At 66.9% G+C, this 224,686-nt stretch carries 218 protein-coding genes and 1 pseudogene; 128 read left to right on the top strand and 91 right to left on the bottom strand.

The window, feature by feature from the left end; genetic code table 11:
* The 6 genes from VFE83_RS07555 to VFE83_RS07530 form a co-directional block, all read left to right on the top strand.
* Nucleotides 1–256 (top strand): hypothetical protein (locus tag VFE83_RS07555; protein ID WP_324904669.1); only part of this gene is annotated, 256 nt, incomplete at its 5' end.
* A 134-nt stretch (nucleotides 257–390) separates the two neighbouring features.
* On the top strand, nucleotides 391–819 hold the full coding sequence (locus VFE83_RS07550; RefSeq protein ID WP_324904667.1) for a hypothetical protein: 429 nt from the start codon (nucleotides 391–393) through the stop codon (nucleotides 817–819).
* Nucleotides 816–1,517 (top strand): C39 family peptidase, encoded by a 702-nt coding sequence (locus tag VFE83_RS07545; protein ID WP_324904666.1) that lies wholly within the window; start codon nucleotides 816–818, stop codon nucleotides 1,515–1,517. Before VFE83_RS07550 ends, VFE83_RS07545 begins: the two co-directional genes overlap by 4 nt.
* Before the next feature lie 10 nt (nucleotides 1,518–1,527).
* Nucleotides 1,528–2,022, top strand: a complete 495-nt coding sequence (locus VFE83_RS07540; RefSeq protein ID WP_324904664.1) for a hypothetical protein — start codon at nucleotides 1,528–1,530, stop codon at nucleotides 2,020–2,022.
* A 52-nt stretch (nucleotides 2,023–2,074) separates the two neighbouring features.
* On the top strand, nucleotides 2,075–3,499 hold the full coding sequence (locus tag VFE83_RS07535; protein ID WP_324904662.1) for a transporter: 1,425 nt from the start codon (nucleotides 2,075–2,077) through the stop codon (nucleotides 3,497–3,499).
* Nucleotides 3,500–3,653: 154 nt separating this feature from the next.
* On the top strand, nucleotides 3,654–4,205 hold the full coding sequence (locus VFE83_RS07530) for a DUF4136 domain-containing protein (protein WP_324904660.1): 552 nt from the start codon (nucleotides 3,654–3,656) through the stop codon (nucleotides 4,203–4,205).
* A 72-nt stretch (nucleotides 4,206–4,277) separates the two neighbouring features.
* Here the strand turns inward: VFE83_RS07530 and VFE83_RS07525 are convergent, their stop codons facing one another.
* Nucleotides 4,278–5,090, bottom strand: coding sequence for a methyltransferase, TIGR04325 family (locus tag VFE83_RS07525; protein ID WP_324904658.1), 813 nt, complete (start codon nucleotides 5,088–5,090; stop codon nucleotides 4,278–4,280).
* Nucleotides 5,091–5,189: 99 nt separating this feature from the next.
* On the bottom strand, nucleotides 5,190–6,215 hold the full coding sequence (locus VFE83_RS07520) for a tetratricopeptide repeat protein (protein ID WP_324904656.1): 1,026 nt from the start codon (nucleotides 6,213–6,215) through the stop codon (nucleotides 5,190–5,192).
* 256 nt (nucleotides 6,216–6,471) lie between these two features.
* On the opposite strand from VFE83_RS07520, the gene VFE83_RS07515 reads away from it, so the two are divergent.
* Nucleotides 6,472–6,738 carry a DksA/TraR family C4-type zinc finger protein gene (locus VFE83_RS07515; RefSeq protein WP_324904654.1) on the top strand — a complete coding sequence of 89 codons (267 nt, stop codon included), beginning with the start codon at nucleotides 6,472–6,474 and terminating at the stop codon, nucleotides 6,736–6,738.
* 144 nt (nucleotides 6,739–6,882) lie between these two features.
* Here the strand turns inward: VFE83_RS07515 and VFE83_RS07510 are convergent, their stop codons facing one another.
* The 3 genes from VFE83_RS07510 to VFE83_RS07500 form a co-directional block, all read right to left on the bottom strand.
* Nucleotides 6,883–8,616: an FAD-dependent oxidoreductase gene (locus VFE83_RS07510; protein ID WP_324904652.1), complete on the bottom strand. Its 1,734-nt coding sequence runs from the start codon at nucleotides 8,614–8,616 to the stop codon at nucleotides 6,883–6,885.
* Between the two features lie 99 nt (nucleotides 8,617–8,715).
* Entirely contained in the window at nucleotides 8,716–10,629 is a 1,914-nt protein-coding gene (locus VFE83_RS07505) for a M56 family metallopeptidase (RefSeq protein WP_324904650.1), read from the bottom strand.
* Entirely contained in the window at nucleotides 10,622–11,011 is a 390-nt protein-coding gene (locus VFE83_RS07500) for a BlaI/MecI/CopY family transcriptional regulator (RefSeq protein WP_324904649.1), read from the bottom strand. Before VFE83_RS07500 ends, VFE83_RS07505 begins: the two co-directional genes overlap by 8 nt.
* Nucleotides 11,012–11,156: 145 nt before the next feature.
* On the opposite strand from VFE83_RS07500, the gene VFE83_RS07495 reads away from it, so the two are divergent.
* Complete coding sequence (locus VFE83_RS07495) at nucleotides 11,157–11,648, top strand: hypothetical protein (protein WP_324904647.1); 492 nt, start codon at nucleotides 11,157–11,159, stop codon at nucleotides 11,646–11,648.
* Nucleotides 11,649–11,859: 211 nt separating this feature from the next.
* On the opposite strand, the gene VFE83_RS07490 is transcribed toward VFE83_RS07495, so the two are convergent.
* The gene (locus VFE83_RS07490) at nucleotides 11,860–12,360 is read right to left on the bottom strand and encodes a VOC family protein (RefSeq protein ID WP_324904646.1); all 501 of its coding nucleotides are present in this window, start codon (nucleotides 12,358–12,360) and stop codon (nucleotides 11,860–11,862) included.
* 174 nt (nucleotides 12,361–12,534) lie between these two features.
* Here VFE83_RS07490 and VFE83_RS07485 point away from each other — a divergent pair, with 174 nt between their 5' ends.
* From VFE83_RS07485 to VFE83_RS07425, 13 genes are all read left to right on the top strand, one after another.
* Nucleotides 12,535–12,906, top strand: a complete 372-nt coding sequence (locus VFE83_RS07485; RefSeq protein WP_324904644.1) for a VOC family protein — start codon at nucleotides 12,535–12,537, stop codon at nucleotides 12,904–12,906.
* Nucleotides 12,907–13,122: 216 nt separating this feature from the next.
* Nucleotides 13,123–14,517, top strand: coding sequence for a hypothetical protein (locus VFE83_RS07480; RefSeq protein ID WP_324904642.1), 1,395 nt, complete (start codon nucleotides 13,123–13,125; stop codon nucleotides 14,515–14,517).
* A 340-nt stretch (nucleotides 14,518–14,857) separates the two neighbouring features.
* Nucleotides 14,858–15,208, top strand: coding sequence for a hypothetical protein (locus VFE83_RS07475; protein ID WP_324904640.1), 351 nt, complete (start codon nucleotides 14,858–14,860; stop codon nucleotides 15,206–15,208).
* On the top strand, nucleotides 15,205–15,912 hold the full coding sequence (locus VFE83_RS07470) for a DUF202 domain-containing protein (RefSeq protein ID WP_324904638.1): 708 nt from the start codon (nucleotides 15,205–15,207) through the stop codon (nucleotides 15,910–15,912). Before VFE83_RS07475 ends, VFE83_RS07470 begins: the two co-directional genes overlap by 4 nt.
* Nucleotides 15,913–15,979: 67 nt before the next feature.
* Nucleotides 15,980–17,602: an arylsulfatase gene (locus VFE83_RS07465; RefSeq protein ID WP_324904636.1), complete on the top strand. Its 1,623-nt coding sequence runs from the start codon at nucleotides 15,980–15,982 to the stop codon at nucleotides 17,600–17,602.
* Between the two features lie 72 nt (nucleotides 17,603–17,674).
* Nucleotides 17,675–18,619: an HAD family hydrolase gene (locus VFE83_RS07460; RefSeq protein WP_324904634.1), complete on the top strand. Its 945-nt coding sequence runs from the start codon at nucleotides 17,675–17,677 to the stop codon at nucleotides 18,617–18,619.
* Nucleotides 18,606–19,562, top strand: a complete 957-nt coding sequence (locus VFE83_RS07455) for a formylglycine-generating enzyme family protein (protein WP_324904632.1) — start codon at nucleotides 18,606–18,608, stop codon at nucleotides 19,560–19,562. The genes VFE83_RS07460 and VFE83_RS07455 overlap by 14 nt, the downstream gene beginning before the upstream one ends.
* 27 nt (nucleotides 19,563–19,589) lie before the next feature.
* A complete protein-coding gene (locus VFE83_RS07450; RefSeq protein WP_324904630.1) occupies nucleotides 19,590–19,943 on the top strand; it encodes a DUF1622 domain-containing protein in 354 nt (117 codons plus the stop codon).
* 757 nt (nucleotides 19,944–20,700) lie between these two features.
* Complete coding sequence (locus VFE83_RS07445; protein ID WP_324904628.1) at nucleotides 20,701–21,039, top strand: zinc ribbon domain-containing protein YjdM; 339 nt, start codon at nucleotides 20,701–20,703, stop codon at nucleotides 21,037–21,039.
* Between the two features lie 100 nt (nucleotides 21,040–21,139).
* Nucleotides 21,140–21,709: an NADPH-dependent FMN reductase gene (locus VFE83_RS07440; RefSeq protein WP_324904626.1), complete on the top strand. Its 570-nt coding sequence runs from the start codon at nucleotides 21,140–21,142 to the stop codon at nucleotides 21,707–21,709.
* Between the two features lie 88 nt (nucleotides 21,710–21,797).
* Nucleotides 21,798–22,604 carry an arylamine N-acetyltransferase gene (locus VFE83_RS07435; RefSeq protein ID WP_324904624.1) on the top strand — a complete coding sequence of 269 codons (807 nt, stop codon included), beginning with the start codon at nucleotides 21,798–21,800 and terminating at the stop codon, nucleotides 22,602–22,604.
* Nucleotides 22,605–22,635: 31 nt separating this feature from the next.
* A complete protein-coding gene (locus tag VFE83_RS07430) occupies nucleotides 22,636–23,256 on the top strand; it encodes a hypothetical protein (RefSeq protein ID WP_324904622.1) in 621 nt (206 codons plus the stop codon).
* 152 nt (nucleotides 23,257–23,408) lie between these two features.
* Nucleotides 23,409–23,888 (top strand): YbhB/YbcL family Raf kinase inhibitor-like protein, encoded by a 480-nt coding sequence (locus tag VFE83_RS07425; protein ID WP_324904620.1) that lies wholly within the window; start codon nucleotides 23,409–23,411, stop codon nucleotides 23,886–23,888.
* A gap of 3 nt (nucleotides 23,889–23,891) precedes the next feature.
* Here the strand turns inward: VFE83_RS07425 and VFE83_RS07420 are convergent, their stop codons facing one another.
* The 4 genes from VFE83_RS07420 to VFE83_RS07405 all read right to left on the bottom strand — a co-directional run bounded on the left by VFE83_RS07420 (nucleotide 23,892) and on the right by VFE83_RS07405 (nucleotide 27,914).
* Complete coding sequence (locus VFE83_RS07420) at nucleotides 23,892–24,755, bottom strand: AraC family transcriptional regulator (protein ID WP_324904618.1); 864 nt, start codon at nucleotides 24,753–24,755, stop codon at nucleotides 23,892–23,894.
* 105 nt (nucleotides 24,756–24,860) lie between these two features.
* The gene (locus VFE83_RS07415; protein WP_324904616.1) at nucleotides 24,861–25,892 is read right to left on the bottom strand and encodes an NAD(P)-dependent alcohol dehydrogenase; all 1,032 of its coding nucleotides are present in this window, start codon (nucleotides 25,890–25,892) and stop codon (nucleotides 24,861–24,863) included.
* A 156-nt stretch (nucleotides 25,893–26,048) separates the two neighbouring features.
* The gene (locus VFE83_RS07410; RefSeq protein WP_324904614.1) at nucleotides 26,049–26,813 is read right to left on the bottom strand and encodes an SDR family oxidoreductase; all 765 of its coding nucleotides are present in this window, start codon (nucleotides 26,811–26,813) and stop codon (nucleotides 26,049–26,051) included.
* A gap of 102 nt (nucleotides 26,814–26,915) precedes the next feature.
* The gene (locus VFE83_RS07405) at nucleotides 26,916–27,914 is read right to left on the bottom strand and encodes an aldo/keto reductase (RefSeq protein WP_324904612.1); all 999 of its coding nucleotides are present in this window, start codon (nucleotides 27,912–27,914) and stop codon (nucleotides 26,916–26,918) included.
* A gap of 175 nt (nucleotides 27,915–28,089) precedes the next feature.
* On the opposite strand from VFE83_RS07405, the gene VFE83_RS07400 reads away from it, so the two are divergent.
* Together VFE83_RS07400 and VFE83_RS07395 are read left to right on the top strand one after the other, a co-directional pair.
* Nucleotides 28,090–29,022, top strand: a complete 933-nt coding sequence (locus tag VFE83_RS07400) for an AraC family transcriptional regulator (RefSeq protein ID WP_324904610.1) — start codon at nucleotides 28,090–28,092, stop codon at nucleotides 29,020–29,022.
* 43 nt (nucleotides 29,023–29,065) lie between these two features.
* Nucleotides 29,066–29,275 (top strand): hypothetical protein, encoded by a 210-nt coding sequence (locus VFE83_RS07395; protein WP_324904608.1) that lies wholly within the window; start codon nucleotides 29,066–29,068, stop codon nucleotides 29,273–29,275.
* A gap of 56 nt (nucleotides 29,276–29,331) precedes the next feature.
* Here the strand turns inward: VFE83_RS07395 and VFE83_RS07390 are convergent, their stop codons facing one another.
* Complete coding sequence (locus VFE83_RS07390) at nucleotides 29,332–30,327, bottom strand: NADP-dependent oxidoreductase (protein WP_324904606.1); 996 nt, start codon at nucleotides 30,325–30,327, stop codon at nucleotides 29,332–29,334.
* 74 nt (nucleotides 30,328–30,401) lie between these two features.
* On the opposite strand from VFE83_RS07390, the gene soxR reads away from it, so the two are divergent.
* The 6 genes from soxR to VFE83_RS07360 all read left to right on the top strand — a co-directional run bounded on the left by soxR (nucleotide 30,402) and on the right by VFE83_RS07360 (nucleotide 34,834).
* Nucleotides 30,402–30,845, top strand: coding sequence for a redox-sensitive transcriptional activator SoxR (gene soxR / locus VFE83_RS07385; RefSeq protein ID WP_324904605.1), 444 nt, complete (start codon nucleotides 30,402–30,404; stop codon nucleotides 30,843–30,845).
* Nucleotides 30,846–30,920: 75 nt separating this feature from the next.
* Complete coding sequence (locus VFE83_RS07380; RefSeq protein WP_324904602.1) at nucleotides 30,921–32,108, top strand: glycosyltransferase; 1,188 nt, start codon at nucleotides 30,921–30,923, stop codon at nucleotides 32,106–32,108.
* 66 nt (nucleotides 32,109–32,174) lie between these two features.
* Nucleotides 32,175–32,684, top strand: coding sequence for a DUF1993 domain-containing protein (locus VFE83_RS07375; RefSeq protein ID WP_324904600.1), 510 nt, complete (start codon nucleotides 32,175–32,177; stop codon nucleotides 32,682–32,684).
* Nucleotides 32,684–33,331 (top strand): DUF998 domain-containing protein, encoded by a 648-nt coding sequence (locus VFE83_RS07370; RefSeq protein ID WP_324904598.1) that lies wholly within the window; start codon nucleotides 32,684–32,686, stop codon nucleotides 33,329–33,331. Before VFE83_RS07375 ends, VFE83_RS07370 begins: the two co-directional genes overlap by 1 nt.
* A 55-nt stretch (nucleotides 33,332–33,386) precedes the next feature.
* Nucleotides 33,387–34,130, top strand: coding sequence for a sulfurtransferase (locus tag VFE83_RS07365; RefSeq protein ID WP_324904596.1), 744 nt, complete (start codon nucleotides 33,387–33,389; stop codon nucleotides 34,128–34,130).
* A 68-nt stretch (nucleotides 34,131–34,198) separates the two neighbouring features.
* Nucleotides 34,199–34,834: a hypothetical protein gene (locus VFE83_RS07360; protein WP_324904594.1), complete on the top strand. Its 636-nt coding sequence runs from the start codon at nucleotides 34,199–34,201 to the stop codon at nucleotides 34,832–34,834.
* 12 nt (nucleotides 34,835–34,846) lie between these two features.
* Here the strand turns inward: VFE83_RS07360 and VFE83_RS07355 are convergent, their stop codons facing one another.
* Complete coding sequence (locus tag VFE83_RS07355; RefSeq protein WP_324904592.1) at nucleotides 34,847–36,100, bottom strand: TIGR03862 family flavoprotein; 1,254 nt, start codon at nucleotides 36,098–36,100, stop codon at nucleotides 34,847–34,849.
* Nucleotides 36,101–36,271: 171 nt separating this feature from the next.
* Between VFE83_RS07355 and VFE83_RS07350 the strand changes: the two genes are divergently transcribed.
* Nucleotides 36,272–37,855: a serine hydrolase gene (locus tag VFE83_RS07350; RefSeq protein WP_414674700.1), complete on the top strand. Its 1,584-nt coding sequence runs from the start codon at nucleotides 36,272–36,274 to the stop codon at nucleotides 37,853–37,855.
* Nucleotide 37,856: 1 nt separating this feature from the next.
* On the opposite strand, the gene chrA is transcribed toward VFE83_RS07350, so the two are convergent.
* Nucleotides 37,857–39,047: a chromate efflux transporter gene (chrA, locus tag VFE83_RS07345; protein WP_324904588.1), complete on the bottom strand. Its 1,191-nt coding sequence runs from the start codon at nucleotides 39,045–39,047 to the stop codon at nucleotides 37,857–37,859.
* Between the two features lie 142 nt (nucleotides 39,048–39,189).
* Here chrA and VFE83_RS07340 point away from each other — a divergent pair, with 142 nt between their 5' ends.
* The 3 genes from VFE83_RS07340 to VFE83_RS07330 all read left to right on the top strand — a co-directional run bounded on the left by VFE83_RS07340 (nucleotide 39,190) and on the right by VFE83_RS07330 (nucleotide 41,722).
* A complete protein-coding gene (locus VFE83_RS07340) occupies nucleotides 39,190–40,041 on the top strand; it encodes a hypothetical protein (RefSeq protein ID WP_324904586.1) in 852 nt (283 codons plus the stop codon).
* A gap of 74 nt (nucleotides 40,042–40,115) precedes the next feature.
* Complete coding sequence (locus VFE83_RS07335) at nucleotides 40,116–40,565, top strand: hypothetical protein (RefSeq protein WP_324904584.1); 450 nt, start codon at nucleotides 40,116–40,118, stop codon at nucleotides 40,563–40,565.
* A 167-nt stretch (nucleotides 40,566–40,732) separates the two neighbouring features.
* Nucleotides 40,733–41,722, top strand: coding sequence for an LLM class flavin-dependent oxidoreductase (locus VFE83_RS07330; protein WP_324904582.1), 990 nt, complete (start codon nucleotides 40,733–40,735; stop codon nucleotides 41,720–41,722).
* Nucleotides 41,723–42,034: 312 nt separating this feature from the next.
* On the opposite strand, the gene VFE83_RS07325 is transcribed toward VFE83_RS07330, so the two are convergent.
* From VFE83_RS07325 to VFE83_RS07300, 6 genes are read right to left on the bottom strand one after another with little or no spacing between them, the layout of a single operon-like run.
* The gene (locus tag VFE83_RS07325) at nucleotides 42,035–42,466 is read right to left on the bottom strand and encodes an FKBP-type peptidyl-prolyl cis-trans isomerase (RefSeq protein ID WP_414674699.1); all 432 of its coding nucleotides are present in this window, start codon (nucleotides 42,464–42,466) and stop codon (nucleotides 42,035–42,037) included.
* 58 nt (nucleotides 42,467–42,524) lie between these two features.
* Nucleotides 42,525–42,902: a VOC family protein gene (locus tag VFE83_RS07320; RefSeq protein ID WP_324904578.1), complete on the bottom strand. Its 378-nt coding sequence runs from the start codon at nucleotides 42,900–42,902 to the stop codon at nucleotides 42,525–42,527.
* Between the two features lie 27 nt (nucleotides 42,903–42,929).
* A complete protein-coding gene (locus VFE83_RS07315; RefSeq protein ID WP_324904576.1) occupies nucleotides 42,930–43,727 on the bottom strand; it encodes an SDR family NAD(P)-dependent oxidoreductase in 798 nt (265 codons plus the stop codon).
* A gap of 24 nt (nucleotides 43,728–43,751) precedes the next feature.
* Nucleotides 43,752–44,288, bottom strand: a complete 537-nt coding sequence (locus tag VFE83_RS07310; RefSeq protein WP_324904575.1) for an SRPBCC family protein — start codon at nucleotides 44,286–44,288, stop codon at nucleotides 43,752–43,754.
* On the bottom strand, nucleotides 44,288–44,728 hold the full coding sequence (locus tag VFE83_RS07305) for an SRPBCC domain-containing protein (protein ID WP_324904573.1): 441 nt from the start codon (nucleotides 44,726–44,728) through the stop codon (nucleotides 44,288–44,290). The genes VFE83_RS07310 and VFE83_RS07305 overlap by 1 nt, the downstream gene beginning before the upstream one ends.
* Entirely contained in the window at nucleotides 44,725–45,111 is a 387-nt protein-coding gene (locus VFE83_RS07300) for a metalloregulator ArsR/SmtB family transcription factor (protein ID WP_324904571.1), read from the bottom strand. The genes VFE83_RS07305 and VFE83_RS07300 overlap by 4 nt, the downstream gene beginning before the upstream one ends.
* 136 nt (nucleotides 45,112–45,247) lie before the next feature.
* Here VFE83_RS07300 and VFE83_RS07295 point away from each other — a divergent pair, with 136 nt between their 5' ends.
* From VFE83_RS07295 to VFE83_RS07285, 3 genes are all read left to right on the top strand, one after another.
* Nucleotides 45,248–45,775 carry a phage baseplate assembly protein V gene (locus VFE83_RS07295; RefSeq protein WP_324904569.1) on the top strand — a complete coding sequence of 176 codons (528 nt, stop codon included), beginning with the start codon at nucleotides 45,248–45,250 and terminating at the stop codon, nucleotides 45,773–45,775.
* Nucleotides 45,772–46,098, top strand: coding sequence for a hypothetical protein (locus tag VFE83_RS07290; protein ID WP_324904567.1), 327 nt, complete (start codon nucleotides 45,772–45,774; stop codon nucleotides 46,096–46,098). Before VFE83_RS07295 ends, VFE83_RS07290 begins: the two co-directional genes overlap by 4 nt.
* A gap of 86 nt (nucleotides 46,099–46,184) precedes the next feature.
* Nucleotides 46,185–46,616 (top strand): DUF4124 domain-containing protein, encoded by a 432-nt coding sequence (locus VFE83_RS07285; protein WP_324904565.1) that lies wholly within the window; start codon nucleotides 46,185–46,187, stop codon nucleotides 46,614–46,616.
* A gap of 3 nt (nucleotides 46,617–46,619) precedes the next feature.
* Here the strand turns inward: VFE83_RS07285 and VFE83_RS07280 are convergent, their stop codons facing one another.
* Together VFE83_RS07280 and VFE83_RS07275 are read right to left on the bottom strand one after the other, a co-directional pair.
* A complete protein-coding gene (locus tag VFE83_RS07280) occupies nucleotides 46,620–47,705 on the bottom strand; it encodes an OprO/OprP family phosphate-selective porin (protein ID WP_324904564.1) in 1,086 nt (361 codons plus the stop codon).
* 109 nt (nucleotides 47,706–47,814) lie between these two features.
* Nucleotides 47,815–50,067: a methyl-accepting chemotaxis protein gene (locus VFE83_RS07275; protein WP_324904562.1), complete on the bottom strand. Its 2,253-nt coding sequence runs from the start codon at nucleotides 50,065–50,067 to the stop codon at nucleotides 47,815–47,817.
* A gap of 224 nt (nucleotides 50,068–50,291) precedes the next feature.
* Between VFE83_RS07275 and VFE83_RS07270 the strand changes: the two genes are divergently transcribed.
* Together VFE83_RS07270 and VFE83_RS07265 are read left to right on the top strand one after the other, a co-directional pair.
* A complete protein-coding gene (locus tag VFE83_RS07270) occupies nucleotides 50,292–50,660 on the top strand; it encodes a hypothetical protein (protein WP_324904560.1) in 369 nt (122 codons plus the stop codon).
* A gap of 151 nt (nucleotides 50,661–50,811) precedes the next feature.
* The gene (locus tag VFE83_RS07265) at nucleotides 50,812–52,950 is read left to right on the top strand and encodes a methyl-accepting chemotaxis protein (protein WP_324904558.1); all 2,139 of its coding nucleotides are present in this window, start codon (nucleotides 50,812–50,814) and stop codon (nucleotides 52,948–52,950) included.
* Between the two features lie 98 nt (nucleotides 52,951–53,048).
* On the opposite strand, the gene VFE83_RS07260 is transcribed toward VFE83_RS07265, so the two are convergent.
* Both VFE83_RS07260 and VFE83_RS07255 read right to left on the bottom strand, forming a co-directional pair.
* A complete protein-coding gene (locus VFE83_RS07260; protein ID WP_324904556.1) occupies nucleotides 53,049–53,306 on the bottom strand; it encodes a DUF2249 domain-containing protein in 258 nt (85 codons plus the stop codon).
* A gap of 95 nt (nucleotides 53,307–53,401) precedes the next feature.
* Nucleotides 53,402–53,842: a hypothetical protein gene (locus VFE83_RS07255; protein WP_324904554.1), complete on the bottom strand. Its 441-nt coding sequence runs from the start codon at nucleotides 53,840–53,842 to the stop codon at nucleotides 53,402–53,404.
* 257 nt (nucleotides 53,843–54,099) lie between these two features.
* On the opposite strand from VFE83_RS07255, the gene hemN reads away from it, so the two are divergent.
* From hemN to VFE83_RS07200, 11 genes are all read left to right on the top strand, one after another.
* A complete protein-coding gene (gene hemN / locus VFE83_RS07250; RefSeq protein ID WP_324904552.1) occupies nucleotides 54,100–55,494 on the top strand; it encodes an oxygen-independent coproporphyrinogen III oxidase in 1,395 nt (464 codons plus the stop codon).
* Nucleotides 55,495–55,513: 19 nt separating this feature from the next.
* The gene (locus VFE83_RS07245; protein ID WP_324904550.1) at nucleotides 55,514–56,269 is read left to right on the top strand and encodes a helix-turn-helix domain-containing protein; all 756 of its coding nucleotides are present in this window, start codon (nucleotides 55,514–55,516) and stop codon (nucleotides 56,267–56,269) included.
* Nucleotides 56,270–56,437: 168 nt separating this feature from the next.
* On the top strand, nucleotides 56,438–58,711 hold the full coding sequence (locus VFE83_RS07240; protein WP_324904548.1) for a nitric-oxide reductase large subunit: 2,274 nt from the start codon (nucleotides 56,438–56,440) through the stop codon (nucleotides 58,709–58,711).
* 130 nt (nucleotides 58,712–58,841) lie between these two features.
* Complete coding sequence (locus tag VFE83_RS07235; RefSeq protein ID WP_324904546.1) at nucleotides 58,842–60,071, top strand: NnrS family protein; 1,230 nt, start codon at nucleotides 58,842–58,844, stop codon at nucleotides 60,069–60,071.
* Between the two features lie 9 nt (nucleotides 60,072–60,080).
* On the top strand, nucleotides 60,081–60,479 hold the full coding sequence (locus tag VFE83_RS07230) for a SirB2 family protein (RefSeq protein ID WP_324904544.1): 399 nt from the start codon (nucleotides 60,081–60,083) through the stop codon (nucleotides 60,477–60,479).
* Nucleotides 60,480–60,488: 9 nt separating this feature from the next.
* The gene (locus VFE83_RS07225) at nucleotides 60,489–60,632 is read left to right on the top strand and encodes a hypothetical protein (protein ID WP_324904542.1); all 144 of its coding nucleotides are present in this window, start codon (nucleotides 60,489–60,491) and stop codon (nucleotides 60,630–60,632) included.
* Nucleotides 60,629–60,898, top strand: a complete 270-nt coding sequence (locus VFE83_RS07220; RefSeq protein ID WP_324904540.1) for a DUF2249 domain-containing protein — start codon at nucleotides 60,629–60,631, stop codon at nucleotides 60,896–60,898. The genes VFE83_RS07225 and VFE83_RS07220 overlap by 4 nt, the downstream gene beginning before the upstream one ends.
* Before the next feature lie 152 nt (nucleotides 60,899–61,050).
* Complete coding sequence (locus VFE83_RS07215) at nucleotides 61,051–62,142, top strand: hypothetical protein (RefSeq protein ID WP_324904538.1); 1,092 nt, start codon at nucleotides 61,051–61,053, stop codon at nucleotides 62,140–62,142.
* A 91-nt stretch (nucleotides 62,143–62,233) separates the two neighbouring features.
* A complete protein-coding gene (gene ubiT / locus VFE83_RS07210) occupies nucleotides 62,234–63,076 on the top strand; it encodes a ubiquinone anaerobic biosynthesis accessory factor UbiT (protein ID WP_324904536.1) in 843 nt (280 codons plus the stop codon).
* 10 nt (nucleotides 63,077–63,086) lie between these two features.
* Nucleotides 63,087–64,106 (top strand): quinolinate synthase NadA, encoded by a 1,020-nt coding sequence (gene nadA, locus VFE83_RS07205; RefSeq protein WP_324904534.1) that lies wholly within the window; start codon nucleotides 63,087–63,089, stop codon nucleotides 64,104–64,106.
* Entirely contained in the window at nucleotides 64,106–65,518 is a 1,413-nt protein-coding gene (locus VFE83_RS07200; RefSeq protein ID WP_324904532.1) for an L-aspartate oxidase, read from the top strand. Before nadA ends, VFE83_RS07200 begins: the two co-directional genes overlap by 1 nt.
* 16 nt (nucleotides 65,519–65,534) lie before the next feature.
* Here the strand turns inward: VFE83_RS07200 and VFE83_RS07195 are convergent, their stop codons facing one another.
* The 5 genes from VFE83_RS07195 to VFE83_RS07175 all read right to left on the bottom strand — a co-directional run bounded on the left by VFE83_RS07195 (nucleotide 65,535) and on the right by VFE83_RS07175 (nucleotide 71,448).
* Nucleotides 65,535–66,416, bottom strand: a complete 882-nt coding sequence (locus VFE83_RS07195; protein WP_324904530.1) for a U32 family peptidase — start codon at nucleotides 66,414–66,416, stop codon at nucleotides 65,535–65,537.
* 1 nt (nucleotide 66,417) lies between these two features.
* A complete protein-coding gene (gene ubiU / locus VFE83_RS07190; RefSeq protein ID WP_324904528.1) occupies nucleotides 66,418–67,416 on the bottom strand; it encodes a ubiquinone anaerobic biosynthesis protein UbiU in 999 nt (332 codons plus the stop codon).
* Nucleotides 67,417–67,452: 36 nt separating this feature from the next.
* Nucleotides 67,453–68,955, bottom strand: coding sequence for a UbiD family decarboxylase (locus tag VFE83_RS07185; RefSeq protein ID WP_324904526.1), 1,503 nt, complete (start codon nucleotides 68,953–68,955; stop codon nucleotides 67,453–67,455).
* 42 nt (nucleotides 68,956–68,997) lie between these two features.
* A complete protein-coding gene (locus VFE83_RS07180) occupies nucleotides 68,998–69,249 on the bottom strand; it encodes a hypothetical protein (protein WP_324904524.1) in 252 nt (83 codons plus the stop codon).
* Between the two features lie 96 nt (nucleotides 69,250–69,345).
* Nucleotides 69,346–71,448, bottom strand: a complete 2,103-nt coding sequence (locus VFE83_RS07175; RefSeq protein WP_324904522.1) for a TonB-dependent copper receptor — start codon at nucleotides 71,446–71,448, stop codon at nucleotides 69,346–69,348.
* Between the two features lie 223 nt (nucleotides 71,449–71,671).
* Between VFE83_RS07175 and nirK the strand changes: the two genes are divergently transcribed.
* The 7 genes from nirK (at nucleotide 71,672) to VFE83_RS07140 (ending at nucleotide 78,354) form a co-directional block, all read left to right on the top strand.
* On the top strand, nucleotides 71,672–72,733 hold the full coding sequence (nirK, locus tag VFE83_RS07170) for a copper-containing nitrite reductase (RefSeq protein WP_324904520.1): 1,062 nt from the start codon (nucleotides 71,672–71,674) through the stop codon (nucleotides 72,731–72,733).
* 20 nt (nucleotides 72,734–72,753) lie between these two features.
* Nucleotides 72,754–73,515: a formylglycine-generating enzyme family protein gene (locus VFE83_RS07165; RefSeq protein WP_324904518.1), complete on the top strand. Its 762-nt coding sequence runs from the start codon at nucleotides 72,754–72,756 to the stop codon at nucleotides 73,513–73,515.
* A complete protein-coding gene (locus VFE83_RS07160) occupies nucleotides 73,512–74,117 on the top strand; it encodes an SCO family protein (RefSeq protein WP_324904516.1) in 606 nt (201 codons plus the stop codon). Before VFE83_RS07165 ends, VFE83_RS07160 begins: the two co-directional genes overlap by 4 nt.
* Before the next feature lie 38 nt (nucleotides 74,118–74,155).
* The gene (gene azu, locus VFE83_RS07155; RefSeq protein WP_324904514.1) at nucleotides 74,156–74,614 is read left to right on the top strand and encodes an azurin; all 459 of its coding nucleotides are present in this window, start codon (nucleotides 74,156–74,158) and stop codon (nucleotides 74,612–74,614) included.
* Nucleotides 74,615–74,674: 60 nt separating this feature from the next.
* On the top strand, nucleotides 74,675–75,784 hold the full coding sequence (locus VFE83_RS07150) for a PLP-dependent cysteine synthase family protein (RefSeq protein ID WP_324904512.1): 1,110 nt from the start codon (nucleotides 74,675–74,677) through the stop codon (nucleotides 75,782–75,784).
* Nucleotides 75,785–75,912: 128 nt separating this feature from the next.
* Nucleotides 75,913–76,515: a hypothetical protein gene (locus tag VFE83_RS07145; protein WP_324904510.1), complete on the top strand. Its 603-nt coding sequence runs from the start codon at nucleotides 75,913–75,915 to the stop codon at nucleotides 76,513–76,515.
* A 462-nt stretch (nucleotides 76,516–76,977) separates the two neighbouring features.
* Nucleotides 76,978–78,354 (top strand): S8 family peptidase, encoded by a 1,377-nt coding sequence (locus VFE83_RS07140; RefSeq protein ID WP_324904508.1) that lies wholly within the window; start codon nucleotides 76,978–76,980, stop codon nucleotides 78,352–78,354.
* 65 nt (nucleotides 78,355–78,419) lie between these two features.
* Here VFE83_RS07140 and VFE83_RS07135 read toward each other — a convergent pair whose 3' ends face one another.
* Nucleotides 78,420–79,805 carry an alpha/beta hydrolase family protein gene (locus tag VFE83_RS07135; RefSeq protein ID WP_324904506.1) on the bottom strand — a complete coding sequence of 462 codons (1,386 nt, stop codon included), beginning with the start codon at nucleotides 79,803–79,805 and terminating at the stop codon, nucleotides 78,420–78,422.
* Nucleotides 79,806–79,973: 168 nt separating this feature from the next.
* Between VFE83_RS07135 and VFE83_RS07130 the strand changes: the two genes are divergently transcribed.
* From VFE83_RS07130 to VFE83_RS07100, 7 genes are all read left to right on the top strand, one after another.
* Complete coding sequence (locus VFE83_RS07130; RefSeq protein WP_324904505.1) at nucleotides 79,974–80,750, top strand: aminoglycoside adenylyltransferase family protein; 777 nt, start codon at nucleotides 79,974–79,976, stop codon at nucleotides 80,748–80,750.
* A 61-nt stretch (nucleotides 80,751–80,811) separates the two neighbouring features.
* The gene (locus tag VFE83_RS07125) at nucleotides 80,812–81,276 is read left to right on the top strand and encodes an Rrf2 family transcriptional regulator (protein ID WP_324904504.1); all 465 of its coding nucleotides are present in this window, start codon (nucleotides 80,812–80,814) and stop codon (nucleotides 81,274–81,276) included.
* A gap of 48 nt (nucleotides 81,277–81,324) precedes the next feature.
* Complete coding sequence (locus VFE83_RS07120; protein ID WP_324904502.1) at nucleotides 81,325–82,011, top strand: class I SAM-dependent methyltransferase; 687 nt, start codon at nucleotides 81,325–81,327, stop codon at nucleotides 82,009–82,011.
* A 75-nt stretch (nucleotides 82,012–82,086) separates the two neighbouring features.
* Entirely contained in the window at nucleotides 82,087–82,716 is a 630-nt protein-coding gene (locus VFE83_RS07115) for a DUF1801 domain-containing protein (RefSeq protein WP_324904500.1), read from the top strand.
* A gap of 30 nt (nucleotides 82,717–82,746) precedes the next feature.
* Nucleotides 82,747–83,202, top strand: coding sequence for a DUF1801 domain-containing protein (locus VFE83_RS07110; protein WP_324904498.1), 456 nt, complete (start codon nucleotides 82,747–82,749; stop codon nucleotides 83,200–83,202).
* A gap of 27 nt (nucleotides 83,203–83,229) precedes the next feature.
* A complete protein-coding gene (locus VFE83_RS07105; protein ID WP_324904496.1) occupies nucleotides 83,230–83,562 on the top strand; it encodes a hypothetical protein in 333 nt (110 codons plus the stop codon).
* Nucleotides 83,563–83,727: 165 nt separating this feature from the next.
* Nucleotides 83,728–84,852, top strand: coding sequence for a DUF1214 domain-containing protein (locus VFE83_RS07100; RefSeq protein ID WP_324904494.1), 1,125 nt, complete (start codon nucleotides 83,728–83,730; stop codon nucleotides 84,850–84,852).
* 58 nt (nucleotides 84,853–84,910) lie between these two features.
* Here VFE83_RS07100 and VFE83_RS07095 read toward each other — a convergent pair whose 3' ends face one another.
* Nucleotides 84,911–86,179 (bottom strand): pepsin/retropepsin-like aspartic protease family protein, encoded by a 1,269-nt coding sequence (locus VFE83_RS07095; RefSeq protein WP_324904492.1) that lies wholly within the window; start codon nucleotides 86,177–86,179, stop codon nucleotides 84,911–84,913.
* Between the two features lie 204 nt (nucleotides 86,180–86,383).
* Between VFE83_RS07095 and VFE83_RS07090 the strand changes: the two genes are divergently transcribed.
* Nucleotides 86,384–86,809, top strand: a complete 426-nt coding sequence (locus tag VFE83_RS07090) for a DUF2975 domain-containing protein (protein ID WP_324904490.1) — start codon at nucleotides 86,384–86,386, stop codon at nucleotides 86,807–86,809.
* Nucleotides 86,810–86,818: 9 nt separating this feature from the next.
* Nucleotides 86,819–87,046, top strand: a complete 228-nt coding sequence (locus VFE83_RS07085; protein ID WP_324904488.1) for a helix-turn-helix transcriptional regulator — start codon at nucleotides 86,819–86,821, stop codon at nucleotides 87,044–87,046.
* A gap of 26 nt (nucleotides 87,047–87,072) precedes the next feature.
* Here VFE83_RS07085 and paoC read toward each other — a convergent pair whose 3' ends face one another.
* The 3 genes from paoC to paoA are packed head-to-tail and all read right to left on the bottom strand — an operon-like array spanning nucleotide 87,073 to nucleotide 90,877.
* Complete coding sequence (gene paoC, locus VFE83_RS07080) at nucleotides 87,073–89,271, bottom strand: aldehyde oxidoreductase molybdenum-binding subunit PaoC (protein ID WP_324904487.1); 2,199 nt, start codon at nucleotides 89,269–89,271, stop codon at nucleotides 87,073–87,075.
* Nucleotides 89,268–90,224, bottom strand: coding sequence for a xanthine dehydrogenase family protein subunit M (locus VFE83_RS07075; RefSeq protein ID WP_324904485.1), 957 nt, complete (start codon nucleotides 90,222–90,224; stop codon nucleotides 89,268–89,270). The genes paoC and VFE83_RS07075 overlap by 4 nt, the downstream gene beginning before the upstream one ends.
* Nucleotides 90,221–90,877 (bottom strand): aldehyde dehydrogenase iron-sulfur subunit PaoA, encoded by a 657-nt coding sequence (paoA, locus tag VFE83_RS07070; RefSeq protein WP_324904483.1) that lies wholly within the window; start codon nucleotides 90,875–90,877, stop codon nucleotides 90,221–90,223. The genes VFE83_RS07075 and paoA overlap by 4 nt, the downstream gene beginning before the upstream one ends.
* 217 nt (nucleotides 90,878–91,094) lie before the next feature.
* On the opposite strand from paoA, the gene VFE83_RS07065 reads away from it, so the two are divergent.
* The 3 genes from VFE83_RS07065 to VFE83_RS07055 all read left to right on the top strand — a co-directional run bounded on the left by VFE83_RS07065 (nucleotide 91,095) and on the right by VFE83_RS07055 (nucleotide 93,038).
* Nucleotides 91,095–91,487: a hypothetical protein gene (locus VFE83_RS07065; RefSeq protein ID WP_324904481.1), complete on the top strand. Its 393-nt coding sequence runs from the start codon at nucleotides 91,095–91,097 to the stop codon at nucleotides 91,485–91,487.
* Nucleotides 91,488–91,954: 467 nt separating this feature from the next.
* Nucleotides 91,955–92,314, top strand: a complete 360-nt coding sequence (locus VFE83_RS07060) for a hypothetical protein (protein WP_324904479.1) — start codon at nucleotides 91,955–91,957, stop codon at nucleotides 92,312–92,314.
* 16 nt (nucleotides 92,315–92,330) lie between these two features.
* Entirely contained in the window at nucleotides 92,331–93,038 is a 708-nt protein-coding gene (locus VFE83_RS07055; protein WP_324904477.1) for a hypothetical protein, read from the top strand.
* Nucleotides 93,039–93,127: 89 nt separating this feature from the next.
* Here the strand turns inward: VFE83_RS07055 and VFE83_RS07050 are convergent, their stop codons facing one another.
* Entirely contained in the window at nucleotides 93,128–94,438 is a 1,311-nt protein-coding gene (locus VFE83_RS07050; RefSeq protein ID WP_324904475.1) for an MFS transporter, read from the bottom strand.
* A 150-nt stretch (nucleotides 94,439–94,588) separates the two neighbouring features.
* Between VFE83_RS07050 and cyoA the strand changes: the two genes are divergently transcribed.
* From cyoA to VFE83_RS07015, 7 genes are all read left to right on the top strand, one after another.
* Nucleotides 94,589–95,653, top strand: coding sequence for a ubiquinol oxidase subunit II (gene cyoA / locus VFE83_RS07045; RefSeq protein ID WP_324904474.1), 1,065 nt, complete (start codon nucleotides 94,589–94,591; stop codon nucleotides 95,651–95,653).
* Nucleotides 95,654–95,726: 73 nt separating this feature from the next.
* The gene (gene cyoB, locus VFE83_RS07040) at nucleotides 95,727–97,706 is read left to right on the top strand and encodes a cytochrome o ubiquinol oxidase subunit I (RefSeq protein ID WP_324904679.1); all 1,980 of its coding nucleotides are present in this window, start codon (nucleotides 95,727–95,729) and stop codon (nucleotides 97,704–97,706) included.
* A complete protein-coding gene (cyoC, locus tag VFE83_RS07035; protein ID WP_324904472.1) occupies nucleotides 97,699–98,328 on the top strand; it encodes a cytochrome o ubiquinol oxidase subunit III in 630 nt (209 codons plus the stop codon). Before cyoB ends, cyoC begins: the two co-directional genes overlap by 8 nt.
* Nucleotides 98,325–98,717: a cytochrome o ubiquinol oxidase subunit IV gene (cyoD, locus tag VFE83_RS07030; RefSeq protein WP_324904470.1), complete on the top strand. Its 393-nt coding sequence runs from the start codon at nucleotides 98,325–98,327 to the stop codon at nucleotides 98,715–98,717. The genes cyoC and cyoD overlap by 4 nt, the downstream gene beginning before the upstream one ends.
* Nucleotides 98,714–99,478: an SURF1 family protein gene (locus tag VFE83_RS07025; RefSeq protein WP_324904468.1), complete on the top strand. Its 765-nt coding sequence runs from the start codon at nucleotides 98,714–98,716 to the stop codon at nucleotides 99,476–99,478. The genes cyoD and VFE83_RS07025 overlap by 4 nt, the downstream gene beginning before the upstream one ends.
* A 16-nt stretch (nucleotides 99,479–99,494) precedes the next feature.
* Nucleotides 99,495–100,847 carry an ATP-binding protein gene (locus tag VFE83_RS07020; RefSeq protein ID WP_324904466.1) on the top strand — a complete coding sequence of 451 codons (1,353 nt, stop codon included), beginning with the start codon at nucleotides 99,495–99,497 and terminating at the stop codon, nucleotides 100,845–100,847.
* The gene (locus VFE83_RS07015) at nucleotides 100,831–101,373 is read left to right on the top strand and encodes a response regulator transcription factor (RefSeq protein WP_324904465.1); all 543 of its coding nucleotides are present in this window, start codon (nucleotides 100,831–100,833) and stop codon (nucleotides 101,371–101,373) included. The genes VFE83_RS07020 and VFE83_RS07015 overlap by 17 nt, the downstream gene beginning before the upstream one ends.
* 31 nt (nucleotides 101,374–101,404) lie before the next feature.
* Here VFE83_RS07015 and VFE83_RS07010 read toward each other — a convergent pair whose 3' ends face one another.
* The 12 genes from VFE83_RS07010 to VFE83_RS06955 all read right to left on the bottom strand — a co-directional run bounded on the left by VFE83_RS07010 (nucleotide 101,405) and on the right by VFE83_RS06955 (nucleotide 116,346).
* Complete coding sequence (locus tag VFE83_RS07010) at nucleotides 101,405–102,439, bottom strand: sialidase family protein (protein WP_324904463.1); 1,035 nt, start codon at nucleotides 102,437–102,439, stop codon at nucleotides 101,405–101,407.
* A gap of 5 nt (nucleotides 102,440–102,444) precedes the next feature.
* Nucleotides 102,445–104,004: a sodium/sugar symporter gene (locus VFE83_RS07005; protein WP_324904461.1), complete on the bottom strand. Its 1,560-nt coding sequence runs from the start codon at nucleotides 104,002–104,004 to the stop codon at nucleotides 102,445–102,447.
* 26 nt (nucleotides 104,005–104,030) lie between these two features.
* Nucleotides 104,031–104,927, bottom strand: coding sequence for an SMP-30/gluconolactonase/LRE family protein (locus tag VFE83_RS07000; RefSeq protein WP_324904459.1), 897 nt, complete (start codon nucleotides 104,925–104,927; stop codon nucleotides 104,031–104,033).
* Nucleotides 104,928–104,929: 2 nt separating this feature from the next.
* Nucleotides 104,930–105,712 carry an SDR family oxidoreductase gene (locus VFE83_RS06995; RefSeq protein WP_324904457.1) on the bottom strand — a complete coding sequence of 261 codons (783 nt, stop codon included), beginning with the start codon at nucleotides 105,710–105,712 and terminating at the stop codon, nucleotides 104,930–104,932.
* A gap of 8 nt (nucleotides 105,713–105,720) precedes the next feature.
* Nucleotides 105,721–106,869 (bottom strand): galactonate dehydratase, encoded by a 1,149-nt coding sequence (gene dgoD / locus VFE83_RS06990; protein ID WP_324904455.1) that lies wholly within the window; start codon nucleotides 106,867–106,869, stop codon nucleotides 105,721–105,723.
* Between the two features lie 45 nt (nucleotides 106,870–106,914).
* Complete coding sequence (locus tag VFE83_RS06985; RefSeq protein WP_324904453.1) at nucleotides 106,915–107,538, bottom strand: 2-dehydro-3-deoxy-6-phosphogalactonate aldolase; 624 nt, start codon at nucleotides 107,536–107,538, stop codon at nucleotides 106,915–106,917.
* Nucleotides 107,539–107,575: 37 nt separating this feature from the next.
* Nucleotides 107,576–108,292: a FadR/GntR family transcriptional regulator gene (locus tag VFE83_RS06980; protein WP_324904451.1), complete on the bottom strand. Its 717-nt coding sequence runs from the start codon at nucleotides 108,290–108,292 to the stop codon at nucleotides 107,576–107,578.
* Nucleotides 108,293–108,382: 90 nt separating this feature from the next.
* Nucleotides 108,383–109,963, bottom strand: coding sequence for an exo-alpha-sialidase (locus VFE83_RS06975; protein ID WP_324904449.1), 1,581 nt, complete (start codon nucleotides 109,961–109,963; stop codon nucleotides 108,383–108,385).
* 29 nt (nucleotides 109,964–109,992) lie between these two features.
* Entirely contained in the window at nucleotides 109,993–112,746 is a 2,754-nt protein-coding gene (locus VFE83_RS06970; protein WP_324904447.1) for a TonB-dependent receptor, read from the bottom strand.
* Between the two features lie 69 nt (nucleotides 112,747–112,815).
* Nucleotides 112,816–113,982, bottom strand: a complete 1,167-nt coding sequence (locus tag VFE83_RS06965; protein ID WP_324904445.1) for a 1,4-beta-xylanase — start codon at nucleotides 113,980–113,982, stop codon at nucleotides 112,816–112,818.
* A 112-nt stretch (nucleotides 113,983–114,094) separates the two neighbouring features.
* Nucleotides 114,095–115,153 carry an aldose epimerase family protein gene (locus VFE83_RS06960; RefSeq protein WP_324904443.1) on the bottom strand — a complete coding sequence of 353 codons (1,059 nt, stop codon included), beginning with the start codon at nucleotides 115,151–115,153 and terminating at the stop codon, nucleotides 114,095–114,097.
* A 272-nt stretch (nucleotides 115,154–115,425) separates the two neighbouring features.
* The gene (locus tag VFE83_RS06955; RefSeq protein WP_324904441.1) at nucleotides 115,426–116,346 is read right to left on the bottom strand and encodes a 2-dehydro-3-deoxygalactonokinase; all 921 of its coding nucleotides are present in this window, start codon (nucleotides 116,344–116,346) and stop codon (nucleotides 115,426–115,428) included.
* A gap of 179 nt (nucleotides 116,347–116,525) precedes the next feature.
* Here VFE83_RS06955 and VFE83_RS06950 point away from each other — a divergent pair, with 179 nt between their 5' ends.
* Both VFE83_RS06950 and VFE83_RS06945 read left to right on the top strand, forming a co-directional pair.
* Nucleotides 116,526–117,545 carry a glycoside hydrolase family 43 protein gene (locus VFE83_RS06950; protein ID WP_324904439.1) on the top strand — a complete coding sequence of 340 codons (1,020 nt, stop codon included), beginning with the start codon at nucleotides 116,526–116,528 and terminating at the stop codon, nucleotides 117,543–117,545.
* A gap of 111 nt (nucleotides 117,546–117,656) precedes the next feature.
* Nucleotides 117,657–118,118 carry a DUF6491 family protein gene (locus VFE83_RS06945; RefSeq protein ID WP_324904437.1) on the top strand — a complete coding sequence of 154 codons (462 nt, stop codon included), beginning with the start codon at nucleotides 117,657–117,659 and terminating at the stop codon, nucleotides 118,116–118,118.
* A gap of 14 nt (nucleotides 118,119–118,132) precedes the next feature.
* Here VFE83_RS06945 and VFE83_RS06940 read toward each other — a convergent pair whose 3' ends face one another.
* Nucleotides 118,133–118,684 carry a TIGR00645 family protein gene (locus tag VFE83_RS06940; protein ID WP_324904435.1) on the bottom strand — a complete coding sequence of 184 codons (552 nt, stop codon included), beginning with the start codon at nucleotides 118,682–118,684 and terminating at the stop codon, nucleotides 118,133–118,135.
* 297 nt (nucleotides 118,685–118,981) lie between these two features.
* Here VFE83_RS06940 and VFE83_RS06935 point away from each other — a divergent pair, with 297 nt between their 5' ends.
* Genes VFE83_RS06935 through VFE83_RS06925 form a run of 3 tightly spaced genes read left to right on the top strand, consistent with a single transcriptional unit; the run spans nucleotide 118,982 to nucleotide 124,649 of the window.
* Nucleotides 118,982–120,103, top strand: a complete 1,122-nt coding sequence (locus tag VFE83_RS06935; protein WP_324904434.1) for an efflux RND transporter periplasmic adaptor subunit — start codon at nucleotides 118,982–118,984, stop codon at nucleotides 120,101–120,103.
* The gene (locus VFE83_RS06930; protein ID WP_324904432.1) at nucleotides 120,100–123,219 is read left to right on the top strand and encodes a multidrug efflux RND transporter permease subunit; all 3,120 of its coding nucleotides are present in this window, start codon (nucleotides 120,100–120,102) and stop codon (nucleotides 123,217–123,219) included. The genes VFE83_RS06935 and VFE83_RS06930 overlap by 4 nt, the downstream gene beginning before the upstream one ends.
* Nucleotides 123,216–124,649 carry an efflux transporter outer membrane subunit gene (locus VFE83_RS06925; RefSeq protein WP_324904430.1) on the top strand — a complete coding sequence of 478 codons (1,434 nt, stop codon included), beginning with the start codon at nucleotides 123,216–123,218 and terminating at the stop codon, nucleotides 124,647–124,649. The genes VFE83_RS06930 and VFE83_RS06925 overlap by 4 nt, the downstream gene beginning before the upstream one ends.
* Before the next feature lie 27 nt (nucleotides 124,650–124,676).
* On the opposite strand, the gene VFE83_RS06920 is transcribed toward VFE83_RS06925, so the two are convergent.
* From VFE83_RS06920 to VFE83_RS06910, 3 genes are all read right to left on the bottom strand, one after another.
* The gene (locus VFE83_RS06920) at nucleotides 124,677–125,867 is read right to left on the bottom strand and encodes an NAD(P)/FAD-dependent oxidoreductase (RefSeq protein ID WP_324904428.1); all 1,191 of its coding nucleotides are present in this window, start codon (nucleotides 125,865–125,867) and stop codon (nucleotides 124,677–124,679) included.
* A gap of 15 nt (nucleotides 125,868–125,882) precedes the next feature.
* Complete coding sequence (locus tag VFE83_RS06915; RefSeq protein ID WP_324904677.1) at nucleotides 125,883–126,446, bottom strand: YaeQ family protein; 564 nt, start codon at nucleotides 126,444–126,446, stop codon at nucleotides 125,883–125,885.
* 79 nt (nucleotides 126,447–126,525) lie between these two features.
* Entirely contained in the window at nucleotides 126,526–127,500 is a 975-nt protein-coding gene (locus tag VFE83_RS06910) for an NAD(P)-dependent oxidoreductase (protein WP_324904426.1), read from the bottom strand.
* A gap of 84 nt (nucleotides 127,501–127,584) precedes the next feature.
* Between VFE83_RS06910 and VFE83_RS06905 the strand changes: the two genes are divergently transcribed.
* The 7 genes from VFE83_RS06905 to cobA all read left to right on the top strand — a co-directional run bounded on the left by VFE83_RS06905 (nucleotide 127,585) and on the right by cobA (nucleotide 137,268).
* Complete coding sequence (locus VFE83_RS06905; protein WP_324904675.1) at nucleotides 127,585–128,157, top strand: ANTAR domain-containing response regulator; 573 nt, start codon at nucleotides 127,585–127,587, stop codon at nucleotides 128,155–128,157.
* Between the two features lie 7 nt (nucleotides 128,158–128,164).
* Nucleotides 128,165–129,286, top strand: coding sequence for a CmpA/NrtA family ABC transporter substrate-binding protein (locus tag VFE83_RS06900; protein WP_324904424.1), 1,122 nt, complete (start codon nucleotides 128,165–128,167; stop codon nucleotides 129,284–129,286).
* A gap of 377 nt (nucleotides 129,287–129,663) precedes the next feature.
* Nucleotides 129,664–130,833: a nitrate/nitrite transporter gene (locus tag VFE83_RS06895; protein ID WP_324904673.1), complete on the top strand. Its 1,170-nt coding sequence runs from the start codon at nucleotides 129,664–129,666 to the stop codon at nucleotides 130,831–130,833.
* A 19-nt stretch (nucleotides 130,834–130,852) separates the two neighbouring features.
* Complete coding sequence (gene nirB / locus VFE83_RS06890; RefSeq protein ID WP_324904422.1) at nucleotides 130,853–133,339, top strand: nitrite reductase large subunit NirB; 2,487 nt, start codon at nucleotides 130,853–130,855, stop codon at nucleotides 133,337–133,339.
* Between the two features lies 1 nt (nucleotide 133,340).
* Nucleotides 133,341–133,679: a nitrite reductase small subunit NirD gene (nirD, locus tag VFE83_RS06885; protein ID WP_324904420.1), complete on the top strand. Its 339-nt coding sequence runs from the start codon at nucleotides 133,341–133,343 to the stop codon at nucleotides 133,677–133,679.
* A complete protein-coding gene (locus VFE83_RS06880; protein ID WP_324904418.1) occupies nucleotides 133,679–136,459 on the top strand; it encodes a molybdopterin-dependent oxidoreductase in 2,781 nt (926 codons plus the stop codon). Before nirD ends, VFE83_RS06880 begins: the two co-directional genes overlap by 1 nt.
* An 11-nt stretch (nucleotides 136,460–136,470) precedes the next feature.
* Nucleotides 136,471–137,268 (top strand): uroporphyrinogen-III C-methyltransferase, encoded by a 798-nt coding sequence (gene cobA / locus VFE83_RS06875; RefSeq protein ID WP_324904416.1) that lies wholly within the window; start codon nucleotides 136,471–136,473, stop codon nucleotides 137,266–137,268.
* 191 nt (nucleotides 137,269–137,459) lie between these two features.
* Here the strand turns inward: cobA and VFE83_RS06870 are convergent, their stop codons facing one another.
* Nucleotides 137,460–137,732, bottom strand: coding sequence for an HU family DNA-binding protein (locus VFE83_RS06870; RefSeq protein ID WP_324904414.1), 273 nt, complete (start codon nucleotides 137,730–137,732; stop codon nucleotides 137,460–137,462).
* 148 nt (nucleotides 137,733–137,880) lie between these two features.
* Nucleotides 137,881–138,099 (bottom strand): hypothetical protein, encoded by a 219-nt coding sequence (locus tag VFE83_RS06865; RefSeq protein WP_324904412.1) that lies wholly within the window; start codon nucleotides 138,097–138,099, stop codon nucleotides 137,881–137,883.
* A 254-nt stretch (nucleotides 138,100–138,353) separates the two neighbouring features.
* On the opposite strand from VFE83_RS06865, the gene VFE83_RS06860 reads away from it, so the two are divergent.
* Complete coding sequence (locus VFE83_RS06860) at nucleotides 138,354–138,986, top strand: hypothetical protein (protein WP_324904410.1); 633 nt, start codon at nucleotides 138,354–138,356, stop codon at nucleotides 138,984–138,986.
* A gap of 58 nt (nucleotides 138,987–139,044) precedes the next feature.
* On the opposite strand, the gene VFE83_RS06855 is transcribed toward VFE83_RS06860, so the two are convergent.
* The 3 genes from VFE83_RS06855 to VFE83_RS06845 form a co-directional block, all read right to left on the bottom strand.
* A complete protein-coding gene (locus VFE83_RS06855) occupies nucleotides 139,045–139,524 on the bottom strand; it encodes a hypothetical protein (protein ID WP_324904408.1) in 480 nt (159 codons plus the stop codon).
* Between the two features lie 267 nt (nucleotides 139,525–139,791).
* The gene (locus tag VFE83_RS06850; protein ID WP_324904407.1) at nucleotides 139,792–140,463 is read right to left on the bottom strand and encodes a hypothetical protein; all 672 of its coding nucleotides are present in this window, start codon (nucleotides 140,461–140,463) and stop codon (nucleotides 139,792–139,794) included.
* Nucleotides 140,445–140,747: a hypothetical protein gene (locus tag VFE83_RS06845; protein ID WP_324904405.1), complete on the bottom strand. Its 303-nt coding sequence runs from the start codon at nucleotides 140,745–140,747 to the stop codon at nucleotides 140,445–140,447. The genes VFE83_RS06850 and VFE83_RS06845 overlap by 19 nt, the downstream gene beginning before the upstream one ends.
* A 441-nt stretch (nucleotides 140,748–141,188) precedes the next feature.
* Between VFE83_RS06845 and VFE83_RS06840 the strand changes: the two genes are divergently transcribed.
* Nucleotides 141,189–141,908, top strand: a complete 720-nt coding sequence (locus VFE83_RS06840) for a TylF/MycF/NovP-related O-methyltransferase (RefSeq protein ID WP_324904403.1) — start codon at nucleotides 141,189–141,191, stop codon at nucleotides 141,906–141,908.
* 71 nt (nucleotides 141,909–141,979) lie between these two features.
* Here VFE83_RS06840 and VFE83_RS06835 read toward each other — a convergent pair whose 3' ends face one another.
* Complete coding sequence (locus tag VFE83_RS06835) at nucleotides 141,980–142,243, bottom strand: hypothetical protein (protein WP_324904401.1); 264 nt, start codon at nucleotides 142,241–142,243, stop codon at nucleotides 141,980–141,982.
* 123 nt (nucleotides 142,244–142,366) lie between these two features.
* Here VFE83_RS06835 and VFE83_RS06830 point away from each other — a divergent pair, with 123 nt between their 5' ends.
* The 5 genes from VFE83_RS06830 (at nucleotide 142,367) to VFE83_RS06810 (ending at nucleotide 146,643) form a co-directional block, all read left to right on the top strand.
* Nucleotides 142,367–142,990 carry a TetR/AcrR family transcriptional regulator C-terminal domain-containing protein gene (locus VFE83_RS06830; protein ID WP_324904399.1) on the top strand — a complete coding sequence of 208 codons (624 nt, stop codon included), beginning with the start codon at nucleotides 142,367–142,369 and terminating at the stop codon, nucleotides 142,988–142,990.
* A 335-nt stretch (nucleotides 142,991–143,325) separates the two neighbouring features.
* Nucleotides 143,326–144,387 carry an alpha/beta hydrolase gene (locus VFE83_RS06825; protein WP_324904396.1) on the top strand — a complete coding sequence of 354 codons (1,062 nt, stop codon included), beginning with the start codon at nucleotides 143,326–143,328 and terminating at the stop codon, nucleotides 144,385–144,387.
* A 15-nt stretch (nucleotides 144,388–144,402) separates the two neighbouring features.
* The gene (locus VFE83_RS06820; RefSeq protein WP_324904394.1) at nucleotides 144,403–144,909 is read left to right on the top strand and encodes a cytochrome P460 family protein; all 507 of its coding nucleotides are present in this window, start codon (nucleotides 144,403–144,405) and stop codon (nucleotides 144,907–144,909) included.
* A gap of 26 nt (nucleotides 144,910–144,935) precedes the next feature.
* Nucleotides 144,936–145,766, top strand: coding sequence for an oxidoreductase (locus tag VFE83_RS06815; RefSeq protein ID WP_324904392.1), 831 nt, complete (start codon nucleotides 144,936–144,938; stop codon nucleotides 145,764–145,766).
* A gap of 100 nt (nucleotides 145,767–145,866) precedes the next feature.
* Nucleotides 145,867–146,643: an alpha/beta hydrolase gene (locus VFE83_RS06810; RefSeq protein ID WP_324904391.1), complete on the top strand. Its 777-nt coding sequence runs from the start codon at nucleotides 145,867–145,869 to the stop codon at nucleotides 146,641–146,643.
* Between the two features lie 27 nt (nucleotides 146,644–146,670).
* Here the strand turns inward: VFE83_RS06810 and VFE83_RS06805 are convergent, their stop codons facing one another.
* The 5 genes from VFE83_RS06805 to VFE83_RS06785 all read right to left on the bottom strand — a co-directional run bounded on the left by VFE83_RS06805 (nucleotide 146,671) and on the right by VFE83_RS06785 (nucleotide 152,632).
* The gene (locus VFE83_RS06805; protein ID WP_324904388.1) at nucleotides 146,671–148,293 is read right to left on the bottom strand and encodes an ABC-F family ATP-binding cassette domain-containing protein; all 1,623 of its coding nucleotides are present in this window, start codon (nucleotides 148,291–148,293) and stop codon (nucleotides 146,671–146,673) included.
* Between the two features lie 319 nt (nucleotides 148,294–148,612).
* Complete coding sequence (locus VFE83_RS06800) at nucleotides 148,613–149,443, bottom strand: alpha/beta hydrolase (RefSeq protein WP_324904386.1); 831 nt, start codon at nucleotides 149,441–149,443, stop codon at nucleotides 148,613–148,615.
* A 78-nt stretch (nucleotides 149,444–149,521) separates the two neighbouring features.
* Nucleotides 149,522–149,914, bottom strand: coding sequence for a response regulator transcription factor (locus VFE83_RS06795; RefSeq protein ID WP_324904384.1), 393 nt, complete (start codon nucleotides 149,912–149,914; stop codon nucleotides 149,522–149,524).
* 115 nt (nucleotides 149,915–150,029) lie between these two features.
* A complete protein-coding gene (locus VFE83_RS06790) occupies nucleotides 150,030–150,677 on the bottom strand; it encodes a response regulator transcription factor (RefSeq protein ID WP_324904382.1) in 648 nt (215 codons plus the stop codon).
* On the bottom strand, nucleotides 150,674–152,632 hold the full coding sequence (locus VFE83_RS06785) for a PAS domain-containing sensor histidine kinase (protein WP_324904380.1): 1,959 nt from the start codon (nucleotides 152,630–152,632) through the stop codon (nucleotides 150,674–150,676). The genes VFE83_RS06790 and VFE83_RS06785 overlap by 4 nt, the downstream gene beginning before the upstream one ends.
* 215 nt (nucleotides 152,633–152,847) lie before the next feature.
* On the opposite strand from VFE83_RS06785, the gene VFE83_RS06780 reads away from it, so the two are divergent.
* The 5 genes from VFE83_RS06780 to VFE83_RS06760 all read left to right on the top strand — a co-directional run bounded on the left by VFE83_RS06780 (nucleotide 152,848) and on the right by VFE83_RS06760 (nucleotide 156,477).
* Nucleotides 152,848–153,366, top strand: a complete 519-nt coding sequence (locus VFE83_RS06780; RefSeq protein ID WP_324904378.1) for a DNA starvation/stationary phase protection protein — start codon at nucleotides 152,848–152,850, stop codon at nucleotides 153,364–153,366.
* Between the two features lie 207 nt (nucleotides 153,367–153,573).
* Nucleotides 153,574–154,893 (top strand): epoxide hydrolase, encoded by a 1,320-nt coding sequence (locus VFE83_RS06775; protein ID WP_324904376.1) that lies wholly within the window; start codon nucleotides 153,574–153,576, stop codon nucleotides 154,891–154,893.
* Nucleotides 154,894–154,932: 39 nt separating this feature from the next.
* On the top strand, nucleotides 154,933–155,670 hold the full coding sequence (locus tag VFE83_RS06770) for a 3-oxoacyl-ACP reductase family protein (protein ID WP_324904375.1): 738 nt from the start codon (nucleotides 154,933–154,935) through the stop codon (nucleotides 155,668–155,670).
* Between the two features lie 33 nt (nucleotides 155,671–155,703).
* The gene (locus VFE83_RS06765; protein WP_324904373.1) at nucleotides 155,704–155,967 is read left to right on the top strand and encodes a hypothetical protein; all 264 of its coding nucleotides are present in this window, start codon (nucleotides 155,704–155,706) and stop codon (nucleotides 155,965–155,967) included.
* Between the two features lie 144 nt (nucleotides 155,968–156,111).
* Nucleotides 156,112–156,477, top strand: coding sequence for a DUF1801 domain-containing protein (locus VFE83_RS06760; protein ID WP_324904371.1), 366 nt, complete (start codon nucleotides 156,112–156,114; stop codon nucleotides 156,475–156,477).
* Nucleotides 156,478–156,596: 119 nt separating this feature from the next.
* Here the strand turns inward: VFE83_RS06760 and VFE83_RS06755 are convergent, their stop codons facing one another.
* From VFE83_RS06755 to VFE83_RS06745, 3 genes are all read right to left on the bottom strand, one after another.
* On the bottom strand, nucleotides 156,597–157,040 hold the full coding sequence (locus VFE83_RS06755; RefSeq protein ID WP_324904369.1) for a hypothetical protein: 444 nt from the start codon (nucleotides 157,038–157,040) through the stop codon (nucleotides 156,597–156,599).
* Between the two features lie 128 nt (nucleotides 157,041–157,168).
* Entirely contained in the window at nucleotides 157,169–158,281 is a 1,113-nt protein-coding gene (locus VFE83_RS06750; protein ID WP_324904367.1) for a calcium:proton antiporter, read from the bottom strand.
* Between the two features lie 108 nt (nucleotides 158,282–158,389).
* Complete coding sequence (locus VFE83_RS06745) at nucleotides 158,390–158,839, bottom strand: glycine zipper 2TM domain-containing protein (protein WP_324904365.1); 450 nt, start codon at nucleotides 158,837–158,839, stop codon at nucleotides 158,390–158,392.
* Nucleotides 158,840–159,025: 186 nt separating this feature from the next.
* Between VFE83_RS06745 and VFE83_RS06740 the strand changes: the two genes are divergently transcribed.
* Nucleotides 159,026–160,435 (top strand): metal-dependent hydrolase family protein, encoded by a 1,410-nt coding sequence (locus VFE83_RS06740; protein WP_324904363.1) that lies wholly within the window; start codon nucleotides 159,026–159,028, stop codon nucleotides 160,433–160,435.
* A 37-nt stretch (nucleotides 160,436–160,472) separates the two neighbouring features.
* Here VFE83_RS06740 and VFE83_RS06735 read toward each other — a convergent pair whose 3' ends face one another.
* Nucleotides 160,473–161,219 carry a DUF4410 domain-containing protein gene (locus VFE83_RS06735; RefSeq protein ID WP_324904361.1) on the bottom strand — a complete coding sequence of 249 codons (747 nt, stop codon included), beginning with the start codon at nucleotides 161,217–161,219 and terminating at the stop codon, nucleotides 160,473–160,475.
* A gap of 231 nt (nucleotides 161,220–161,450) precedes the next feature.
* On the opposite strand from VFE83_RS06735, the gene VFE83_RS06730 reads away from it, so the two are divergent.
* From VFE83_RS06730 to VFE83_RS06720, 3 genes are all read left to right on the top strand, one after another.
* Nucleotides 161,451–162,632 (top strand): serine hydrolase domain-containing protein, encoded by a 1,182-nt coding sequence (locus VFE83_RS06730; RefSeq protein WP_324904359.1) that lies wholly within the window; start codon nucleotides 161,451–161,453, stop codon nucleotides 162,630–162,632.
* A 488-nt stretch (nucleotides 162,633–163,120) separates the two neighbouring features.
* A complete protein-coding gene (locus tag VFE83_RS06725) occupies nucleotides 163,121–164,320 on the top strand; it encodes a right-handed parallel beta-helix repeat-containing protein (protein WP_324904357.1) in 1,200 nt (399 codons plus the stop codon).
* Nucleotides 164,321–164,600: 280 nt separating this feature from the next.
* Nucleotides 164,601–164,948: a DUF2200 domain-containing protein gene (locus VFE83_RS06720; RefSeq protein WP_324904355.1), complete on the top strand. Its 348-nt coding sequence runs from the start codon at nucleotides 164,601–164,603 to the stop codon at nucleotides 164,946–164,948.
* Between the two features lie 579 nt (nucleotides 164,949–165,527).
* On the opposite strand, the gene VFE83_RS06715 is transcribed toward VFE83_RS06720, so the two are convergent.
* On the bottom strand, nucleotides 165,528–165,767 hold the full coding sequence (locus VFE83_RS06715) for a hypothetical protein (protein WP_324904353.1): 240 nt from the start codon (nucleotides 165,765–165,767) through the stop codon (nucleotides 165,528–165,530).
* Nucleotides 165,768–165,781: 14 nt separating this feature from the next.
* Nucleotides 165,782–166,114, bottom strand: coding sequence for a YkgJ family cysteine cluster protein (locus VFE83_RS06710; RefSeq protein WP_324904351.1), 333 nt, complete (start codon nucleotides 166,112–166,114; stop codon nucleotides 165,782–165,784).
* A 520-nt stretch (nucleotides 166,115–166,634) separates the two neighbouring features.
* Between VFE83_RS06710 and VFE83_RS06705 the strand changes: the two genes are divergently transcribed.
* Complete coding sequence (locus VFE83_RS06705; RefSeq protein WP_324904349.1) at nucleotides 166,635–166,859, top strand: hypothetical protein; 225 nt, start codon at nucleotides 166,635–166,637, stop codon at nucleotides 166,857–166,859.
* 76 nt (nucleotides 166,860–166,935) lie between these two features.
* Here VFE83_RS06705 and VFE83_RS06700 read toward each other — a convergent pair whose 3' ends face one another.
* On the bottom strand, nucleotides 166,936–167,982 hold the full coding sequence (locus VFE83_RS06700) for a helix-turn-helix transcriptional regulator (protein WP_324904346.1): 1,047 nt from the start codon (nucleotides 167,980–167,982) through the stop codon (nucleotides 166,936–166,938).
* 203 nt (nucleotides 167,983–168,185) lie between these two features.
* On the opposite strand from VFE83_RS06700, the gene VFE83_RS06695 reads away from it, so the two are divergent.
* From VFE83_RS06695 to VFE83_RS06670, 6 genes are all read left to right on the top strand, one after another.
* Nucleotides 168,186–168,656, top strand: coding sequence for a 2,4'-dihydroxyacetophenone dioxygenase family protein (locus tag VFE83_RS06695; protein ID WP_324904344.1), 471 nt, complete (start codon nucleotides 168,186–168,188; stop codon nucleotides 168,654–168,656).
* Between the two features lie 393 nt (nucleotides 168,657–169,049).
* Complete coding sequence (locus VFE83_RS06690; protein ID WP_324904342.1) at nucleotides 169,050–171,431, top strand: arylsulfatase; 2,382 nt, start codon at nucleotides 169,050–169,052, stop codon at nucleotides 171,429–171,431.
* 64 nt (nucleotides 171,432–171,495) lie between these two features.
* Nucleotides 171,496–172,245 carry a hypothetical protein gene (locus tag VFE83_RS06685; protein ID WP_324904340.1) on the top strand — a complete coding sequence of 250 codons (750 nt, stop codon included), beginning with the start codon at nucleotides 171,496–171,498 and terminating at the stop codon, nucleotides 172,243–172,245.
* Between the two features lie 56 nt (nucleotides 172,246–172,301).
* On the top strand, nucleotides 172,302–172,610 hold the full coding sequence (locus tag VFE83_RS06680; protein WP_324904339.1) for a hypothetical protein: 309 nt from the start codon (nucleotides 172,302–172,304) through the stop codon (nucleotides 172,608–172,610).
* Nucleotides 172,611–172,666: 56 nt separating this feature from the next.
* The gene (locus VFE83_RS06675; protein WP_324904337.1) at nucleotides 172,667–173,464 is read left to right on the top strand and encodes a hypothetical protein; all 798 of its coding nucleotides are present in this window, start codon (nucleotides 172,667–172,669) and stop codon (nucleotides 173,462–173,464) included.
* 170 nt (nucleotides 173,465–173,634) lie between these two features.
* A complete protein-coding gene (locus VFE83_RS06670; protein WP_324904335.1) occupies nucleotides 173,635–184,536 on the top strand; it encodes an autotransporter-associated beta strand repeat-containing protein in 10,902 nt (3,633 codons plus the stop codon).
* A gap of 80 nt (nucleotides 184,537–184,616) precedes the next feature.
* On the opposite strand, the gene VFE83_RS06665 is transcribed toward VFE83_RS06670, so the two are convergent.
* The 3 genes from VFE83_RS06665 to VFE83_RS06655 form a co-directional block, all read right to left on the bottom strand.
* Nucleotides 184,617–186,566: a peptide-N4-asparagine amidase gene (locus tag VFE83_RS06665; RefSeq protein WP_324904333.1), complete on the bottom strand. Its 1,950-nt coding sequence runs from the start codon at nucleotides 186,564–186,566 to the stop codon at nucleotides 184,617–184,619.
* A gap of 224 nt (nucleotides 186,567–186,790) precedes the next feature.
* Nucleotides 186,791–187,471, bottom strand: a complete 681-nt coding sequence (locus VFE83_RS06660; protein ID WP_324904331.1) for an isochorismatase family protein — start codon at nucleotides 187,469–187,471, stop codon at nucleotides 186,791–186,793.
* Between the two features lie 69 nt (nucleotides 187,472–187,540).
* Nucleotides 187,541–188,404: a pirin family protein gene (locus VFE83_RS06655; RefSeq protein ID WP_324904330.1), complete on the bottom strand. Its 864-nt coding sequence runs from the start codon at nucleotides 188,402–188,404 to the stop codon at nucleotides 187,541–187,543.
* A gap of 138 nt (nucleotides 188,405–188,542) precedes the next feature.
* Here VFE83_RS06655 and VFE83_RS06650 point away from each other — a divergent pair, with 138 nt between their 5' ends.
* Nucleotides 188,543–189,448, top strand: a complete 906-nt coding sequence (locus VFE83_RS06650) for a LysR family transcriptional regulator (RefSeq protein WP_324904328.1) — start codon at nucleotides 188,543–188,545, stop codon at nucleotides 189,446–189,448.
* A gap of 84 nt (nucleotides 189,449–189,532) precedes the next feature.
* Here the strand turns inward: VFE83_RS06650 and VFE83_RS06645 are convergent, their stop codons facing one another.
* The gene (locus tag VFE83_RS06645; protein WP_324904325.1) at nucleotides 189,533–190,579 is read right to left on the bottom strand and encodes an oxidoreductase; all 1,047 of its coding nucleotides are present in this window, start codon (nucleotides 190,577–190,579) and stop codon (nucleotides 189,533–189,535) included.
* A 119-nt stretch (nucleotides 190,580–190,698) separates the two neighbouring features.
* A pseudogene (locus VFE83_RS06640) lies at nucleotides 190,699–190,800 on the bottom strand (DUF1348 domain-containing protein); the annotation flags it as partial.
* Between the two features lie 17 nt (nucleotides 190,801–190,817).
* On the opposite strand from VFE83_RS06640, the gene VFE83_RS06635 reads away from it, so the two are divergent.
* Both VFE83_RS06635 and VFE83_RS06630 read left to right on the top strand, forming a co-directional pair.
* On the top strand, nucleotides 190,818–191,219 hold the full coding sequence (locus tag VFE83_RS06635) for a metalloregulator ArsR/SmtB family transcription factor (protein WP_324904323.1): 402 nt from the start codon (nucleotides 190,818–190,820) through the stop codon (nucleotides 191,217–191,219).
* The gene (locus VFE83_RS06630) at nucleotides 191,197–191,694 is read left to right on the top strand and encodes an SRPBCC family protein (protein ID WP_324904321.1); all 498 of its coding nucleotides are present in this window, start codon (nucleotides 191,197–191,199) and stop codon (nucleotides 191,692–191,694) included. The genes VFE83_RS06635 and VFE83_RS06630 overlap by 23 nt, the downstream gene beginning before the upstream one ends.
* A gap of 172 nt (nucleotides 191,695–191,866) precedes the next feature.
* Here VFE83_RS06630 and VFE83_RS06625 read toward each other — a convergent pair whose 3' ends face one another.
* The 4 genes from VFE83_RS06625 to VFE83_RS06610 all read right to left on the bottom strand — a co-directional run bounded on the left by VFE83_RS06625 (nucleotide 191,867) and on the right by VFE83_RS06610 (nucleotide 197,557).
* On the bottom strand, nucleotides 191,867–194,956 hold the full coding sequence (locus VFE83_RS06625; protein WP_324904319.1) for an efflux RND transporter permease subunit: 3,090 nt from the start codon (nucleotides 194,954–194,956) through the stop codon (nucleotides 191,867–191,869).
* Nucleotides 194,953–196,044 (bottom strand): efflux RND transporter periplasmic adaptor subunit, encoded by a 1,092-nt coding sequence (locus VFE83_RS06620; protein WP_324904318.1) that lies wholly within the window; start codon nucleotides 196,042–196,044, stop codon nucleotides 194,953–194,955. Before VFE83_RS06620 ends, VFE83_RS06625 begins: the two co-directional genes overlap by 4 nt.
* A 160-nt stretch (nucleotides 196,045–196,204) precedes the next feature.
* Complete coding sequence (locus VFE83_RS06615; RefSeq protein WP_324904316.1) at nucleotides 196,205–196,723, bottom strand: N-acetyltransferase; 519 nt, start codon at nucleotides 196,721–196,723, stop codon at nucleotides 196,205–196,207.
* Between the two features lie 201 nt (nucleotides 196,724–196,924).
* Entirely contained in the window at nucleotides 196,925–197,557 is a 633-nt protein-coding gene (locus VFE83_RS06610; protein WP_324904314.1) for a TetR/AcrR family transcriptional regulator, read from the bottom strand.
* Between the two features lie 68 nt (nucleotides 197,558–197,625).
* On the opposite strand from VFE83_RS06610, the gene VFE83_RS06605 reads away from it, so the two are divergent.
* Complete coding sequence (locus VFE83_RS06605) at nucleotides 197,626–199,095, top strand: NAD(P)/FAD-dependent oxidoreductase (RefSeq protein ID WP_324904312.1); 1,470 nt, start codon at nucleotides 197,626–197,628, stop codon at nucleotides 199,093–199,095.
* Between the two features lie 59 nt (nucleotides 199,096–199,154).
* Here the strand turns inward: VFE83_RS06605 and VFE83_RS06600 are convergent, their stop codons facing one another.
* Entirely contained in the window at nucleotides 199,155–200,039 is an 885-nt protein-coding gene (locus VFE83_RS06600) for a LysR family transcriptional regulator (RefSeq protein ID WP_324904310.1), read from the bottom strand.
* A 38-nt stretch (nucleotides 200,040–200,077) separates the two neighbouring features.
* Complete coding sequence (locus VFE83_RS06595; RefSeq protein WP_324904308.1) at nucleotides 200,078–200,755, bottom strand: cysteine hydrolase family protein; 678 nt, start codon at nucleotides 200,753–200,755, stop codon at nucleotides 200,078–200,080.
* A gap of 512 nt (nucleotides 200,756–201,267) precedes the next feature.
* Here VFE83_RS06595 and VFE83_RS06590 point away from each other — a divergent pair.
* On the top strand, nucleotides 201,268–202,098 hold the full coding sequence (locus VFE83_RS06590) for a hypothetical protein (RefSeq protein ID WP_324904306.1): 831 nt from the start codon (nucleotides 201,268–201,270) through the stop codon (nucleotides 202,096–202,098).
* A gap of 4 nt (nucleotides 202,099–202,102) precedes the next feature.
* On the opposite strand, the gene VFE83_RS06585 is transcribed toward VFE83_RS06590, so the two are convergent.
* Entirely contained in the window at nucleotides 202,103–202,732 is a 630-nt protein-coding gene (locus VFE83_RS06585) for a hypothetical protein (protein WP_324904304.1), read from the bottom strand.
* Between the two features lie 47 nt (nucleotides 202,733–202,779).
* Nucleotides 202,780–203,034 (bottom strand): DUF3653 domain-containing protein, encoded by a 255-nt coding sequence (locus VFE83_RS06580; RefSeq protein ID WP_324904302.1) that lies wholly within the window; start codon nucleotides 203,032–203,034, stop codon nucleotides 202,780–202,782.
* Between the two features lie 277 nt (nucleotides 203,035–203,311).
* On the opposite strand from VFE83_RS06580, the gene VFE83_RS19500 reads away from it, so the two are divergent.
* Nucleotides 203,312–203,620, top strand: coding sequence for a DUF3653 domain-containing protein (locus VFE83_RS19500; RefSeq protein ID WP_414674698.1), 309 nt, complete (start codon nucleotides 203,312–203,314; stop codon nucleotides 203,618–203,620).
* On the opposite strand, the gene VFE83_RS06575 is transcribed toward VFE83_RS19500, so the two are convergent.
* The 9 genes from VFE83_RS06575 to VFE83_RS06535 all read right to left on the bottom strand — a co-directional run bounded on the left by VFE83_RS06575 (nucleotide 203,537) and on the right by VFE83_RS06535 (nucleotide 209,651).
* Nucleotides 203,537–204,841: a zonular occludens toxin domain-containing protein gene (locus VFE83_RS06575; protein ID WP_324904300.1), complete on the bottom strand. Its 1,305-nt coding sequence runs from the start codon at nucleotides 204,839–204,841 to the stop codon at nucleotides 203,537–203,539. The genes VFE83_RS19500 and VFE83_RS06575 overlap by 84 nt on opposite strands.
* 4 nt (nucleotides 204,842–204,845) lie before the next feature.
* The gene (locus tag VFE83_RS06570; protein WP_324904298.1) at nucleotides 204,846–205,211 is read right to left on the bottom strand and encodes a DUF2523 family protein; all 366 of its coding nucleotides are present in this window, start codon (nucleotides 205,209–205,211) and stop codon (nucleotides 204,846–204,848) included.
* Nucleotides 205,212–205,213: 2 nt separating this feature from the next.
* The gene (locus VFE83_RS06565) at nucleotides 205,214–206,632 is read right to left on the bottom strand and encodes a hypothetical protein (RefSeq protein WP_324904295.1); all 1,419 of its coding nucleotides are present in this window, start codon (nucleotides 206,630–206,632) and stop codon (nucleotides 205,214–205,216) included.
* A 117-nt stretch (nucleotides 206,633–206,749) separates the two neighbouring features.
* Complete coding sequence (locus VFE83_RS06560; protein ID WP_324904293.1) at nucleotides 206,750–206,950, bottom strand: major capsid protein; 201 nt, start codon at nucleotides 206,948–206,950, stop codon at nucleotides 206,750–206,752.
* A 241-nt stretch (nucleotides 206,951–207,191) separates the two neighbouring features.
* A complete protein-coding gene (locus VFE83_RS06555) occupies nucleotides 207,192–207,494 on the bottom strand; it encodes a single-stranded DNA-binding protein (protein WP_324904291.1) in 303 nt (100 codons plus the stop codon).
* On the bottom strand, nucleotides 207,491–208,804 hold the full coding sequence (locus VFE83_RS06550; RefSeq protein ID WP_324904288.1) for a replication initiation factor domain-containing protein: 1,314 nt from the start codon (nucleotides 208,802–208,804) through the stop codon (nucleotides 207,491–207,493). Before VFE83_RS06550 ends, VFE83_RS06555 begins: the two co-directional genes overlap by 4 nt.
* 32 nt (nucleotides 208,805–208,836) lie before the next feature.
* Nucleotides 208,837–209,049, bottom strand: a complete 213-nt coding sequence (locus VFE83_RS06545; protein WP_324904286.1) for a hypothetical protein — start codon at nucleotides 209,047–209,049, stop codon at nucleotides 208,837–208,839.
* On the bottom strand, nucleotides 209,039–209,236 hold the full coding sequence (locus VFE83_RS06540) for a hypothetical protein (protein ID WP_324904284.1): 198 nt from the start codon (nucleotides 209,234–209,236) through the stop codon (nucleotides 209,039–209,041). The genes VFE83_RS06545 and VFE83_RS06540 overlap by 11 nt, the downstream gene beginning before the upstream one ends.
* 118 nt (nucleotides 209,237–209,354) lie before the next feature.
* The gene (locus tag VFE83_RS06535; protein WP_324904283.1) at nucleotides 209,355–209,651 is read right to left on the bottom strand and encodes a hypothetical protein; all 297 of its coding nucleotides are present in this window, start codon (nucleotides 209,649–209,651) and stop codon (nucleotides 209,355–209,357) included.
* Between the two features lie 183 nt (nucleotides 209,652–209,834).
* On the opposite strand from VFE83_RS06535, the gene VFE83_RS06530 reads away from it, so the two are divergent.
* A complete protein-coding gene (locus tag VFE83_RS06530; RefSeq protein WP_324904281.1) occupies nucleotides 209,835–210,491 on the top strand; it encodes a helix-turn-helix transcriptional regulator in 657 nt (218 codons plus the stop codon).
* Between the two features lie 22 nt (nucleotides 210,492–210,513).
* Complete coding sequence (locus tag VFE83_RS06525) at nucleotides 210,514–212,538, top strand: PAS domain S-box protein (RefSeq protein ID WP_324904671.1); 2,025 nt, start codon at nucleotides 210,514–210,516, stop codon at nucleotides 212,536–212,538.
* Between the two features lie 3 nt (nucleotides 212,539–212,541).
* On the opposite strand, the gene VFE83_RS06520 is transcribed toward VFE83_RS06525, so the two are convergent.
* Entirely contained in the window at nucleotides 212,542–213,153 is a 612-nt protein-coding gene (locus VFE83_RS06520; protein ID WP_324904279.1) for a response regulator transcription factor, read from the bottom strand.
* A 204-nt stretch (nucleotides 213,154–213,357) separates the two neighbouring features.
* Between VFE83_RS06520 and VFE83_RS06515 the strand changes: the two genes are divergently transcribed.
* From VFE83_RS06515 to VFE83_RS06470, 10 genes are all read left to right on the top strand, one after another.
* A complete protein-coding gene (locus VFE83_RS06515) occupies nucleotides 213,358–213,798 on the top strand; it encodes a response regulator transcription factor (protein ID WP_324904277.1) in 441 nt (146 codons plus the stop codon).
* 23 nt (nucleotides 213,799–213,821) lie between these two features.
* Nucleotides 213,822–214,415, top strand: a complete 594-nt coding sequence (locus VFE83_RS06510; RefSeq protein WP_324904275.1) for a DUF3302 domain-containing protein — start codon at nucleotides 213,822–213,824, stop codon at nucleotides 214,413–214,415.
* Between the two features lie 3 nt (nucleotides 214,416–214,418).
* A complete protein-coding gene (locus VFE83_RS06505) occupies nucleotides 214,419–215,600 on the top strand; it encodes an HlyD family secretion protein (RefSeq protein WP_324904273.1) in 1,182 nt (393 codons plus the stop codon).
* 7 nt (nucleotides 215,601–215,607) lie between these two features.
* Entirely contained in the window at nucleotides 215,608–217,065 is a 1,458-nt protein-coding gene (locus VFE83_RS06500; RefSeq protein ID WP_324904271.1) for an efflux transporter outer membrane subunit, read from the top strand.
* A 13-nt stretch (nucleotides 217,066–217,078) separates the two neighbouring features.
* Nucleotides 217,079–218,158: a calcium/proton exchanger gene (cax, locus tag VFE83_RS06495; protein ID WP_324904269.1), complete on the top strand. Its 1,080-nt coding sequence runs from the start codon at nucleotides 217,079–217,081 to the stop codon at nucleotides 218,156–218,158.
* Nucleotides 218,159–218,160: 2 nt separating this feature from the next.
* Nucleotides 218,161–218,838, top strand: coding sequence for a potassium channel family protein (locus tag VFE83_RS06490; protein WP_324904267.1), 678 nt, complete (start codon nucleotides 218,161–218,163; stop codon nucleotides 218,836–218,838).
* A 24-nt stretch (nucleotides 218,839–218,862) separates the two neighbouring features.
* Nucleotides 218,863–219,678 carry a hypothetical protein gene (locus VFE83_RS06485; RefSeq protein WP_324904264.1) on the top strand — a complete coding sequence of 272 codons (816 nt, stop codon included), beginning with the start codon at nucleotides 218,863–218,865 and terminating at the stop codon, nucleotides 219,676–219,678.
* Between the two features lie 15 nt (nucleotides 219,679–219,693).
* On the top strand, nucleotides 219,694–221,436 hold the full coding sequence (locus VFE83_RS06480; RefSeq protein ID WP_324904263.1) for a mechanosensitive ion channel family protein: 1,743 nt from the start codon (nucleotides 219,694–219,696) through the stop codon (nucleotides 221,434–221,436).
* 208 nt (nucleotides 221,437–221,644) lie between these two features.
* A complete protein-coding gene (locus VFE83_RS06475; RefSeq protein ID WP_324904261.1) occupies nucleotides 221,645–224,404 on the top strand; it encodes a hypothetical protein in 2,760 nt (919 codons plus the stop codon).
* A gap of 29 nt (nucleotides 224,405–224,433) precedes the next feature.
* Nucleotides 224,434–224,686: hypothetical protein (locus tag VFE83_RS06470; protein ID WP_324904259.1), on the top strand; the 253-nt coding region annotated here is incomplete at its 3' end.

The raw sequence follows: 224,686 nt of genomic DNA, 5'->3' as shown, positions 1-224,686 counted from the left end.
GGGCGGCGCAGGCGGCGAAGGCGGCGTGGGCAACGGCGGCACCGGCAACGGCGGCGTCGGCAACGGCGCGACCGGCGGAGCAGGCGGCTCGGGCGGCACCAACACCGTGGATGCGGGCACGTTCGACATGTCCTCCACGATGACGGGTACCGCCAGCGGCGCAGCCGGCATCACGGTTGCGGCGCAGAACAGCGGTTTCTCCTCGCTGATCCAGCAGGGCGTGACCGTCCAGGCCAACCTGACCGTAGGCCCGTAAACGCTCCTTGCGACGTGCCGGTGGCCTGGCGGCCTCCGGTACGTCGTTTGCGCGCATGAGTGGAATGTCCCGCCGGTCCGCCGGCGGGACGCTTCCGCCGGCATGCAACAGGGACGCACGGCAAGGAGCATCAGATGCGACCGAACCGTTACATCGCTTACTTCCGTCCGGCCAGCCTGGCGATGCTGTGCATCGCGGGCGCGGCCAACGCGCAGGACATCCAGCCTCAATTCGAAGCGGCCGCGGTGGCCATGCCGGTCGAAGTGCCGGCGTACGTGGCGCCCGAACCCGAGCAGCGGCAGACCGGCATGGGCACCACCATCGGCCTGGAAACGCTGGCCGACATGCGCGGCGGCACGCAGATCGTGGACAACGACATCCTCGTGAACGGCCGCGTGGAGGACAACATCGCCGACGACGTGCTGACCGGCAGCAACTCGGTCACGTCCGGATCGTTCGCCAACGCCAGCGGCATCTCCACGGTGATCCAGAACACCGGCGCGAACGTGCTGATCCAGAACGCGATGATCGTCAACGTCAAGTTCGCGGACCCCGCTCCATGAGTCCGCAGTCCCACCGGCGCCGGGCATGGCTGACGGCAACGGCGTGGATCCTGGTCACCGGCCTGGCCCAGGCCGGGCAGATGGACGTGCGCCTGCCGCAGGGCGCCAGTTACCAGCTCAAGGTCACCAGCCTGAAGGAAGCGCGCTTCCAGACGACGGTGCGGCAGCAGTACGACTTCAGTTGCGGATCGGCCGCGACGGCGACGCTGCTGACCTACCAGTACGGCGTACCGGTGACCGAACAGGAAGTGTTCATGCGCATGTACGAGCTGGGCGACCAGGCGAAGATCCGCCAGCGCGGTTTTTCGCTGCTCGACATGCGCCGCTTCCTGCGGACGAAAGGCTTCGAGGCCGACGGCTTCGAGCAGCCGCTGGACAAGCTGTTCGAGGAAGGCCTGCCGGCGATCGTGCTGCTCAACGATCGCGGTTACCGGCATTTCGTGGTGGTGAAGGGCCTGCGCAACGGACGCGTGCTGCTGGGCGATCCGGCCCGCGGAACGCGTGCGATGCCGCGCTCGCGCTTCGAGAGGCTGTGGGACAACCGCATCCTGTTCGTCATCCACAATCGTCGCGACCTGGCCACGTTCAACGCGCAGCGCGACTGGCGCACCGCGCCACCGGCACCGCTGGACGTGGGCATCGCCCGCGACAGTCTCTACAACATCGTGACGCCCCGGCGCAGTCCGGGCGATATCTGAGGGGGCGGACATGAAGACGCTTCCGCTGTTGCTGACCACACTGGTGCTGGGCGTCGTGTCCGGCATCGCCTGCGCCGCGCCACCGCAGCGCGCACCGTTGCTTGCCGGGTGGGTGGCGATCGATCCGGCACGGCTGGACGAGATGCGCGGCGGCTTCAGCACGGCCGACGGCACGCTGCTCTCGTTCGGCATCGAACGGGCCGTGTACGTCAACGGCGAACTGATGGCGACCACGCGCGTGCAGATCCCGGACATCGCACGCATGACGGCCGAGCAGGCCAACGACCTGGCGCGGTTCAACGAAGGCGTGGTGGTGCAGGTGGGCGGCGCCAACACCTTCGAGCCGGTCGGCGGGCTCAATGGACTGGTCATCCAGAACACCCTGGACGGCCAGGACATCCGCGCGCTGACCACCGTCAACGTGGGCGTGGACACACTCGCCGCGTTCCAGGACCTGAACGATGCCGCGACGCTGCATACCGCGCTGACAACGACCTCGCCCTAAAATCCGGCCGGACTGCGTTGTACCCAGAAGGACTCCCCCGCCAGGACGCCGCATGACCCCGACGCCGCAGCTGCCACGACGCCTGATGCTCGTTCCATGCCTGTGGCTCGCTGCCGGCATCGTCCATGCGCAGGACCGCTGGCCGGGCATCGGTCCCGCCGCGCCCGCATCTGCAGCTGCGTCGCCGCCCGCCACGGCGCCGGCAGGCAGCGACGATCCGCAGCGCCTGGACGACCTGCAGCGCGAGATCAACGCGCAGACCCAGCGACTGGAGGAACTGCGCCGCTCGCTGGCCGAGCAGGAACGCGCGGTGGCCAACCTGCAGCACGCGCTGGACGAGGAGCGGCTGGCCGCCGAGCGCGGCGCGGGCGTCGCCCCGTCGACGGTATTGCCGACGCTGGCCCAGCAGGCGCCGGCGCAGCAGACGCCCCAAGCGCAGGCTGCGCCGCAGCAGGCACAACGGCAGCAGCAACAACAGCAACGCCAGCAGCCGGTCGGACAGGCGCCGGAATCGGCCACACGTCCGCCGGAAGTCGCGCAGATCTTCGACCAGCCCGGCGTGCTCACGCCGGCCGGGCAGTTCATCCTCGAGCCGTCGCTGCAGTACGGCTATTCCGCCAACGATCGCGTCGCACTGGTCGGCTACACGGTGATCCCCGCGATCCTGATCGGCCTGATCGACGTACGCCAGGTCAAGACGACGTCGGGCGTGGCGACGCTGACCGGACGCATGGGCATCGGCGGCAGGTTCGAGCTCGAGGCCAAGGTGCCGTACGTGTACCTCAACGGCGACACCGTCAGCCGCGAGATCTTCACCGGCAGCGCGCAGGACCGCGTGTTCAACGCGCGCGGCGACGGCATCGGCGACGTGGAGATGACCGCGCGCTACCAGCTCAACCGCGGCGGCCCGGACAAGGCGTTCTACATCGGCTGGCTGCGGTACAAGAGCCGCACCGGCAAGGACCTGTTCGAAGTCGTGACCGACTGCGTGCAGCGTTGCCTGCAGAACACCACCGGCACCGGCCTGCCGCTGGAGCTGCCCACCGGCACCGGCTTCGAGGCGATCCAGCCGGGCGTGACCTGGCTGTATCCATCCGATCCGGTCGTGTTCTTCGGCACCTTCAGCTACCTCTACAACTTCGAACGCAACGACGTGACCCGCACGGTGCTCGACGGCCAGACCGAATCGCTGGGCGACGTGCAGCTGGGCGACATCTGGGGCTTCAATCTCGGCATGGGCTTGGCGCTCAACGAGAAGGCGTCGATCAGCCTGGGCTACGACACCAGCCTGGTCGGCAAGACCCAGCAGAACGGGCAGAACGCGCCGGGCGCGGTGCGCATCACGCTGGGCACATTGCTGCTGGGCGGCACGTACCGCTTCAGCGATCGATGGTCGCTGAACGTCGCGCTGGGCGTCGGCGTCACGCGCGACACGCCCGACATGACACTGACCGCGCGCGTGCCCATCTCGTTCTGACCGCACGCACACACCCCGTCCTGGAACCCTTCACGGCCGTTTCACGGGGCTCCGCGCTATTTCGCAGCACGCGATGCGCAAGGGCTCCCTTCGATCGTGGAGCGCGCAGGCCGACGACTGTGGCATCGGTTCTTCCACCTGACGGAGACAGCTCATGAAACGACTCGTACTGGCTGCGGTGATGGTTGCCGCGCTGGCCGGCTGTGCCAGCACGCCGACCGTGCACACCGACTTCGACCCGGCGGCGCAGTTCTCCAACTACCGGACCTACGCCTGGTTGAAGAAGCCGGAGGGCACGTCGCCGCTGGTGCAGCAGCGTGCGGTCGCAGCGATCGACGCGCAGCTGGCTTCGCGCGGATGGCGGCAGGTAGCCGATGGCGCGCAGGCCGACATCGGCCTGGCGGGTCACGTGGCCACGCAGCAGGAACAGACACTCGATACCTTCTACAGCGGCCCCGCGTGGGGCGGTTACGGCTGGGGGCGTTGGGGTGGCGTGGGCATGGGTTCGGCCACGACCACCGTGCGCAACTACCAGGTCGGCACGCTGGTGCTGGACATGTTCGACATGAAGACCAAGCAGGCCGTGTGGCGCGGCACGGCGTCCGGCACGGTGCCCAGTTCGCCGGAGCAGGTCAACGCGAAGGTGCAGGCGGGCATCGACAAGATGTTCGCGTCGTTCCCGCCGGGCAGCACGCCGGCGAAGTGACCGGCGGATATTCGTTGACCCGATCACGGCACGTGCCGCGTGCCGTGATCGCAGGCCAGCGCAAGACGCGCTTCAGGCGCGCTGGAAGTAGAAGCCCGCGTAGTGGTCCAGCGTGCAGTCCGGTTCGAACGGCACGCGCAGGTGGCGCTCCTTCGACTGCCACTGGTCGACCAGCGTGTAGCCCAGCGCCTTCATCTCGTCGATGAACTGCCGGCGTTCCATCACGCGATACGGCAGCACGGCCTTGCCCATGTTCTGCAGCGTGACGTAGCCGCGCTGCGGATGCACGGGCGTGAGGTTGACCAGCACGTGCGGCGGCGGTTCGCGCAGGCGGCCGAGCAGTTCGGGCAGCGTGTAATCCAGGTACTGCAACGCGCCGCAGGTGATCAGCACGTCGTGCGAATCGGCCGCTTCGGGTGTGTCGGCGAAGTGCAGCAGGCCTTCCGGATCGTTCTGTCGTGCCCAGTCGCGTCCGGCCTCGATCACCGACGGCACGTCGTGCACGCGCCATTCCATCGTGCGCGGATAACTCAGGTAACGGCGGAAGCCGTAGTACGTCACGCCGATGTGGCCGCCGAGGTCGAAGATGCGATGGCGGCCTTCGGCCAGCATGCGCGAGAGCCAGTGCACCATCGGATAGTCGCTGACGCGGATGCTGCGATGGCGATCCATGTACATGCCCGTGGTGGTGGGCAGGTCGTAGGTGGTGGGCAGCCGTGGCGCCTCGGCCAGCGCCTGCGCGCGCGACTCGTAGGCACCGTAATACGCATTGCCGCCCTGGTAGGGCCGGCTGAACATGCGCCGGTACAGCGGCCGCGCGAGCAGCCGCACCCCGGGCAGCTCCGCGCTTTCCAGCGCGATGCGCACCAGCTTCTTGCGGGTCATCAGGACTTCGTGTCGCACGCGGGATCCCCCCTGCCGTCTTCGTCTTGAAGAGGCAAACGCGTTTAGCGGCGCGGAGGGGACGCGTGCTGTGCAATCCGGTCAACGTTCGCGCAGCAGGTCCAGCTGGGCCTCGTAGGCGGCGCGGGTGTCGCCGTCGCTCAGGGTCTGGGCGCGGGCGAGGGCGCTGACCGCCCGCCGCACGTCGCCGGCTTCCAGATAGGCATTCGCCAGCGCGGCATGGAAGCGGTGCTCCTTGTCGTGCAGACGGATCGCGATGCGGTAGTGACGGATCGCCAGGGTCAGCTCGCCCTTGCGCTCGTATTCGGCGGCCTGCAGGAAGTGGTACAGCGGATCGTTCTGCTGCACGCGCGCCAGGCGACGGCGCAGTTCGACCTCACGCGTGCGGTTGCCGATGCGTTGCTGCAGGCCGGCGTAGTTGTAGAGCGCGTGCGAGTTGCCGGCGTCCAGCCTGAGCGCATGCAGGTAGGCCTGTTCGCCGCCGGCGAGGTCGCCATTGCGCACGCGCATGACCCCCGCATTGCTCCAGTGGCTTGGATACTGCGGGTCCAGCGACAGCGCGATGGCGATCAGCGACAGCGCGCCCGGATAGTCGGCCTGTTCGAGCCGCGCCACTGCGAGATTGTTGTAGTAATGGCTGAGCAGGCGCTGCTCGGTGATCTGCATCGGCGGGTCGCGCGCGATGACGTTGTCGCCGGCCACGTCGACCGTGAACTGCCGCGGTCCGATGCGCACGCCGGCGTTGACGTGATTGCTCAGGTACAGCGTGCCATCGGCCTGCCGCCAGGAAAGCGTCTGTTCGATCTCCTGCGGATACACCTCCAGCCCGGCCTCGCGCGCGATCGCCATGAACAGCAGGGTGAACGACAGGCAGTTCGCCTCGCGGTGCTGGTACACCTCGGCCACGGTGTAGTTGGCGTCTTCGCGATAGACCACGCCCAGGCCGTCGGCGTCGAACATGAACTCGACCAGCTGCTCGAGCCGGCGATGCGAGGACATGCGTGACGACAGGAAGTCCGCCTGCACTCGCGTGCGGAGTTCTTCCGGCATCGCCATGACCTGCGTTGGCGCCACCGGTTCCGGCGGCGTCAAAGGCGCGGCGGGCACGGGCGGAGCGGGGAGGGGCGCTGCCTGCTGCGCAATGGCGCACGCGGAATGCAGAGCCAGGAATGTCGCCAGTGCGAACGACCACCTGAACATCCCGAAACCCTCCGCCGACAGCAACCGGTTTCGGCCGCAGTGTAGTCCCGGCGACGGTGCACGGCGCGTGCACCCATCGGAATGTCGCTGCGGGCACAACTGGACGCGGGGTTCAGCGGCGGCTGGCTAGAATTGCCGTGTTACGTCAGTACAGGAGACGGTCATGGCCACCGGTTGGGCAGGCGACGGCGCCGTTCAGGACCAGATCGACGCGACCATCAAGGACGCCATCAAGCGTGCGCGCAGCCAGCTTCCGTCGGGCCCCGGCCTGATGCGCTGTGAGGAATGCGATACCGAAATCCCCGAGGCCCGGCGCAAGGCGGTGCCCGGAGTGCGCCTGTGCATCACCTGCCAGGAAGCGCACGACCGCGAGCAGGCCGGCTTCAGCGGTTACAACCGTCGCGGCAGCAAGGACAGCCAGCTGCGCTGAGTGCCGTGCCGCCTCGGCGTGCAGCGGCTGATCCGCATGCACGGCCGATCGATCGGGCAAGCGCTGAAAGTCCATGGATCCCCGCCTTCGCGGGGATGGCGAGCAAGAACGCGTTGCTTCCCGCCTGATGGTTTGGATTACCGATCAGACGAGAAAAGGCGCCGCCTGCTCGAGCCGGCTGCGCAGCTGTTCGGCCAGGCGCAGGCTCAGCGCGACGATGGTGAACGTGGGGAACGCCCAACTGCCGGTGGGAAACACCGAGCTGCCGGCGACGTGCAGGTTGTCCACGCCGTGCACCTTGCAGTCGCGATCCACCACGCCGTCGCGCGGGTCGTCGGACATGCGCGTGGTGCCCATGTGGTGCGAAGTGCCGAATACCTGCGGAACCGCACCGTCTTCCTCCAGCCAGGCTTCGGTCTGGAAGCGGCCGTTGCAGGCACGTGCGAGTTCGCCGCCGAAGAGTTTCGCCGCGGTGCGATAGGTGTGGCGGTCCAGTTCGGTCAGGCGCCAGTCCACGCTGACCTTGCGCATGCCCAGTGCATCGCGTTCCTCGCCCAGGGTGATGCGGCTGTCGCGGTTGGGCACCTGTTCGAAATAGCCGATCAGGTCCACGCGTTCGGTCCGGACCGTTGGCTTGCGGCGCAGCTTGCGGCTAAAGGCCTTGGCGATGTCGCCGGCATTGAGCCCGGCGCGCAACGTCAGCGTGCGGATGTCGTCCGGTGGCGGCATGGCCTTGGCGATGTAGTCGGGCTCGCCATTGCGACGACCGCACACGCGTGCCTTGATCGCCCAGTTCTCGTTGCGTTGTCGCGCACGCATCGCGGCGCGCAGGTCGCGCAGCGCCTGCAGTCCTTCGGGAACGGGTTCCTCGAACGCGAACGGACGCACGCGGCCGCTGAGGATGCGGTGTTCGCGCTGCGCTTGCTCGGACAGGCAGATCTCCGGATGCACCTGCGGACGGCCCTTGGGCACGTTGCGGTCGTACGGGCGGATCACCACGTCGGGCTGGTGCGTGAACAGCGCGCCCAGCTTGCCGCTGGGATGGTCCATGAAATAGCGGCCGACCAGGTCGTGCTCGTTGCCGAGCCCCTGCGGCACCACCGAATCGGATGCCAGCAGCAGGCGCGCGTTCTCGATGCCGCCGCAGGCCAGCACGTAGTGCGCGGCGCGAACCCGTCCGCGGCGTCCGTCGAGCGTGCCGATGTACGCATGGCGCACGTGCCGGCCCGAGGGCACGGCCTCCATCGAGAGCAGGTTGGCGTGCAGCAGCACGGTGATGTTGTCGGCGCGTTCGAAGGCTTCGTGGTACTCGCGCCCGAAGATCATCGGGCTGGTCGCGAACGTCTTGTGTTCCAGCGCGTCGCTCTCGAATGCGAGCGGCTTGCGCGAGGCCGGGGTGAGGAAGGTGTCCTCGCCGAAGTCGTGCGGGTCCAGGCCGCAGAACGTGCGTGCCTTCCTGTAGTGCGGCACCAGTTCCTCGTAGGCGATCGGCCAGCCGCTGTGCGGCACCCAGTCGCGTGGCGTGAGGTTGGCCAGTGGAATGCAGCCGCGGCCCCAGTAGTTGCAGGTGCCACCAAAGGCCCGCAACCGCGACGCGCCCGGGTCGAACTCCGGCACGCCGACGGAGGAGCCTTCCAGCAGTGCCTGGTTGCGTTCATCGGCCGCCAGTCCGCCGCCTTCGAGCACGCAGACGCGCACGCGCGTGCCCACGAACGCCCAGGCGATGGCGAGTCCCGCCGCGCCGGCGCCGACGATGCATATGTCCGCTTCGATGTCCGCCGGCGATGCGGCTTGCCTGAAGTCGACGATCAAATGTGCAGCCCCTTCGAAGATGTGCGAGCGCGCCAGGCGCGCCGCTTCCGTCGAATGTGAACGCAACCAGGGGCGGGAAGGGGCCAGGGCCGGCGCCGGAACCCCGAAAAGGAAGGGGCGCCGCATGGGCGCCCCTCCGGTCGGTGCATCGAACGGCCTGGAGAATCAGCGCGACGTCAGTCGCGGCAACGGCTGGGCCAAGCCGCGGGCCATCGCGGAATCGATGATGTCCTGGGTGCGACGCTCGGCCTCGTCGATGATCTTCTTCTGCTCCTTGCCGAGCGCGTCCATCTGCCGGCCCAGCGCGTCCATCGGCTTGCCGGCTTCGTCCATCTGCCGTCCCAGCGCTTCCATCGGCGCGCTGTTGGCCTGCATGCGCTCGGATTGCTGCTCCATCAGGCGGCCCTGTTCTTCCATCAGGTCGCCGATCCGCTGCTGCTCCTCGGCCAGTTTGTCGATGCTGGCTTCGCGCTCGGCGCGTTCGCTGTCGCTGGCCCGAGCCATGTCGGCGGCCAGTCGCGCCTGCTTCGCGGCGAGGTCGGCCTGCTGCTCGCTCAGCGACTCCATGCGCCGCGAGGTCGCCTCGATGGCCGAGGTGTCCGATGCGGCGGGAGACAGCTCCTCCATCTGCCGGCTCAATGCTTCCATCTTGCGGCCGTGCACTTCCATCTGGTCGCCCAGCACCTTCATGCGGTCGCCGATAGCGCGGCTCTCGCGCCATGCATCCTGGATGCGCGTCATAGTGTCCGCGTCGGAGATCACGTACGCCTGGCCGTTGCGGCGGAACCACACGAAGTCGCTGCCGGGCATGCTGCGACGCGCGGCGCGGATCTCGGGCAGGTCGTCGGTGGAGCCGGACATGGTGATGCCGTCGCGGTCCTTGCTGATCAGCGCGTAGGTCAGGCGCTCGTCGCGACTGCTGGAGCGAGCGGAGGCCACGGTCCGCGACGCGGGCGCAGCGGACGCGCCGGCAGCGGCTGCAGGCGCTGCACGAGATGCCGGCGCGACGGTTGCAGCAGGTGCGGCGCTGGCCGGCTTCGTGTCGGGGCCGATCTGCGCATGCGCGTAGAAGGCCAGGCACGCGGCGGCGATGCCGACCAGCGGCAGCGCGACGCCGATGCGCGCCGAGCGGTGTCCGGGGCGGACGAGTTGTTCGATACGGGACATCAGCGGACCTCCATGGGCGGCTTGGGCAAGATGGGGCGTGGTATGCCGTTGCGACGCCGAGGTGAGTTCGGACAGTTCGCACAGCGCGAGCGCCAGACGGCGGGGGTGGCCGGTCACTTCGGCCGCCAGACGGTCGGCGATGTGTTCGCGTTCGTCGCGGATGCGGCGCGACAGCCACCACGTGACCGGGTGGTAGAACAGCAGCGCTTCGGCCACGCCCTGCAGCAGGTTGACCAGATAGTCGTGGCGACGGACGTGAGCCAGTTCGTGCGCGAGCAACGCTTCGATCAGGTCCGCCGGCATGCGCGACAGCAGCGCTGCGGGCATCACCACCACCGGTCGCCACCAGCCGGCGGACACCGGCGAATCCAGCGAATCGACCAGTTTCAGCAGGACGCGACGCTTTTCGCCGAAGCGCTCGACCAGCGCATCCAGCCGTGCCTGCCATGCAGCCTGCTGCGGGTGCCGCGGCATTGCGCGAAGGCGCTGGATCCACACCAGGCCCATCGCCATGCGCAGCGACAGGGTGAAGGCGCCCGACGCCCACAGCGCGACGATCCATGGCATCGCGGCGTCCAGCGCGAAAGCCGATGCCACCAATGGTTCGGCAAAGGCCGCCGGTGAATCCGTCCGCCACGCCTGCGCATCGACCAGCACGAGCGTGGTGGCCGGTTCCGGAGTGGACAGTTGCCACACGATGCTCGCAGCCGGCACCAGCACGCAGGCGAGCATCGCCACGCAGGCGAGGGCATAGCGCACCTGTGGACGCGCGTTGCGCGCGCAGTGCAGCGCGATCGCGGCGAACATGCCAATCAGCGCGCCCTGCCAGACGAAGTGCAGCAACGCGCGGCCAAGCACTGGCACCGCGATGGCGGACAACTGCGCGAACGTATCGAGCATCGGGTCAGTCATCGGAGTTCTCCCTGAGCAAGCGCCTGATTTCCTCGCGTTCCTTCTCGGTAACGTGGTCGTTCAACGCGGCCAGCACTAGCGCCTTGCCGGAGCCGGCGAACGCTTTCTGGATCAGATCCTTCAGCAGGTTGGTCTGCAGCGCGTCCTGCGCGTGCGCGGCGGCGTACACGTGCGAGCGCTGGCTCTCGTCGCGCGTGAGCAGGCCCTTGGCGTGCATCACCTGCATCAGCCGCAGCACGGTCGCGTAGGTGGCGTCCGGGCGTTCGGCCAGACGTGCCTGGTGCACGTCCTTCACCGTGGACGGGCCCAGGCGCCAGACCAGGCGCAACAGGTCCAGTTCGGCGGCCGTGGGTTTCGGAGGTCTGGGTTTGCCTCGGGTCATGGCGCGGCTCGCAGGGCAGTGACGCCACGCTAGATCATCTAGAACGTTTTGTCTAGACAAGTTTGTCTATGACGAAAGTCATGGGTGCAATGCCGGTGCCGAGCCGTACGATGACGCCGCCGCTCCGGCGCCCGGGAGGAACGCGATGTCCGCTGCATCGATCCGCCGCACTTCGATCCACCGCATCGATTGGTCGCAGGTGCTGCTCGGCGGCCTGCTCGTCGCCATCGGCGACATCGTCTTCGCCACCACGTTGTGGTTCTCGTGGGATGCGCCGGGATTGCAGCGCGTCTTCCAGACCATCGCGGTGGGCGTGCTGGGGCAGACCAGCTTCGACGGTGGCGTGCCCACGGCGGTACTTGGCGCGGTGCTGCACGTGTTCATGGCCACGATGTTCGTGGTGGTGTACACGCTCGCGGCGCGGCGCCAACCGAACCTGCTCGCGCGCCCGGTGGCATTGGGCCTCGCGTACGGCGTGGTGCTGTACGTGGTGATGAACTTCGTGGTGATGCCGCTGTCGCGTGTGGGACGTTCGCCCTCGTTCGACCATCCGGACTGGATCTTCTACAGCGTGCTGGCGCATATGCTGTTCGGCGTGGTGTGCGTGCTGTTCGCTCGACGGGCGCTGCGCGGCTGATATCGCTCCCTTGGCCGTCATTCCCGCGAAGGCGGGAATCCATGTATGCGACACTGTCCGTCTTACGTAGGGAGTAACGTCATTCAGGCATGGATCCCCGCCTTCGCGGGGATGAAGACTGAAAGCTAAGGACACCTTCGCCGCTTCTGCATCGTGCCGGCCTGATGCCAGGTGCGATCCACACGCACGGCGTGGATCGCACCGGTGCCGTTCAACGGTCCATGGCCGCGCGCATTTCAGCCAGGTCCAGCTTCTTCATCTTCAGCATCGCGGCCATCGCCTTCTGCGCGCGTGACGGGTCGGGATCCTTCAGCAGGGTGTTCATTTCCTCCGGAACCACCTGCCAGGAAACGCCGAAGCGGTCCTTCAGCCAGCCGCATACCTGTGCGGCGGGATCGCCGCCTTCGCCAAGCCGCTCCCAGTAATGGTCCACTTCGGCCTGGTCGCGGCAATTGACTACCAGCGAGACGGCCTCGGTGAACTTGAAGTGCGGGCCGCCGTTGAGTGCGCTCACGCGCACGCCGTCCAGTTCGAAGTCGATCACCATGACCGAGCCTTCGCGGCGCCCAGACACGCGTGCGCTCTCTGTGTCGTAGCGCATCGTGTCCAGCACGCGGGAGCTGGGAAATATCGACGTGTACAGCTTCACGGCCTCCTCGGCCTGGTCGTCGAACCAGAGGAAGGGCGTGATGCGCTGGAAACGGTCCTGCATGGTCGTGCTCCTGTCGTGATGAGGGTGGGCACGGGCGGTTTTCCCGCCCGCTTGTATCAGCGACGAATCAACATCGGCCGGATCGACATCCGTCCGTCGGCACGACGCATGCACCGCTTGACGGAGGCCGCCCGCGCATCCGATACAGCACGCGAGCGACAGGGAGGAGTGCTCATGCTCAGGAAGGTGGCCTTCACCATGTACCCGGTCAAAGACGTGGACCGGGCGCGCGACTTCTACGAAAACAAGCTGGGGCTCAAGCCGGCTTCCGTCGGCAATCACGACGGCCAGTACTGGATCGAGTACGACCTGCCGGACGGCGGATGCCTCGCCCTGACCAATGTGAAGCCTTCGCAGCCCAGCGAAGCCGCGGGCGGCACCGTGGCATTCGAAGTGGACGACCTGGAGCGGCTCATGTCCGACCTGAAATCCAGGCACGTGACGTTCCGCAGCGGCATCATCGACACGCCGGTCTGCCGCATGGCCGTGTGCGTGGATTCGGAAGGCAACTCATTCCTGCTGCACCAGCTCAAGCGGACGTCATAGCCGGCAGGCAGGCTTTTCCGTCCTGCACCGCACATCGGATGCGATAAACGTCACGCATCGTGAGTGTGCCCTTACGAAATCTGCACGCGTATAGCGGGCAGCTATCGAACTCATCCATTCAAACGATTTCATCTTCCTTCAGTGCCGCACTAGCCTCCAGCGGGGCGTCGCGTCGACGCCCCGTGCAGTGTCATCGCCAGTCAAGGGAGAATGACCATGAGGCAGTTCGCATTGCGGCGAAAGCCGCTGTGGTTGACATGCATCGCGGTACTGGGAGTTTCAGGCATCGCGCTGGCCGCGGATCCACCCACCAGCTACATGCCGGTGGTCATCAAGGAAACCTTCCAGGCGATCAAGTCGCGCATGGAAGGACAAAAGCGCGGCGTGATGCAGCGGCAGCGCAGCCTGCTGGAACAGCGTTACGACCTGGCCAACCGTCCGGCATCCGGCGTGACCATGACGCGCGGCAAGCCGGTACAGGGCGGTGCGCGTGCACGACTTCCGTCGGGCATGACGTGGGAACAGCTCGGCAGCATGACGCCCGAGCAGATCCGCGAACGCAACGCGTTCCCCATCGGCTTCCTGCCGTTGCCGCATCCGAACCATCCGGAAGGCGGCATGGTGTTCCCGCACTTCCAGATCACCGAGATCAATCGCGTCGAGCAGCGCGATCTCACGCGCTTCGATCTGGACTTCGACCTGCCCGATCACTTCCTGCCGGAGTTCCCCGCGCCGATCTTCCTGACGACGCGGCCGGACCTGGGCGACGTGTCGAAAGGCCAGCTGGTCAACATCAACAACTACTTCGAACTGTTCAACGGCATCCTCAATCCGAAGCAGCTGGAAGGCCTGCGGCTGCTGGTCACGCCGTTCCCGCAGCAGCAGTTCAACCAGACCGAGGATCGCCGTTCCGCGTTGCCGAGCCGTGGCGTGGCCTGCCTGGACTGCCACAGCAACGGACACACATCCGCCGCGACGCACCTGGTCGGCGACATCCGGCCACAGGAGCTGCGCCACCGCATCGACACGCCCACGCTGCGCGGCGTGAACATCCAGCGGTTGTTCGGCTCGCAACGCGCGTTGAAGTCGGTGGAGGATTTCACCGAGTTCGAGCAGCGCGCCGCATACTTCGACGGCGATCCGGTCATCGCGACCAAGAAGGGCATCAACATCCTCGACCGCGGCCACCAGGTGCATGCGATGGGAGAGTTCCAGGCGATCCTGGATTTCCCGCCCGCACCGAAGCTGGACATCTTCGGCCGGCTGGATCCCGCCAAGGCGACGGAGGCCGAGAAGCGTGGCGAGGCGTTGTTCTTCGGCAAGGCGCAGTGTTCCTCGTGCCACACGCCGCCGTATTACACCGACAACACCATGCACAATCTCAAGGTGGAGCGCTTCTTCAAGCCGCAGATGATCAACGGCCGCTTCGCCAACCAGGACGGTCCGATCAAGACCTTCCCGCTGCGGGGCATCAAGGATTCGCCGCCGTACCTGCACGACGGCCGTCTGCTGACGCTGGAAGACAGCGTGGAGTTCTTCAACATCGTCCTGCAGACGCGGCTGGAGAGGCAGGAGAAAGACGACCTGGTGGCGTTCCTGCGGGCGCTCTGAGTCGATGACGGTTGACAGCGACGGCCTCCGCGCGGGGCCGTTTCGCTGGGCGTGAGGATGCGGTCGTCAGTGCAGATCGAAGCACGTGACAGAAGCGGCCGCGTGCGCCGTTCACCGCCCGTGCGTTCATCGTGCCGTCACGAACCTTTCACTTCGCAGCCACGACCATCGCAACGCGGCCGGGCGTCTGCCCCGGCCATACCTCGACGGATTTCCGACGACCGGACCTCGGCCGCGACGCGAATCCTTCCGCGGTGAGAACCACGAGGGGACGATGGAAGGATTCGTCAACGACGTCGTGAGGTTCTACACGGATTTGGTGGGGCGGTCCGACGGGCCGATGACCTTCCGTTTCTTCCTGCAGCCGATCATGGCGCTGCTGATGGCGCTGCGCGATGGCGTGAAGGACGCGAAGACCGGGCAATCGCCTTACTTCTGGCGGATAGTGAACAACCCCGGCGAGCGCCGCGCGGCGCTGCACGAAGGCATCAAGTCGACCACGCGCATCCTGGTGCTCGGCCTGGTGATGGAAATCATCTACCAGTACAAGGTCTTCGGCACGTTCCACGTGCTGGAGGCGGTCAACATCATCTTCATCCTCTGCTTCCTGCCGTACCTGATCATGCGCGGCCCGATCGCACGGCTGGCGCGCTGGTGGATGAGTCGCGACGGAGCAAAGCGCCCCACATGACAGAGAAGCAGAAGCCGCCTTCACGGCCCGGGCGCCTGCAGGTTCCATCGGAGCCGCCAGCCACGCGACCCGAGCACGTGCGCGTCACCCCGGTGCCGCCGATACCGCAGGTGGACCAGTCGGATGCGGACAGCGCGTCGGTCCAGTACTCGGCCTACCGCACCGGGCTGTCGAACCATCGCACCGGCCTGTCGGAACATCGCACGTCGCTGTCGGAGTACCGCACCGACCTGTCGACGCACCGTACCGGGCTCTCCGAGTACCGCACGGACCTGTCCACCGAGCGCACCGAGATGTCGATGCGCCGCACCGGCATGTCGTTCCAGCGCACGCGCCTGAGCGCGGAGCGCACGCTGATGTCGGTAATCCGCACGGCCCTTTCGCTGATCGGCTTCGGCTTCACCATCTTCCAGGTGTTCACGCATGCGCGCGAATCCGGCGTGCTGCGCATGAGCACGGCCGCACCCAGCAATTTCGGCATGGCGCTGGTGGCCCTGGGCATCGCGCTGCTGGTGGTGGGCATCGGCTACCACCTCAGCTTCATGCGCGGCCTGCGCCTGGAGCGCCATGCGATGGTCGAGGAGGGTCTGATACACGGCCAGAGCGGGTATCCGGTTTCGTACACGCTGTTGACCGCCGTCGCGCTGCTGCTGATCGGGCTGTACGCCATCGTCAGCATGGTGTTCGACGTCGCGGCCGGTTGAAGGACAAGGACGCAGGGGGAGCGCCCGGAAGTTCGTTGCATCCACCCACCCAGCAAGGAGAAGCGGCATGGCACAGGCGAAACAGGCGGCGCGCCCGACAAAGGCGGCCAAAACCGCACAGCCTTCGCAACGCGAAGCCAAGGGAAGCAGCGCAGGTCGGGGCAGGAAGCAGCCCAATATCCTGGTGATCTGGGGCGACGACATCGGCCAGTCCAACCTGAGTTGCTACACCCACGGACTCATGGGCTACCGGACACCCAATATCGACCGGATTGCCCAGGAAGGCATGCTGTTTACCGACAGCTACGGTGAGCAGAGCTGTACGGCCGGGCGCTCCTCGTTCATCACGGGTCAGAGCGTGTTGCGCACGGGGCTGTCAAAGGTCGGCATCCCGGCCTCTCCGGTTGGGATGAGCGAGAAGATCGTCACCATCGCCGCGCTGCTCAAGGAGCAGGGCTATGCGACGGGGCAGTTCGGAAAGAACCACCTGGGCGATCTGAACCACATGCTGCCCACCAACCACGGCTTCGACGAGTTCTTCGGCAACCTGTACCACCTCAATGCTGAAGAAGAACCGGAGATGTACGACTATCCGAAGGATCCGAAATTCCGCGAACGCTTCGGCCCTCGCGGCGTGATCCATTCGTGGGCCACCGACAAGGACGACGCCACCGTGCAGGAGCGTTGGGGCAAGGTCGGAAAGCAGAAGATCCAGGACACCGGGCCGCTGACCAAGAAGCGCATGGAGACTTGCGACGATGAGTTCGTCGCGGCGGCCATCGACTTCATCAAGCGGCAGGAAAAGGCGGGCAAACCCTGGTTCGTGTGGCTCAATACCACCCACATGCACCTGTTCACGCATACCAAGAAGGAAAGCCTGGGGCAGGCAGGCAAGTGGCAGTCGCCGTACCACGACACCATGATCGACCATGACCGCAATGTCGGTCAGGTGCTCGACCTGCTCGATGAGCTGGGTATCGCCGAGGACACCTTCGTCCAGTATTCGACCGACAACGGCCCGCACCGCAACAGTTGGCCGGACGGTGGCATGACGCCGTTCCGCAGCGAGAAGAACACCAACTGGGAGGGCGCCTTCCGCATCCCGTTGCTGGTCCGCTGGCCCGGCAAGGTGCCCGCGGGTTCTGTATCCAATGGCATCGTGCAGCACCACGACTGGTTGCCGACCTTTCTGGAAATGGCGGGAGCGCCGGAGGTCGTGGACAAGTTGAAGAAAGGCTACAAGGCCATCGGGCGGACGTACAAGAACCACATCGACGGCATGAGCTTGCTCTCCCACATCACTGGCAAGTCGAAGGAGAGTCCGCGCAACTTCTTCTTCTACATCAGCGACGACGGCGACATCCTCGCGATGCGTTACGACAACTGGAAACTGGTGTTCCTGGAACAGCGTTGCAAGGGCACGATGCAGGTGTGGGCCGAGCCGTTTACCCGGCTGCGGATGCCGAAACTGTTCAACCTGCGGACCGACCCCTATGAGTTTGCGGACATCACGTCGAATACGTACTACGACTGGTTCCTGCACAACGCGTATTTCATCTATGCGGCGCAAGCGGGAGCGGCGATGTTCGTCGAAACCTTCAAGGAGTTCCCGCCGATCCAGCGGCCGGGAAGCTTTACCATCGACGATGCGATAGAGAAGATGCGCGACGCCTCTGCGGGGGCGAGCTGAGCACACGGGCCGGACGGGCGGATGACGTCCGTCCGGTCTGCGCGAAAGATCGGTCGACGGAGGACGCTTCGCGTGCAAAGCACAGCTGATCCATTGCCTGGCTGGAACGACGGGAAGGCGAAGGCCGCCATCCTCGACTTCGTCGCCGCGGCGATCAGGGAAGGCGGGCCCGGCTATGTCGCGCCCGCAGAACGCATCGCCGTGTTCGACAACGACGGTACGCTGTGGTGCGAGTTTCCGCTGCAGGTGCAGGTGTTCTTCGCGCTGGCGGAAGTCAAGCGGCTTGCGCAGCAGGATCCGTCGCTGCTGCAGAAGCCGGCGTTCAAGGCATTCCTCGCCGGCGACGTGAAGACGCTCATGTCGCTGCCGAAGAAGGACGTGTTCGAGCCCGCCTTCGCCACGCATGCCGGCATGACGGTCGAGGAGTTCCACGCCAACGCGTGGCGCTGGTTGCGCCAGGCCGAGCATCCGAAGCTCGGCCGGCGCTTCATCGCCAACAGTTACGTGCCGCAGCGCGAACTGCTCGACTACCTGCGCACCAGCGGCTTCAAGACGTACATCGTGACCGGCGGTGGCGTGGAGTTCGTGCGTGTGGTGGCCGGGCAGCTGTACGGCATACCGCCGGAACAGGTCATCGGTTCCAGCACGCGGATGAAACTGGAGACAGGTCCCGAAGGCATGGTGCTGCGCAAGCTGCCGGAGCTGGGCAGCTTCGACGACCGCGACGAGAAGGTGGTGAACATCGCACTGCACCTCGGCCGCCGGCCGGTGTTCGCGTTCGGCAATTCCGACGGCGACCTGGCGATGCTGCGCTATACGCTGGGCGGGCAGGGGCCGCGCATGGCGTGGTACCTGCACCACGACGACGCGGAGCGTGAATTCGCCTACGATCGGGACTTCAGGCTGAGCGCCTTCAACGAAGGACTGGATCATGCCGCCGAGTACGGCATCGGCCTGGTCAGCATGAAGAACGACTGGAATCGCGTGTTCGCGGAGGAAGGCGATGGGCGTGCATGAACGTGTGGGCGAGTCCGCGGGCGCGAGGCTGGACAACATGGTCCGCATCGAGGGCGGCAGCTTCGTGATGGGTTCGGACCATCACTACCCGGAGGAACGCCCCGCTCACAAGGTCGCGGTGGACGGTTTCTGGATCGATCGCCACGCGGTGACCAATCGCGAGTTCGCGCGTTTCGTGGAGGCGACCGGGCACGTGACGCTGGCGGAGAAGCCGGCCGATCCAGCCGACTATCCGGGCGCCGATCCGGCGATGCTTGCACCGGCCTCGGTAGTGTTCGTGCCGCCACCGGGACGCGTCGACCTACGCAACCACTACAACTGGTGGCAGTACGTTCCAGGCGCCGACTGGCGCCATCCGCGCGGGCCGGAAAGCAGTCTCGAAGGGCTGGACGACCACCCGGTAGTGCACGTGGCCTACGAGGACGCGCTGGCGTATGCGCGGTGGGCGGGCAAGGACCTGCCGACCGAGGCGGAGTGGGAGTTCGCGGCCAAGGGAGGGCGCGACGGCACCGAATTCGCGTGGGGCGACGAACTGGTGCCCGATGGCCGCCACATGGCCAACACCTGGCAGGGCGAATTCCCGTGGCAGGCGGAACCCGAAGACGGATTCCTCTGGACCGCGCCGGTGGGCTCGTTCGACCCCAACGGCTACGGCCTGTACGACATGATCGGAAACGTGTGGGAGTGGACCAGCGACTGGTACCAGGAACACGGACACATCCAGCAGCACGCGTGCTGCACGCTGCAGAACCCGCGCGGCGGCGAGCGCGACGCGAGCATGGATCCCAACAATCCCGTGCAGATTCCACGTCGCGTGATGAAGGGCGGTTCGCATCTGTGCGCGCCCAACTATTGCCGCCGCTACCGGCCCGCCGCGCGCATGGCGCAGCCGGTCGACACTTCGACCTGCCACGTGGGTTTCCGCTGCGTGGTGCGCGCCTGACGCGTTGACGTCGAAGGGGAGGGCACGATGAACGAATGGCTGGTGACGGTGACCGAGCCGGTGATCGTCGCGCTGGACCTGATCGCGCTGGTGGTGATCATCGCGGGCACGGCGAAAGCGGTATGGGACATGCTGCGGTTCATCGCCAGCCATACCCGCGACCGGCACGCGCGTCGGCAGATATGGATGACCTATTCGCACTGGCTGGTGGGCGCGCTGACGTTCCAGCTGGCGGCCGACATCGTGGAGTCGTCGATCGCCCCCGACTGGGACAGCATCGGCCGGCTGGCCGCCGTCGCGGTGATCCGCACGTTCCTCAACTATTTCCTTGAGCGGGATGTGGCGGAGGTACGGGAGCTGCAGAAGGGGAGCGAGGTTTAGCGATCACTTTCCGTTCCCGGGTCGTGCATCGATACGTCTTTTCCGCCGGGGCCCTGCCTTTGATCGTCTTCCCGGCGAAGGCCTGGATCCATTTTGCTGTTGCCTCTTGCCTCTTGCCTCTTGCTCTTGCTCTTGCTCGTCATCCCCGCGAAGGCGGGGATCCAGGGACTTTTCACGCTTTACCGGTCGCCTGTGAGAAGCGGAAGAGCCAGAGCTTCCGTCCGTCTAAAGCCGGCCGGGTCACTTTTCTTTGCTGACCCAAAGTCCGACTGGATTCCCTTCGGTCAAACGTAACCCAAAGAAAGGGTCTTCCCCGACACAGCAATCCCACGACCGGCGAGGGAGTCGGCGCCCCGCAAGTCGGCATCCGTGCCTCCTTGCTTAGCGCCGCACGTCCATGTGCGGCGCCCTACGGGTCTAGAAAATTTGGTTGGCTCTTCAACAGCAACAGCAACAGAAATGGCAATCGCGACGCTGTTCAAGCGCTCAGTGAAAGCGTGAAAAGTCCCTGGATCCCCGCCTTCGCGGGGATGACGATCAAGAGCGAAGGCGGCAGCAGGCAGCAGGCAGCAGGCAGCGGGCAGCGGGTAGGGGGCAGGGGCAGCGAAAGCGAAAGCGAGGCGCGGAGGCGCGGCGAGCGAGGTACTGACGAGTCACAGGCGGGTCACAGACGAGGCGAAGCGAATATGCCGCGGAAAACGCAGGCCTATGCGCGCCAGTTACAATGCGCATCTCCCTCCGCAAGACGCACGCAGCCATGCCCGCTCCCGCCTGTCCCCAATGCACGCTCCAGAACACCTACGTGGATGGGGCGAACTTCGTCTGCGCGGACTGTGGTTATGAGTGGCCGGTGGCGGGTGAAACGTCGTCGGATGAGGCTGTCGTCGTGCGCGACAGCAACGGCAACGTGCTCGTCGAGGGCGATACGGTGGTGGTCATCAAGGACCTGAAGGTCAAGGGATCCTCGATTCCGCTCAAGCAGGGCACGGTGATCCGCAACATCCGCCTGGTCGAGGACGATGCCGAGCACATCGAGGGCAACTCGGACAAGATCAAGGGACTGGTGCTCAAGACCATCTTCCTGCGCAAGGCCTGATCGCCGTCGCGTGGTACGCGTCAACGAGACCGGCAGCGCCATCACCGCTGTTTAACGCCGCGCCGGGAGAGTGGGTGCATCCCACTCCCGGAGCACGCTCATGAGCCAGTACCGCATCGCGCTGATCGTCGGCAGCCTGCGCCGCGATTCGATCAACAAGAAGCTGGCCGAGGCGCTGGTGCGGCTGGCGCCGAAGGAGTTTTCCTTCCATCGCTGCGAGATCGGCGACCTGCCGCTGTACAACCAGGACGACGACGGCAATCAGGCGCCGCAGGTGAAGCGGCTCAAGCAGGAGGTGTCCGGTGCGGACGGATTGCTGTTCGTCACGCCGGAGTACAACCGCTCCGTCCCGGGCGTGCTGAAGAACGCCATCGACCACGCCTCGCGCCCGTATGGACAGAGCGCATGGGCTGGCAAGCCTGCGGGCGTGATCGGCGCGTCCATCGGCTCCATTGGCACGGCGATGTCGCAGCAGCACCTGCGCAACATGCTGGCGTACCTGGACGTGCCGACGATGGGGCAGCCGGAGGCGTTCATCCACGTCAAGGATGGCTTCTTCGATGCCGACGGCAACGTGGCCTCGGAGGACAGCCGCAAGTTCCTGCAGGGCTGGATGGACCGTTATGTGGAGTGGGTGCGCACGCACGCCGGCGAGGCCCGCACCGGCTGAGCTGGCACGATTCTGCGTTGCGCCAGCGGCGCGGCTGCGCCTCCGAAGGGCTGACAGAATCGGCGCATCCCATCCCCAGGAGCGCTGCATGGCCCTAGACGCCTACCTCGACCGCATTGGCTACCAGGGCGCGCGGGAACCCACCGATGCGGTGTTGCGGGAGCTGACCTTCCGCCACGCCACGACCATCCCGTTCGAGAACCTCGATCCGTTCCTCGGCAAGCCGGTGGAGCTGGCGCCCGAGGCGCTGCAGCGCAAGCTGGTCCAGTCGCGCCGCGGCGGCTACTGCTACGAGCACAATCTGCTGCTGAAGCAGGCACTGGAAGCCGTCGGCTTCGACGTGACGGGACTGGCGGCGCGCGTGCTGTGGAATGGTCCGGAGGATCGCATCACCTCGCGCAGCCACATGCTGCTGCAGGTGAACCTGCCGGACGGTCCGAAGGTGGTGGACGTCGGTTTCGGTGGCATGACGCCGACTGGCGTGCTGGACCTGCGCGAGGACGTCGAACAGCCGACGCCTCACGAGCCGTTCCGCCTGATACGCCGCGACGGCGATTGGTGGATGCAGGGTCGCGTCGGCGATCGCTGGGCCACGTTGTACCGCTTCGACCTGCAGCGCCAGCATCCCGTGGACTACGAAGCGTCCAGCTGGTTCCTCTCGACGCACGCGTCGTCGCACTTCACCACCGGGCTGATTGCCGCGCGCCCGGTGAAGGAAGGTCGCCATGCGTTGCGCAACCGCGAATACACCTTCCATCGACTGGGCGGTGCCAGCGAGCGTCGCGAGCTGCGTGACGTGGACGAAGTACTCGAGGTCCTCGAGCGCGTGTTCGACATCCAGCCGCCGGACGTGCCACAGCTGGCCACGCGCCTGCAGCAACTGTTCGAAAGCTGACGAAGGGCGGGCGTCGCGGCACAATCGTGCGATGTCCACGACCCTCGACCAGCTCCCGTTCGCACTGCCCGAGCCGCAACGGCTCGCATTGCAGGAGGCGTACGCCACGCCGCCGCGCGCGTACCACAACTTCCAGCACGTGCTGGAAGTGCTGCGCCATTATGGCGAGGTCGCGCAGGGGCCGGGCTGGCGGCAACCGGCGGAAGTCGCGCTGGCAGTGCTCTATCACGATGCGATCTACGAGGCCGGCCGTCGCGACAACGAGACCCGCTCGGCGGAGATGGCGGTGGCGCACATCGGGCGCTGGCTGCCGACGCTCGGCGTGGACGCGAAGCGCGTGATGACGCTGATCGAGCTGACTGCACGGCACGGTTCGTTCTCGCCTGGCGACGTGGACGAAGAGGCCGCGCTGTTCCTGGATTGCGACATGGCGATCCTGGGGGCCGAACCGGTCGTTTTCGACGCGTACGATCGCGCCATTGCCGCCGAGTACCGCGCACACGTGCCGTCGTGGCTGTTCAGGATCAACCGCAAGCGCTTCCTCAAGGGCCTGCTGTCGCGCGAACGCATCTACCTCAGCGATTTTTTCCACCAGCGACTGGACACGCAGGCGCGTCGCAACCTGCGACGTGCCGTGACGCACAAGCGTTAGTGCACCGTGACGGCCCGCGCGCACGCGGTTCGTAGAATCGGATGAGTTCACCGGAGGGTCGTGCCATGACGGTCGCGCGATCCATGAGTCTGTGCGCAGTGCTGGTCGCCTTGGCGCTGTTCCCCCTTTGCAGTCGCGGAAAGGAGGCGAGCGTGTCGTTTCGTCTGAGTTCTCCCGCGTTCACCCAACAGGGTGCGATTCCATCGAAGTACACCTGCGACGGCGAAGACATTTCGCCCGCGCTGCAGTGGTCCGGCGTTCCATCGGGTGCGAAGAGCCTGGCGCTGATCGTCGAGGATCCGGACGCGCCCGATCCGGCCGCGCCGCAGCGCGTGTGGGGACACTGGGTGCTGTACAACCTGCTGCCGGATTCCGATGGCCTGCCCGAAGCCGTGACCGCTGAGCAGTTGCCGAAAGGTACGCTGCAGGGCGCCAACGACTGGAAACGCGCCGGCTACGGCGGACCGTGTCCGCCGATCGGCCGGCATCGCTATTTCCATCGGCTGTACGCGCTGGACACGGTGTTGCCGCAGCTGCAGCAGCCGGATAAGAGCGCATTGCGCGACGCGATGGAAGGCCACGTGCTGGCCGAGGCCGAGCTCATCGGCACCTACCAGCGCAGCGGCGGATAGGCCTTACTTCAACGGCAGGTTGATCGCGGTCTTCCATTCCGACGGCGGCAGCGAGGACGGATCGTTGAGGTATTCCTCGTACACCGGCGCGTTGCCGGCCTCCTCGAAACTGTTGGGCAGCCATTGGCAGAACAGCCAGTCGTAGGCGCGTTCGAGTTCCGCGTAGGGTCCGGTATGCACCACGGTGGCGTGGCGTCCGCCGGCGATCTCGATCCAGCGCATCCCGTCTTCCAGCGGCGCGTTGGCCGGCACCTGAAGGCAGGCATCGGCGCGCAGTTCGTCCACCGGCGTCTCCGACGGTGCGTCGTAGTAGACGCCGAAACTGCGCGTGTTGGGGCCGAGCAGGCCGTTGCGGCCGGCCCAGCCCATCAGCCGGTCGAAGGTGGTGCCGATCTTCTGGTAGTCGCCGCGATGCGGCAGCGCGACCACGCGGACCGGGGCAAGGATGGTGATCTCGGCGGTGTACATGTGCAGGTCCTCGACGAAGGGATGGCTCGCCGCCGGAGCTATGTCCGGCGGTACGGTGCGCCGCTGGCGGAACGCGCCCGGCGTGCACCGGTAGGTGCTGCCGAACGCGCGGGTGAACGCCGCCACGCTGCCGTAGCCGGCGCGGCGTGCGATGTCCGCGATGCTGCGCGGGCTGTCGAGCAGTTCGCTGGCGGCGCGATGCAGCCGCAGCCGCCGCAGCGTGCCGGTCACCGTCTCGCCCATCTGGCCGCGATAGATGCGGTGAAAATGCCAAGGCGAGAAGTGGCCCACCTCCGCCAGCTGCGCCAGCGTGAGCGGCTGGTCCAGTCGCGTGGACATCCATGCGACGACCTTGCCGATGCGGGTGCTGTAGCTGTCGAAGGTCTGGCTGCGGTTCACGGGCGGTTCCATCTGCGTCGCGCCCATGCTGGCCAACCGGGTTTGATTCAGGTTGCGAAGTTGCGCGGGCGCCCACTGTAACGGGCGCTCGCGGATACGGCAGGATCAGGGCACCAGCACCGCGCGTCCCTTGATGCCGCCCTGGCGCAGCGTGCTGTACACGTCCAACGCCTTTTCCAGCGGGAACTTCTCCACCTGCGGATGGATGCGGCCGTCGCCGGCCAGTGCGATCACTTCCATCAGTTCCGTGCGCGAGCCCCAGTACGGCACCGTCACCTGGCAGCCGTACGGAGGCTGGTTGGCGCGATAGTGCAGCGTGCCGCCACCGAGCCCGACGACGGTGATGCGGCTGTTGCGGCCGACCACGCGCACGCAAAGGTCGATGGTGGGTTGCGCGCCGACGAAGTCCAGCGCCAGCACCGCGCCGCGCGGACCGGTGAGTTTGGCGACGGCTTCGGCCGCCGCGTCCACGTTGCGCGTGTCGACGGTGTGGCGCACGCCCAGTTCCTTCGCGTGCGCCAGCTTGTGTTCGTCGATGTCGCCGGCGATGACAGTGGCCGCGCACAGCGCCTGCAGCAACTGCACCGCCATATGGCCCAGGCCGCCGATACCGATGACCAGCACGTGCGTGTCAGGTGTCAGGATCGGCAGAGCCGCCTTGATCGCGTGGTACGGCGTGAGCGCGGCGTCGCTCAATGGTGCGGCCAATGCAGGATCGAGTTTGCCCAGCGGCACCAGCAGGCGTGGCGAGGGCACCAGCATGTAGTCGGCCATGCCGCCATCGGAACCCAGGCCTCCGCCCATGGTGGTCAGCGAGGCGTGGTTCTCGCAGTAGTTCTCGGCCGAGGTCTGGCAGGTGTGGCAGCGACCGCAGCCCCAGGGGCCGTACACCGCGACGGGGTCGCCTTCCTTCCAGCCTTCCACGCCCTGGCCCAGGCCGGCGATCCAGCCGGCGTTCTCGTGGCCCAGCGTGAAGGGGCCTTTGAGGCCAAGGTCCTCGTCCATGATGTGCAGGTCTGAGTGGCACACGCCCGCGCCGCCGATCTTCACCAGTACCTGCCCCGGGCCGGGTGTCGGCTGCGGGACATCGACGATCTCCGCGGGCTTTCCGACTTCGACGAAGCGCACGGCTTTCATGGCGGGCCTCCTGGCAGCGTGACGGTGCCGCCAGTCTGCGCGCGTGCGGGTAAGCAGCCTGTCAATCGCGAATACCTTGCGACGGAACGGCATGCCGCGCACACCGCACCGCCCACGAAAGTACGGCCCGCATTGCGCGGGCCGTACGTGACGTGCTCAGTACGCCTGGGCGGTCGGACGCACCACCAGTTCGTTGACGTCGACGTCAGCCGGCTGACCGATGGCGAAGGCGATCGCGCGTGCGATCGCATCGGCCGGCAGCATGTCCTTGCGGAACACTTCGTCCACTTCGCGCTTCATCGCCGGATCGGAGATGGTGCTGGTGAGTTCGGACTCGACCGCACCCGGGGCGATGGTGGTCACGCGCAGGAACGGCGATTCCTGGCGCAGGCCTTCCGACAACGCATGCACGGCGAACTTGGTCGCGCAGTACACCGCGGCGGTGGGGAACACCATGCGGCCGGCGACCGACGAGACGTTCACGAACTGCCCGGCCTTCTGCGCGTGCATCACCGGCAGCGCGGCGCCGATGCCGAACAGCACGCCCTTCACGTTGACGTCGACCATGCGCTCCCATTCGTCGACCTTGAGGTCGGCCATGCGTGAGAGCGGCATGACGCCGGCGTTGTTCACCAGCACGTCGAGGCGGCCGTACTGGTCGACCGTCGCGCGGATGAAGGCTTCCACCGACTCGCGCTGCGTGACGTCCAGCGCCTGGACCAGCACCTGGCCGCCGCGTTCGCGGATCTTCGCGGCCAGTGCTTCCAGCCGGTCGGTGCGGCGCGCGCCCAGCGCGAGGCGTGCGCCGTGTGCGGCCAGGCGCAGCGCGGTGGCTTCGCCGATGCCGCTGCTGGCGCCGGTGATCGCGATGACCTTGTCGCCGATGTCGAGGGCGCCGATGTCGAGGGTTTCGTGTGACATGTGAATCTCCTTGGTTGGAACGAACGGATCCGCTGCGGTCGCGATGAGGCGGCCGCAGATTCGGAGCGGAGGGGAGGCCGGCGCGACTGCGCCGGCGATGGATCAGGCGTTGACGCTGGCCATGCTCGCGGCCGGATAACGCGTGCCGGCCACTTCATGCCGGGCCAGCACGTCGTCCAGGCGGCGCTGCTCGTTGAGCGTCAGGTCGATGCGCGTGGCGGCGGCGTTCTCGTCCAGGCGCGCGATGCGGCGCGTGCCGGGAATCGGCACGATGTCCGCACCGCGATGCAGCAGCCACGCCAGCGCCAGCTGCGCCGGCGTGCATTCGCGCTCCTGCGCAAGTTCGCGCACGGCCTGCACCAGCAACTGGTTGCGGTCGATGTTGCCGTCCTGGAAGCGCGGGTTCTGCCGGCGCCAGTCGTCCGCGGCCAGCTCGCCGGTGTTCTGGATCGCGCCGGTCAGGAAGCCGCGGCCGAGCGGGCTGTATGCCACGAAGCCGATGCCCAGTTCGCGGCAGGCGGGTAGGGCGTCGTTCTCGACGTCGCGCGTCCACAGCGAGTATTCGCTCTGCAATGCGGCGATGGGATGCACCGCAGCTGCGCGGCGCACGGTCGCACCGGAGGCTTCCGACAGGCCCAGGTGCCGCACCTTGCCGGCTTCGACCAGCCGCGCCATCGCGCCGACGGTGTCCTCGATGGGCACCTTGGGGTCCACGCGGTGCTGGTAGTACAGGTCGATGTATTCGACACCCAGGCGCTTGAGGCTGGCATCGCAGGCGGCGGCGACGTACTCGGGGCGGCCGTCGATGCCGAGGAAGTCGCCGTTGGGTGCGCGCACGTTGCCGAACTTCGTGGCCAGCACGACCTCGTCGCGACGGGTGCGCAGCACCTTGGCCAGCAGTTCCTCGTTGCGGCCCACGCCGTACATGTCCGCGGTGTCGAGGAAGTTCACGCCGATGTCGATGGCGTGCTCGAGCACGGCAAGGTTCCCGGCCTCGTCGCTGGGACCGTAGAAGTCCGACATGCCCATGCAGCCCAGGCCGATGGCGGAGACGGTGAGGCCCTGGCGGCCCAGCGTGCGACGGGCGAACGGAATGTTCATGCGGTGTCTCCTGAGGGGTGGGGGGAGGGTGGACACATGCTCCTCCCGGGACCTCTCCACGCGTTAGCCCATTGCTCGCCGATCCTTGCCCGATCCTCCGTCACTGTGGGCGGGGCACGAGACACGCGCGCGCGCTCGCGCATAATCGCCAAGACCTCCCCCGGCAGGAAAACCCATGAACGACAATGCTTCCAACGTGGTTGCCGCGCCCCATGCCCTGGAGGCCCAGCAGGCGGAGCTGGCCGACCGGATTGCCCGAAACATCCCCGGCGACGGCCTGCACCCCACGCCCGTGCAAGGCCTGTGGCTGATCCAGGCCAGCGAACCCTCGCAGCCATTGCCGACCGTCTACCACCCCAGCATCTGCGTGGTCGTGCAGGGCCGGAAGCAGGCGATGCTGGCCGAGGAAGTCTTCCTGTACGACCCGCTCAACTACCTGGTGGTGTCGATGTCGCTGCCGATCACGGGGCAGATCCTCGACGCCACGCCGGAACACCCGTACCTGTGCCTGCGCGTGGATATCGACACGGCCATGGTCGGCGAACTGGTGCGGCAGTTGCCGATGGAACGCGACAACGCAACGGCACGCGGGCGTGCGGTGTACCTGGGCCGCACCAGTGCATCGCTGCTCGACGCGATGCTGCGTCTGGTACGCCTGCTCGACACGCCGGACGAGGCCGCGGTGCTGGCGCCGCTGGCGCTGCGCGAGATCCACTACCGCGTGCTCACCGGCGAACTCGGCGGCCGTCTGCGCGAGCTGTGCGACGTGGAAGGCAACGCCCAGCGCGTCGCGCGCTCCATCGAGCTGATCAAGCAGCGCTACCACGAACCGCTGCGCGTCGAGCAACTGGCGTCCACCGCGCACATGAGCGTGTCGTCGTTCCACGAGCACTTCAAGGCCGCCACCGCCATGACGCCGCTGCAGTACCAGAAGCAGCTGCGCCTGCAGGAGGCGCGACGCCTGATGCTGGTGGACGGCATTGAAGCGGCCGCGGCGAGCCACCGCGTCGGATACGAGAGCCCGTCGCAGTTCAGTCGCGAGTACCGGCGCCTGTTCGGCGCACCGCCGCGCCGCGAGGTGATGGCGATGCGCGGCGTCGCAGGCTAGCCTGTCGGCCACTCACGACGCCGCGACGCGGCACGGAAGCCTGATGTCGCTGCTGCTGGAACTACTCGAACACGTCCTGGACTACGTGAATTCCTGGCGCCTGTACCTGGCGCTGGTGGTCACCGCGATCGCGTTGTGGCTGGTGCTGGACTTCATGGCGCTGGGCGCGGGCCGTACGGTGCTGGCCATCGCCGTGGCAGTCGTCGGGATCGTCGGCGGATTCCGCTGGGCGAGAGCGGCGGAGGCGGGATGAGGGCTGCTTCGTCCTGAGTCGGGCTCGGCGGCGGCGTATCGATCCGCCCCCTGACCTCACAACGCGTGACCAAACGTGTTGTAGACCATCAGCACCACCTTGCCGCGCCCGTGGCCGTTCTCGACATCGCGATGGGCCGTGGCCGCGTAGGCGAGGGGGTAGATGTCGCGCACGTGCACGCGCAGGCGCCCGGCGTCGTGCAGCTCGACCAGCTCCTGCAGGCGTTCGCGGCTACGCTGGCTGCGGATGGCCTGCACGCCCAGGCGCTGCACGTCCTCGAAATCCACCAGCGTGCCGATCCGCGACGGCTCGATGCCCAGCGCGATGGACGCGTCGAGCGCGCCGCGGCCGCTGCCGTCCAGCGCGGCATGCACGCCATGCGGGGCGAGTTCGCGCACGCGTTCGGCCAGGCCCGGTCCGTACAGCACGGGTTCGGCGCCGAGCGAGCGCAGGTAGTCGTGGTTCTCGCGGCTGGCGGTGCCGATGACCCGTGCGCCGCGCAATCGCGCCAGTTGCACCGCGATCGTGCCCACGCCACCCGCGGCGCCGTGCACCAGCACCGTGTCGCCGCGCTGGATCTCCAGCGCCTGCACAGCCGTGTGCGCGGTCTGGCCCGATGCCGAAAGCGCGCCGGCCACCGCCCACGACATCATCATCGGCTTGAGCACGACCTGCTCCGCCGCGACCACCACCGCTTCGGCATAGGCATTGGCGTTGGTCCAGCCCAGCACTTCGTCGCCGGTCGCCAGGCCGCACACGCCCGGTCCGATTGCATCGATCACGCCGGCGAACTCGTTGCCCAGTTGTCGCGGGAACGGCGCCTGGCCGATACCGCGCTGCGCGAACCAGCCGCTGCGCGTGGCGCAATCGGCGGGCTGCACGCCGGCCGCGCGCACGCGCACGCGGACTTCGCCGGGTCCCGGTTCGGGCAGCGGCAGCTCGGCCAGGCGCAGCACGTCCGGCGGGCCATACGCGTCGAACACGACGGCCTGCATCGTGGGAGCGGACGTCTTGCGTGCGACATAGCCGTCGCGGGCGTTGCGGGTATCCATGGCCTGTCCGGTTTGACTCGAAACGGAGAGGCCAGCGAGGATAGGACCTCAACTTAAGTTGAGGTCAAGCGCCCATGGCGGCCGAACCGCTCACCGTCGGCGAACTCGCGCAACGCAGCGGCGTCGCGGTATCCGCGCTGCACTTCTACGAGTCCAGAGGCCTGATCCGCAGCACGCGCACGGCGGGCAACCAGCGACGCTATCCGCGCGACATGCTCAGGCGCATCGCGATCATCCGCGCGGCGCAGCGCGTGGGGATGCCGCTGGCGGCGATCCGCGAGGCGCTGGCGAGCTTGCCGCAGGAACGGACGCCCACCCGGCGCGACTGGGCCCGCCTGTCCAGCGCGTGGCGGGCGGAGCTGGACGCTCGCATCGCCCAGCTGATCCAGATGCGCGACACGCTGGACGACTGCATCGGCTGCGGCTGCCTGTCGCTGGACCGCTGCCGCTTGGCCAATCCGGGCGACGTGCTGGCCGAGCATGGCGCCGGCGCGCAGCGCTGGAGCGAAGACGGATAGTCATTCGTGTCCACCGTGTGACACGCCTGTAACAATCCGCCGCTGCAATCGTGCGAACCCATGCCGGATTGCGCGATGAACATCCTGATGCTGTCGGACGTGTACTTCCCGCGGGTGAACGGGGCTTCGACCTCGATCCGCACCTTCGCCCGTGCCCTGGTGCGGATGGGCCACTCGGTGACGCTGGTGGCCCCCGACTACGGACCGGACAGCGGGCAACAGGCACACGACGGCGAGTTCGAGGTGTTGCGCGTGCCGGCGCGCGTGATCTTCTTCGATCCGGAAGACCGGCTGATGCGCGCAGATGCGTTGCGCGAACTGCGCCCGCAACTGGCCGCGCGCGAGTGGGACGTGATCCACATCCACACGCCGTTCCGCGCACATGCGCTGGGCGTGTGGCTGTCGCGGCAGGGCGGCTGGCCCACGGTGGAGACCTACCACACCTATTTCGAGGAATACGTCGGCCACTACCTGCCGTGGCTGCCCACGTCGCTGGCGCGCTGGGTGGCGCGCGCCGCCTCGCGCCGGCTGTGCCATGGCGTGGACCACCTGATCGTGCCGAGTGCGCAGATGGTCGACGTGCTCGCGCGATACGGCATCCACACGCCGAACACGGTCATCCCCACCGGCATCGACCTGGCCGAGTTCAGCGGCGGGGACGGTGCGCGGTTCCGCAGCGAGCACGGACTGGCGCCGGACAAGCCGACGCTGGTGACGGTCAGCCGTCTGTCGCTGGAGAAGAACATCGCCTTCCTGCTGCGCGTGGTGCGGCGGCTGGTCCCGGATTTCCCGCAGCTGCGCTTCCTCATCGCGGGCGAGGGCCCGGACGAGCCGCGCCTGCGCCGCCTGGTGCAGGAACTGGAACTGCAGGACCACGTGCGGTTCTTCGGCAACCTGGACCGGCGCACGACGCTGCTCGATGCCTACCGTGCCGGTGATGCGTTCGTGTTCGCCTCGCCGACGGAGACACAGGGCCTGGTGCTGATCGAAGCGATGGCGCTGGGCGTGCCCATCGTCTCCACTGCGGTGATGGGCACCGCCACCGTGCTGCGCGACGCGCACGGCGCGCTGGTCGCGAAGGAGGATGTCGACGACTTCGCCGCCGCGGTGTCGCGCGTGCTGTCCTCGCCCGAACTGCGCGCGACGCTGTCGGCCGCGGGGCCTGCGGATGCGCGGCAGTGGAGTTCGGACGTACTGATGGCGAAGGTGGAGGCGCTGTACGCCTCGCTGGCCCAGCGGCGACAGGCGCTGGCGGCGGCCTGAACCAGCGTTCCGCCGGCCGGGGCTGCGTGTACCATCGCGGCCATCTTCCAGAACCGGATGCGATGCATGTCCCTGACCATGTACGAGGCCTCGGTGCCCGTGTTCCGCCACATGCTGCGCGCCATGGCCGGCGTGCTCGAAAAGGGCCGGGCGCATGCCGAGGAAAAGGGCATCGAACCGGACGCGCTGCTGCAGGCGCGCCTGTTCCCGGACATGTTCCCGCTGACCCGGCAGGTGCAGATCGCCTGCGACTTCGCCAAGGGCGTGTGCGCGCGCCTGGCCGACGTGGAAGTGCCGTCGTTCGCCGACGACGAGCGCAGCTTCGCCGACCTGGACGACCGCATCTCGCGCACGCTGGCCTTCATCGAGGGGCTGGACGTACTGCTGTTCGAGGGCAGCGACGAGCGTGAGGTCGTGCTGCGGCCAGGTACGCCGAAGGAGCGCCGCTTCGACGGCAAGGCCTACCTCACGCACTACGGCCTGCCGCAGTTCTACTTCCACGTCACCACGGCCTATGCGCTGCTGCGCCATAACGGCGTGCCCGTGGGCAAGCTGGACTACATGGGCGCCCGCTGATGGAGGCGCCGCCGGTCGCGTCGGCCACGCCGCTCACGCCGACGCAGGTGCGCGGCATCGGCACGGTGGCCTTCTTGTGCGTGCTGGCGTTCGCGGCGGTGGCGACCGCGCTGCAGGGCGTGCGCGTGGACCTGGACTGGGTGCGCGCGCCGCTGAGCTTCTATCTGGTCGGTCCGCACGCGTGGTGGCTGCAGGCGGCCTACATCGCACTCGCGATTGCGCTGGCCATGCTCGGTGCCGGCTACTACGGGGCCAGTCCTCCGACGAGCCGCCGCATCCTGCCGATGGTGCTGTTCGTCGTGGGCGCACTCGCCCTGGGCGTAACCGCGCTGGCCGAGACCGACCTGGGCGGCGGCCGGGTGCGAACAACGGCTGCCTACGTGCATGCGATCGCCGCGCCGATTGCCTTCCTCGGCACCACGCTGGGGATGCTGGCGCAGTCGTGGCGGTTCCGCGCCGACCCGCGCTGGCAGCGCCATTTCGCGACGGGCTTCGGCCTGGCGGTGTTCTGCTTCATCGCGCTGTGGGTGCATGCGCTGTGGCGCGAACTGCCCCGCGGGTTGAGCCAGAAGGTAGTGATCGTGGCCATCCTGGTCTGGCTGGCGCTGGCGGCGCACTGGCTGCGTCGCACCCCGGCGTCCACGTAGAAACAACAGGTTATGTAGCGAAGTTCGCGCATTGTCTCCCGCTTACAATGCGCGGATGCTGTTGAACGTCGCCGCCTACCATTTCGCCCCCATCGACCAGCCTCACGCGCTGGCCGCCGACGTGCACGCCCGCGCCGAGCGCGACGGCCTGCTCGGCACCGTCCTGATCGCCCCTGAAGGCATCAACCTGTTCCTGGCCGGCGATGACGCCGCCATCCATGGCCTGCTCGATTCGTTGCGCCAACTTCCGGGCCTGGAGTCGCTGACCGCCAAGTTCAGCCATAGCCGCGGCCAGCCGTTCGGCCGGCTCAAGGTGAAGGTGAAGCCGGAGATCATCGCGTTCCGCCGTGAAGCGTCCTCTCCACTGGAGTCCGGGCGGGCGCCGGCGGTGGCGCCGCCGACGCTGGCGCGCTGGCTGGACCAGGGGCACGACGACGACGGCAAGCGCGTCGTGATGCTGGACACGCGCAATCGCGAGGAGTTCGGCTACGGCACCTTCGCCAGCGCGCTGACGCTGCCGATCGACAACTTCACCGACCTGCCACAGGCGCTGGAGCCGCACCGCGAGGCGCTGCAGGATGCGACCGTGGTGAGTTTCTGCACCGGCGGCATCCGTTGCGAGAAGGCCGCGTTGTGGATGCACGCGCAGGGAATGAGCAACGTGCTGCAGCTCGACGGCGGCATCCTGGGGTATTTTGAGCAGGTCGGCGGCCGCCACTACGAAGGCCGCTGCTTTGTGTTCGACGAGCGCGTTGCGCTCGATGCGGACCTGCAACCGATGGTGGACGACGCGGCCTGAGCCGCAACGCGCGGTGCTCACGCGCCGTCCGCACGTGCAAGCGAGGAGTGCGAACTGTGAGGAAGGCGATGTCGAAATCCGGTGTGGTCGGGGCTCCGCTGACGGCGGCGCTGGCAACGTTGCTGCTGGCGGCGTGCGAGCCGTCCAAGCCCGTGAACACGGCTCCGCCGGAGGAGATCACCGCGCCCGCGCCGGCCGCCAACCCGCAGCCGGATGCCAACGCCATGCCGGTCGAGCGCGCCGCGCCGCCGGTGGTCAAGCCGGTGGCGCTGGGCGAATACGACCCGGGCAACCCGGTGGCGATTGCCGTGACCGGCAAGCTCACCCTGGAAGAGACCGAGCTCAAGGGCGAGAACGGCGCCCGTTTCACCACCGAGCGCGTCGCGCTGGTGAACGGTGGCGACCAGTACTCGGCCGGCAACACCTATGCGCAGGCCATGATGATTCCGGCGGATCTGCAGGTGGAACTGCGCCGCGTGCTGGAGGAAACCCCGCCGACCGAAGCGCCGGCCAACGCGCTGTGCGGCGGCAGCCGCACCGGCTTCATCGCACTGGCCAAGGTGGAAGAGGGCGACGGCGAGATGCTCAAGCTGATCGGGCTCAAGGGCACCGACCTGCCGGCCGCGAGCGCGCAGGGTGTCGAGCTGTGCGCCAGCACCTTCTACATCCGCACCGGCCCGCTGAAGGAAGCCGAACAGGGCTGAGCCCGGCGGTGATCAGCCCGCGGTCCGGCCGCGCAGCCATGCCACCGCGCCATGGCCCGCACGAAGGCCGGCGGCAAAACACGCGGTGAGCAGATAGCCGCCGGTCGGCGCTTCCCAGTCGAGCATCTCGCCCGCGCAGAACGTGCCGGGCAATGCGCGCAGCATCAGCGCGTCGTCCAGTGCTTCCAGGCGCACGCCGCCCGCGCTGCTGATGGCTTCCTCGATGGGCCGCGCGCGTTGCAACCGCAGCGGCAAGCGCTTGATCGTGCGTGACAGCGTCTGGATGTCGGCCATCGCGTCGCGGTCGATCACCTCGTACAGCAGCGCGGCCTTCACGCCGGTAATTCCGGCATGACGGCGCAGGTGTTCGCTGAGGCTGCGTCCGCCACGGGGACGCGACAGGTCCTCGTGCAGGCGGTGCAGTTCGCGTCCCGGCGCCAGGTCGAGTTCCAGGAGAGCTTCGCCGCGCGCCGCGATGGTGTCGCGAAGCGTGGCCGAAAGCGCATAGACCAGGCTGCCTTCGATGCCGGTCCGCGTGACCACGCATTCGCCCTGCAACTCGTGCGGGCGACCTTCCGCGTCGTGCCAGTGCGCGATCACTGGCTTCAGCGGCGCACCGGCGTGACGCGTGGCGAAGTGCTCGCTCCAGCCGATGTCGAAGCCGCAGTTGGACGGCAGCAATGGCGCCACGTCGACGCCGCGCTGGCGCAGCACGTCGGCCCAGGCGCCGTCCGAGCCCAGTTCCGGCCAGCTGCCGCCGCCGAGCGCCAGCACGGTCGCGCCGGCATGCACGCTGCGCACGCCATCGGGCGTGTCGAACCTCAGCGCACCGTCGTCATCCCAGCCAAGCCAGCGATGCTGCACGTGGAAGCGCACCCCATCCTCGCGCAGGCGCCGCACCCAGCCGCGCAGCAGCGGCGCCGCCTTGCGGTCCATCGGAAACACGCGGCCGGAGGTGCCGACGTAAGTGTCCACGCCCAGGCCACGCGCCCATTCGCGCAGGCCATCGGCATCCAGATCGTCGAGCCATTCGCCGACCTCGCGTGCGCGCCCGCCATAGCGTGCGTCGAATGCGGGACGCGGCTCGCCGTGGGTCAGATTGAGCCCGCCCTTGCCTGCGATGAGGAACTTGCGGCCGACCGATCCCTTGGCCTCGAACACGTCGACTTCCACGCCGGCAGCGCGCGCGACTTCCGCCGCCATCAGGCCGGCGGGGCCGCCGCCGACGATGGCGAGCGCGGTGGTGGAGGGCGTGGAAGAGGACATGCGATTGCAGCGGCGGGGCCGCGCGGCGTGCGCCGCGGGATGCGCATTATGCCGATTCGCCCGCCGGCACTCGCCAACGCGGACGAAATCCCCGAATCTCGGCCGGATGCCTGAAATGGGGAGAAGCAGCGGATGCGGTGGACAGTAGGACGGGCGCATTGCGCCGTGGCGATGACGGCGCTCGCGGTGGGCGCGCTTATGCCCGCCCATGCGACGGACGAGGGATTGCCCGGGCAGTTGCAGGACATCGACGCCCACGTCGAAGGCGTGCGCCGGGAGTTCGACGTGCCCGGCATCGCGGTGGCCATCGTCAAGGACGGCGAGGTGGTGCTCGAACGCGGCTGGGGCCTGCGCGAGCAGGGCAAGCCGGCGAAGGTGGACGCGAAGACGCTGTTCGCCATCGCCTCTAATACCAAGGCGTTCACCGCGGCGTCGCTGTCGATCCTCGCCGACGAGGGCAAGCTCAGCCTGGACGACCGCGTCACCGATCACCTGCCGTGGTTCCGCATGTCCGACCCGTACGTCACGCATGAGATGCGCGTGCGCGACCTGCTGGCACACCGCAGCGGCCTGGGCCTGGGCGCTGGCGACCTGCTGTACTGGCCCGGCACCGACTACAGCACCGAGGAAGTGGCGCGGCGCCTGAAGGACGTCCCGCTGAGCGGCAGCTTCCGTGGCCAGTACGCCTACGACAACATCCTGTACGGCGTGGCGCAGCTGGTGATCGAAGAGGTGAGCGGCCAGACCTACGCGCAGTTCCTGCAGCAGCGCATCTTCGAGCCGCTGGGCATGCGCGACACCCGCTTCAACAGCGATGCGCTGCGCCCGCGCGACAACGTCGCCACTGGCCATGCCAAGGCCGATTTCAAGGATCTGCAGCCCGCGCCGCGCATGTCGTGGAGCAACGTGTCCGGCGCCGGCGGCATCTATTCGAGCGTGCACGACATGAGCCGCTGGATGGCGATGCAGCTGGCCGGCGGCACCTACCGCGACGCGAAGGGCAACGAGCAGCGCATCTTCAGCGAGGACCGGCAGCAGGCGATGTGGTCGGTGATCACGCCGATCCCGGTGCCCAAGCCGCAGGTGCCGCAACTGGAGGCGGCGCGTCCCAACTTCCTCGGCTACGGCGAGGGCTGGAACCTGTCCGACTACCGCGGCCGCAAGCTGGTTTGGCACACCGGCGGCTGGCCCGGCATGGTCTCGCGCGTGACGCTGGTGCCGCAGGAAAAGCTGGGCGTCATCGTGCTGACCAATGCGGAAGTCGGCGGCGCGTTCAACGCGATCACACTGCGGGTGCTCGATGCCTACCTGGGCGCACCGCGCACCGACTGGACCGCGGCCTACACCGCCGCGCTGGCGAAGACCCGCGGCAAGGCCGACGAGGATTGGCAGAAGCACGTCGCGGCACGCGACGCGGACGCCCCGCCATCGCTGCCCCTGGCGAAGTACGCACGCACGTATCGCGACCCGTGGTACGGCGACGTGATCGTGGAAGAGGAGAACGGCCAGCTGCGCATGCGCTTCAGCCGCACGCCGCAGCTGACCGGCACGATGACGCCGTGGCAGCACGATACCTTCATCGTGCGGTGGGACGAGCGCTGGCTCAACGCGGATGCATTCGTGACGTTCGCGCTGGACGCGGACGGCGGCATCCGCGAGGCGCGCATGGAGGCGATCTCGCCGATGACGGACTTCAGCTTCGACTTCCAGGACCTGCGGCTGGCGCCCTTGCCGCCGGAGGAAAAGAACGACTGACTCAGCGCAGTGGCTGCGCGAGCAGCGCGGCCGCAACGCACCAGGCCACTACCCACAGCGCACCCACGCGCAGGCGCAGCAGCAGGGCCAGGCCGATGGCGACGATGGCGACGTCGCTCCAGTGGCCCACGCCCTGCGTCCACACCGGGTCGTACAGCGCCGCCGCCAGCAGGCCGACCACGGCCGCGTTGACGCCCGCCAGCGTCGGCGCGGCGTTGCGCATGGCGCTCACGCGCTGCCACAGCGGCAGCGTCGCGCCGAGCAGCAGGAAGCCGGGCAGGAAGATCGCCAGCACCGCGACCAGCGCCGAGCCCGCAGGCAGGACGCCGGTGGGCAGTTCCGCGCCGAGGAACGACGCGATCGAGAACATCGGCCCGGGCACCGCCTGCGCCGCGCCGTAGCCGGCGAGGAAGGTATCGGCCGACATCCAGCCGGTGTCGACGAGGGACTGCTGCAGCAACGGCAGCACGACATGGCCGCCGCCGAACACCAGCGCGCCGGCGCGATAGAACGCCGCGGCCATCGCGGCGATGGTGGGGCGGTCCGACGGCCACAGCACGGCCAGGAGCAGCGCGGCAAAGAAGATGGCCAACAGGGTCGCCGCGACGCGCCGGCCATACGGCACGGGAATGGGCGCGTCATTGCGTGCCGGCACGTGGCGGCACCACCACGCACCGAGCGCCGCGCCGGCGCCGATGGCCACCAGTTGCGACCACGCCGTGCCCAGCCACAGCACCAGCATGCATCCCAGTGCGGCGATGACGATGCGACGCAGGTCCGGCGTCATCTGCCGGGCCATGCCGATCACGCCGTGCGCGACCACGCACACCGCCACCAGCTTCAGGCCGTGCACCAGCGAGCGGTCCGGTTCGTCGCCAAGCCGCGGTGCAAAGCCCGCGAACACCAGCATCAGCAACGCCGAGGGCAGGGTAAAGGCGGTGAACGCCGCCAGCGCACCGCGCCAGCCGGCGCGTAGCAGGCCGATGGCGAAGCCCATCTGGCTGCTCGCCGGCCCCGGCAGGAACTGGCAGATCGCCAGCAGCTCCACGTAGCGCGCTTCGTCCACCCAGCGCCGCCGCACCACGAACTCCTCGCGGAAATACCCCAGGTGCGCGATGGGCCCGCCGAAGGACGTCAGTCCAAGGCGCAGGAACACGCGGAAGACTTCGGAGGCGGACGACCGTGCGGTCATGTGTCTGCTATGTCGAGAAGACAAGGAAGTATGCCTTCGATCAGGAAAACTCCGATGGGACATGACGGGATGCATCGCTACCGTGGGGTTCCCTGCCGGAACGCAATGCCGGTGCGATCTTCGCGACGACCAGGAAAGGCGCATGAATCCACTTCTCGCATCACTCATCGTTCTCGCCGCTCTGGCCGGCCCTGCCACGGCCGCCGGCCCCACCGGCAATCGCATGGAGGCATTCGCCCCGGCTTCCCATGATGCCGATGTCGTCCCGGAACCCGGCGTAGGCGATCCTGAGCACTGCACGGCAGACCGGAAGTGGTGCGCCGCGATCGACATCGACGAGGCCGGCGGCGCGACGCTCAAGCTTTACGACGGCTCGCAGCCCGAGGGCGCACGACCGATCCTGCATCCCATCGGGAACGAGGAGGGCGCCAGCCATACGGTCTGGCCGTGGATCGTCCGCCTTGCAGCGGCCGACCTTCCTTCCAACCCGCCATACGGTCCTGGCGGAGCCGGCGAAGGCCTCATCCTCGGCATCGAGAAGCATGTCTCGACGGGTTACTCGGGCGGTGGCGCCAGCGCCACGACGCTGTCGCTGCTGCTGGCCACCCCTGATTTCGCCGGCGGATTGCGGTTCGAACCGGTACTGGACGTGCCGGTCGGTGGCAGCGCGCTGATACGCGCCTGCTTCAGCGAGGAGGACATCACGCAGCGCGCCGGCGCGTGCCATGACGAGTACACGTTCCAAGGCAGGCTCACGCTCGAAGCAGGCTTGGGCATGCCGCGGTTCCGCTATGCGACGCAGGCGACGAGTTTTCCGGGCAACGTTTCGCGGTACGAGGACTCGCTCGCCAATGTGCCGCTGACCGAGCGCGACCTGGTGCGGGCCGTGGACCGCGAATGCAGCTACCGTCGCCTGCTGCGGTTCAACCCTGCCACCTGCCGCTACGAGTTCGATCGTCCCGCACCAGATTGCAGCGCGTTCACCGAGCCCTGACGGTTCCGGACGGCGATGGATGTCGGCCGGGTTCTGGCTTAACGTGGCTGGACCTTCGGCAACGGAGCGCGGGCATGCAGGATCAGTGGTGGCAGGACACGCAGGACATTCCGCGCCTGGTGCGCGCGATCTACGAGTGCATCTCCGGCCCGGCCGGCGCGCCGCGCCAGTGGGAGCGCTTTCGTTTCCTTCAGCATCCGCAGGCGCGCAGCCTGCGCACGGTGGTCAACGAGGGCGGCAGCACGTTCGCCAAGGTGTTCGACGTGGACAGCTACATCGCCGACGTCGAGCCGTTCTTCGCGGCCAATGGCTTTTTCGAGATCGAGACCGAGCAGCGCGTGCAACGTTTCGGCCAGGTGGCGCACGTGTGGAGCCGCTACGAGGCGCGCGCCGATCCGGAGTCGCCGGTGATCCTCAAGCGCGGCGCCAACAGCATCCAGCTGTGCCACGAGCACGATCGCTGGTGGGTGTTCAGCACCGTGTGGGACAACGAGCGCGAAGGCGTCGTGTTCGACCTCTGGTAAGCAGGCGCGATCGGCACCGGCTTGCTTGAACTTCACACGGCGCGTGGCCTCACGCAGCGCTGCCGTCGTGCATGCAATGCTGAAGCGATGAAGATGGAACGCTGCGCGACTGGCATTGGCGGCGATCGTCCCCACTCAGGGAAGTCGATGCCCAGGAGTACGCGCGCATGATCCCGTTTTCCGTCCTCGACCTGGCCCCGATCACCGAGGGCAGCGACGCCGCGCAGGCGTTCGCCAACACCCTCGATCTGGCACGCCATGCCGAGCGCCTGGGCTTCCACCGCTACTGGCTGGCCGAGCACCACAACATGCCCGGCATCGCCAGCGCCGCGACCGCGGTGCTGATCGGCCACGTCGCCGGTGGCACGCACACCATCCGCGTCGGATCCGGCGGCGTCATGCTGCCCAATCACGCGCCGTTGCAGGTCGCCGAGCAGTTCGGGACGCTGGCGTCGCTGTACCCGGATCGCATCGACCTGGGCCTTGGGCGTGCGCCGGGCACCGACCACGCCACCGCGCATGCGCTGCGTCGCTATTTCGAGGCGGCGGACATGTTCGCGCAGGACGTGGTGGAACTGCTGCATTACTTCGAACCGGTGCAGCCCGGCCAGGCCGTGCGTGCGGTACCGGGCGCCGGAATGGACGTGCCGGTGTGGCTGCTGGGCTCGAGCCTGTTCTCGGCGCGACTGGCCGCGCAGCTGGGCCTGCCGTTCGCGTTCGCCTCGCACTTCGCACCGGACCAGATGGACCATGCGCTGACCATGTACCGGCGCGAGTTCAAACCGTCGAAAAGGCTGCAGGCGCCGTACGCGATGCTGGCGCTCAACGTGGTCGCGGCCGACAGCGACGCGCAGGCGCGGCGGTTGTTCACCACGCTGCAGCAGGCATTCGTGAACCTGCGCCGTGGCCGGCCGGGACTCATCCCCGCGCCGATCGACGACATCGAGACCTATTGGACGCCACTGGAGAAGAGCGGCGTGGAGCAAGCGCTGGCGTGTTCGGTCGTCGGTGACGTCGCAACTGTTCGCGAGGGCATCGCCGCCTTCATCGAGCGGCACAAGCCCGACGAGATCATGCTCACGGCCAACGTGTTCGAGCACGCGGCGCGCGTGCGCTCGTTCGAAATCGCGGCACAGGCATTGGCGTCGCTGGCCTAGGGAACATCTGGAAGCCAGCGTCATGCCAACGGAAGTCGGGGTTCAGCGGCTTCAAGTCGTTCCGCAAGGCACTGGATTCCCGCTTTCGCGGGAATGACGAGCATGAGCGTCAGTCAGGCCAGCGATGTCGCGCCCCTGGCGATTGGACACGGACTACGCAGATGACGCGGAAAGAGCGCGTTGGTCAGGTTCCGGACCTGTGGTCTCTTCCGGCGCGGACGGCGATTTGATCCTGCTCTTTCCGCGTTCTCCGCGTAATCTGCGTCGAAGTGCTTCCAGGAGCGACTCGTTGCGATAGCGTCGGGAGTTCCCTCAATGCGGACGCACCTCGAGCAGCTCCACTTCGAAGATCAGCGAGCCGTTCGGCGGGATCACGCCGCCGGCGCCCTTGCGGCCGTATCCGTATTGCGGCGGGATCATCAGGATGCGCTTGCCGCCCACGCGCATGCCGGCGACGCCTTCATCCCAACCGCGAATGACGCGGCCGGCACCGAGCAGGAAGGTAAAAGGCTCGTTGCGGTCGCGCGAGCTGTCGAACTTCGCGCCGCGGCCGCCGGGAATGCGGCTGTCGTAGTTCCAGCCGGTGTAATGCACCACCACGTCCTGTCCGCTGGCCGCCACCGCGCCGGTACCGACCCGTTGGTCGATGGTCTCGAACTTCGCGATGGTGCCGCCCGGCGGCGGACCGGGATCGGCGCAGGCGGACAGCAGCACGAGCGAGCAGGCGAGGGTGGCGTTGCGCAGCCAGGCGAATGAGGTCTTCATCCGCACAGGGTACGGCAACGCCGCGCGTTCATCATTCCTAGAACAACTGGATCCAGTTCCCGCAGGTGTCGTCGAACATCGCCACGGTGACCGGGCCCATCGCCGTGGGCGGACTCCTGAAGCTGACGCCCTTCGCCTGCAGCTTCTCGTACTCGCTCTGCAGGTCGCTGCTGCCGAACGCCATGATCGGAATGCCGCGTTGGTACAGCGCATCCTGGTACGCGGTGGCGAAATCCGAACCGGACGGCTCCAGCGCGACTTCCACACCCTGCGCACCTTCGGGCGAGGTGACGGTGAGCCATCGTACGTCGCCCATCGGGATGTCCGTGTCGGGCTCGAAGCCCAGCACGCGCGTGTAGAAGTCCAGGGCGTGGGCCTGATCCTTCACCAGTACGGTCGTCAGGCGGATCTTCATGCGTGTGTTCTCCTGGCTAATCGACAGTCAATCGACCAGCGCACCACTGGTCAGGTTGATCACGGTTCCGGTCATCGCCGCGGCCGAATCGCTGGCGACGAACGCGGCCACGTCGGCCACTTCCGCCAGTGTCGGCAGACGGCCAAGCAATGTGCCCGAATCCGCCATCCCCGAGAGCATCGTCGCGATGTCGGTTCCCGCAGCCGCGGCCGATGCGGCGAACACCTCGCGCGTATGCGAACGCGACACCGCGTCGGGAATCGCATGCGGCCGCAGGCAGACGACGCGGATGCCATTCCCGCCCAGCTCGCCCGCGAGCAGGCGCGAGAATGCCTCGACCGCCGCGCTGGCGACGCCGTTGCCGAGAAACCCCGTGCCGCTCATCTTGGCGCCCGGCGTGGACAGCGTGAGGATCACGCCGCTGCCGCGTTGGATCATGTGGCGGGCGGCGGCGTGCGCGGTGATGAAGTTGGTGCGGATGTAGGCATCCACCGGATGCGTGTACTCGTGCAGCGGCAGTTCCGCGAACGACGTGCCCTGCACGTGCACGATGCCCAGCGCGTTGAGGGAAACGTCGATGCGACCCTCCCGCGTGGCGATCGCATCGGCGTGCCGGTTCACCGCGGCCTCGTCCAGCGCATCCACGACGTCCACGTGCGCATGTCCGCCGTGGCGCGTTATGTCGTCCGCCACTTCCTCCAGCCGCGCGCGCGTCCGTCCCGCCAGGAACACGCGCGCGCCCTCGCGTGCGAACGCCCGGGCGCAGGCGCCGCCGATCGCGCCGCCTCCGCCATGGATCACCGCCACCTTTCCGTCCAGTCGCATGTGCCGATCCCTGGTTGGTGCGGCTCAGGCTGCGGGAATGCGCTTGTCGTACTCGGCTTCCAGCCGTGTATGTGTGGCCCAGAAGCCCGGCGGCGTGCGGCCGGCCAGGCGGTCGGCCAGGATGCCCAGGTGTGTGTGCCAGCCGCTGGCCACGCTGAGCATGCCATCGCGCGTGGCAAGGCGGCTGTGCGTGACCACGAGCAGCACTTCGTCGCCGCGCGAAGACAGTTCGAAGCGCACCTGCGAGTCGCTCGAATCCTCGCCCCAGCTGTAGGCCAGCACGCGAGGCGGATCGCATTCGAGGATGCGGCCGCCCATGTGGATTTCGCCGCCGAACTTCTCGTACTTGGGCGGAGGCGCCTGGTCGTTCTCGGTCAGTGCGTTGTTGTGGAAACGCAGGTCCACGCGGCCGCCGACGCGCAGATCCATGTCTCCGGCGGCGAGCCAGGTGGCGCGCTTGTCCGATTCGGTGAGGTACGCCCACACGCGTTCGATGGGGCCGGGCAGCACGCGCTCGATGCGCACAGTGTCGGGGGCGGTCACGGTGCCGAAGTCGTTCATCAGGGTTCTCCTTGCGGGGTCAGATGGCGCGCCAGCGAGGCGAGGATCGTGGTCCAGCCATGCTGCGTACGATCCGCGTACTGCGCGTATTCCGGCGCCATTTCGTGGGTGAGGGTGAGCAGGCAGCCCGCTCCGTCGGGCGTCAGTTCGACAGTGATGCGGTCGCCGTCGGCGTCGGGTTCCAGTGCCAGGGTGAAGACCAGCCGGCGAGGTCGATCGATTTCCAGATAGCGGCCGTAGTGCGCGGCATCGCCAGTCGGTCGCCGTTCGACGATGGTGTAGCCGCCGCCGACGCGCGGATCGACGTCTACCTTGAGCATCTGCCCGCCGGCCGTGGCGTAGAACCAGCGGCCCAGCGTGGCCGGATCCAGCCATGCATCGAACACGCGTTCCGGCGATGCGTCGAAGCGACGGCTGACCTTCACCACGACCGGATTCATTTCTTGCTCCTGGCGCGCTTGGAGGGTTTGGCTGGCGTTGTCGGCGCCCGTTCGCGGTCTTCCGTGCGGAGCAGGGCCTCCAGGACATCCAGGCGCTCGTTCCAGAAGCGCTCGTAATGGCGCATCCATTCCATGCCGCCGTGCAGCGGCCGTGCGTCCAGGCGGCAGACGTGGGTGCGTCCCTGCACCTCGCGCTGCACCAGGCCCGCACGTTCCAACGACTTGATGTGCTTGGACGCCGCGGCCAGCGAGATTTCGAACGGCTCGGCCAGCTCGCCGACCGTGCGCGGCCGGCCGGACAGGCTGCGCAGCATGGCGCGGCGGGTGGGGTCGGCCAGTGCGCGGAACACGGCGTCGAGTTCGTCGGAGGTAATGTCAACCATGAGGTTGAATATCCGGATGCGCGATGCGACTGTCAATCATCTGGTTGAGCATTCCGACGAGCGGTCGCTGGCCTGCCTGAACCCGGATCCGCGTTCCTCGGCATTGGGGGAGCCGCACCGTCCAGGGACCAGACAGATGCCGCACCAGAGCAAGACCGTGCCGCAACGCCATTACGGCAAGCACCGCGGCGTCGTGGTGGACAACATCGACCCGCTGCAACTAGGGCGCGTGCTGGTCCAGGTACCCAAGGTGTTCAACGGCGATGCCCGCTGGGCAATGCCGTGCGTGCCGGTGGCCGGGCACCAGTCGGGCATGTTCCTGCTGCCGCCGGTCGGTGCTCCGGTGTGGGTGGAGTTCGAACAGGGCGAGGCCGAGCTGCCGATATGGGTTGGCGGCTATTGGGTCGACGCCGCCGAACTGCCGTCGATGGCGCAGGCTGGGCAGGCGGTCGCACCCGGACTGGTGCTGCAGACGCCCGGACAGAACGCGCTGGCGGTCTCCGACCTGCCGGGTCCCAACGGCGGCGTGGTACTGCGCACGCAGACGGGCGCATCCATCGCAGTGAACGAGGCCGGCATCACCATCAGCAACGGCCGCGGCGCGAGCATCGTGCTGGCCGGGTCGATGGTCACCATCAACGACGGCGCGCTGACCGTCGTATGACCACCTCCGGCTCGATCCTGCATTTGGGCGCCAGCGTGACCTGCTCGCACGGCGGGCCGGCCGTACCGACGATTCCCTACACGCGCGTGACCGTCGCTGGACATCCGGTGGTGACGGTGGCCGCGCCCTACGCGATCGCGCACTGCAACCTGGCCGCGCCGGCCGAAGCGCTGCGCTGCACGGGCGGACAATGGCTGCAGGGCAGTACCCGCGTGTTCGCGGGAGGACGGGCGCTGGTGCTCGATACCAGCCCGTCGATGTGCGTGCCCAATGGCGCCGCGATGCTGGTGCTCGATTGCCAAACACGCGTCAACGCGGTCTAGCCCGACAACGCAACGCGCCACTCTCCAGGTAACGGCTCACAGGTGCGCCGCTAGCCTCTGCGCGGTTCAACCGCGGAGAGGAAGCGATGCGACAGGGATGTGGCGTGGTGGTGCTCGTGTTGGCACTGTGCGGCGATGCGTCGGCACAGACGGTCCACAAGTGTGTCGGACGCGATGGCACGGCCAGCTACCAGAGCCAGCCGTGCACCCAGGACGCGCGGGAAGTGCGGACCTACGAGGCAGCCCCGGAGCCGCCGCCGACGGCCGAACAACTGCGTGCCCTCGATCAACGCCGCGCACGCGAGCGCGCCGAGTCCGCGTTCCTGTCGCGCCGTGCGGGCACCGATCGCCAAGCAGTCGAACGCTCGCGCATCGTGCGCGAACGTCCGGCTCTGTCGACTGGCGCGTGCGAGGCGGCGAAGGCCGCACGCCAGCAGACGCTCGACGTGGTGGGCCTCAAGCGGAACTACGAACTGCTGAGCCGCCTGGACGCCAACGTGCGCGCCGCCTGCAAGTGACGGTCAGAACTGCAACTGCAGGCGCATCTGCAGCAGGCGCGGGTCGTCGTTGAGGCCACGGCGGCGGCTGTCGGCGATCACGTAGTTGGCCATCACGCGTGCATACGGGTTGACGTACCACGTCGCACCGAAGTTCCAGTCGGACTGGTAGCCGCCCTGCGACGCGGCGGAGTTCAGGTCCAGCGTGCTGTAGCGCACGAACACCTCCCACGCCATGCCGTCGCCGAGCGTCGGCGAGTTGACCGTGCCGGCCTTGTAGTTGCGACGGTGGCCGCTGGGCGACCAGCTGGCGAGCGCATAACCGCCACTGCCGCGCAGGTCGGCCAGGCCGTCACGGTCGGCACGCACCGCTACCGCTTCGCCCTGCAACGAGTACGGTCCGGAAATCCACACCGCTTCGAGTCCGCCGCGCACGATGCGCTCCACGCCTGCGAGGGTGCCGGTATCGACCAGGCTGGAGGTGGCCAGCGCGCTCTCGGGCTTGCTGGAGAAACGCGCGGTATCGCTGTCGGGCGAGTCCACGCCCATACCGGCGCCCAGGTGCAGCAGGTCCTCGCCCAGGTGGAGCGCACGCGAGGCGCGCACCGTCGCGCCGATGCCCTCGTTCTTGCCGTCCAGCCGCTTGCCGAACACCGCGGCGTGGATCGCATGGTCGTTGTTGGTGTGGCTGTAGCCCATGCCGATGCGGCGACCATAGGCGAACGCGCCGGACAGCGAGGCTTCCATCATCGGCGTCTGGCGGGCGCTGGTCGCGTCTTCCAGCAGGAACGGCTGCTTGAACTGGCCGAAGCGCAGGCTGTGACCCTTGGCCGGTGTCACCTGCAGCACCACGTCTGGCGTGGAGCGATCGGTGAATTCGTGTTCGACGTTGAACTGCCAGCGATCGCCGCCCTTGAGCACGAAGCCAAGGCGCGCCGAGCGCACCTTGTCCACGTCCTCGAACGGCTTGACGTCGGGGTGTGCATCGACGGCGTCGTAGTAGATGACGCCGGTCGGCTTGAAAGAAACATCGCCGGCATCGGCGTGGGCGGACGTGGAGACAGCCAGCGCCAGCAGCGCCAAGGCCGGGAGAGCGGAATACGAGGTCATGCGTGAGATCCGTTGATTGCTGCGTCGGCCGGTCATGGGGCCGGCCGACACCATGCGCGGTATGCGCACGGTGTGGATGAGGTGGGCGGCGAGTGCGCCGCCCGGAGGATCAGAATTCCTGCCAGTCGGTATCGACGGCCGCGGCGGCGATCGCCTTGCCGCGCGGCTTCACCGGAGCAGCCGCACGGGCCGGAGTGGGCCTGGCCGACTTGCTCACCGGCTTGGCGGGCAGTTCGATCACCGCGGCCTGGTGGCCGGCACGCGCCGCATGCGCCAGGCGGAACACCGCGACGGTCTGCACCAGCTGCTCAGACTGCTGCTCCAGGCTGCGTGCGGCGGCGGACGCTTCTTCCACCAGCGCGGCGTTCTGCTGCGTGCCTTCGTCCATCTGGGTGATGGCCTGGTTGACCTGTTCGATGCCGGCACTCTGCTCCTGCGACGCGGCGGAGATGTCGGCGATGATGTCGGTCACCTTGCGCACGCTGGTGACGATTTCCTCCATCGTCCTGCCGGCCTGGTCGACCAGCAGGCTGCCTTCCTCGACCTTGCTGACCGAGTCGCCGATCAGCTGCTTGATCTCCTTGGCGGCGTTGGCCGAACGCTGCGCCAGCGAGCGGACTTCCGAGGCGACCACGGCGAAACCGCGGCCCTGTTCGCCGGCACGTGCGGCTTCCACCGCGGCGTTCAGCGCCAGGATGTTGGTCTGGAACGCGATGCCGTCGATCACGCCGATGATGTCGGCGATCTTCTTGGACGAAGCGTTGATGGCGTTCATGGTCTCGACGACTTCGCCGACGACCGTGCCGCCCTGGCCCGCGACTTCCGCCGCGCTCTGCGCCAGCTGGTTGGCCTGACGCGCGTTGTCGGCGTTCTGGCGGACCGTGCTGGTCAGTTCTTCCATCGACGAGGCGGTTTCTTCCAGCGACGCCGCCTGCGATTCGGTGCGCTGCGACAGGTCGTTGTTGCCCGCGGCGATTTCCGCGGCAGCGCTGCTGATCGCGTCCGAACCCTGGCGGATCTGGCCGACGATCTCGGCCAGCTTGTCTACGGTGCGGTTGGCATCGCCGGCCAGGCGGCCGAACTGGCCCGGCAGCTCGATCTCGACGCGACGGTTGAGGTCGCCATCGGCCACGGACGAGAGCAGGGTGCCGATCTCGGTCAGGCCATCGTCGGCCGTCGACATCAGCTGGTTGAGGTTCTGCACCACGTCGCGATACACGAACTGGAAGCGCGAGGCATCGCCGCGGCGGCTGAAGTCGCCGGTGCAGGCGGCATCGACCAGCGTCTTGATCTCGGCGTTGATCGCGTTCATGCCCTGCTTGACCGAATCGACGGCAGCGGTGATGCGCGCCTTCTGGCCCGGCAGGCGGTCCATGTCCTGCGTCAGGTCGCCGCGGGCATAGGCCGCCACCACTTCGATGGCGCGTGCATTGAGCTGGATGTGCGATTCGACCAGCGCATTGATCTCGCCGGCCATCTGGCCGTACGCACCCGGCAGGTCGCGGTTGTCGATGCGGAAGTCGATCTCGCCTTCGTCGTGGCGGCGGGCGATCTCGCCCTGTGCGCCGGCGAAGCGCTGCAGCGCTTCCTGCATCTGGCTCATGGCGCGCAGCAGGCGGCCCGCTTCATCGTGGCTGTCCACGACGATGCGCTGGTCGATGCGGCCCACGGCGATGCCTTCGGCCACTTCGGTGGCGCGCACCAGCGGACGGGAGATCGCGCGGGCCAGCAGTACGCCAAGCGCCGTGCCCAGCAGCACCAGCACGATGATGCCGACGATCATGTGCAGTTGGGTGCGGTGATAATCGGCTTCGGACTGGGTGACCATGGCGTCGAGCGCCTTGGCGTTGTAGGCGGTGAGCGTCGCCAGAGCCTCGAAGAGCTCGCGGCGGGCCGGACGGGATTCGTCCGCCGAAATGCGCTGTGCCTCGGTGAAGTCGTCGGCGGCGATGGCGGCCATCATGCGCTGGTGCGCGCCGAAATAGCCTTCCAGGCCTGCCTTCACACCGTCGTAGAGCTTGCGCTCCTCCGGGCTCGAGATCAGCTTCTCGTATGCGCTCGTCGTGGCACCGAGCTCGGTTTCGACGGCCTCCATGCGCTTGCGGTAATCCGCCAGCTGTTCGAGGTTGCCCTTGAACTGGAGCTGCGAGATCTCGAAGGTGCGGTACTCGCCCAACTGCCCGCGCATGCCGAGCAGGTGGCGCACCGAAGGTACCCAGTTGCGGTTGATGTCGGTGATCTGGTCGTTTCGGGCGCTCAGCTGGATCATCGCGTAGCCGCCCAGCAGCATGGACAGCACGATGACCGCGGCGAATGCGACCGCGAGCTTGCGGGCGATGGATAGGTTCTTGAATCCGGACATGGGACGAGACTCTTTGGCGGCACGGGCGGAATGTTTCAGTCGTGTTAACGGCGACGCCAGAGTCAGCTAAAGCAGAATTTCCTGAACGAGAATTCAGAAAATCCGCTGGAAATGCAGGTGGTTCTCATTGCTTCACGACGGTATGGCGTTTGCAGTAGCGATCGCAGCGAACGTACCGATGCATTCCGACGGCGCTCCGACGCGACGGCTTCGACGATCGCCGGATGATCTCGCTCGTCATCGGCATCGCATCCACGCTGGCCCTGTCATGGGTGACGTTCATGCTGGTGCGCCGGGGACAACAGTGGATCGGTTGCGGCCATGGCCGACACTGGGTCGCGATGACCGCTGTGGTCGGTGTATGCCAGTGGCCGGCCCACTACTGGATCGGCAATCCGATCATTTCACCCATCGCCGTCGCCGTCCTTTATCTGTTGTCGCTGATCGGGTTGGCGCCGGACGAAACGGTGTTGACGACGGAAGTGTCGGCGCTCTCGTGCTGGTTCCAGCGCGGCCTCGTCGCGGCGACCGCCGGCACGCTGGGCGGCATGGCGATCTGGGCGGCGCTGATGTGTCGCGATCTGGCGCTGTGACGATGCACGTGAAGGCGACCTTGCCGCACGTGGCGGCAACCGGCATCACGTCGTTGCAAGCCGTGAGGCGCTTCAAGTTCTGAACGGGCGGGCCGATACGTGGGCAGGCGAGGGCATGGCCATCGTCGAACCCTTCCCCAGCGGTCGATCCATGAACGGCTCCTTCCAGCTCTCCCGGTTCTTCGCCGACCTTTCCGTTCGCCGCAAGCTCATCGTCCTGACCGCCCTCGTTGCCGTCGGTATCGTCGCACTGGCAGTCGTGGCGGCACGCATCCAGTACCTGGACCTGTACGAGACGCGCAAGGCCGCGCTCAAGGCGCAGGTCGAACTGACCATGGGCGTGCTCGACCAGTACCACGCGCTGGAGACATCCGGCCGCCTGGATACCGCCGACGCGCAGAAGGCCGCGCTGAAGGCAGTCGAATCGATGCGCGCCAGCGGACATGCCGAGCCGTTCTACATCCACGACGCGGCCCCGGTGATGCTGATGCACCCGACCGATCCCGCATCCGTGGGCAGGAACGTCGGCGACGTGCGCAGCCCGGACGGCGTGGCCGTCTACCGCGAGAGCGTCGCGGCGGCGCGTGACGGCGACGGCTTCACCACTTACGACTGGCGCAAGGCGGCCGGTGAGCGTGCAGTGACGCGCGTGACGTACAGCCGGGCCTACTCACCGTGGGGCTGGGTGGTCGCCTCCGGCGTGTACATGGATGAGGTGCAGATGCAGGCGCTGGCCTTCACCTGGGTGATGACCGCCACCGGCGGCGCGCTGGTGCTGGTGGTGGCGCTGCTCAGCTGGGTCATCGGCAACGGCATCGTGCTGCCGCTGGGTCGCGCCACGGCCGTCGCCGAAGCCATCGCCGAAGGCTCGCTGGGCAACCGCGTCGACGCGCATTCGCACGACGAGCCCGGCCGTCTGCTGGCGAGCATGGGCCGAATGCAGACGCGATTGCAGGCGGTGCTCGACGCACAGGCCGAGATGGCCACGCGCCACGAAGAGGGCCAGCTGCGTTTCCGCATGGACGCCGAAGCGTTCCCCGGCGCGTTCGGCCGCATGGTTGCCGAGACCAACGCGCTGGTCGCGCAGCACATCGAGGACCAGATGCGCCTGGTCGACACCATGCGCCACTACGCGGTGGGTGACCTGTCGGTGGACATGGCGCGCCTTCCGGGCGAAAAGGCGATGCTGACGCAGGCCATGGACACCACCAAGGCCAACCTGCAGGCTATCAACGGCGAGATCAAGCGCCTGGCCCGTGCCGCTGCCGCCGGCGACTTCACTCAGCGCGGCGATGCGACGCGCTTCCAGCACGACTTCCGCACGATGGTCGAAGGCCTCAACGACATGATGCAGGTGAGCGACGCCAACCTGGCGGCGCTCTCGCGGCTGCTGCAGGCGGTGGCCGACGGCGACCTCACCGCGCGCCTCACCGGCCAGTTCGACGGTGTGTTCGCGCGCATGCGCGACGATGCCAACGCCACCGTCGATCGCCTCACCCAGATCGTCTCCGGCATCCAGCAGGCCTCGCGCGCCATCGACGGCGCAGCCGGACGCATCGCCACCGGCAATGCCGACCTGTCCAGCCGCACCGAGCAGCAGGCCGCCAGCCTGGAGGAAACCGCGGCCTCGCTGGAGGAGCTCACCTCGACCGTGCGGCATAACGCCGACTCGGCCGGCCGTGCGACGGACCTGGCCTCGGGCGCGGCCACCGTGGCCACGAAAGGTGGGGAGGTGGTCGATCGCGTCGTCGAGAAGATGCGCGCCATCGAAACCTCCTCGCAGCGCATCGCCGAGATCACCGGCGTGATCGACGGCATCGCGTTCCAGACCAATATTCTTGCGCTCAACGCCGCGGTCGAGGCCGCCCGTGCCGGCGAGCAGGGCCGCGGCTTCGCGGTCGTGGCCGCCGAAGTGCGCGCCCTGTCGCAACGCTCGGCCACTGCCGCCAAAGAGATCAAGGGCATCGTCGACGCGTCCATGCAGGCCGTGGCCGAAGGATCGTCGCTGGTCAACCAGGCGGGCAGCACCATGGCGGACGTCGTCGCCTCGGTGAAGCGCGTGAGCGAACTGATCGCCGAGATCTCCGCGGCTTCGCGCGAGCAGTCGTCCGGCATCGAGCAGGTCAGCCAGGCGGTGACCCAGATGGACGAGACCACCCAGCAGAACACCGCGCTGGTGGAAGAGGCGACTGGCGCCGCGCAGGCGCTGGAACAGCAGGCGCGTGCCCTGGTGGATTCGGTGCTGATGTTCCGCATCGCACACCAGCACGGTGCCGCGAAGGCGGCCTGAACCGCACATGGCTTGACCGGCCAATGGCCGGTCGGAAACGCAAGGTTCTTCGAGTGCCTCGGCCGCCCCATGCTCCCTGGCGGCCGTACGAATCCCGCTCAGCCCACGGCACGCCGTGCTTCTGCGGCGTCGGTCACGGTGAAGTCGATGATCACCACGCCCTGTTCGCGCTGCTTGTACTCGACGATCACGCCATTCGCATAGCGCTGCTCGATCTGCCGCAGCAGCGGAATCGGGTCATGGTCGTTGAAAAAGCGCATCGTCTCGCCCGGGACCAGCGCGTCCAGCGCGCCGAAGATCGCCGCATGACGGAAACGCTTGCCGATGCCGCGCGCATCGAAGGGATACATGCTCATAGCCGCCTCTGCACAGTTGGGGTGCGCTATTGCGGCATTTCCCCCGGCCGGCGGACCTTGACCCAGGTCAAGCCGGCGCGTTCACGGCAGCGGTGTCACCAGGTGACGTGGAAGAGCGCCTTGGCCACCATCACGATGGCCACGACGTGGGCGAACACGCTCAGGTGCAGGCGGCGCGACGTCGGGCCGTTGAGGCGTCCCAGCCGGCGCATCCGCATCGCTAACAGGAAGTGCCCGAACACGCTGGTCGCCAGCACGATCTTGATCAGCAGCAGCGTGCCGAACGCACTGTCCAGCGGACGGGCCAGCAGCGCGCGGTAGTGCCAGGCCAGGGCGATGCCCGCGCCATACAGCAGCAACAGGACCCCGGGCATCAGCCGCCGCACGCGATGGCCGACGGCACGCTCGACCTCGAGCATCGCGCGGCGCGGCACCTTCGACTGGATCGGGTGCAATACCAGCACCTCGAAGAACACCGTGCCGATGAACACGAACGCGCACAGCAGGTGGATCGTCAGGACCAGGTAGTAGGGCATCGCGGGTATCCTCATCGCGCCGCGGAGCCCGTGCGCCGGGAGGGAAACGCGACGGGCGCCGCGCACGCGACGACGACAGCATCGTCGCCAGCACGAAGACCCCGCATGATCCAGGTCAAGCAGATGGCACCGGCCCTCGTCGCACCGGCAAGGTGAACGCGCACCGCGGCGGCTCTCCTCATCGCACCCGCACGCGGTGCCGCTGCCCTTGACCAAGGTCAAGGCGACGAAGGCTTACGTGGGTAGGCTGCGGCGCCATGGCCAATTCGACCATCCTGTTCGATCCGGAACTGCTGAGCCGCTACGACCGGCCCGGCCCGCGCTACACGTCCTATCCGACCGCCCCCCAGTTCCGCCCCGATTTCGGCGAGACGCAGCTGGGCGAGGCCGCCGCGCTCACCAACGGCGACCCGATCCCGCGGCCGCTGTCGATGTACGTGCACGTGCCGTTCTGCACCAGCCCCTGCTTCTACTGCGGGTGCAATCGCATCATCACGCGCGACAAGGCGCGCGGCGAGGCGTACCTGACGCGGCTGTATCGCGAGATCGGCATGCTGTCGAAGCTGTTCGACCGCGATCGCGACGTCGTCCAGCTCCACCTGGGCGGCGGTACGCCGAATTTCCTGGCGGCCGAGCAGATCGCGGAGGTGGTCGACGTGATCCGCCGCCACTTCGCCTTCGCCGACCGTTCGCGCCGCGAATGCTCGATCGAGCTCGACCCGCGCTTCGTCACGCCCGACGACATCCGGGTGCTCGCCCGCGCCGGCTTCAACCGCGCCAGCCTGGGTGTGCAGGACTTCAATCCGGCCGTGCAGAAAGCGGTGAACCGGATCCAGAGCGTGGAGGAAACCCTGGCCATCATCGAAGCCTGCCGCGAGCGCGGCTTCCGCTCGGTCAACCTGGACCTGATCTACGGCCTGCCGCTGCAGACGCTGGAGGGGTTCGACCGCACGCTTGACACGGTGCTGCAGGTCCGGCCCGACCGCCTGGCGGTCTACAGCTACGCGCATCTGCCCAACCTGTTCCGTCCGCAGCAGCAGATTCGCGCAGAGGACCTACCCTCGCCGGAAGTGAAGCTCAGCCTGTTGCAGCACGCGATCGAGCGCCTGGGCCATGCCGGGTACGTGTACATCGGCATGGACCACTTCGCGCTGCCCGAGGACGACCTGGCGTTGGCGAAGGCGAGTGGCGATCTGCATCGCAATTTCATGGGTTACACCACCTGTGCCGACAGTGACCTGATCGGCGTCGGCGTGAGCGCCATCAGCCATATCGGTGCGAGTTTCAGTCAGAACCCGCGCGACCTGCCCAGCTGGGAACGCGCCATCGACGAGGGACGCCTGCCGGTCTGGCGCGGCATGCACCTGGACAACGACGACGTGATCCGTGCGGACGTGATCCAGCAGTTGATGTGCCTTGGCGAGATCGACATTCCGCAGACCGAACGGCGCCATGTGTTGGACTTTGCCGAATATTTCGCCCACTCTTTGCAGCAATTGAGACTGCTGGAAGGGGACGGGCTGGTGGAACTGTCTTCGAGCGTGATCCAGGCCACGCCACGCGGCCGGCTCCTGCTACGGGTCCTGGCGGCGTGCTTCGACCGCTACCTGGCTCCGCAGGCGGAGCCGACGCAGTTCTCGCGGACCGTGTGACGCCGGCGACAGGTCACGCATGAGCTCCGGAATCGTTTTTCCGCGCACCGACTCCTCGATCCTCGCCGACGATGGCGATTCGCTGACGTTCTGTTCGACCTGCGCGTTCTCGCAGGCCTGCCTGTCCGAAGGCATGGACAAGAGCGCGCTGATGGACCTGCACGTGCTGGTGGAACACGTCGGGCCGCTGCATGCGGGCGAGCACGTGTTCCGCGAAGGCGATCCGTTCGGGGCGATCGCCGCGGTGCGCGCCGGCACCGTCAAGACCTACATGCTGGATGCGGACGGGCGCGAACAGGTGCTCGGCTTCCACCTGCCCGGCGAGGTCATCGGCCTCAACGCGATCCATGACGACCGGTATCCCTGCAATGCGGTGGCGCTGGACACGGTGATGCTGTGCCGGTTCTCGTTTCCGCGCATCGCGCTGCTGGCGTCGAAGCTGCCGAACCTGCAGCGCCATCTGTTCCGGCTGATGAGCAAGGACATCGGCGTGGCTTCGCTGTTCGCCGGCGACCACTCCGCCGACGAACGCATGGCGGCGTTTCTGATCGGATTCTCGCGCCGGCTGGCGCAACGCGGTTTTTCACCGCGACGGTTCCAGCTCACGATGTCGCGCACCGACATCGCCAACTACCTGCGCCAGGCCCCGGAAACGGTGAGCCGCGTACTGCGCCGTTTCGAGCGCGACGGACTGGTGTCCATCAAGCAACGCGATGTCGAGATCCTCGACATGCAGCGCCTTGAAGCCCTCGCGCTGACCGTACTGCGCCACTGAACGTGCCGCGTGCCCAGCACGCGCATTACATCTTGATGCCGACGCCCATCTCGCGCCCCGTGCCTGCACGGGAAGGCGAGGGCGCGCATGTAGATCGACTTGACCTGTGTCATGGAGCACGCACATGCGCCGGGCGGACCATGCCGGCGTTTTCCACGGAGTGCTGACATGAATTCGACCCGCAAGTTATGGGTAGGGCTGGCGACCCTGCTCATCGCTTCGTTCGCCGTCCTGCTATGGGTCGGCAGCGAAATCCATCGCCAATCTCCACCCATGCCCGAGCAGGTGGTGGATTCGAACGGCGAGGTGATCTTCACGCGCAAGGACATCGAGACCGGCCGCCAGGTATGGCAGTCCATCGGCGGCCAGCAACTGGGCTCGATCTGGGGCCACGGCGGCTACGTCGCACCGGACTGGAGTGCCGACTGGCTGCACCGCGAAGCCGAAGCCATCATGGACTTGTGGGCCCGCAAGGAGGCGGGGGGCGAGGGCTACAGGCAGCTCGATGCCGCCACGCAGGCCGCCTACCGCTCGCGCATCCAGCAGCTGATGCGGCCGAACACGTATGACGAGCAGACCGCGACGATCCGCCTCGACGCGGACCGGGTGGCCGCCATGGCCATCGTCGCCGAGCACTACAAGAACCTGTTCGGCAACGATCCGGCAACGGCGGACCTGCGCGAGGCCTACGCCATGCGCAACGACACCGTGCCGGACGCGGAACACCGTCGCCAGCTGACGGCGTTCTACTGGTGGACGGCATGGGCCGCGGTCACGCAGCGGCCGGGCTCGGACATCACCTACACCGCGAACTGGCCGGCCGACGATCTGGTCGGCAACAAGCCGACCACCGCGGCGTTCACGTGGACCGTGTTCAGCGTGCTGTTCCTGATCGCAGGCATCGGCCTGCTGGGCTGGCACTACGCCGTCAACCACGGCGACGAGATGGCGCCGACGCTGCCCAAGGCCGACCCGCTGGCGTCGATCAAGGTCACCCCGTCGATGAAGGCCACCGCCAAGTACTTCTGGGTGGTCATCGCGCTGTTCCTGACGCAGATCCTGCTGGGCGCCATCACCGCGCACTACCAGGTGGAAGGGCAGGAGGCCTACGGCTTCGCGCTGTCCGAAGTGCTGCCTTACTCGCTGACGCGCACCTGGCATACGCAACTGGCGGTGCTGTGGATCGCGACCGCCTGGCTGGGCATGGGCCTGTACATCGGACCGGCGATTTCCGGGCATGAGCCGAAGTTCCAGCGTCTGGGCGTGAACCTGCTCTGGGTCTGCCTGCTGATCATCGTGGTGGGCGCCTTCGCGGGCCAGTGGTTCGCGGTGATGCAGAAGCTCGGCCTGAAGCACAACTTCTGGTTCGGTCATCAAGGCTGGGAATACGTCGACCTGGGCCGCTTCTGGCAGTGGTTCCTGTTCATCGGCCTGGGCCTGTGGCTGACGCTGGTCGGTCGCTCGCTGTGGCCTGCGATCCGCAACGGCGGCGAGTCCCGCTCGATCGTGGTGCTGCTGTTCCTGTCCACCGTCGCGATCGGCGTGTTCTACGCGGCCGGCCTGATGTGGGGCGAGCACACCTCGCTGTCGATGGTCGAGTACTGGCGCTGGTGGGTGGTCCACCTGTGGGTGGAAGGCTTCTTCGAAGTCTTCGCCGTGGCGGTGATGTCGTTCCTCTTCACTCGCCTGGGCCTGCTGCAGACCCGCACGGCCACCATCGCGGTGCTGTTCGCCACCATCGTGTTCATGGCCGGCGGCGTGCTGGGCACGCTGCACCACCTGTACTTCACCGGCACGCCCACCGCGGTCATCGCACTGGGCGCGAGCTTCTCGGCGCTGGAAGTGGTGCCGCTGGCCTATGTCGGGTTCGAGGCCTACCACAGCTACAAGATGGGCAAGGCCACGCCATGGATGCAGCGTTACCGCTGGCCGATCATGTTCTTCATCGCGGTGGCGTTCTGGAACCTCGTCGGCGCCGGCCTGTTCGGCTTCCTGATCAACCCGCCGCTGTCGCTGTACTACATGCAGGGCCTGAACCTGACCGCGACCCACGGCCACACCGCGCTGTTCGGCGTGTACGGGATGCTCGGCATCGGCCTGATGCTGTTCTGCCTGCGCGGCCTCAAGCCGGACGTGGAATGGAACGAGAAGCTGCTGCGCACCAGCTTCTGGGCCTTCAACATCGGCCTGGCCGGCATGGCCGCGTTCACCCTGCTGCCCCTGGGCATCCTGCAGCTGATCGCCACGCTGGAGCACGGCTACTGGTACGCGCGTTCGGCCGAGTTCATGCAGCAGCCGATCGTCGACATGCTGGTGTGGATGCGTGTGCCGGCCGACACGATCTTCAGCGTCGGTGCGCTTTCGCTGGCCTGGTTCGTGTTCCGCCTGTGGGTGGCTCCGCGCCGCGCGGGCGTGAAGGACGCATTGCCGGCCAAGGCCTGACGGCTGCGCTGTAAAGCGATATGCAAACGGATCGCCCGGTCTCCATGGCCGGGCGATTTCCGTTTGGGCGGCCTGGACATGCCTGACCTATGTCAAGGCATCCGCAACCGCGGGTCGCGACACTGCGCGCATGCTGCAAACCACCTTCGAATCCGGCATTTCCCCGCGCAATCTCGTGCAGGCACCGCATCGGCTCATGTTCTTCATCGGTGCGGGCAACGTCCTGCTGGCGATGCTGTGGTGGGCGCTGTGTTTGTTCTCCACGCGCTGGCCGGGCCTGGTTGCGATGTCGCCGCCGCCGGTGCCCGCAGGCTGGCTGCATGCCTTCGTGATGCAGTACCTGGTGCTGCCCAGCTTCATCTTCGGCTTCCTGCTGACGGTGTTCCCGCGCTGGATGGGGCTGCCTTCGCTGACTCGCTGGCACTACCTGCCGGTCGGCGCGGGCCTGATGGGCGGCCAGCTGGCGATCCTGATCGGCGCGTGCGGCTGGGAGGCGGGGTTCTTCGTCGGTCTCCTGATGGCCGTGGCCGGCTGGACCGCGGGTGTCGTGATCCTGGGCCGGCAACAGCTGGACGAGCAGGGCGCGACCTGGCACGCGCGCTCGTGCTTCGCGGCCCTGGTGCTGGGCTGGATCGGGCTGGTCTCGTTCCTGGTGTTCGTGCTGGGCGGCTCGCCGTTCTGGGTGATGGCCAGCATCAAGCTGGGCACCGTCGGCCTGTTGCTGCCGATCTACGTGACCGTTGCGCACCGCATGTTCCCGTTCTTCGCCGCCAACGTCGTGCCGGGGTACCGCTCCTGGCGCCCGATGGGCTGGCTGGGCCTGGTCTGGGTCCTGCTGGTGGCGCACCTGGTACTGGAGCTGTTCCACGCCTACGCATGGCTTTGGCTGGTCGACCTGCCATTGCTGGTGGCCACGATGGTGGCGCTGTGGCACTGGTGGCCACGCGGACGCATGCCGGGGCTGCTCGCGGTGCTCTTCATCGGCATGGCGTGGCTGCCGGTGACGTTCGCGCTGTACTGCACGCAAAGCGTGATCTATGCGCTGACCGGTGCCTTCGAACTGGGCCGCGCGCCGGCGCACGCGTTGTTCATCGGCTTCTTCGGCAGCCTGCTGGTGGCGATGGTCACGCGCGTGACGCAAGGGCATTCGGGGCGGGCGCTGGTGATGCCGCCGGTGGCCTGGTTCGCCTTCGTCGCCGTGCAGTTCGTCGCGGCGATGCGCGTTGCCGCCGAACTGCTGCCCGATGCATATGCATGGCATGCCACCGCCGCCATCGGCTGGCTGGTGGCCTTCGTGCCGTGGGTGATGCGCCTGGGCCGCATCTACCTGACGCCGCGTGTCGACGGCAAACCTGGATGAGTCTTCGCGATGATCGAGTTCTACCCGCAGATCAAGCTGGTGCACGTGATGGCGATCCTGTGCAGCGGCGCGTTGTTCCTGCTCCGTGGCGGTTCCGCGCTGGCCGGCCTGCGCTGGCAGATGGCCGCGCCGGTGCGCTACCTCAGCTACACCATCGACACGGTGCTGCTGACGGCCGCGATGATGCTGCTGACGATCCTGCCGGGCGCGTTGTTCGCCAACGGCTGGCTGCTGGTCAAGGTGGTGCTGGTGGTGACGTACGTGGTACTGGGCGTGCTGGCGATGCGTTCGGTCAACAAGCGCGTGCGCATCGCGACGTTCGTGCTGGCATTGCTCACGTATGGGCAGATCTACTGGATTGCGCGTGCGCACCATCCGCTGGGCGCGTTCCATCTCTGGCTTGGTTAGGTATCCGCGATGAACGATGCATTCGAGTATCCCGATTCGGCATCGGCTGCCTTTGGCCTCGTAGTGGAATCACTGGATGCGGCAGGGCTTTCGTCCGATACGCACGCTGGTGCCGATGTTCCCGCCGACGACACGGAACCGGTCGACGAATGAGCCGGTCGCCCGTCGCCGTTCTGGACCTGCGCCATCTGTCGCCGCCGGAACCGATGGAGCGGATCCTCGCGGCGCTGGAGTCGCTGCCGGCCGGCGAGGGCCTTGTCGCCATCACGCCGCTGTATCCGGCGCCGCTGCTCACAATCCTGTCCGCCGACGGATTCGCATACCGGGCGAATGCCGTCGAGGCCGGACACCGGCTGCTGATCGTGCGACTTGAATCGGCCGAGTTGCTCGCGGATGACTGGGACGGTGACGACGTGTGAGCGGGCTGGCGATTTCCGAAGCGCCACCTTCGAGCATCCCGATCCGATTCCTCGTCAGCGCGTTGCTGTGGGGAGTGTTCGCAGGCGCGTGGATGATGCTGCAGGGTGGAGAGGTGTGGATTTCGCGCTGGACGCCGGTCACGGTGGCTCTGGTGCACATCGTCGTGCTGGGCGTACTGGGCAACGCGATGCTGGGCGCGCTGACTCAGTTCCTGCCGGTGGCGGCGGGGAGCCCGTTCCCTTCGCGCGTTGCCGCACTCGCGCACGTGCTGCTCAACGCCGGCGTGATCGTGTTCGTTCCGGCGATGACGTGGCTGTCGCGGCCTGCGATGTGCGTCGCCGGGGCCCTGCTGGTCGCGTCGCTGGTGATCTTCGCCTTGTCCGTGCTCGTTGCGGTAGTTCGCGGCAGAGGGCCACGCTGGTTGCGAGGCGGGATCGGCGTGTCGCTCGGTGCGCTGGTGATGACGGCTTCGCTGGGGGCGGTGGCGCTGCTGACGCTGGCCGGGCTGGTCTCGGCGCGGCTCGACTGGCTGGTGGACGTGCATGCCGCAGGTGGCCTGGTGGGCTGGGTGCTGATGCTCATCGTCGTGGTGGGCGCCGTGACGATGCCGATGCTGCAGGGCTCGCGCGCACCGGCACCGGGCGCGGTGCAGACGTGGGTTGCGCTGGTGCTGATGGGGCTGCTCGTCGGCGCCTGGCGGCGCTCGGAAGAATCGAACGATGTGCTTGTCTGGACGTCCGCGCTCGCGTCGTGGCTGTTCGCCGGCGCGTCAACCTGGCTGCAATGGCGCGCGCGGCATCGCCGCAACCCGGTGCTGGTCGCGTTCTGGACGGTCGGCACGATCGCGCTCGCCCTTGCCGCGACCGTGCTGGTGGCGCCGGCGCTGCCGAGATTCGATCGCGCCATGCTGGTGGGCACCTTGTCGATTGGGATCGGCCTGCTGCTGATCGTCGTGGGGATGATGCTGGAGATATTCAGCTTCCTCGCATGGATCTGGCTGCGCCGCATGGTGCCACGTGGACGGCAGATTCCCGGAGTCGGTCGGCTGCTGCCCGACGGCGACAAACGCTTCGTGCTGGCCGCCCACCTGATCGCCGCGGTCGCGCTGCTGGCGGCGCTCCTCGCGCAGCGTGGGCATGCGGAGGCGGGCGGTCTGTGGTCGTTGGCCTGGCTCGGCACACTTGTCGTATTGCTGCGCTGCTGGGGCCGCGCCAACGCGGAGCTCCCGCGAACGGAAACGTGAGGCCAAGCGCGGTGGGCTTGACCTGCGTCAATGGCGGGAAAAAAGCGCGCACCTAGCATCTGGCCCCTTTCCACGACAAGGGGAGCGCCACGTGTCCCGGAACACTTCGACGCCGCACCTAGCGCGCATGGCACTGGCCGGGGCGAGGCTCGGCATCGACCGCGTGGACGACGCGATGATCGCGTTGCTGGCCGCCCGGCGCGGCCTGGTCGCGGCGCTCGGTCCTCTGAAGCGCGTGGTCCACCTGCCGCTGCGCGACCAGCAGCGGGAGGAGCAGGTGCACGAGCGTGCGCGGCGGCTGGCCGGCCGCCTGCGCGTGCCAGTGGCGTCCGCGGACAACCTGATCGGTGCGCTCATCAGCGACGCCTGCGTGCAGCAGGCCGCCGCGCCATCGGCATCCGGCCCTGCACGAGCGCGGTTGGGCCACGAGCGTGGCGACCGCGGACGCCCTTCATTGCTGAAGCTGCTGCCGCCGCCCCGGTACTGGCGCAAGCCGCTGGCGCTGCTGCCGTCCGCGGTGTTCGACATGGCCGCCGAACGCATCCTGTCGAAGGCGCTCGGCGACTCGCTGCGCCCCGACTGGCTGGCGCCGATCGAGCAGCGCCGGCTCGGCATCGAGATCACCGATCTCGGGCTGACCTGCGTGCTCGAACTGCGGGATGGGCGGCTGTGCCGCGTGCACGGGCCCGCCGAAGCCGTCGTGCGTGGCACCGCCACCGACCTGCTGCTGCTGACCAGCCGCCTGGAGGACGCGGACACACTGTTCTTCCAGCGCCGATTGATGCTCACCGGCGACGTCGAGCTGGGCCTCACGGTTCGCAACCTGCTCGATCGCCTGCCATGGGAAACCCTGCGGCTGGGCGTGCGGATCGTCCTGCATCGCGGCGCCCGCGCCCTGCGTGCCGCACGCACCGCCCACCACGCCACGGCCTGAGAGCGCCACGATGACCGAATCCTTCCATCCCCCTTCGTGGAGCCCCGACCTCGAGAGTCGCTACGCCGAACTCGGCGAACGGCTGGCACCGCTGGTGCCCTGCCTGGAGTGGCCGCTGCACCTGCCGTGGATCGACGCGATCCAGCAGCTCAAGCGCGAACGCGGCGCCGTGATCATGGCGCACAGCTACCAGTCGCCGGAGATCTTCCACGGCGTCGCCGACGTGACCGGCGACTCGCTGGCACTGGCGCAGGCCGCCGCGACGTGCGACGCGGAGCTGATCGTCCTGTGCGGCGTGCACTTCATGGCGGAGACGGCGAAGATCCTGGCGCCGGATCGCACGGTGCTGATTCCCGACCCCGAAGCCGGCTGCTCGCTGGCTTCCTCCATCACCGCCGACGACGTGCGGGCGCTGCGCCGACAGCATCCTGGCGCGCCGGTGGTGAGCTACGTCAACACCACCGCCGAGGTGAAGGCCGAGTCGGATGCGTGCTGCACCTCGGCCAACGCGGTGCAGGTGGTGGAGGCGATGGAGGCGGAGAAGGTGATCTTCCTGCCGGACCGGTTTCTGGGCGCCCATGTCGCGGCGCAGACGGATGTGGAGCTGGTGCTGTGGGACGGACGCTGCGAGGTGCACGAGCAGTTCACCGTGCAGCAGGCGCGGCACGCGCGCGAACGATTCGACGCCCTGCTGGTGGCGCATCCGGAATGCCCGCCGGACGTGCAGGCCGAAGCGGACTTCGTCGGTTCGACCTCGGCGATGGGCCGCTGGCTGCAGCAGCGTCGTCCCGACCGCGTGGCGCTGATCACCGAATGCTCGATGGCCGACAACCTGCGTTCGCAGTTCCCGGACATCGAGTTCATCAAGCCCTGCAACCTGTGTCCGCACATGAAGCGGATCACGTTGCCGAACATCCATGCGTGCCTGCGCGATCTCGGCCACGAGGTGCACGTGCCGCCGGATGTGGCGTGGCGCGCACGTTCGGCGCTTGAACGCATGCTGCAGGTCGGCCGCCAGGAGCGGGTGTGATGCGTGGCGACGCGCCGATCGTCGTGATCGGCGCCGGCATCGCAGGACTGAGCGTGGCGCTGGCGGCGGCGCCGCGTCGCGTCGTACTGATGGATCCAGGCGGCCTCAACAGTTCCCGCCTGGCCCAGGGCGGCATCGCGGCGGCCGTCGGGCCGGACGACAGCGTGCTGGCGCACGTGGACGACACGCTGGCGGCGGGCGCCTTCCACAACGACGCAGCGATGGTATGGGAGGTGCTGGCCGCGGCGCCGGAGGCGATTGGTTGGCTTCAGGCGATGGGAGTGGCGTTCGATCGCGATGCGCACGGCCTGCTGCTCGGCCGCGAGGGCGGACATCGCGCGTCGCGCATCGTGCACGCCGGCGGCGATTGCAGCGGCGAGCGTATGTGGATGGCCCTGCAGGAACGCGTGCGCATGCTCGGGACGGTCGACTGGCGCACGTGCGAAGCCGAGGCGTTGCTCCTGCGCGGACAGGCGGTCGCCGGGGTCGCGACGCGCGATTTCCATGGCCGCGAAAACACGGTGGAAGCGGCGGCGGTGGTCATCGCGACCGGTGGGCTTGGCGCGCTGTTCGCGCGCACCACCAATGCCGACGGCGCCACCGGTTCGGGACTCGCGCTGGCCATGGCGGCGGGTGCGCGGACGCGCGATCTGGAGTTCGTGCAGTTCCACCCCACGGCGCTGAACGGCGGCCAGTCGCGGTTGCCGCTGATCACCGAGGCATTGCGCGGCGCGGGCGCGCGCCTGCTTGATGCATCGGGCGAGCCACTGATGCGTGGCCTCCATCCGCTCGGCGACCTGGCGCCGCGTGATGTGGTGGCTCGCCGGGTATGGCGTGCATGGCAGGGCGGTGGCGCGTTCCTCGATGCCACTGCACTTCCCGCTCGCTGGCAGGCGCGATTTCCGACGGTGGCGACGATCTGCCGCGCAGGTGGGATCGACCCTTCGCGCGAACCGATCCCGGTCACCGCCGCCGCACATTTCCACATGGGTGGCGTGGCCGTCGATGCGATCGGCAGGACGTCAGTGCCCGGTCTGTACGCGGTCGGCGAGGCGGCCTGCAATGGCCTGCATGGTGCGAACCGGCTGGCCAGCAACTCGCTGCTGGAAGGCGTGGTCTGCGGACGGCGGCTGGGCGCCCAACTGCGCCATCACGCGGCGCGTGCGGCGGCAGGCAGGTTCCGCCAGATCGCGCGTGGCGCCGGGCTCGATTCGCAGTCTCTGGCGGAATTGCGGCAGCAGATGTGGGCTGCGGCAGGACCTGTGCGCATCCGCCACGGAATGGAGTCGACGGCCGCTCTGTTGGCGGAGATGGCGGGTGCGGGTTGGCAGGCGCGCGTCGCACATGCGGTGGTCGCCGCGGCGCTGCGTCGTGAAGACAGCCTCGGCGCACATTGGCGCGCCGAGAGTTGATTGATCAAGCCTGACCTCAGGCGCCGCAAGCCTGTCCGCTCATGCCGGGTTCGCCGTGCCAGTAGCCATTGCGCTGGCCCAGCGACGGTATCGGAGTGGAGGATGCCAAGGCCTGGCTGAAGTGCTTGATCACCTGCTGCATCCCTTCGGCCTGGGGATACAGGCGCAGCAGGTCGACAGCGAGTTCGCGTGCCGTCTCCAGTTCACCGGAAAGATCGGTGACCTCGTCGCCCTGTACCTGGATGCCGTTGATGCGGAGGAACGGTCGTCCTTCGCGCGTGGTCAGCGGCAGTCCATCCGGGTAGTCGATGCAGCGGAATTCGCACTGGTCCTTGCTGATGTCCAGGGCCCGTGCCGTGAAGCAGCGGGCCGAGTACGACAGCGGCAGCCGGCCCCACGCGATGACCTCGAGCTCGGGTCGGCCCTGGCCGAGACCCTCGAGCGCGGTCAGCAATTCGCCGATCAGTGCATGGCCCTGCTCGACGCCGGGCACCCAGCGGCGCAGGCCGTCCTCGATCAGCATCGCCAGTGCCTCGTGGTTGTAGACGTTGAGGCTGGGGCCCGCGACGAACGGCACCTGCCGCTCGCGGCACAACTGCACCGCCGACAGATCGTTGGCCTCGATCCAGAAGCCGCCGTGCTCGACCAGCCGGCGCAGCGTGCCGAGTTCGGATTCGGCCTCGATCAACGCCAGCGAGGAGAGCACGACGCGCTTGCCCTGGGCGGCGATTTCTTCCGCGAGCGCGACCCAGTCGCGGGTGCGTAATTCGCGGCGTTTGCTGCATACGGTCTCGCCCAGGTAGACCGTATGGAGCGGCCAGTGTGCTGCCTCGCGATAGAACGCCAGCGTCTGCTCGCGCGGCCAGAAATACTGCAGGGGTCCCAGACTCAGTTGCATGTCAGTGCCAGGCGCGGTGATAGGGGCCGAGCGTGGTCTGGTGACCTTCGGCGTGGGCGGAAAGTGCGGACTGCCATGTCGCCTGCGCCGTCCAGGCATCGGGCGCCTGACGGTAGCGATCCAGCGCGGCGCGCCAGGTGCGCGTGACCGCATCGACGTAGGCGGCGCCGCGCTGCCGGCCCTCGATCTTCAGCGCCGCGACACCCGCCTGCGCCAAGCGCGGCAGCAATTCGAGCGTGTTGAGGCTGGTCGGCTCCTCCAGCGCGTGGAAGATCTCGCCACCGACGCCGTAGCGGCCCTTGCACACGGTGGGATAGGCCGCCGGCTCCTGCGGTTCGAACCGGTCGATCAGCACCTGGTTCAGCCGCACGCTGCGCTGGCCGTCGGCGTGCTCGTCCCAGCGCACGAAACGGGCCGGCGAACAGACGCCGTGCCGGTTGGGCGAAGCGCCGGTGACGTAGCTGGAAAGCTGGCAGCGACCTTCCACCATGATGCACAGGCTGCCGAAGGCGAATACTTCAAGCGGCACCGGAGACGCCTGGCAGAGGCGTTCCACCTGCTGCACCGACAGCACGCGTGGCAGGATCGCGCGGGCGATGCCGAAGCGTTCGTAGGCATAGCGAAGTGCCGGCTCCGTCGTGGCCGAGCCCTGCACGGACAGATGCCGGGGCAGGGCGGGGTGTCGCCTGCGCGCGTAGTCGAGTACGGCCATCTCCGCCGCGATGATGGCGTTCACGCCAAGCTCGGCGGCGTGGTCCACCGCGAGTTGCCAGTGCGACAGCCGCGCACTGTCGGGGTAGGTGTTCAGCGCCAAGTAGACCTGCCGGCCTCGCGCATGCGCATAGGCGATTCCCTGGCGGATCTCGTCGTCATCGAAATTCAGGCCGGGGAACGCGCGCGCATTCGTCTGGTCTCGGAAGCCGAGGTAGACGGCATCCGCTCCAGCATTGATGGCGGTGCGCAACGCCGGCAGATTGCCGGCAGGACAGACCAGTTGCATGGGAACTCCGGGACGTACGGGCGGGAGGGAGCGGGATCAGGGCGACGCCGCGTCCACACCCCCGTAGTCGCGCGATCGGCTGATCTGCTCCCAGATCGCGTCGACACGGCGTTCCACGCGCGGATCGAGCGTGATCGGGCGTCCCCATTCGCGGTCGCTTTCCCCGGCCCACTTGCGCGTGGCATCCAGTCCGAGCTTGGAACCCAGGCCCGACGTGGGGCTGGCGAAGTCGAGATAGTCGATCGGCGTGTTCTCGATCAGCACGCTGTCGCGGGCCGGATCGACGCGTGTCGAAATCGCCCAGATGACCTCCGCCCAGTCGCGCACGTTGATGTCCTCGTCGGTGACGATGACGAACTTGGTGTACGTGAACTGCCGCAGGTAAGACCACACGCCCAGCATCACGCGACGCGCGTGGCCGGCGTACTGCTTCTGGATGCTGACCACGGCCACGCGGTACGAGCAGGCTTCCGGCGGCAGGTAGAAGTCGACGATTTCCGGGAACACGCGCCGCAGGATCGGCACGAAGATCTCGTTGAGCGACATCGACAGCACCGACGGCTCGTCGAACGGCGCGCGACCCATGTAGCTGCCGTGGTAGATCGCATCGCGTCGCAGGCGCATGCGCTCCACGGTGAACACCGGGAAATGCGCCTGCGTGTTGTAGTAGCCCGTGTGGTCGCCGAACGGCCCTTCCAGCGCGGTGTCGTCGGGCTGGATGAACCCTTCCAGCACGATCTCGGCCCCGGCAGGCGCATCCAGGCCCGTCAGCTCGCTGTGCCACAGGCGCGAACGCGAACCGCGCAGCAGCCCGGCGAACTCGTACTCGGACAACGTGTCGGGCACCGGCGCCACCGCGGCGACCATCGTCGCCGGGTCCGCGCCGATCGCCACCACGACCGGGAATGGGCGGTCCGGGAACGACGCCTGCCAGCTCGCGTAGTCCTGCGCGCCGCCGCGGTGTGCGAGCCAGCGCATGATCACCCGGTTGCGCCCGATGGGCTGCTGCCGATAGATCGCCACGTTCTGTCGCCGCTGCCGCGTCCCACGCGTCACCACCAGGCCGAACGTGATCAGGCGGTCGACGTCCTCGGGCCAGCAACGCTGGATCGGCAGGCGCGCCAGGTCGACGTCGCCTCCTTCCAGCACTTCGTCGTTGAACGCCGCGTCGCTCGTCTGTCTGGGGGCGACGTGCGCCAGCTGCGCGAGTTCGGGCCAGGTGGCCAGAGCGTCGCGCAGGTTGCCCGGCCAGCGTGGTTCCCTGATGGCGGCAAGCAGTTCGCCCAGCTCACGCAGCGAGCCCACGGGGCGTTCGCCCATCGCCAGCTCGATCCGCGAGCGATGGCCGAACAGGTTGCCGAGCAACGCGTGCGAAGAACCGACCGGGTTGTGCATCAGCAGCGCGGGGCCTTCGGCCCGCAACGCGCGCACGCTCAGCGCGGTGCTCTCCAGTTCCGGATCGATCGGCGCATCGATCTCGAGCAACTGCCCACGCGCGGACAGGCGCGACAGGAACTCACGCAGGTCGTGGAAGCTCATCGGGAATGGGCCGGGCGAAGGACGGAACGCATCGCGGCGTGGTCAGCCGCAACCGCAGCCGCCGCAGCATCCGCCGATCTGTTCGTCATCGTCACGCGAGGCGCGGACGGGCGCGGCACCGACGCCCAGGCTTTCAAGGATCGTCAGTACTTCGCCTTCGTCCAGAACCGTGGACACGCTCAGCTGGCCGCCGTGTTCGATGCGGACCACCACCTCGGGATCGGCCTGGCGCAGGGCGTTGGTGAGCGTGCGTTCGCGTTCGTCGAGCAACTGCTGGTTCGGCACCGCAATCATCGTGGGTCATCCGGGATGAGAGGGCGCTCAGGCTAAGTGCGGCCTTGCGCGATGCCCTTGACGAAGGTCAAGGGCATCGCACTCGTGCGCCAGTGCTCAGTACTTGTAGTTGAGCTTGAGCCAGGCGCTGCGGCCGGGTTCGTTGATGCGCACGGGATCGGCGGGATACCCGAACGCGCTGTTGCCGGCCAGGTTCAGATGCTCCGAGTAAGCGCGGTCGAAGATGTTGTCGATGCCCATCGCCAGCTGCAGCCGATCGGTGAGGCGGTAGCCGCCGTTGAGCGAGAACACCGCGAAGCCGGCACTGTCGCCAAGATCCTGGCCGACCACGTTGCCGTACCCCGGGCTTACGCGGTCCTGCGCGGACACTGCGCGCAGCAGAGCGCCCACCGACCAGCGCTTGTTGTCGTAGGCAGCGTTCAGGCGTGCCTCGAGCGGGGGCGTCTGCGGCAACGCGCCGACGCCGTCGATCTCGCCCCACGCGTACGCGAGGCTGGCACCAAGCTTCCACTCGGTGACGGGACGAAACTCGACGCCGACTTCACCGCCGCGAATGTCCGCATCGACGTTGTAGGCCTGGGTGCTCGCCCCCATCATTCCTTGCGAATACTTGAACAGGATGTAGTCGTCGATGCGGCCGGCGTACAACGATGCCCACGCATCCCAGCGGCCCTTGCGATAGTGCAGGCCCAGGTCGAGTTGCGTGGTCTTTTCGGGTTCGACTCCGGCGAATGCATTGGCCGAGCCGGTCGGTCCGGTGGTGGGAGAGAACAGCTCCCAATAATCCGGCATGCGTTGCACGTGGCCAAGGCCGAAATGCCACATCACGGCCGAATCGACCGGCTGGATTTCCCACCGGATCAACGCCGACGGCAACGTGTCGCGGCGTGTCTGGCCCTGCGTGGGATTCGGGCGCGGCATCATGCCGCCGGTGTTCGTCCTTTCATCGCGTGCCAATGCGCGATCCAGACGCAGGCCACCGACCAGGCGCTGGCGTTCGGTCGGGTTGCGGCCGAGCTCGGCGAAGATGCCGAGGTTCTCGAACCGGGCGTCCGTAATCCACGGCTGCGCGCGATAGGTATCGCGTCCACGTCCGCTGCGCTTGCGATGACGGCTGTCGCGTGCGTCCAGTCCGGCCTGCAGATCCCACGCGTCGGTCTTCCACGAAAACGCGACGCGTCCGCCCGAGGTGCGCTGGGCGACGTTGCTGGCCATCACCATCGGCATGCTGCTGTCCGGATCGGGATCGCGCAGGCTGTAGTTGTCCATGACGTGGTCGACGTCGTTGTAGTAGAGCCGCGCCTCGATCTTGTCGAGTGCACCGTCGAAGTTGCGCCGCTCGGCACGCAGTCCGTAGCTGGTGCGATCGAACTGTGACCCGTCCATCGAGCGCCCGGCATAGCGCGCTTCGCCGTCGCCATTGCCCGCGCTCACTTCGAGCAACGTGTCGGCATCTGGCGTCCAGCCGAACGCGACATCGGCGTTCCACTTCTTCCATGCCGACGGAACCTCATCACCATTGCCATCCTCGTAATCGTCGGACTGCGAGCGGTTGGCGGTGATGCGTGCATAACCTTGCGTGCCCCCGAACGCGGTATCGACGACCTGGTCGTCGCGACCGAAACTGCCGAACGTGAGGCTGCCGTTGAACTGTGCTCCGGGACGGTCGAAGAACGGGATGTCGCGTTCGAATCGCACCGTTCCCGCCGATGCGCCCGGACCCCACAACACCGTTTGCGGACCCTTGATGACTTCGAGCCGGTCGTAGGTTTCCGGCGAGACGTACGAGAGCGAGTTGTCCATGCGGGCGGGGCACGCGCCTCGCATGTGGCCGCCATCGGTGAGCAGGTTCAGGCGCGAACCGAACATGCCACGCAGGACCGGATCGCCATTCGTGCCGCCGCTGCGGATCAGCGAGAAGCCGGGCACGGTCTTCAGGTAGTCCGCTCCATCGCTGGCCGGCACCGGCTGGCGCGGCAGCTTGGAGTTGGTGACGAACGTCATCGCGAGCGTGGGTGTGACGTCGGTGACGATCAGCGTGTCGAGCGTGACGACGGAATCGGACGCAGCTGTCGGGGCATGCAGGTGATGGTCTTCCGCCGCCACGCAGGCGCCGGCAATCAACAGTGAAACTGCGACGGCGAGGCGTGTGGTGTTGGGTACACGGCTGCGCGCTGGCGGTGTAATGCAACGAAGCATGGAGTCACCAGAGGTGGGGAAATTTGTGGCCGATACAGCGGCGTTGGCGCGGAGTCTGTGCCTGACATGGAGGTGTCGGAATGACCTGGATCAAGCGCAGACGCGTGCTTTCAAGGCGCTGCAAAACGCGCGCATCTGCTTGACCTGAGTCAAGGCGACTGGAAGGAGCGACGCCTAACGTGCGCCGCATCGGCCGCAAGGCTATTCGCAAGGTAAGCAACCCATGATTCGCGCAACACGGAATCTGCTGCATTACGCGCTGGTATGCGCGCTCGGCTTCGGTGTTCCCGTCGCCGTCGCCGCCAGCCACAACGACGCCGCACCGGCAGGTGCAGCGATCAAGGCGGTGCTGACCGCGCCGCCGCTGGTGCCGCCGCCGACCAACCGCAACGCGCCCGCCAAGGTGCTGGTCGACCTGGAAGTCATCGAGAAGGAAATGCGCCTCGCCGACGGCGTGACCTACAACTTCTGGACGTTCGGCGGCACGGTGCCGGGCAGCTTCATCCGCGTCCGCCAGGGCGACACGGTCGAGTTCAACCTGAAGAACGCGCATGACTCGCACATGCCGCACAACATCGACCTGCATGCGGTGACCGGCACGGGTGGCGGCGCGGAAGCCACGTTCACGCTGCCGGGCCACAAGACGAAGTTCACCTTCAAGGCGATGAATCCGGGCCTGTATGTCTACCACTGCGCGATGCCGCCGGTTGGCATGCACATCGCCAACGGCATGTATGGCCTGATCCTGGTCGAGCCGCCGGAAGGCCTGCCGAAGGTGGACAAGGAGTTCTACGTGATGCAGGGCGACTTCTACACCGAAGGCAAGCACGGCGATCCCGGCCTGCAGCCCTTCAGCCTGGAGAAGGCGATCGACGAGCATCCGACCTATGTGGTGTTCAACGGTTCGGAAGGTTCGCTGACGGGCGACAACGCGCTGACGGCCAAGGCGGGCGAGACCATCCGCATGTTCGTCGGCAACGGTGGCCCGAACCTGGTGTCCAGCTTCCACGTGATCGGCGAGATCTTCGACAGGGTCTACACCGAGGGCGGTTCGAAGTACCAGGAGAACGTGCAGACCACGCTGGTTCCCGCGGGCGGTTCGGCCATCGTCGAATTCAAGGCCGACGTCCCGGGCAACTTCGTGCTGGTGGACCACAGCATCTTCCGCACGTTCCACAAGGGAACGCTGGGCATCCTCAAGGTGGATGGCGAGAAGAACCCGTCCATCTACACGGGCCAGCAGGCCAATGAGGAATACCAGGCCCCGGCTGCAACCGGGCACTGAGGCTCACCGGGGGCGGCCGCATGTTCGCCAACTTCCTCGTCTGGTTCACCCTGCTGGCGGCGACGCCGCCAGCAGCGGCGAACGACTTCATCGACATTCCCGCGGGCGAGTTCCGTTCGACCGTGCGGTATGGGGATGGCGATGGAGCACGTGCGGTCGCCTCGTTTTCGATGTCGCGCAACACGGTGACGATCGCAGAGTTCCAGGTTTTCGTGCAGGCCAATCCGCAGTGGCGGCGGGACCGGGTTCCGTCGCTGCTGGCGGACAAAGGCTACCTGGCCAACTGGCAGCAGCCCGATCGGGCGGGGAAGGAGGTTGATCCGGACGCTCCCGTCACGCACGTCAGCTGGTTTGCCGCGGATGCCTACTGCAAGTCCGTTGGTACGCGGTTGCCGGAGTGGTCGGAGTGGGAATACGTGGCCGCGGCCGATGCCCGGCGTCGCGACGCCCGCAGCGATCCCGGCTGGCTGGCGCGCTCGTTCGCGGACGGCACGCCGCATGCGATGGACGCGCAGCACGGTGCTACTCCCAACGTCTACGGGGTTTCCGGCCTGCATGGGCGCGTCTGGGAGTGGGTCGGCGATTACTCGACTCTGCTCGGCGACGCGGACAAGCGCGGTGCGGAGGATGGCGACCGGCTGCAGTTCTGTGGTGCGACCGGCTTGTCCTTCGCCAATCGTGATGATTACGCAGTACTCAAACGGATCGCCCTGCTGTCGGCGATGGAGCCGCGCAGCACGCTGGGCAATCTCGGATTTCGCTGTGCACGGAGTTCGCCATGAAACATCCGTTACAAGGATTCCTGCTGCTCCTGCTTGGCGCGGTCTTCTGCCTGCCGCTCGCGGCTGCAGAGCCCGCGCTACCCGGAGACTCGGTCTACCAGATCCAGGCGACGGTCACCGACCAGTCAGGCAGCACAAAACCCTGGCAAGCCCTGCGCGGCCGTCCCGTTGTTGTGTCCATGTTCTATGCCAATTGCCATCTGATGTGCCCGCTCATCATCGCCAGCGGCAAAGCCTTGCAGAACCGGCTGACCGCCGAGGAATACGCAGGCCTCGACTTCGCGATGATCAGCATCGATCCGGCCCGCGACACGCCTGCCGCGCTCAAGGACGTCGCGGATACGCATCGACTCGATCTGGAACGCTGGCATCTGCTGCGCCCATCCGATGCTGACGTGCGGACGTTGGCGGCGGCCTTGGGTATCCGCTATCGCGCGCAGCCGGACGACACCTTCAACCACACCAGTGTGTTGATCCTTCTTGATCGCGATGGTCGTATCCTCGCGCGTAGCGAGGTGACGGGACTGCAGCCTGACGCGTCCTTCGTGACCGCTGTCCGTGAACACCTGGCGTCCTCACGCGACGCCGTCGCAAGACATTGATCCCCTCACCATCACAGATTTTCCAGCAAGGAGTTTCCATGAAAGCCATTACCCGTTCGTTCGTGCTCCTCGGCCTGCTTGGCGTTGCCGGCTTCGCCCAGGCGGCCGGCAACTGCACGGTCTCGCTCAAGGGCGACGACGCGATGAAGTTCGACCTGAAGGAAGCCACCGTTTCTGCTTCGTGCCCGACCGTCACGGTCGAGCTGACCCACACCGGCAAGATGCCGGTCGCCGCCATGGGCCACAACGTGGTCATCACCGCGACCAAGGATATGGACACCGTGGCTCGCGAGGGCATCAAGGCCGGCGTTGCGGGCAACTACGTCAACAAGGCGGATGCACGCGTCATCGCGGCGACCACCCTGGTGGGCGGCGGCCAGAAGACCAAGGTCACGTTCCCCGGCAAGAAGCTCACGGCGGGCGGCGATTACACCTTCTTCTGCAGCTTCCCGGGGCATTCGATGCTCATGAAGGGCAAGCTGGTCGTCACCAAGTGATCGAAGCGGGCGCCTGCACATGCAGGCGCCCGTCTTCTTCTCTCGATCTTGCATCACGTCATGAGTCGCCGCGACTGGGTCGCCTGGGCGGTCGCCCGCATCGAAGCGGATTTCAACCGCTCGGCCGACACGCACCTGATCCCGCTGGAGCTTCCCGGCTATCCGGGCATACATGTCTATCTCAAGGATGAGTCGAGTCATCCCACCGGCAGCCTGAAGCACAGGCTCGCGCGTTCATTGTTCCTGTATGCGCTGGCCAACGGATGGCTGCATGAGGGCAGTACCGTCATTGAGGCATCCAGTGGATCGACCGCCGTGTCGGAGGCGTACTTTGCGCGGCTGCTGGGGTTGCCCTTCATAGCGGTAATGCCGGCGCAGACCTCACCGGAGAAGATCGCCGCCATCGAATTCCAGGGCGGCGCGTGCGATCTGGTCGACGGCGCAGGGCAGATCGACGCCCGCGCGCGCGAGTTGGCGGCTACGGCCGGCGGCCACTTCATGGACCAGTTCACGTATGCGGAACGGGCCACCGACTGGCGCGCCAACAACAACATCGCCGAATCCGTCTTCCGGCAGATGTCACTCGAACCGCATCCCATCCCCGAGTGGATCGTCTGCAGCGCGGGAACCGGCGGGACGGCCGCCACACTCGGCCGCTACGTGCGGTACCGCGGCCACGGAACGCGCATCTTGTGCGTGGATCCGGAGCACTCGGCGTTCTTCGATCATTACGCGCGGTGCTTCGATGGAAGCCTGCAAGTCAACTGGCCAACGCCGGCATCACGGATCGAGGGCATCGGCAGGCCGCGCCCGGAACCCAGCTTCATCCCCGCCTGCATAGACGCGACGGTGAAAGTCCCCGACGCGCTCAGTCTGGCAGCGATGCGTCAGGTGAGCGCGCGGCTTGGACGACGTGTAGGCGGCTCTACAGGTACCAATTTCGTCGGCGTGTTGTGCGCGGCCCATGCGATGCGGGCCGCGGGCAGGTCCGGCTCCATCGTGACGATCCTCTGCGATGGTGGTGAGCGGTACGCGCACAGCTACTACCGGCCCGAATGGTACGAACGTCACGGCATCGACGTGGCCACAGCGGATCGACTTGTCGCGGACGCATTGATGGGTGCGCGTATCGACGTGCCGACGATCGATCCGGAAGCCGGTCGCGCCTGACAGGCGTCTCCAGAGCATCTTCGACATCGCTTGACCTGCATCAGCGCAGTTCCGGAGCCTCTGCCTAGGCTGGCGTCCTCGCCCCATGGATACGCGCGTGGACACCCGCAAGTCGAGCCTTTCGCCAGATGACGCTTCCATGTTGCCGCCAGGCGCGCTTCACGCGTGTTCCCCAGTCCTATGGCGAGAACGACACGCTGCCGGAGAAGCTGGTCGTCGAGTTCCCGCGCGTCCACGTTTATTGGCGTCGCAACTTCCGTCCGGAAAATCCGCCGGCTAATCCGGTCTGCACGGCTCCGGAATCAGGAAACGCTGGAACTGGAGGCCAGTACGCTCGACGGAGCTTGCGACCACGTGGTGATCCTGCGACACGCGCTCATGAACCCGTACCTGATCGACGGGCACAACGGGTCAGCTACATCGACCGTTATTTCGACTATCTGGCCCGGCGCATCCATGCTGCTGCGGGCCGCCTGACGCCAACCGGAGAAACGACAATGGAATTCACGGTGTCCGTGAACCACGCCCCGCCCGATCTCGCGCAGCTCGAGAACGTACTACGTGCAGTGGATCCCGCAGCGCTGGTCGATACCGACGCGAACCTGCTTCGCATCGCCGGTGCCTTCGACGTTGCCACCCTGGCAGCGCTGCTCGACGATGCCGGGGTTGCGGTCTCGCCAAACGACATCCGCATCGTGCCTTCGGTGTGCTGCGGCGGATGCAGCGGCTAGACGCCGCTCAGCGGCGACCAGGTGCTTCAGCGTGCGCACGGCTACGGGAATGGAATCGTGTCGCCAGCCGGCCGTCTGGTGAAGACCAGCACGCGTTCCGACGGTGGCGCGGCGACGGACTGGGAGACGACAGGATGAGCGACAGGCAGAGCAGGGAGAGGAGAATCCGGCGCATCGGCCGAGTGTGCCATCGGCTGCTCTGGCGAAACCGGGAAGCTGAATCGGCTCTTCGGCCAACCATGTGATTCACCGGGGCGGACACTGAATCGGGAGGCGTCGTTTCCATCACGCCGGCCGAACAAATGCGCGCGCATCCTCCGCCGCTCGGAGGGAGCGTTCGTATCGGTCAAGGGGACAGGTTCACAGGGAAGCGGTCGGCCGGCTGGCCGTCCCGGCGGCGTTTTGCTCCGAAGGCAAGTCCATTCGTGCCCGCCCGTGCGGGCTCACCTGAGGAGGTCCCCCGTGGTCAAGAGTGCTCTTAGCGTCCTCGCCCTCGCATCCCTGCTTCCCGCCGTTGCCAGTGCCGCGTCCGGGTCGCGGCAGATAGGCGTCAATGTCCTGCTGAATACCGAACCCACCGCGGCCGTCCTGGCGAAGCTGGGTGCGCACGGCACCGTCCGCCAGGTGCTTGCGGAGATCGACGCGGTGACCCTGAAAACAACCGAAGCCGAACTAGCCAAGGTGCGCGCGCTTCCGTTCGTCGTCGCTGCCAATCCCGATGCCGAGCGCAAGGGCTCGCCGCTGGATACGGTCAGTGCCACCAACTTCGCCAACGGCCTGAGCACCTGGGACCAGGACGCCGTGGATGTCACCAACCTGGGGCAGGGCCGCACCATCGCGTATGACGGCAACGGCGTCTATGTCGCGGTGCTCGATACGGGCCTGCTGGATACCTGGCGCCAGTACTTCCCGCAGGAGCGCATCGCCGCGCAGTTCGCCAAGGCGTTCAACGGCGGTGGTGGCGAGAACGGCAACGTTTCCGAGCCGCCGAACAAGTGGGAGCACGACCAGAACTCGCACGGCACGCACGTCACCAGTTCGATCCTCGGCTACAGCCTCAACGGCACGCCGATCAACGGGACCGCACCACGCGCCACCGTGATTCCCGTCAAGGTGCTGAACCAGAACGGCTCCGGCTGGTCCTCCGTGGTCGCGGCCGGCATCGTGTACGTGGCCGACCTCAAGGCCAGCGGCGCCCTCGGCAATGCGCCGGTCGTCGTCAACATGAGCCTGGGCGGTTCGGTGCTGGATGCGGTGGAGAAGGCCGCCATCGACTACGCGATCGCCAAAGGCGTGATCATCGTGGCGTCGGCCGGCAACGAAGGCGAGACCGGCATGGGCTACCCGGGCGCGTACGCACCGGTGATCTCCGTGGCGGCCACTGGCTGGAACGGGCAGTGGAAGCCGGGCGCGGACGGCAATCCGGGCAACTGGTGGAATGCCGACGACGTTCCCGATCCGACCTCGGTGAGCGACTTCCACATCGCCGACTTCTCCAGCCGCGAGCTGGCCGGTCAGGACCTGGACGTCGCCGCGCCGGGATCGTGGGTGGTCGGGCCGTACCAGACGCAGAGCGGCAAGACCTCGTATTTTTATCTCAGCGGTACTTCGATGGCCTCGCCGCACGTGGCCGGCATCGCGGCGCTGATGCTGCAGAAGAACGCGGGCCTGCAGCAGGCCGACGTCGAGGACATCCTGGAAACGGCAGCGCTGCCGATGCCGGCCGGATGCGCGCTGCTGTCGCAGCCCAGCGGCCCGGCAGAACAAACCTGCTGGGGCGCGGACGCCACGGGCGAAGGCATCATCACTGCGGCCAATGCGCTGACGCTGACGCCGTAACTGTTGCGGTCACGCTGAAAGAACGGAGGTCGCCGGTGTGAGCCGGCGACCTTCCGCATTTGCGCTCATTGGACTTGGGGCGGCGCCCCAGGTGCGTCCTTCGACAGCAGGATGGCGTTGCCGTACGGCGTGGGCTGCAGTTGCCCGCCGCGTATCCAGTCGACCAGCATCCGGAAGTAGCCGTCCGAGAAGCGCGTCGCCACGCGTTCGCCGTCCGTAGCGGTTTCGAACTCGATGATGCCGTGGTCGGTGTTCGGGAACTCCACGACGGTGACGTTGGCATTGGTCCGCGCCACGTCGAGCAGGCGGCGACGGGTTTCCTCTGGTGGCGCCTCGCGATCCGCGCCGGCGATGATCCACAGGAACGGCTGTCGTACGGCGCGCAGCACCGGCATGGGCTCGTAACTCCATGACGTGCCTTCGTCGCGCATCGGGCCGAACAGGCGCAGCGCCAGGGCCGAATGGCCGATGATCTCGCCGGTGAACTCGCCCTTCATGTCCTTCCACCAGGGTTCCTGTCCGTAACGCGCCTTCAGCGCGTCCAGGCGTTCGTAGCCGTCGCGGAAACCGGACGCCATGATCGCGCCGGTCGCATCCGTCACTTCGCGCGCCTTCTTCAGCGCATCGGGGCCATGGCCGGCCGCGATGAGGTCCAACTGCACCTGGTCGCGATCCTCGGCCAGCGGCGTATCGGCCAGGCCATACGCGACGGCGACGAAGTCCGGATCGCTGCGCGTTGCGGCCAGTGGTTCGATCCAGCCGGCCTGGCTGCCGCCGGAGAAGCCCACGCGACCGGCGCGTGCACCGGCCATGCGGCGTGCCTCCTTCAATGCCGCCACCGCGTCATCGGCGAGCAGGTGGAAGTCCTGCGTATAGGTGCCCGTGCTGTCGCCGGTGCCGCGCTTGTCGTACACGAACACGCCGATGCCGTGCGCGGGCAGCATGCGCTGGAAATAGTTGAAGGTGCGCGCCGAGTAGCTCTCCGAGCCGTGCACCATGACCGCAATGGGTACTTTGCCGTTGCCGGGCGGCATCACCAGTTTTCCGGCCAGCGTTTCGCCATTCCCCTGGAATCGCGTTTCGGTGGTCGCAAAGGACAGGCGCTGGCCGGTCCTGCCGTCGAACGTGATGCCGGGTCGGGCACATTCGCCGAACGAAACGGCCACGGGATCGGGGCGTTCGGTCCATCCGGCCGTACCGGTCCACTTGCCCGCGGCATCGCGCTGCAGTCTTCCGGTGCGCCCGTCCATCAGGCGCCAGCGAAGCCCGCCGTCGCCGAGCGGCGATACATCGACCAACAGGCCATCGTCCAATCGATACGCGCCGACGTGGCAGGCCAGGCTCGGATCGAGCGGCTTGTCGCGTTCGGGACGCATCCACAGCCATGACGCAGCGGCAGCGGCCACCAGCACCACTGCGATTCCCAGTCCGACCCGTGCCTTCCTGCGCATCGCCATTCCCAGCGTGGTAGATGACTCGACCATAGGGCTGTACGTGTTCGGAGCGAGAGTGCCGGAAGTCAGAAGTTGACATTCGCGCGGATAGGGTCGCGGGTTGTCATTCGTGATGGCCGTGCGTGACGATGCGTGGCTCCGATCACTTCGTGCGGATGTCAGGCAATGACGATTCCATCGCAGGCACTGCAGGCCCATTCGTTGCTGGACCGGCAACTGGGCGGGCAACTCCTGGGGCTGTATCTGTACGGTTCGTTCGTGGACGGTGGTCTGCACGCACACAGCGACATCGATCTGCTGGCCGTGATCGACAGGCCGCTGAGCGACGGCGAACGTCTGGAGGTCATGCAGCGATTGCTGCGCTTGTCCGCGCCACCTGGCGATGCCGCATTGCGCCCACTGGAAGTCACCTTCCTGGTGCTGTCAGATATCGTGCCGTGGCGGTACCCGGCACGTCGTGAGCTGCAGTTTGGCGAATGGCTGCGCAGCGAGGTGGAGGCGGGCGTCATCGCAGCTGGTGAGCCCGATCCCGATGTCGCGGTGCTGGTGACGCAGGCGCGCGACAAGGGCATCGCATTGCACGGACCCAGCGCGAGCGAGTTGCTGCCTCAGGTACCAGACCAGCACGTCCGCGATGCGATCGCGACGATGATGCCGGAAGTCGCGCGCAACTGGCGTGGCGAGGAGAAGCACGCGCTGCTGACGCTTGCGCGGATGTGGATCACGCTGCAGACGGGCGGGATCGTGGCGAAGGATGTCGCAGCGTCCCGCATTGGCAGTGCGATCCCGGAAGCGCATCGTCCCGTGCTTGCGCATGCCCGGGCGGTATACCTGGGCGCTGCCGCGGACGAATGGGATTCGTGGCGGGACCGTACCGGTCCGTGCGTGAGCTTCATGGAGCAGGTCATCACGCGACTGCTGGCCGAACCTTCGCGTTCATGACGTCGACGTGGCGCTACAGAACGGATTGACTCCAGCGGATTTACGTAACAACATGTGTTACATGAACCGCGATACGCGCCTCTCCGGCATGCTCCACGTCCTGCTGCACATGGCGGAGCAGCGCGAACCCGTCACCTCCGAGCAACTCGCGCGGGCGATGGACACCAATCCGGTGGTGATCCGCCGCACCATGGCTGGCCTGCGTGCAGGCGGCTACGTGCGTTCCGACAAGGGGCACGGCGGTGGCTGGGTACTGGCGCGCGATCTGGACACGATCACGCTGCGCGACGTCTACGAGGCGCTCGGCAGTCCGCCATTGCTTGCGCTGGGGCACCGCGCGGAATCGCCCTCATGCCTGGTCGAGCAGGCGGTCAATTCCGCGCTCGCGAACGCATTCGACGAAGCCGAAGCGCTGTTGCTGGCCAGACTGGGCGAAGTGACGCTGGCTTCATTGGGTTCGGACGTCCGGCGCAAGCTCAGGAAGCGCGGCGGACCCCATCGGCTGGAGCATGCGCATGCATCGTGATCCGGCAAACATTGGCCATGACGGTTCCATCCCCAGGAGCAGCAACGCATGACGATCCAGTCGGAAAGCTACTTCCAGGCGCAGGGCGCCGATTACGACCGCCAGCGTGAGGGCCTGGCGCCGTTGAAGGATGCGCTGCACCTGTGCCTCAACGCGACACTGGATGCGCTGCCCGAGGATGCACGCGTGCTATGCGTCGGCGCCGGTACGGGTTCGGAGCTGGTGGCGATGGCGCAGCGGCATCCGCGCTGGCGCTTCACCGTCGTGGAGCCCGCGGCCAGCATGATGGCGCAGTGCCGGCAGAAGGCCGTGGAGTCTGGCATCGACGATCGATGCAGCTTTCACGAGGGCTATGTCGAATCGGTTCCGGCGGAGGCGACGCACGATGCCGCCACCGCGATCCTGGTCTCGCATTTCATCCGCGATCCGGAGGCGCGGCGCGAGTTCTTCCGCCAGCTCGCGGCCCGCGTGCGCCCGGGTGGCCTATTGGTCAATGCGGACCTCAGCGCCGATACGGAGGCGACGACCTGGCCGGCGCTGGTCGCCTCGTGGGTGGCGTTGCACCGTGCCGCTGGTATCGAGTTCGACGGTTCGTACCTGGGACGCGACGTGCCCGTGATCAGGGCAGAGGCCTTCGAGTCGCTCCTCAGGGACAGCGGGCTGTCCGAGCCCGTGCAGGTATATCAGGCGTTGCTCATCCGCGTCTGGTGCTCGACGGTGGCCGCGGCAACGTGATGATCCACGCCTGAACCCGACGGAAGATGGTGTAGCCTTGGCCGCTGCTTCAGATGCGTGAGTTGGAGTGGAGTGATGGCCACCGGAACACTGAAGAAGTCGACCAACGCGAAGAAGGCGAGCACCACGAAGGCAGCCGGGAAGCCGGCCAGGAAGGCCGCGAAATCGAGCACCGGAAAGACCAGCAAGACCGCCAGCGAGCCGGCCCGGAATACAGCGAAGACAACAGCCAGGACGGCTGCCAAGAAGACAGGCGCTGCGACCTCGAAGCGTGTGTCCAGGGCCAGCAAGGGCAGTGCAGGCACGAAGCCGGTCCTGCTCTCCGGTGACAACCCGCAGATCCCGAAGGGCGAGGGCGACGCGCCCGTGCGGGCCTACATCGCGGCGATCCCGGGCTGGAAGCAGGACATCGCCCGGCGCATCGACAAGCTCGTGGAGCGAACGGTCCCGGACGTAAAAAAAGCGGTGAAGTGGAATTCGCCGTTTTATGGTCTGGACGGCAAGACCTGGTTCCTGAGCCTTCATTGCTTCACGCGCTACGTAAAGGTGACCTTCTTCCGCGGTACGTCGTTGCGGCCCGTGCCGCCCGGCGAATCCAAAACGAAGGAGACGCGTTACCTCGACGTTCCCGAAGAAGGCTTCGACGAAAAACAGTTCACCGACTGGGTGAAGCAGGCCAGCCGGTTGCCCGGCGAGAAGATGTAATCGATCGATCCTGTGCAGCGGAGCAGACGCATGGCCACGAAGACCCCGAGCAGCAAGAGCACATCACGCCAGGACGCCGCGCAGACGCCACCTTCGCGTCTGATCGACGCGCGCATCGAGGAAGTCGGCGGCTGGCGCGGCCAGACGCTGGCGCGAATCCGCGAGCTGATCCTGCAAGCCGACCCGGACGTGGTCGAGGAATGGAAGTGGGGCGTGCCGGTGTGGTCGCACGACGGCATCGTGTGCACCGGCGAGGTCTACAAGAATGCCGTGAAGACGACGTTCGCCAAGGGCGCCTCGCTCGACGATCCGAAGGGCCTGTTCAATTCCAGCCTGGACGGCAACACGCGCCGCGCCATCGACTTCCAGGAAGGCGCGAAGATCGACGCGAACGCCTTCAAGGCGCTGTTCCGAGCGGGCGTGGCATTGAACCAGTCCACGCGCGCCACCGCGCCGGCGCGTTCCAGGAAACCGAAGAGCGCCTGATCGGCAGGCGCCAGCAGGGCATATGCGATGTCGACGCGCGAAGAACTGCTGAAGCACCTGTGGGTGGAACTCATCGACCTGCATCTGGATGCCGACGGCCTGCGCCGCATTGCCGCGGCCGCGCAATCGCAGCGGGCCGATGCGCCGTTCGCCGACGCGATGCACGCCATGCAACGGTTGCTGGCGTCGGGCGTTGACATCCGCGATCTGTGCCTGATCCAGCGCTTCGCCGCGTACGAGGCGGTGTTCCAGACGCTGTACGCGATCGGCGATCCGGGCGTGGACGGTGACGACGTCTTCGGCCTGTACGAAGAGCTGCTGATGGCTGATCCGCGCGGACGCGACGGCCAGGTGTCCTGAGCGCGCAAGTCCGCCATTCGAGCGGCCGACGACAGCTGTTCTTGGCATCGAAGCGCCCTCCGCCGTGCCTGGTGGCTCGTCGCCTTCACGTGTCCTTATCGACGGGCAGCGTCCACTCCATCGGCCAGCCGGGTCAGCGCTGGCGTGCGAACCAGGAGGGTTGCCATGCATTACCGCGTCATGGGGCTGTTCTTTCTTGTGATGGCATGCACCGCGTGCGGGCCAGGCGATACGCCACAAAGCGGCGACGGGGCACCGCCGCCTTCGGCCACCGCATCTGCACCCGAAGCACCCCCATCGCCTGCCGCGCCGGCCGCATCCAAGCCCGCGCCCGGCGCCACCCCCGTTACCCTGGACAACTTCGTGCGTGCCGAGTCCGACACGTACATCGCCAACCTTGCGAAGGAAACCGGAGGCCTGGGCAAGTTGTTCCACCATCGCGAACCGGCACCGATCGAGAGCCAGAAGGTCATCCGCCTCAATCGCGACACGCTCTACAGCTCGGCCGTGTTCGACCTGGATGCGGGACCGGTCACGGTGACGCTGCCGGATGCCGGCGACCGCTTCCAGTCGCTGATGTTCGTCAACCAGGATCACTACGCCTGGACCGAGTACGGCGCCGGCGCACACACGGTGACGCGCGACAAGGCTGGCACCCGCTACCTGCTCGCGGCGATCCGTACGCTGGTCGATCCCGCCAATGCGAAGGACGTCGACGAGGTCCACCGTCTGCAGGATGCCATCACCATCAGCCAGGACGGCGGACCGGGCACGCTCGCACTGCCGCAGTGGGATCCTGCAAGCCACAAGAAGGTACGCGACGCGCTGCTCGTGCTGGGCTCGACGCTTCCAGACTTCTCGCATGCGTTCGGCACGAAGGAGCAGGTCGATCCGGTGCGTCATCTCGTCGCCACGGCCAGTGCCTGGGGCGGCAATCCCGACAAGGACGCGATTTACCTCAACATCACCCCGCCGCAGAACGATGGCCAGACCGTGTACCGCCTGCGCGTGAAGGACGTGCCGGTCGATGCGTTCTGGTCGGTCAGCGTCTACAACGCCGATGGCTATTACGTGAAGAACGATCACGACGCGTATGCCATCAACAGCGTGACGGCGAAGAAGGAATCCGACGGCACCGCGCAGATCCAGTTCGGCGGATGCGACGGCAGGATTCCCAACTGCATTCCGGTCATGCCGGGCTGGAACTACACGGTGCGCCTGTATCGGCCGCAGAAGGCGATCCTGGACGGCACCTGGAAATTCCCCGAGCCGGAGCCTGTACGGTCGTGATCTTTTCAGCGCGTCCCGGCGTCGATCACCGGGACGCGCCTGGCCCCATACAGCCGGCTCAGCGCAGGGGCGGCCCCAGCTCGAACGTCATCGCCTCGAAATCGAGTGCCCACCACGCGAACTGGTTGAGCACGTCGCCGCCAAGCAGGCCGAAGTTCTCCGCTTCCATGTCGCCGTCCTCCACCACGATGGAAAGCTCGGGCAGGGTGGCGGTCTTGCCGGCCACTTCCAGCGTGGCGTCGCGCATCACCGCGGAGCGTCGCGTCGTGGCGCCGCCCGCGCCGGCCAGCCGCTCGTCGGTGGTGGCCAGGCCTTCCACCAGGTGCGGATGACGGTGCGAGAACCGCGAGGACAGCGATGAGCGCGGACCGCCGCTGTCCAGGTGCATGGCCACCGGGATTCCGCGGAAGCGCGCATCCACGTACAAGCTGTTGCCGACGATGCGCAGGTTCTCCGTCGCCGATTGCGGCGAGGCATCCGGTTCGGGTGTCATCGAACCGCTGCGGTCGAAGCGGATGCGCTTGAACTCGCGCAGCACCGGAAAGCCGATGATGGCGTCGATGCGGTAGCCGCCCGGCACGGGCAGTTCCAATTGCTTGTCGTCCAGGACCAGGAACGCGACGTTGCGCAGTTCCAGTCCGGCGAACTCGAACTTCTCGGCCACGCCGATACGCGTGGGCACCGCGTCGCGGGCCGCACTGCCGATGGTGGCCTCGCGTTCGAGCATGCGCAGGCCCAGGCGCGTGGCGGTGCTCTGCGACACGACCGACAGGCCGGCGCCGGTGTCCAGCACGGCTTCCTGCGAATGTCCGTTGACGGTGGCATCGGCGCGCGAGAGGCCGACCTTGTCGGTGCGTAGCGCCGCCGTGCGCGGCACGAGCGACTCGACCCGCTGGCGCGGCGCCGAAGCCAGTGCGAACGCCAGCGCGCCCATGCGCTGGGCGTCGTCGATGTCCTTCTGCGGCGCATTGCGCTGCTCCAGCGCCGTCCGCCAGCCTTCGACCGCCGCGGCCGCATCGGCGTAGTCGCCGGCAGTGAAGGTGGCATCGGCCAGCACGGCCCATGCACGCGACTGCTGGTCGGGAGAGACGGCGGCGTCCTTCGCGACGGCGCGCGCGACGGAAGTCGCTTCCGCTGCGCGCAGGCGGGCGGCCGCGATGCGGGCGCGGGCGATGGCGGCGAGCGCGGGGTCGGTGATGGAGGCGCGGGCGCGTTCCAGGGCGAACACGTCGCCGGCTTCGGCGTCCTCGATGAATGTCTCAGGCGCCGGCAGTGGGGTAGGCGCCGACCCGGCGGGATCGGCCGCCACGGACAGGCCATGGGCCATCAACAGAACTGCCGCCCAGACTGCCCGGGACGGCCGCGGATGTGCTTGGAGGTATCGCATGGTAGTATTTGTCCAGTGGTAAATAATTTCTGCAAAACAGAAACTACTATGCGTAATTCAGAAATTTCAAGAGGTCTGGTCCGGCACGCCCGGCTATTGCGTTGCGCCGCGCTGGCGGCGGGAGCGTTCTATCTGGTCGCCACCGTGGGCGCGCTGCTGTCGCTGGGCGGGTGGGGAGGGCGGTTCGTTTCGGCCACGCTGGATCCGGGGGATCTGCCGATCCGGTGGGCGGCGACGACGGCGGCCATCCTGGCGCTGCTGACGGGTGCGGCGATGATCGAACTGGCCCGCATGCTCGGGCAGGTGGGGCGCGAGGGGGTATTCACCCGCGAGGTGACGCGGCGCTTCCGGCGCTTCGCACTGCTGTTCCTGCTCACCGCCGTCATCCGCCTGGCCATGCCGGCGCTCGTCATTTCCGGCCTGTCGCTGGCGGAAGGAACCGGCTCGATGCGGCTGACCTTCGACGGCGGCGACGCGGTCACGCTGCTGGTGGCGGCGCTGTTCTATCTGGTTGCCCGGCTGTTCGACGAGGCCGTGCGACTGGAAGACGACAGCCGCTCCATCGTCTAGGAGACGCCCATGGGAATCGTCGTTCGCCTGGACGTCATGCTCGCGCTGCGCAAGGTACGCTCGAAGGATCTGGCGCAGCAGGTCGGCATTACCGAGTCGAACCTGTCCCTGCTCAAGTCGGGGAAGGTCCGCGGCATCCGTTTCGAAACGCTGGCGGCGATCTGCCGGCACCTGGATTGCCAGCCCGGCGACATCCTGGTCTTCGACCCGGACACGGGAGACGACCCGGCCGCGTAGCCGGGTCACGCCAACGCCGCGTCGCCTCAGGCGATCTTCGGCAGGTGGTCGAGCAGCTTGTCCAGCGTGATCGGATAGTGCCTCACCCGGAAGCCGGTCGCATTGTGGATGGCGTTCGCCACCGCCGCGCCGACGCCGCAGATGCCCAGCTCGCCGACGCCCTTGGCCTTCATCGGTGACGACATCGGATCGGTCTCGTCCAGGAAGATCACCTCCTGGTGCGGGATGTCGGCATGCACCGGCACCTCGTAGCTGGCTAGGTCGTGGTTGACGAAGAAGCCCAGGCGCTGATCGATGGCCAGCTCTTCCATCAGTGCCGCGCCCACGCCCATGGTCATCGCGCCGATCACCTGGCTGCGCGCCGCCTTCGGATTGAGGATGCGGCCCGCCGCGCATACGGCCAGCATGCGGCGCACGCGGATCTCGCCGGTGTCCGCATGCACGGCGACCTCGCAGAAGTGCGCGCCGAAGGTTGACTGCTGGTATCGCTTGTCCAGATCGCCGTACTCGATGAGGTCCTCGGCAACGAGTTCGCCATCCTTTGCCGCATCCGCCAGCGCCACGCGACGATCACCCGCACGCACGCTGCCGTCGACGAATTCGGCCGTGGCGGCATCGAGGCCGAGCTTCTGCGCGACGGTCTCGCGCAGCTTCGAGCACGCGGCGAACACGCCCGCCGTGGCGTTGTTGCCGCCCCACTGGCCGCCCGATCCGCATGACACCGGAAAGGTCGAATCGCCCAGCTTCACGACCACGTTCTGCAGCGGCACGCCCATCATTTCCGCGGCCGTCTGCGCGATGATCGTGTACGAACCGGTGCCGATGTCGGTCATGTCGGTTTCGACCGTGACGATGCCGCGGCCGTCCAGACGCACACGCGCCGCGGACTTCATCAGCAGGTTGTTGCGGAACGCGCTGGCCACGCCCATGCCCACCAGCCAGCGGCCTTCGCGCACGCTGCCGGGTTTGGCCGAACGCTTGTTCCAGCCGAACTTTTCGGCGCCGGTGCGCAGGCATTCGACGAACTGGCGCTTCGAGAACGGCCGCGACGGATTCTCCGGATCGACCTGCGTGTCGTTGACGATGCGGAACTCCACCGGATCCATGCCCAGCTTCTCCGCCATTTCGTCCATCGCCACTTCCAGCACCATCATGCCGGGCGCCTCGCCGGGCGCGCGCATCGCGTTGCCTTCCGGCAGATCGAGGGTGGCCAGGCGCATCCGCGTCATGCGGTTCTCGCCCGCGTAGAGCAGGCGCGTCTGCTGCACGGCGACTTCCAGGCCGCCGCCGGGCAGGTCGCCGTTCCAGCTCTCGTGGCCGATGGCGGTGAGCTTGCCGTCGCGGGTGGCGCCGAGCCGCACGCGCTGGATGGTGGCTGGGCGATGGGTGGTGTTGTTGATCATCAGCGGCCGCTGCAGCGCCACTTTCACCGGGCGTTTGGCCGCGCGTGCGCCCAGCGCCGCCATCAGCGCATCGGCACGCAGGAAGAGCTTTCCGCCGAAACCGCCACCGATGTACGGCGACACCAGCCGCACGTTTTCCTTCGGAATGCCCAGCGTGGTCGCCAGGTCGCCCGTGCTCCAGTCGATCATCTGGTTCGACGTCCACACGATGAGCTTGTCGCCGTCCCACGCCGCGATGGACGCATGCGGCTCCATCATCGCGTGCGATTCGTCGGGCGTCGTGTAGGTTGCATCGAACTGCACCGGCGCGGTTCTGAATGCCGTTTCGAAATCGCCGGCGCCGCTGTCGGGCTTCTCGTTTTTGGGGGCGATGGCGGAGGCCTTCGCCTTCTCCAGATCGAACGCGCCCTTCGCGCGCTCGTAATCCACGCGAATGGTCTGCGCCGCCGCGCGTGCCTGCTCGAAGGTTTCGGCCACCACGATCGCGATGGCCTGGTGGTAGTGCTGTATCTCCGGGCCGCCCAGCAGGGTGGCGGTGTTGAACCTGCCCTTGCCGAGCTTGCCGGCGTTCTTAGCCGTCACCACGGCCAGCACGCCCGGTGCCTTGCGCGCGGCGCTGTCGTCGAGCAGCGTGATGCGCCCCTTGGCGATGCCCGCGCCGACGACGTAGCCGTAGGCCTGGTTGGGCACCACGTCGTGGCGTTCGTAGGCGTAGGGCGCGGTGCCGGTGGTCTTGAGCGGGCCGTCGATGCGATCGGTCGCGCGGCCGACCACCTTGCCCTGGTCGATCGGATTGGTGGTTGCGGGGCTGTCGAACTTCATGCCGGCCTCCCTGCCTCGACCAGCACGGCGGCGATCGTGCGCTCGGCCAGCGGCTTCTTGAATGCGTTGTCGTGCGTGGTGCGTGCGGTGTCGAGCAAGGCCGCGGTCACGGCCGCGGCACCTTGCGGCAGGGCGGCATCGGCGGCTTCGACGCGCCAGGGCTTGTGCGCGACGCCGCCGAGCGCGACCCGGCCCGTCCCATCGCGCTGCACGATGGCCGCCACCGACACCAGCGCGAAGGCGTAAGAGGCGCGATCGCGCACCTTGCGGTAGATCTGCCGCCCACCGACGGGCTTGGGCAAGGTCACCGCGGTGATCAGCTCACCCGGCTTCAAGACATGTTCGACGTGCGGCGTGTCGCCGGGCAGGCGATGCAGTTCAGCGATGGGGATCGAGCGGGTCTGGCCCTGCGGGTCCACCGTTTCGACCACCGCGTCCAGCACGCGCATGGCCACGGCCATGTCGCTGGGATGCGTCGCGATGCAGGCCTCGCTGGTTCCGACGATGGCGTTGTGGCGCGAGAATCCACCGTGGGCGGAGCAGCCGCTGCCGGGATGCCGCTTGTTGCACGCCTGGTCCGTGTCGTAGAAGTACGGACAGCGCGTGCGCTGCAGCAGGTTGCCCGCGGTCGTCGCACGATTGCGCAACTGTCCGGAAGCGCCCGACAGCAACGCGCGCGAGAGCACCGGATAGTCGCGGCGCACCGTGCGGTCCGCGGCGAGGTCGGTGTTGCGCACCATCGCGCCGATCCGCAATCCACCGTCTTCGGTCTTGCCGATCTCGTCCAGGCCCACGCCATTGACGTCGACGAGCGTCGTCGGCGTCTCGATGTCCAGCTTCATCAGGTCGAGCAGGTTGGTGCCGCCCGCGATGAACCTGGCGCCGGGCTGTCGCGCCACCGCGGCCGCGGCTTCGGCGGGCGTGCGCGCGCGTTCGTAGGCGAAGGCCTTCATGCGAGGCCTCCCGCCACTTCGTCGATGGCATCGAGGATGTTCGAATACGCACCGCAACGGCAGATGTTGCCGCTCATGCGTTCGCGCACCTCTGCGGCGCTCAATGTCGAGCGCGCCGTGAGGTCTTCGGTGACGTGGCTGGGAATGCCATCCTTCACTTCCTGCAGCATAGCCACGGCCGAACAGATCTGGCCCGGCGTGCAGTAGCCGCACTGATAACCATCGTGTTTGACGAACGCCGCCTGCATCGGATGCAGGCGGTCGGGGGTGCCCAGTCCCTCGATGGTGGTGATGCGCGCGCCTTCGTGCATCACGGCCAGCGTCAGGCACGAATTGATGCGGCGTCCATCGACGATGACGGTGCAGGCGCCGCACTGCCCATGATCGCAACCCTTCTTGGTGCCGGTGAGCCGCAGGTGTTCGCGCAACGCATCGAGCAGGGTGGTGCGCGTGTCGACTTCCAGTGCACGAGGCTTGCCGTTGACTTCGAATTGCACCTTCGACATCACCGCGGGCCTGGCCACGGACGGCGTGGTCGCTTCGTTGGCCAGCGTGGCCACCGTGGGCAGGGCACCTGCGGCGGCCGACACGCCGCCGGCAATCAGCACCTTCCGTCGGCTGACGCGGGTCTCCAGCGGTGAATCCTTGTCCATTGGCTGTGTCTCCGGCGGGAGTCTGGCTGATGGCTGGGCGCAACATGAGACCGTTAACACGCCAATCGCTACGTCCGTGTGATCGCGCGGCGACACCGGGCGGTCCACGCCGCGGTGCGGTTCCGATCTGCTACGCAGCTCTCATTCCGCCCACATCGCCGCCACGATCCGCACGGCGTAAAGTCGGCAGCGCCTCTATGGATCGGGAGTGCGTCGCATGAGCCCTGAAACGTTGGCGGGTCTGTTCGGCATCCTCGGCGCGCTGGTCGGCGGGCTGATCTCTTGGTGGCTGCAGAAGGACCGCGCCTCCACGGATCTGCGGATCGCGCTGGAGAGCGTGAAGACCGAACACATGGCCGAAACCACGGCGCGGCATTTCCTGCAGCACAAGGGCTACACCGACCGCTCGTTCGAGCTGCTGCGCGAGCGCCTGGGCGGGTTCGACGACGACGAACTCCGGCGTATCCTCGTGCGCGCCGGTGCCATCCGCTACATCCGCCGCGATGGCAGCGAGTTCTGGCGACTGCTCTCGCGCGAGGGTGAAGCCATCGCCAGGGCGAAGGCGCGCAGGGAAGCGATCGAGTCTTCGGAAGACGATGCCGATCGTTGAGTGCAGCGAGGAGGCCGGCGCATTGCTTCATCTCACGCTCGAGCGTCGTCCGGCTGGACTCGTCATCCCCGCGAATGCGGGGATCCAGCGTCTTTCCTGCCCCAACGGAGCGGGGATCGATGACGACGAGCTTGGCACGTTCGCGCCAACTGGTTCAGGAGCGCGCGAAAAGTCCCTGGATACCCGCCTTCGCCGGGATGACGAGCAAGAGCGTGGACGCGACTGTCAGTGTTGCCGTTGCCGCAGGCATTGGCGCTGTCGCGGCGGCGCGAATCCCCGCAATCGATTCGCCTACGCTGCTCAGACATGGATGGAACCTGCACAAACTTGAACGCGGTCGCGCGACGTGCTGGAAGCGCTACCTGACGGTCGGATCGCGTCGGTCATCTTCGATGCGCACTGCTTGACGAGCGTTTCAGCGCGCGGCTCGCACACTTGCCGCCCCTAAACCGTTGCGGAGCCAGGTCATGGCGTCGCGTTACAGGAAGTTCCCATTCCCGCCGCTGCTGCGCAGCCGGTGGGCATTCGTGCTGCTCGCATGCCTGCTGCCGTTGTCCGGCCACGCGGCACATCTGGAATTCGTGTCGGAGGTGGACGGCACCATCACCGACGTTACGGCGCAGCGCACCATGTTCTTCGCGATGGAAAATGGCTGGCCCACGCTCAAGGTGCACAACCGCAACTCAGGCACGCTGCAGACGATTCCACCGATCGAGGGAGATTCCCGTCAACGAGTGGCTGACCTACCGTGGCGCCATCTTCGGCTGGACGTCCGACACGGGCACCGCGGTGCAGGAGTGGACGGGCGGCGCGCTTCGGCTGTATGACGGCACGCCGCGCGGCATGCAGGTGGCCCCAGTGTCGCGGGCGTACGCGATCTGGCCGATATGGATCGCAGGAGAGGGGCGCTTCCTGCACCTGCGCGACATGCTGCTGCTCCAGAACCATCGGGTGGGCAACGGCAGCGTCAACGACCTGGCCGACGTGGGGGACAACGGCGAAGTCGTGTTCACCCAGGGGCCGGCGCCGTACAACGTCTTCCGTTATCGGAACGGACAGACGACGCAGCTGACCAACGCGCAGACGTACTCGCACTTCAATCCACTGACGGACGGCACCAACGTCGTCTATCGCAAGCAGGTGTCGAGCACCTCGTCGCAGATCGTGATGTACAGCGATGCCACCGGGGAGATCGTGCTGTGTCCCGCCAGCGGCCAGTTCTTCACGCCACGACAGGACTACCAGCCCAGCGGCGGAAACTCGGTCGCCTTCACGCGCATCAACACGGTGGAGGGCGCCCCGGTGCGGCAGGTCTGGCTGCGTTCGCTCAATGGACAGGTTTCGCCCATCTCCGACGGAACCACGGACGCATACATCCACGCGGTGTCGAACGGACAGGTGATGTTCGTGTCGGGCGGATACCTGTATCTAGGCCGCCCCGGCGTGGCGCCGGTGCTCATCACGCCGTTCGCGGAAGGCACGCAGGCGGTCTGGTTGCAGGGCAGCTGGCACGTGTACTTCGGCGGCTCGCTGTACCGTGTCGTGCTGTAGGGAGGCGCGCGGCTTGTCGGACCTGCCTCGCGTGGGTGTCCGCGCAGGCCCTTGATGGTGTGCGCGGGGCAGACGATGCCCCGCGGCCGTCAGCTCTTGTAGTTGAGCCTGCGATTGATACCCAGCGCGGCCAGAGTGCCGATCGCGCCGGAGAGCAGGTAGGCGCCAAGCCATTCCAGCCCGAACTGCGAGCACAGGCCCAGCGCGACCAGCGGCGCGAAGGCGGCGCCGATCAGCCACGCCAGGTCGGACGTCAGCGCCGCGCCGGTATAGCGATAGCGCCGGCCAAAGTTGGCGGTTACCGCACCGGCGGCCTGGCCGTAGGACAGCCCCAGCAGCGCGAAGCCGATGAGGATGAAGGCGGCCTCGCCGACTTCACCGCCTTCCATCAGCGTCGGCGCGAAGCCGCTGAACATCGCGATGCACACCGCCAGGCCGCCGAGCGTGCGCGCACGGCCCACGCGGTCGGCGATCAGACCCGAGGCGACGACGCCGCCCGCGGCGATGAAGGCGCCGACGATCTGCACGATCAGGAAGCCGACGATGGACTGCCTGGAGAACAGGAGGATCCACGACAGCGGGAAGATGGTGACGATGTGGAACAGCGCATAGCTGGCCAGAGCGGCGAACGCACCGATCACCACATGGCGGCCCTTGGCGTCGAACAGTTCGCGGATGGGCGTGGGTTCCAGTTCCAGCTCGCCCATCTTCTTCTGGTATTCGTCCGCCACGACGATGCGCAGGCGCGCGAACAGCGCCACCACGTTGATGGCGAAGGCGACGAAGAACGGGTAGCGCCAGCCCCACGACAGCAGGTCGGCCTCGTCCAGGCTGGCGTAGAGGAACGCGAACACACTGGCCGCCACGATGAAGCCGAGCGGCGCGGCCAGCTGCCCGAGCATGGCGTACCAGCCGCGGCGTTCCTTAGGCGCATTGAGCGCCAGCAGCGACGGCAGCCCGTCCCACGAGCCGCCGAGCGCCAGTCCCTGCAGCACGCGGAAGAACGCGAGCAGCGCGATCGCCGCGCCGCCGATCGTGTCGTAACCGGGCAGGAACGCAATGCCGGCCGTGGCCGTGCCCAGCAGGAACATCGACAGCGTCAGCTTGATGCCGCGGCCCCAGCGCGTCTGGATCTTCATGAACAACACGGTGCCCAGCGGGCGGGCGACGAACGCCAGCGCGAACAGCGCGAAGGTCCACAGCGCGCCGTCCAGGCGATCCAGGAACGGGAAGAAGACCGACGGAAAGATCAGCGCGGAGGCAATGCCGAAGACGAAGAAGTCGAAGTACTCGGACGCGCGTCCGATGACGACGCCGACGGCGATTTCGCCCGGGGCGACGTCGCTGTGCGCCTTGGTGCCGTGGTCGTGGTGGGATGCGATGGGGCTGACGGAAGACATCGGGCGGTCGCGGGCCGGGCGGGGGCAGGGGAGGATGCGACGATAGCCTGACAGAGGAGGTGTCCCCGGGCGATAGGACAAAACGTCCAATTCTCCGGGAGCGACCCGCGGAATACATTGATCCTGATCAATCCGTAAGCCCCTCCCCGCATGTCCATCGCGCGCCGAATCCTGCAGGCCGCCGTGCTGCTCCTCGCCACGGCCGCCCTGTCCGGATGCAACCTGCTGGTCCTCAATCCCGCTGGCGACATCGCCGCCCGCCAGGGGCAGCTGATCGTCGTGGCGACGCTGCTGATGCTGATCGTGATCATCCCGGTGATCGCGCTCACGTTCTTCTTCGCCTGGCGCTATCGCGCCTCCAACCGCGCCGCCACCTACAAGCCGGACTGGGACCACTCCACGCAGCTGGAACTGGTGATCTGGGGCGTGCCGCTGCTGATCATCATCGCGCTGGGCGCGATCACGTGGATCAGCACGCACCTGCTCGACCCGTACCGCCCGCTGGACCGCATCGCCGAAGGCCGGCCGGTGCCGGCCGAGGTCAAGCCGCTGGAGATCCAGGTCGTTGCGCTCGACTGGAAGTGGCTGTTCGTCTATCCGGAAGAAGGCGTGGCGACGGTCAACGAGATCGCCGTGCCGGTCGATCGCCCAGTGCGGTTCCGCATCACGGCCTCGTCGGTGATGAACACGTTCTACGTGCCTGCGCTGGCCGGAATGATCTACGGCATGCCGGGCATGGAGAGCGAGCTGAACGCTGTGATCAACGCGCCCGGCGTGTATGACGGCTTCTCGGCCAACTACAGCGGCGCGGGCTTCTCGCACATGCGCTTCAAGTTCCATGGTCTGTCCGACGCGGACTACCAGCGCTGGCTGCAGGGCGTGCGGGCCAGTTCGCAGACGCTCACCCGCAGCGCCTACCTCGAACTGGAAAAGCCCAGCGAACGCGAGCCGGTGCGCCACTTCGCCAGCGTCGACAACGGCCTGTTCGACGCCGTGCTCAACCGCTGCGTGGATACCGAGCGGATGTGCATGAACCAGATGATGGCGATCGACGCCACCGGTGGCTTGGGCCTGAAGGGCCTCGGCGGCCTGGCCACGCCGCGTCGCGGCGATCCGCGCCTGGGTGCCTACGTGTCCGCGCAGGTGTGCAGCGTCAACGACGCCCCGGCGCCGGGACTCGCGTCTCCCTCGATCGCCGGCATGAAGGCGCCTTAAGCGCCGCCCGCGTCAACGATCTATCCGGAATTCCCCGATGTCCCTCGAAAGCGCCAACCATCCGACTTCGCCGATCTTCGGTCGCATGACATGGGATGCCATTCCCATGTTCCACGAGCCGATCCTGATGGCCACGTTCATCGGCACGGTCGTCCTCGGCCTTGCGCTGATGGTCGTGATCACGAAGAACAAGCTGTGGGGCTATCTCTGGAACGAGTGGTTCACCAGCATCGATCACAAGAAGATCGGCATCATGTACATCGTGCTGGGCCTGGTGATGCTGCTGCGCGGCTTCGCCGATGCACTGATGATGCGCCTGCAGCAGGCCATGGCGTTCGGCGACAACCTGGGCTACCTGCCGCCGCACCATTACGACCAGATCTTCACCGCGCACGGCGTGATCATGATCTTCTTCGTGGCCATGCCGCTGGTCACCGGCCTGATGAACTACCTGGTGCCGCTGCAGATCGGTGCCCGCGACGTTGCGTTCCCGTTCCTCAACAACTTCAGCTTCTGGATGACCGTCAGCGGCGCCATGCTGGTGATGCTGTCGCTGTTCTTCGGCGAGTTCGCCGCCACCGGCTGGCTGGCCTATCCGCCGCTGTCGGGGATCGCCTTCAGCCCATGGGTCGGCGTCGACTACTACATATGGGCGTTGCAGATAGCCGGCGTAGGCACATTGCTATCGGGCGTGAACCTGCTGGTGACCATCATCAAGATGCGCGCGCCCGGCATGACCATGATGAAGATGCCGGTCTTCACGTGGACCTCGCTGTGCACTAACGTGCTGATCGTGGTGTCGTTCCCGGTGCTGACCGCGGTGCTGGCGTTGCTGGCGATGGACCGCTACGTGGGCACCAATTTCTTCACCAGCGACCTTGGCGGCAACGCCATGATGTACGTGAACCTGGTGTGGATCTGGGGTCACCCGGAGGTGTACATCCTGATCCTGCCGCTGTTCGGCGTGTTCTCCGAGATCGTGTCCACGTACTCGGGCAAGCGCCTGTTCGGCTACTCGTCGATGGTGTACGCGACCGTCTGCATCACGGTGCTGTCGTACCTGGTGTGGTTGCACCACTTCTTCACGATGGGCTCGGGCGCCAGCGTCAACTCGTTCTTCGGCATCACCACGATGATCATCTCGATCCCGACGGGCGCGAAGATCTTCAACTGGCTGTTCACCATGTACCGCGGTCGCATCCGCTTCGAGGTGCCGATGCTGTGGACCATGGGCTTCATGGTCACCTTCGTGGTGGGCGGCATGACCGGCGTGCTGCTGGCCGTCCCGCCGGCCGACTTCGTGCTGCACAACAGCCTGTTCCTGGTGGCGCACTTCCACAACGTGATCATCGGCGGCGTGGTGTTCGGCCTGTTCGCGGCGATGACGCACTGGTTCCCGAAGGCGTTCGGTTTCAAGCTGGATGACTTCTGGGGCAAGGTCTCGTTCTGGTTCTGGCTGGCCGGCTACTGGTTCGCCTTCACGCCGCTGTACGTGCTGGGCCTGATGGGCGTCACGCGCCGCATGAGCCATTTCGACGATCCGTCGCTGCAGATCTGGTTCCAGATCGCCGCGTTCGGCGCGGTACTGGTCGCCATCGGCATCGCCGCGTTCCTGATCTGCATCTACGTGAGCTTCCGCAAGCGCGAGCAGCTGCGCGACGTCACCGGCGACCCGTGGGACGGACGCACGCTGGAGTGGTCGACGTCCTCGCCGCCGCCTGCGTACAACTTCGCCTTCACCCCCGTGGTGCACGACACCGACGCGTGGTGGGACATGAAGCAGCGCGGCTTCAAGCGTGCGGTGTCTGGCTTCCTGCCCGTGCACATGCCGAAGAACACGCCTGCCGGCGTGGTGCTGGCCGGCCTGAGCACCGCGTGCGGATTCGCGCTGATCTGGCACGTGTGGTGGCTGGCCGCCGCCTCGCTGCTGGGCGTCGTGGCGTACGCCATCTGGAACAGCTTCGATTACCACCGCGACTACCACATCCCCGCCGAGGAAGTGGCCGCAACCGAACACGCGCGCACCGCGCAGCTGGAGGCCGTCCGTGGCTGATTCCATCGCACTGACCCGTGAGGACGGCGCACCGGTGTTCCTGGACACGCAGGGTCGCCACCATCCGCAGAACGGCACGCTGCTCGGCTTCTGGATCTACCTGCTGAGCGACCTGATGGTGTTCGCGTGCCTGTTCGCGACCTTCGGCGTGCTGGGCCGCAGCTTCGCCGCCGGTCCGTCCGGCGCGGACCTGTTCGACCTCAAGCTCATCGCGGTCAACACCGCCGTGCTGCTGTTGTCGTCGATCACCTACGGCTTCGCGATGATCGCGATGCAGAACCGCCAGAAGAACGACGTGATCGGCTGGCTGGCGGTAACCGGCGTGCTGGGCCTGGCGTTCCTCGGCATCGAGGTGTACGAGTTCCACCACCTGATCCATCTGGGTGCGGGGCCGCAGCGCAGCGCCTTCCTGTCGTCGTTCTTCGCGCTGGTCGGCACCCACGGCCTGCACGTGCTGTTCGGCGTGATCTGGCTGGTGACGCTGTGCATCCAGGTGCGCAAGCACGGGCTGACGCGCGCCAACACCCGCCGCGTGGCCTGCCTGTCCATGTTCTGGCACTTCCTGGACGTCGTCTGGATCGGCGTCTTCACCTTCGTCTACCTGATGGGTTCGCTGCGATGAACGACCACGCACACCACGACCACGACGACGACTTCCTCGAGGACGGCGTTCCGCACGTCTCCGCGAAGGAGTACCTGACCGGCTTCGTGCTGTCGATCATCCTGACGGCCATTCCGTTCGCCCTGGTGATGGGCGATGTCCCGATCGGCAAGCCGCTGCTGATCATCGCGCTGCTGGTGTTCGCCGCCGTGCAGGTGGTCGTGCACATGGTCTACTTCCTGCACATGAACGCGAAGTCCGAGGGCGGCTGGAACGCGCTCGCGCTGATCTTCACCGTGGTGCTGGTGGTGATCGTGCTGACCGGCTCGCTGTGGGTCATGCACCACCTCAACGGCAACATGATGCCGGGCGTGCATGATATGCAGGAGATGATCAAGAACGCTCCATGAGCCGGCGTTCCGACGCTGCGCAATCCGCCCCGCGCGCGCCACGGCGCGCCGGAGCGCTGGTGGCGTTCGCCATCCTGCTGACGGTCGCCTTCGCCGGCTTCATGGCGCTGGGCGTGTGGCAGGTGCAGCGCATGGCGTGGAAGCACGACCTCATCGCCCGTGTCGATGCGCGCGTGCACGCGCAACCGGTTCCCGCACCGGCGCGTGCGCAGTGGCCCGCGATCTCCGATGCCGGTGACGCCTATCGCCGCGTATCCGTCACGGGTCGCTTTGTGCCAGGCATGGAAACGCGCACGCAGGCAGTCACCGAACTCGGCGCCGGCACCTGGCTGCTCGCGCCGCTGCAGACGGACTCCGGCGACTACGTGCTGATCAACCGCGGCTTCGTGCCGGCCGGCAAGGCCGCCGCAGATGCGCCCGCTGGCAACGTGACCGTGCAGGGCTTGCTGCGCATCAGCGAGCCGGTTGGCGGTTTCCTGCGACGCAACGATCCCGGGCAGGGCCGTTGGTACTCACGCGATGTCCTGGCCATCGCGCGATCGCACGGCTTGCCGGCCGATCGCGTGGCGCCGTTCTTCATCGACGCAGAGCGCGATCCCGCATTCAAGGGTTGGCCGCGTGGGGGCATGACGGTGGTGAAGTTCCGCGACTCGCATCTGTCCTACGCCTTGACCTGGTTCGGAATGGCGCTGCTGACCCTGGCGGGTGGCGTGTACCTGTTCGCGTCGGAACGCCGCTTGCGCCATGATCGGCGGCAGTAAATCGCGCCCGGCGACCATGCACGCACGAACCGACCAGGACGAAATGCCCGCCGAGGCGGCACGCAGGATCTTCGCCATGGGCGGCGCCCGCGACAGCGCGGGCCTGCGCAACATGCAGCAGCTGATCCAGCTGCGCTGGATCGCGGTGGTGGGGCAGGTCGCCACCATCCTGGTGGTGCACTACGGGCTGGACATCGCGCTGCCGCTGGGTTCGATGTTCGCGGTGTTGGCCGCGCTGGTCGTCTTCAATCTGGCCAGCCACCTGTGGTGCCGGCGGCGCGTGCATGTCTCCAGCGCCGCGCTGCTGGTGGCGCTGCTGGTGGACGTCGCGTCGCTGACGATCCAGCTGTATCTCTCGGGCGGCATCACCAATCCGTTCGTGTTCCTGTACCTGCTGCAGGTGGGGCTGGGCACGGTGGTGCTGCGCTCGCCGTGGAGCTGGGTCATCGCCGCGGCGGCTGCCTTCTGCGTCACCGGCCTGACGCTGGTCCGCACGCCGCTCGTACTGACGGTGGATCCCGCGTGGGGCCTGGCCGATCACTACGTGCAGGGCCTGCTGATCTGCTTCCTGCTGGTCGCTGCGTTGCTGGTGGTGTTCCTGACGCGCATCGGCCGCATCCTGCGCGAGCGCGACGCACGCCTGGCGGAACTGCGCCAGCGCGCAGCCGAGGAAGAACACATCGTGCGCATGGGCCTGCTTGCATCGGGCGCGGCGCACGAACTGGGTACGCCGCTGTCCACGCTGTCGGTGATTCTGGGCGACTGGCAACACCTGCCGACGATGGCCTCCGACGGCGAACTGCACAACGACGTGATCGAGATGCAGGCGCAGGTGGCGCGCTGCAAATCCATCGTCACCAACATCCTGCTGGCCGCCGGCGGACCGCGCGCCGAAGCGCCCACCGAAACCACGCTGAACGCGATGCTGGACGGCCTGGCGCACGAATGGCGCGAGGCACGCAATCCGGCCGTGTTCAGATACACCAACCGGTGCAGCGTCGACCCACGCATCGTGTCAGACGCCGGCCTGCGGCAGATGGTCTTCAACGTGCTGGACAACGCGCTGGAGTCCTCACCGCAGTGGGTAGCGCTGGATGCCGAGTGCAATGGCGATCAACTGATCATCGAAGTCAGCGACGCGGGCGCCGGTTTCGCCGGGGATATCCTTCAGCGCGTGGGCACTCCGTACAACACCAGCAAGGGCCGTCCGGGCGGCGGTTTGGGGCTGTTTCTCTCGGTCAATGTTGCGCGTACGCTGGGAGGCAGCCTCACGGCGAAGAACCGGCCGCAGGGCGGCGCGACCGTCACGATGACGCTGCCGCTGGCGGCCATTGCCATCGAGGATGAGCACGATGACGACCAGGACTGACCGCCGGCTGTTGATCGTCGAGGACGATGCGGCGTTCGCGCGTACGCTGGTCCGCTCGTTCGAGCGTCGCGGCTACCAGGTGCGTCATCTGGCGGGCGAGGAGGGCATGCCGGCGCTGCTGGAGGAATACGCCCCCACGCATGCCGTGGTCGATCTCAAACTCGCCGGCGGCGCGTCCGGGTTGTCTAGCGTGAAGCACCTGCACGCGTTCGATCCGGAGATGGTGATCGTGGTGCTGACCGGCTATGCGAGCATCGCGACCGCGGTGGAAGCCATCAAGCTCGGTGCACGCCATTACCTGGCCAAGCCGTCCAACACCGACGACATAGAAGCGGCGTTCCAGCGTGCGGCCGGCGACACGGAGGTGGAGCTCACCGAGCGCACCACGTCGATCAAGACGCTGGAGTGGGAGCACATCCACGAAGCGCTGGCCGCCAGCGACTTCAACATCTCCGAAGCCGCCAGACGCCTCGGACTGCATCGTCGCACACTGGCGCGGAAGCTGGAGAAGCGGCGGATCAAGTGAGGCGGGCAACAGCCGCCTCGCGGCGGATGTTTCAGTCCACGGTTCCGAAGCGGATCCGCACACCGCCTCCGGGCACGCCGTTGACCACGCCTATCTCGTCCGGACCGAACTGGTAGATCGCCGGCCACGTATGGCGGAAGCCGAACGGCCATGCCGGCTGCGGCACGCGCTGCCAGTGCGCGCCGTTGTTGTCGCTCCAGCTGACCTCGTTCTGGCACGAGGTCACGAAGGTCGTGCCGCGCGTGGTCGTGGTGACCTGCGGGCCGCAGCGCTGGTCCGCCAGCGGCGTGCCGAGCCCTTCCGGCCACGTGATGCCATCGGGCGACACTTTGGTGGACACCGGGCAGTGCTTGTCGTCGCCGCAGATTTCGAACACCAGCAGATAGCGGCCGTCTTTCATTCGTGACATCACCGGCATGCCGGGGCGCAGCCTGCCGCCGCCGGGTTGTGCGACGAGCACCGACCGGTCGCCCCAGGTCGCGCCGCCGTCGCGCGACAACCGTTGCGATACGACCTGGTTGTACGAAGGCGTGCCGTCCGCTAGGGTTTCGTCCGCGTAGAGCACCGAGAGCGTTCCGTCCGGAAGCAGGCTGAACACCGGCTCCCACACGCCGCGATCCTTGCGGCCCTTGGGTGATTCGTTGCGGTCGATGGTGCTGAGGAAGTGCCAGGTGCGCCCACCATCGTCGCTGGCGTGCACGTTGAGGCGGTACGATTTGCCGTCGATCAGCGAGCGCATGCCCAGCAGCACACGGCCACCGGGCAGTACCAGCAGTTCGCCGTTGTCGATCTTGCGGCCGGGCTCGGCGACGGTGGACAGCTGCTTCCACTCGCGGCCGCGTTCATCGCCTGCATGGATGGTGAGCGTGCTGGGTGCGTTGTCATGGAAGCGCGTGGTCACCGCGAGCCAGCGACCGTCCGGCAGGCGCGCAAGACGCCCCCATGCCGCCTTGCTGTCGGCGATGGTTGCGGTGTCGGTCCATCGCACGGCGGCAGTCGCGGAGGATGCAATGGCGGCAAGTGCGAGCACGAGGGCACCGCGGCGCAGCAGGGTGAGCGGATCCATGGCGCTCACCAGAACGTCGCGTACAGCGCGATGAGGATCGCCAGCACCGCCAACGATGCGACGTTGAATGACGGCGCCGTCGCGTAGCTGACGTCGTCGGTGCGGATGCGGTCGCGCTGGCCGCTCGGAGACGTCATCAACGCAACCACCGTCGCCAGCGCGAACGAAAGCAGGAACACCGCGCCGATGCGATCCATGAAAGGCAGGGCAGGCCATGCCAGCTTGAACGCCAGCGACAGCACGAACGAGCTCACGGCCGCCGTCAGCGCGCCGGCTTCGTTCGCCCGCTTCCAGAACAGGCCCTGCAGGAAGATCACCACGATGCCGGGAGTGAAGAAGCCGGTGAATTCCTGGATGTACTGGAAGCCCTGGTCGAAGCTGCCGAGCAGCGGGCGCGCCGTGAGCACCGCGACGATGATGGACACGGCCGCGGTGATGCGGCCCACCCGCACCAGCCGCGCCTGAGATGCTTGCGTGTTGCGCTTGGCATAGAAGTCCAGCGTGAAGATGGTGGCCACCGAATTGATCTTGGAGGCCAGCGACGCGACGATCGCCGCGACCAGCGCCGCGAACACCAGGCCGAGCACGCCGCTGGGAAGCAGCCGCATCATGGTCGGATAGGCGGCGTCGGGCCGCTCCAGGTTCGGCGCGAGCATCACGGCGGCGATGCCGGGCAGCACCACGATGACCGGCATCAGCAGCTTGAGGAACGCGGCGAACACCACGCCCTTCTGCGCCTCGCGGATGTCCTTGGCAGCCAGGGCGCGTTGGATGATGTACTGGTTGAAGCCCCAGTAGCTCAGGTTGGCGATCCACATGCCGCCGATCAGCACCGACAGCCCCGGCAGATCCTTGTAGAAGGGATTGTCCGGCGACAGGATCATCTCGAACTTCGTCGGCTGCTGCTGCACCAGCCGCGTGAATCCCTCGACGATGCTGCCGTCGCCGATCTGCCCCAGCGTGATGCCGGTGACCAGCAGGCCGCCCAGCACCAGCAGCGTGACCTGCACGATGTCCGTAAGTGCCACCGCCTTGAGACCGCCGTAGAGCTGGTACGCCAGCGCGAACGCGCCCAGCAGCACCAGCGCCACGGTCTGGTCCAGTCCGGCCACCTGTGACACCGCGATGGATCCCAGCCACAGGATCGAGGTGAGATTCACGAACACGTACAGGCCCAGCCAGAACACCGCCATCAGCGTGCGGATGCGGTTGCCGTAACGTTCCTCGAGGAACTGCGGCATCGTGGTGACCTGGTTGCGCAGGAAGATCGGCAGGAACCACTTGCCGACGATCAGCAGCGTCACCGCGCCCATCCATTCGTACGATGCGATGGCCAGACCGATGGCGTAGCCGGAGCCGGACATGCCGATGATCTGTTCGGCCGAGATGTTGGCCGCGATCAGCGATGCGCCGATGGCCCACCACGGCAGGGCGCGGCTGGCGAGGAAGTAGTCCTGCGCGGACTTCTGGTGTCCCGCCTTCTCGCGCGAGACCAGCTGCGCGAGGATGAAGATGCCCGCCAGATAGGCCAGCACGATACCGACGTCGAGGGTGGATAGGCTCATTCGTGGATCTCTGGAGTGATGGGTCGTCAGCGACGCGCTACGGCGTCGGGATCACCGGCAAAGCGCGGCTCGGGCAGGCCGCGCACGCCCGGCTCGAATGCGAACACGTCGCCTGCGTGGCGATCGATGGCGCGCGTGACGACATCCATGCCGTCGTGCGCACTGGTGAAATAGAGGGTGTCGAGTTGCGCGCCGCCGAACGCAGGGCGGGTGGGCTGCGCGGTGGGAACGGCGACAACGCGGTCCTCGCGACCGTCGGGCAGGTAGCGCACCAGCCGCGATGCGCCCCATTGCGCATTCCACACACCGCCTTGGGCATCCACCGCGGAGCCGTCGGGCTCGCCTTCGCCATCGCCCAGGTCGACGAAGGTGGACACCGGGCCCATCTCATCGCCGTAGGCACACTGCTCGATGCGCTTGCGCAGCGAGTCGCAGAAGTAGAGCGTCGCGCCATCCGGACTGAAGGCGACGCTGTTGGCGATGGCGACGCGCGGAAGCGGCAACGCCTCCAGCGTCAGGTCCTGATTCAGCCGGAAGAAACCACCGAGCGGCTGCTTGGGTCCGTGGGCGGGTTCGTGCAGTGTGCCGAACACGAAGCGGCCCTGGCGGTCGCACGCACCGTCGTTGGCGCGCGTGTCCGGCCCGGAGTCGATGCGCCGGATCTCGCGCAGTTCGCCCGATGCGAGATGGAAGAACGCCAGGCGCGATGCGAGCGCCAGCAGCAGCCAGCCATCCGCCTCGCACAGCGCGAACGAGGCCAGGCGCTCCGGCATCGGCCAGCTGCGCACGGCGCCGTCGGCCGGCACATAACGCCACAGCATCGCGTCCTGGATGTCCGTCCAGTACAGCGCCTGCGCGCGCGGGCACCACAGCACGCCTTCGCCGAGCCGATTGCCGGCCTGCACCGCGATCCGCACGTCCACGTTCAGACCCAGCCGCCGTCGACGATGAAATCCTGGCCGGTGCACATGCGGCTGTCGTCCGCGGCCAGGAACAGCGCCATGCGTGCAAGGTCCTGTGGCTGCAGGTGGCCGGGCAGGCATTGGGCGCGACGGATCTGCGCTTCACCTTCTTCATCCAGCCACAGTCGCCGCTGCTTCTCGGTGATCACCCAGCCCGGTACCAGCGCGTTGATGCGGATGCGGTCGTGCCCCAGTTCGCGTGCGAGGCCGTTGACCAGGCCGTGCACCGCGGACTTGGCCATCGCATACATCGGATAACCGGCGTTCTTGATCATCCAGCCGGTGGAGCCCAGGCAGATCACCGACCCGCCACCAAGCGCCCGCATGTCGTCGACCACGGCCTGCGTCGCGAAGTACTGATGACGCAGGTTGACCGCGATGTTGCGTTCGAATTCGGCGGCGGTGGTCTGGCCGAAGGAGTGCCGCACGTCGTTGGCCGCGTTGTTGACCAGCACGGCGATCCGACCGATGTGCTCCCGCGTCTGGGCGATGGCCGTGTGCAGCGCGTCGAGGTCGGTCACGTCGCAGCGCAGGTAGATGGGTGTGTGCTCGACATCGGCAAGCCCGTCGATCAGAACCTGCGTGCCTGCGTCGTCGATGTCCAGGAACGCGACCCGCGCGCCCTGTCGGGCGAAATGCTCGACGAAGCTCGCACCGATGCCAGTGGCGCCCCCGGTGATCAGCACCGCGCGCCCGGCGAGGCTGGGATAGCGGGCCATGTTGTCCTGCGCAACCTCTGCAGTCATGGTCGGAGTCACCATTCCGCCACGCTGCCGTCGGCGTGGCGCCAGATCGGATTGCGCCAGCGATGGCCTTCGGCGGCGCGTTCGTTCACATAGTCCCGGTTGATCTCGATACCCAGGCCCGGCGCGGAGGGGATGGTCACGTAGCCATCCTGATAGGCAAACGGCGCGCGATCGGTGAGGTAGTCCAGCAGGTCGTTGTTGGCGTTGTAGTGGATGCCCAGGCTCTGCTCCTGGATGAAGGCGTTGTAGCAGACCGCATCCAGTTGCAGGTTCGCGGCCAGCGCAATGGGACCCAGCGGGCAGTGCAGGGCCAGCGCGACGTCGTAGGCTTCGGCCATCGCGGCGATCTTGCGCGTTTCGGTGATGCCACCCGAATGCGACGGATCGGGCTGGATGATGTCCACGCCGCCGGTCTGCAGCACGCGCTTGAAGTCGAAACGCGAGTACAACCGCTCGCCCAGCGCGATGGGCGCGGGCGAGATGGCTGCCAGCTCCGGGATCGCCTCCAGATGCTCGGACAGCACGGGCTCCTCGATGAACATCAGGCCGAACGGCGCCAACTCGCGCATCAGCACCTTCGCCATCGGCTTGTGCACGCGACCATGGAAGTCCACCGCCAGCCCGACCTCGCGGCCCACCGCATCGCGCACCGCCTGCACGTTCTCCAGCACGCGCGACACCTTCTCGTGTGTGTCGACGAACTGCACTTCCTCGGTGGCATTCATCTTGACCGCACTGAACCCGCGCGCGACGGCTTCCTTCGCCGCGCTTGCGGTCTCGGCCGGGCGATCGCCGCCGATCCACGAGTACACACGGATGCGGTCGCGCACGCGGCCGCCCAGCAGCGCATGCACGGGCAGGCCGAGCGCCTTGCCGTGGATGTCCCACAACGCCTGGTCGATGCCGGCCAGCGCGCTCATCAGGATCGGTCCGCCGCGGTAGAAGCCGCCGCGGTACATGACGTTCCAGTGGTCCTCGATGAGGCGCGGGTCCTTGCCGATCAGGTAATCCGAAAGCTCGTCGACGGCGGCCGCAACGGTGTGCGCGCGACCCTCGACGATGGGCTCTCCCCAACCGGTGACGCCGGCGTCGGTGTCGATGCGCACGAAACACCAGCGCGGCGGCACGAGGAAAGTGGAAATGGCGGTGATCTTCATGCGTGGGGTCCGTGCTCGTTGCGTGCGTCGGTGAAGTGCGTGGGTTCAGAGATTGATCGCGTTCCAGCCATCGACGAAGGCGCGTGCGCGACGCGCGACTTCCGTCGCGTCCGTGCCCGGCGCGTACAGCGCCGAGCCGATGCCGAAGCCGGCCGCGCCGGCATTGCGATAGGGCGTCATGTTGTCGGGCGTGATGCCGCCGACGGGCAACAGCGCGGTGCCCTTGGGCAGCACGCTCGACCATGCCTTCAGTACGGACGGTGGCAATTGTTCGGCGGGAAAAAGCTTCAGCGCATCGGCGCCGGCCGCGAGCGCGGCGAAGGCCTCGGTCGGCGTCGCGACACCGGGCGTGCAGACGAGCTCCGCCGCCTTGGCGGCGCGGATGACGGCGGTGTCGCCATGCGGCATGACGATCAGCTTTCCGCCGGCTTCCTTCACCTGTCCGACCTGTTCGGTCGTGAGCACGGTGCCGGCGCCGACCAGGCAGCGATCGCCGAACTCGCGCGCGAGCAGCGCGATGCTGTCCAGCGGCTGCGGCGAATTGAGCGGGACTTCGATCACGCGGAAACCGGCGTCGAACAGTGCGGTGCCGACGGCCAATGCGTCCTGCGGGGTGAGCCCGCGCAGGATCGCAACCAGGGGAAGGGGTTGCAGCCAGGCGGTGCTCATGCGCACTCCGTCAGGTTGTGGACTTGCTTGCCGGAAGCTACCGCGCCGACTTGCGCGCGCGTCCTCGTCCTTTGATGTTGGCGCGCGAGTCGACGATCATGCCGTGCATCGCCTCGCGTGCGGATTCGGGGCGTTTCAGCCGGATCGCGTCGTACACCGCGAAGTGCCGCGGCAGCGAGTACTTGAAGTCCACCGCCGTCTTCGCCGACAGCAGGAAGTACGCACCCAGCGCGGTGTCGATCACCGAGAACAGCGAACCCATCAGCTCGTTGTTGGCCGCATCCAGCACGCACTCGTGGAATTCCAGGTCGGCCTTGGCCCACGCGTCCAGGTCGGCCGCGGCGTCCATCGCCTCGTACGCCGCCTTGATCCGCGCCAGTTGTTCCGGCGTGCGCTTGCGCGCCGCCGCTGCCGCCGCCGCCGGTTCGATGATCTCGCGCATCTCCACCAGCTTCTCGACGAAATCCTCCGTCGGCATCGACGCGCAGCGCCACGCCAGGATGTCCGCGTCCAGCTGGTTCCAGTAGCGCGTGTCGCGCACGCGCGAACCGGTCTTCTGCTTGGTCTCGATCAGGCCCTTGGAGCCCAGCACCTTCAGCGCCTCGCGCAGGGCAGTGCGGCTGACGGCCATGCGCTGCGCCAGTGCTTCCTCGCGCGGCAGCAGTTCGCCCGGCTTGATCTCGCCACTGACGATCATCCGGCCGATCTCCTGGATGACCTGGTTGTGCAGGTTCCTTACCGCAATCTGTCTCACTGGGCCCCCGATGCGGCGCATCCCGCGTCGCTCCTATTATCCGACAATAGGGGTATAGCATGAGTTCGGCTGCGCGTATCGCCTCGAGGTTCATGGCGATGCAGGCCTGCTCTTCGGGATATCAACCTGCAGCCAGTCGTAATCGACAGGGCGGTCCGGGTTGGACACGACGATGCGGTTGTGCCCGGCCTTGAGCGGCGCGGTGAATTTCGCCTCGCGCCAATCTTCCGATGTTGTCGGCTCGACGCCGCCGCTGGCCGCTGCGCCGTTGACCAGCAACTGCGGCGCCGCGGCGAAGCCGATGTCGGCGAAACGCACGGTCAGCTCGCGCGTACCAGGCTGGCCGATCACGACGTCGAACGTCAGGTCTGCGTCCTTGCCGCTGGCCAACCGCACCTTGCGATAGGCCGACGCGTCGACGTTGTCGATCTGCGCACCGCCGCGACGCACGGCGTCCTCGGCTTCGTAGCGGTTCAACGCCAACGGTGCGGAGGCGAACAGGATCTCGTTGGTGTCGTCCGGTGCGGGCGCATTCGCGGTCGAGGACGACGTGACGTGAAGCAGCCGGCCGTCCTCGCGCATCACCATCGCCTGTGTCCATCCGGCGTGGATGTTGCCCGTGCGTTTGCGCACCGGCGCGCCGGCTTCCCACCACGGGCCGCGACCGCCGTCGGCGTTCCAGTAGAACGTGCGACCGCCGGAATCGCCGCCACCGCCGGCGCGCTGCGCGGCCACGACGATCACGCCATCGGGCGTCTCGCCGGGCAGCCAGCGGATGGTGGGGCAGGCGGCGGGCCATGCGCCCGACGCAGTCTGGATCGGCGTGCCGCGATCATCCGGTGCGCCCCAGTCCAGGCCATCGCGACTGAACTTGATGTGCACCTGGCCATTGCGTGCGCCCGCGGGGCTTTGAACGGCGGTGTTGTCGATGTTCTCGTAGACCATCGCGTAGCCGCGGCCGGGGATGCGCTCGACGATGGCCATGCCGGGACGTTCGACACCGCCGGGCAGGGCGACGTCGAACACTTCCTTGCCCCAGGTGCGGCCGCCATCGCTGGACACGCGGTGCGCCAGCAGCTGGTTGAAGCCCTGCGCTTTGTGCTGCTCGGTCGAATAGAAGACAACCATGCGGCCGTCGTCGAGCACGACGATGTATGGCTCCCACACACCCTTGTTCAGGCGGTCCGACGGTTGGCCGCCGCCCCGGACGATACTGCTGCGATACGTCCACGTCCTGCCGCCGTCGCGGCTGGCGTAGAGCTGCAGGTCCTGGTCGGTGATGGGCCCGCTACCGTCGCGACGGATCGCGTTCGCCGCCAGCATCAACGTGCCGGCAGGAAGGTCGCCGCTGCTGCGCGGCAGTTCGCTCAGGTGCGGCTGCCAGCGCAACGCCCACGAGGTGTCGCCGCGATGTGCCGACTCGTCGACCGTGCCGATGCGCGTGAACGAATCGCCGTCATCCCGGCTTTCGAACAGCGGCACATTGCCGGGATCGGACGGCTCGTACACCAGCAGCAGGCGGCCGTTGTCGCCCGCAGCGGGCTGGTGTGCGAGCTTCACCGCCGACGCATAACCGATGCCTGGCGCCAGCCGTTGCCCGACGACCGCGTCGGGCACGTCCGCCAGCGCCGCACCCGTGCACAGCAGCACGGGCGCGAGGACGGGCAGCATGCGTCGCGCGGGGGAGGGCGCGCGTCGCATCACAGCTTGAACCGGTAACCCAGGCCGATGGTCTGGTCCTGGAAGCGGATGTCACGCGGACGTGTGTCGCCATCGCCCCAGAACTGGTGCAGGTTCTCGCCCAGCAGGTTGGTGGCCGACAGGACCACCGTCTGCCTCGGCGTCACGTCGTAGCTGACCGAGAAGTCCAGCGAGCTGGCCGGTTCGACCTGGTCCTCGTTGCCGGCCACGGTAGGCTGGGTGAAGAAGTCGATGTAACGGCTGCGGTATCCGTAGGCCAGTCGTGCCGAGAAGCCGAAGTTCTCGTAAAACAGCACGGCGTTGTAGTTGTTCTTCGACACGTTCTGCAGCGGGCGCGACACTTCCGGCCCGCCGATGAACTGCGGCGAGCGCGTCGAGCCGTCGATGTAGGTGTAGTTGAACTGCGCACCCAGGCCGCTCCACGCACCCGGCAGGAAGTCGAACGTCTGCTGCCAGGCGAACTCGACGCCCTGCAGGTGGCCGCTGCCGGCGCTCTGCGGGGACGACAGCTCGAAGTTCTCGCCGCCGATCACCGCATTGGTGACGTAGTTCTGGATGTAGCCGTCGATGTCGCGGTAGAACAGACCCAAACTCGCGTAACCGACCGGCGAGAAGTACCACTCGACCGAAGCGTCGTAGTTGATCGACTCGATCGGCGTCAGGTCCGGGTTGCCGCTGGAGGCGATGCCCGCGCGGTTGATCGTGCCGGGGTTGAGCGAGATCGACGGGTTGAGCGCACCGAAATCCGGATAGCTCAGCGTCTTGGCGGCCACCAGCCGAAGCTGCCATTCATCGCTGAAGTGCAGGTTCATGCTGGCGTTGGGCAGCGTGTTGGTGTCCTTGGTGTTGCGCGAGATCGGGCTGTAGACGCCGGTAGACGCATCGAACGAGAACGCGTTGAGGTCACGCTCGACACGCTCCACGCGCACGCCAACCAGGCCGTCCACGGGAATGCCGAACATCTCCACGTCGTACTTGGCCTGCAGGTAACCGGCCAGCTTCTCCTCGCCGATGTCGAAGAATCGGCCCGGGTTTTCCGCCGCCAGGCCCGGCTGCAGGCCGTACAGCGTGCGCAGGTAGTCGGCGCTGTCGATCAGCGTGTCGTAGCAGGGCGTCAGCCACTTCTGGTGCAGCGCCTCGTTGCCGCGCTTGCTGCAGAAGAAGTCCAAGCCCGGCAGGCGCGCGATGACCTGGTTGGCCGGGTTCGGATTGGCGGTGATGTTGCCGGTGCCGGCACCGCCGGGCGGCGGCGTGGAGATCTCGACGCTGCCTTTCGCCTCGGCGCTGCGGTCCGCATAGCGCAGGCCGAACTGCAGCGCTTCGATCGGTCCGTCGTTGAACACGAAACGGCCGTCGCCGCGCCAGGCGTTCTCCTCGCCGTACGAGTAACCCCAGGTCTGGAACAGGCCGTTGAGGTAGAAGCGCGAGGGATCCAGCGCCGGATCGCCCTGCAAGTACCAGTTCTGGTGGCGTCCAGACGTGCCTTCCCAAACGGTGGTGATGGGGCCGCTGAGGAAGGTGTCGATGATGAAGTTCTCGTCACGGTAGTAACCGGACGTGCGCGAGAACTCGGTGGACAGGTGCAGCTGGTCGCCGTCCCACTTCAGGCCGAGCGCGTTCTGGATGTCCTGGCCACGCTGCTTGTGCGCCTGGGTGCTGGTGGCCGCGTAGGTGTCGCCCGTCCACACGCCGTTGGATGCATCGCAGATGGTCTGGCCGGCCAGAGCGCCTTCGAGCTGGTTCGGATAGCAATGCCCGGTCACGCCGAGTTGCGAAGGCGCGACCACGCCGACCGGGAAGGTGAAGTAGAAGGCGTTCGCGTAGCTGTCGCGCACCCAGTCGTACAGGCCTTCCAGGTACACCTCGGTGTCTTCGCGCGGCTTCCACTGCAGTGCGTAGTTGAACGCGCCACGCTCGCGGTAGCCGTCGTTGTACGAGGTGCCCCAGCCGTTGGGCGCCGCGATGAGGTTGCCCTCCGCGGTGCGGATCGGCTGGCCGGTGCCGTCGGTCACGACCTTGGGAAAGTCTCCCCACACGGCGTCGTACGCGTAGTCCTTGGCGAGGTAGCCGAAGTTCACCAGCGCGCCGAACTCGCCGGCGTCGGTGTCCCAGCGGTTGCTCAGCAGCAGGCTGGCGTTGGGGTCGACGCTGCCGCCGTACTTGCTGTGCGTTGCGGTATAGGTGCCGGCGATCTCGCGGCCATCGAAATCGAACGGACGACGCAGCTGGATGTCGACAAGACCGGCAATGCCGCCGAGTGGGAGGGAGGCCTCGGAAGTCTTGTAGACGCTGAGTGTCCTGACCGCGGTCGCCGGCAGGTTCTGGAAGGCGTAGCCACGGCCGGAGGCGCTGAAGATCTCGCGACCGTTGAGGGTGCTGATGACATTGGGCAGGCCGCGGATCACCACGTTGGTGGCCTCGCCCTGGTTGCCCTGCGCGATCTGCACGCCGGTCACGCGCTGCAGCGCGTCGGCGACGCTGTTGTCGGGCAGCTTGCCGATGTCCTCGGCCACGATCGAATCCACGACCATGTCCGAGTCCTGCTTGATGGTCTGGGCGGTCTGCAGGCTCTCGCGCAGCGAGGCGGTCACCACCACGGTGTCCAGGTCGGTCGCCTGCTGCGCTCCGGCCTGGTCCTGGCTGGTGGCAGCCGGTTGCTGCGCAGGTGCGTCCTGCGCCAGGGCGAGGTGCGGCAGCATCAATGCGGACAGGATCGAGAGCGACAGCAGCGAGCGTGGAAAGCGTCGGTTCATGGCTTCGTCTCCGGACGAATGCATGAGCGTCCCGGACCGGTCGCGCATGGCGACCGGCGGAGGCTCGGGTCAGAGGGCGGGAACTTCGTTCTTGGGGGCCTTGGTGAGCGCGCGGATGATCTCGATCTCGCGCGCCCGGTATGGCTTTCCGTCGCCATGAAGCAGATCGTGGAACCAGAGCGTCGGCGGCTTCTGCGTGTACGGACGTTCCCACGAATCCCACGGGAACCGCGTCTGGGTCTTGCCGTCGACGAAGCCCCAGTTGTACATGCCCACGTTGAGGCGCTTGGCTACCGGCAGCACGCCGTCGATGGTCGAGCCTGCGCCGCGGGCGAGGTATTCGGTGCACAGCAGCGGACGCCCGTACACCTGCAGTTCGCGCACGCGCTGTTCGAAATCCTCCGGCCACGCGTAGGTGTGGAACGAGATCACGTCGGACAACTCGATCTGCGCCTTCTCGACGCGGTTGAGCTTGTCGAGCTTGTTCCAGTCCGGGTTGTGCCACAGCCCGCTGGTCAGCGGCTGGGTCGGATTCTGCGAGCGCGCCCAGGCGAACACCTTGGGCAGCAGCTCGGCCACGCGGTCGAACTTGTGCTTGCTTTCGCGCGGCTGGTAGAAGCCGCTGCCGCCGCCCTCGTTGTCCGGTTCGTTCCACACGTCCCAGACGAGCACGCGCTCATCCTTGCCGAACGTGCCGACGATGTCCTTCACGTAGCCCTCCAGGCGCGCGTGCTGGTGCGGATCGTCCAGTGCCGCGGTGCCGGGGCCCTGCACCCAGCCGGAGTTGTGCACGCCGGGAATCGGCGGGCGTTGCGGTCCGAGCTTCGGATCCGGGTCCCAGCACGAATCGAACAGCACCAGCATCGGCTTGATGCCGTGCCTGGCCGAGATCTGCAGGAAGGTCTCAAGGCGCTTCTTGAAGCCCGTCGGATCCTGGTGCCAGGCGAGGTCGTGCAGGAACACGCGCATGGTGTTCATGCCCATGTCGGCGGCCCAGCCCAGTTCCAGGTCGATGCGCTTGGGATCGAACGTATCGGCCTGCCACATCTCCAGCTGGTTGATGGCATTGGCCGGGATGTAGTTGCTGCCCACCAGCCACGGCTGGCGCTCGTACCATGCGTTGGCCTGCGCCTCGGACCAGCGCGCGCCTTCGGCGGCATGCGCGGCGGGCATTGCCGGAACCTGCGCGCCCACGACCATCAATGTCGCCAGCAGGTGGGGTAACCACTTCAACATCGGGAACGTCTCCTCTCCTGGATGGATTCGGGGCATGCCTCCGGCATCCACGACGGCCTCGGCCATCGCGCTGCAGTGGCGCCACGTTGGTTGCCGGTTCGACCGGTCTTGTTCAGCGGGTCTTGCGTGAGCCCTGGTCGGTGGTGAACCGGTAAACCATGCGGTTCACGTACTGCTGGCCAGGGGTGAGGCGCGCCGAACCGAAGGCAGGCTGGTTCGGCGTGTCGGGGAACAACTGCGGTTCGAGCACGAAGGCGTCGCCCTGCCGGTACACGCGGCCGCTCTTGCCGACCGTGGTGCCATCCAGGAAGTTGCCGGAATAGAACTGCAGGCCGGGCTGCGCGGACGAAAGCGTCATCACGCGGCCCGAGCGCGGGTCGTGCACGCGCGCCACTTCGCGCATCTGCTTCGACGGCGTGCGGCTGATCACCCAGTTGTGGTCGTAGCCGCGGCCGCGCAGCAGTTGCGTTTCCGAGCCGGTGCGCAGGTCGCGGCCGATGGGCTTGGCCGTGCGGAAGTCGAAGACCGTGCCGGCCACCGGCGTGATCTCGCCGGTGGGAATGAGCGTGGCATCCACCGGCGTGTAGGCATCGGCGTGGATCGTCAGCTCGTGGTCCATCGCCGTGCCGGAGCCTTCGCCGGACAGGTTCCAGTAGGCGTGGTTGCTCAGGTTGACGATGGTCGGCGCATCGGTGGTGGCGCGATATTCGATCGCCAGCTCGCCATTGCCTTCCAGCGCGTACGTCGCGGTTACAGTCAGCTTGCCGGGGTAGCCCTGGTCACCGGCCGGGCTGACGTAACGCAGCGTGGCGCGGTCGGGTTTGGCATCGACGACTTCCCACACCACCTTGTCGAAGCCGCGCGTGCCGCCGTGCAGGCTGTTGGGTCCGTCGTTGGTCGGCACCGTGTAGTCGCGACCATCCAGCGTGAACCTGCCCTTGGCGATGCGGTTGGCGAAGCGTCCGACGACGGTGCCGAAGTACTGCGGCTTGGCCAGCGTCGCGTCGAGGGTGGCATCGGCCAAAACTACGTCCGCGTTGCGGCCCTCGCGGTCGGGAACCTCCAGGGAGTGCAGGGCGGCGCCCAGCGTCAGCACGCGCGCCTGCACGCCGGAACCGTCACGCAGCGTGATCGATTCGACCTTCGTGCCGTCGGCCAACGAACCCACCACGGCACGCTCCTGCGCGCTTCCCGTCGTCGTGGCGGCCAGCGCCATTGCGCCTGCGCACCAAACAGCGATCCCCTTGCCAAGCCCCATCACTCTTGACCTCCCAACGGTGTGGAACAGACAAAAACATATAATCAGACAATATGCACGTTGCGATGCAGCACGGGCCGCGGGGAGGTGTCGTGTCGCATGCGCATCAAGCGGCCAGACGCATGCGAAACGGCACGATGCGCGTCACGTCGCAGTGCGGCGGTGCGCGATCCGGACACTCCCGCTCAGCGCAGCCGAGCGTCGATCTCCACGAAGCCGCGCGCGATCGCATCGGCCGAGGCGAGGCTTTCCGACGCGAGCCCCAGCTCGCTCAATCCCGCGCCGTACAGTGCGCAGACCGCTGGGGAACCGACCATCGGCACGACGGCATCGCGGGCCTGCGGAAACAGGTTGAGTGCGTCGGCGATCTCCGAACCAATCAGCAGCCCGCGCAGGTAGGAGCTCGCATCGGCGCGGTCCAGTGCGCCGCGGATCACCCGCGCCCGCACGCCGAACAGCAGGGCGCCAAGCCCGAGCGTGCGTTCGGCCGCGGTGCGCACGCCTTCGCGGAACGCGGGACCGTCGCTGGCCGTCCCGTCGACGACCGACGAGAGCAGCCCGCTCGCCGTGAGGCGGTCGTAGATCTCGCCCGACATCGCGGTCATGAATTCGAGGATGCGGCCATCCTCGATGCGCACCCATTTGGTGTGCGTCCCGGGCAGCGCCACCATCCTGGCGGCGCCGAGCTGGCCGCTGGCCAGCAGGCCGAACAGTTCGGTCTCTTCGCCGCGCATCACGTCGGGTGCGTGGTCGCGCGTTCGCACGCACGCCATGCCGGGTACGACCTGCAGCGACAGGCGTCCGATCGAGGTCGGCACCAGATGCCGGCACAGTTGTTCGGGGCCCGCAGGGCAGTCGACATAACCCGCGTCGAGCCAGCCGACGTTGGAGCCGATCATTCCCGCGGCATATGCGCGCTGCACGCTGGGCCAGCGCGCGTGGACACGATCGCCCAGTTCCGCCATGCCGTCGCGCTGCAGCGATGCCACGCCGGCCGGCGCTTCCAGTGTGTCGATCACGACGCCGTCGCGTCCGATCAGATGGGCGCGGAAGTTTGAGCTTCCCCAGTTGATGCCGATGATCGCGTCCGCATGCGTTTCGCTCATTGACCTGGCCTGTTGGAACGACGCATCGCGCCGGATGCCGCGGAACGCGTGCTGCGTCGCGGCTTGTCAATTTGTCTGATTATATGGTTATGTCCGTCAGGCTACGCAACGGGCGCCGTCACCGACGTGCGTCATCGATGAACCAGGCATTCCGCTGCACGTCGGCGGGAGGAGACTGCATGTCGAACCGGTGGAATCGTGTGATCGCAGGTGCGCTGATGCTCACCGGCATGACGTCCGTGGCCGCGCAGCAGGACACGTTCACCAATCCGCTGCTGCCCTCCGGCCCCGATCCGTGGATCGTCCATCACGGCGACAGCTACTACTACATGAGCACGCACGGCAACCGGCTGGCGATCCGCCGGACCGCGGACATCACGAAGCTCGCGCAGGCGCAGGAAGTCACGGTGTGGACGCCGCCGAAGACCGGCCCGAACGCGCAGTCCATCTGGGCACCGGAACTGCATCGCATCGACGGCCGCTGGTACATCTACTACACGGCGGCAGCGAGCGGTCACGACGACGATGCGCATCGCGGCGTGTTCGTGCTGGAGAACGCGAGCGAGGATCCGACGCAGGGCAGGTGGATCGACCGTGGCCGCCTGAAGACGCAGCACACGGGCATCGACGGCACCACGTTCGTGCACGGCGGCAAGCGGTATTTCGTGTATTCGCCCTACGTGGGGCCGGACAGCGTGCTGTCCATCGTGGCGATGGCCAATCCGTGGACGCTGACCGGCAGCGAGACCATCATCGCGAGGCCGGATCAGGCCTGGGAGCGGCAGGGCGGGAGGCAGATCCTGGAAGGGCCCGAGTTCCTGCTCGGACCTAGGGGCGATCTGTTCCTCTCGTACTCGGGCAGCGCATGCTGGTCGGACGACTACGCGATCGGCCTGCTGCATGCGCCGCCCGGCAGCGATCCGCTCAAGGCTTCGTCGTGGACCAAGGCGCCGAAGCCGATCCTCGCGAAGAATCCGGAGCAGGGCGTTTACGCGCCCGGTCACAACGGATTTTTTGAGGCGAGCGATGGCACCACGTGGATCGTGTATCACGCCAATCCGGGTCCCGACATGAAGTGCACCGCGAAGCGCTCGCCGCGCATCCAGCCCGTGCGCTGGAATGCCGACGGCCGACCGAAGCTGGATCCGCCGCCCGGCGCCGGAACCGCGCTGAAGGCGCCGCCGCACGCGAAGCGGTGACACCTGCTACGTACGTCGTCCCCGGTGACACCATCGATGCGGCTCACCCGTCCTTAACGCCCGATCCACAATGGTGTGCGCGCAACGTCACGCGGACCAGGACGGCCGACGATGCGCAGAAGCTTGCCGTGGTGGATGTTGATCGCAACGCTGGCGGCTTGCACGCACGGCGCGTCGCGCAGCACGTACGAGCGGCTGTTGCTGTATCGCGAACATGCGGGCCCGCCCGTCGCCTCGGTGCAGCTGGATCACGCCGCAGGCAAGCACGAGTGGACGCCGCTGGGCGACCGGGCGCTCACGGTGTGGCCGAGCGACGACGTCGGGTACCTGCTCGAGTTCCGCACTCCGTGCCCTTCGATCCTCACCGCAATGCGCGTATGGATCACCAACGCGCGCGGACAGGTCGCGGCCCGCGCGGACAGCGTGATGACGCGCAGCGGTTCGGGCACTGCCGCGGGCGCATGCCGCATTGCGACGATCCGCCCGGTGGACGGCCGATCGCTGGGCGAAGCCAAGCGCGATCTGCGCGAGGCCGAACTCGTGGATCGTCCCGCAGGCTCTGCGAACGAGTAAACCGCACGGAACATTCAACTTCCCGACACGGGAGGTGATGCCGGCGCCGGTGTCCGCCCCGAAATCCGATCGGCGATGGCGAGCACCAGCGCCGACAAAACCAGCGTGCCGTGTATCGCCGTCATCCAGATCAGCACGTCCCGATCCAGCGCCTTGCCTTCCTCCAGCTTCATGAAGACGCGCAGCAGCGCGATGGCCGAGATGGCCGTGATCGAGCCCATCAGCTTCATCTTCATGCCGCTGAAGTCGACCGTGCCCATCCACGCCGGGCGCTTCTCCTGTCCGGATTCGATCCGGGCGACGAAGTTCTCGTAACCGGCCAGGATCACGATGAGCAGGAGGTTGGCGACCAGCGACAGGTCGATCAACGCGAGCGCCATCAGGATCGCCGCGGTGGGGGTCAGGTCGAACAGGTTGAACAGGTGCAATGCGAGTTCGCGCAGGAAGACGAACAGCAGCGCGAGCAGGGCCAGTGCGAGTCCGAAGTAGAACGGGGCCATCAGCCAGCGCGCATCGAAGAGACTGCGTGACAACACCCGGTTGAACAGTCGGCCCAGACCGCTCATTGCGTCACCTCTCCTTGGCCCGGCGCAGTTGGACCGCGGCCGTCCCCGGCAGCAGTAACGCCCCGGCGCGTCAAACCGGCGTGAATCGGCGTGCCGGCGGTCACGACCTCTTCACGAGGTCGCGACGTGGCCACGCATCTACTGCGTTTCGACGTGGACATGGCGTTCACGCGCGTCGATGGCAGGAACGCGGCGCATGGCATCCACGGGTGTTGCGGCCACGGTCTGCATTGCCCGCGAGGTACCGGACGGCAGGAGGCTCGGCCGATGACTCGCAGGTGGACATCGCCTCTGTGCATGGGCATCGCGCTCGCGGCGCTGGCCGGCTGTGGCGATGGGCCGGACGAAGGCGCAGGCGCCACCATGCCGCCCGCGGTGGTCAGCGTGGAGGTCGTCCGCGCCAGCGAAGTTCCGAATCTGATCGAGCTGCCGGGCCGCGTCGAGGCGATCCGGTCGGCGCAGGTGCGCGCGCGGGCCGATGGAATCGTCGAACGCCAGCTCTACGTGGAAGGTACCGACGTCGCGGCAGGCGCGCCGTTGTTCAAGATCGATCCGCGCGACCTGCAGGCGCGCCTGCAGCAGGCACGCGCCTCGTTGGCATCCGCGCGTGCGGCGCGTGCCCAGATCGCCGGCACGCGAACGCGGCTGGCGTCCCTGGTGCAGCGCAAGGCAGTGAGCGTGCAGGAATACGAGGCCGCGCAGGCCTCGTTCCAGCAGGCCGACGCCGCGTTGCTGGAGGCGCAGGCCGCGGTGGATCGCGCCACGCTGCAGCTGGACCACGCGACCGTGCGTGCGCCGATCGCGGGACGCGCGGGGCGAGCGCAGGTGAGCGAGGGCGGGCTGGTCAGCGCCGCATCCGCAACGCTGATGACGCAGATCGACCAGCTCGATCCGGTGCATGTCACCTTCCAGCCGTCCAACGCCACCATCGTCGACCTCGAGCGCAACATCGCGGCCGGACGCATCGCGCTGAAGGACGGCCGGCACGTGCGCGTGAGTCTCGTGCTCGACGATGGCTCGCAGTATCCGGTGGCGGGCGAGGTGGACTTCACCGAAAAGTCGGTCGATCCGGCCACCGGCACGCGCACGCTGCGGGCGCGTTTCGACAACCGCGACCGGCGCCTCCTGCCGGGGCAGTTCGTGCGCGGCGTGCTGGCGATGGGAACAGTACACGGCGGCATCAGTCTTCCCGAGCGGGCCATCGCGATCGGCGAGGACCAGGCCAGCGTGATGGTGGTCGATGCCCAGGGCACCGCAGTGCGCCGGCCCGTGACGCTGGCCGGACAGGCGAACGGGCGATGGATCGTGCAGTCCGGACTGGAGGCGGGCGAGCGCGTCGTGGTGGATGGCTGGCACAAGGCACAGCCGGGCCAGCGGGTGAAGGCGCAGCCGCCGGCAGCGGCGACGTCCGGCCCATGAGCGGCTTCTTCGTCTATCGGCCGGTGCTGGCCTGGGTCGTGGCGCTGTTCGCCATCCTGTTCGGTTCGATCGCGCTCAACGCATTGCCGGTCGAGCAGTATCCCGACGTCGCGCCACCGTCGCTGAGCATATCGGCTGCGTTCATCGGTGCCGACGCGCAGACGCTCGACCGCACCGTGACCTCGGTGATCGAGGACGAGTTGGGCGGCGTGGACGATTTCCTGTTCATGCGCTCGACGAGCCGGGCCAACGGGACCGCGCAGATCACCGTCACCTTTCGCAGCGGGACGAATCTGGATCGAGCGCGCTCACAGGTGCAGGACCGGCTGGCGCGGGTGGAACCGCGCCTGCCCGAGGAAGTCCGCCAGGCAGGGGTACGCATCACCCAATCCACGTCTGGCTTCCTGATGCTGATCGTGCTGCGCTCGGAAGGACGCCGGCGCGATGCGCTGGAACTGGGCGATTTCGCTTCGCGCAACATCGCCGACGAACTGCGCCGCATTCCCGGCGTCGGTGACGTGTCGCTGTTCGGCTCCAGTTACGCGATGCGCATCTGGCTCGACCGCGAACAGCTGATCAACTATCGCCTGTCACCCGCGGAGGTCATCGCGGCCATCCGCGAGCAGAACGCGCAGACCGCGGGCGGCGGGCTGGGTCTGCAGCCGGTGGCGCCCGGTGCCGAGACCACCGCGCAGATCGTCACCCGCGGGCGCTTCTCCAACCCGGAGCAGTTCCGCCAGATCATCGTGCGCGCCACGCCGGATGGCGCCACCGTGCGGCTGGGCGACGTCGCACGCGTCGAGCTGGGCAACGACAACTACGCCTTCAACCTGAGCCTCAACGGCGAGGAAGCCGTCGGCCTTGCGGTGGCGCTGGGCAGCGGCGCGAACGCCCTGGCCACCGCCAATGCGGTGCGCCGGCGCATCCAGGACCTGGAATCCAGCTTTCCCTCCGACGTGCGCTGGAGCACGCCGTTCGACACCACGCCCTTCATCAACGAATCCGTGCGCGGCGTGGTGCGCACCATGATCGAGGCGATGGCGCTGGTGTCGGTCGTGGTGCTGCTGTTCCTGCAGAGCTGGCGGGCGATGTTCCTGCCCACGCTGGTGGTGCCCATCTCGCTGATCGGAACCTGTCTGGGCCTGCTGATGTTCGGCGTGTCGATCAACCTGTTGTCGCTGTTCGCGATGGTGGTGGCCATCGGCATCCTCAACGACGACGCGATCGTCATCGTGGAGAACGTCGAGCGCATCATGCGCGAGGAGGACCTGCCGCCGCGCGAGGCCACCGCCAAGGCGATGGGCCAGCTGACCGGCGCCATCATCGCGACCACGCTGGTGCTGCTGGCGGTGTTCATCCCGATGGGGTTCTTCCCGGGCTCGGCCGGCGGCATCTACCGCCAGTTCGCGGTGACGCTGAGCGTGTCGCTGGTGGTGTCCACCATCCTCTCGCTGACCCTGGCGCCGGCGATCTGTGGCGCGGTGCTGCGGCCGCCCGGCGGAGGTCGCCCCTGGCGGATATTCAGTGCGGTCAACAGCGCGCTCGAACGCGGCACCACCGCCTACACCGGTGCAGTCGAACGCATCCTGCGTCGCCCGTGGTGGTGGGCGGGCGGGTTCGTCTTCGCGGTGGCGTTGACCGCGCTGCTGTATGCGCGCCTGCCCGGCGGGTTCCTGCCGGAAGAGGATCAGGGCTACCTGTTCGTCGCCTACAACGCCGCACCCGGATCGACGGTGGCACGCACGCGGCAGGCCGTGACCCAGGCCGAGGCGATCCTGCGCCGCCAGCCGGAAGTGCGGAACGTGGCCACCGTGATCGGCTTCAGTTTCTTCGGCCAGGGCCAGAACGTCGGCATGTCCTTCGTCGATCTGCATCCGTGGGCCGAGCGGCGCGGCGCGGAGCAGGGATCGGCCGCACTCGCGGCGCGCATGAACGCGGCGATGTTCGGCATTCCGCAGGCGCAGGTGTTCGTGCTCAATCCGCCGGCCATCCAGTCGCTTGGGAATGCCTCCGGCTTCACGATGAAGATCGAGGATCGCGGCGGCGCCGGTCCGCAGGCGCTGCAGGCGGCGGCGTTCGCCATCGTGCAGCGCGCCGCGGCCAGCCGTCAGCTTGCCGGCGTGCGTCCGGAAGGCATGCCACGGGCACCGCAGCTGTCCGTCGACATAGACCGCACCAAGGCGCGGGCGCTGGGCGTGCCGCTGGGGCCGATCAACCAGGCGCTCGGGGTGATGTTCGGCTCGGCCTACGTCAACGACTTCCTGCACCAGGGCAACACGCTGCGCGTGTTCGTACAGGGCGAGGCCGTGCAGCGGATGCGCGCGGAGGACGTGTCGGCGCTGCGCGTGATCGGCGCGAACGGACAGCTGGTGCCGTTCTCGGCCTTCGCGCGCACGCGCTGGACGGTGGGCGAGCAGCAGGTCGAACGCTACAACGGTTTTCTGTCGGCGACGGTGTCCGGCCAGGCCACGCCGGGCGTGTCGAGCGGTGCCGCGTTGCGCGAAATGGAGCGCATTGCCGGCGAGGTGTTGCCGGCGGGCATGCGCTTCGAATGGACCGGCACCGCGCGCGAGGAACAGGAAGCGAGCGGGCAGGTCGGATTGCTGCTCGGCCTGGCATTGCTGGTGGCGTTCCTGCTGCTGGCGGCACTGTACGAGAGCTGGAGCACGCCGGTCGCGGTGTTGCTGGCGGTGCCGTTCGGCGTGCTCGGCGCGGTGGTGTTCACCGCCGCACGCGGCATGTCGGCCGACGTGTACTTCAACGTCGGCCTGGTGACCATCATCGGACTGGCAGCCAAGAACGCGATCCTGATCGTCCAGTTCGGCCTGGACGAAGAGGCGCGTGGCGTGCCGACCGGCGAGGCCATCCGCCGTGCCGCGCAGCAGCGCCTGCGGCCGATCCTGATGACCAGCCTGACGTTCGTCGTCGGCATGCTGCCGCTGGTGTTCGCCGCGGGCGCGGGTGCCGCAAGCCGGCAGGCGGTCGGCACGGGCGTGCTCGGCAGCATGCTGGCCGCCACCGCGTTCGGCATCTTCTACACGCCGCTGTTCTATTACCTGTTGCGGCGCCGGCGTGCGCGCGAGCACATCGTCTCTGCGACCGAGGCGCCGTCATGAAGCGCGGCGCGTGGTGCGTCGCACTGGCATTGCTGGCCGGCTGCAACCTGACGCCGACCTACGCGCCGCCACCGCCCGACGTGCCGGAGCGGTTTCCAGCGACTCCGTCGTCCGCGCCGATGGCCAATGCATCAAAGGCCGTGCCCGCGCACGCGTTGGCGTGGCCGGCCTTCTTCCAGGATCCGGTGCTGCGCGACCTGATCGCTCAGGCGTTGGCGAACAACCGCGATCTGGGCGCGGCCACCGCACGCATCGCCCAGGCGCGGGCGCAGTTCCGCATCCAGCAGAGCCAGCGCCTGCCGGACCTGGAGGTCAGCGGCTCGGCGCAACGGTTGCGCACGCCGGTCGTGGTCGGCGGCGACTCGCGGGTTACGGTCGACAGTTATGCCGTGCAGGCCGGCGTGCCGGCGTTCGAGCTGGACTTCTGGGGGCGGGTCGCCAATCTGACCGACTCCGCGCAGCGCCAGTACCTCGCGACGGTCGAGGCACGTCAGTCGTTCCGGCTGTCGCTGATCGCCGGCGTCGCGGCCAGCTACTACGCCATGCGCGCCGCGGAGGAGGGCATCGTGCTGGCGGACAAATCGCTGGACAGCCGCCGCAAGACGCTGGAGCTGGCGCAACTGCGCATGGACGTGGGACTGACGTCGTCCGTGGATTACCACCAGTCCTACGCCCTCGTGACGCAGGCGCAGACGCAGCTGGCGCAGCTCAACCGCAATCGCGAGCAGGCGTTCCAGCTGTTGCAGGTTCTGGTGGGCGTGCCGCTGCAGGATCCGCTTCCGCCGGGGCTGCCGATCGAGGACGTGCGCCAGCTGGCGGTACTCGATCCGGGTCTGCCGTCCGCGTTGCTCAACGAGCGTCCCGACATCCGCGCGGCCGAACACCGCCTGCTGGCGGCCAACGCCAACATCGGTGCGGCGCGTGCGCTGTACTTCCCGACCATTGCGCTCACCGGCAGTGGCGGCTACGCATCGGACGAGTTGTCCGGGCTGGTGTCCGATTCGAACCGGGTGTGGTCGTTCGGCGTGGGGGCCGTGCTGCCGCTGCTGGACTGGGGCCGGCGGCGTGCGCGCGTGGACATGGCACGGGCCGAGCGCGACGAGCGGGAGATGGCGTATCAATCGGCCGTGCAGAACGCGTTCCGCGAGGTCGCCGACGGCCTCAGCGCCGCACGGCGCAACGCCGAGCAGATCCAGGCGCAGGAGCGGGCGGTGGAAGTGCAGAGCGCGCTGGTCGTCACGGCGCAGGATCGCTACGACGTCGGACTTACGCCTTACCTCGAAGTCCTCGACGCCGAGCGGAACCGCTTTGCGGCCGAACAGAACCTGCTGCAGCTGCGCGCGCTCGCGTTGCAGGACCGGGTGAACCTGTACACCGCGCTCGGTGGCGGGGACGAGTCCTATTCCGAAGCATCGCCTTCGCCCCGGTAGAACGCCTGCAGGCTTCGACAGGCCCCGCTAGACGGCGTTGCCTGCCGCGTGGCCCGACGCCCATGCCCACTGGAAGTTGTAGCCGCCCAGCCAGCCCGTGACGTCTACGACCTCGCCGATGAAGTAAAGGCCGGAGACCCGCTTCGACTGCATGGTGCTGGATGAGAGCCCGTCGGTATCGACGCCGCCAAGCGTGACTTCGGCGGTGCGATAGCCTTCCGTGCCGCTGGCCACCAGAGGCCACTCGCTGAGGATTTGCGCCATCTCGCGCAGCTGCGGCGCGTTGTACTGCTTCATCGGCCGGTTGGGCAGCCAGTGCTCGCACAGGCGCTGGGCGAAGCGCTTGGGCATCACGTCGCCCAGGACCGTCTTGAGTTCCGCCGCGGGTCGCTCGCGTTGCCATTGCTGCAGCGCTTCCAGCGCGTCGCGACCGGGCAGCAGGTCCAGGCGCAGGTCGTCGCCGGGCTGCCAGTACGACGAGATCTGCAGGATCGCCGGGCCGCTGACGCCGCGATGCGTGACCAGCAGGTAATTGCTGAAGCTGGCGCCGCTGCATCGCGCGGTCACCGGCAGGGCGACGCCGCTCAGGTCGGCCAGGCGCTCCTGGTGCTTGCCGCTGAGGGTCAACGGCACCAGTCCGGCGCGCGTGGGCAGCACGGAATGCCCGAACTGGCGCGCGAGTTCGAAGCCGAAACCCGTCGCGCCCATGCTGGGAATCGACAGCCCGCCGCTGGCGACCACCAGCGCCGGTGCAGAGAAGTTGCCGCGCGTGGTGTGCAGGCGGAAGCGCGCCTCGTCGCTGTCGCCGGGGCTCACGCGTTCGATGCTGCAGCCGGTTTCCACGCGTACGCCGGCGGCCGCGCACTCGTCCAGCAGCATCTTCACGATCAGCTTGGACGACTCGTCGCAGAAGAGCTGGCCCAGTTCCTTCTCGTGGTAGGCGATGCCGTACCGCTCGACCATCTCGATGAAATGCCACGGCGTGTACCGGGCCAGCGCCGACTTGCAGAAATGCGGATTGGCCGACAGGTAGTTGGCGGGCGTGGTGCCGGTGTTGGTGAAATTGCAGCGGCCGCCGCCCGACATCAGGATCTTCTTGCCGACGCGGTTGGCATGTTCGACGACCAGCACGCGCCGGCCGCGGCGGCCGGCGGTGATGGCGCACATCAGCCCGGCGGCGCCGCCGCCGACGACCAATACGTCGTAGTGCCCGCTCATGCCGAACGCCGCGATCTATCGCTCGTAGGCCGCTGCAGCCGGCGCCAGACGCGTGCGGGGCCGAAGCGCGACCGTGCCGCTGTCGCCCATGAGCTGCAGTTCGCCGTCCTGGATCAGCGCGTTGAAGCGCATGCTGCGTTCGATCATCGCGGCCAGTGCGTCGACCGATGCCTCATCGATGTCGAGGACGGTGAGGTTGCCCAGGCGCGACAGGGCCGCCGTGTTCTTGTCCCACCACAGGTCGGCGGCGCGACCCGCGTAATTGACGACGACGACCTGCCGCGCGCGGCCGCAGGCCTTGCGGATGCGCGATTCGTCGGGCTGGCCGAGATCGATCCACAGTTCGATCTCGCCCGTGTAGTCGCGGCGCCACAGGTCGGGCTCGTCGTCGGTGCTCAGGCCCTTGCCGAACTCCAGGCGCTCGCTGGCGAACAGCGCGAATGCGACCAGACGCACCATCAACCGCTGGTCCGTTTCCGACGGATGCTGGGCGAGGGTGAGCGGGTAGGTCGCGTAGTGGTGCCGGTCCAGGTCGCTGAGCTGCAGCTCGGCCTTGACCACGGTCGCCTTGAGCGCCATGTGCGGGATGCCTTGGGCGAGAAATGGAGCGCGCATTCTAGGCGCTCGGCAACAGCGGTGCCCGAGGTGGTGGGCGCGTTCAGCCCGCGATGCCGGCAATGACCTCGCACTGCACGCCGCGCTGGGCGAGATCGCGCAGCAGCTCGTCGGTGGACGCATCGCGGAACGCGTCGCCGGCGCGCAGGCAGACCACCCGCAGGCCCGCACGCGTGCGGTCGTGGAGCAGCGCCACCAGCGCACTCCGGTCCGGGGGCATGGGCAGGCGAGGGGCGTCGCGTCGCGCCATGGCGAGCACGGCCGCGCCCACGTCGGCATGCAGCAGCAGGTCGGCCTGGTTCATGGCGCGCAACGCCTTCAACGTCAGCAGGCCCGGATCGCCGTTGCCGGTGCCGACCAGCATCACGCTGCCGGCTGCGGGCATGTCGGGGCGTTGCAGCATCGCGCGCAGGGCATCGTCCGCGGCAGCGCGCTCGCCCGCCTGCAGCAGCGACGGCACGGAGCCATCCATCACCTGCTCGAACCAGCGCCGACGTTGCGCCAGGTCGGGGAGCCGCTCGCGTATCGCGTCGCGGTGGCGTGCGAACAGCGCGGCGAGTTCACCCAGCGAATGATCCAGCTGGATCTCCAGCTGTTCGCGCAGGCGCCGGGCGAGCATCGGCGCGGCACCGCCGGAGGAGATCGCGACCTGCAGCGGTGCGCGATCGACGATGGCGGGGATGTGGAAGGTGGACAGTTCCGCGTCGTCCACCACGTTGACGAACAGGCGCCGGCGTTCGGCCTCGCTCGCCAGACGGGCGTTGAATGCGCGGTCGTCGGTGGCAGCCACGACCAGCCAGGCCTCGTCCAGCCAGGCCGGGTCGAACTCGCCGTCACGGCGGTCGATCCGTCCGTCCTCGATCCAGTCGCGAACCGACTGGCTGACGGCGTGGGCATGCACCTGCACCCGAGCGCCGGCCTGCAACAGCGCCTCGATCTTGCGCGACGCCACCTCGCCGCCGCCCACGACGAGTACGGGGCGGCCCTCCAGCTGGGCGAACAGGGGGAAAAGGGGCATCGGAGGGTCCTGGCAGGCGGGCTCGCAAACCGGCAATGCTGCATGGCAACATGAGGCCAACCCGCCCTGACCCTGCCCGCAATGCTGCGTGTACTGCTGGTCAACGATACCGAAAAGCCCATCGGCGAACTGCGCCAGGCGCTGCTGTCGCTCGGCTATCGGGTGCTGGACGAAGTGGCGGCGGCCGGCGCCCTGCTGAAGGCGGTGGAGTCGCAGCAGCCGGACGTGGTGATCATCGACGTGGACTCGCCCTCGCGCGACACGCTCGAACAGCTGGGCGTGATGAACCGCCAGGCGCCGCGACCGGTGGTGATGTTCTCCGCCGACGGCGACGACCAGCTGATCCGCTCCGTCGTAGGGGCCGGCGTGACTGCCTATGTCGTGGACGGACTGGCGCCGGCGCGGCTGGCGCCAATCATCCAGGTGGCCCTGGCCCGCTTCGAGCAGCAGGCGCACCTGCGCCGCAAGCTGGACGACGCGCAGCAGCAGCTGGAGGATCGCAAGCTCATCGACCGCGCCAAGGGAGTGCTGATGGAAAAGCGCGGCATGAGCGAAGCGCAGGCGTACGCGGCCCTGCGGCAGCAGGCGATGAAGCAGGGCCTGAAGCTGGTGGACATCGCGCGCCAGGTCATTCCCATCGCCGATCTGCTCGGATGAGGTGCGCATGAACCCGCCACGCCATCGCGTTGAACGCACGCTGCGGGTGGGCTTCATGCCGCTCATCGACTGCGCGCCGCTTGTCGCCGCCGTGCGCCTGGGCCTGGACCGCAAATACGGCCTGCGGCTGGAACTGCGGCGACAGGCCTCGTGGGCGGCGATCCGCGACAAGCTGATCGCGGGCGAACTGGACGCCGTGCATGCATTGGCCGGGCTGGTCTATGGCGTCGAAACCGGCATCGGCGGGCCGCAGGACGAACTGGCCGTGCTGATGACGCTCAACCAGAACGGACAGGCGATCAGCCTGTCGTCGGCGTTGGCCGACGGACTCGCGCGAGGAACGCCGCTGCGTGAGTTGCTGTCGGGCCTGCAGGAACCGCCGGTCTTCGCGCAGACCTTCCCGACCGGCACGCACGCCATGTGGCTGAACCATTGGCTGGCGTCGCAGGGCGTGGACCCGCTCGGATCGATCCGCAGCGTGACCTTGCCGCCGCCGCTGATGCCCGAGGCCCTGGCGCGCGGCGAGATCGACGGCTACTGCGCGGGGGAACCATGGGCCGCTGGCGCGGAAGTGGCGGGTGCGGGGCGGCGCGTGGTGCGCAGCGGCGAGATCTGGCCCGGTCATCCGGAGAAGGTGCTGGCGTGCCGGCGCGAGTTCGACCTGCAGGAGCCCGACGTCACGGCTGCGCTGGCCGCGGCGGTCCTCGAGTCATGCCGCTGGCTGGATGCACCGGAGCATCGGCGCGAAGCCGTCCAGTGGCTGGCGGATCGCGACGTAATCGACCTTCCATCCGCACGCATCGCCGCCTGCCTGCAGGGGGACGAGGCGTCGCCGCCGTCGAGCATGCTGCGATTCCACGACGAGGGCCGGGTGAACTTTCCGTGGCTTTCGGACGGAGCGTGGTTCCTGCAGCAGTTCCGCCGATGGAAGTTGCTGCCACCCGGCGATGGCGAATCGGATCGTGGCCTCGTAGACCGCATCCATCGGCTCGATACCTATCGGCAAGCGGCCCAGTGGGCCGGTGTCGCCGTGCCGCCGAACGCGACCCGCGACGGGCCGCCGATGCCTTCGAGCAGCACCATGGCGCTTGATGATGCAATGCACAAATCCGGTGCAAGCCTGCACTGAGGTGGTGCGTCGACCCTTCCGCAGGCTGACGAGTCGGGTGTGGGCGACACCGGGCTTTTCCGCACAACACGCTGATTCTGCGGCTTATTCCGCTGCCGGCGTCGTGATCGCGGAAGTTGGCACGCCGATTGCGTAGCCATCCTTGTGGACGCAACGACGCGTCCGCGCCAATTCGATTCGCGCAGGGCAGGCCAACGGCGGCCACACCTGCCAAGACAACGGCGTCTTTCCGGCTCACACCGGAGGACGCCGTTTTCGTTTCTCCACCCCACGTGACCCATGCGGCCATCGCCCGAACCGCGATGACGCGACAGGCAGCAGATCTGGAGACCGCGCGGATGAACCGATCGTTCTGGCAGTCCGGACACACGCCCACATTGCTGGCGGCGTTCCTGTATTTCGACATGAGCTTCATGGTCTGGTACCTGCTGGGTCCGTTGCAGGTGCAACTGGCGCAGGCGCTGCAACTGGACACGCAGCAACGGGCGATGGTGGTGGCCGTTCCCATCCTCAGCGGCGCCGTGTTGCGGCTGTTCCTGGGCATGCTCGCCGACCGCATCGGTGCGCGTCGCACCGGCATGCTGGCCCAATGCGCGGTGATCGTGGCGCTGTTCGTGGCCTGGCGGTCCGGCATCGACAGCTTCGCGCAGGCGATCGCGCTGGGCCTGATGCTCGGCATCGCCGGTGCGTCTTTCGCCGTGGCGCTGCCGCTGGCCTCGCGCTGGTATCCACCGCAGCACCAGGGCACCGCCATGGGCATTGCGGGCGCGGGCAACTCAGGCACCGTGTTCGCGGCGGTGTTCGCGCCGATGCTGGCCGTGGCCTTCGGGTACGAGGCTGTGTTCGGGCTGGCGTGCATTCCGCTGGTGCTGACGCTGCTGGTGTTCACGCTGTGCGCGCGAGAGGCACCGGTGGCGGTGTCCAGCAAGCGTCTGTCCGACTACGCGCGCGTGCTGGTGGGCAATCGCGACGCGTGGTGGTTCATGTTTCTCTACGCCATCACCTTCGGTGGCTTCGCCGGTTTCGCCAGTGCGCTGCCGGGCTACTTTCACGACCAGTTCGGCTTCGATCCTAGGCTGGCCGGCTGGGCGACGGCCGCGTGCGTGCTGGCAGGTTCGCTGATGCGGCCGGTCGGCGGGCACATTGCCGACCGCATCGGCGGCACGCGCACGCTGCTGACCGTGTACGCGCTGGTGACGGTGCTGGTGGCGACGGCCGCACTGCAGGTCGGCGGCGCCACGACGACCGTCGCGCTGTTCGTCCTCACGCTGCTGTGCCTGGGTGCCGGCAACGGCGCGGTGTTCCAGCTGGTGCCGCAGCGTTTCGGCGCGGACCTTGGCCTGATCACCGGGTTGGTCGGCATGTCCGGCGGCATCGGCGGCTTTCTGCTGGCGGCCGGCATGGGCGTGGTCAAGCAGCACACCGGCAGCTACGCGACCGGGCTGTGGCTGTTCGCCGCGGTGGCGCTGCTGGGCTGGGGCGTGCTGAGCGGCATCAAGCGCCAGTGGCGCAACGACTGGTCGGCCGTCAGTGCCGCACGCGTGTGAACTTTCGGGGAGCAGTTCGATGAAGAAGCCAAGACTGGTGGTCGTCGGCAACGGCATGGCCGGCATCCGCACGCTGGAGGAGCTGCTCAAGCTGGTGCCGGAGATGTACGACATCACCGTATTCGGTGCCGAGCCGCATCCCAACTACAACCGCATCCTGCTGTCGCCGGTGCTGGCCGGCGAGCAGGACTTCGACGACATCGTGCTCAACCCGCTGGCGTGGTACGCCGAGCACGGCATCCGCCTGCACCTGGGCAAGGAGGTCGTGCGCATAGACCGTGCGAACCGCCGCGTGATCGGGGCCGACGGCACCGAGGCGGGCTACGACCGCCTGCTGCTCGCCACCGGTTCGCTGCCGATCATCCTGCCGATTCCCGGCAAGGACTTGAAGGGCGTCATCGGCTACCGTGACATGCACGACACCCGCACCATGATCGAAGCCGCGCGAGTGAAGAAGCGTGCGGTGGTCATCGGCGGCGGCCTGCTTGGACTGGAAGCGGCGAACGGCCTCAACGCACGCGGTATGGACGTGACGGTGGTCCACCTGGCCGGCTGGTTGCTGGAACGCCAGTTGGACCAGACGGCCGGCCAGCTGCTGCAAGCCGCGCTGGCCGAGCGTGGGCTGAAGTTCCGCCTCGACACTTCCACGACCGAACTGATCGGCAACGAGCACGGCGAAGTCAGCGCGGTGCGCTTTTCCGATGGTGAGGAGGAAGCGGCGGACCTGGTGGTGATGGCGGCCGGCATCCGCCCCAACACGCAACTCGCGCAGGCATCCGGCATCCACTGCATGCGCGGCATCGTCGTCAGCGACACGCTGCAGACCTTCGACCCGCGCGTGTATGCCGTGGGCGAATGCGCCAGCCATCGCGGCGTCGCTTACGGCCTGGTCGCGCCGCTGTTCGAGCAGGCGCGCATCTGCGCGAACCACCTGGCGACCTACGGCATCGGCATCTACCGCGGTTCCGTGCCATCGACCAAGCTCAAGGTCACCGGCATCGACCTGTTCTCCGCCGGCGATTTCATGGGCGGGGAGGGCTCGGAGGAGATCGTGCTGTCCGACGCCGCGGGCGGCGTCTACAAGAAGCTGGTGATCCGCGATGACAAGCTGGTCGGTGCCTGCCTCTACGGCGACACCGGAGACGGCGGCTGGTATTTCAAGCTGCTCAAGGACGGCAGCCCCGTCGGCGAGCGGCGCGACCTGCTGATGTTCGGCGAGAAGGCGCTGGGCGATGCCGGCACCGCTGGTAACGACCGCGCGATGTCGATGGGCGACGCCGATGAAGTCTGCGGATGCAACGGCGTGTGCAAGGGCACCATCGTCAAGGCCATCAACGAGCAGGGCCTGTTCACCGTTGACGACGTGCGCAAGCACACCAAGGCGTCCGCGTCGTGCGGATCGTGCAGCGGCCTGGTCGAGCAGATCCTGATGAACTGCCTGGGGTCCAACTTCCAGGAAACGCCGAAGACCAAGGCCGTGTGCGGTTGCACCGACCACAGCCACGGCGAAGTGCGCAAGGCGATCCGCGAGCACAAGCTGCTGACCCACCGCGCCGCGTACGACTTCCTCGAATGGCGCAGCCCCAACGGCTGCGCGACGTGCCGGCCGGCGATCAACTACTACCTGATCTCCACCTGGCCGCGCGAAGCGGTGGACGACCCGCAGTCGCGTTTCATCAACGAGCGTGCGCACGCCAACATCCAGAAGGACGGCACGTTCTCGGTGGTGCCGCAGATGAAGGGCGGGGTGACCAACGCGGCCGAGCTGCGCCGCATCGCCGACGTCGCCGAAAAGTACGCCGTGCCGATGGTCAAGGTCACCGGCGGCCAGCGCATCGACCTGCTCGGCATCCGCAAGGAGGACCTGGTCGACGTGTGGCGCGATCTGGGCATGAAATCCGGCCACGCCTACGGCAAGTCCATCCGCACGGTGAAGACCTGCGTGGGCAGCGAGTTCTGCCGTTTCGGCACGCAGGACAGCACACGCATGGGCATCGAGCTGGAAACCATGCTCGCCAACATGTGGAGCCCGCACAAGGTCAAGCTGGCGGTATCCGGATGTCCACGCAACTGCGCCGAATCCGGCATCAAGGACGTGGGCATCATCGCGGTGGATTCGGGCTGGGAAATCCATATCGGCGGCAACGGCGGCATCAAGACGGAGGTGGCGCGTTTCCTGGTCAAGGTGGCCAGTGCCGAGGAAGTGCGCGAATACACCGGCGCCTTCCTGCAGCTGTATCGCGAAGAGGCGTACTACCTCGACCGTACGGTGCACTACATCGCACGCGTGGGCATGGATTACATCCGCGCCAAGGTGGTGGACGACGCGGCGAGCCGGCGGGCGTTGTTCGAGCGGCTCCTGTATGCGCTGGAGGGCCTGCCCGATCCGTGGGCCGAGCGCATCGCAGGCGAGAAACCACGCGAATACCAGCCATTGCGCATGGAGCGCCGCATCCCGATCGAGTCCGTTCCCGCTGCGCGCGTGACCGCGGAAACGGAGGGCTGAGATGACGACCGGGACGCTGACGCAATGGATGCGCATCTGCCGGCTGGACGAAATCCCGGCAGCGGGCGCACGGGTGTTGCTGCGGGCCGGGGAGGAGGACATCGCCCTATTCCGCACCGCGGGCGATCGCGTGTTCGCGCTGGTGGACCGTTGCCCGCACAAGGGTGGACCGCTGTCCCAGGGAATCGTCGCGGGCGACACCGTGACCTGTCCGCTGCATGGCTGGAACATCGCGTTGAATAGCGGCGAGGCCTGCGCACCAGACGTGGGTTGCGCGCGCAGGTTCCCGGTGAAGGTCGAGACGGGCGAGGTGTGGCTGTCGCTGGATGGCGAGACCTGATGGGCGTCGATGCCGCCATCGCGAGCGAACGCGTGCGCACGCGGACGCGCTCCACCTGCTGCTATTGCGGAGTCGGGTGCGGCGTACTGGTCGATGCCGAACACGGACCGGACGGGAGCCGCATCGTCGGCATCGAGGGCGATCCCGAACATCCGGCCAACTTCGGCCGCCTGTGCACCAAGGGCCGCATGCTTCCGGACACTGCGCGCAGCCTGACGGGGCGCGTGCTGCATCCGGAACTGCGCACGCAACGCCACCAGCCGCGCCGTCGTGTCGACTGGCCCGTGGCGCTGGATACGGTGGCCGACCGGCTCGCCGACATCGTCCGTCAGCACGGTCCGGACGCCGTGGCGTTCTATGTGTCCGGACAGTTGCTCACCGAGGACTACTACCTCTTCAACAAGCTGGCCAAGGGGCTGATCGGCACCAACAACATCGACAGCAATTCGCGCCTGTGCATGTCCAGTGCCGTGACCGCCTACAAGCTGGCCTTGGGCGCGGACGGGCCGCCCACGTGCTACGAGGACCTGGAGCACGCCCGCACGGTCCTGTTCGCCGGCAGCAACATGGCCTACGCGCATCCGGTGCTGTTCCGGCGCCTGGAGGAGGCACGCGAACGCAATCCGGACACGCACTGGATCGTCGTGGATCCGCGCCGCACGGACACCGCCGCGATGGCGGACCTGCACTTGGCCATCCAGCCCGGTACCGACGTCGCGCTGTTCAACGCGATGCTGCATCACCTGGTCTGGGAAGACCTCATCGATCGCGATTACATTGCGACGCACACCGAAGGATTCGTTGAACTCAAGCAACTGTTGCGCGACTACACGCCGCGCATGGCGGCCGACCTGTGCGGCGTCGCAGCGGCGGACATCGTGCAGGCCGCCGAGTGGTTCGGTCGTAGTCCGGCGGCCCTCTCGCTGTACTGCATGGGCCTCAATCAGTCGGTGCACGGTACCGACAAGAACCTCGCACTGATCCACCTGCACCTGGCGACCGGCCAGATCGGCAGGCCGGGAGCGGGTCCGTTCTCGCTGACCGGGCAGCCCAACGCGATGGGCGGGCGCGAAGTGGGCGCCATGGCGACCATGCTGGCCGCGCATCGCGACATCGCCGACGCCGAGCATCGTGCCGAGGTCGAGCGTTTCTGGCACCTCCCCGAAAACAGCCTCTCGTCGCGGCCGGGACTCTCGGCGGTGCCGCTGTTCGAGGCGCTGCGCCGCGGCAAGGTCAAGGCGGTCTGGATCGCATGCACCAATCCCGCGCATTCCATGCCGGACATCGGGATGGTGCGCGAGGCGCTGCAACAGGCCGAATACGTGATCGTGCAGGAGGCCTTCGCCAACACCGATACGGTGCCCTATGCCGACGTCCTGCTTCCCGCGGCAACGTGGGGCGAGAAGGAAGGCACCGTCACCAACTCGGAGCGGCGGATCTCGCGCGTGCGTCCCGCGGTGCGCCCGCCTGCCGATGCACGCGCCGACTGGTGGATCGCCAACGAGGTCGCGCGTCGCATCGAGGCGCGGTTGGCGTCGCCGGGCACGCCGCCGATGTTCGGATTCCAGTCGCCCGACGAAATCTTCGACGAACACCGCCGGCTGACGGCAGGACAGGATCTCGACGTCAGTGGGCTGGATTACGCGCGGCTGGAGCAGTACGGTCCGCAGCAATGGCCATGCCCACCCGACGAGGCTGATCGCGCCGCATCGACGCGACGCTACGTGGACGGGCGCTTCGCCACCGCGAATGGAAAGGCGAAGTTTCATGCCACGCCATACCGTCCGGTGGCGGAGGAAACGTCCGCACGCTTTCCGTTGCGCCTCATCACCGGACGGCTGCGCGACCAGTGGCACGGCATGACGCGCACGGGTCGCGTGCCGGCACTGTTCGCACACAGCCCTCAGCCCGGCCTGCGCATGTCGCCGCAGGACGCCGTGCGTCGCGGACTGGTTGCGGGCGATCTCGTGCGCGTGACCGGAAAGCGCGGCGAGCTCGTGCTGCCGCTGGAACTGTCCGACGAAGTGGCGTCCGGAACGGTATTCGCAGCGATGCACTGGAGCGGCCAGTTCCTCGCCAGCGGCGGCATCAATGAGGTCACGCAGCCGGCCATCGACGCGCGCTCGCAGCAGCCCGAGCTCAAGCACGCTGCCGTGCGCGTGGAGAAGGCCGCGTTTGGCTGGCATCTGCTCGCCGCGCAGCACGGCGATGCGGTCGAGTTGCAGGCGAGGGTGCAGCCGCTGCTGAAGGCATGCGGCTTCGCCGCGGTGTCGCTGCATGCCGAGGCCGAAGGCGCGGGCGACACCGCCTGGCTTGTGCTGCGCGCTGCCGCGGAATCGTCACTTTCCTCGCAATGGTTGCAGGCGCTCATCGAAGCGCTTTCACTCGCCCCGGGAACCAACTCGCTGGAGTACAGCGACCCGCGTCGCGGCCTGCTCAGGCGCGTCAACTGGCGGAGCGAGGGAGCGGATCACCACATCGACAGCCTGCTGCTGACCGACGTGCGGCGGGAATCGATCAGCGAAGCGCTGCTGGATCACGCACTGTCCGGGCGTGCGTGGATCGGGCCGCGCCAGTCAGTGTTCGCCGCTGGCATTTCGAATCGTCCGCGGGACACGATGGTCTGCAGTTGCAGGCAGGTCGGCGAGGCCGCCATCCGCACGCACATCGCGAAAGGAGCCGACATCGACGAACTCAAGCGACGGCTCGGTTGCGGCACGGAGTGCGGCTCGTGTCTGCCGCAACTCACGCGGCTGTGTCGCGAGGCGGTGCCGTCATGAGGGCGGGCGTCATGAGCGGAGCCGGCGCACCTCGCGTACTGCACGATGTCGTGCTGCTGTCGGCAGGCCCGGGCGATCTGGAACTGCTGACCATCAAGGCCGCCAAGGCGCTCGCAGTGGCTGATGTACTGCTGCTCGACGAACTGGTCGATCCACGCATCACCGAACTGGCGCCGCGTGCCCGCGTCGTCCGCGTCGGAAAGCGGGGCGGTTGCCGCTCCACACCGCAGTCGTTCATCTGCCGGTTGATGCGGCGATATGCGCTGCAGGGCGCGCGGGTGGTGCGCGTGAAGGGCGGCGACGCGCTGCTGTTCGGCCGCGCGGGAGAGGAGATCGCCTTCCTTCGCGATTCGGGCATCCACGTGCGCATCATCAACGGCATCAGCGCGGGGTTCGCGGCCGCCGCCAGCCTCGGCGTCTCGCTGACGCATCGCGATCATTGCCACGGCATCACGTTCGTCACCGCGCATACCCGTGACCACGGCGAGCCCGACTGGGCCGCGCTTGCTGCCACGGGGACCACGCTCGCCATCTACATGGGCATGAGCCGCATCGATGCCATCGCCGCTGCGCTGCGCCCGCACTTGCCGGCCGGCACGCCCGCGGCCGTCGTGCAGTCTGCCAGTCAGACCGATGAAACCCGGCTGCTGACGACGCTGGAGCATTTGGCCGAACAGGCCGATTGCCTGCAACCGGGTCGTCCGGGCGTGATCCTGATAGGACCGGCGCTGGGCGAAGCCATGGCGCAGGAGAAGCCTGCGTTGCCGATGCCAGCCGTGGCGCTGGCCGAAGCACATGCGGAGAGATGAGCGCGGACTACCGCGCGTCGTCGAAACGCTGTCGGCGCCCGGAATGCCGGAACTACACGTCGGGGCAGAGCGCGACGCTGAAACTTCCGTCAATCGCAGGTGGAGCGTTGACGCATCGGCGGTGGGCGAGGGCACGCGCCGGTACAGCGGAAAAGCCCGGACGCGATCGACGCGTCCGGGCCCTGACTGCCTTAGGCCAGCGCTTCCTTGAGCGCCTTGCCCGGCTTGAAAGCGGGCACGATCGCCGACGGAATCTCGATCACTTCGCCGGTCTTCGGATTGCGGCCCTGACGGCCTGCGCGGTTGCGCGCCTCGAAGGTGCCAAAGCCCACCAGGGTCACCGCTTCGCCGCGCTTCAGCGCGTCGGTGATGGCGGCAAGGGTCGAGTTCAGCGCGGCTTCGGCTTGGGCCTTGGTCACGCCGGACTGCTCGGCGATGGTGTCAATCAGCTGGCCTTTGTTCATGGGCATTAGTCCGTTGAGGGGCCGCGCAGGGTAGCCGAGGAAGCCCCTCAAGTCGATCCGACCACACTGATTCACCCCGCCAGACCCGAGCCGGAGAAGGCTGTCGGGCCGGAGAGGGCGCCCGTCAACACCCTGGAATGGCGGACCTTCAGGCCTCGTCGGAGCGTTCGCACCATGCATGGATCTGGGGCGGAAGTTCGGCGATCGCCTCCGAAGGGCCCTCGACTTTCCAGATATCGACGCAACAGCCGCATCCCTCGTTGTCGGACATGGACGTGAGCATCTTCTCCCAGCGCGAGAGCCAGGTCTCGAACGCGGCAACCTCGAACGGGTCGTCCACGGAGACGATGATGGTGGCCTTCGACATGCGCATCGCCTGAAAGATTGCGTACCTGTGCTGTCTGCCCGGGACCGATGGCCCGACCGATATCTGCTGGGCCGGCGCGTCGCCGCGTGGGTCCGCGAATCGCCAGAGCACATGACGCGCCGCCGTCTGACCGACCGTGTTGTCACCTTTTGGCGACTCGCCATGCGACGGCGTGTGCACACCGGACGGACATGACCGAGCCGCATTTCAGATTAACATCGAGCGCCCTGCGTCGTTGATGCAAGCCAGGCCGCGTGCAGCAGCGCAGCCCAGCCGGTGAACTCCTGCGGCCGGCCATGCCATGCATCGCGGCCATGGAGGGCGCAGCTGTTTTTTCCTGGGTAAAACGCAATCACAAGGAGTCATCAGTGCGCGAACCGAAGTCCCTCTGCCGCGGCACGCTTGCCGCATGCGTGTGCATTGCCGCACTACAGGCCGGCAGTCTCATGGCCGCCGAAACCGGCTCGAAATTCTACGATGCAGCGCTTTGCGAGCCACCGTACTCGATGACGTCCGCCACCGAGATCTATGACGCGGTCGAAGAACTCGCCAAGCCCGACACCTCGTCGCTGGGCGCTGCGATCTACGCACTGCCGCAGCAGATCGGGCGCGATGGATTCGAAAGCAACGAGGTGTTCTTCGCCAACAACGCGGTCGGTGTCCTGATCAAAGGCCATCGCGCCGCCGATCTGGCCGCGAAGTACGACCTGAAACCAGAAGCCTCGGACCTGATGGGGACGTCCAGCCAGGGCTATGCGCGGACGCTTCCACCGGACCAGCAGCTGCCCGTCGGGATGCTGGGGCCCGGGAAGGTGGCGATCGTGGCGCGCGAGGGGGCCGGCCTGGGCGACAGGACCCTGCTGGCTTGTGAATTCGTGGCGGACTGAAGTCCTGCATTGGTGGGACGTCGCCGTGGATCGGCAGGCGGAACTCAGCCCACGACAGTCAGCCCACGATGGTAGGGTCGGCGACCTCGACCACCAGCGGCGCCGCCACCAGGCCATCCGGGGCGCGCCACACGCGCGCCTCGGAACCGACGCCCGGCACCTGCGACTGCAGCAGACAGTCGCGTGAGGTGTCGGGGCGCCATCGCGCGCACAGCGGTCGGCCGTCGGGAGGTTGCACGACAAGCGCGAAGGACGTGACCGAACCGTCCTCGGCGAGCACCCACCGCCGCTCCGTCACGCGAGCGGTTGCGGCAACCGCGCGCGGAGCGATCTCGCGCCAGACCGTCTGGAGGTGGCGTTCGAGATTCGCCTGCTCGATCGAGCCGATCAGGATGGCCCAGAGCGCGACCGCAAGGCCGCCGATCATCACGGTGAAAATTACGTTGAACCACCAGCCGGGCGTCTCGCCCGTCCACAGCGCGAAGATGGCCAACGCCGCACCGGCCGTGGCCAGGGTGTTGAACAGCGCGAAAGCCACGCGTCCGGTGACGCCCAAGCGCCGGGGGAACCTCAACGCCTCTGGCGCGTGCCCCGTGGAGGACGCCGTTCCAAGTCGCGGCAAAAGGTGGACGACGTAACCGTCGGCATCGTCGTGCGTCGCAGGCGTTGGCATGGGCGGCATGGTAGCCGGCGCCTCCGGGGCGGCCAAGCCACGACGACCGGGCGCCGGTGACACCTCGCCTCGGCAACGCAGCCATCGCCAGACACAGGATCCGGCGATGCCATCCGATGCAGGCCGGCGTCTTCAGCGTCTGGGCACGTAATTGCCGCCGGCGACCCGGTTCTTCAGGTAGGCCTTCATCGAGGGCGGCAGGACCGATTTCACCTTGCTCTTGATGGATGCCGACAGCTTCGGCTTCGATTCGGTGATGACGAAGTCCTCCCATTCGGGATGGCTCGTCGCGGCATCCACGTGATACCAGAGGTTTCCGTACAGCTGGGTGCGCTGACTGTCCAGGTGGTCGTAGCTGGCCTTGACGCCATGCATGGTGTGGTTGGTGGGCGAGAAGATCACGATGCTGTTGTTCTCGCGCTGCATCTTCCGGGTCTCGCACCACCCCCATGGCACCCAGCAGCGGTCGGCTTCGGGGTGGCCTTCCCAGTAGGCCTGCACGTACTTGTACGGCTCGCGGAACACGAGGTAGTGCGTGTGGTGTTCCCGCTGCTCCGATCCTGGCCCGGGGTTGATGTTGACCATGAACGTCAGCGCCTTCTTGCGGATGTCTGGATGCGGGCTGATCTCGTAGCCGTCCAGATATTTCTGGATGCCGCCGTCGTAGTAGACATCATCGAGGTCGATTCCGAACTTTTCGGCCAGGACTTCCTGTAGCCGTTGTCCGTTCATGAACTGCATCAGCTCCGAGATGAACGCCGACCGCGCGGACGTCAGGCGCAGCGTCACGCCAAAACCTCGCATGCCGAGTTGTTGTGCGTCTGCTTCGCGCTCTTGTTCCGGTGCCAACGTACGTAGGTGTCCTTGTTGGAGATGCAGCCCGGGAAATCGATGATCTTGTAGCCCGCGCCGAATAGCTCATCGAACAGCTGGTCGTCCGAGTCGCGGGCTCTCAGCGCAATATCCGGCGCTGCGGTGACCTGCGCGAAGTGCTGGTCGCTCAGGAAGTTCCTGATGTACAGGTGCGGGAACGGCTCCGTATCGAACTCGGCCGTCTTGATCTTCTGCAGCAGGTATTCGAAGGACATGGTTCTGCACCTCTTGTCGGGTGAACCATCCACTGTTGCCGGAAAGGAGCCGCCAGCACCTCATGACAGTAGCGTCGCAGGTAGATTGCGCGCGCCACGACGAGTGTCGCGACGATCGCGGCCTCGGGCCGGTCGTCCGGACGAACTCAATGCGTCTTCATCAAGCAACCCTCCCGGAGGAGTCCGAGTGCCCGGCGGTCAGTTTTGTCGAGGGCGGGTCAACGCGATCGGGCCTCGACAGCGGCTTGCGACACGGCTTGGAAGCTCGGAGTGCGCCTCGAAGCCTGTTCAGCCGTCGGCGCAGGGCGGGCTCGAAAGTCGAGCGCGCGCGAGTATGCACGGCGCCTTGTCAACGCGGTGCTATCGTCGCTGCGCTGATGTGCTGGCTTGCTCCGGCTCTCTTGGCCGGCGTCGAATCACCCGTGCCTGGAGAGTCCTGAGATGCATGCGAACGTCGCTCCCGAAGCGCTTGAATGGGAATATCTGAATCGGCGCCTCACCGTCACACCAAAGAAAACCGTGCTGGAGCTTTGCGTGGCGCTGTCACGCAACGTGCCCGGCCACATCATGGAATTCGGCGTGGCGAAGGGAGATTCGACCCGGATTCTTCGGCGCGCGCTCGGCCATTCGGACAAGCGCATCTACGCCTGCGATTCATTCGAAGGCCTCAGGGAAAAGTTCGAGAACGCCGAGGTCGGGACGTTTGCGTGCAAGCCGCCGCGGATCAGCGGCGTCGAGATCGTGAAGGGATACTTCGAGGACTCCCTGACGCCGGAACTCGCAGCGAAGGTGGGGCGCGTTGCGTTCGCGTCTCTCGATGCGGATCTGTATTCGTCCACGATCTGCGTCCTGCGTTGGCTGACGCCTTTGCTGGGATCGGGAAGCCTGCTGCTGTTCGATGAGTTCCTTGGCGAGAAGGAATCCGAGAAGCGGGCCTTCGAAGACTGGTCCCGCGAGACGGGACTTCGCACGGTCAGGATCGCCGAGTTCGTGCGTGAGCCCAGCGGCTGGGGCACGAGGATCGACAAGCGCCCGCTCTTCCAGGTCGTGGGTGACGATCAGCTGCCAATGCCCCCGGTTTCTTTCCGGAAACGCCTGCGTGCCAGCCCCCTAGGCAAGATCGCTCGCAGTGCGCGTGACATGGTGCGCGACCGGAAGTAGCGCACAGCAAGGCGCGCAATCGCGACGCACGGAACGCCAGAGGACCATCATTGGCGGCGCGCGCACATTGTTCAACTCCAGCCCAACTGCTCCAGCGTCACCGGCTTGGGTGACAGCGGGCGTTCCTCGACGCGCCGTACGCGACAACCCAGAGCGTGAATCAAGGCGACGACGTCCGCCTGGTGGAATCGCCCCTCGATGTCCAGCGTCGCGTGCGCGGTATCCGCCCGGATGCGTGCTCCCAGGTCGAGGCGCAGCAGCGCATCGACGACGGGGCGCTGCACGGATTCGATTCCTTCGATCTCGAGCAGCAGGTGGCAGTCGGGGGCTCTCATGGCGGGGCGCTTGGTGGTAGCGGTACGTGCAGGCGTGCGCCGGTCGGGAGCGTCGCGCGGGAAATCTAACGGTGTTAGTCATGCTAGTCTAACGGTGTTAGGTTCGCAATCTGAGTGCACGACATGGCCATTCAGCGGGAACAGGTCGTCGCGGCTGCCCTCAAGCTGCTCGACGAGAAGGGCATCGAAGGACTCAGCCTGCGCAGGCTCGCGCAGGACCTCGCCATCCAGGCGCCTTCCCTCTACTGGCACTTCGCCAGCAAGCAGGCGGTGATCGAGGCAGTGGCCAATGCGCTGCTGGAGGATGTGGCGCGTGACGTGCCGCCGGACCTGGATTGGCGGGCGACGTGCGTCCGCGTTTCCGACGAACTGCGGCAGGCGTTGAGATCGCGTCGCGATGGTGCGCGCGTGCTGGCCGCCGCGTACGTGGTGGCGGACAACGTGCTGCGTCCGGGCGAAGCGATGATCGCGGCACTGGTTCGGGCCGGCGCCGACATCGAGTTCGCCGCCACCAGTGCATTCAGCGTGTTCCATTACGTGCTCGGCCTGGTCACCGTCGAACAGTCGCTGGGCGGCGATGAAGCCGGAAGCTACGGGACGGCGTTCGAAATCGCGGCGCAAGGCGATTTTCCGCATGTCCTGCAGGCGCGCGCCGTGCTGATGTCCGGGGACTTCGACTCGCTGTTCTCCAGTGGATTGTCCCTGATGCTCGACGGCATCGCGCTGCGACTGTCGCAAGCGACCTAGCGGGTTTCCACGCAGCGCGGAACGACGCTGTCAGGTCGAAACCGCAAGGATCTCCTCGCCGCACCATCCATTGGTATGGATCCATACCAACGTGTTATCGCGTGGCGCTGGACCGGCTGATTAGATGGTCATGACCGCAGCGATCGCTCGCAGCGGATCGACGGCCGACCCGGTCGAACATTTCGATACGAAGGGCGGCATCTCCGGACACACCGGAGATACACAGGCAAATCAGGCTGTGCTCACCACGGCGCCATGCGGCGCCGCGCCGGGCAGGTGCGTGCTTTCGCGCGGCGTCCGGTGTCACTCGGCACCAAACGATCACGGAGACCCTCATGGACAAGCTTCAACACGATCAGGTCGATCCGCTCCGCCGCCTGATGCTGGGCACGGCGGCGCTGGGGGTGGCGGCGGCCCCGCTTGGCCTGGTGCGCCCCGCGCATGCGGCGGCATCGACGTCGCCATCCGGGACGCCGACGCCGCGCCGCGCGCAGCACACCTCGTTCGCGCCGCTGAAGCAGGTGCGTGCCGGCGTGCTGGACGTGGCCTACGCGGAGGCCGGCCCGGCCAATGGCCCGCCGGTGATCCTGCTGCACGGTTGGCCGTACGACATCTACAGCTACGTCGACGTGGCGCCGCTGCTGGCGAAGGTCGGCTATCGCGTGATCGTGCCGTACCTGCGCGGTTACGGCGGCACGCGCTTCGTGTCGGCGGACACGCTGCGCAACGGCCAGCCCTCGGCACTGGCGGAGGACGTGTTGCAGCTGATGGACGCGCTGCGCATCCGCACCGCGGTGCTTGGCGGCTTCGACTGGGGCGCGCGTTCGGCTGATATCGTCGCCGCGTTGTGGCCGGAGCGGGTCAAGGCGCTGGTCGCCGTCAGCGGTTACCTGATCGGCAGCCAGGCGTCGGGCCAGGTTCCGCTGGTGCCCGATGCGGAGCTGCAGTGGTGGTACCAGTACTACTTCGCCACCGAGCGCGGTCGCGAAGGTTACGACAAGTATCGCCACGACTTCGCCAAGCTCATCTGGAAGCTGGCCTCGCCCAAGTGGGCGTTCGATGACGCGACCTTCGACCGCAGCGCGGCGGCGTTCGCCAATCCGGACCACGTCGACATCGTCATCCACAACTACCGCTGGCGCCTGGGCCTGGCAAAGGGCGAGGCGAAATACGACGCGCTGGAAGGCCGCCTGGCCCAGTTTCCGTCGATCGGCGTTCCGACCATCACGATGGAAGGCGACGCCAACGGCGCGCCGCATCCGCCGCCGGAATCCTACGCGAAGCGCTTCACCGGCAAGTACGAACACCGCCTGATCACCGGCGGCATCGGCCACAACCTGCCGCAGGAAGATCCGCATGCGTTCGCGCAGGCGGTGATCGATGCGGACCGTCTGTGACGGGAGGCGAGGGCAATGAACATCCGATGGCTGATGCTGCCGGCGGCGATCGTCGCGCTGGGCATGTTCTCGCCGGCGTTCCGGGTCGATGCCGATACCCACAAGCCTGCCTCGCCGATCTACGGCGTGACGGTGCCCGATGGCTATCGCAAGTGGGAGCTCATCGCCCCGGCGCGCGAGGCGGCACCGTTCGACGAACTGCGCGTGGTGCTCGGTAACGATGTCGCGGCCATGGCGTATCGCAAGGGCACGCGGCCGTTCCCGGACGGCAGCGTGCTGGTGAAGCTGGCCTGGAAGGAAGTGCAGTCGCCGGATTTCGCGTCGGCCACCATTCCGGGCAAGGCGACCACCGTGCAGATCATGGTGAAGGACTCCAAGAAGTACGCCGCGACCGGCGGCTGGGGCTTCGGGCGCTTCATCGACGGCGTGCCGACCGACGAGGCGCAGCATCGCACCTGTTTCGCCTGCCACGAGTCGCGCGTGAAGGACCGTGACTACGTGTTCACGCAGTGGGCGCCGTGAGCCGCGGGACTGACGAGGCCAACGACATGAGCCAACGATGGCTGATCACCGGCAGTTCCCGCGGCCTGGGTCGCGCGCTCGCGCAGGCGGTGCTCGAAGCGGGGCATCGCCTGGTGGCGACGGCACGCGATCCAGCGCAGCTGCAGTATCTGGTCGAGCGTCATGGCGACGCGGTCCGCGCGGTGCCGCTGGACGTGACCGATCCGGCGGCGGCCGACGCCGCGGTGCAGGCCGCGGTCGAGGCCTTCGGCGGCCTCGACGTGCTGGTCAACAACGCCGGCTACGGCAACGTCAATTCCGTCGAGGACACATCGCTCGAGGAGTTCCGCCGCCAGATCGAAACCAACCTGTTCGGCACCATCATCATGACCAAGGCCGCGATTGCGCTGATGCGCCTGCAGCGAAGCGGCCACATCATCCAGTTCTCGTCGGTCGGCGGACGCGTCGGCGCACCCGGCCGCGCGCCGTACTCGGCGGCGAAGTGGGGCGTGGAAGGATTCTCCGAAGTGCTGGCGCAGGAAATGGCCCTGGTCGGCGTGCGCGTGACGATCATCGAGCCCGGCGGATTCCGCACCGACTTCGCCGGGGCTTCGACCACACTGCACGAAGGCCGGGCGGAGTACGACGCCGTGGTCGGCAATGCCGCACGCATGCAGCGCGCCTACGACGGTCGCCAGCCGGGCGATCCCGCGCGTGCGGCCCAGGCGATCCTCGCCGTCACGGCAGTCGACGCACCACCGCTCCGGCTCGCACTCGGCAGCGATGCAGTGGCTGCCATCGAACGCGCCGAGCACCTGCGCCTGGAGGAACTCGCACGATGGCGCGAGCTCAGCACGTCCACCGATTTTCCGACCTGATCGCATCCGGTCGGCAGCAGGCACGCGGCCGACACGCCGTCGTCGCTTATCCCGGCGCTCCGGCGCTATCCCCCAAGGCTGTACCCGAAGGAGAACGAAGATGAAGAACCTGCTGGCCGCACTGGCCATGAGCGCGGCCTCGCTGGTCGCGGCCGACGCCTCGGCGCAGACGGCAAAACCCACCGTCGTGCTGGTGCACGGCGCGTTCGCGGATGCGTCCAGCTGGAACGGCGTGATCCGCATCCTGGAGAAGGACGGCTACCCGGTGGTGGCCGTCGCCAACCCGCTGCGCGGCGTCGCCAGCGACGGTGCGTACGTGTCCGGCATCGTGTCCAGCCTCGGCAAGCCGGTGGTGCTGGTCGGGCATTCCTATGGCGGCAGCGTCATCACCGAGGCCGCGCGTGGCCAGTCCAGCGTCAAGGCGCTGGTCTACGTCAGCGCGTTCGCTCCGGCCGAGGGCGAAACGGCTGCCGGCCTGTCCGGCCAGTTCCCGGGCAGCACGCTCGGCCAGGCGCTCGCGCCGCCGGTGAAGCTCGCCACGGGCGGAAACGACCTGTACATCCTGCAGGACAGGTTCCACCAGCAGTTCGCGGCGGACGTGCCGAAGGCGGACGCAGTCCTGATGGCGGCCACCCAGCGCCCGATCACCGAAGCGGCGCTCAACGAGAAATCCGGCAGCCCGGCGTGGACCAGCATTCCGTCGTGGTTCGTCTATGGCGACCAGGACCGCAATATCCCGCCGAAGGCGCTGGGCTTCATGGCCGAACGCGCGAAGTCGCGCAAGGCCGAGGTGGTTCCGGGTGGCTCGCACGTGGTGATGGTGTCGCACCCGGATACCGTGGCCCGACTGATCGAGCGCGCCGCCACGGCGAAGTGACGTAGGGGATGTCCATCGAACGTCGCCTCAGGTGGTGTCCCTGAGGCGACCGTTCTGCAACATCAGGCGGCGCGTCGGCGAGAGATGATCGACGAACGCATCGTCGTGGCTGACCACCACCAGCGCGCCGCGATACGCACGCAGCGCGCTTTCGAGTTCGCGCACGGCGTCCAGGTCGAGGTTGTTGGTCGGCTCGTCCAGCACCAGCAACTGCGGTGCCGGCGTGGCGTGCAGCACGCAGGCCAGGCTGGCACGCAGGCGTTCGCCGCCGGACAGGGCCGACACCGGCAGATGCATGTCATCGGCGCGGAACAGCCAGCGCGCGAGCAGGTGGCCGCGTTCCGCATCGGGCAGTTCCGGTGTGCAGCGGGCGAAGTTGCCTGCCACGGTGTCGTTCGCATCCAGCGCGTCCAACCGCTGCGACAGCATCGCGATGCGGCCCGGCCCGCGCTGGACCGAGCCTGCGCACGGCGACAGCTCGCCGGCAATCAGCTGCAGCAGCGTGGTCTTGCCCGCACCGTTGGCGCCGTGCAGGGCAATGCGCTCGGGCCCGCGGATCTGCAGGTCCACGCCGTGCGCTCCGAACAACGCACGGCCATCGCGCACCACCTGCAGGCTTCGTCCGGAGAACAGCAGCCGTGACGCTGGCACTTCCGTGGCCGGTAGCTCCAGCTTCAACTCCGGCGTGTCGCGCAGGCCGCGGCGGGCTTCGATCAGTCGCTGCTGCGCGTCGACGATCCGCGCCGAATGTACGTCGTCCGACCGCCCGGCCGAGACCTGCGCCGCGCGCTTGCGATTGCCCGCCACGATGCGCGCCAGGCCGGCGCTATGCAGGTTGCGTGCGGCGTTGCCGGCGCGTCGCTCCATGCGTTCGCGCGCCTGCTGGCGTTCGCGTTGCTCTCGCTTCACCGTCTGCCGGAGACCGCGAACTTCCTGTTCGGCCGCTTCGGCTTCGACACGCGTGGCCTCTTCGTAGAATTCGAAGCCGCCGCCGTACAGGCGCAGCGCGCTGCGGTCGAGCTCCGCGATCTGGTCCATACGGTCGAGCAGGCCGCGATCGTGGCTGGCCACCACCAGGCAGCCATCCCATTCGTCCACCATACGGTAAAGACGCTGGCGCGCGTCGCGGTCGAGATGGTTGGATGGCTCGTCCAGCAGCAGCACATCGGGGCGTTCGAGCCACTGCGCGGCGAGCCCAACGGCCATCACCTCGCCGCCGCTCAGGCTTTCCAGCCGGCGATCGAGCGCGACGTGATCCAGGCCGAGCCGGGCAAGCGTGGCGCGCGTGCGGTCTTCCAGGTCCCAGTCGTCGCCGACGGTGTCGAACAACGCCTGATCCGTCCGGCCGCTGGCGATGGCGGCCAGCGCATCGAGCCGGCCGGCAACGCCCAGCACTTCGGCCACGCGCAACGCGCGCGACAGCGCGAGCTGCTGCGGCAGATAGGCGAGGGTGCCGGCGACTTCCACGTGACCCGTAGTGGGCGCCAATTCTCCGGCCAGCAGCCGCATCAGCGTGCTCTTGCCCGCGCCGTTGGGCGCGACCAGGCCGGTGCGCTGCGCACCCAGCGTGAACGAGAGGTCCTCGAAGACCGGCGTACCGTCCGGCCAGGCGAAACGAAGTTGCGAAACGCGAACGTGCGCGTGCGTCATGAAACGATCTCCATCGGGCCGGCGAGGCGTGTCGCGCGGCGGATCAGGCCAGCGATCGCCCTGCGCGCGTCAGTCGCGGCGGCAGGCGGATCGGTGGTGTCGGCGAAGGAGTCGTTCGATCACATGACGCGTGGAGTGCTCCGTGGATGCCGCGTCCGTCACCTGCGGGATGACGGCACGGACGGGCGGCCATTATTCGATGTTCGTGCGCGATTGTCTTCCTGCAGCATCGCCGGCGTTCAGCCAGACCCCGGGCATGGAGGATGAGCGGCCGCCGTCCGTGGCGGCGCGCTCTTGACGCGGCAGGTTGCAGTTCGAATCAGCGCCGGATGAAGTCCAGCAGGTCGGCGTTGATCACGTCCGCATGGGTGGTGCACATGCCGTGCGGGTATCCGGGGTAGACCTTCAGCGTGCCGTGCTTGAGCAGCTTGATCGTCAGCAGCGCCGAATCGGCGATCGGCACGACCTGGTCGTCATCGCCGTGCAGCACCAGTGTCGGTACGTCGATGGCCTGCAGGTCCTGCGTGAAGTCCGTCTCGGAGAACGCCTTGATGCCGTCGTAATGCGCCTTGGCGCCGCCGTTCATGCCCTGGCGCCACCAGTTGTCGATGACGCCCGGGTTGACCTTCGCGCCATCGCGGTTGAAACCGTAGAACGGTCCGGCCGGGAAATCGCGGAAGAACTGCGCGCGATTTACGGCCACCGCGGCACGAATGCCGTCGAAAACTTCGCCCGGCAGGCCGCCCGGATTGGCGGCGGTCTTCAGCATGATCGGCGGCACAGCGCCGATGAGCACCGCCTTCGCGACGCGGCCACGGCCGTGGCGAGCGACGTAACGCGCGACTTCGCCGCCGCCGGTGGAGTGGCCGATGTGCACGGCATCGCGCAGGTCGAGGTGGTTCATCACGGCGGCGGCATCGGCGACGTAGTGGTCCATGTCGTGGCCGTCGCTGACCTGGCTCGAACGCCCGTGCCCGCGGCGGTCGTGCGCGATGACGCGATAACCGTGCGAGAGGAAGAACAGCATCTGTGCATCCCAGTCGTCGCTGGACAGAGGCCAGCCATGATGGAAGACGATGGGTTGCGCCGTCTTCGGGCCCCAGTCCTTGTAGAAGATGCTGACGCCGTCGTCGGTGGTGATGATGCTCATTGCCGGTTTCTCCGTGAGGGATTCGAAGAAACTACGGCGTTGGTTGCGATGCGAGAATCGTACGTGCGGTTCGCGGATTCATACGAAGGTGTGGTTGCCTTCGCCACGCTCCAGCGCCGCGACGATGCAACGCGCGAGGGTCGGGCCGTCCATCGGCTTGACCAGGTACGCGAAGGCGCCGCTGGCCAGCACGCGGTCGCGCGTGGTGTCGGACGGATAGGCCGTCATCACGATCACGGGAAACCGACGTCCTGCCTCGGCCAGTGCGTCCAGCAACTGCGCGCCGGTCATGCGCGGCATCTGCATGTCGGTGATGAGGCAGCCGGGATCGCCCGCGTCCGCGTCCTCGAGGAACGCGACGGCCGAGCCGTACGTGCGGACCTCGTGACCGAGCGACCGCAACAGGCTGGAAAGCGATGTCCTGACGCCATCGTCGTCGTCGACGATGGCGATCATGGGTGCGGGGTTCATCAGTCGGGCCCTTCGCGCCGCGCTGTGCACGAGCGTGCATCCGATGGCGGCCCATGCACGTTAACCGCGCGCCGCCCGGCGCGGAATCATACGCAGGTATGTTCGTGCGGCCGGCTCAGCCGGTGGCCACGCCCAGCGCCTGCGCCTGGCGCACCAAGTCAGCCAGGGTGCGCACGCCCATCTTCCGCATGACGTTGCCGCGGTGGATCTTCACGGTGATCTCGCTCAGCCCGATCAGGCCGGCCACCTGCTTGTTCATCAGGCCCGACGCGACATGCGCCATCACTTCGCGCTCGCGCGGGGTCAGCGTCGCGTAGCGCGCGCGCACCTCGTCCAGTGCGGAAGCCTCCGCCCGCCGTTGCGTGTCGCGCTCGATGGCCGCCGCGACCGCATCGAGCATGTCCTGGTCGCGGAAGGGCTTGGGCAGGAAGTCCACCGCGCCGGCCTTCATCGCGCGCACCGACATCGGGATGTCGCCGTGCCCGGTCATGAACACGATGGGCAGCGCGATGCCGTGCCGCGCCAGTTGGTCCTGCAGGTCCAGACCGCTGATGCCGGGCAGGCGCACGTCCAGGATGAGGCACCCGGGACCGTCCGGCACCGCCGCCTGCAGCAGTTCCGCGGGCGAGGCGAACGACAGCGTGCGCAGGCCGATGGAGCGGAACAGGCTGTCGAGCGCCTCGCGTATCGCCGCCTCGTCGTCGACGATGACGACGATGGGAGGAGGCGTTGCCGGGCTGCGCGGGTGGGCGGGCGTGTTCATGCGGGCATATCCGTGGACGCGATGGAAAGCGACAGCGTGAACGTCGCACCGCGACCGGGCTCGCTGTCGACGACAAGCCGGCCGCCGTGCGCTTCGGCGATGGTCCTGCAGATCGCCAGGCCCATGCCCATGCCCTGCGGTCGCGTGGTGAAGAAGGGATCGAACAGGCGCTCCATGTGTTCGGGCAGGATGCCGGGACCTGTATCCGCCACCGCGATGTCGATGCAGTCGTCGCCGACGCACGCGCGCACGGCGAGGTGCCGGCGTCCTGGCTGCCCCGTCATCGCCTGGCTGGCGTTGACCATCAGGTTCACCAGCACCTGCTGGAGCTGCACGCGATCGCCGCGCACCTCGGGCAGGTGCGGCTCCAGCTCCAGCTGCAACTCCACCATGCCGCGCGCGAGTTCGTGCTGCACCAGGCGCGCCGCATCCTCGATCACGACCGTCACGTCGAGCGCTTCGCTGCGCGCCGGCGCCTTGCCCAGGAACGCACGGATCCGCTGCACGATCTCGCCGGCACGGCGTCCTTCGGACACGATGCGCGTGATCGCGGTTTCCACCTCGCCCAGATCGGGCGGGTCGCGCCGCAGCCAGCGCAGGCCGGCCTCGCCGTACGTGACCACGGTCATCAGCGGCTGGTTGACCTCGTGCGCGATCGACGCCGTCAGCTCGCCCAGCGTGGACACGCGCGAGGCGTGCGCCAGCTCGGTCTGCGCCAGCAGCAGGGCGTCCTGTGCACGCCGCCGCTCGGTGTTGTCGAGCACGAACACCAGCACGGTCGCATCGCCATCTTCCGGCAAGGGAAACGTGATGGTGAACAGCACCGGCGCGCGGCTGCCGTCGACGCGGACGATTTCGGTCTCGCCTTCGTGGAACGCGTCGCCGCGTGCGAAGGCGAGCAGGGCGCCGGCGAATGTCCGGTCCGCATCGCCCAGCACGTCGTGCACGGAGGCGGGCGCAGGCGTGGACTCGTCGCCGCCCAGCATCGTCGCGAAGGCGGGGTTGACGTCCTCGATGCACGCCAGTCGGCACGCCTGGCTGATGAAGCCGGGATGCTCGGCGATGTGCGCCGCCAGTGCCTCCGCGTCGTGCAGGCCGCGGGCGTCCAGCTCCGCCCGTACCGCGCTCCAGTCCTGCTGGAGCACGCCGATGCGGCTTTCGTCGAACATGCGCCGATAACGCCGTTCACTGCGCACCAGGGCGGCATACGCCGCCTTGCGTTCGGTGACGTCGGTGTGTGTTTCCAGCACGCCGACGATGCGGCCGTGATGGTCGCGCTGCAGTACCCAGCGGCTGTCGAGCACCAGCGTGTTGCCGTGGCGCGTGACCTGTTCCAGTACGCCTTCCCACCGCCCGGTTGCCAGCAGCTCGGCCTCGATGGCTTCGCGCCGGTCCGGATAGCAGGTGCCGAGCAGCTCGTCCGCCTTGCGGCCCAGCGCTTCATCCGGCGACCAGCCGTACACGCTCTCGGCCGTGCTGTTCCAGAACGTGATCGTGCCGCCGATGTCGCGCACGAAGATCATGTCGTGCGACACGTCCAGCAGTGTGGCCTGCGCGACGAGCGTGCGCACCGCGCTCTGGTTGCGCAGCGCCAGCAGCGCGGCAATGCCGATGGCCGCCAGGCTGACGAACGCGCGCACCGTCTGCGAGCCGACGTGCTCCAGGCCGTGCGTGTCCACGTACGCGGCAAGGGTGAGCACCGCGCCGCTTACCGCTGCCACGATGATGTCGCCGCGCCGGTGCGTTCCGGCCACCAGCAGCACGGCGACCACGTAGAGCACCGCGACCGCGCCTTCCAGCGTGGTCAGGGTGTCCAGCAGGAAGATGGCCAGCATCAGCAGCGCGGCCGCGGCGCGCAGCACCATGCGGTTCATGCACTCGCGTCCGGGTGCACGCACCGAGCCCCGCGACAGCGAGGGCGAGCGATACGGATCCATGCGGGGCGGGGCAGGCAAGCGGGTCTCCGTAGTGGCGACAAACCGGCCGGACACTAGCACCGTCGCGTTGCCCGGCGCAGGTAACGTCGTGCGCTTTTCGCGTCGTCGATGCGCGGATACAAACCAAGGTATGAGCAGACGAAACGATCATCCAATACAGCCGGCGCATCGACGTGCCTAGTCTGGATTCATCGGCCGAGCGGCCGGCCTCGCCTCAAGGAAGCAGATCGTTCATGAACATGCTGCCCGTCAAATCGCGCCAGTCGGCGTCGCTGCACACCCGCACGGACCTGCGTTCGCAATCCGGAATCGACATTGCCGGCGCGCTCACCGTGCTGCTGGCCGACATGCTGGCGTTGTACCTGAAGACCAGGAACTTCCACTGGCACATGTCCGGTCCGCATTTCCGCGACTACCACCTGTTGCTGGACGACCAGGCCACCGAGATCTTCGCCACCACCGACACCATCGCCGAACGCGCGCGCAAGGTCGGCGGCACAACGCTGCGCTCGATCGGCCACGTGCAGCGCCTGCAGCGGCTGCTGGACAACGATGCCGAATACGTCACGCCGCAGGACATGCTGGCCGAACTGGCCGACGACAACCGCCGGCTCGCGTCGTTCCTGCGAGCCACGCACGGCGTGTGCGAGCAGTATGGCGACGTGGCCACCACCAGCCTGCTCGAAACCTGGATCGACGAGGCCGAGCGCCGCAGCTGGTTCCTGTTCGAAACCACGCGCGCACCACGCTGAGGCCACGACAGCACGCCATTGGCGGGCAGAGCGGGCAACTTTCGCCGGCCGCCGAAGCCGCGGTTGATCAGTGGCGACATTTCGTTACACAACACCGCGTAGGCCGACACACCGGAGATACGCGTGCGCCCCAATCTGGCTTCGCCGGGTCGACAAAGCACTGCGACCGCGACCTGAAGACCACCACGAATTCCAGGAGTATCCACAATGCATTCCCCCGAAACCAACGAACCCATCGACGGCGAGCGGCGGCGCTTCATCGGTACCGCTGCCATGACCATGGCCGCCGCGGGCGCCTGGAGCCTGTTGCCCGGCGACGTGCTGGCGGCCGCGCAGCCTGATGGCGTCCGCCCTTTCAAGGTGCGCATTCCGGAATCGGACGTACTCGACATGCGCCGCCGCGCGAGCGCGACGCGCTGGCCGGACCGCGAAACGGTCGGCGACGAATCGCAGGGCCTGCAACTGGCGCGGCTGCAGGCGCTGGTCGGTTACTGGGCCACCGATTACGACTGGCGCAATGTCGAGCGCAAGCTCAACTCACTACCGCAATTCACCACGAAGCTGGATGGGCTGGACGTGCACTTCATCCACGTACGCTCGCGTCACGCCGACGCCATGCCGTTGATCCTCACCCATGGCTGGCCGGGCTCGGTGCTCGAGTTCCTCAAGGCCATCGGCCCGCTGACGGACCCGACCGCGCACGGCGGCCGCGCGGAGGACGCCTTCCATGTGGTGATCCCCTCCATTCCCGGCTACGGATTCTCGGAGCGTCCACGTGAGGCCGGATGGGGGCCCGATCGCATCGGTCGCGCGTGGGACGTGCTGATGAAGCGCCTGGGTTACGCGCGCTACGTATCGCAGGGCGGCGACCACGGCTCGGTGATCTCCGACGTGATGGCACGGCAGGCACCGGCAGGGCTGCTCGGCATCCACCTCAACATGCCCGCCACCGTGCCGCAGGATGTCATCCGCGCGATCAACGCGGGCGATCCCGCACCCGCCGGCCTGGACGCGAACGAGCGCGCCGCATTCGACGCACTGAACGCATTCTTTTCGAAGAACGCCGCCTACGGCGCGATGATGGTGACGCGTCCGCAGACCGTCGGGTATGCGCTGACGGATTCGCCAGCGGGACTCGCCGGGTGGATGTACGACAAGTTCACCCAGTGGACCGACAGCAACGGCGATCCGGAGCGCGTGCTCACGCGTGACGAGATGCTGGACGACATCAGCCTGTACTGGCTGACCAACAGCGCGGTGTCCGCGGCACGGTTCTACTGGGAGAACCACAACAACAACTTCAGCGCCGTCGCGCAGAAGACGGGTGAGATCGCCATCCCGGTGGCCATCACGGTGTTCCCGGGCGAGATCTACCGCGCGCCGCGGACGTGGGCGACGCAGGCCTACCGCACGCTCTACTACTTCAACGAAGTCGACAAGGGCGGCCATTTCGCCGCGTGGGAGCAACCGGAACTGTTCGCCAGCGAACTGCGCGCCGCCTTCAGGCCGCTGCGTGCGCGGCTCTGATCCTGGCCGGCTGCCATCTACATTCTCGGAGACAGCAACATGAGCGACACGCAGCATCTGCAGGGCAAGGCCGCCCTGGTATTCGGCGGATCGCGCGGCATCGGCGCCGCCATCGCGCGCCGGCTGGGCAGCGAAGGCGTACGCGTCGCGCTGACCTACGCCACGTCGCCCGGCAAGGCGCAGGAAGTGGCCGACGACATCGAAGCGACAGGTACGCAGGCCGTCGCGATCCAGGCGGACAGCAGCGATGCCGATGCCATCCGCAACGCCGTCGAGCAGACCTTCGAGCGCTTCGGCCGTCTCGACATCGTCGTGGTGAATGCGGGCGTGCTGACGCTCGGGCCCATCGATGCCATCGCGCTGGAAGACCTGGACCGCGCCCTGGCGGTCAACGTGCGTGGCGTATTCCTCGCCATCCAGGCCGCACAGTCGCGCATGGGGCAGGGTGGCCGAATCATCACCATCGGCAGCAACACCGCCAATCACGCATCGCCGGGTTCAAGCGTGTACGCCATGACCAAGGCGGCGGTGGCCATGCTGGTGCGCAGCGTCGCGCTGGACCTGGCGGCGCGCGGCATCACCGTCAACAACATCCAGCCCGGCCCGACGCTCACCGACATGACGCAGGACCTGATCGACCGCGTGCTTCCGCACGTTCCGGTCGGCCGCGTTGCGGTGCCGTCGGAGATCGCCGGCATGGTGGCGTATCTCGCCGGCGACGAAGCGGGCTACGTCACCGGCGCCAGCCTGACCATCGACGGAGGCATGTCGCTGTAATCCGGCGCGGCCAACCTGCCGCCGGCCTTGCCCATGCCCACACCCGACTGCCACCTGCTGCTGGAAGTGCACGACCTGTCTGGCCTGGCCAGACCGCTGGTCGACGCCGTGCTTCGGATCGATCTGGGCGCCCGCATCACGCCGGATGCGACCCGCGGCACGGTCCAGGTCGAAGGGCGTTTCCGGAAGGCGGAAGTGATCGCCGCGGCAAGCCGGATCGGTTGCGAGGTCCTGCGCGTCGAGGAACGGCCGCCGTCGCCCAAGGTCGCAGGCTCGACCTGGTTCGGCTGGGCCTAGGTATAGAAGGATCTAGTCAAGGTCAGGACGCGGCCGGACAATCCGCTCGAACCCTGCCATTGATGCGCTGGCATGGCGCTAATCGGTCGGAGGAAGATCATGGGGAGCCACAAGTTGAAGTCCGCGCCATCCGTGGAGGACTTCATGAGCCACGCGCCGCAACCACTCAGGGCAGAGATGGAAGCACTCCGCCAGCTCGTGTTGTCCGCCAGCCCGGGGATTGGCGAGGAGGTGAAGTGGAACGCGCCGAGTTTCCACCTCGGCGAGCACTTCGCCACGATGCGCCTCAACGGCAAGGTCCCGCTGCAACTCATCCTGCATCGGGGAGCGAAGAAGAGCGAGTTGCCGCCACCGGCGATCGACGACCCGACAGGACTTCTCGAATGGTTGGGCCCGGACCGGGCGTGCGTGAACTTCACGAAGCCGGGAGCCGTGTCCGCACGGGCCGATGCGTTGAAGACGATCCTGCAGCAATGGGTGAATTACATTCCACCGCGAACGGTGGGTTGAACGATCCGCGCTTCGGCGTTGGCCCCGACAGCCCGGCACACATGCGTCAGGCGAGACACACCACGCTCTTCAGTCAGGAAGTGCCCGTTTCCGGCCCCTCTCGTATCAGTCCGGCATCGCTAGTCGGCCTTCTCGATCCGATAGGCGATCAGACCCCACGCTCCGGAGGTGGAGTTTCCAGAGCATTGGTACGACCACGCCTGTACCCAGTGACCGTTGGCGTGGGTCACGGTGATGGTGTCACCAGGCTGACCACTGGTCGGCAATGGAACGGGTGGCGCAGGCACGCTCTTCGCGACTATGCCGTTTGATACCGATGTCGACCGGAGTTCCACGGTGATCTGGTCGCCCGGCACGAAACGTAGAGCGGAACCAGGTCCAAACGGGGCGTCCTTTGCGCGCAGCCATTCCTGAATCTGGACGCCTTCAGCCGAGCCGGCGCTGTACTCCGAGCGGGTGGTGGTCTGCGAGGTGTACCTGTCTGCTGCCCCTACAGTACCGACGCCACCGATCGCAATAACTGCAGCGAGGAGCCAGACGGTCCGAGAGTTCGCGTGCTTCATGCAGTGCTTCTCCTTTAGCGACTTCAATGTCGCGGTCCGACCGTACGTCTGAGCTCCTTTTCTAGCTTTGCGGGACTTGGCAGGTCGATAGTTGGATACTTGCCGAGCGCGCCGCACCGCGCGCCGGCTCACGGGTTGAACGCAAGCACCAGGAACGCGACGAACAGCGACAGGTGCACCGCGCCGACCAGCATGGTGGTGCGCGCACTGAGGAAGGTGACGGTCGTCAGCAGCAATGTCGCGGCGAGCAGCGCGATGCCGACCGGCGGCAATCCCAGCAGTACGGGCTGGCCGCGGGCCAGGCCAACGAACAATGTCACCGGCACCGAAATTCCCAGCGTGGACGTCGCCGCGCCAAGGCTCACGTTGATCGCCTTGGTCAGCTGGTTGGCGCCGACTGCGATCAGCGTGGACATGCCCTCCGGCGCGAACACCAGCATGGCGATCACCACGCCGCCGACCGCAGTCGGTATGCCGAAGTGCGACAGGCCGCGATCCAGCAGTTCGGCCAGGGGTGTAGCCAGCAGCGAGATCGGCACCATGCACAGCAGCAGGCCGGCGGTGTGCATTGCCAGCCGCTTTGCGCGGCCCGCGTCGGCAGCAGGCTCATGCATCGCTGGCGCAGGGGCGGGCGGTGGCGCAGGTTCCGTTGCCTCCACGAAGTAGGCCTGGTGGCGACCGATCTGCAACCACAGGAACAGGCCGTACAGGAACAGCGTCATGATCGAGAAACACACCGACTGCAGCAGGGTCAGCGTGCCGTCCGGCGTGGAAGTGGTGAAGCTGGGCAGCACCAGGGCGATGCTCGACAGCGGTATCACCACCGAGAGGTAGGCGGTGGCGCCCTGCAGGTTGAACAACTGCTCGTGATAGCGGTAGCCGCCGATCAGCAGGCCGATGCCGACCACGCCATTGAGCACGATCATCAGCACCGAGAACATCGCGTCGCGCGCAAGGGTGGAGACCTCCTCGTCGACGAACATCGCCGCGCAGATCAGCACCACCTCGATCGCCGACACGGACATCGTGAGGACCAGCGTGCCGAATGGTTCGGGCAGCTCCCGCGCCAGCGCCTCGGCCTCCTGCACGGCATCGAACGCGCTCCACAGCACCACCAGAACCAGCCAGATGAAGATGCCGGTGTGCAGCAGCGGGCGGCCGGGCGCTTCCAGGCCGGGCGTCGCGATCAGCAGGGCGACGACGGTAAGCCAGCCTGCAATCGCGCCCGCGCTGATCCTCATCTGGACCTCCCTGCGTGGCGATGACGCGCGCGGTCCATCGACCGCGCCCGCGGTTTCGCGGCCATCGCGATGCGTTCGACGAAGACCATCACGCCGCACAACGATGCATCAACGGCTAACCCGAGTCGTCCTTCCATCCGATGCCACCTGCACGCGATCGCCAACGCGGAAGTCGTTGACACTGCCTTCCTGTGTCACCGCGATGGTTCGTCCGGATTCCAGTTCGACCGTGATCTCGATGCCCGACTGAGCGCCGCGCGACATCCGGTTGCCGATCGCGCCACCAGCGACTGCACCGGCCACGGCACCCGCGGTGTTCGCGCGTCGTCCACCGCCGATGGTGCTGCCCGCGATTCCACCGAGCGCCGCGCCGGTGGCGGTGCCGACGTTGCGCGAGTCGTTCTGGATGGTCACGGCCAGCACCCGGCGGACCTTTCCCCATTCGACGGATCGCGCGACACCGACCTCGGAGCTGCCTACGGCCTGCGCCGCCACCTCGGGCGCGGCGAGCAGACCCAGCACGAAGCAGAGCATCGACATCTGCAGCCTGGCGTTCATCTGTGAACCCCTTGAGGACGCGACTTCAGTCCGCAGGGCGTACGCCCACTGCAGTGACGGGCTGGTGAAATGTCGCGAGTGACATACGTCCAGACGCCACGTAGAGGCGATTGCGGGTTGCTGCCCATCACAGGCGCATAACAGCCGCGGGCGTACAGGAACCGCAGTTCATCTCGGATCGCGCCCATGAGCCCGCTAAGGATGGTGGTAGTGGCTGCCTTGTTCTACGTGGCCGCGTGTGCCGAGAAGACACCGGAGATCACTGCGCGCGACGCGCAGGCGCCGGCAGCTATCGAAGCACGCAGCAGCGCGCCGGCTCCGGCGCAGACCAGCGTCCTGTTCCGCAACGTGCGCATCTTCAACGGCGTCGATCCCGTCCTCCAGGAGGCAGCCGACGTGCTGGTGCGTGGCAATCGCATCGTGCAGATCGGCAAGATCGACATGGCTGCGGCCGAGCAGGGCATGACGATCATCGACGGCGGCGGACGCACGCTGATGCCGGGGCTGATCGACATGCATTGGCATGCGCTGGCGGTGCGGCCGACGATCGCGGTGGCCCTGAACTCGAACGCGGGTTACCTCAACCTGATGGCGGGCGCCGAGGCGTCGGACACGTTGCAGCGCGGTTTCACCACGGTGCGCGACGTCGGTGGCGCTTCGTTCGGACTCAAGCGCGCCATCGACGAAGGCTGGCAGGCCGGTCCGCGCATCTATCCTTCCGGCGCAATCATCAGTGTCACCGGCGGCCATGGCGATTTCCGCAGTCCGGAGGATCTACCGCGCGCGCTCGGCAGGTCCGAGTCGCGCCCGGAAGTGATGGGCGACACCGCCATTGCCGACACGCCGGACGAAGTCCGCCTGCGCGTGCGCGAACAGCTCATGCGCGGCGCGTCGCAGATCAAGCTGACGGCCGGTGGCGGCGTATCGTCGCCGCACAGTCCGCTGGATGTGGTGACGTTCACGCCGGACGAACTGCGCGCCGCCGTACTCGGCGCCAACCAGTGGGGAACGTACGTCACCACTCATGCCTACACGCCGGCAGCCATCCGCCTGGCCGTCGAGGCCGGCGTGCAATGCATCGAACACGGCAACCTGATGGACGAAGCCACCGCCCAGCTGCTGGCGACGCGCAACGTGTGGTTGAGCATCCAGCCGCTGCCGGAAGAACTGCTTCGCGCGTTCCCGCCGGATTCGGAGGAATACGCGAAAGGCCGCGAAGTGCTGGCCGGTACCGATCGCGCGTACCAGCTGGCGAAGAAGTACAAGCTCAAGACCGCGTTCGGCACCGACGTGCTGTTCTCCGCCGCGTTGGCACAACGCCAGGGCCAGCTGCTGGCCAGCCTGACCAAGTGGTACACGCCCGCCGAGGCGCTCATCATGGCAACCAGCACCAACGCGCAGCTGCTCGCATTGTCCGGCGAACGCAATCCGTATCCGGGCCGGCTGGGCGTCGTCGATGTCGGCGCACTGGCGGATCTGCTGCTGGTGGAGGGCGATCCGCTGTCGGACATCGCGCTGATCACCCGCCCGAAAGAGAACTTCCGGGTAATCGTCAAGGACGGACGGATCTACAAGAACACGATCCGCGCCGAGTGACGCGCAGAGCGTCGTCGGGCACGCGGGCGCACGTGCACTACAACCAGCCGTTCTGGCGGTAGATGGCGATGATCGAATCGGCGATGCCCGTGGCGGTTCGCTGCGCTGCGCCGCGGATCGATTCGGCTCCGCGTTCCTGCATGACGTTGGACGTGCCCGACACCGCCGCACTCGTGGCGATCGAACCCGCCGCACTCGCCGCGCCCAGCGGCAGCAGCACGCCCGGGAGGCGGCCACCCTGCGTGCTCGTCTGCGCCGCCGCGAGCGAGCGTGGGCCGGTCGCGGTGATCTGGAACGCTTCGACCAGCGTGCTCATCTCGCCGCGTCCCACGCCGAATCCGACCAGCACGCGCATCGACCGGCTGCCCGGATTGACCGAAACGAACTCGCCGCGCAGCACCACGTCGCCGAGCTTCGGCACCGGCCCGGCCCCCACCGGGTACGCATCGATGCCGGCCTCGCGAAGGCGAGCCACCACCTGTTGCGCGACCTGCCGGCCAAGCTGACGGCCGTACTCGACATCGTTCGGTGTCTGCGCCGCTTCGTTCTGCTCGAAGTAGCCCGTGACAAGGGCATCGGGCGGGAGATCGCCGCGCGTGCCCGCGAAGTCGTACACAAGGATCCGGCCAGGACGTTCGACGGCGTGGGCGGTATCAGACCGCTCGAATTGCGCGGTGGGCGTGCTCGCACACGCGGTCAGGAGCGCTAACAGGGAGAGCAGGGCAAGCCGGTGGACGCTTCCGATGCTGGCCGAGAACGTGCAGTCGCGCAGGCGGGACTTCATGGCACGGACCCACAGGCTAGTGGAACGCCAATACACGCCTCGACCCGTTAGCCGATGGTGAAAGCGTCGGGTTGGCGCGTGCAGCCATAACGATGGGGCATAGCCATGCGGCGCGGCTCGCCAGCATCGAGTGCCTCGTGTGTCCACATGCAGTCGGCTCCTGCCGCGAGGCGATGCGACGGTCCGACGTCCTGTTGCATCCGTACTAGCGTCATTCCACGGGAGCCCGCAATGTCACGTTCCATCCGCTCGCTCGCACTCGGCCTGGCGTTGGCGCTGGGTGTCGCCGGCCCCGTGTGCGGCTATGCGCCCGGAATCACGGCAGTGCAGCTGTCGCCTTCAGAGGCAGCCGCGGTGCAACGTGCGGCACAGGCATGGCTTGAAAAAGCGAAAGCGCAGGGCTTCAGTGGCACCGTATTGGTGGCGGACGGCAGGAACGTGCTGTTCGAGGGGCAGGCGGGTCTGGCCGATCCGGCTACCGGCACCGCCATCGGGCCGAACACGCGCTTCAATCTGGCGTCCACGGGGAAGCTGTTCACCACAGTCGCGGTGCTGCAGTTACACGAGCGCGGCAAGCTGGACCTGGATGCTCCGATCGGCCGCTACCTGCCGGACTGGCCCGTGCAGAGCGTTCGCGAGCAGGTCACTGCGCGGCAACTGCTGATGCACACGTCCGGACTCGGTGCGTTCTGGGGGCCGGACTTCAAGGCACGACGCCAATCGCTGCACCAGTTGCGCGACTACATTCCGTTGCTGGCGGCGGAGCCCGAGTTCGAACCCGGCACGGCGTTCCGCTACAGCAACAGCGGCTTCATGCTGCTCGGCCTGCTGGTCGAGTCGGTATCCGGGCAGAGCTACTACGACTACGTCGCGCAGCACGTGTTCGCGCCGGCGGGCATGCGCGACACCGGCTACTACGCCATCGATGGTCGTGCCGAGCGCGCGGCGGTTCCGCACCGCGGTGGCACGGGGCAGGATCGCGATGCACCGATATTGCCGCTCCCCGAGCCTCGCGGCGCTGCGGCCGGCGGTGGCTATTCCACCGCACGCGATCTGTTGCGCTTCCACCGTGCTCTGCTCGATGGTCGTCTGCTGGGTCCGAAGGCAATGGCATTGCTGTTCGCACCCGTGGAATTGCCGCCGGGCACGCGCGCACCGCCGCACGGGTTGGGCGTACTGCGTTACGAAGCCGATGGCGATGTGGCATATAGCCACCCGGGCGGCGCGCCGGGCATCGGTGTCGACTTCCGTGGTATGCGCGCCAGCGGCTTCGCGGTCGTGGTGATGAGCAACAGCGAACAGCCAAGAACAATGTCGCTGGTGCCCGAACTGCTTGCCGCGATCTCCGATGCAGGCGGACCGGACCTGCGCCTGCCGCGCAGGGATGCACCGATGCCGGCTCCCGCACGTTGATGATCGGCTCGGCACGTGACGATTGAGATATCTGCTCCTGTTCAGGAGCGGTCGTGCGGCGCCGCCAGCATCGTTCGGTTCACACAAGTCGCAAGGATGAATGCGCCGGTCCTCATCGCTGGCGCTTCCGGAAAGGCCCGTTCATCCATGTTGCGCGAGCGGCTTGAGCCGCCCAACTTCGCAAGAGTTCTGCGCAGGCAACGTGAGGCGAACAGCGCTGACCAAGCGAAACACGCAGTCAGATAACTGAACGTCGTGCGTGGCTGAACGCTTCGCGCGTGAATATCCGTACACGTCCACAAATCCGGAAGAAACCTGCCCCTCGTTCATCACCGTTACGATGGCGTGAGTTAGTGTGCGCGTCAGTCACGAAGATGATCGTGACGTGATGACAGGCGAAGACGGCGGGGAGGCCGGCAGTACTTCGCTTCGTCTTCGGTGCCGCAGGCGTCGTGCCGGCGGCCAGGTCCATCTACCCGGAAACGAACGTGAACCAGATCCGCGCCAACGACGCGGCCGCGAAGCCGCGCCGCCGATTCATCCAGAAGAGCCTCATCCTCGCCACGCCCGCCGTCATCGGCTTCGGCGGAATCGGCAAGGTCCTGGCCGCAGGTGCCACGACCGCCGCTACGTACACGCCGGTTGCACGTGCCCGCGGCAGCGCCGTGGTCAGCGTCCGCGACCATGGCGCCCTTGGCAATGGCAGCAACGACGACACGGCTGCGTTCCAGGCCGCGATCAACGCGTTGCCTTCCACTGGCGGTACCGTGATCGTACCGGCCGGCGATTACGTGCTCGACCCGACCGTCAATGTGCGCCTGCGCAGTCTGATGCACCTGCAATTGGCCGATGGCGCCCGCCTGCGCGCCAAGCCCAATAGTGCCGACCGCGCCTACGTGCTGATGGTCTACAAGGTCAGCGACGTGGAAATCTCCGGTGGTGAGATCATCGGCGATCGACATGCCCACTTGGGCACGACCGGTGAGTGGGGCCACGGCATCATGGTGCGCGGCTCCAACCGCGTGACGATCCGCGACATCCGCATTTCGGACTGCTGGGGCGACGGCATGTGCATCGGTGGCGCGATGGTCACCGGTGCACCGAGCATCCCGACCAAGGATGCCGTGGTGTGCAATGTGGTTTCGACCAACAACCGCCGCCAGGGCCTGACCATCGGCTGCGCGCGCAACGTGAAGGTGTACGACTCGGAGTTCAGCAACTCCAACGGCATCGCGCCGGCGGCCGGCATCGACATCGAACCGGATCCGGATGCCATGTCGACCACCGACACCGTGCACATCGAGAACTGCCTGATCCGCAACAACGCGGGCAACGGCATCGTTGCCTACAAGCGCGTGGCAAATGTGACGGTCAAGAAGTGCACCGTGGAGTACAACGGCGGCTACGGCCTGCTGACCGTGACGGCCAACAAGGGTTACATCGCGCAGAACAGCTTCAAGCACAACTACCTGTACGGTGTGCAGTTCAGCGCCAGCACCCAGTCGTACCAGGTCAGCGGCAACGTGTTCCGCAACAACCACACCCGCCTGCATGGGGTGAACACCGTGTTGAACCCGCTGGTGAGCATTACCGGCATCGACACCAGCAAGACCGGCAACGGTGCGCACATTTCCAAGACGGCGGAGTGCGTCGACATCCGCGTGACCACCAACCAGTACGCGAAGTAAGGCGGCAAGGCAGGGGAGTGCCGGACGCCACACGTCGAACGGGAACGAGCCTAATGGCTCAACCCCTGGGCGCAGTGACAAGCAGGGGGATGAAGCGGACGTCGGGAACGGCGTCCGCTTTTTTTCTGGTACGCCGGATCGAAACTCCCGGAAGGCCCGTCTTCGGGCTGCGCGTCACCGCGTGTGGCGCACAACCGCAGGACAAGGCGGTTGGCGTGACCGCGGTAAGATCCGTCGAGCCGGCATGGCGAGCGATCTTGATCCACAGGAGGAAGTGCCAATGCAGGGGCACCGTATCTTCAAGGTGAAGTTCTCCAGCGTGTATCCGCTGTACATCCAGAAGGCCGAACGCAAGAACCGCACCAAGGAGGAAGTCGACCGGATCATCCGCTGGTTGACGGGCTACAGTCCGGCGGAACTGGAGCGGCAGATCGAAGAGGGCGTAGACCTGCAAGCTTTCTTCGACCAGGCGCCCGCATTCCATCCCAACGCATCGCTGATCCGTGGCGTCGTGTGCGGCATCCGGGTGGAAGACATCGACGACCCCTTGATGCAGAAGATCCGCTACCTGGACAAGCTCATCGACGAGCTTGCGAAGGGGAAGGCGATGGAATCGATACTGCGATGACTGGCTTTAGGAGCGTCCGCGCCTGATCAAGGACGCGAGTCGGCGGTGGGCTTGCAACCCCGGCTCGTCATCTAACGCTTGGATAGAGCATCGACCTGGGTACGGCTACCGGCGCTGACCTCATCGCTGCTATCCGACGGGTGCATCCCTGCGCTCGGATGGGTGCCGACGCAGGCGCAGCGTGAAGATCGGCTCCCCGTCCGCTGAATCTCCGCGAATGGTGTCTCGCGAAGCGGCCGGCATCGAAACAGCCGGAAGCCGCCGCAGCGTAAGCCCGTGATGCGTCCTTCGATCTGCATTCCCGGATTCGCAGCAATGACCGCGCCAGCGCATGTCCTGCGCGTCCAATGCCGGCGCCTTCGATGGAGACCCAGTGCGTTACGACTCGCGCGATGCAACCGGGTTCGCAGACGGAGCGGAGCTGGCTCCTTCGCGGGCGGCACGCTTCCTGGATTGCTTGGCGTCCTTTTCCTTCTTCTTCGCGATCTCGCGCTGACGCTTCTCGAATGCGTAATTGGGCTTTGCCAAGTTCAAGGTTCCCTTGATGGTTGAGGGTGAAACAGGTGCATGTGGTGCGCCTCAGCGAAGCTGGCCGTTGCCTTTCGAAGGCGAACCGGCTGTGGCAGGCTTTGCGGCCACTTCTTCCTTCGCGATCTTTCGCCGCAACGGGGTGATGCCGAGTACCTCGATCTTGCCGCCCGCCTTGTCGAAGGCTGCCATCTCCGCTGCAAGCCGCTCACGCGTGATTTCCTTGTCGTGCAGTGGCTGGGAACCTGTAGTGGATAGCGGGAAATGACTTTGTTTGCGGCCGGTGGCCATGGGCGAACTCCTCGTCATAGCAGGGTCAGATCGATCGCGCGTGCACGCTCCTGCACGTACTCGCTGCGCACGGCGTTGCAATACGGTCCGTCCATGACGAAGCGGCGACACACCGCGGGACGGGTCTCGTAGATGCCGCAGTTCATGCGTGCGCCATCCAGGGCTACGCACCACCCGTCCTCGTCATGCGCCATGACGAGCAACTGTGCCTCGGTGCGCGTGGTCAGGTGCGGAGGTATCCAGTCTTCCGGCTGCAGTACGACGGTCAGCCGGCAGCAGACCGCATCGCAACGCGCACAATGCGCACCGTCGTGTGCCTGGTTACCTTCCCGTCTCACATGCGACACGGGCGTATTCGCAGGCCGACGGCGTGGCTCAGGCACGGGACAAAAGCCTCATGCCGATTAGGCTGGGCATGTGGTGGCAAGTGAACGGCAGTCGCATCGGCGCTCCTGGAGTAGCCCTCTCCGGTGCGGAGGGGTTGTGCGTAAGGGGAGCGATGCGACGGACGGGCAGGTCCGTGCGAAGAGCGCGAGAGGGAAGGGATCGCCTACGGCGATGCCTTGCGGAGCATCCTACACGAGTCAGGCGGAGAGAACTTGACTGCGCGAGGCCGAGCGCCGGGCGCAATGTCGCACACGCTGAGCCGAACTGTCGTGTTCCGGATCTTCACGCCGAAGGGCGTACTGTTGCAACGCTTCGCGGACAAGGCAGCGTATTCGCTCTGCGCGCCGCAGCGCCTTGAAGGTCTCGCGGCGGCGAAAGCGTCTTCGTGGACTGTTCAACGAGCGAAACCGGCGCGTTTCGCTCACCTGTATGCACGCTGGGCTGCGCAGATAAGTGCGGCCAGGAACTTCCGGGGTTCAGATGTCGATCAAGAATGCTTCAACCGCCAGCCCTACGTATCAAACACTGCTCCAGGCCATTGGCGAAGGAGTGCACGACATGTACGGGTCGAGCTGGACGCAGGCGGAGGCCGCCTCCCGCGAACTCTGGCCGTCGTACGAGCGCACGACGGGACTGTCGTGGCCCGAGGTGCGGATGGACATCCGGTCAGCCTGGGAACGCGCCCGCCGCTTCTCGCTCGCTTAGTGGTCTGCGTCGCCCTGCGTCCCAACAAGGCAAGTAGGGTCCGACGTTCCCCCTCGACACCGTCCTTTAAGAGAGCCTACTCCGCGACAGCGGACGGCGAGCGGACGCGTTGCCGGTACTCGCTCGGCGTCATGCCGATGGCGCGCCTGAACGCACGGCTGAAGTTCGCCGAATCGCTGAAGCCAAGCCGCAACGCAATCTGGGCGACCGTTTGCGCGGGATCCTCCAGCAGCCGGCAGGCGCGCTCCAGTCGGACCTCGTGGGACAGTTCGCGGAAGCTCATGTTCTCGCGCCTCAGATAGCGGTCGATCGTGCGGGCGGAAACGTGATTGAGCTGGGCGATGTTCTCCAGCGTCGGAGCCTCGCCTTCGGACTGGCGAAGCACCATGCGCAGGTACTCCACCCAGTCCTGGCTGGTGCTGGGCCTGCGCTGGCCCAGTGCATGGCAACGGCGATCGACGTCCTCGACGACGCGCGCATCGGCAAGCGGAAGGGCATGGTCCAGTATCGCCGCGTGCATCACTACGCGAACGCCCGGTAGCGCCCCCTCATCGAAGTGGAAACGCGTGGGCGCCAATCGGTGATACCGCGCGATGTGCGCCGGTGGAGGCATCGCGATGTAAACGTCGCAGACACCCCCGGCGCCTCCAAGCATGAGCCGTATCTGGTTGTCGTGGGCGATCGCGAGCGCCTCGAGATAGAAGCGCAGCATCTCGAGCGGCATGGCCATCGCCGGCGCATAGATCGCGACGCCGGTTCCGGATGGGTCGCGCTCATAGCGCAACGTGAAGGTTTCGGTCATCAGGTGGTAGTGGCGCACCACCAGACGCAACACCTCGTCGATGTTGCGGCAGCTGAGCATGCCGAAGCCCAGCAGGTCGTGCGAAGTCATCTTGATCAGGCGACCAAGCTCGAAACCCAGGTCGCTTCGCCCGGTCAACCGGCGCGCGCTTGCAATGAACGACTCCATCTCGAGTGGTTCAAGCGTCGCGTCGCGCTGATCGAACCGGGCCGGGTCGATGCCGGCCATGCGGAGCAGGGCGGCGGTATCGACGCCTTGCGTGAAAAGCCAGTCGCGCAGCAGGACGAGGTAGCGGACCGGAACCCTTCGCACGATGGTCATCGAGTCCCCCTCGACGTAGAGCGCCGTCCGGCAGCCTGGCGAAAAGTGACAGCAAGGTGGCTGGCCGGGACATCGCGCACTGCCGTCTCTCCGTTGACGATACGCCTGCCAGGAAGCCGCCCGGCCGGCGAGGGTAGGACAGCCGCGGTTCGACCGCGAGTGATTCTAGGCCGACAACCGACGCGCCTGCCACAGGAGCATCCATGTACCACGAGCACGTCCGGACTTCGCTCGTCGATGATGAGGCCCTGCCGTGGGTGCCGCTCTCGCCCTATGCCGACAACGTCCTGCTGAAGTATTTCAGGCTGGACCCGATCCGCGGCGAGATGATCGTGATGATGAAGGTTCGGGCGGGTACCGTGCTGCCGCGCCACCGTCATTCGGGCACGGTCATCGTCTACACGATCGAAGGCCGCTGGAAGTTCAGGGAGCACGACTGGATCGTCTGCCCCGGAAGCATCGTCTTCGAGACGGCGGCTTCCAGCCACACGCCCGAGACCGTGGGCGCGGAAGGGCACGTGGTAGCGCTAAACATCGTCGTAGGCGACGTCATGTTCTTCGACGAGGCCGGCCGGGTGCTGGCCATCGAGAACTGGCAGACCGGTCTGGCGCGCTATCTCGCCTATTGCCAGCGTGCCGGCATCGTGCCGCGCGACCTCACGACGTTCGAATGAGGGCGCCGGCATGCGGGACGCACGACGACTGGTTTCCGGATCCGTTGCCGCTGCTGCGCCGGGTAGCGAAATCGCTCTCCGTGAGTGGGCGCTACGTCACCTTTGTTCACAGGACGTTGACACCCGGGGCGAGTATTTAACGACCTCACGACACGCCCTCCACGGACAGGAAACATGCGCATGTCGAACGCAGTTGCCAGCGCAACGCCTCTCTCGTCGACGCAAGGGTGCCCATACGGGCGGCCTTCGCGCCATCCCTGAACCGCCCTCGATGCGGCGGGCCGTACCCGCAGTCGCAATAGCCGCCTCACCGATCTGCAGCGACACGCACCAGCCGTCCGGACGTGACCGGGGCGCCCCGGTTTCGGATCCCTCACCGAACAGGAGGATCGCATGAAGGCTTCCAGCAAGCGCTTGAAGGTTCGCAGCCTGGCCATCACCATCGGCGCCTTGTTGTTCTCGGCACCGGCATTTGCACAGGAGTCGCTGCCGTTTCCTCCGACGCCGTCGGGCAGCAAGGCCGGTCCGACCATCGCCGCATCGAACTACAGTCCGTTGCCGGCGAAGCCACACCTGCCGGCCAACGCGCCCAACATCGTCGTCATCATGCTGGACGACGTAGGGCCGGCGCTGCCGGGCACGTTCGGCGGTCCCATCAACACGCCGACATTGAGCCGCCTGGCCAAGCAGGGCGTGTCCTACAACCGCTTCCACAACGCCGCGATGTGCTCGCCCACGCGCGCCGCGTTGCTCACGGGACGCAACCATCATCGCGTGGGCAATGGCCAGATCGCCGAGCTGGCCAACGACTGGGACGGCTACACCGGCCGCATTCCGCGCACGTCGGCCACCGCGGCGAAGGTGCTGGGCTATTACGGCTACGCCACCGCCGCCTTCGGCAAGTGGCACAACACCCCGGCCAACGAGACCACGGCAGTCGGGCCGTACACCGACTGGCCGGCAGGAGAGGGCATCGGCTTCGATTACTTCTATGGCTTCCTCGCCGGCGAATCGTCGCAGTGGGAGCCGGCAGTGGTGGAGAACACCGTGCGCATCGATCCCTCGCACGGCAAGGAGGGCTATCACTTCACGCAAGACATGACCGACAAGGCCGTGTCATGGATGAAGCAGGTGCACGCGCTCACGCCGGATCGCCCGTTCTTCATGTACTGGGCGCCCGGTGCATCGCACGGACCGCACCACATCGCGAAGGAGTGGGCGGACCGATATGACGGCAAGTTCGATGCGGGCTGGGACCAGATGCGCGAGGACGTCTTCGCGCGGCAGAAGAAGCTCGGCTGGATCCCGAAGGACACGCAGCTCACGCCGCGTCCCGATTCGCTTGCCGCGTGGTCGGACATCCCGGAAGACGAGAAGCCCTTCCAGCGTCGCCTGATGGAAGTGTTCGCCGGCTACACCGAGCACGCCGACACGCAGGCCGGCCGCATCCTCGATGCGCTGGACGAGATGGGAATCCGCGACAACACGCTCATCTTCTACGTGTGGGGCGACAACGGCTCCAGCGCCGAAGGGCAGAACGGATCGATCAGCGAGTTGCTGGCGCAGAACGGCATCGCCACCGAGATCAAGGACCACATCCGCGTGATGAACGAGCTGGGCGGCATGGACGTGCTCGGCTCGCCCAAGGCGGACAACATGTACCACGCGGGCTGGGCGTGGGCGGGTTCGACGCCGCATCGCTCCACCAAGCTGGTCGCCGCACATTTCGGCGGCACGCGCACGCCGCTGGTGGTCTCGTGGCCTGGCAAGATCAAGCCCGACAAGACGCCGCGCACGCAGTTCCATCACGTCAACGACATCGTGCCGACGATCTACGACGTGCTGGACATCACGCCGCCCAGGCTGGTCGACGGGATCACGCAGGACCCGCTGGACGGCGTGAGCATGGCCTACACGTTCAACTCACCGAAAGCACCCGAACAGAAGAAGACCCAATACTTCGAGATCATGGGCAGCCGCGCGATCTATCAGGACGGCTGGATCGCCTCGGTCTTCGGGCCGCGCATTCCGTGGAAGCCCGGCGTCGATCCGGCCATCTTCAAGTGGTCGCCCGACCAGGACACCTGGGAACTGCACGACCTTCGCACCGACTATTCGCAGGCCAGGGACGTGGCTGCACAGCATCCCGATCGGGTGCAGACATTGAAGGCGACCTTCGATGCACAGGCGCAGGCGAACAAGGTGTGGCCGGTGGGAGGCGGGTTGTGGTCCGCGGTATTCCATCCCGAAGACGCGCCGTCGAATCCGGCCACCGAGTTCAACTACACGCAGGACGTCACCGGTGTGCCCGAGTTCGCCGCGCCCAAGGTGGGTGCGCGCAGCAGCATCGTCACCATCGACACGGAACTGAAGCCGGACTCGCATGGCGTGCTGTACGCACTCGGCGCGTTCTCCGGTGGCGTCGCAGTGTGGGTGGACCAGGGCAAGCTGAACTACGAGTACAACCTGTTCGAAATCGAGCGCACCCACGTCGCTTCGTCAGATCCGCTCCCGACCGGCAAGGTGAAGATCGAGGTGGAGACGCGCAAGACCGGTGCCGAGCGCGGAGGGCCGATGGACGTGGACATCCGCGTCAACGGCAAGTCGGTCGCGCAGGGTCGCGTGCCGCGCTCGGCACCGCTGGCCTTCACCGCCAACGACGCATTCGACGTCGGCCGCGACAGCTATTCGCCGGTGTCGCCGGCGTACTTCGACCGCAGGCCGTTTGCGTACAACGGCAAGATCGATCGGCTGGACGTGAAGTACCTGAAGTGACATTCCGGAATCCGGCGCGAGACGGGAGGCGGCGTGTCCGCCTCCCTCCAACGAGGCGAGAACCATGAAAGCACCGATGCGTCATGCCGTGGCCGGACTGGCCGCCATTCTTGCGTGCTCGTCCACCGACGCCGCCGCGCAGGAGCGGTGGCACTGGATCGTCACTCCCTACCTGTGGGCCGTGGACGTCAGCACGGACCTCGAAGTGCCGCCGCCGGTATCGAGCGGCATCGCGCGCCGGACCGGTTTCGACGACATCATCGACAAGCTCGACGGCGCCTTCCAGATCCATGCCGAAGGGCAGGGCGATCGCTTCGGCGTGTTCGCGGACTTCACCTACCTAGGACTGTCGGACGAGAACACGCGCCGGCTGTTCCGTTCGGAATCCGATCTGGACACGCGGTTGTTCGAAGCCGCAGCGGTGTGGAGCCCGGGCGAGCAACGCTTCACCGGCGCGGACGTCTTCGCCGGACTGCGTTACATCGACCTGGACATCTCCAGCACCATCACGCCGACGGGGCCGCTGGCCTTGCCGCCCATTCGCGTCGACCTGGACAAGTCCTTCAGCGACTTCATGCTGGGCGCGCGGTACACGTGGGCGTTCGGTGACCGATGGGGCCTCACGCTGCGCGGCGACGGCTCCTGGGGCGACACGGAAGGGACGTGGAATGCCAGCGCGATCGCCAATTACAAGATGAGGCGCGGCGTTTGGTTCTTCGGCTATCGCTACCTGGACGTGGATGCGGAGGCGCGCGGCGTCGCGACCGATCTGGTGGTCAAGGGGCCGGCGGTCGGCTACGGCTTCAAGTTCTGAGCGACGGCACCGGCATGTCTGCAACGCAAGCGAGTCGTCTGGACAAGGTGCGGCACGTGCTGTTCGAGGTCGGCGTGTCGCGTCTGATCTTCGAGCATGCCCGCAACCTCGTCGTGGCGATGCTGGTGCTCGCCGTGGGCACGGAGGCCACCAGGCACGATCCGAGCGAGATTGGCGTTCTGTACTTCAAGCCGGCCGGCTATCTCGTCGCTGCGATCGGCATCCTGCTGATGCTGCTGAACCTCGCCGAGGGGCTTCATCGACTGGCGAAGGTACGGCTACCGGGCGCCTGGCAGGCGCTGCTGCTTGCGATCTACGTCCTGCTGTTCTGGCGTGTGGCGCAGTTGGTCCTCTTGTTCAGATGAGTGGTTGCCTTTCACGAGTTCACCTCGGTCGGGACCAGGGATGAGGGATGAGGATCATGGATTTTTTTCCGCTTTGGGTGATTTCCGTCGGCCTGTTCGCCGCACTGCTCATTGCCAGCGAGGCAGGCAAGCGCCTGCGCGACCGTCACGCGGCGTCCGCGCAAGCCGATGGCGATGCTTTCGCGATGACCTCGGTGCTCGGCCTTCTGGCGCTGCTCATCGGCTTCACGTTCTCGATCGCGCTGGCGCGATACGAGGAGCGCCGCGAGTTGGTGGTCCAGGAGGCCAACGCCATCGGGACCGCGTGGTTGCGAACGCAACTTCTGGACAGTGACGACCGCGAACGGGTACGCGGCGTGCTCCGCCGCTACGTCGACGCACGCGTGGCGTTCGGCCAGGCGCGCACTTCCACACAGGAGACAAACCTGTACCGGCGTACCGAAGCGTTGCAGGGCGAGCTATGGAGCACTCTCATGGCCGCGGTCGCATCGTTCCGCGACTCGCCCCGGGCTGCGCTGCTGGTGACCTCTACCAATGAGGCCATCGACCTCGCCGCGGAGCGGTACGCCGTCCGCCAGGCCCACATTCCCTCGCGCATCCTGCGCACGCTGGCGATATTCGCGCTGATCTCGGCGGGCATGGTGGGTTACGAACGTGGATCGCAGCGCAAGGCGACGACGCTTCTCTTCATCCTGCTGACGCTGGCGGTGAGCCTGGTCATCGACCTGGATCGCCCCACCACGGGCATCACCAGCGTGCCGCAGGAACCCATGTTGCAACTACGGCAGGGCCTGGCTGCCCAGGTCACTGCCGCGGCGGCGGGGCCGGTGCATCCCGGCCTGCCGATGCCTTGACCCGGAGTTGCGCGCGTGAGCGCAGGACCTCTTTCCGGAACTCGCAGGGCCATGTCCAGCCGGTCCCGCGACAGTCCGGGTGAACAGCCCGCGGTGCGCGCTTCAACGAGTGTTTTCCGATCGTCGTCGTCCGTCGCCAGTGCTTGCGTGATGGACCAGGAGGGGGCGTCATGAATCATGTTTTCCGTGTGATCTGGTCCAAGGTGCTGCATGCCTGGGTGGTCACGTCCGAACTGGCGACGTGTTGCGGCAAGAGTGGCGGGGTGGATGCAAGGCCCGCGGCGGATGGCGCCCTGCGCACGGAGGCGAATGACCGTGTGACGTCTGCCGGAGCATGGCAACTGCGTGCGGCAATCATGCTGGTTCTGGCGACCAGCTTCGCGCCGGCGCGTGCCGCCGATCGCCATTGGGACATCAACGGCGATGGCGCGGGCGTGGGCGGGTCGGGCATCTGGAACGGCAGCAACCTGTTCTGGCACGGCAACGCCACCGGCAGCGGAGGCGGCGTGTTCGCCTGGGACAACGGCGCACTCGACGATGCCTTCTTCGGCGGTACCGCGGGCACGGTCACCCTCGGCGCACCCGTCACCGTCCACAGCCTCAACTTCACCGCCAATGGCTACACGCTGACCGGGAACACACTGACGCTGGCTGGCGCCAATCCGTCCATCAGTACCACGGGTGGAAACACGGCGACGATCAATTCGGTACTGGCCGGAACCAACGGCCTAACCGTGAACGGCACGTCCACCAACGGCTGGATCCAGTTGGGCGGCACCAACACGCTGACCGGTGGCATCACCGTCAACAGCAACGCGCGCCTGGTGGCCGCCGGCAGCAACAGCCTCAATGGCGCCGCCAACATAGTCACCGTCAACAGCGGCGGCGCACTGCAGATCAATACTTCGAACGCCTTCGGCGGGAATACCGCCGCCGCCAACCTGGTGCTCAACAACGGCGCCAACCTCTGGCTGGGCAACACGAACCTCACCCACGACATCACCGCCAATGGCGGCACGGTCGTGATCGCGGACGTGTTCGCCAACGGAAACAGCACGTGGACCGGCAACCTGGTTCTCACCGCCAACACGACGCTGCTGGTGAACAACACCGGCGCCAACGACAACCTGTTCTTCGCGGGAAATCTCACCGATACCGGATCGAACCGGCTCGCAGTGGTCCTGAACGAAGGCGGCGATCTCAACAGCAGCCTGCACCTGACCGGCACGAACAGCTTCACCGGCGGCATCACGGTCAATGCGGGTCAGTTGTTCCTGACCGGCAACGATTCGGCCGCTGCCGGCGCCGGCAACGTGGTTACGCTCAACGGCGGCATCCTGCGCGTCGCGGGCAACGCCTTCGGTGGCGACACCGACGCCGCGCAGCTGATCATCAACAACGGCGGTCTGTTGCGCGTCGACAGCAACCAGACGCTCAATCACGACGTCACCCTCACCGGCGGCATTGCCACCATCGACGGCGTCGGCAGCGCAACCTGGAACGGCACTCCGGTGCTGACGGCCGGCACGCAGCTGCGTCTGGGCGTCACCGGCAACACCCTCACCGTGCGCGGCCCACTGCAGGACACGGGCGCCAACGTGCTTTCGCTCGCCACGCACGGCGGCAACGTCCGGTTCAACAATACCCTGGGCTTCACCGGCGGCCTGGCGTTGGTGAGCGGCAACACGTGGTTCGACGGCGGCACGTACACCTACACCGGCGACACCGTCATCAACAGCGGCGCGAGCTTGCTGCTCAACAGCGCGAGCCTGTCGCCCAACAGCAACATCCGCTACCAGGGCCTGAACAACGGCAACGTGACGGTCATCTACGGCACCAGCGCCCACCCCAGCATCACGATTCCCCTCGGTGCCGGCGGCGCGCAGCTGCGCTGGAACGGCACCGGCGGCTTCTATGCCCTCAACAATCAATCCGACGTCACCGTGAACCTGGGCGGAGGCGGTGCGACGCTGGCCTGGAACGACGGCCTCTTCGTTCCCGACGGCCATGCGCTGATCCTCGGCACCAATGGCACGGGCGTCGATGCGCGACAGCTCGATTTCCAGAACGCGATCGATCTGAGCGGCGGCCTGCGCCAGGTGCGTGCGGACAACGGCACCATTGCCGACCACGCCGTGATGAGCGGCATGCTCACGGGCTCGGGCGGTCTGCAGGTCATCGGCAATGGCCTGCTTGAACTGCGCAACACCGGCAACAACTACAGCGGCGCCACGGTCGTGGGCGACAACGCGACCGCGAACGTGGGCAACCTGCTGCTGGGCAGCAATCCCGCGTTGTCGCCGAATTCGAACCTGCAGATCAACGGCGCGGGCATCGGATCGCTGGAGCACCACGGCGGTTACGTGCTGCTCAATACCGCGAGCGGCCCGTTCACCCGGGCACTGGGGACCGGGGCAGGGCAGGTGCAGTGGACGGCATCGGGTGGCTTCGGCGCGATCGGCGCACCGCAGATCGTGGACATCGGTGGTGCGGGCGCGACGCTCACCTGGGGCAGCGGCGGCTTCGTGCCGACCGGGCACGCATTGCGGTTCGGCGGCAACTACGCCAATTCCACCATCGACTGGCGCAACGGCATCGACCTGGGCGCGGTGGACCGCACGATCAACGTCAACGAAGGCGTGGGCGCCGGCTGGTTCAACGGCTCCGAAGTGGAAGTCGCGCTCAACGGGGTGATCGAGGGCACGGGCGGACTGATCCTGCGCGGCTGGGGCGACGTGGCCCTGAACGGCCTCAACACGTATTCCGGCACCACCTGGCTCGGTGGAGTCAACATCACCGACGGCGGCAACATGTGGGTCTGGGCCAACACATTGGCCGACACCGGCGTGGCCAGTTCGCTGGGCGCCGGGTCGACGGTCTCGTTCAACTCGCACGATGGCGGTCTGATCTACAACGGCGGTGCGACCAGCACCAACCGCACGCTGGCGTTGAACCGGACCCATGGTGCGAACCACTACCTGTTCAATTACGGGACGGGTGCGCTCACCTGGGCCGGCGACGTCACGACCACCGGCTCGGGCGTGAACAATCTGCGGCTCGGCGCGAGGTACTCGACCACGCTCGACGCCAACGGCGTGGCCGTTGCGCCCAACGTGATCTCCGGCGTGATCTCCGACGGCACGGGCGTGACCGCGATCCGTGGATGGAATGGCACCAACAGCTCCTGCACGACCGGCGGCATCTGGCGATTGACCGGCGCCAACACCTTCACCGGAGAACTGTTCCCCGAGGGCTGCGTCTTCGAAGTCGCCACGATCGCCGATGCCGGCATCGCCTCCGCGGTGGGTGCCGGCGATCTCATCGCCGATTTCCGCTCGACCAACGGCACGGTGCGCTACACCGGCGACGGCGACACCACCGATCGCCTGTTCTGGTCCTGGGGCGATGCGCACCTGGAGTCCTCCGGCACCGGGCCGCTGGTGCTGACCAATACCGGCCTGATCGTCGATCGCAATGGCGGCTTCACGCAGTGGCTGGGCGGCAGCAACACCGGCGACAACCTCTTCGCGCCGACCCTGGTCAACGGGCTTACCACGGCCGAGTTCCACGGTTCGGCGAACATCTTCACGCTCGCCAAGAACGGCGCCGGCCTGTGGGCCCTGACAACCGACAACAACAACAACCAGCACGCCTATGTGGGCAACACGCGTGTCCTTGCGGGCGCATTGCGAATGGACCACGCGGGCGCAGTCACGGGCGGCCTGGGAGCCATCTCGTCGCACGGCACGACTGGCTCCAGCCAGCGCAGCAGCCTGATCGTGTTCGAAGGCGCGGCCGACGGAACCGGCGGCGTCATCGGCCTGACCGCGGCGAGCGGCGGCTTCTTCCGCGGTACCACGACGACCGGGCGCGCGTGGCAGAACAACAACGGAACCACGGTCGGCGTCGATCCAGACGGGCCCACCGGCCCTCTGCCGGCCTACGGCCTGGAAGCGCTGGACGACGACAATTACATCCAGGGCGTGCGCTGGCAGTCTTCCGGCGGTTTCGCCGCATGGGATGGCACGCAGGTCGTCAACCTGTTCGGCGATGCGCGTGAAGTGACCTGGGGCACCGGCGGTTTCGTGCCCACGGCGCAGCACCTGGTGTTCGGCTACACCACCGCCGACGGCACGGTGGACTTCCGCAACGGCGTCAATCTGGGCAGCGCCGCGCGCACGGTCCACGTGAACGACGGCCTTGCGCAGCGCGACGCCATCATGAGCGGCGTCCTGCGCGGCACCAGCGTGCTCGGTGGCCTCACCAAGGCCGGCACGGGCGCGCTGACGCTGACGGCCAACAACACCTACACCGGCACCACCAACATCACCGCCGGCACGCTGGAACTCGGCAATGGCGGCACCACCGGCAGCATGGGCACCGGTGCGCAGGCCGTTGTCGCGGCAGGCGCCACGCTGGTCGCGAACCACTCCAACGCATTCAACCTGAGCCAGAACATCGTCGGCGACGGCACCCTGGTGCAGCGCGGTACCGGCACCACGTCGATGGCGCAGAACAGCGACATCGATCATGTGGTGCTGGAGCAGGGGAGGCTGGTGACACCGGGCACGCTGCTCGCGCAGGACGTCACCTTCACCGATCAGGGCGGTGCCACGCTCCAGGTGGCGGGCGCGATGCGCACGTCGGCCGGCGGCATGGTCGCGGTGACCGGCGGCGCCGGCAACGATACGGTCCGTATCGATCCTGCCGGCAACCTGCTGGCCGACGGCTCGCTGGGCGCGGGCGCGGACACGCTGGACGTGTCGGGTCTGCTGACGACCAGCGCAAGCAGCTTCGATCTCGCGGACGGCGACGATACGCTCGCGATCCGCGACAACGCCAACATTACCGGCACGGTGCTCGGCGGCGCCGGCATCGACACGCTCGACGCCATCATCGGCACCATCGCCGATCTGGACCGCGCCGAAGGTTTCGAAACGCTGGCAAAGAGCGGCACCGGCGTTCTTCGCGTCAACGGTGCGGGCGCTTCGGACTTCGCCACGGTGAACGTCAACGCCGGGACGCTGGATGTGCAGATCGGCGCATCGATCGTCGCGCCGACCGGCGGCACGCTCGATGCCACGATCGCCTCGAGTGCCACGCTCAACGTCGATGGCGCGTTCGGCTGCGGTGATGGCAACGACTCGATCACGATTGCAGGCAACGTCACCGGAACCGGCACGATCGACCAGTGCGGCGGCGACGACACGCTGACGCTGCGCGACGGCGCCAGCGTCAGCGGCTACACCGGCGTGCTGGACGGCGGTGCGCACACGGCGGGCATCGGCGATACCGTGCAGCTCGACATCGCCGGCTTCATCGACTTCGCCCAGGGCACGGTTGCCAACTACGAGAACCTGATCAAGAGCAACACCGGGACCGCATTGCTGAGTGGCAGCCACGCCTACACAGGCGGCACGACCATCAGCGGCGGCACGCTGGACGTCGACGGCAGCCTGGCCACGCCGACGATCGCCATGACCAACGCCACGGGCGTCACGACGCTCAACGTCGACGGCACCGTCGAAGCGGGCGGAGCGACGCAGACCGTCATCGCCGGCAGCTCCGGCAGCAACAACGTCAACGTCGGCGCCGGCGCGATCCTGCTGGCCAGCGGCTCCCTCGGCGACGGCACCGACACGCTGGACGTCGCCGGCAGCCTGGACACCGGCGCTGGCAGCTTCGGCCTGGGCGATGGCGACGACGTGCTCGTCATCCACGACTTCACCAGCATCGCCGGGGCAAGTCCCATCGACGGCGGCGCACACGGCGCCGGCGACACGGTGGCGCTGAACATCACCGGCAGCTACGTCTTCGCCAACACGCAGGCCATCAATTTCGAAACCCTGCGCAAGGAGAACACGGGCATCGCCATCGTCACCGGAACGCAGGCCTGGCAATCGGTCCAGCTCGAGGCAGGCACCCTGACGGCGGCGGGTCTGCTCGAAGCGCCCGTCGTGACGATGGCCGACGGCGCGACCCTCGCTGTCGAGGGCACGCTGCAGGGCAGCGGCGGTGGCTATGCCGCGATCACCGGCAGCGCTGGCACCAACACGGTCAACGTCGCCGACGGAGCGCTGCTGCGGGCCGGTGGCGAGCTGGGCGATGGCGACGACGTGCTCGACGTCGCGGGCACGCTCGACACCAACGGCGGCACGTTCGGGCTGGGCGCAGGCGACGACATGTTCGTGGTGCACGACACGACCACGATGCTGGGCGCGGTCGATGGCGGGCTGGGCAACGACATGCTCAACGTCAACGTCAGCACCGGCAACGTGGTGCCGCTGGGCAGCCTGCTGGGCTTCGAGTCACTGGGCAAATCGGGCGATGGCACGCTGCAGATCAACGGGCCGTCGTCCTTCATCGACGTCGGTGTCGTCGGCGGACTGCTGGAGGTCGGCGCGGGCGGCAGTGTCTCCGCGCAGAACACGACGATAGGCCCTGGCGCCATGCTCCAGATCGATGGCAGTTACACCGGTACGGCAGGCAGCGACACGCTGGTGGTCGCCGGCACGGTCGGCGGCAGCGGTACCGTCAATCTGGGCGACGGCAGCGACAGTTTCACCCTCCAGGATGGAGCGGACCTGTCTGGCCTGGCGACGCCCGTCGACGGAGGCGCGGGCGTCGACGGCTTCATCGCCGATCTGGCCGGCAACGCAACCCTGGGCGGCATCGTCAACTTCGAGACGCTGACCAAGCGCAACACCGGGACACTGCACATCGACGGTCCCGCGCCCTCGTCGTTCAGCGCGGTCCAGCTCGACGGCGGCGTACTGGACATCGGTGCGGGCGGCAGCGTCGCGGCGATTCCGGGCGGCACGCTGTCGACGACGATCGCGGCGGGTACGACGCTGAACGTGGACGGCAGCTATGGGTGCGGCGACGGCAACGACACGTTCGACGTCGCGGGTACGGTCTCCGGCACCGGCACCATCGACCTGTGCGGCGGCGAGGACATGCTGACGCTCGCCGACGGCGCGGTGCTGACGGCGACGATCAGCGGCGGCACGCATGGAGCCGGCGACACGGTGGTGTTGAACAACTCCGGTGCGTTGGGTTTCGATGCGGGCAACACGATCAACTTCGAGTTCCTGCGGAAGGAGAACTCGGGCGAAGCCACGCTCGTGGGCGCCAGCAACTTCAGTGGCGGCACGACGGTGAACGACGGCACGCTGACCATCGCCGGTACGCTGGCGACGCCGACGGTGGCGCTGGCCGACGGCACGGTGTTGAACGTCGGCGGCACCCTCCTGGGCAATGCCGGCGGCTTTGCGGCGATCAGCGGCAGCGCCGGAGCGAACACGGTCAACGTTGCCGCGGGCGCGCTGCTGCAGGCCAGCGGCGATCTGGGCGAGGGGAGCGACGTGCTCGATGTCGTCGGCGTCCTCGACACCGGCGCGGGCACCTTCGCGCTGGGCGACGGCGACGACAGCTTCGTCGTGCACGATGGCACCGTGGTCATCGGCACGGTCGATGGCGGCGCCGGCCTGGATACCCGCGTCTACGACATCAACGGCACCGCCGACCTCGGCGCCCTCGTCAACTTCGAAGGCGTGACCAAGACTGGTGCGGGCATCCTCAACATCAACGGGCCGGCCACCACCGAACTGCAATCGGTCGAAGTGCTGGGCGGCACGCTCAACATCGGTGCGGGCGGCAGCGTGGCCGCAGCGTCCGCTACCGCGCTGGTGGCCGCGGTCGGGACCGGCGCAACGCTCAACGTGGAAGGCAGCTTCGGCTGCGGCGACGGCAACGACAGTCTGTCGGTGTCCGGCACGGTGTCCGGCGCCGGCACCATCGACCTGTGCGGCGGCGAAGACACGCTCACGCTGAGCGACGGCGCCCTGCTGATGGCGACCATCAGCGGTGGCGGCCACGGGAGCGGCGACACCATCGTGCTGGACAACGCGGGTGCATTCAGCTTCGACGCCGGCAACGTCGTCAACTTCGAGATGCTGCAGAAGGACAACACGGGCGAGGCGACGCTAACGGGAACGCAGTCCTTCACCGGCGGCACCATCCTCAACGACGGGACGCTGACGGTGGCCGGCACGCTGCAGACGCCCACGCTGGCGCTCGCCGACGACACGGTGCTCAACGTTGCTGGCCTCGTGCAGGGAGACGCGGGTGGTCATGCGACGATCGGTGGCAGCAGCGGCACGAACACGGTGAACGTGGCAGATGGCGCACTGCTGCGGGCTCTGGGCGATCTGGGCGATGGCAACGACGTGCTGGACGTCGCGGGCACGCTCGACACCAACGGCGGCACGTTCACGCTGGGCGCAGGCGACGACATGTTCGTGGTGCACGACACGACCACGATGCTCGGCGCGGTCGATGGCGGGCTGGGCAACGACATGCTCAACGTCAACGTCGGCGGCGGCAACCTGGTGCCGCTGGGCAGCCTGCTGGGCTTCGAATCACTGGGCAAGTCGGGCGATGGCACGTTGCAGGTCAACGGCGCTTCGTCCTTCATCGAAGTGGACGTGATGGGCGGCACGCTGCAGGTGGGTCCCGGTGGTGCGATGGCGGCGCGGACCACGACGATCGCTTCCGGCGCGACGCTGCAGGTGGACGGTGCCTACACGGGCACCGCCGGCGACGACACGATGTCAGTGGCGGGCCGGGTCGTGGGCGTCGGCACCGTCGACCTTGCCATGGGCGACGACAGCTTCATCCTCCAGGACGGCGCGGACCTGTCCTGGCTGGTCGCTCCGATCGATGGCGGAGCGGGCACCGACAGCTTCGTAGCCGATCTCGTCGGCACTGCCACACTCGGCGGCGCCATCAACTTCGAGACGCTGACCAAGAGCAACACCGGCACCTTGAACGTCGACGGCCCGGCCGCGTCGTCATTCGCCACGGTGAATGTAGACAGTGGCACGTTGAACGTCGGCGTGGCAGGCAGCCTGTCCGGTGCGAAGCACACGACCGTCGCGATGGGTTCGGTGCTGAATGTCGATGGCAGCTATGCCGGCTCCAGCGGCGACGACCTGATGGAAGTCGCGGGCGTGCTGACCGGGCACGGCACCATCGCGCTGGCAGACGGCGACGATCGGTTGATCCTGATGGAAGGCGCCGACCTGGGCGGACTGGGCAATGCGCTCGATGGAGGCGCGGGCACCGACATCGTGTCCGCACAGGTCGGCACCACGATGACGCTGGGCCCCACCGTCAACTTCGAAACCTTGAACAAGAGCGGCGGCGGCAGCCTGTTCGTCGAGGGCGTGCAGTCGTACCGCACGGCGCAGATCGAGCAGGGAACCCTGGCAGTGGTGCAGGGTGCGACCCTCATCAGCCAGGACACCACCGTCAACACGGGCGCGACCCTGGACGTGCAGGGCGCATTCACCGGTACCAGCGGCGACGACAGCTTCGTGTCCATGGGAACGGTCAAAGGGGCGCTGGCGTTTGGCGGCGGCGACGACCATGCCCACTTCGTCGGTGCCGACCTCAGTGGCCTGACCGGTATCGACGGCGGCGACGGAGCGGCGGATGTTCTGCGCTTCAGTGCATTGGATCTCGACGGCGGCCGCCTCGGTGTCGTCGGTGGCTGGGAGCGGGTGGAACTGTCGAACGGGACGGAGCTCACGTCCGGCGGCGCCATCGACCTCGGCACCGGCGTGCTCGCCATCGACAGCACGTCGAGCTGGTTCGTCAATCCCGGCACACGCCTTGCCGGCCACGTCGAGAATGCCGGCCTGATCGCGATCGGCGCGCACAGGCTGGCGATCAGCGGCAACTATGCGGGCGACAACGGCGTGATCGAAGTTGCGATATCGCCGGAAGGGAGGAGCGTCGGCGGTCTGGATATCGGCGGCGATGTGACGGGCACGACGACGGTGGTGTTCAACACGGATGGCACGGAAGCGCCCAGCGGACCGGCTTCCATCCTGGTCGTCTCCAGTCCCAACGACAACGCGGCCACGTCAAGCAGCTTCACTGCACACGGCGCCAGCGACGGCACGGTGCGCCTGGACGGGAGCATTCACCCGTGGACGTTCGCACGGCAGGGCGATCAGAACTGGTACCTCTCGTCCGCGGCGGACGGGCTCCTGCCGGAAATCTCGGGCTACGCCGTGCTGCCCAGCATCGGCAGGACACTGGGCGAACAAGGCGCGCACCTCGTGCACGATCGCATGAGCGGCATCCGCGACGATGGCGCGCCCGCCTGCGGGCAGCCGCAGGAAAACGCGCCTCGTGCCGACTCCTCGCTCGTGGACGATTGCCATGGCTTCTGGCTTGCTGCGACGGCAGGCGAACTGGAAATGGACGCGGACCCGGGTTTCGAATTCAGCGGAGACAGCGTCGGCCTGTACGCCGGCGTGGATGCCATGTTGCGTGACACGGGTGCGCGGACCTTCCGCGGCGGATTGTTCCTGGGTTACCAGCACGGCAACTACTGGACCACTGGCGCCAATTCCACCGACCTCCCGGGCATGGGCCAGTCCAACGTTCGTGTCGAGGCCTCCACCGGCGGCATGTACGCCAGCACGACGTGGAGCTCTGGCGCGTACGTCGACCTCAGCCTCATCGGTCAGGTTTCCCGCGCCGATGTGCGCGCGGACGACGGCTTCAGCCAGACCATCACCGGCAACGGCCTCACGCTGAATGCCCGTGTCGGCCATTCGTATCGCGTGGCGTCCGGCTGGGTGCTCGAGCCACAACTGCAACTTGGCGCCATCGCATCCAACTGGGGCGACATGGTCGATACCAGCGGCAAGCCATTGGCGATCGACGACGATACGTTCGGCATCGCGCGTGCGGCGCTGCGGATGGAGAAAACCTACATGACCGCCAAAGGCGGCAGCGTGCGTCCCTGGGCAACGCTAGGCGTGCAGAACACCTTCGGCGAGAGCGACGATGCCCTTGAGATCGGGCTGCCCGGGCCGGCCGGCGCACAGGCGTTCCCGGCGCATGACGTAGGCACGGCGGCGACCGTCGACCTGGGCATGGAAGCCCGGCTGGGCGAGGGGATCAGCCTGTTCGGCGTGGGCTCCTACGGACGCAGTGTGAGTGGCTCCGGGCAGGAGCAGCGCGCCGTGAACCTGGGAGTACGTGTGCGCTGGTAGGAGCGAACTGGTTATGTGGGCGCCGACCTTTCCCCCGTCGGCGCCCGCTCGTCATGGTCGTGCCAGGTTGCAGGCGTGCTTCACGGGAGCGGCTCGAGTACGCCGGGCGAACCGTCGGGACGGGCGGCCCAGTGCAGTTGATTGACCCCGCCAGGGCAACCAGCGCCCACCTTGTAACCAGACAGCGCCCCGTCCTGGGTGGACAGCTCCGCGCGATAGCAACTGGCGTACGAGTCCGCGAAAACGTAGTGCTGGTAGCCCTGCCATTGCACGGGATTGCCCGCCTCGTCGGCGGCGTACGCGAGGCTGGTTTCATGGCGCAGCCGCGCGGAGTAGGGCGCCACGCCGGGCCTCCAGTGATCGGTCTGCCGCACGAATCCCTGCTGCAGGACAACCGAGGGGTACCGGTACGTCATGTCCAGCGGATACCGCGTCAGCTCCCGATCCTCGGTGATCAACGCGCCGTCCAGATACCGCCGGCTGACTCCGTTGATCGAGCTTGTCACGTCCAGCGCCAGTTCGTACGTGCCCAGGTCGGCGCCGGGCGGATCATAGGCGCGTGGTGCCAGCGTATTGAGGAAGCGCACGCTGCGTTCGACCGTGCTGCGGATGCGGCCGCGCGACGTGTCGATGTAGCCGTCGATCGCATAACGACGCACGGAAGTGGTGCGCACCTCGCCGCTGACCACGCCCGCGGCATCCCGCGAAAGCGTGCTGACGACCTGCGGCGCGGGTGGCTGAGCGGCGAGGGTGTTGCGGGTTACCTGTCCCGTGACTTGCGTGCTGCCCGGGTCGCGATAGACCAGCAACGTGCCGGAAACCGCGAAGTCCAGGTCGGTGCGGCTGCTGGCCAGGTGGAGCGCGACGGTATGCGATGCGCCATCGCTCAGCTGTCCCGCGAACGGCGTCAGGTCGACCCGGTACGGCATGAAGTTGAGCGCCTGCGGAGTCGGCGACGGCTGGAACATCCGCGACGGATTCCACCACCCGTTGAGCAGCGGATGCACGCGCGGATACACCGGCGCGACACCGGCAGGCTGGCCGTCGATACTGACCTGCACCTCGCGGAACGCACCGCCATTGCAACCCTGCGGCGGAGGGTCGCCCTCCAGCCCGATCCGCGCCGCGCCGATCGCGAGCGGACTGGCCAACTCGGGGAACGCGGCCATGTCGGCGTCCGGCATGCAGGTGAACCAGACCAGATCGTAGTTGTAGCGGGGATGCGCCATCACATCCACGTAGGCCCGCTCGACGTTGCGCGGCAGCGAAAGCGTGCGGCCGATGGCGTCCGTCGGCGCTCTCACCCGCTGCCAGCCGATGTCGGTGAGCGCATGCACTTCGTCCGGTACCCGCTGCGCGCTGTTCGCGGGGGTGGCCGGGAAGAACAGCAGCGTGGCCGAGGCGAAGTACGGCGAAGAGAATGGCGGCCCGAACCGCGGCTCTCCGTCGATGTCGAGCGTGCCGCTGCGCGGTGCCTGCAACACGGCGCTGTAGTCGGTAACGTCGCGCTCCACGGACCAGTGGGTGGGCACGTCGTTGTCCTGCGCGCCTCCCATGTAGAGCGGTACGCCGTCCAGCGAAATGGTGGTGAACATCACGCCGTCCAGATAGGTGTCGGGATTCTCGTTGCGCAACGACGCCTTCAGGATCACCTTCGACCAGGGGCCCGGACAGCCAGCCGGCGGCGTGTACGGAAAGAAGCCCTCGCCGGGAAGTCCCTGTCCCGGATCGTGGAGCATCACGTCCTGGAACAGCACGACGACGCACGGAGTGCCCGCAGGACGCGGTATCGCCGGACCGGGAAGAACGGTATCCCGCGTACCGATGGGCGGCACCAGGACTTCAGGCGCCGAACTGGCGAGCCCACGGCGCATCGCGCCTTGGCTCAACCACTCGGGACGCGTCGTACTGTCGGTTGAAGGTGCGGCCGGCGCGCGCCTGTCGTGCTCCGCCGCGTAGACGCACAGGATGAGTGTTCCGAACAGCCCGATGGAAGCCAGGTTGCGTATTCCTCGCGACGCGATCTTCATTGATGCGGTCCTCGACGGGGCTACCTTGCCCGCGCGGAACCTACCAGCTGGCGTGTGCAGAACAGGATCATCAAACCAAACAGGCAAGCGCAGGGGTGTTGTCTTCACGATGCATCGACGTGCGACACGCGATGCGCAGTGCGATTCCACGTTCTGTGAGAGTCATCGCAAGGGAGAACCCCGGACGCCCGGGGTTCGAATCGCTTCGTCGCCCATGCGAGCGGTCAGGCGCGTGCCGAGTCGAGTTGCTCGTGGTTCTTTTCGACCTCCTGTGCCTTCAGGTAACTCTCGATGAGCAGCTGGTAGTTGGGGAAGATCTGCGTGTAGATCTCTGCCCACTGTTGCGCGTCGTCGCGGTGCCAGGTCTTCTGCAACTCGGACGCGACCGCTGCCGTGTCCATCGGCACGACGCCAGCCTGCACGACGCGCGCCAGGGTGATTTCCTGCGCCATCTTCGAATAGGTGCCGGAGGCATCGACGACTGCGAAAACCTGGTAGCCGTCGGCCGCCGCGGCGATCGCCGGGAAGGCCATGCACACGCTGGTAATGGTGCCGGCGATGATCAGCTGCTTGCGGCCTGTCGCCTTCACCGCGGCAACGAAGTCCGGATTGTCCCAGGCGTTGATCTCGCCGCGACGGGGGACGTACTGCGCATGCGGCGCGAATTTGTCGATCTCCGGAATGAGGGGGCCGTTGGGTCCCTGCGGCACGGAGGCGGTCGTGATGACCGGCAGCTTCGCCAGCGCAGCCATCTTCGCCAGCGCCGTTGCGTGCGCGCGGACCTGGGTGAAGGGCATGTCGCCAATGACCTGGAACAGGCCGCTCTGGTGGTCGATCAGCAACATCGCTGCGTCGTCCGGGTTGATGATCGGCTTGGTGCCGTTGAAGTTGCCGGGAGTGCTCATGGTGCTTTCCTCTGGAAGGGCGCTTGGACGCGCGGAACAGGCCGGCCCAGGACGAGCCGGCGTCGACGGCTACTGCATGTGGCCGAACCGGCCGTTGTTGAAATCGGCGATGGCCTGGCTGATTTCTTCCTGCGTGTTCATCACGAACGGGCCGTATCCGGCGATGGGCTCGTCGATCGGTTCGCCGGAGAGGAGCAGCACGGTGGCATCCGTGTTCGCTTCGAGCGTCACGTCGCTGCCTTCACGGGCCAGCGTCACCATCTGCGCCTCGCGCGTCACCGCCGAACCGTTCACCAGCATCGTGCCCTTCAGCACGACCAGCGCGAGCGTCCGGCCTTCGGGCAGCGAGAACGTCGTGCCCTTGCCTGCGTTGAGGCGCACATCCCACACGTCGATCGGCGTGAAGGTCTTCGCCGGACCACGATGGCCATCGAACTCGCCCGCGATCACGCGCACGCGGCCAGCATCGTTGGCAAGCGCGACGCCTGGGATGTCCGCATCGAGCAGGGTCTGGTAGCCCGGCGCGGCCATCTTGTCCTTCGCCGGCAGGTTCACCCACAGTTGCACCATGTCGAGAGTGCCGCCCGTGCGGGTGAACTCATGCGAATGGAACTCCTCGTGCAGGATTCCCGACGCCGCGGTCATCCACTGCACATCTCCCGGCCCGATCAGGCCGCCGGCCCCGGTGGAGTCGCGGTGCTCGACCTCGCCTTCGTAGACGATCGTGACGGTCTCGAAGCCGCGGTGCGGATGCGGGCCGACCCCGCGCGGCTGCGCGGCCGGGTCGAACGTGTACGGCCCGGCGTAATCGAGCAGCAGAAAGGGGCTCAGATCGCGGCCGTGGCTGCCGTAGGAGAACAACGAGCGGGCCGGGAAGCCGTCGCCGACCCAATGCGGGCGGGGGGCGCTGTAGACGCCAAGGATCCTCTTCATATTCATTCCAGTCGTTTCGCGGGGCCGTTGGTAGGTGGCCCATCGGCGTTGGAGTGAATCTTGAAACTGGAACGGTCCCGCCGGTAGTAAGCCGGATTTATCCTCAGAGTCCTATCTGATGAACGCTGGAGGCGTCCCGTGCAGGACCTGAACGACCTGTATTACTTCGCCCAGGTAGTCGAGCACGGAGGGTTCGCGCCTGCCGGGCGGGCCCTGGGGATGCCGAAGTCCAAGCTCAGCCGCCGTATCGCCTTGCTTGAGGAACGCCTGGGCGTGCGCCTGATCCAGCGCTCCACGCGCCACTTCTCGGTGACCGACATCGGACAGACGTTTTACGCCCACTGCAAAGCGATGCTGGTGGAGGCGGAAGCGGCGGAGGAAGCGATCGAGGTCACACGCAGTGAGCCACGCGGCGTGGTGCGCATGACTTGTCCGGTTGCGCTGCTGGATGAGATCGTCGCGCCGATGCTCGCCGATTTCATGATCCTGCACCCGCGCGTCGAGATACACTTGGACGCAACCAACCGGCGCGTCGACGTCATCGGCGAGGGTATCGACGTCGCGTTACGCGTGCGCCCGCCGCCGCTGGAGGACAGCGAACTGGTGATGCGCGTGCTTGCCGAGCGCAGCCAGTGTCTGGTGGCGAGCCCCCGATTGCTCGATCAATACGGCATGCCGCAGGGCCCGACGGACCTGCCGGGCTTGCCGAGTCTTGATCTCGGCGTGCCACAGAGCGAGCACGTCTGGTCCCTGTCTGGTCCCGATGGCGCACAGGCGACGATTTACCACCGGCCCAGGCTCGTCACCCGCGGCATGCTCGCATTGCGTGCTGCCGCCGTGGCCGGCGTCGGCATTGTCCAGCTGCCCACGATGATGGTTTCAGGCCAGTTGCAGCGTGGCGAACTCGTGCGCGTAGTCCCGGAATGGAAACCCCGTTACGAAGTGGTGCACGCGGTCTTCGCATCCCGACGTGGATTGCTTCCGTCGGTGCGGGCGCTCATCGACTATCTCGGCGCGCGGTTCGAAAGCAAGAGAGACGATTGAACCGTGGATTGTCGGTGCCCGCGTTTCGCATTACGGACATCACCGGAGTAGATGCCGGACATCGCCCTTCTCTGGTCGCCGGTACTAAGGAACGCGCGGCGAAACGGCACTACCCTCCGCTGCCGAGCGTACCGCCGCTTCCATCACGGCCATGACACGGACAGCCTCGTCCGGTTCAACAGGATTGGGCCCGTTGCCTGCGATGGCGTCCGCGAGTTCCACATAGAACCGGGACTGGTCGCCGGACAGAGCGGTTCGTGTCTGCGTCGGGCCGTCATCGCATCGCCATTGCAGGGGATCGGGATCGGTGCCCCAGTGCGGGTCGCCCGGTCGCACTCCCGCAATGAGCTGTTGCTCCTGGCGATCGGGCTGTGCCTTGATCATCGACCCTCGCGTTCCGTGCATGACGAAGCGCGGCCCGGGCAGCGCAGCGAGCATCCCCGCGTGCAGGATCGCCCGGGTCGGGCCAAAGCCGAGCACGACATGGGCCCAGTCCTCCGTGGTGGCGCCGCTGCGTTGCCGCGCGAGATTGGCCTGCACGGTGTCGGGCCATCCGAACAAAGCCAGCGCCTGATCCACCAGGTGAGGCCCAATATCCCACCACAGTCCTGCCGCGGGTCCGGGGCGCTCGCGCCAACGATCACGCACCTGCGGACGGAATCGTTCGATGCGCGATTCGAAGTGACGGACCTCGCCGATGAGCCCTTCGCGCATGGCCTGCCGGACCGAAAGGAAATCGCTGTCCCAACGACGGTTGTGGAACACCGAGAGGAGCCGGCCATGCGTGCGCGCAGTGGCCGACAGTTCGCAGGCTTCCGACAGGCTGGGTGTCATCGGCTTGTCGACGACGACGTGCTTGCCCGCGCGGAGCGCGGCTTGCGCGAGCGGGAAGTGCGTGTCGTTGGGGGTGGCGATGACCACCAGGTCGATGTCGGCGTCGACGACCGCCCGCATGGGATCGGCCTCGACCGCTACGCCGGGTAGCTCGGCTCGCACGTGCTCGGGCCTGCTGGAAGCAACCAGTTCCACCGATAGGCGTGGCACCGCCTGGATCGACGGCGCATGGAACGTCCGCGTCGCATAGCCGTACCCAACGAGACAGACGCGGATCGGACCATGAGGTTTGTTCATGTCGAATAGCCTCGTCTGACCCGTCGGACAGAACTACCAGCTCCAGGTGCGCCCGTCCATTCAGTGCTAGGTACGCCATCGGCCACCCAGCTTCATGCAGCCCTACGGGCCTGGGTCGACTACAGCCCCAGGTCGCTGAGGCCGGGATGGTCGACAGGCCGCACCGCGCCACGACCCCACAGGAATTTCCGATCGGACGATGCAATTGGCACGTCGTTGATGGATGGTGCGACACCCCTTGCGCGCCGGCCGCTGCCGTCTCATACTGAACCACATGGTTCAGCATTCACCTGCAGACTTCAACGCTTCCTTCGCCGCGCTCGCCGACGCCACCCGGCGTGGTGTCCTCGACCAGCTCGCTCGCGGCGATGCGTCCATCTCCGACCTGGCCGACAAGTTCGAAATGACCCTCACGGGCATGAAGAAACACGTCGGCGTGCTTGAGCTGGCTGGCCTGGTCACCACGGAGAAGGTCGGCCGCGTGCGCACGTGCCGCATCGGCCCGTGCCGCCTCGAGGCGGAGATGGCGTGGATCGCGCGCTACCGCCAGGTGTGGGACGCGCGCTTCGAGGCGCTGGACGGTGTCATCGACGAACTCAAACGACAGGAGAAGAGTCGTGGTCGCAAACAAAGAAGGTGAATCCCGGCGTACGACGGTGCAGAAGAAGTCGGATCGGGAAGTCGTGGTCAGGCGGACGTTCGATGCGCCTGCGCGACTAGTGTTCGAGGCGTGGTCCAAACCCGAGCTGTTCAGGAAGTGGTGGGTGCCACGCTCCATGGGCATGACGCTTCGCTCGTGCGAAATGGACGTGCGCACCGGCGGCAAGTACCGCCTGGTGTTCGGCGACGATCCCGCCAACCCGATGGCGTTCTTCGGCACGTACCTCGACGTGGTGCCCGACAAGCGCATCGTCTGGACGAACGAGGAAAGCGGTGACGCAGGATCCGTCACGACGGTGACGCTCGAAGAACGCGACGGCAAGACGCTGCTCGTCATGAGCGAGCTGTATCCCACGAAGGAAGCGCTCGACGCGGCCGGCACCGGCGCGCAGGACGCGCTGCACGAGACGTTCGGACAGCTCGACGAACTGCTCGCCGAGCTATCCGCGCATTGACTCGGTTAGCGGTGAGCCTGGAGGTTCACTGGATCGGTGCGACGTCGCCGGCGCAAGCCTGCTGACGAGGCATCGACGAGCCCGGCTTGTGCCGGGCTTCGCCGTTTCGGGCTGGCTCATGTCCCACTGTCCGCAAACGGCCGCAAGCAGACTTGAGCCGAACCATTTCACATTAGGAAGTCAGCTTTTCCGGGGCGGCAGCTCCGGGATGCGACGAACGATGCCTGAATCGACGCGACAGCCATTCGCCCATGTCGTCGATCAGGGTGAACGCGGCCGGGATGACGATCAGGCTCAACAGCGTGGACGTCACCAGTCCGCCGATCACGGCGATCGCCATCGGCGCCCTGAAGCTCGAATCGCCCGCAAAACCCAATGCGATCGGCATCATGCCGGCGCCCATGGCCAGGGTCGTCATGATGATGGGCTGGGCACGCTTCCGGCATGCATCGATCAAGGCATCGTGCTGGCTCAGACCATGCTCGTCCTCGGCGATGACCGCGTAGTCGACCAACAGGATGGAATTCTTGGTCGCAATGCCAATGAGCATCAGCAGGCCGATCAGGGCCGGCAGGGACAACATGTTCTGGGTCAGCAGCAAGGCCCCGAATGCACCGCCGGCACATAGGGGTACCGCAATCAGGATGGTCAGTGGCATCAGGGCATGATTGAACAGCAGCAGCAACACCATGTAGATGCAGACGATGCCGGCGGCCATCGCCAGGAGGAAGCCCAGGAACAGCTCCACAAAGACTTCCGCATCGCCCGTGTTGAGGAAGCTCACACCTGGCGGAAGGCGCTGGACGCTGGGCAATTGCTGCACGGCTTCCATCACTTCTCCCAGCGGCCGGCCGTTGAGTTCGGCAGTCAGGGTCACATTGCGCTGACGCTGATAACGCGAAATCTGCGATGGCCCGCTGCCCATCCGGATGTCGGCAACCGCCGCCAGGGGAACCGGGCCATAGCGCCCTGGCACGCGTAACTGACCGATCAACGCGGGATTCGCCAACGTGGCTTCGGAGAAGCCCACGCGAATGGGCACCTGGCGATCGGGCAGATTGAGCTTGGCCAGCCGCTGCTCATAGTCGCCTGCGGTGGCGATGCGCGAGGCCTCGGCGATGGCGGCCGTCGATACCCCCAGATCCGCCGCGCGTGCGGCGTTCGGCACGATCTGGATTTCCGGGCGCAGGAGCGAGGCAGACGAAGTCACGCTTCCAAGGCCGGGCAGGCCGCGCAGATCACGCTCCAGTGCGAGGGACGCATCCTGCAGCCGTTGCGGATCATCGCCCGAAAGCACCAGTTGCAGCAGGTTGCCCGGCTCGGAGCTCACATAGCTGATGCGCACACCGGGCATGTCCGCCAATCGCGCGCGAGCGTCCCGCTCGAGCTCGCGTTGATCGCGATCCCGGTCATCGGCCACGCCCCAGTCCAGCACCAAGGTGGCCTTGCGCGGATCCGCCACGCCGACGGTGGAAGGATCGCCAAGATCCAGCACGCTGCCCACTGCGGTGTAGACCTGCTTGAGTTCCGGCATGTCCTTCAGCAGGGCGCGGGCACGCTCGGACACGGACACCGTTTCCTCCAGGCGCGTACCCGGTGGTAGTTCGATGCTCAGATTGCTGCGGCCCAGATCGGACTGTGGAATGAACGTGGCCGGGATCAGTGGAATCAGCGCCAATGAGGCGAAGAACAGGCCCGTGGCAATCCACAGCGTGCGCGCACGATGACGAAGCGCGGCGTCCACCCAGCCCAGGTACCAGGTCATGAGGCGGGAATCGGCTTTCTCTTCGCCGTGCGGTTTGAGCAGGTAAGCCGCCATCATCGGCGTCAGCAGTCGCGCCACGAGCAACGAGAACAGCACGGCGGTCGCCGCGGTCCAGCCGAACTCCCGGAAGAACTTGCCTGCGATGCCGGGCATGAAGGCCACCGGTACGAAGACGGCCGCCAGGGTCAGCGACGTGGCGATGACGGCGTTGCCGATCTCGCCGGCCGCGTCGCGCGCGGCCTCCAGCGGAGGCTTCCCCATCCGCAGATGACGCACGATGTTCTCGATCTCCACGATCGCATCGTCCACCAGCACGCCGACGACCACCGATAGCGCCAACAGCGTGATCATGTTCAGCGTGAAGCCGAACCAGTACATCACCGCGAACGTGGGGATGATGGACAACGGCAAGGCCAACGCTGACACCCAGGTCGCGCGCCAGTCGCGCAGGAACGCCCACACCACCAGCAACGCCAGCAATGCTCCCTCATAGAGCATCGTCATCGAGGAATCGTAGGAGCGGTGGGTCTCGTCGATCGCGGTGGTGACGAGGCGAAAATCCACGCCAGGGTGTGAAGCCTTGAGCGCATCGAGTGCCTTGTGGACGCCTTCCTCGACCTTGACCTCGCTGGATCCGCGCGTGCGCGACATCGAGAATGCGACCACGTCCTTGCCGTCCAGCAACGCGGCTTCGGCACGGTCAGCCGCACCATCCGTGATGTCGGCCAACGCCGACAGCCTGACCGATCGACCGTCCGGCAGGCTGATGGAGTAGTCGCGCAGCGCCTGCGCGTCGGCCACGGTCCCCAGCGTGCGGATCGTCTGCAGCGCGCCATCGAGTTCGGCCTTGCCGCCAGCGCGCTCGACCTGGATCTGTGCAAGTTGCTGCGAGACATCGCCGGCCGTCACCCCGAACGCCAGCAACGCGTTGGGGTCCAGGTCGACACGCACCTGCCGTTGGACGCCGCCGATGCGCGTGACCCGCGCCACCCCGGGGACGCCATACATGGCGCGGGAGATTTCCCGATCGACGAACCAGCTGGCTTCGTCCTCGCTCAGATGTGGGGCGACCAGCGCATAGGTCATCAACGAACCGCCGATGTCCACCTTGGAGATCACCGGCTCCTGGATGTCCTGGGGAAGATCGGTACGGATACGCGTGACGGCATCGCGCGTGTCATCCAGCGCGGTCGCCAGATCGGTTTCAAGTTCGAACTCGATACTGGTGGTGCTGATGCCCTCACTGACCGTGGACATCACGCGCTTGACGTTGTTGACCGTGGCGACCGAGTCCTCGACCTTGCGCGTGACTTCCGTTTCCAGCTGGCTCGGCGAGGCGCCAGGCTGGGTCACGGTCACCGTGGTCATCGGAAAGGCGATGTCCGGGAAACGCGCGACCGGCAACTGGTAGAAACCCCAGAGCCCAGCCACGCACAACACGAAGAACACCATCAGCGCCGGAAGAGGCCGACGGATAGCCCAGGCAGAGATGTTCATGGGGTAGCCGCGTCCTTTCCTGCAACCACGCGCACGCGATCGCCGTCGCCGAGGAAACCTGCACCCTCCGAAACGATCTGTTCGCCCGCCTTCAGCCCCTCGATGATCTCGACCCGGCCGGTCGCCGTCTGGCCGGTACTCACGCGGCGGCGCTGCACCGTTTGCTTGTCCGCAGTGACAAACACGTAGCTGTGTCCATCGCGCTGGACCACCGCCGCACTGGGCACCATCAGGGCCTGCCCATCGCCTGTGAGGATCCGGCCTTCAACAAATGTGCCGGGCTTGAGGGGTCCGGGTGCTGGCAAGTCGGCGTATATGGTTCCAGTGCGTGTCTGGGCATCGATGCCCGGGCTCACGGCGCGAACGCGTCCGGTGATTTTCTGACCGCTGTAGGTCAACGAGATCTCGTTGCCGACCGCGACCTGCGCCAACTGGTTTTCGGGCAGCTCGGCGCGCCACTCGAGTCGGCCGTCGCGGATGAGGCGCAGCAACTCACTGCCGGCCGATACGACCTGGCCGGGCTGAACCAACCGTTTGGAGATCACTCCGTTGGCGGGCGCCCGCAGCAGGGCGAAGTCCCGTTGCAGCCGGGCCGCGTCACGGGAGGCGAGTGCCGTGGTCAGTTGGGCCCGCGCCTGAGTCGTCGTGGCCTGCAACTGATCCAGATCGGCGGCGCTGATCAACTGCGTGGTCGCCAACTTCGCGCCGCGTGCCTGCTGTGCCTGTGCCAGCTTCAGTGCGGCGTCCGCTTCGTTCGTCGCGGCCTCGGCCTGTGCCAGCGAACTGTCCAGCGTGCGGTGGTCGAGTTCGAGGAGAACCTGCCCCTTCCTGACCACCTGTCCCACGTCGACGTTCAATGCAGTCACCCGCAGTCCGCTGAGTTCGACGCCCAGCTGCATTTCCTCGTAGGCGGAAACCGGTCCCGCCACGGTGACACTGCGCGCCAAGGGGTACGACCGGACAGGGGTGAGGACCACCGACAGTGCGGATGAGCCTTCGGCGGGTTCGTCTTTCTGCTTCGCTCCGCAGGCGACAAGGAAAGGCAGCGCAAGGTACAGCAGTGACCAACGCAGAATGGATGCGTGCATGGAAAGGCCGAAGTAGGGGAGGGTGCTTGCTGCTGTCGTGCACCGGTGGGCGCACGCATGGTGGCGAGCAGCATCGCAAGGTGGACATCCTGATTCTGGTCAGGACGAAATTAAGATCTCTTTAAGGGGCAGGCAGACTGACCACCATGGCCCATGGCAGTCACTCCGACACGCCGAAGGCTTCATGGTATTCGACTGTCCCTGCAGGCATGGGACCGCTGAACGACATCGCCTGGAAGTACTCGGCTGGAACACCAGGCAGGACGAGTTGTGGATGCGTCGAGAACCCGAACCGTGAGTAGTACGCGGGTTCGCCGAGCACCACGCATCCGTGCGTAGCGGAGGCACGCAGCCGTTCCAGGGACGCCCGTATGAGCTGCGAGCCGATTCCCAGTCCCTGGTGTGTCGGCAGGACCGACACGGGACCAAGCCCGTACCAGCAGGGCGCCCCGTCCGAAATGCGAACCGGTGAAATGGCGACGTGCCCGATGACATTGCCGTCCAGTTCTGCGACCAGCGACACGGTGAGCTGTCCGGCAGCTCGCAGGGCCTGGATGATGAGTGCCTCCGTGCCGCTGGTGTGCTCGGCCTCGGCGAAGGCGGAGCGGGTCACCGTTGTGATCGCGTCCGCGTCACCGGCACGCTCTTCTCGAATCAACACGGCGTCAGCTCCGCTCATCGCGTGTATTCCATGAACGACCATGCGGCCGAGCCCGCGTGCGGATGCGGTTCGCCGAAGCTGGCTGAAGGACAGCGCGGCGGGATGGCGAGCCACCCCATTGTCGGAAGTGCAACCGCACGGCGAGATCGTGTTTGCATGACCTGTGGGTAATGGATGGTGAAATCGATGGGAGATGCCAGGCGCCTGGACCGCGGTCGACTAGGACCTGCGTGATGCGCGCTTCTTTCCACCTGGCGCTGTTGCGGTCTGGCCTGCGCCCTGCACGAAGAAGGCCAATGCTTGCGAGAACTCTTCGGCCAGCGAGATGCCAGGCGTGCCCAGCCACGTCATGACCGCGGCCAGATAGAGGAAATGGAGATAGAACGCCAGGCGTTCGGGCGACGCGTCCGGCCTCAGCTCGCCGGCCTTCTGCGCGTCGGCGACAAGACGCGCATACAGCGGAATCAGGCCGGACGAAGGCTCCCCTTCATCGGCGTCACGCACTTGCTGGAACCGGAAGCGGATGTACGGCGCCGCATATTGACGATGCTGTTCCCACCACTGCGCGGATACGTCCAGCAAGGTTGCGACGCGCGACAGAAACGATTCGCGACTCAGCACCTCTGCTGCCAGCGTCCCGAGATCGGCCTCGAGCTGGGCATGCATCCAGTGCACGAGCACCGCTTCCTTGACCGGGAAGTGGTTGTAGAGCGTGCCGCGGGCGACATCCGCCTGTGCCGCGATCTGCTCCATGGTGACCGCTTCGTATCCGTCGCGCTCGAACAGCGCGTGCGCCGTGGCAGCGATGTGGTCGCGCGTTTGCCTTCGTTTGCGGGCGGTCCGGTCGGCCATGCTCGGTTGCGTCAAAAATGTACGACGTACAATAATGGACATTGTCCAATCATGCAAAGGGCTGGTGCATGCGCGATACACAGGAACTGCCGACTATCGTCATAGGCGCGGGGCTGTCCGGCCTGGCTGCAGCCTTGTCCTTGGCCCGGCGTGGCCGCCCCGCCACCATCCTTGAGGCGCAGAACGCAACAGGCGGCTGCTGTTCGACTTCCACCTCCGATGGGTACACCTTCAACAACGGCGCCGTATATGTGGCCGTGCCTTCGCTGCTACGGGCGTCGTTCCGGCGGCTTGGCCTCGGCTTCGACGACGAGGTCGAACTGGCCCCGATAGCCAGACCGCACACCACCCAGCTGGACGACGGCACGACGGTGCACCTGTCGACAGCGCAAGCCTCCCATGTCGAAGGCGCCGGTCAAGGACAGAAAACGCAGAAGCTCCGCGATGGCCTCGGAAAGCTGCGCGACCAGTGGGGACCCATATACCGGACGCTGGTCAGCGACGTGCTGCCACAAGAACCGTCGCTCGTGCGCACATTGGGCAAGCTCTGGAAGCATCTGCCAAGGATGGGCGGGGCCGTCGACAGGTTGATCGCGTCGTACTTTCCGGATGAAGACCTGCGGGCAGCCGTCGCTTCGACCCTGCTGTACACCGGCCTTCCGCCCGATCGACTCCCATCGACCCAGATCATCGGATTGGTGGCACTGCTGGAAGAGGGGTTCCATCTGCCTCGTGGGGGCATGGGTGCCATCAGCGCAGCGCTGGAGCGCGAGCTTCGCAACCAATCGGTACCAGTGCGATTGGGCTCCACGGTGCGCGAAATCGCAGTCGAAAATGGACAGGTATGTGGCGTGGTCCTGTCCGATGGAGAGCGCATTCCGACGACGCGCGTAATCGCGACATGCTCGGGCCTGGATGTCGTGAGGAACCTGCTGCAGCCACACGCCACTCCTCGCGGTCTGGCGAAGAAGGCGGATGCCGCTCCCTTGTCGCATAGGGCGGTTTCCATCCAGATCGGGTATTCCGGCACGCCTGCGTCGGACTCTTTCGTCGTCAACTACGTTCCGCCGATGGACGGGCAGGGCGCGATGCACGTGCTCACGCCAGAAGTGCCGCGCTGGTTCGCCTATACGCAACCGACCCAGGTACTGCCGGAACTGGCACCGGCGAACCGGAACATCATCGAGCTGTACGCGCCAGCTACCGGGATGCACTCTGCGTCCGAGTGGAGCGGGGAGCTGACGGACGCAGTGGTAGGGAACTACCTGGAAGCCCTGAAGAAGCGGGTGCCGGACATCACGATCGAAACCACGCGCGTCATCGATCCCCGGGACTTTGCCCTCGAACGCCATCTATACGAAGGCGCCCTGTACGGGATCGCGCCCGGTGCTTCACCAAACACGTTCCTTCCACATCGGACGCAGATCCGCGGCCTCTACCTTGGCGGGCAGACGACGTTCCCGGGCTACGGTGTTCCGTCGGCGATCCTGTCGGGCATCCAGTCCGCCGAGGCACTTCTGGACGACATGGCGCGGTGACGAGTGCAGTCTATTGAGAGCGGGTGGATCGGAGGATCTCCGCCGGGCATGCGGCGATTTCAGGTGCTTCGGTAATGCTCGGCCATGTGATCGACGAACGCGCGCACCTTGAGCGATGGATGCCGCGAATGCGGAAACACCGCGTAGTAGTGGCGCACACCCAGGGTATGGTCCGGCAGGATGCGGATCAGTCGTCCTTGCGCAAGATCGCCCGCCACCGTCCGGGCGGTGAAGGCGGCAATACCGATGCCTGCCAAGGCCGCGGCGTGCAAGGCGACGATGGTGTCCACCCGCAGCCACGGCTCGATCTTCATGCGGCGCTCGCCTGCACCCGAATGCAACTGCCATCCGGACGCGGAGCCGGCATAGTCGAGCAGGCGGTGCTGCTCCAGTTCCGCTGCGGTGCGTGGCAGCCCATGGTGGCCGACGTACGTCGGCGACGCGACCAGCACCAGTTCCGAAACCGTCAGCTTTCGCGCCACCAGCGCCGCATCGGCGATTTGCTCGCTGATGCGCAGCGCCACGTCGAAGCGGCTGCCGGTCATCTCGACGAAGCGGTCGTCGCACGACAGGTCCAGGCGCACGCCGGGATAGCGCGCCTGGAAAGAGGGCAACCAGGCGTGCAGTTCCAGCGTGCCGATCGCCAGCGGCAGGCTGACCCGCAACGGGCCGGTCGGCGGCCGCCCCTCGTCCGCCACCGCGCGCACGGCGTCGTCCACGCGATCGAGGATCTCGATGCAGGCCAGGTGAAAGCGCTCGCCCGCGCCGGTGAGCGTCAGGCGCCGGCTGTTGCGGTTGATCAGGCGCGTGCCGAACTCCGCCTCCAGTTGCGCAATGGTCCGCGACACGGACGAGTGTGTGGTGTCCAGGCGCTCGGCCGCAGCGGTGAAGCTGCGAGCCTGGGCGACCGAACGGAAAACCTGCATGGCGCGAAAACGATCCATCGCAAACGTCTATCCCGTTTCCGCGTTACAGGCAAGCACTAGTTGTGCAGCGACAGCTCAGCGATCTGCTGCGTGGTGAGCACGCTGCCGAACGTGTCCTCGATCTCGGCCAGCGCGGCACGGTGCAGCGCATGGTGATCGACCGTGTCGCCATTGGCACGCGTGATGGTGCGCGTGGCCGTGGCATCGGACGCGACGATGACCTGAAACCCGGCCGGCACGGCATCGCGTGCGGCGCCGGCCACGCAGGCATGCGTCATCAGGCCGGCGACGATCACCGTCTCAACCTTCGCCTTCTTCAGCCGCTCGGCGAGGTCCGTGCCCGCAAACACGCTGACCGTCTGCTTCTGAATCACCACATCTCCCGGGCGCGGCTGCATCTGCGGGTGGAACTTCACCGTGTCGCCGTCGATGGCGAACACCGGCGAACCCGCCGGTGCGACGTGCTGGACGTGGTAGACCGCAATGCCGGACCGGTCGGCAAACGCGATCAGGCGACGGGCGTTCTCCATTGCAGCCTGTCCATCGGGAACAGGCATCTTTCCGGTGAAGTATTCGTTCTGGAAGTCGATCACTACCAAAGCCGTGGTGGCCGGGTTCAAAAGCTCGGGCGCCGCCGCACCCGCCATTGCGCGGATGGTGGGATGCGGGTTGACCGCCGCCACTACTGGAGCCGACATCGCCATCGCTGCGATCAGGCCTGCGAACATCTTCATGCTGCTTACTCCTATTGGGAGCGCGCAGCGTAAGCACGGCCTCGCTGCGCTCCTAGGCCGAGACGGAGACGATTCCTGTGCGGCAGGCGCACAGGTCGGCGCCCCTGCACATGCAGGCACCACGCGTCTTCAGCATGGCCTCGGGGCACGACGCCACGACAGCTGCACCTGCCTGTCGGAGCAGGGCACGCGTTACGTCATCGAGCCCAACCGCTGCCGGATGATCGCCTTGCAGGGCCAGTACGAGCCATTCCTCGATGAAGTGCAGGGCGACCGTCGACGCCTGGACGACGCCACCCAGCTTCGACGGCTGGCCGAGCAACAGAGCCGGGGAGGGGGTGTAGGGGGCGAGCCCCTACGGCTATGGCCGCAACCGCGGCCGCTCCTTCACCTGGTGCAACGATCAGCGCGCCACAGGTGACCGGCTATGGTGACTTCGGAAAGCGTCACCTTGAACCCTCCAACTGACGTCCGATGCTGATAACTTTCCGAGCTATGGCGAGGAAAGTGCGATGAGCGAGCGCAGCAGCAAGGACGAGCTTTTGATGCTTTATGAAGTCACATGCGCGGACTTGGTCTATTTCAAGTCGCAGCAGTGGCATGTAGTCAATTACACGGTGCTCGCGTTCGCCGCCCTAGTCGGCATCGCGCAAATATTTAGGGACAATCAGACTGGTTGGTTCCTTGCAGCCTTCGCGTTCTCGACCTTCATTTTTTCGAAGCTAATGCTGAAGAGCCTCAACGGCAGCATTATGCAGAGGCGAGCCCGTCTAAAAGCTGTCGCGCCACCGGATGGCGCCGAAGGCGCCACTGCCGGAACTGCGGCGTCCCAGCCGCAGGCCGGCGGTGGTGCTTTCGGCCAACCACGCAACCGTGAGCATTGGGAAAAGGACCCGAACAAGCCGCAGTACCGCAACGACTACGCTCGCGATCATCTGCCGCGCTTCGCGACCATGCCGTGGACCGCGCCGGTGTTCGACAACCGCACCGTGACCAGCGATCCGCAGCTGATTTGCATGTCGTCCATGGACGGCCACGACGTGGCCGGCGACTACCGCGAACCCAGCTGCACGTGCTTGACGGAGCAGGGCACGCGCGTGGAGATTTCGCAGCCTGAGTGCCGCAAGGTGGCCCGCTTCGGTCCGCAGTACAACCCTTACCGGCAGCAGCGCCCGGAGCCCTCACGTCGCGAGTTCGGGGGTGTAGGGGGCTCGCCCCCTACGGCTATGGCGTCGGTAGACGCCGCTCCTTCATCTGGTGCAACGATCACCGCGCCTCAGGTCACCGGTTATGGCGACATCGGACCCCGTCGCATCGAACCGGCCCCTGTAGGCCGCTGGTAAAAGCTTATGTTCGCGGGACCATGATCCATTTCGGCGGCTCAACGGTGGTGCGCCATTGAATGTACTCGAGTCCTTTTGGCGTCACGGTAATTGTGTCGTTGGCAATCACTATCAACACGTGATTTGAGAGCGCGTCCAAGATCGCTTGACGCTCAGTAGCTGACGGGATTATGTCTTTGTACCAAGTGTCGAACAGAGCGATTGAGGTTGAGCCTCTGTCGTCTTGTGAGGCTGCGAGCCAATCAAGCACTGCTTGCGTCCGGGGCACAAGGAACGCATTGATGAACCGGTACTCCCAAAGATATGCACGGGCGCGTTCGTCGTTGAACGTGTGAGTCCATTGCTCATTTAGCTGCCTAAGCCGCTCGTCGCAATCAACATCACCCTCAGGCACTTCGATATGTGGTTGATCGTGAACTTTCGGTAGATTCTGCGGAGGAGTGCTGACTGGTTCCTTCTGGCGCGCTCTGACCTCGGTGTTCCCAACCTTTGCGAATTCAATGCGGTCAATCAGATCGCGAATTTGCCGCCAGAAAACTCCCATCGCCACGCCAAAGACTGCGCCGAGTATGACCGGCGTGCTGAGCAGCACTTGGAGCAGAGCAATGACGATGTTCCAATCGATCTGGCACATAGACCAAGTTCCCCTTAGCGCTCCTTGCGCGGCGACAGGGTAGCCGATCAGGAGGCGGCAATGCCTCGGTGACGGTATTCGCCCAGGTCGATGACAAGCACCTTGACCTTCGGTCGGTGGGCCGCGCGACGGGCCTCCTCAGCCGCACGGCGGCTCGCGTAGCCCTGTAGGCGTAGTTCCATCTTGTCGCGCCACATCAGGCCACGCAGGCGTTCAACCGTCATGCGCTGGCCGTCCTCAGAAACGAGATGGCGGCCTCTCAGCCGCCATCCGTACCATTCGTCCTCGAAGTCGAGGTTCATGCGGGCACCCCCTGTGCCGAAAGCCGTTTGACCTCGGTATCGGGCCAGAAGGGCCCGAATCGAGTCAGGAAAGCACGGACCAGCAGGTAGGAAGCCACCGCGAGGCCCCACGCCCCCGGATTTACATAATATGCATTATGCGAAATAGGCTGCGGCAGGCGTTGCGCCGCTGGGCCGCAGCCGTCAGCCCTTTCCGACCCGCTTTCGCGGCCTGATCTGATCGGGAATCACGCACAGGGGCCGATACGGTCCCTGTGTCGTTTCAGGGGGAAACCACATGATCACACTTCGCCCGCCGTGTTGGCGGCCGGACTCACTTTGCCCGAATTCCTGCGCGGCGCAGATGCACCAGCGGATCGCTTACAACTGCACGCCGCTTTACGGACCGTGGTCCGGCTGGCGGATGGCAGGCGCTCGGCTGGTGTCTCCGCATGGCGACTGGATCGCACCGCACCAGCTGGACCGCCTCATGTACCGAGAGCAACGGCTGTTCGCAAAGCGGTCACCGGGGGGCGGATTGAGGCTGCCCCACGAGGATGTCGCCATAGCCGCTCACTTGCGGGGCGCTGAGCACTGCACCAGATGAAGGAGCGACCGCGTGCGCGGTCATAGCCGTAGGGGGATACCCCCCTACACCCCCGGAGTCGGCGCGGACGCCCGACGGCCCGGAACGGGCCTTTCCGGGCTTACCGCGCCCATCATCGGAGGACCAATTGCCGCGAGCGCGTGCAGTGGTGCGGAATGGGTTGTAGACGCCCTTCGATGCATAGACGCGGCATTGGGCCGGATCGACCGCGTACGGCGTGCCTTGCTCGGTGTGGCACGTGCACGAGGCTTCCCGATGCTCACCGTTCGCGTCCTGGCCAGCGGCGGCAGCCATGCAGAACAGGTCCGGCTCGGCAGTGATTTCCCGATCCTGATACGCAGGCGCGCTCCACGGCTTGTACGGGACGATGGGTTCGAACTGCGCTTCATAGGCCTCGGCATCGCGTGCGATCGCACGCGGCTTGCGCTCGGAGAGACGGCCGTCACCCAACTCGACGTCGACCGCTGACGCCTGCGCGGACGCCAACAGATCGCCGTCCATGATGCCACCGACCTTGTCGATCACCGCGTACGCGGCGTAACCCATCGCCGGAATCGCGAGCAACGCCACGATCACCTTGACCGGGATGCGCAGCTTGAAGTGGTGCGACTTCGCCGAGGTGTACCACCCGTAATAGTCCTTCGGATACGACCAGAAGTGCACCTGGGCATCCTTGCGTTCCTGCCATGCGGTGCGCGGGAACAGGACGCAGTGATCGAACTCGAACACCGTCGCCCGCTCCATGTTGCCTTTGCGTTCGAGGTGGTAATGCCGGCTGATCCGCTCGCGCAGGAAGCCGTCCATGCTGGACGGTGCCTGCGATAGCAGGATGAAGCGGATACCGAATTGCCGGCCTTCGGCCAGCATTTCGATGTACTTAGGCGGGCGGCCCGGGCCACGCTGCGGAAACACCTTATGCGCTTCATCCACCACGATGACCGAGCCCGGTGGCAGCGTCGCCCACTTCGGAAGATGGTCGCCGGTTTCCGAATCCACGACCGGCGAACCGTCATCGTTGTAGGCCATGTCCGACAGCGCGAACGGCAGCTTCGGCAGGTGGCCGGGATCGGCCCCGCGAATGTTGAGCGTGTAGAGCAACCCGCCCTCCTCTTTCGTCAGGAGGTCCGCTTGCTGCACGGCGAACAGGGTTTTGCCTGCACCTTCGACGCCCGTCACGAGGCACTTAGGCTCGGTGAAAATCGGCTTGTTCTTGGAGATCACCAGATCAACTCCACAGTGACGGGTTGGACGGCTTCAAGCGGATGCGCTGCGACACGCTGATCGCCATCGCCGAGACGAGAATGGTGATTGCCCTATCCACGTGCGCCATGGCGAGAAAACTCTGCCACTCCGCCGGAAGCCCGGTGATCGGGCCGACCATGTACGGCAACACCAGCGGCGTTGCGATGGTGTTGATCGCGAGCGTGAGGCCGAAGAACTGCAGCAGCTTCACCACCATGCCGCCCAGCGTCATCGACGCCATGCCAAACAGGTAGCCGAGGAACTTGCTGGACCATCGACCCTTGCCGATGCCCGTCAGCAGGCGAACAAGGTCTTTCAAGAACAGCGCGATGATGCGGAAATAGCCCATGGTCAGGGTGCCGTCAGGATGCGGAGCGCGACGAAGTAGGCCAGCGCTTCAACGAGCAGGCCGAGGTTGCCGAACAGTGCGCAGATGGGCGCGAAGTCGAAATTAATGTTCGCTGCACCGACCGAGAGCGACGGAAGCTGCGGACACTGACCACCACCAAGGAAGCCCGAAGCGTCCAGGGCATCGAAACCGTCGTTGGAATCGACGCTGATCGCCTCCGACGCGAGCGTCGAGCGCATTTCGTTGTAGCGCTGCACGGCACCGTCGCTGAACTGCTGCGCTTCTTCGTCCCATGTTGCATTAAGCAAATCGACGGCCGTTTGCGCCTCGGCTTGTGCACTGCCCGCTTCTGCCGCACCGTCGCACTGGAACTTCCACGTGATGATCCCGGACTTGCACATGGCATCGTCCACCACGTCGCAAACCGGCGGAACGTTGCAGTCGGTACCACCGGTGAGTTTCGGACCGTCCTTGTCGTCGCCCTCCTCGCCCTCGCCGTCGTCGCTACCGTCGCTGTTCTGGCCGTCGTTACCCGGGCCCGCGTTGGTGCCATTGTTCGTCGTGTAGTTGGTGATGTTGGTGGTGATGTTCTGCGTCGGCTTGCCGGGAAGGCCGCCCGTCTGCTGCGTCACCACCGGCCCACCGGTCTGCGTGAGCGTGTCGCCGTTGGGCAACTGCACGTTGGGTGGCGTGTGTTCGGTGCCGGCCTGTCGAACCTGTTTAACCGGGCCGTCGTTTTTCTCGCCGGTCTCACCTGGCTGCCAACACACCTGTCGCCCGGTGCTGGCGCTGGCGCAGTGGTTGCCGTCGGGACGAACGCACATCGTGAGCGTGCCGGCCTGCGCGCACTCCGGACTTGGATCGTTCGGCGGCTTCGTTGGCGACGTTGCACAGGCCGCGCCGGTGTAGCGCATCATCCCGCGAAAAACCGTATGCCCGTTGATCGTGATCGTTTCGTAGTTCGTGCCCATCGACATTGCACAGCCGCCGTAACAGCCATGCGTGTCCGTGTCGGTGGTCGTAATCGCGCTGCCGAGCGCATCGTTCTTCGACGTGCACTTCTCCGGCGTCAAGCATTCGGTCGGGTTAGACGGGTCTGCACCGAAGCCGGGCGGACAGTCACCACCGGGTTTCCATGTGAAGCCATCCGCACGGAGCGTCCCGCCCGGATGGCCCGTCAGCGTGAATTGAAAGGTGAGGTCAAGTGGAACAATTTCGCAGGTGTATGTCGCATGTTGATCAGGAATGCTGTCGGTCGCAAACACGTTGACCCACATCTCACCCCACTCATTGCACGCGGTCTGCGCCGCTGCCTGATTCACATACGTGCCGGGATTGCCCGCGCGTGCAGGCTTCGCGATCAACAGCAGGCACAGCAACGACATGCCGAAGAGGAACCAGCACCAGAGGTTGCGCGTCATCGTCAGTCACTCATGAGGATGCGGAGTGCCAGCAGGCCAAGACCCACCACCAGCCATCCGTTGTAGGCGTCGAAGTCCATAGGAAAAGGGGGAGGGGTTGCCCCCTCCCCTGCTCCATCACTTCACGAGGAACGCGGTGATCCAGCGGTACACGATGCCGGCACCGGCAGCCGCGACCATGGCAACACCGACGGCACCGATGGCCGTGCCTGCCTCGGTGTACGCGGCAACCGCCGCCGTGGTGTCCACCGCAGCCGAAGCCGCACCAGCCACCAGCACCGAACCCACACCAACAGCCCACTTCAACGAATTGCGCATTGCTCTGCTCCTACCGCGTCGAGGGAGTCGGACCCTACGCACGCGGCCAAATGAACCGCCGTAACGCTTTGAGGCTCCATGCAATCGCGCATGTCGTGGTCATTGCCCCAAACAGGACAAGCCCCTCACCAGCCGACAACGGCGGCAACAATCCCGGCTGGTCGATCCACACTTCTTGCGCACACGTCCCCGCCTGGGCGTCGTACGCACCTTCAGCGCAGGCGAGGACGAGTGCCATGGCTTAGCCCACCGCGCGAGCGGCCGGCTTCGTCGCCTGCAGCAGCGCGAGCTTGCGCACGTCCACCGTCAGCTTTCCGAAGTCACCCACGTCGAGCGCCGGCATAAGGTCGGCTTCGTACAGGCCCGGGCGCAGCGCGTGCTTGGGATCGTCCAGCGACAGCTGCATTTCCTTCGGGAACTTGCTGCCGAGGTAGACCCACGCCTTCTGCGTGTGGATTTCGTAGTCCTTGCCCTTCGCGCTCACGCCACGGCGGGTGTCCACGAAGTCGGATTCGATTTCGAACTGCAGCATCAGCTTGCTCATTGGAGGTTCCTCGTTTCGGCCGAGAGATAGGACGACTTCGACGCAATCGGCGCGAACTTGCGCGAGTCGAGGAGTGCATCAGCGAGGTTGTCGCTGAGTTCTTTGCGGGAGTTGGCCAGCTTGCGCAGCCGGCGCGGAGTCTTATCGTTTGCGACGAGTTCAATCGTGGTCGTGCAGCCGATGGAATCGGCGAGCAGCGTCAACACCGGGCCCACCACGGTGCGCGCCCAATTCACCACCCTATCGATGCTGATTTCGGTTTCGCGACGAACGCGCATGCACGGTTCGCCCTGGCCGATGACGGGCAGGAAATCGAGGTCGGGATACTGCAACAGCAGGAGGCCGGGATTGCGCAGGTTGTCCGTCGTCAGATCGAACGCGGCCGCCATGTACTGCACTTCGTAGCGCACCCATGGCGAGGTTTTGTTACCCAGCTGCTTACCCTTGCTGTAGATGCGCAGCATGCGGCTGCTGCGATCACCCAGCTGGAAGGTGCTGCCGTTGCCGGTACCCATGTCATCGAAGAAGCAGACCTTCTCCGAGCGCACACCTTTCTGCGGTGTGAATCCGCCGTGCCGATAGTTCTCGGCAGCGCCAGCGGGATCGCCGTAACGCCCTTCGAAGTCATCCCACGCGGCGTCGATGCGGCCGATCTTGTGATCCACGCCGTCGAGTGCGTCGGCGAGCTTCGCCAAGTCAACACGCTGGCATGCTTGCCCGGTCAAGTTGACATGGATGGTGTCGCCGTTGCCACCGACGGCGATGAAGCCGCAGTTCTCGCCCAGGTGCGTAAAGATGTTCAAATGGTTCTTGTAGCCATCGCGGCCACGACCGGTTAGTTCGCCGAACACCAGCGCAGGCGCGCACTCGCGCACGAAGGTGCGACCAATGACCGCCAACCCACGCTCCACCGCGAGTGGCGAAAGTGCCTCGAAATCAGGAGCCGGACGCTTGTCCTCTAAGCGGGCCAGCAGGAACGCCGCGTTCGCCGACTCTTGCGGCGTCACGAAGTCGGATTCCCAATCGCTCGCAGCGGTGACACCGAGCGCTTCGCGCAGTTCTTCCAACCCATCCACGTGCTGGTGCGCGTCGATCCGGCGCGCTCTGTCCAGCGCCTTGCGCATGCCCTTCAACGTGAACTTCAGGAAGTCCACGAAGGCCGGCGCATCGGCTCCGGAGCCGTGGTCGGGAATCATCCCCGTGTTACTAAACGGGGACGGCCGCAGCGCCGCGGCGGCCATGGCGGCGGTGAACGCATCAACGGCCAAAGGCGCAACGCCCAGCCGTTCGGAATCCGGAAGGTGAATCAATCCCTGTGGGGAGGGGGGGGAATGGTCACACTTCAATGGACACCCCCCGCGCGGTCAGCGTCGGCGTGCAGCAGCAGCCAACGCGCGATGACGCGCTGCAGGTCGGATTGATTGGCGGCGCGGAACTCCGGGCCATATCGATCACCACGAAAGAACAAGACCGCGACTAGCTCGCGGTTGTCCTGGGCGATGGCGAATTCCCATTCGCTGGCATCGCACGTGAAGCGGCGCACCTCAACGGTCACGCGGCAACTCCGACTCATGCGACATGAGCGTCACGAAGCCACCAGCCACCATGCAGCCGAAGAAGATCGACGCTACGTGGCACCAAGGCTCCGGCGCGTACCAGTAGATGAGGAACGGCACGATCACCAGCACCGCGAACGCGCTAGTGACGCCAGCAAAAGTGATGGCCCACTCTGGGAGCTTCATGCCCTGCGCTCCATGCGACCATTGCCCCTTTCAGCCGGGGACTGAGCCATGGGCGTACGAGACGACGTAGGGGAAATTGCATCAATGCTTGCCAGCATGATCGGACTGTGCGCAGGCATCACAGGGACCCCCGAGACGACTGCACGTTTCGAGACTGTGATGCGTCGAATTGCTTCGAATCCATCAGCGACGCCGATACAGCAGGAGTTGGCAGCGACGGTGCTTGCTGCGCTTCAAACGCTTCCACCAGAAGCCGCAAGGACGGGCCACGATGGCGACGAAGGAAAGTCGCCTCCCGATCCCCCTGCCCGCTGACGACGGCAATGAGTGCAGCGAGGCGAACGAGGCAAACAGTGGAGAGGCAAGCAAGCGCCAGCCAGAACAACGCGTCGAACGGCGGAAACTGAGGTTGCATGGTCATCCCCTACCGATGCGGCCGGGGACTACGGCGGCGGGGAGACCGCCGGGGCCCGTCCCCGGCGGGTGGCCCTGTAAGCGAATCGCTTACGGCACGGATGATGTAAGTAGTTTGCTTACGGCGTCAACACATCGTAAGTTGTTTACCTAACTTTTCCGACGAACGGTCGAGGTGTGCGCCATGAGCTACGCAGCAAAGCTGATCGAAATGGCGAAGGAAGCGCAGGGGTTCAGCAGCACCGAACTGGCGGTAGCGATGGGCGTCAAACAGCCGACCATTAGCCAGTGGATTCACGGCAAGGGATCGCCCATGTCGGAAGATCGCGTCATCGAACTTTGCCGCTTGGCTGGCATCAAGGACTACACGCCCTGGCTGATCGGCGTGCACGCCGAACACCTGCGCAATCGCGAAGCGCGCATGTCGTTGGAGAAACTCGCAAAGCAGCTCGGGGCGGCGGCAGCCCTCGCGGTCGCCGCCCTACTCCCGGTGGGAAACGCGAGGGGGATGACTCAAGCTGAACCGTTTGCCGAGCTATGCATTATGCGAAGTATTGGATTGCAGTCATACTGCGGCAATCCTGGCGCTTGGCCGCTTCCCCGCCGGATTTCCGTTGATCCTCCGGATGCCCTCAGGGATCCGGGGTTTCGCCATGTCTTGGGTGCAGATCGCGTGGCCGATGCTCGCCGCGGCCAGTCTGACGCTGGGGCTGATCCATGCCCTGATCTGGGCGCGGCAGCGGTCGGCGCCGCAGCATCTGGCGTTCGCCTGGGCGGCGCTGGCGTTGGCGGCACTGACGGTGCTGGAACTGCTTGCCCTGCAGGCGCGCACTGCAGATGAGCTCGCAGCGCTGATCCGTTGGATGCACGTGCCGATATCGGTGCTGGTGCTCTCGCTGGTGGCGTTCGTGCGGTTGTCGTTCGGGCCGCGGTTCTTCTGGCTGGCCGTGGCCGCGGCGGTCCTGCGCCTGGCGACGCTGGTGCCGAATTTCGCCACCGGGGCCAACCTCAACTTCCAGGTGATCGATTCCGTTGGCCACGTCGTCTGGCCTGGCGGCGTGCTGATTTCGTACCCGATCGGTTCGCCCAATCCGTGGGTGATCCCGGCGCAGCTCAGCAACCTGATGATCGCCGTGTACATGGCGCTGGTCCTCACGGCCACGTTGCGATCGGACGACGCGCAGGTGTGGCGCCACGCCGTCATCATCTGCGGCGGCTGGCTGCTGTTCGTGGGCCTGATGGTGTCCGCCGCGATCCTGATGACTCTCAATTTTGGCAAGACGCCCTTCATCGGCTCGCCGAGTTTCGTGTTCGTGATCGCGGCGATGAGCTACCAGTTGGGTTCGGATCTGTTCGAATCCAACCGCCTGTCCGCAAGGCTGCGCGAAAGCGAACTGGCACGGCTGCAGGGCCAACGCGAACTACAGCTGGCCGCGGATGCCGCCGGGCTTGGGCTGTGGTCCTGGAACATCGCAGACGATCGGGTGCTTGCCTCGCCCACGGCACGCCAGTGGCTGAGCGATTGCCAGCAAAGCGGGGACGTCGACCTGGCGGTGGTCATGCACCTGATCCATCCCGCCGATCGCCCGCAGGTCCGGTCGGACCTCGATGCCGGCCTGGAGATGGGGAGCTTTGCCACAACGTTCCGTGCGTCGCGCCGCGGGCCCGAGCGTTGGCTGACGGTCATCGGCGAGGTGCAGTACGACAACGACCGCCGTCCGCTGACCATGCGTGGTGTCGCCCGCGACGACACCGAAGCGCACGCCTCCAGTGAACGTTTCCGCGCCCTGCTCGAAGCCGCGCCCAGTGCGATCCTGCTAGTAGACGAGGCTGGCAGGATCAGCCTGATGAACGCCGAAGCCGAGCGCATGTTCGGTTATGCACGCGAGGAACTCCTCGGCCGCGACCTGGAGCGCCTGCTTCCCGGCAGCTTGCGCGAGGTGCACGCCAGGCATCGTCGCGACTACACGCTCAATCCGCGCAAACGCATCATGGGCGACGGCCTGGAACTGCGCGGTCTCCGCCAGGACGGCACGGAGTTTCCGATCGAGGTCGGACTCAATCCCGTACAGTTCGGCGCGGAGAACTTCATCCTGGCCGCGGTGACGGACACCTCCGAGCGCAAGCGCAAGGATGCCGAATTGACTTTGCGTCGCGAGGAAGTGGCACACCTGTCGCGCGTGACCATGCTGGGCGAACTGTCCGGTTCCCTGGCGCATGAACTCAACCAGCCGCTGGCTGCCATCCTCAGCAATGCGCAGGCGGCGCAACGCATGCTGCTGCGCAATCCGGATGACCTGACCGAGATCCGCGAGATCCTGTCCGACATCGTCGATAACGACCGGCGTGCCGGCGACGTGATCCGCCGCCTGCGCAATCTGCTGCGCAAGGACACGCAGTCGATGGCGGCCGTCGACGTCAACGAGACGATCCGCGAATGCCTGCGCCTGCTGCGGCACGACCTGCGCAACCGCGGGATCGTCGTGGCGCTGGACCTGGCGCCGGGCCTGCCCGTGGTCGAGGGCGACCAGGTGCAGTTGCAGCAGGTACTGCTCAACCTGGTCTTCAATGCCAGCGATGCGATGGCGCAGCTGGAAAGCCGGCGCCTCACGTTCCGCACGCTGCCACTGGACGGCCACGTGCGCATTACCGTGGCCGATGAAGGCCCGGGCATTCCTGCGGGAATGCTCGAACAGGTGTTCCAGCCGTTCCAGACCACCAAGCCCAATGGCCTGGGCCTGGGGCTGGCGATCTGCCGCACCATCATCGAATCGCACCGCGGCAAGCTGTGGGTGGAGAACGGCCTGGACGGGCATGGTGCCCGCTTCCACATCGAGCTGCCTCCAATGGACGCTAGGGTCGCGCCTGCCCTGCCCCGCGGCGCCTGACGATCAGGCCGGCGTCACGTGCGCGCGTTCGGCCAGGCGCACCAGCTCCGCCACCGAACGCACGCCGAGCTTGTGCATGACGCGCGAGCGATGGACCTTGATGGTCTTCTCGACGATGCCGAGCTCGGCAGCGATCTGCTTGTTGAGACGCCCTGCCAGCACGTGGCGAAGCACTTCGCGCTCGCGCGGCGTGAGCGTGGTGAACAGCACCCCCACGCGCGATTCGTCCTCGTGCTCCGCGCGCGTGCGCAGGTCACGCTGGATGCCACGATGCACCGCGTCGAGCAGGTCGTCCACTTCGACCGGCTTGGTCAGGAAGTCGATCGCGCCGGCTTTCATCGCACGCACCGTGCTGGGCACGTCGCCGCAGCCGGTGAGGAATATCACCGGGCTGCCGATGCCCTGCTCTTCCAGCAGTTGCTGTGTTTCCAGTCCGCCCATTCCAGGCATGGCCAGATCGAGCAGGATGCAGTTGGGAACGCTGGGATCGTAGCGTTCGAGGAATTCGCGCGTGGACAGGCTGGGCACGACGTCCAGACCTTCGGCTTCGAGTATCCGTGTCAGCGCCGTGAGCACGCTGGCGTCATCGTCCACCACATGTACGGTTGCAGTCATGGCGGTCACTCCCCAAGGCGTTACGCATCCTACGTAGTACCGGGTCCGCATCAGCGCGGCCAATGATGTGACGCTGCACAGGCTGCGTCCAGTGTCATGCGTCATCCGTGGCCATTGGCGGTGGCGCGATGCTGCTCCGGGCCACCAACAGCACTTCCCGTCGCGTGAAGGCACGTTTCTTGCCGAGCCTGTTCCGCTGCGTCGATGTTGGGCCAAGGGCCAATTGCTGCCTGTTCCTCGCCGCCGTTTAGTGACGCCATGATCCGGCGTCCGCTCACCATCGCCGTCGTGGACGACGAGGAAGACGTCCGCCACGCGCTGCACCGGCTGCTTCGTTCCGCGGGGTTCGAGGTGCTGGTCTACGCGACGGGAACGGAATTCCTTCGCCACGCGCGTGAAAGCGCACCCCATTGCGTGGTGCTGGATCTGCATATGTCCGGCGCGACGGGATTCGACGTGCAGAGCCAGTTGAACAAATGGAGCCTGCCCTTGCCGGTCATCGTGCTGACCGGCAACGACACGCCCGAAGGACGAAAACGCGCGCTCGACAGCGGCGCCCGCGCGTTCCTCACCAAACCGGTGGACGACGAAGCGTTGATAGGCGCCATCCTCGATGCGGTCCGACACGACGGCCAGGGCGCCTAGACGATGTGCAGGGTGATCGGCCCATGAAGACGACCATGAAATGCGGCAGGAACAACATCGCACAGCGCGCCCTGCTCGCGTTGGCAACGCCGGTACTGCTGCTGCCGTGCATCGCGCATGCCTCGCTGCTGAGCGGCGAGGCGCTCGATACGGCGGCCAACATCGTGGCGTGGATCGCGCTGCTGGTGGTGCCGGTGGTGCTGATCGCGGTGTTCTGGATCGTGCACATCCTGCCCGAGCGTATCGCCGAGAAGCGTCGGCACCCGCAACTGGATGCCATCAAGACGCTATGCCTGCTGTCGCTGTTCTTCGGCGGCCTGCTGTGGCCACTGGCGTGGCTGTGGGCGTACACCAAGCCGGTGTTGCACCGCATGGCCTACGGCACCGACGTGGACGACCGGCACGGCCATGGTGGCGATGCGCTGACGCCGCTGCACGATGCCGAACAGGCACCCGAACCGGAACCGGTCGTAGTTGCGGACGGCCGCGCCATGGAATCCCAGGCCGAAGTAGATGCAATGCGCCGGCGCATCCGCTCGCTGGAAATGGCCCTCGCGATGGGCGATGCATCCGGCAGCACGGCGCGGCGGCCCACGCCCGGCGGCGACGAGGAGTAAGCCATGGAGATCATCCTGCTGCTCATCTATTCGTTCTTCGTCTGGCTGATCTTCTTCAAGTTCAAGTGGCTGCCGTGGAACTTCGTCACGCAGATCATCGTGGTGTCGCTGCCGATCTTCGCGCTGACGGCGATGATCCTGATCCTCAACGTGGTGGCGCCCTCCTCGTCCGACGTGCGCGTGATCAACTACGTGGTGCAGGTGGTGCCGCGCGTGACCGGTCGCGTGATCGAGGTGCCGGTGGAAGCCAACCGTCCGGTGAAGAAGGGCGACGTGCTATTCCGCATCGACCCGGTTCCGTACCAGCAGGAACTGTCCGCGCTGGAAGCCAGGCTGCCGGAAATGATGGCCAAGCTGGACAGTGCGCAGGCCTACCAGCGCGAACTCAACGAGCAGTTGAAGGGCGCGCGCTCCACGCGTGATGCGCTGTCCTCGCGCCTGGCACTGGCCCAGAAGCGCGAACGCCAGACGGCAGAGCTGGCGCAGACCGGCGCCGGTTCCAGGTTCGACCAGGAGCAGGCGCAGACGGAGGCGGCCAGCCTGCGTTCGGAACTCGCTTCCACCACGGCGCAGATGGCGCAGGTGCAGCAGAAGCTGTCGGCGCAGACGCGCGAGGGGCAACTGTCCGAAGTCGCGCAGGCCCGTGCTGCGGTCGAGCAGCTGAAGGCGCAGATCGTGCAGGCGCGATGGCAACTGGAGCAGACCACGGTGTACGCGCCGGCAGACGGCAGCGTGATCAACCTGCAACTGCGCGAAGGCTCCTACGCGGCCAGCCTTCCGCTGACGCCGGTGATGAGCTTCGTCGAGAAGGAGCAATGGGTGCTGGCCATGTTCGCGCAGAACGAACTGGCCAACGTCGCCGCCGGCAACGAGGCGGAGATCGCGCTGAAGACCTACCCCAACCGCATCATCAAGTGCGCGGTCGATTCGGTGGTGTGGGCATCGGGCACCGGGCAGATGCCGATTACCGGCATGGTTCCGCAGAGCGGCGTGCAGCCGTTGCCGCTGGGCCGCATCGCCGTGCGCCTGCGACCGACCGGGCGCGATGCGGACATCTTCATCGCGATGGGCGCACAGGGCCAAGGCGCCATCTATACCGAGCGCGGCAAGCTGCTGCACATCATCCGCAAGGTGATCCTGCGCGTCAGCTCCAAGCTCGACTGGCTCGTGCTGAAGCTGCACTGAGGCCGACATGAGCGCCCGCTCCGCGAGCAAGTGCGCGACCCAGGCGATCCCGCTGGTTGGCGCGTGCCTGCTCGTGCTGATGGCCGGCTGCGCGGTGCTGCCGGAACCCACCGGCGACGAAGTGCGCGAGCAGGCGCTGGGCTACACCACCATTCCGCCCAACTGGTCCGCGCAGGCCAGCGCCGCGCAGGTGGACGAAGGCTGGCTGGCGAGCTTCAACGATCCGACCCTCACGCAACTGGTCCACGAAGCGCTCGAACACAGTCCCGACCTGCTGATGGCGGCCGCACGCGTGGAACAGGCCAATGCGCAGGTCGATCTGGCCGAAGCCAAGCTCAAGTCCGCGCTCGGCCTGCTGGGCCGCGCCGGTTCCAAGCCGATTGCGGACCTGGTGCCGCTGCTCAGTGGCGTGATGCTTCGTCTGAGCTGGGAGATCGACCTGTGGGGTCGTCTGCGCTACGCGCGCAATGCCGCACGCGCCGCCAGCGATGCCAGCAACGCGGACTATCGCTTCGCCCAGCAGTCGCTGGCGGCGAGCGTTGCGCGCGCCTGGTTCGTCGCCAACGAAACCCGCATGCAGCTGGCCCTTGCCGGCGACATGACTGCGGCCGGCAGCCGCCTGGTCGATCTTTCGCAGGATCGCCTGCGCATAGGTGCCGGTACGCAGAGTGACGTGATGGTCGCGCAGGCAAACCTCGCCACCTACCAGGATGCGCAGCAGCAGATCGAACTGGCGCACCGGCAGGCGCTGCGTGCGCTGGAACTGCTGCTGGGCCGCTATCCCGGTGCGACGCTGGCGGTCAACGGCACCCTGACGCCCTTCCCTGCCCCGGTTCCCGCCGGCATTCCGGCCGACGTGCTGAGCCGGCGGCCCGACATCATCGCCGCCGAGCGACGTGTCGCCGCAGCATTCGACCTGGTCGGCGAAGCGAAGGCGGCCATGCTGCCGACGTTGTCGATCTCGGCCGGCTACGGACGAATCAGCAACGAAGTGGTCGAAGTGCGCGAAGACATCGAGCAGACCACCTCCAGCGTTGCGGCGACCGCGCTGGTGCCGATCTACAGCGGCGGCGCGCTGACCGGGCAGCTGCGGTTGCGTACCGCCGAACAGAAGGAAGCCGTGGCCGATTACGCGCGACGGGCACTGATGGCGCTGGACGAAGTCGAGGACGCGCTCACCGCCGAACGCGTGCTGGCCGAGCGCGAACGCATCCTGCGCGAAGCCGCGCAGGCCAATCGCGCCGTCACCCGTCTGGAGGAATCCGCGTACCGCATCGGCCGGTCCGACTTGCGAGCAGTGAGCCAGCGGCAACTGGCGGCGTGGGCCTCGGAAATCGCGCTGCTCAGCGTGCAGCGCGAGCGGCTCAGCCGGCGCGTGGACCTTCACCTTGCGCTCGGCGGCAGCTTCGGCACGCCACCGGACGTCGCATCGGCCGAAGCAGCCGCCACACCGACCACGCAATGAGGACACGGTCCACATGAAATGGCTGCTGGTGCTGATGCCGTTGGCGATCGTCCTGGAGCACGTGGCTCCGGAACGCTCCCTGCTGATCTTCGTCGTGGCCGGCCTGGGCATCATTCCGCTGGCGTCCCTGATGGCACAGGCCACCGGTTCGCTGGCGGTGAAGCTGGGGCCAGCGGTCGGCGGCCTGCTCAACGCGACCTTCGGCAATGCCGCGGAACTCATCATCGCCCTGGCTGCGCTGCGCAACGGCCTGCACGACATGGTGAAGGCGTCGCTGGCCGGCACCATCATCGGCAACATCCTGTTCGTGCTCGGCATGGCGATGGTGCTGGGCGGTGCGCGACACCGCGAGCAGCGCTACGACGCACGCGCCGCGCGCACGCAGGCGACGATGCTCACGCTGGCGGTGATCGCGCTGATCATGCCGGCGGCGTACGGCGTGATCGTGCCGGACGCCCAGATGCGGCTCGATTCCATCAGCGCCTGGATCGCGGTGTTGATGCTGGGCGTGTACGTGGCGAACGTGGCCTTCACGCTGGCGTCCGCACGCTCCACCAACGGGCGCACCACGGATAACGGTGCCAGGGACGAGGCGATGCACGCGCACCACGGGCCGCAATGGGGCACGACGAAGGCCGTGATCGTGCTGGCCGCGGTCAGCCTGGGCATCATCTGGCTCAGCGAAATACTCGTCGGCGCGGTCGAACCGGCGAGCGAGGAACTGGGGCTGTCCGACGCCTTCACCGGCGTGTTCGTGCTGGCGGTGATCGGCGGCGCGGCCGAACAGGCCACCGCGATAGTCGCAGCGCGCCAGAACCGCATGGACCTGGCGATGTCGATCGTGCTGGGTGCGAGCGTCCAGCTGGCGCTGCTGGTGGCGCCACTGCTGGTGCTGCTGAGTTACGTGATGGGCCCGCATCCGATGGGCCTGGTGTTCGGCCCGGGACTGGTGCTGATCATCCTGTTCTCCGTGCTCATCACCGGCCAGATCACCAGCGACGGACGCACCGACTGGCTGCGCGGCGTACAGCTTCTCGCCGTGTACCTGATCCTGGCCGCGGTGTTCTTCTACGTGCCGGACGCGTCGAGGTAAGCATGGACGCCCGCCCTGCCCATCCCTACTCCCTGCTGCGTACGCATCGCTACGCGATGCTGTTCTTCTCGCTGCTGCTCACCGTCGCCATCGGCCCCTTGCTGGAGACGCTCCGCTTCGGGCGCTCGGCGATGGAAGCGTTCCTTGCGATCAACCTGCTGGCGGCGGTGTTTCCCATCGTCGCCCTGGCCGAACGCCGAGTGCTGTTCGCGCTGATCGGCGTCGCGCTGTTGCTGCGCTGGATCTCGGCCGGCGGATACGAATCCCCGTTCGTGGCGGTGGTGGCCGCGCTGGGCTGGGGCCTGATCGCACTCGTGGCCGCCTGGCGTGCGATCCGCTATTCGTTGTCCAGCCTGCGCATCGACGCGGAGCGCATCTACGCGGCGCTCAGCGCGTACCTGCTGATCGGCGTGTGCTGGGGCGTGGTCTACGCCGCGGTGGCGCGCATCCAGCCCGGTGCGCTGCTTAGCGGCGGCGTGGTTCCGCCGCAGGGCATCGCGATGGGCGACGCCATCTACTTCAGCTTTGTCACGCTGGCCACGCTCGGCTACGGCGACGTCGTACCGGCCACGCCCGCAGTGCGCGGGCTCGCGGTGTTCGAAGCCGTGATCGGACAGCTTTATCTGGCGCTCCTGGTGGCCCGCCTCGTCGGGCTGCAGACCGCCGCGCATTCCCGTTGAAACGCACACGCCGATGGAGGCCCCATGAACACCCGCAATGCATTGCCCCTGATGGCGCTGCTCGCGCTCGCATCCATGGAGTGCCGGGCAGTGGAACCGCTGGACACGTTCAGCGCCCGCATCGGCGGCTACGTCACCGAGTTCGACACCGAAGTCCGCGCGGACGGCGAGACGCAGTCGGGCACCAGCATCGACCTGCAGCGCGACCTCGGCCTGGACGAGAGCAACACCGTTGCATTCGTCGGCCTGACCTGGCGGCCTTTCGACAACCACGAGTTCGGTCTCTCGTACTACCAGGACGATGCGGATTCCTCGCGCACCATCAACCGTACCCTCGTTTTCGAGGGCACCACGTACGAGGCACAAAGCACCGTGCGCGCGGAGATCGACCTGAACGCCTACGACCTGTACTACGTCTGGTGGGCCGCCAACAACGAGAACTGGGCGCTCGGTCCGCGCGTCGGACTGGTCTGGTACAGCCTGGAACTCGGACTGTCGCTGCAGGTGGACTCCGCCGGCAACCAGGTCGGCGGCGCGGTCAGCGAAACCGTCGACGCCGACCTGCCCGCGCCTAGCATCGGCGGCAGCTGGCGCTGGGCGCCCGCCGACCAGTGGCGCTTCTCGGCCGACGTCGGCTACTTCTCCGCGGACGTCAACGACATCGATGCCGACATCACCTTCGGCCGTATCGGCGTGGAGTGGTTCCCGTGGGAACAGACGGGCATTTCGCTGGACTACACGGTGCGCCGGATCGAGGCCGATGCCGAGACCTCCGACTTCGACGGCAATCTGGAGTTCGTCGACAGCGGCCTGCGGCTCGGCTTCGTCTACCGGTTCTGATCCGCGGAGCGTGCCATGACGGCGAAGGCTGCCGCTGCGACGCCAAGACCGCCGTCGTTGGGCAGTCGCGTGCGCCGACATGCGGTCGCGTCATTGCGACTGGCACTCATCGCGTGCGGCCTGTGGCTGCTGTCACTCGCGCTGCCGATCCCGTCATTGGCGAGGCAGGCGCAGGACACGGCGCCGGCTCCCCCGGCCACCACGCCGGCAGCGCCGCCACCGGCCGCACCGGCGGTTCTGCGCTACTTCAACCGCGACATCGTCGTCCTGCGCGTGCCGTTCTTCGGCAATTCGCCGGAGCGGCGCGCGCGCGTGGCCGAAGCCAACATCGCTCGCATCGTCGACGAGCCCGGTGAAGCGAAGGTCAGCCATCAGCCCGTGCCGCAGGGCGTGGCGATCCTGATGTCCGGCCAGCTGGTCACGGTGCTGGTGCCCGGCGATCCGGACACCCTGCGCGGCCAGACGCTGGACCAGTTGCGTGCGCAGGCCGTTTCGCGGCTTTCCATCGCGGTGACCGCGGCCGAGCAGGCCCGCCGTCCGCAACGTGTGCTCGAGGGTCTTGCCTGGGTGCTGGTCGCAACGGCCGTCGCCGTGGGCGTGCTGTGGCTGCTGCGCGTGCTGATGCGTCGCACGCGACACCGGGTCGATGCATGGGTGGCACGACGACTGGCGCAACTCAGGAGCGAGTCCGCGCGGCAGATGCTGTCGGGGCTCATCGCCAGCGCACGCGGGCTGGTGCGATTGTCGATGTGGCTGATCGTGGCGCTGACGTTCGAGGAATGGCTGCGCTTCGCCTTCGGCCGTTTCCCGTACACGCAGCCGTGGGCGGATGCGATGACGCAGTGGATCGCCACGCGTACCGCCGGGCTCGGCCAATCCATCGTGTCAGCGCTGCCCGGGCTGTTCAGCGCGTTCCTGATCTTCCTGCTTGCGCGGCTGGTGACGCAGGCGGTGCGCATCACCTTCCATGGTGTCGAAACCGGACGCTTCCAGTTCCTGGGCATCGACCAGCAACTGGCCGAACCGACGCGCAAGATCTTCACCGTGCTGATCTGGCTGTTCGCGCTGGCGATGGCCTACCCCTACCTGCCCGGCGCGGAAACCGAGGCCTTCAAGGGCCTGAGCGTGTTCGTCGGCCTGATGGTGTCGCTGGGCGCATCCAGCATCGTCGGCCAGGCCGCGGGCGGCTTCACCCTGCTCTACTCGCGCACGATGGCACCGGGCGACGTGGTGCGCATCGACGACACCGAAGGCACCGTGCAGCAGATCGGCCTGTTCACCACGCGGCTGCGTACGCCGCTGGGCGTGGAAGTGAGCTATCCCAACAACGTCGTGCTGGGCGGCAAGCTGCAGAACTTCTCGCGCAATCCCGATGGTCCCGGCATGTGGATCGAGGCCAGCGTGACCATCGGCTACGACTCGCCGTGGCGCCAGGTGCACCGCCTGCTGCTGGATGCCGCGCAACGCACGCCGGGCGTGCAGCCCACGCCTGCGCCGTTCGTCGCGCAGGCCGCTCTGTCGGACTTCTACGTGCAGTACGTGCTGCGCGCGCGCATTGCGGACGTGCAGCAGCGACTGGCGGCGCGCAGCGCGCTGCACGCCAACATCCAGGACGCGTTCAACGAAGCGGGCGTGCAGATCATGTCGCCCAACTACGAGGCCGACCCGGAGTCGCCAAAGATCGTGCCTAAGGCGCACTGGGAAGGCCGGCAGCCGATGGACGGCACGGCAGGCGGGCACGGTCATACCAGCACATAGCCAAGACGAAACATGCGTGGGCACATCCGGCCGTCATTGACCGGCCGCCGGGAGATTGCCGGCTGCCGCCTGCGCGGGAGCGCCGCGATGTAGGTCCAAGGCCCAATTTCGCCGACGTGCATCGGGTTCTAGCGTTCCCAACGAGGACGTCCCTGCTGGACGCCGTGCGCGTCGCGTCCCCACCACCGAACCACGAGTCAGGTGCCTCATGAACCAGGATGTCCACTCCGAGAACCAGCCCAAACTCTCCAACGTGCTGGTCGCGGCGTCGCTGCGAGCTGACCAGTGGCGCGAGCTCAACGCCACGGCTCGCGCGTGGGCCGACGCGGGCGATACCGCGGCGGCGCGCCTGCGCGCGCGATGCCAGACGCTGCTCAGCGACGTGCTGCGCATCGAACACTGCTGGGCGTATCCCGGCGAGCGCCTGCTGACTTCGGTCCGCGAAGCGCTCGACCAGGGCGATGCGTCGCTCTTCTCGCGCTACGTGCAGAAGATCTCCGGCGCCATCCTCTCCGGCGACTACCGCCGCGACGAACAGGCCTGGAGCCTGGACGAGGACCTGGACCGCGCAACATTGGACGCGCTGCCGCCGGACATCGGCGGTCTGGCGGACAAGCCGTATTTCGAAGTGCTGGTGGTCACGCCCAGCGATCCCGCGCAATGGGCGCGCTCGAAGGACGAGATGCGGCGCATGCGTCGGCCGGAGGACCAGTTCCACTACGCAGCGGTCCATGCGGGCAGCTTCGAAGATGCGGCGCTGGCGGTGATGGTGAACACCGACCTGCAGTCGGTGGTGCTGATCGACGGCTTCGGCTACGCGTCCAGGCACGATGTGCCCGACCTCAAGGCCTTCCTGTCGCGCCACATCACGGTGGATGAGGATGGACTGCGTCCCGGCACGATGGCGCTGACGCTCGCGCGCACCATCAAGGGCTATAGGCCGGAACTGGACCTGTACCTGCTGACGGACCGCTCACCGGAACAACTGGCCGGGAGCGACGAGGCCGCACCGGTCCGTCGCGTGTTCCATCACGTCGAGGAACCGATGGAGATCCATCTGTCGATCCTGGACGGCATCAAGGACCGCTACGAGACGCCGTACTTCGACAACCTGAAGAAGTACGCGATGCGTCCCATCGGCACGTTCCATGCACTGCCCATCGCACGCGGCAAGTCGATCTTCGGCTCCAACTGGATCCGCGACATGGGCCACTTCTACGGCACCAACATCCTGTTCGCCGAGTCGTCCGCGACCACCGGCGGTCTCGACAGCCTGCTGGAACCCACCGGCAACATCAAGAAGACGCAGGAAGCCGTGGCCCGGGCGTTCGGCGCCAAACGTGCGTATCTGGGCACCAACGGTACGTCGACGTCCAACAAGATCGTGGTGCAGGCGGTGTGCAAGCCTGGCGACATCGTCATCGTCGACAGGAACTGCCACAAGTCGCACCACTACGGCTTCGTGCTCAGCGGCGCGCAGCCGTACTACGTCGAGGCGTTCCCGCTGACGCAGTACTCCATGTACGGAGCGGTGCCACTGCGCACCATCAAGCAGGCGCTGCTGGACTGCGCCAAGGCCGGAACACTGGACCGGGTGAAGGTCATCGACATGACCAACTGCACCTTCGACGGCCACATGTACAACCCGCGCCGCGTGATGGAGGAATGCCTGGCGATCAGGCCGGACCTGATCTTCCTGTGGGACGAGGCATGGTTCGGCTTCGCACGATTCAACCCGCTGCACCGGCGCCGCACGGCGATGGGCGCGGCCGCGGATCTGACGCAGCGCTACCGCAGCAAGGCCTATCGCGACGCATACGACGCCTGGAAGACCGGCCGCGGCGAACTGGACACCAAGGACGCGGGCCTGCTGGACGAGCGCCTGCTGCCCGATCCGGACAAGGTGCGCATCCGCGTGTACCAGACCAACTCGACGCACAAGTCGATGTCGGCGTTCCGGCAGGGGTCGATGATGCTGGTGTGGGACGAGGACTTCCACCAGGTCGAGGGCCCGTTCGAGGAGGCGTTCTTCGCGCACACCTCCACCTCGCCCAACCTGCAGCTGATCGCCTCGCTGGACCTGGCGCGGCGGCAGATGGAACTGGAAGGCTACGCGCTGACCCTGCGCATGACCGACCTGTCGCTGAAGATCCGCCGTGCGGTCAACACGCATCCGCTGATCTCGAAATATTTCCGCGTGGCCACGCCGGAAGACATGATCCCGGCCGAATTCCGCGAGTCGGGCCTGACCGATTACGGCCCGCCGAATTCCACCTGGGCCGAATCGGCCGAGGCATGGGACCAGGACGAGTTCGCGCTGGACCCCACGCGCCTGACGCTGATCTGCGGCGCCGCAGGATTCGACGGAACGCAGTTCAAGGGGCTCCTGGCCGAACGCTTCGACATCCAGATCAACAAGACCTCGCGCAACAGCGTGCTGGTGCAGACCAACATCAACAACACGCACAGCGACGCGGCGCTGCTGATCAAGGCGCTGGCGGACCTCTCGCGCGAGATCGAGTCGCGCCTGTCGCAGGAAGGCGCGATCGGGCAGCAGGTGTTCTCCGAGCGCGTGAAGTCGCTGATGACCGACGTGCCGGACCTGCCCAACTTCAGCCGCTTCCACGATGCGTTCCGCGACGATCCAAATGGCCCGAGCAACGAGGGCCACATGCGTCCTGCGTTCTTCATGGCCTACCAGGAAGACAACTGCGAGTACGTGAAGCTGCGCAGCGACGAGGTCGACCAGCGTCTGCGCGACGGGCCGGAAATGGTCTCGGCCAACTTCGTCATTCCCTACCCGCCCGGCTTCCCGATCATGGTGCCGGGCCAGGTGATCACGGCCGACACGATCGCCTTCATGCGCAAGCTGGACGTGAAGGAGATCCACGGCTACCACGCTGCGCAGGGCATCAAGCTGATCAAGCCGTCCGCGCTGACTGGCCTTCGCGCCAGTTCGACGCACTGACTGTTCCGCGAACACCGGAGAACGCCGTCATGCAAGGTTTCTTCCAGTTCCTCGCCGACAACCCGTACATCCTGCTGTTCTTCACCGTGGGGATGGCGGTGCTCGTCGGCAAATTCGCAGTGAAGGGGTACGGGCTGGGCATGGTCGCCGCCGCGGTGGTCGTGGGCGCGGCGCTGGCGACGTGGGCCTCGACCTACGGCGTCAAGCTGCAGCTCGACAACTTCGCAAAGTCGCTCTTCTATTACCTCTTCATGTATGGCGTTGGCCTGCGCGTGGGGCCCG

It is taken from the genome of Lysobacter sp., from assembly GCF_035655815.1.
In the GTDB taxonomy this organism is placed as follows: domain Bacteria; phylum Pseudomonadota; class Gammaproteobacteria; order Xanthomonadales; family Xanthomonadaceae; genus Lysobacter_J.
The sequence above is the reverse complement of the archived record's forward strand: the minus strand, read 5'-3'. Positions and strand labels throughout refer to the sequence as shown.

Bases quoted from the DNA above. Each gene is read 5' to 3' on its own strand.
- VFE83_RS07055 (WP_324904477.1), top strand. From the start codon at position 92,331: ATGCAGGTGGCCCCAGTGTCGCGGGCGTACGCGATCTGGCCGATATGG.
- VFE83_RS06790 (WP_324904382.1), bottom strand. From the start codon at position 150,677: ATGAACACGCCCGCCCACCCGCGCAGCCCGGCAACGCCTCCTCCCATC.
- VFE83_RS06645 (WP_324904325.1), bottom strand. From the start codon at position 190,579: ATGAACAAACCTCATGGTCCGATCCGCGTCTGTCTCGTTGGGTACGGC.
- VFE83_RS06915 (WP_324904677.1), bottom strand. From the start codon at position 126,446: ATGGCGCTCAAGGCGACCGTGGTCAAGGCCGAGCTGCAGCTCAGCGAC.
- VFE83_RS07365 (WP_324904596.1), top strand. From the start codon at position 33,387: ATGCTGTTGAACGTCGCCGCCTACCATTTCGCCCCCATCGACCAGCCT.
- VFE83_RS07305 (WP_324904573.1), bottom strand. From the start codon at position 44,728: ATGAATCCGGTCGTGGTGAAGGTCAGCCGTCGCTTCGACGCATCGCCG.
- VFE83_RS06865 (WP_324904412.1), bottom strand. From the start codon at position 138,099: ATGTCGAAGGCCACCATCATCGTCTCCGTGGACGACCCGTTCGAGGTT.
- VFE83_RS07230 (WP_324904544.1), top strand. From the start codon at position 60,081: ATGATCGAGTTCTACCCGCAGATCAAGCTGGTGCACGTGATGGCGATC.
- VFE83_RS07360 (WP_324904594.1), top strand. From the start codon at position 34,199: ATGTCGAAATCCGGTGTGGTCGGGGCTCCGCTGACGGCGGCGCTGGCA.
- VFE83_RS07370 (WP_324904598.1), top strand. From the start codon at position 32,684: ATGGAGGCGCCGCCGGTCGCGTCGGCCACGCCGCTCACGCCGACGCAG.
- VFE83_RS07440 (WP_324904626.1), top strand. From the start codon at position 21,140: ATGAGCCAGTACCGCATCGCGCTGATCGTCGGCAGCCTGCGCCGCGAT.
- VFE83_RS07435 (WP_324904624.1), top strand. From the start codon at position 21,798: ATGGCCCTAGACGCCTACCTCGACCGCATTGGCTACCAGGGCGCGCGG.
- VFE83_RS06690 (WP_324904342.1), top strand. From the start codon at position 169,050: ATGAAGGCTTCCAGCAAGCGCTTGAAGGTTCGCAGCCTGGCCATCACC.
- VFE83_RS07535 (WP_324904662.1), top strand. From the start codon at position 2,075: ATGACCCCGACGCCGCAGCTGCCACGACGCCTGATGCTCGTTCCATGC.
- VFE83_RS07375 (WP_324904600.1), top strand. From the start codon at position 32,175: ATGTCCCTGACCATGTACGAGGCCTCGGTGCCCGTGTTCCGCCACATG.
- VFE83_RS07095 (WP_324904492.1), bottom strand. From the start codon at position 86,179: ATGGCCCATGGCCTGTCCGTGGCGGCCGATCCCGCCGGGTCGGCGCCT.
- VFE83_RS07485 (WP_324904644.1), top strand. From the start codon at position 12,535: ATGCTCAGGAAGGTGGCCTTCACCATGTACCCGGTCAAAGACGTGGAC.
- VFE83_RS06870 (WP_324904414.1), bottom strand. From the start codon at position 137,732: ATGAACAAAGGCCAGCTGATTGACACCATCGCCGAGCAGTCCGGCGTG.
- nirD (WP_324904420.1), top strand. From the start codon at position 133,341: ATGACGACCGGGACGCTGACGCAATGGATGCGCATCTGCCGGCTGGAC.
- VFE83_RS06925 (WP_324904430.1), top strand. From the start codon at position 123,216: ATGAAGCGCGGCGCGTGGTGCGTCGCACTGGCATTGCTGGCCGGCTGC.
- VFE83_RS06590 (WP_324904306.1), top strand. From the start codon at position 201,268: ATGAGCGAGCGCAGCAGCAAGGACGAGCTTTTGATGCTTTATGAAGTC.
- nadA (WP_324904534.1), top strand. From the start codon at position 63,087: ATGACCGAATCCTTCCATCCCCCTTCGTGGAGCCCCGACCTCGAGAGT.
- VFE83_RS07300 (WP_324904571.1), bottom strand. From the start codon at position 45,111: ATGGTTGACATTACCTCCGACGAACTCGACGCCGTGTTCCGCGCACTG.
- VFE83_RS06705 (WP_324904349.1), top strand. From the start codon at position 166,635: ATGTCGATCAAGAATGCTTCAACCGCCAGCCCTACGTATCAAACACTG.
- VFE83_RS07280 (WP_324904564.1), bottom strand. From the start codon at position 47,705: ATGACCTCGTATTCCGCTCTCCCGGCCTTGGCGCTGCTGGCGCTGGCT.
- VFE83_RS07160 (WP_324904516.1), top strand. From the start codon at position 73,512: ATGAAACATCCGTTACAAGGATTCCTGCTGCTCCTGCTTGGCGCGGTC.
- VFE83_RS06610 (WP_324904314.1), bottom strand. From the start codon at position 197,557: ATGGCCGACCGGACCGCCCGCAAACGAAGGCAAACGCGCGACCACATC.
- VFE83_RS07015 (WP_324904465.1), top strand. From the start codon at position 100,831: ATGACGACCAGGACTGACCGCCGGCTGTTGATCGTCGAGGACGATGCG.
- VFE83_RS07415 (WP_324904616.1), bottom strand. From the start codon at position 25,892: ATGAAAGCCGTGCGCTTCGTCGAAGTCGGAAAGCCCGCGGAGATCGTC.
- paoA (WP_324904483.1), bottom strand. From the start codon at position 90,877: ATGGACAAGGATTCACCGCTGGAGACCCGCGTCAGCCGACGGAAGGTG.
- VFE83_RS07075 (WP_324904485.1), bottom strand. From the start codon at position 90,224: ATGAAGGCCTTCGCCTACGAACGCGCGCGCACGCCCGCCGAAGCCGCG.
- VFE83_RS06800 (WP_324904386.1), bottom strand. From the start codon at position 149,443: ATGAGCATCATCACCACCGACGACGGCGTCAGCATCTTCTACAAGGAC.
- VFE83_RS07005 (WP_324904461.1), bottom strand. From the start codon at position 104,004: ATGAGCCTATCCACCCTCGACGTCGGTATCGTGCTGGCCTATCTGGCG.
- VFE83_RS07175 (WP_324904522.1), bottom strand. From the start codon at position 71,448: ATGCTTCGTTGCATTACACCGCCAGCGCGCAGCCGTGTACCCAACACC.
- VFE83_RS07130 (WP_324904505.1), top strand. From the start codon at position 79,974: ATGACGATTCCATCGCAGGCACTGCAGGCCCATTCGTTGCTGGACCGG.
- VFE83_RS07550 (WP_324904667.1), top strand. From the start codon at position 391: ATGCGACCGAACCGTTACATCGCTTACTTCCGTCCGGCCAGCCTGGCG.
- VFE83_RS07310 (WP_324904575.1), bottom strand. From the start codon at position 44,288: ATGAACGACTTCGGCACCGTGACCGCCCCCGACACTGTGCGCATCGAG.
- VFE83_RS06880 (WP_324904418.1), top strand. From the start codon at position 133,679: ATGGGCGTCGATGCCGCCATCGCGAGCGAACGCGTGCGCACGCGGACG.
- VFE83_RS06525 (WP_324904671.1), top strand. From the start codon at position 210,514: ATGCACGTGCCGATATCGGTGCTGGTGCTCTCGCTGGTGGCGTTCGTG.
- VFE83_RS06810 (WP_324904391.1), top strand. From the start codon at position 145,867: ATGAAGAACCTGCTGGCCGCACTGGCCATGAGCGCGGCCTCGCTGGTC.
- VFE83_RS06665 (WP_324904333.1), bottom strand. From the start codon at position 186,566: ATGAAGATCGCGTCGCGAGGAATACGCAACCTGGCTTCCATCGGGCTG.
- VFE83_RS06920 (WP_324904428.1), bottom strand. From the start codon at position 125,867: ATGAGCGGGCACTACGACGTATTGGTCGTCGGCGGCGGCGCCGCCGGG.
- VFE83_RS06760 (WP_324904371.1), top strand. From the start codon at position 156,112: ATGAGCCACGCGCCGCAACCACTCAGGGCAGAGATGGAAGCACTCCGC.
- VFE83_RS07475 (WP_324904640.1), top strand. From the start codon at position 14,858: ATGACCTTCCGTTTCTTCCTGCAGCCGATCATGGCGCTGCTGATGGCG.
- VFE83_RS06770 (WP_324904375.1), top strand. From the start codon at position 154,933: ATGAGCGACACGCAGCATCTGCAGGGCAAGGCCGCCCTGGTATTCGGC.
- chrA (WP_324904588.1), bottom strand. From the start codon at position 39,047: ATGACCGCACGGTCGTCCGCCTCCGAAGTCTTCCGCGTGTTCCTGCGC.
- cax (WP_324904269.1), top strand. From the start codon at position 217,079: ATGAAATGGCTGCTGGTGCTGATGCCGTTGGCGATCGTCCTGGAGCAC.
- VFE83_RS07405 (WP_324904612.1), bottom strand. From the start codon at position 27,914: ATGAACATTCCGTTCGCCCGTCGCACGCTGGGCCGCCAGGGCCTCACC.
- VFE83_RS06935 (WP_324904434.1), top strand. From the start codon at position 118,982: ATGGGCATCGCGCTCGCGGCGCTGGCCGGCTGTGGCGATGGGCCGGAC.
- VFE83_RS07315 (WP_324904576.1), bottom strand. From the start codon at position 43,727: ATGCGACTGGACGGAAAGGTGGCGGTGATCCATGGCGGAGGCGGCGCG.
- VFE83_RS06740 (WP_324904363.1), top strand. From the start codon at position 159,026: ATGAGCCCGCTAAGGATGGTGGTAGTGGCTGCCTTGTTCTACGTGGCC.
- VFE83_RS06970 (WP_324904447.1), bottom strand. From the start codon at position 112,746: ATGAACCGACGCTTTCCACGCTCGCTGCTGTCGCTCTCGATCCTGTCC.
- VFE83_RS06735 (WP_324904361.1), bottom strand. From the start codon at position 161,219: ATGAAGTCCCGCCTGCGCGACTGCACGTTCTCGGCCAGCATCGGAAGC.
- VFE83_RS07265 (WP_324904558.1), top strand. From the start codon at position 50,812: ATGAACGGCTCCTTCCAGCTCTCCCGGTTCTTCGCCGACCTTTCCGTT.
- VFE83_RS06955 (WP_324904441.1), bottom strand. From the start codon at position 116,346: ATGAGCGAAACGCATGCGGACGCGATCATCGGCATCAACTGGGGAAGC.
- VFE83_RS06985 (WP_324904453.1), bottom strand. From the start codon at position 107,538: ATGAGCACCGCCTGGCTGCAACCCCTTCCCCTGGTTGCGATCCTGCGC.
- VFE83_RS07085 (WP_324904488.1), top strand. From the start codon at position 86,819: ATGGGAATCGTCGTTCGCCTGGACGTCATGCTCGCGCTGCGCAAGGTA.
- nirB (WP_324904422.1), top strand. From the start codon at position 130,853: ATGAAGAAGCCAAGACTGGTGGTCGTCGGCAACGGCATGGCCGGCATC.
- VFE83_RS06485 (WP_324904264.1), top strand. From the start codon at position 218,863: ATGAACACCCGCAATGCATTGCCCCTGATGGCGCTGCTCGCGCTCGCA.
- cyoA (WP_324904474.1), top strand. From the start codon at position 94,589: ATGTCCATCGCGCGCCGAATCCTGCAGGCCGCCGTGCTGCTCCTCGCC.
- VFE83_RS06950 (WP_324904439.1), top strand. From the start codon at position 116,526: ATGTCGAACCGGTGGAATCGTGTGATCGCAGGTGCGCTGATGCTCACC.
- VFE83_RS07110 (WP_324904498.1), top strand. From the start codon at position 82,747: ATGGCCACGAAGACCCCGAGCAGCAAGAGCACATCACGCCAGGACGCC.
- VFE83_RS07105 (WP_324904496.1), top strand. From the start codon at position 83,230: ATGTCGACGCGCGAAGAACTGCTGAAGCACCTGTGGGTGGAACTCATC.
- VFE83_RS06605 (WP_324904312.1), top strand. From the start codon at position 197,626: ATGCGCGATACACAGGAACTGCCGACTATCGTCATAGGCGCGGGGCTG.
- soxR (WP_324904605.1), top strand. From the start codon at position 30,402: ATGGCGGCCGAACCGCTCACCGTCGGCGAACTCGCGCAACGCAGCGGC.
- VFE83_RS07390 (WP_324904606.1), bottom strand. From the start codon at position 30,327: ATGGATACCCGCAACGCCCGCGACGGCTATGTCGCACGCAAGACGTCC.
- VFE83_RS07505 (WP_324904650.1), bottom strand. From the start codon at position 10,629: ATGACTGACCCGATGCTCGATACGTTCGCGCAGTTGTCCGCCATCGCG.
- VFE83_RS07220 (WP_324904540.1), top strand. From the start codon at position 60,629: ATGAGCCGGTCGCCCGTCGCCGTTCTGGACCTGCGCCATCTGTCGCCG.
- VFE83_RS06560 (WP_324904293.1), bottom strand. From the start codon at position 206,950: ATGCGCAATTCGTTGAAGTGGGCTGTTGGTGTGGGTTCGGTGCTGGTG.
- VFE83_RS06585 (WP_324904304.1), bottom strand. From the start codon at position 202,732: ATGTGCCAGATCGATTGGAACATCGTCATTGCTCTGCTCCAAGTGCTG.
- VFE83_RS07010 (WP_324904463.1), bottom strand. From the start codon at position 102,439: ATGGATCCGCTCACCCTGCTGCGCCGCGGTGCCCTCGTGCTCGCACTT.
- VFE83_RS07025 (WP_324904468.1), top strand. From the start codon at position 98,714: ATGAGCCGGCGTTCCGACGCTGCGCAATCCGCCCCGCGCGCGCCACGG.
- VFE83_RS07380 (WP_324904602.1), top strand. From the start codon at position 30,921: ATGAACATCCTGATGCTGTCGGACGTGTACTTCCCGCGGGTGAACGGG.
- VFE83_RS06775 (WP_324904376.1), top strand. From the start codon at position 153,574: ATGCATTCCCCCGAAACCAACGAACCCATCGACGGCGAGCGGCGGCGC.
- VFE83_RS07185 (WP_324904526.1), bottom strand. From the start codon at position 68,955: ATGAGCTTCCACGACCTGCGTGAGTTCCTGTCGCGCCTGTCCGCGCGT.
- VFE83_RS06910 (WP_324904426.1), bottom strand. From the start codon at position 127,500: ATGCCCCTTTTCCCCCTGTTCGCCCAGCTGGAGGGCCGCCCCGTACTC.
- VFE83_RS06965 (WP_324904445.1), bottom strand. From the start codon at position 113,982: ATGTTGAAGTGGTTACCCCACCTGCTGGCGACATTGATGGTCGTGGGC.
- VFE83_RS07480 (WP_324904642.1), top strand. From the start codon at position 13,123: ATGAGGCAGTTCGCATTGCGGCGAAAGCCGCTGTGGTTGACATGCATC.
- VFE83_RS07020 (WP_324904466.1), top strand. From the start codon at position 99,495: ATGCACGCACGAACCGACCAGGACGAAATGCCCGCCGAGGCGGCACGC.
- VFE83_RS07120 (WP_324904502.1), top strand. From the start codon at position 81,325: ATGACGATCCAGTCGGAAAGCTACTTCCAGGCGCAGGGCGCCGATTAC.
- VFE83_RS06620 (WP_324904318.1), bottom strand. From the start codon at position 196,044: ATGCACGCATCCATTCTGCGTTGGTCACTGCTGTACCTTGCGCTGCCT.
- VFE83_RS06755 (WP_324904369.1), bottom strand. From the start codon at position 157,040: ATGAAGCACGCGAACTCTCGGACCGTCTGGCTCCTCGCTGCAGTTATT.
- VFE83_RS06715 (WP_324904353.1), bottom strand. From the start codon at position 165,767: ATGGCCACCGGCCGCAAACAAAGTCATTTCCCGCTATCCACTACAGGT.
- VFE83_RS07290 (WP_324904567.1), top strand. From the start codon at position 45,772: ATGACCACCTCCGGCTCGATCCTGCATTTGGGCGCCAGCGTGACCTGC.
- VFE83_RS06975 (WP_324904449.1), bottom strand. From the start codon at position 109,963: ATGCTGCCCGTCCTCGCGCCCGTGCTGCTGTGCACGGGTGCGGCGCTG.
- VFE83_RS07260 (WP_324904556.1), bottom strand. From the start codon at position 53,306: ATGAGCATGTATCCCTTCGATGCGCGCGGCATCGGCAAGCGTTTCCGT.
- VFE83_RS07500 (WP_324904649.1), bottom strand. From the start codon at position 11,011: ATGACCCGAGGCAAACCCAGACCTCCGAAACCCACGGCCGCCGAACTG.
- VFE83_RS06660 (WP_324904331.1), bottom strand. From the start codon at position 187,471: ATGAGCACTCCCGGCAACTTCAACGGCACCAAGCCGATCATCAACCCG.
- VFE83_RS06625 (WP_324904319.1), bottom strand. From the start codon at position 194,956: ATGAACATCTCTGCCTGGGCTATCCGTCGGCCTCTTCCGGCGCTGATG.
- VFE83_RS07150 (WP_324904512.1), top strand. From the start codon at position 74,675: ATGAGTCGCCGCGACTGGGTCGCCTGGGCGGTCGCCCGCATCGAAGCG.
- VFE83_RS06815 (WP_324904392.1), top strand. From the start codon at position 144,936: ATGAGCCAACGATGGCTGATCACCGGCAGTTCCCGCGGCCTGGGTCGC.
- VFE83_RS07495 (WP_324904647.1), top strand. From the start codon at position 11,157: ATGTCCGCTGCATCGATCCGCCGCACTTCGATCCACCGCATCGATTGG.
- VFE83_RS07515 (WP_324904654.1), top strand. From the start codon at position 6,472: ATGGCCACCGGTTGGGCAGGCGACGGCGCCGTTCAGGACCAGATCGAC.
- VFE83_RS06945 (WP_324904437.1), top strand. From the start codon at position 117,657: ATGCGCAGAAGCTTGCCGTGGTGGATGTTGATCGCAACGCTGGCGGCT.
- VFE83_RS06845 (WP_324904405.1), bottom strand. From the start codon at position 140,747: ATGTCCTTCGAATACCTGCTGCAGAAGATCAAGACGGCCGAGTTCGAT.
- VFE83_RS06820 (WP_324904394.1), top strand. From the start codon at position 144,403: ATGAACATCCGATGGCTGATGCTGCCGGCGGCGATCGTCGCGCTGGGC.
- VFE83_RS07180 (WP_324904524.1), bottom strand. From the start codon at position 69,249: ATGATTGCGGTGCCGAACCAGCAGTTGCTCGACGAACGCGAACGCACG.
- VFE83_RS07195 (WP_324904530.1), bottom strand. From the start codon at position 66,416: ATGCAACTGAGTCTGGGACCCCTGCAGTATTTCTGGCCGCGCGAGCAG.
- VFE83_RS06595 (WP_324904308.1), bottom strand. From the start codon at position 200,755: ATGAAGATGTTCGCAGGCCTGATCGCAGCGATGGCGATGTCGGCTCCA.
- VFE83_RS07225 (WP_324904542.1), top strand. From the start codon at position 60,489: ATGAACGATGCATTCGAGTATCCCGATTCGGCATCGGCTGCCTTTGGC.
- VFE83_RS07125 (WP_324904504.1), top strand. From the start codon at position 80,812: ATGAACCGCGATACGCGCCTCTCCGGCATGCTCCACGTCCTGCTGCAC.
- VFE83_RS07540 (WP_324904664.1), top strand. From the start codon at position 1,528: ATGAAGACGCTTCCGCTGTTGCTGACCACACTGGTGCTGGGCGTCGTG.
- VFE83_RS07350 (WP_414674700.1), top strand. From the start codon at position 36,272: ATGACGGCGCTCGCGGTGGGCGCGCTTATGCCCGCCCATGCGACGGAC.
- VFE83_RS06675 (WP_324904337.1), top strand. From the start codon at position 172,667: ATGGATTTTTTTCCGCTTTGGGTGATTTCCGTCGGCCTGTTCGCCGCA.
- VFE83_RS07335 (WP_324904584.1), top strand. From the start codon at position 40,116: ATGCAGGATCAGTGGTGGCAGGACACGCAGGACATTCCGCGCCTGGTG.
- VFE83_RS06930 (WP_324904432.1), top strand. From the start codon at position 120,100: ATGAGCGGCTTCTTCGTCTATCGGCCGGTGCTGGCCTGGGTCGTGGCG.
- VFE83_RS06530 (WP_324904281.1), top strand. From the start codon at position 209,835: ATGAGCTACGCAGCAAAGCTGATCGAAATGGCGAAGGAAGCGCAGGGG.
- VFE83_RS19500 (WP_414674698.1), top strand. From the start codon at position 203,312: ATGATCACACTTCGCCCGCCGTGTTGGCGGCCGGACTCACTTTGCCCG.
- VFE83_RS06490 (WP_324904267.1), top strand. From the start codon at position 218,161: ATGGACGCCCGCCCTGCCCATCCCTACTCCCTGCTGCGTACGCATCGC.
- VFE83_RS06745 (WP_324904365.1), bottom strand. From the start codon at position 158,839: ATGAACGCCAGGCTGCAGATGTCGATGCTCTGCTTCGTGCTGGGTCTG.
- VFE83_RS07410 (WP_324904614.1), bottom strand. From the start codon at position 26,813: ATGTCACACGAAACCCTCGACATCGGCGCCCTCGACATCGGCGACAAG.
- VFE83_RS06535 (WP_324904283.1), bottom strand. From the start codon at position 209,651: ATGCAACCTCAGTTTCCGCCGTTCGACGCGTTGTTCTGGCTGGCGCTT.
- VFE83_RS06900 (WP_324904424.1), top strand. From the start codon at position 128,165: ATGAACCCGCCACGCCATCGCGTTGAACGCACGCTGCGGGTGGGCTTC.
- VFE83_RS07145 (WP_324904510.1), top strand. From the start codon at position 75,913: ATGACGCTTCCATGTTGCCGCCAGGCGCGCTTCACGCGTGTTCCCCAG.
- VFE83_RS07100 (WP_324904494.1), top strand. From the start codon at position 83,728: ATGCATTACCGCGTCATGGGGCTGTTCTTTCTTGTGATGGCATGCACC.
- paoC (WP_324904487.1), bottom strand. From the start codon at position 89,271: ATGAAGTTCGACAGCCCCGCAACCACCAATCCGATCGACCAGGGCAAG.
- VFE83_RS06850 (WP_324904407.1), bottom strand. From the start codon at position 140,463: ATGCGAGGTTTTGGCGTGACGCTGCGCCTGACGTCCGCGCGGTCGGCG.
- VFE83_RS07255 (WP_324904554.1), bottom strand. From the start codon at position 53,842: ATGCCCTACTACCTGGTCCTGACGATCCACCTGCTGTGCGCGTTCGTG.
- VFE83_RS06730 (WP_324904359.1), top strand. From the start codon at position 161,451: ATGTCACGTTCCATCCGCTCGCTCGCACTCGGCCTGGCGTTGGCGCTG.
- VFE83_RS07050 (WP_324904475.1), bottom strand. From the start codon at position 94,438: ATGTCTTCCGTCAGCCCCATCGCATCCCACCACGACCACGGCACCAAG.
- VFE83_RS07545 (WP_324904666.1), top strand. From the start codon at position 816: ATGAGTCCGCAGTCCCACCGGCGCCGGGCATGGCTGACGGCAACGGCG.
- VFE83_RS06520 (WP_324904279.1), bottom strand. From the start codon at position 213,153: ATGACTGCAACCGTACATGTGGTGGACGATGACGCCAGCGTGCTCACG.
- VFE83_RS07445 (WP_324904628.1), top strand. From the start codon at position 20,701: ATGCCCGCTCCCGCCTGTCCCCAATGCACGCTCCAGAACACCTACGTG.
- VFE83_RS06840 (WP_324904403.1), top strand. From the start codon at position 141,189: ATGCATGCGAACGTCGCTCCCGAAGCGCTTGAATGGGAATATCTGAAT.
- VFE83_RS07135 (WP_324904506.1), bottom strand. From the start codon at position 79,805: ATGCGCAGGAAGGCACGGGTCGGACTGGGAATCGCAGTGGTGCTGGTG.
- VFE83_RS07340 (WP_324904586.1), top strand. From the start codon at position 39,190: ATGAATCCACTTCTCGCATCACTCATCGTTCTCGCCGCTCTGGCCGGC.
- VFE83_RS06580 (WP_324904302.1), bottom strand. From the start codon at position 203,034: ATGAACCTCGACTTCGAGGACGAATGGTACGGATGGCGGCTGAGAGGC.
- VFE83_RS07490 (WP_324904646.1), bottom strand. From the start codon at position 12,360: ATGCAGGACCGTTTCCAGCGCATCACGCCCTTCCTCTGGTTCGACGAC.
- VFE83_RS07525 (WP_324904658.1), bottom strand. From the start codon at position 5,090: ATGACCCGCAAGAAGCTGGTGCGCATCGCGCTGGAAAGCGCGGAGCTG.
- VFE83_RS07430 (WP_324904622.1), top strand. From the start codon at position 22,636: ATGTCCACGACCCTCGACCAGCTCCCGTTCGCACTGCCCGAGCCGCAA.
- VFE83_RS06505 (WP_324904273.1), top strand. From the start codon at position 214,419: ATGGAGATCATCCTGCTGCTCATCTATTCGTTCTTCGTCTGGCTGATC.
- VFE83_RS06515 (WP_324904277.1), top strand. From the start codon at position 213,358: ATGTTGGGCCAAGGGCCAATTGCTGCCTGTTCCTCGCCGCCGTTTAGT.
- VFE83_RS07470 (WP_324904638.1), top strand. From the start codon at position 15,205: ATGACAGAGAAGCAGAAGCCGCCTTCACGGCCCGGGCGCCTGCAGGTT.
- VFE83_RS07115 (WP_324904500.1), top strand. From the start codon at position 82,087: ATGGCCACCGGAACACTGAAGAAGTCGACCAACGCGAAGAAGGCGAGC.
- VFE83_RS07165 (WP_324904518.1), top strand. From the start codon at position 72,754: ATGTTCGCCAACTTCCTCGTCTGGTTCACCCTGCTGGCGGCGACGCCG.
- VFE83_RS06655 (WP_324904330.1), bottom strand. From the start codon at position 188,404: ATGAAGAGGATCCTTGGCGTCTACAGCGCCCCCCGCCCGCATTGGGTC.
- dgoD (WP_324904455.1), bottom strand. From the start codon at position 106,869: ATGAAGATCACCGCCATTTCCACTTTCCTCGTGCCGCCGCGCTGGTGT.
- VFE83_RS06825 (WP_324904396.1), top strand. From the start codon at position 143,326: ATGGACAAGCTTCAACACGATCAGGTCGATCCGCTCCGCCGCCTGATG.
- VFE83_RS06805 (WP_324904388.1), bottom strand. From the start codon at position 148,293: ATGACGCACGCGCACGTTCGCGTTTCGCAACTTCGTTTCGCCTGGCCG.
- VFE83_RS06615 (WP_324904316.1), bottom strand. From the start codon at position 196,723: ATGAGCGGAGCTGACGCCGTGTTGATTCGAGAAGAGCGTGCCGGTGAC.
- VFE83_RS06600 (WP_324904310.1), bottom strand. From the start codon at position 200,039: ATGGATCGTTTTCGCGCCATGCAGGTTTTCCGTTCGGTCGCCCAGGCT.
- VFE83_RS07320 (WP_324904578.1), bottom strand. From the start codon at position 42,902: ATGAAGATCCGCCTGACGACCGTACTGGTGAAGGATCAGGCCCACGCC.
- VFE83_RS06670 (WP_324904335.1), top strand. From the start codon at position 173,635: ATGAATCATGTTTTCCGTGTGATCTGGTCCAAGGTGCTGCATGCCTGG.
- VFE83_RS07200 (WP_324904532.1), top strand. From the start codon at position 64,106: ATGCGTGGCGACGCGCCGATCGTCGTGATCGGCGCCGGCATCGCAGGA.
- VFE83_RS07285 (WP_324904565.1), top strand. From the start codon at position 46,185: ATGCGACAGGGATGTGGCGTGGTGGTGCTCGTGTTGGCACTGTGCGGC.
- VFE83_RS06510 (WP_324904275.1), top strand. From the start codon at position 213,822: ATGAAGACGACCATGAAATGCGGCAGGAACAACATCGCACAGCGCGCC.
- VFE83_RS07240 (WP_324904548.1), top strand. From the start codon at position 56,438: ATGAATTCGACCCGCAAGTTATGGGTAGGGCTGGCGACCCTGCTCATC.
- VFE83_RS06940 (WP_324904435.1), bottom strand. From the start codon at position 118,684: ATGAGCGGTCTGGGCCGACTGTTCAACCGGGTGTTGTCACGCAGTCTC.
- VFE83_RS06500 (WP_324904271.1), top strand. From the start codon at position 215,608: ATGAGCGCCCGCTCCGCGAGCAAGTGCGCGACCCAGGCGATCCCGCTG.
- VFE83_RS06475 (WP_324904261.1), top strand. From the start codon at position 221,645: ATGAACCAGGATGTCCACTCCGAGAACCAGCCCAAACTCTCCAACGTG.
- VFE83_RS07455 (WP_324904632.1), top strand. From the start codon at position 18,606: ATGGGCGTGCATGAACGTGTGGGCGAGTCCGCGGGCGCGAGGCTGGAC.
- VFE83_RS06750 (WP_324904367.1), bottom strand. From the start codon at position 158,281: ATGAGGATCAGCGCGGGCGCGATTGCAGGCTGGCTTACCGTCGTCGCC.
- azu (WP_324904514.1), top strand. From the start codon at position 74,156: ATGAAAGCCATTACCCGTTCGTTCGTGCTCCTCGGCCTGCTTGGCGTT.
- VFE83_RS06835 (WP_324904401.1), bottom strand. From the start codon at position 142,243: ATGAGAGCCCCCGACTGCCACCTGCTGCTCGAGATCGAAGGAATCGAA.
- nirK (WP_324904520.1), top strand. From the start codon at position 71,672: ATGATTCGCGCAACACGGAATCTGCTGCATTACGCGCTGGTATGCGCG.
- hemN (WP_324904552.1), top strand. From the start codon at position 54,100: ATGGCCAATTCGACCATCCTGTTCGATCCGGAACTGCTGAGCCGCTAC.
- VFE83_RS06555 (WP_324904291.1), bottom strand. From the start codon at position 207,494: ATGAGCAAGCTGATGCTGCAGTTCGAAATCGAATCCGACTTCGTGGAC.
- VFE83_RS07275 (WP_324904562.1), bottom strand. From the start codon at position 50,067: ATGTCCGGATTCAAGAACCTATCCATCGCCCGCAAGCTCGCGGTCGCA.
- cobA (WP_324904416.1), top strand. From the start codon at position 136,471: ATGAGCGGAGCCGGCGCACCTCGCGTACTGCACGATGTCGTGCTGCTG.
- VFE83_RS07400 (WP_324904610.1), top strand. From the start codon at position 28,090: ATGAACGACAATGCTTCCAACGTGGTTGCCGCGCCCCATGCCCTGGAG.
- VFE83_RS07465 (WP_324904636.1), top strand. From the start codon at position 15,980: ATGGCACAGGCGAAACAGGCGGCGCGCCCGACAAAGGCGGCCAAAACC.
- VFE83_RS06540 (WP_324904284.1), bottom strand. From the start codon at position 209,236: ATGAAGCTCCCAGAGTGGGCCATCACTTTTGCTGGCGTCACTAGCGCG.
- VFE83_RS06780 (WP_324904378.1), top strand. From the start codon at position 152,848: ATGAACATGCTGCCCGTCAAATCGCGCCAGTCGGCGTCGCTGCACACC.
- VFE83_RS06795 (WP_324904384.1), bottom strand. From the start codon at position 149,914: ATGAACCCCGCACCCATGATCGCCATCGTCGACGACGACGATGGCGTC.
- VFE83_RS06480 (WP_324904263.1), top strand. From the start codon at position 219,694: ATGACGGCGAAGGCTGCCGCTGCGACGCCAAGACCGCCGTCGTTGGGC.
- VFE83_RS06695 (WP_324904344.1), top strand. From the start codon at position 168,186: ATGTACCACGAGCACGTCCGGACTTCGCTCGTCGATGATGAGGCCCTG.
- ubiU (WP_324904528.1), bottom strand. From the start codon at position 67,416: ATGCAACTGGTCTGTCCTGCCGGCAATCTGCCGGCGTTGCGCACCGCC.
- VFE83_RS06685 (WP_324904340.1), top strand. From the start codon at position 171,496: ATGAAAGCACCGATGCGTCATGCCGTGGCCGGACTGGCCGCCATTCTT.
- VFE83_RS07295 (WP_324904569.1), top strand. From the start codon at position 45,248: ATGCCGCACCAGAGCAAGACCGTGCCGCAACGCCATTACGGCAAGCAC.
- VFE83_RS07235 (WP_324904546.1), top strand. From the start codon at position 58,842: ATGCTGCAAACCACCTTCGAATCCGGCATTTCCCCGCGCAATCTCGTG.
- VFE83_RS07355 (WP_324904592.1), bottom strand. From the start codon at position 36,100: ATGTCCTCTTCCACGCCCTCCACCACCGCGCTCGCCATCGTCGGCGGC.
- VFE83_RS06570 (WP_324904298.1), bottom strand. From the start codon at position 205,211: ATGGGCTATTTCCGCATCATCGCGCTGTTCTTGAAAGACCTTGTTCGC.
- VFE83_RS06765 (WP_324904373.1), top strand. From the start codon at position 155,704: ATGCCCACACCCGACTGCCACCTGCTGCTGGAAGTGCACGACCTGTCT.
- VFE83_RS06720 (WP_324904355.1), top strand. From the start codon at position 164,601: ATGCAGGGGCACCGTATCTTCAAGGTGAAGTTCTCCAGCGTGTATCCG.
- VFE83_RS06700 (WP_324904346.1), bottom strand. From the start codon at position 167,982: ATGACCATCGTGCGAAGGGTTCCGGTCCGCTACCTCGTCCTGCTGCGC.
- VFE83_RS06565 (WP_324904295.1), bottom strand. From the start codon at position 206,632: ATGACGCGCAACCTCTGGTGCTGGTTCCTCTTCGGCATGTCGTTGCTG.
- VFE83_RS07530 (WP_324904660.1), top strand. From the start codon at position 3,654: ATGAAACGACTCGTACTGGCTGCGGTGATGGTTGCCGCGCTGGCCGGC.
- VFE83_RS07060 (WP_324904479.1), top strand. From the start codon at position 91,955: ATGGCGTCGCGTTACAGGAAGTTCCCATTCCCGCCGCTGCTGCGCAGC.
- cyoD (WP_324904470.1), top strand. From the start codon at position 98,325: ATGAACGACCACGCACACCACGACCACGACGACGACTTCCTCGAGGAC.
- VFE83_RS06995 (WP_324904457.1), bottom strand. From the start codon at position 105,712: ATGACTGCAGAGGTTGCGCAGGACAACATGGCCCGCTATCCCAGCCTC.
- VFE83_RS07395 (WP_324904608.1), top strand. From the start codon at position 29,066: ATGTCGCTGCTGCTGGAACTACTCGAACACGTCCTGGACTACGTGAAT.
- VFE83_RS07245 (WP_324904550.1), top strand. From the start codon at position 55,514: ATGAGCTCCGGAATCGTTTTTCCGCGCACCGACTCCTCGATCCTCGCC.
- VFE83_RS07450 (WP_324904630.1), top strand. From the start codon at position 19,590: ATGAACGAATGGCTGGTGACGGTGACCGAGCCGGTGATCGTCGCGCTG.
- VFE83_RS06830 (WP_324904399.1), top strand. From the start codon at position 142,367: ATGGCCATTCAGCGGGAACAGGTCGTCGCGGCTGCCCTCAAGCTGCTC.
- VFE83_RS07330 (WP_324904582.1), top strand. From the start codon at position 40,733: ATGATCCCGTTTTCCGTCCTCGACCTGGCCCCGATCACCGAGGGCAGC.
- VFE83_RS07065 (WP_324904481.1), top strand. From the start codon at position 91,095: ATGAGCCCTGAAACGTTGGCGGGTCTGTTCGGCATCCTCGGCGCGCTG.
- VFE83_RS07270 (WP_324904560.1), top strand. From the start codon at position 50,292: ATGATCTCGCTCGTCATCGGCATCGCATCCACGCTGGCCCTGTCATGG.